This window comes from Mycolicibacterium arcueilense (genome assembly GCF_058536225.1).
Genome location: NZ_JBZTYL010000011.1, coordinates 54,757 through 256,433, shown reverse-complemented (window position 1 = coordinate 256,433; position 201,677 = coordinate 54,757). Strand labels below are relative to the sequence as shown.

At 66.5% G+C, this 201,677-nt stretch carries 196 protein-coding genes, 3 tRNA genes and 4 pseudogenes (1 of these 203 running past the window's edge); 95 read left to right on the top strand and 108 right to left on the bottom strand.

The genetic code is table 11. The features are described 5' to 3' along the window. Positions 1 to 207: 207 nt before the first annotated feature. On the bottom strand, positions 208 to 501 hold the full coding sequence (locus AC4LGL_RS17820) for a hypothetical protein (protein WP_064887370.1): 294 nt from the start codon (positions 499 to 501) through the stop codon (positions 208 to 210). A gap of 156 nt (positions 502 to 657) precedes the next feature. After that, positions 658 to 1,248 (bottom strand): TetR/AcrR family transcriptional regulator, encoded by a 591-nt coding sequence (locus AC4LGL_RS17815; protein WP_491839924.1) that lies wholly within the window; start codon positions 1,246 to 1,248, stop codon positions 658 to 660. An 83-nt stretch (positions 1,249 to 1,331) separates the two neighbouring features. Between AC4LGL_RS17815 and AC4LGL_RS17810 the strand changes: the two genes are divergently transcribed. Together AC4LGL_RS17810 and AC4LGL_RS17805 are read left to right on the top strand one after the other, a co-directional pair. Beyond that, entirely contained in the window at positions 1,332 to 2,495 is a 1,164-nt protein-coding gene (locus tag AC4LGL_RS17810; RefSeq protein WP_491839923.1) for an acyl-CoA dehydrogenase family protein, read from the top strand. Positions 2,496 to 2,553: 58 nt separating this feature from the next. Further along, complete coding sequence (locus AC4LGL_RS17805) at positions 2,554 to 2,931, top strand: DUF5709 domain-containing protein (protein WP_491839922.1); 378 nt, start codon at positions 2,554 to 2,556, stop codon at positions 2,929 to 2,931. Here the strand turns inward: AC4LGL_RS17805 and AC4LGL_RS17800 are convergent. Continuing rightward, positions 2,918 to 4,132, bottom strand: a complete 1,215-nt coding sequence (locus AC4LGL_RS17800) for an MFS transporter (protein ID WP_491839921.1) — start codon at positions 4,130 to 4,132, stop codon at positions 2,918 to 2,920. The two genes, AC4LGL_RS17805 and AC4LGL_RS17800, sit on opposite strands and share 14 nt — an antisense overlap. 206 nt (positions 4,133 to 4,338) lie before the next feature. Further along, positions 4,339 to 5,202, bottom strand: coding sequence for an LLM class flavin-dependent oxidoreductase (locus AC4LGL_RS17795; protein ID WP_491839920.1), 864 nt, complete (start codon positions 5,200 to 5,202; stop codon positions 4,339 to 4,341). A gap of 61 nt (positions 5,203 to 5,263) precedes the next feature. On the opposite strand from AC4LGL_RS17795, the gene AC4LGL_RS17790 reads away from it, so the two are divergent. Further along, on the top strand, positions 5,264 to 6,448 hold the full coding sequence (locus tag AC4LGL_RS17790; protein WP_491839919.1) for an MFS transporter: 1,185 nt from the start codon (positions 5,264 to 5,266) through the stop codon (positions 6,446 to 6,448). Here the strand turns inward: AC4LGL_RS17790 and AC4LGL_RS17785 are convergent. After that, positions 6,432 to 7,712 (bottom strand): diiron oxygenase, encoded by a 1,281-nt coding sequence (locus AC4LGL_RS17785; protein ID WP_491839918.1) that lies wholly within the window; start codon positions 7,710 to 7,712, stop codon positions 6,432 to 6,434. The genes AC4LGL_RS17790 and AC4LGL_RS17785 overlap by 17 nt on opposite strands. Before the next feature lie 124 nt (positions 7,713 to 7,836). Between AC4LGL_RS17785 and cobF the strand changes: the two genes are divergently transcribed. Further along, positions 7,837 to 8,595 carry a precorrin-6A synthase (deacetylating) gene (gene cobF, locus AC4LGL_RS17780; protein ID WP_491839917.1) on the top strand — a complete coding sequence of 253 codons (759 nt, stop codon included), beginning with the start codon at positions 7,837 to 7,839 and terminating at the stop codon, positions 8,593 to 8,595. Positions 8,596 to 8,601: 6 nt separating this feature from the next. Continuing rightward, positions 8,602 to 8,985: a phage holin family protein gene (locus AC4LGL_RS17775; RefSeq protein WP_491839916.1), complete on the top strand. Its 384-nt coding sequence runs from the start codon at positions 8,602 to 8,604 to the stop codon at positions 8,983 to 8,985. Here the strand turns inward: AC4LGL_RS17775 and AC4LGL_RS17770 are convergent. Then, positions 8,969 to 10,726 (bottom strand): FUSC family protein, encoded by a 1,758-nt coding sequence (locus AC4LGL_RS17770; protein ID WP_491839915.1) that lies wholly within the window; start codon positions 10,724 to 10,726, stop codon positions 8,969 to 8,971. The two genes, AC4LGL_RS17775 and AC4LGL_RS17770, sit on opposite strands and share 17 nt — an antisense overlap. A 40-nt stretch (positions 10,727 to 10,766) precedes the next feature. On the opposite strand from AC4LGL_RS17770, the gene AC4LGL_RS17765 reads away from it, so the two are divergent. Then, on the top strand, positions 10,767 to 11,621 hold the full coding sequence (locus tag AC4LGL_RS17765) for an Fpg/Nei family DNA glycosylase (RefSeq protein WP_491839914.1): 855 nt from the start codon (positions 10,767 to 10,769) through the stop codon (positions 11,619 to 11,621). Between the two features lie 44 nt (positions 11,622 to 11,665). Then, positions 11,666 to 12,415 (top strand): SDR family oxidoreductase, encoded by a 750-nt coding sequence (locus tag AC4LGL_RS17760; RefSeq protein ID WP_044520156.1) that lies wholly within the window; start codon positions 11,666 to 11,668, stop codon positions 12,413 to 12,415. A 15-nt stretch (positions 12,416 to 12,430) separates the two neighbouring features. On the opposite strand, the gene AC4LGL_RS17755 is transcribed toward AC4LGL_RS17760, so the two are convergent. Further along, positions 12,431 to 12,832, bottom strand: a complete 402-nt coding sequence (locus AC4LGL_RS17755; protein WP_491839938.1) for a hypothetical protein — start codon at positions 12,830 to 12,832, stop codon at positions 12,431 to 12,433. A gap of 221 nt (positions 12,833 to 13,053) precedes the next feature. Here AC4LGL_RS17755 and AC4LGL_RS17750 point away from each other — a divergent pair, with 221 nt between their 5' ends. Next, positions 13,054 to 13,383, top strand: a complete 330-nt coding sequence (locus tag AC4LGL_RS17750; protein ID WP_090427219.1) for a hypothetical protein — start codon at positions 13,054 to 13,056, stop codon at positions 13,381 to 13,383. Positions 13,384 to 13,395: 12 nt separating this feature from the next. Here AC4LGL_RS17750 and pgi read toward each other — a convergent pair whose 3' ends face one another. Then, on the bottom strand, positions 13,396 to 15,045 hold the full coding sequence (gene pgi, locus AC4LGL_RS17745) for a glucose-6-phosphate isomerase (RefSeq protein ID WP_491839913.1): 1,650 nt from the start codon (positions 15,043 to 15,045) through the stop codon (positions 13,396 to 13,398). A 50-nt stretch (positions 15,046 to 15,095) separates the two neighbouring features. Between pgi and AC4LGL_RS17740 the strand changes: the two genes are divergently transcribed. Both AC4LGL_RS17740 and AC4LGL_RS17735 read left to right on the top strand, forming a co-directional pair. After that, positions 15,096 to 16,544: an NAD-dependent succinate-semialdehyde dehydrogenase gene (locus AC4LGL_RS17740; RefSeq protein ID WP_491839912.1), complete on the top strand. Its 1,449-nt coding sequence runs from the start codon at positions 15,096 to 15,098 to the stop codon at positions 16,542 to 16,544. A gap of 32 nt (positions 16,545 to 16,576) precedes the next feature. Beyond that, on the top strand, positions 16,577 to 18,634 hold the full coding sequence (locus tag AC4LGL_RS17735) for an SGNH/GDSL hydrolase family protein (protein WP_491839911.1): 2,058 nt from the start codon (positions 16,577 to 16,579) through the stop codon (positions 18,632 to 18,634). Between the two features lie 5 nt (positions 18,635 to 18,639). Here the strand turns inward: AC4LGL_RS17735 and AC4LGL_RS17730 are convergent, their stop codons facing one another. After that, positions 18,640 to 18,951 (bottom strand): chorismate mutase, encoded by a 312-nt coding sequence (locus AC4LGL_RS17730; RefSeq protein WP_491839910.1) that lies wholly within the window; start codon positions 18,949 to 18,951, stop codon positions 18,640 to 18,642. A 1-nt stretch (position 18,952) separates the two neighbouring features. Between AC4LGL_RS17730 and pcrA the strand changes: the two genes are divergently transcribed. Continuing rightward, entirely contained in the window at positions 18,953 to 21,289 is a 2,337-nt protein-coding gene (gene pcrA, locus AC4LGL_RS17725; protein ID WP_491839909.1) for a DNA helicase PcrA, read from the top strand. On the opposite strand, the gene AC4LGL_RS17720 is transcribed toward pcrA, so the two are convergent. From AC4LGL_RS17720 to AC4LGL_RS17680, 9 genes and pseudogenes are all read right to left on the bottom strand, one after another. Beyond that, complete coding sequence (locus tag AC4LGL_RS17720; protein ID WP_491839908.1) at positions 21,286 to 21,708, bottom strand: hypothetical protein; 423 nt, start codon at positions 21,706 to 21,708, stop codon at positions 21,286 to 21,288. The genes pcrA and AC4LGL_RS17720 overlap by 4 nt on opposite strands. 73 nt (positions 21,709 to 21,781) lie before the next feature. Continuing rightward, complete coding sequence (locus AC4LGL_RS17715) at positions 21,782 to 22,261, bottom strand: hypothetical protein (RefSeq protein WP_491839907.1); 480 nt, start codon at positions 22,259 to 22,261, stop codon at positions 21,782 to 21,784. Between the two features lie 75 nt (positions 22,262 to 22,336). Beyond that, positions 22,337 to 22,774 carry a 4Fe-4S dicluster domain-containing protein gene (locus AC4LGL_RS17710; protein ID WP_491839906.1) on the bottom strand — a complete coding sequence of 146 codons (438 nt, stop codon included), beginning with the start codon at positions 22,772 to 22,774 and terminating at the stop codon, positions 22,337 to 22,339. Continuing rightward, entirely contained in the window at positions 22,771 to 24,363 is a 1,593-nt protein-coding gene (locus AC4LGL_RS17705; RefSeq protein ID WP_491839905.1) for an FAD-binding protein, read from the bottom strand. The genes AC4LGL_RS17710 and AC4LGL_RS17705 overlap by 4 nt, the downstream gene beginning before the upstream one ends. Continuing rightward, complete coding sequence (locus AC4LGL_RS17700) at positions 24,347 to 25,084, bottom strand: ABC transporter ATP-binding protein (protein ID WP_491839904.1); 738 nt, start codon at positions 25,082 to 25,084, stop codon at positions 24,347 to 24,349. The genes AC4LGL_RS17705 and AC4LGL_RS17700 overlap by 17 nt, the downstream gene beginning before the upstream one ends. Then, on the bottom strand, positions 25,081 to 25,965 hold the full coding sequence (locus tag AC4LGL_RS17695) for an ABC transporter permease (protein ID WP_491839903.1): 885 nt from the start codon (positions 25,963 to 25,965) through the stop codon (positions 25,081 to 25,083). The genes AC4LGL_RS17700 and AC4LGL_RS17695 overlap by 4 nt, the downstream gene beginning before the upstream one ends. Next, positions 25,944 to 26,900 carry an ABC transporter substrate-binding protein gene (locus tag AC4LGL_RS17690; RefSeq protein WP_491839902.1) on the bottom strand — a complete coding sequence of 319 codons (957 nt, stop codon included), beginning with the start codon at positions 26,898 to 26,900 and terminating at the stop codon, positions 25,944 to 25,946. The genes AC4LGL_RS17695 and AC4LGL_RS17690 overlap by 22 nt, the downstream gene beginning before the upstream one ends. 147 nt (positions 26,901 to 27,047) lie before the next feature. Beyond that, a complete protein-coding gene (gene tnpB, locus AC4LGL_RS17685) occupies positions 27,048 to 28,511 on the bottom strand; it encodes an IS607 family element RNA-guided endonuclease TnpB (protein ID WP_491839901.1) in 1,464 nt (487 codons plus the stop codon). After that, positions 28,504 to 29,098, bottom strand: a pseudogene (locus tag AC4LGL_RS17680) (IS607 family transposase). The gene tnpB and the pseudogene AC4LGL_RS17680 overlap by 8 nt, the downstream one beginning before the upstream one ends. 150 nt (positions 29,099 to 29,248) lie before the next feature. Here AC4LGL_RS17680 and AC4LGL_RS17675 point away from each other — a divergent pair. Continuing rightward, positions 29,249 to 30,442: a cytochrome P450 gene (locus AC4LGL_RS17675; protein ID WP_491839900.1), complete on the top strand. Its 1,194-nt coding sequence runs from the start codon at positions 29,249 to 29,251 to the stop codon at positions 30,440 to 30,442. Here AC4LGL_RS17675 and AC4LGL_RS17670 read toward each other — a convergent pair. Together AC4LGL_RS17670 and AC4LGL_RS17665 are read right to left on the bottom strand one after the other, a co-directional pair. Next, positions 30,432 to 31,097, bottom strand: a complete 666-nt coding sequence (locus AC4LGL_RS17670; protein ID WP_491839899.1) for a hypothetical protein — start codon at positions 31,095 to 31,097, stop codon at positions 30,432 to 30,434. The two genes, AC4LGL_RS17675 and AC4LGL_RS17670, sit on opposite strands and share 11 nt — an antisense overlap. After that, positions 31,098 to 32,186 (bottom strand): M23 family metallopeptidase, encoded by a 1,089-nt coding sequence (locus AC4LGL_RS17665; RefSeq protein WP_491839898.1) that lies wholly within the window; start codon positions 32,184 to 32,186, stop codon positions 31,098 to 31,100. It abuts the gene before it with no gap. A 282-nt stretch (positions 32,187 to 32,468) separates the two neighbouring features. Between AC4LGL_RS17665 and sucC the strand changes: the two genes are divergently transcribed. Both sucC and sucD read left to right on the top strand, forming a co-directional pair. Next, on the top strand, positions 32,469 to 33,632 hold the full coding sequence (gene sucC, locus AC4LGL_RS17660) for an ADP-forming succinate--CoA ligase subunit beta (RefSeq protein WP_491839897.1): 1,164 nt from the start codon (positions 32,469 to 32,471) through the stop codon (positions 33,630 to 33,632). A gap of 17 nt (positions 33,633 to 33,649) precedes the next feature. Further along, on the top strand, positions 33,650 to 34,552 hold the full coding sequence (gene sucD, locus AC4LGL_RS17655; RefSeq protein ID WP_448441918.1) for a succinate--CoA ligase subunit alpha: 903 nt from the start codon (positions 33,650 to 33,652) through the stop codon (positions 34,550 to 34,552). Between the two features lie 74 nt (positions 34,553 to 34,626). On the opposite strand, the gene AC4LGL_RS17650 is transcribed toward sucD, so the two are convergent. From AC4LGL_RS17650 to AC4LGL_RS17625, 6 genes are all read right to left on the bottom strand, one after another. Beyond that, entirely contained in the window at positions 34,627 to 36,495 is a 1,869-nt protein-coding gene (locus AC4LGL_RS17650; protein ID WP_491839896.1) for a S9 family peptidase, read from the bottom strand. Positions 36,496 to 36,537: 42 nt separating this feature from the next. Further along, on the bottom strand, positions 36,538 to 37,152 hold the full coding sequence (locus AC4LGL_RS17645) for a TetR/AcrR family transcriptional regulator (RefSeq protein ID WP_082941675.1): 615 nt from the start codon (positions 37,150 to 37,152) through the stop codon (positions 36,538 to 36,540). 209 nt (positions 37,153 to 37,361) lie between these two features. Next, positions 37,362 to 37,958 (bottom strand): hypothetical protein, encoded by a 597-nt coding sequence (locus tag AC4LGL_RS17640; RefSeq protein WP_491839895.1) that lies wholly within the window; start codon positions 37,956 to 37,958, stop codon positions 37,362 to 37,364. Next, entirely contained in the window at positions 37,946 to 38,413 is a 468-nt protein-coding gene (locus AC4LGL_RS17635) for a hypothetical protein (RefSeq protein WP_491839894.1), read from the bottom strand. The genes AC4LGL_RS17640 and AC4LGL_RS17635 overlap by 13 nt, the downstream gene beginning before the upstream one ends. Positions 38,414 to 38,955: 542 nt before the next feature. Continuing rightward, entirely contained in the window at positions 38,956 to 40,434 is a 1,479-nt protein-coding gene (locus AC4LGL_RS17630) for a hypothetical protein (RefSeq protein WP_491839893.1), read from the bottom strand. A 15-nt stretch (positions 40,435 to 40,449) separates the two neighbouring features. Beyond that, entirely contained in the window at positions 40,450 to 40,743 is a 294-nt protein-coding gene (locus AC4LGL_RS17625) for a hypothetical protein (protein WP_491839892.1), read from the bottom strand. Positions 40,744 to 40,846: 103 nt separating this feature from the next. On the opposite strand from AC4LGL_RS17625, the gene AC4LGL_RS17620 reads away from it, so the two are divergent. Then, entirely contained in the window at positions 40,847 to 42,373 is a 1,527-nt protein-coding gene (locus AC4LGL_RS17620; protein WP_491839891.1) for an acetyl-CoA acetyltransferase, read from the top strand. A gap of 10 nt (positions 42,374 to 42,383) precedes the next feature. Here the strand turns inward: AC4LGL_RS17620 and AC4LGL_RS17615 are convergent, their stop codons facing one another. Together AC4LGL_RS17615 and AC4LGL_RS17610 are read right to left on the bottom strand one after the other, a co-directional pair. Then, positions 42,384 to 42,869, bottom strand: a complete 486-nt coding sequence (locus AC4LGL_RS17615; protein WP_491839890.1) for a hypothetical protein — start codon at positions 42,867 to 42,869, stop codon at positions 42,384 to 42,386. Positions 42,870 to 42,986: 117 nt separating this feature from the next. After that, positions 42,987 to 43,835, bottom strand: a complete 849-nt coding sequence (locus AC4LGL_RS17610) for an LLM class F420-dependent oxidoreductase (RefSeq protein ID WP_491839889.1) — start codon at positions 43,833 to 43,835, stop codon at positions 42,987 to 42,989. A gap of 129 nt (positions 43,836 to 43,964) precedes the next feature. On the opposite strand from AC4LGL_RS17610, the gene sfnG reads away from it, so the two are divergent. The 6 genes from sfnG (at position 43,965) to AC4LGL_RS17580 (ending at position 51,044) form a co-directional block, all read left to right on the top strand. After that, positions 43,965 to 45,095: a dimethylsulfone monooxygenase SfnG gene (gene sfnG / locus AC4LGL_RS17605; protein WP_491839888.1), complete on the top strand. Its 1,131-nt coding sequence runs from the start codon at positions 43,965 to 43,967 to the stop codon at positions 45,093 to 45,095. Between the two features lie 134 nt (positions 45,096 to 45,229). Beyond that, positions 45,230 to 46,078, top strand: a complete 849-nt coding sequence (locus tag AC4LGL_RS17600) for a DUF5336 domain-containing protein (RefSeq protein WP_491839887.1) — start codon at positions 45,230 to 45,232, stop codon at positions 46,076 to 46,078. A gap of 60 nt (positions 46,079 to 46,138) precedes the next feature. Further along, positions 46,139 to 47,641, top strand: coding sequence for a cell division protein PerM (locus AC4LGL_RS17595; RefSeq protein ID WP_491839886.1), 1,503 nt, complete (start codon positions 46,139 to 46,141; stop codon positions 47,639 to 47,641). A 10-nt stretch (positions 47,642 to 47,651) separates the two neighbouring features. Continuing rightward, positions 47,652 to 48,281 carry a phosphoribosylglycinamide formyltransferase gene (purN, locus tag AC4LGL_RS17590; RefSeq protein WP_491839885.1) on the top strand — a complete coding sequence of 210 codons (630 nt, stop codon included), beginning with the start codon at positions 47,652 to 47,654 and terminating at the stop codon, positions 48,279 to 48,281. Continuing rightward, positions 48,278 to 49,840 (top strand): bifunctional phosphoribosylaminoimidazolecarboxamide formyltransferase/IMP cyclohydrolase, encoded by a 1,563-nt coding sequence (gene purH, locus AC4LGL_RS17585; RefSeq protein WP_491839884.1) that lies wholly within the window; start codon positions 48,278 to 48,280, stop codon positions 49,838 to 49,840. The genes purN and purH overlap by 4 nt, the downstream gene beginning before the upstream one ends. Positions 49,841 to 50,192: 352 nt before the next feature. Continuing rightward, entirely contained in the window at positions 50,193 to 51,044 is an 852-nt protein-coding gene (locus AC4LGL_RS17580) for a hypothetical protein (protein WP_491839883.1), read from the top strand. A 105-nt stretch (positions 51,045 to 51,149) separates the two neighbouring features. On the opposite strand, the gene AC4LGL_RS17575 is transcribed toward AC4LGL_RS17580, so the two are convergent. The 3 genes and pseudogenes from AC4LGL_RS17575 to AC4LGL_RS17565 form a co-directional block, all read right to left on the bottom strand. After that, positions 51,150 to 52,163, bottom strand: a complete 1,014-nt coding sequence (locus AC4LGL_RS17575) for an alpha/beta hydrolase (protein WP_491839882.1) — start codon at positions 52,161 to 52,163, stop codon at positions 51,150 to 51,152. 36 nt (positions 52,164 to 52,199) lie between these two features. Next, the gene (locus tag AC4LGL_RS17570) at positions 52,200 to 53,012 is read right to left on the bottom strand and encodes an LpqN/LpqT family lipoprotein (protein ID WP_491839937.1); all 813 of its coding nucleotides are present in this window, start codon (positions 53,010 to 53,012) and stop codon (positions 52,200 to 52,202) included. A gap of 144 nt (positions 53,013 to 53,156) precedes the next feature. Then, a pseudogene (locus AC4LGL_RS17565) lies at positions 53,157 to 54,068 on the bottom strand (serine/threonine-protein kinase); the annotation flags it as partial. A 125-nt stretch (positions 54,069 to 54,193) separates the two neighbouring features. Here AC4LGL_RS17565 and AC4LGL_RS17560 point away from each other — a divergent pair. The 6 genes from AC4LGL_RS17560 to AC4LGL_RS17535 all read left to right on the top strand — a co-directional run bounded on the left by AC4LGL_RS17560 (position 54,194) and on the right by AC4LGL_RS17535 (position 63,328). Beyond that, positions 54,194 to 55,576 carry a sigma 54-interacting transcriptional regulator gene (locus AC4LGL_RS17560; protein ID WP_491839881.1) on the top strand — a complete coding sequence of 461 codons (1,383 nt, stop codon included), beginning with the start codon at positions 54,194 to 54,196 and terminating at the stop codon, positions 55,574 to 55,576. Continuing rightward, the gene (locus AC4LGL_RS17555; RefSeq protein WP_491839880.1) at positions 55,569 to 57,557 is read left to right on the top strand and encodes a vWA domain-containing protein; all 1,989 of its coding nucleotides are present in this window, start codon (positions 55,569 to 55,571) and stop codon (positions 57,555 to 57,557) included. The genes AC4LGL_RS17560 and AC4LGL_RS17555 overlap by 8 nt, the downstream gene beginning before the upstream one ends. Positions 57,558 to 57,677: 120 nt before the next feature. After that, positions 57,678 to 58,268 carry a hypothetical protein gene (locus AC4LGL_RS17550; protein WP_491839879.1) on the top strand — a complete coding sequence of 197 codons (591 nt, stop codon included), beginning with the start codon at positions 57,678 to 57,680 and terminating at the stop codon, positions 58,266 to 58,268. 550 nt (positions 58,269 to 58,818) lie between these two features. Beyond that, positions 58,819 to 60,207, top strand: a complete 1,389-nt coding sequence (locus AC4LGL_RS17545; RefSeq protein ID WP_491839878.1) for a hypothetical protein — start codon at positions 58,819 to 58,821, stop codon at positions 60,205 to 60,207. 710 nt (positions 60,208 to 60,917) lie between these two features. Further along, the gene (locus AC4LGL_RS17540; protein ID WP_491839877.1) at positions 60,918 to 62,507 is read left to right on the top strand and encodes a prolipoprotein diacylglyceryl transferase; all 1,590 of its coding nucleotides are present in this window, start codon (positions 60,918 to 60,920) and stop codon (positions 62,505 to 62,507) included. Positions 62,508 to 62,755: 248 nt separating this feature from the next. Next, positions 62,756 to 63,328 carry a hypothetical protein gene (locus AC4LGL_RS17535; protein ID WP_491839876.1) on the top strand — a complete coding sequence of 191 codons (573 nt, stop codon included), beginning with the start codon at positions 62,756 to 62,758 and terminating at the stop codon, positions 63,326 to 63,328. A gap of 53 nt (positions 63,329 to 63,381) precedes the next feature. Here AC4LGL_RS17535 and AC4LGL_RS17530 read toward each other — a convergent pair whose 3' ends face one another. From AC4LGL_RS17530 to AC4LGL_RS17505, 6 genes are all read right to left on the bottom strand, one after another. Further along, a complete protein-coding gene (locus AC4LGL_RS17530) occupies positions 63,382 to 63,963 on the bottom strand; it encodes a DUF1707 SHOCT-like domain-containing protein (protein WP_491839875.1) in 582 nt (193 codons plus the stop codon). Between the two features lie 97 nt (positions 63,964 to 64,060). After that, entirely contained in the window at positions 64,061 to 64,822 is a 762-nt protein-coding gene (locus AC4LGL_RS17525; RefSeq protein WP_491839874.1) for an SDR family oxidoreductase, read from the bottom strand. Between the two features lie 56 nt (positions 64,823 to 64,878). Further along, complete coding sequence (locus AC4LGL_RS17520; protein ID WP_491839873.1) at positions 64,879 to 66,933, bottom strand: alpha/beta hydrolase family protein; 2,055 nt, start codon at positions 66,931 to 66,933, stop codon at positions 64,879 to 64,881. 518 nt (positions 66,934 to 67,451) lie between these two features. Then, positions 67,452 to 67,895, bottom strand: coding sequence for an ester cyclase (locus tag AC4LGL_RS17515; protein ID WP_491839872.1), 444 nt, complete (start codon positions 67,893 to 67,895; stop codon positions 67,452 to 67,454). A 212-nt stretch (positions 67,896 to 68,107) separates the two neighbouring features. Beyond that, a complete protein-coding gene (locus AC4LGL_RS17510) occupies positions 68,108 to 69,055 on the bottom strand; it encodes an NADP-dependent oxidoreductase (RefSeq protein WP_491839871.1) in 948 nt (315 codons plus the stop codon). Positions 69,056 to 69,070: 15 nt separating this feature from the next. After that, positions 69,071 to 69,883 carry a nuclear transport factor 2 family protein gene (locus AC4LGL_RS17505; protein WP_491839870.1) on the bottom strand — a complete coding sequence of 271 codons (813 nt, stop codon included), beginning with the start codon at positions 69,881 to 69,883 and terminating at the stop codon, positions 69,071 to 69,073. Positions 69,884 to 70,025: 142 nt separating this feature from the next. On the opposite strand from AC4LGL_RS17505, the gene AC4LGL_RS17500 reads away from it, so the two are divergent. Beyond that, positions 70,026 to 70,628: a TetR/AcrR family transcriptional regulator gene (locus AC4LGL_RS17500; RefSeq protein WP_491839869.1), complete on the top strand. Its 603-nt coding sequence runs from the start codon at positions 70,026 to 70,028 to the stop codon at positions 70,626 to 70,628. A 10-nt stretch (positions 70,629 to 70,638) separates the two neighbouring features. Continuing rightward, a complete protein-coding gene (locus tag AC4LGL_RS17495; RefSeq protein WP_491839868.1) occupies positions 70,639 to 71,112 on the top strand; it encodes a hypothetical protein in 474 nt (157 codons plus the stop codon). A gap of 3 nt (positions 71,113 to 71,115) precedes the next feature. Here the strand turns inward: AC4LGL_RS17495 and AC4LGL_RS17490 are convergent, their stop codons facing one another. From AC4LGL_RS17490 to AC4LGL_RS17460, 7 genes and pseudogenes are all read right to left on the bottom strand, one after another. Further along, entirely contained in the window at positions 71,116 to 71,883 is a 768-nt protein-coding gene (locus AC4LGL_RS17490) for an enoyl-CoA hydratase family protein (RefSeq protein ID WP_491839867.1), read from the bottom strand. A gap of 16 nt (positions 71,884 to 71,899) precedes the next feature. After that, positions 71,900 to 73,057 carry an acyl-CoA dehydrogenase family protein gene (locus AC4LGL_RS17485; RefSeq protein WP_491839866.1) on the bottom strand — a complete coding sequence of 386 codons (1,158 nt, stop codon included), beginning with the start codon at positions 73,055 to 73,057 and terminating at the stop codon, positions 71,900 to 71,902. Continuing rightward, positions 73,054 to 74,988, bottom strand: coding sequence for an acetyl/propionyl/methylcrotonyl-CoA carboxylase subunit alpha (locus AC4LGL_RS17480; RefSeq protein ID WP_491839865.1), 1,935 nt, complete (start codon positions 74,986 to 74,988; stop codon positions 73,054 to 73,056). Before AC4LGL_RS17480 ends, AC4LGL_RS17485 begins: the two co-directional genes overlap by 4 nt. Before the next feature lie 97 nt (positions 74,989 to 75,085). Beyond that, the gene (locus AC4LGL_RS17475; protein ID WP_491839864.1) at positions 75,086 to 76,681 is read right to left on the bottom strand and encodes an acyl-CoA carboxylase subunit beta; all 1,596 of its coding nucleotides are present in this window, start codon (positions 76,679 to 76,681) and stop codon (positions 75,086 to 75,088) included. Beyond that, positions 76,678 to 77,820 carry an acyl-CoA dehydrogenase family protein gene (locus AC4LGL_RS17470; RefSeq protein WP_491839936.1) on the bottom strand — a complete coding sequence of 381 codons (1,143 nt, stop codon included), beginning with the start codon at positions 77,818 to 77,820 and terminating at the stop codon, positions 76,678 to 76,680. The genes AC4LGL_RS17475 and AC4LGL_RS17470 overlap by 4 nt, the downstream gene beginning before the upstream one ends. A 5-nt stretch (positions 77,821 to 77,825) precedes the next feature. Next, positions 77,826 to 79,520, bottom strand: coding sequence for an acyclic terpene utilization AtuA family protein (locus AC4LGL_RS17465; protein WP_491839863.1), 1,695 nt, complete (start codon positions 79,518 to 79,520; stop codon positions 77,826 to 77,828). Positions 79,521 to 79,640: 120 nt separating this feature from the next. Then, positions 79,641 to 80,126: pseudogene (locus AC4LGL_RS17460) on the bottom strand (hypothetical protein); the annotation flags it as partial. Positions 80,127 to 80,418: 292 nt separating this feature from the next. Here AC4LGL_RS17460 and rpmF point away from each other — a divergent pair. From rpmF to mspA, 7 genes are all read left to right on the top strand, one after another. Next, positions 80,419 to 80,592 carry a 50S ribosomal protein L32 gene (rpmF, locus tag AC4LGL_RS17455; protein WP_044521728.1) on the top strand — a complete coding sequence of 58 codons (174 nt, stop codon included), beginning with the start codon at positions 80,419 to 80,421 and terminating at the stop codon, positions 80,590 to 80,592. A 146-nt stretch (positions 80,593 to 80,738) separates the two neighbouring features. Then, the gene (locus tag AC4LGL_RS17450; RefSeq protein ID WP_055117058.1) at positions 80,739 to 81,425 is read left to right on the top strand and encodes a response regulator transcription factor; all 687 of its coding nucleotides are present in this window, start codon (positions 80,739 to 80,741) and stop codon (positions 81,423 to 81,425) included. 41 nt (positions 81,426 to 81,466) lie between these two features. Further along, positions 81,467 to 82,930, top strand: coding sequence for a HAMP domain-containing sensor histidine kinase (locus tag AC4LGL_RS17445; protein WP_491839935.1), 1,464 nt, complete (start codon positions 81,467 to 81,469; stop codon positions 82,928 to 82,930). Positions 82,931 to 83,125: 195 nt separating this feature from the next. Beyond that, the gene (locus tag AC4LGL_RS17440) at positions 83,126 to 84,532 is read left to right on the top strand and encodes a S1C family serine protease (RefSeq protein WP_491839862.1); all 1,407 of its coding nucleotides are present in this window, start codon (positions 83,126 to 83,128) and stop codon (positions 84,530 to 84,532) included. A 23-nt stretch (positions 84,533 to 84,555) separates the two neighbouring features. Continuing rightward, positions 84,556 to 85,107: a MogA/MoaB family molybdenum cofactor biosynthesis protein gene (locus AC4LGL_RS17435; protein ID WP_370693121.1), complete on the top strand. Its 552-nt coding sequence runs from the start codon at positions 84,556 to 84,558 to the stop codon at positions 85,105 to 85,107. Positions 85,108 to 85,252: 145 nt separating this feature from the next. Further along, positions 85,253 to 85,411 carry a hypothetical protein gene (locus AC4LGL_RS17430; protein ID WP_088304888.1) on the top strand — a complete coding sequence of 53 codons (159 nt, stop codon included), beginning with the start codon at positions 85,253 to 85,255 and terminating at the stop codon, positions 85,409 to 85,411. A 387-nt stretch (positions 85,412 to 85,798) separates the two neighbouring features. Next, on the top strand, positions 85,799 to 86,434 hold the full coding sequence (mspA, locus tag AC4LGL_RS17425) for a porin MspA (RefSeq protein ID WP_055117054.1): 636 nt from the start codon (positions 85,799 to 85,801) through the stop codon (positions 86,432 to 86,434). Positions 86,435 to 86,510: 76 nt separating this feature from the next. Here mspA and mscL read toward each other — a convergent pair whose 3' ends face one another. The 3 genes from mscL to AC4LGL_RS17410 form a co-directional block, all read right to left on the bottom strand. Further along, entirely contained in the window at positions 86,511 to 86,981 is a 471-nt protein-coding gene (mscL, locus tag AC4LGL_RS17420; protein ID WP_491839861.1) for a large-conductance mechanosensitive channel protein MscL, read from the bottom strand. A 135-nt stretch (positions 86,982 to 87,116) separates the two neighbouring features. Then, entirely contained in the window at positions 87,117 to 87,776 is a 660-nt protein-coding gene (locus AC4LGL_RS17415) for an SAF domain-containing protein (protein ID WP_491839860.1), read from the bottom strand. Between the two features lie 69 nt (positions 87,777 to 87,845). After that, positions 87,846 to 88,169 carry an FmdB family zinc ribbon protein gene (locus AC4LGL_RS17410; RefSeq protein ID WP_491839859.1) on the bottom strand — a complete coding sequence of 108 codons (324 nt, stop codon included), beginning with the start codon at positions 88,167 to 88,169 and terminating at the stop codon, positions 87,846 to 87,848. 63 nt (positions 88,170 to 88,232) lie between these two features. Here AC4LGL_RS17410 and AC4LGL_RS17405 point away from each other — a divergent pair, with 63 nt between their 5' ends. After that, complete coding sequence (locus AC4LGL_RS17405; RefSeq protein WP_491839858.1) at positions 88,233 to 88,997, top strand: HNH endonuclease family protein; 765 nt, start codon at positions 88,233 to 88,235, stop codon at positions 88,995 to 88,997. Here the strand turns inward: AC4LGL_RS17405 and AC4LGL_RS17400 are convergent. From AC4LGL_RS17400 to AC4LGL_RS17380, 5 genes are all read right to left on the bottom strand, one after another. Beyond that, a complete protein-coding gene (locus tag AC4LGL_RS17400) occupies positions 88,994 to 89,881 on the bottom strand; it encodes a universal stress protein (protein WP_491839857.1) in 888 nt (295 codons plus the stop codon). The genes AC4LGL_RS17405 and AC4LGL_RS17400 overlap by 4 nt on opposite strands. After that, on the bottom strand, positions 89,878 to 91,725 hold the full coding sequence (locus AC4LGL_RS17395) for an amino acid permease (RefSeq protein WP_491839856.1): 1,848 nt from the start codon (positions 91,723 to 91,725) through the stop codon (positions 89,878 to 89,880). Before AC4LGL_RS17395 ends, AC4LGL_RS17400 begins: the two co-directional genes overlap by 4 nt. A gap of 125 nt (positions 91,726 to 91,850) precedes the next feature. After that, positions 91,851 to 92,030 carry a helix-turn-helix domain-containing protein gene (locus tag AC4LGL_RS17390; RefSeq protein ID WP_491839855.1) on the bottom strand — a complete coding sequence of 60 codons (180 nt, stop codon included), beginning with the start codon at positions 92,028 to 92,030 and terminating at the stop codon, positions 91,851 to 91,853. Continuing rightward, the gene (locus tag AC4LGL_RS17385) at positions 91,964 to 93,079 is read right to left on the bottom strand and encodes a hypothetical protein (RefSeq protein ID WP_491839854.1); all 1,116 of its coding nucleotides are present in this window, start codon (positions 93,077 to 93,079) and stop codon (positions 91,964 to 91,966) included. The genes AC4LGL_RS17390 and AC4LGL_RS17385 overlap by 67 nt, the downstream gene beginning before the upstream one ends. 19 nt (positions 93,080 to 93,098) lie before the next feature. Further along, positions 93,099 to 93,698, bottom strand: coding sequence for a 5-formyltetrahydrofolate cyclo-ligase (locus AC4LGL_RS17380; RefSeq protein WP_491839853.1), 600 nt, complete (start codon positions 93,696 to 93,698; stop codon positions 93,099 to 93,101). A gap of 27 nt (positions 93,699 to 93,725) precedes the next feature. On the opposite strand from AC4LGL_RS17380, the gene AC4LGL_RS17375 reads away from it, so the two are divergent. The 7 genes from AC4LGL_RS17375 (at position 93,726) to AC4LGL_RS17345 (ending at position 100,456) form a co-directional block, all read left to right on the top strand. Continuing rightward, positions 93,726 to 94,655 (top strand): UTP--glucose-1-phosphate uridylyltransferase, encoded by a 930-nt coding sequence (locus AC4LGL_RS17375; RefSeq protein WP_491839852.1) that lies wholly within the window; start codon positions 93,726 to 93,728, stop codon positions 94,653 to 94,655. A gap of 65 nt (positions 94,656 to 94,720) precedes the next feature. Beyond that, entirely contained in the window at positions 94,721 to 95,959 is a 1,239-nt protein-coding gene (gene glp / locus AC4LGL_RS17370) for a molybdotransferase-like divisome protein Glp (RefSeq protein WP_491839851.1), read from the top strand. A gap of 46 nt (positions 95,960 to 96,005) precedes the next feature. Further along, positions 96,006 to 96,659 (top strand): GNAT family N-acetyltransferase, encoded by a 654-nt coding sequence (locus AC4LGL_RS17365; protein WP_055117033.1) that lies wholly within the window; start codon positions 96,006 to 96,008, stop codon positions 96,657 to 96,659. 243 nt (positions 96,660 to 96,902) lie between these two features. Beyond that, the gene (gene sepX, locus AC4LGL_RS17360; RefSeq protein ID WP_491839850.1) at positions 96,903 to 98,105 is read left to right on the top strand and encodes a divisome protein SepX/GlpR; all 1,203 of its coding nucleotides are present in this window, start codon (positions 96,903 to 96,905) and stop codon (positions 98,103 to 98,105) included. 55 nt (positions 98,106 to 98,160) lie between these two features. Next, positions 98,161 to 98,233, top strand: a tRNA-Ala gene (locus AC4LGL_RS17355). A gap of 344 nt (positions 98,234 to 98,577) precedes the next feature. Continuing rightward, a complete protein-coding gene (locus tag AC4LGL_RS17350; RefSeq protein WP_491839849.1) occupies positions 98,578 to 99,831 on the top strand; it encodes a cytochrome P450 in 1,254 nt (417 codons plus the stop codon). After that, positions 99,824 to 100,456: a TetR/AcrR family transcriptional regulator gene (locus AC4LGL_RS17345; protein ID WP_491839934.1), complete on the top strand. Its 633-nt coding sequence runs from the start codon at positions 99,824 to 99,826 to the stop codon at positions 100,454 to 100,456. Before AC4LGL_RS17350 ends, AC4LGL_RS17345 begins: the two co-directional genes overlap by 8 nt. On the opposite strand, the gene AC4LGL_RS17340 is transcribed toward AC4LGL_RS17345, so the two are convergent. From AC4LGL_RS17340 to AC4LGL_RS17330, 3 genes are read right to left on the bottom strand one after another with little or no spacing between them, the layout of a single operon-like run. After that, positions 100,453 to 101,898 carry a cytochrome P450 gene (locus tag AC4LGL_RS17340; protein ID WP_491839848.1) on the bottom strand — a complete coding sequence of 482 codons (1,446 nt, stop codon included), beginning with the start codon at positions 101,896 to 101,898 and terminating at the stop codon, positions 100,453 to 100,455. The genes AC4LGL_RS17345 and AC4LGL_RS17340 overlap by 4 nt on opposite strands. Next, complete coding sequence (locus tag AC4LGL_RS17335) at positions 101,895 to 102,704, bottom strand: SDR family NAD(P)-dependent oxidoreductase (RefSeq protein ID WP_491839847.1); 810 nt, start codon at positions 102,702 to 102,704, stop codon at positions 101,895 to 101,897. The genes AC4LGL_RS17340 and AC4LGL_RS17335 overlap by 4 nt, the downstream gene beginning before the upstream one ends. Next, positions 102,701 to 103,381 carry a hypothetical protein gene (locus AC4LGL_RS17330; protein ID WP_491839846.1) on the bottom strand — a complete coding sequence of 227 codons (681 nt, stop codon included), beginning with the start codon at positions 103,379 to 103,381 and terminating at the stop codon, positions 102,701 to 102,703. The genes AC4LGL_RS17335 and AC4LGL_RS17330 overlap by 4 nt, the downstream gene beginning before the upstream one ends. Positions 103,382 to 103,453: 72 nt before the next feature. Here AC4LGL_RS17330 and AC4LGL_RS17325 point away from each other — a divergent pair, with 72 nt between their 5' ends. Continuing rightward, entirely contained in the window at positions 103,454 to 104,113 is a 660-nt protein-coding gene (locus tag AC4LGL_RS17325) for a TetR/AcrR family transcriptional regulator (RefSeq protein WP_491839845.1), read from the top strand. 13 nt (positions 104,114 to 104,126) lie between these two features. Here AC4LGL_RS17325 and AC4LGL_RS17320 read toward each other — a convergent pair whose 3' ends face one another. Continuing rightward, positions 104,127 to 105,044, bottom strand: coding sequence for an alpha/beta hydrolase family protein (locus AC4LGL_RS17320; RefSeq protein ID WP_491839844.1), 918 nt, complete (start codon positions 105,042 to 105,044; stop codon positions 104,127 to 104,129). Positions 105,045 to 105,211: 167 nt separating this feature from the next. Here AC4LGL_RS17320 and AC4LGL_RS17315 point away from each other — a divergent pair, with 167 nt between their 5' ends. Continuing rightward, positions 105,212 to 106,039 (top strand): helix-turn-helix domain-containing protein, encoded by an 828-nt coding sequence (locus AC4LGL_RS17315; protein ID WP_491839843.1) that lies wholly within the window; start codon positions 105,212 to 105,214, stop codon positions 106,037 to 106,039. On the opposite strand, the gene AC4LGL_RS17310 is transcribed toward AC4LGL_RS17315, so the two are convergent. Beyond that, positions 106,020 to 106,961, bottom strand: coding sequence for an SDR family oxidoreductase (locus tag AC4LGL_RS17310; RefSeq protein WP_491839842.1), 942 nt, complete (start codon positions 106,959 to 106,961; stop codon positions 106,020 to 106,022). The genes AC4LGL_RS17315 and AC4LGL_RS17310 overlap by 20 nt on opposite strands. An 88-nt stretch (positions 106,962 to 107,049) precedes the next feature. On the opposite strand from AC4LGL_RS17310, the gene AC4LGL_RS17305 reads away from it, so the two are divergent. Both AC4LGL_RS17305 and AC4LGL_RS17300 read left to right on the top strand, forming a co-directional pair. Further along, the gene (locus tag AC4LGL_RS17305) at positions 107,050 to 107,886 is read left to right on the top strand and encodes a helix-turn-helix transcriptional regulator (protein ID WP_491839841.1); all 837 of its coding nucleotides are present in this window, start codon (positions 107,050 to 107,052) and stop codon (positions 107,884 to 107,886) included. A 48-nt stretch (positions 107,887 to 107,934) separates the two neighbouring features. Next, a complete protein-coding gene (locus AC4LGL_RS17300; RefSeq protein ID WP_491839840.1) occupies positions 107,935 to 108,549 on the top strand; it encodes a TetR/AcrR family transcriptional regulator in 615 nt (204 codons plus the stop codon). Here the strand turns inward: AC4LGL_RS17300 and AC4LGL_RS17295 are convergent. Further along, positions 108,546 to 109,556, bottom strand: a complete 1,011-nt coding sequence (locus tag AC4LGL_RS17295) for an LLM class flavin-dependent oxidoreductase (protein ID WP_491839839.1) — start codon at positions 109,554 to 109,556, stop codon at positions 108,546 to 108,548. The two genes, AC4LGL_RS17300 and AC4LGL_RS17295, sit on opposite strands and share 4 nt — an antisense overlap. A gap of 1 nt (position 109,557) precedes the next feature. Beyond that, complete coding sequence (locus AC4LGL_RS17290) at positions 109,558 to 110,370, bottom strand: enoyl-CoA hydratase/isomerase family protein (RefSeq protein WP_491839838.1); 813 nt, start codon at positions 110,368 to 110,370, stop codon at positions 109,558 to 109,560. A gap of 166 nt (positions 110,371 to 110,536) precedes the next feature. Here AC4LGL_RS17290 and AC4LGL_RS17285 point away from each other — a divergent pair, with 166 nt between their 5' ends. The 3 genes from AC4LGL_RS17285 (at position 110,537) to AC4LGL_RS17275 (ending at position 112,240) form a co-directional block, all read left to right on the top strand. Beyond that, positions 110,537 to 111,274 carry an SDR family NAD(P)-dependent oxidoreductase gene (locus tag AC4LGL_RS17285; protein ID WP_491839837.1) on the top strand — a complete coding sequence of 246 codons (738 nt, stop codon included), beginning with the start codon at positions 110,537 to 110,539 and terminating at the stop codon, positions 111,272 to 111,274. Between the two features lie 199 nt (positions 111,275 to 111,473). Beyond that, entirely contained in the window at positions 111,474 to 111,689 is a 216-nt protein-coding gene (locus AC4LGL_RS17280; RefSeq protein ID WP_491839836.1) for a hypothetical protein, read from the top strand. Continuing rightward, complete coding sequence (locus AC4LGL_RS17275) at positions 111,686 to 112,240, top strand: hypothetical protein (protein WP_491839835.1); 555 nt, start codon at positions 111,686 to 111,688, stop codon at positions 112,238 to 112,240. The genes AC4LGL_RS17280 and AC4LGL_RS17275 overlap by 4 nt, the downstream gene beginning before the upstream one ends. 15 nt (positions 112,241 to 112,255) lie before the next feature. Here the strand turns inward: AC4LGL_RS17275 and AC4LGL_RS17270 are convergent, their stop codons facing one another. Next, positions 112,256 to 113,713: an aldehyde dehydrogenase family protein gene (locus tag AC4LGL_RS17270; RefSeq protein ID WP_491839834.1), complete on the bottom strand. Its 1,458-nt coding sequence runs from the start codon at positions 113,711 to 113,713 to the stop codon at positions 112,256 to 112,258. A 152-nt stretch (positions 113,714 to 113,865) separates the two neighbouring features. Between AC4LGL_RS17270 and AC4LGL_RS17265 the strand changes: the two genes are divergently transcribed. Genes AC4LGL_RS17265 through AC4LGL_RS17250 form a run of 4 tightly spaced genes read left to right on the top strand, consistent with a single transcriptional unit; the run spans position 113,866 to position 116,926 of the window. Beyond that, entirely contained in the window at positions 113,866 to 114,273 is a 408-nt protein-coding gene (locus AC4LGL_RS17265) for a TOBE domain-containing protein (protein WP_064881244.1), read from the top strand. Then, the gene (gene modA / locus AC4LGL_RS17260; RefSeq protein ID WP_491839833.1) at positions 114,270 to 115,058 is read left to right on the top strand and encodes a molybdate ABC transporter substrate-binding protein; all 789 of its coding nucleotides are present in this window, start codon (positions 114,270 to 114,272) and stop codon (positions 115,056 to 115,058) included. Before AC4LGL_RS17265 ends, modA begins: the two co-directional genes overlap by 4 nt. Positions 115,059 to 115,091: 33 nt before the next feature. Further along, positions 115,092 to 116,093 carry an acetyltransferase Pat gene (gene pat, locus AC4LGL_RS17255; RefSeq protein ID WP_491839832.1) on the top strand — a complete coding sequence of 334 codons (1,002 nt, stop codon included), beginning with the start codon at positions 115,092 to 115,094 and terminating at the stop codon, positions 116,091 to 116,093. Further along, positions 116,090 to 116,926, top strand: a complete 837-nt coding sequence (locus AC4LGL_RS17250; protein ID WP_491839831.1) for a shikimate 5-dehydrogenase — start codon at positions 116,090 to 116,092, stop codon at positions 116,924 to 116,926. Before pat ends, AC4LGL_RS17250 begins: the two co-directional genes overlap by 4 nt. On the opposite strand, the gene lpqN is transcribed toward AC4LGL_RS17250, so the two are convergent. Beyond that, positions 116,916 to 117,617, bottom strand: coding sequence for an envelope biogenesis lipoprotein LpqN (gene lpqN / locus AC4LGL_RS17245; RefSeq protein WP_491839830.1), 702 nt, complete (start codon positions 117,615 to 117,617; stop codon positions 116,916 to 116,918). The two genes, AC4LGL_RS17250 and lpqN, sit on opposite strands and share 11 nt — an antisense overlap. 147 nt (positions 117,618 to 117,764) lie before the next feature. Continuing rightward, positions 117,765 to 118,016, bottom strand: a complete 252-nt coding sequence (locus AC4LGL_RS17240; protein ID WP_491839829.1) for a hypothetical protein — start codon at positions 118,014 to 118,016, stop codon at positions 117,765 to 117,767. A gap of 172 nt (positions 118,017 to 118,188) precedes the next feature. Between AC4LGL_RS17240 and AC4LGL_RS17235 the strand changes: the two genes are divergently transcribed. Next, positions 118,189 to 118,893: a DUF5642 family protein gene (locus tag AC4LGL_RS17235; RefSeq protein WP_491839828.1), complete on the top strand. Its 705-nt coding sequence runs from the start codon at positions 118,189 to 118,191 to the stop codon at positions 118,891 to 118,893. A gap of 47 nt (positions 118,894 to 118,940) precedes the next feature. Then, positions 118,941 to 119,615, top strand: a complete 675-nt coding sequence (locus tag AC4LGL_RS17230; protein ID WP_491839827.1) for a DUF5642 family protein — start codon at positions 118,941 to 118,943, stop codon at positions 119,613 to 119,615. Between the two features lie 19 nt (positions 119,616 to 119,634). On the opposite strand, the gene AC4LGL_RS17225 is transcribed toward AC4LGL_RS17230, so the two are convergent. Both AC4LGL_RS17225 and soxR read right to left on the bottom strand, forming a co-directional pair. Beyond that, positions 119,635 to 120,231 (bottom strand): alpha-ketoglutarate-dependent dioxygenase AlkB, encoded by a 597-nt coding sequence (locus AC4LGL_RS17225; RefSeq protein WP_064887076.1) that lies wholly within the window; start codon positions 120,229 to 120,231, stop codon positions 119,635 to 119,637. 34 nt (positions 120,232 to 120,265) lie between these two features. Further along, positions 120,266 to 120,697: a redox-sensitive transcriptional activator SoxR gene (gene soxR, locus AC4LGL_RS17220; protein ID WP_055116999.1), complete on the bottom strand. Its 432-nt coding sequence runs from the start codon at positions 120,695 to 120,697 to the stop codon at positions 120,266 to 120,268. A 33-nt stretch (positions 120,698 to 120,730) separates the two neighbouring features. Here soxR and arcA point away from each other — a divergent pair, with 33 nt between their 5' ends. Continuing rightward, positions 120,731 to 121,936, top strand: a complete 1,206-nt coding sequence (arcA, locus tag AC4LGL_RS17215) for an arginine deiminase (protein ID WP_491839826.1) — start codon at positions 120,731 to 120,733, stop codon at positions 121,934 to 121,936. Between the two features lie 189 nt (positions 121,937 to 122,125). Here arcA and AC4LGL_RS17210 read toward each other — a convergent pair whose 3' ends face one another. Beyond that, positions 122,126 to 123,676 carry a dolichyl-phosphate-mannose--protein mannosyltransferase gene (locus AC4LGL_RS17210; RefSeq protein ID WP_491839825.1) on the bottom strand — a complete coding sequence of 517 codons (1,551 nt, stop codon included), beginning with the start codon at positions 123,674 to 123,676 and terminating at the stop codon, positions 122,126 to 122,128. Positions 123,677 to 123,700: 24 nt separating this feature from the next. Between AC4LGL_RS17210 and rsmI the strand changes: the two genes are divergently transcribed. Further along, positions 123,701 to 124,537, top strand: coding sequence for a 16S rRNA (cytidine(1402)-2'-O)-methyltransferase (rsmI, locus tag AC4LGL_RS17205; RefSeq protein ID WP_491839824.1), 837 nt, complete (start codon positions 123,701 to 123,703; stop codon positions 124,535 to 124,537). On the opposite strand, the gene AC4LGL_RS17200 is transcribed toward rsmI, so the two are convergent. From AC4LGL_RS17200 to metG, 5 genes are all read right to left on the bottom strand, one after another. Further along, positions 124,507 to 125,739, bottom strand: a complete 1,233-nt coding sequence (locus AC4LGL_RS17200) for an aminodeoxychorismate synthase component I (protein WP_491839823.1) — start codon at positions 125,737 to 125,739, stop codon at positions 124,507 to 124,509. The two genes, rsmI and AC4LGL_RS17200, sit on opposite strands and share 31 nt — an antisense overlap. A gap of 114 nt (positions 125,740 to 125,853) precedes the next feature. Further along, entirely contained in the window at positions 125,854 to 126,783 is a 930-nt protein-coding gene (sigJ, locus tag AC4LGL_RS17195; RefSeq protein WP_491839822.1) for an RNA polymerase sigma factor SigJ, read from the bottom strand. Beyond that, complete coding sequence (locus AC4LGL_RS17190) at positions 126,783 to 127,973, bottom strand: NAD(P)/FAD-dependent oxidoreductase (RefSeq protein WP_491839821.1); 1,191 nt, start codon at positions 127,971 to 127,973, stop codon at positions 126,783 to 126,785. The genes sigJ and AC4LGL_RS17190 overlap by 1 nt, the downstream gene beginning before the upstream one ends. 104 nt (positions 127,974 to 128,077) lie before the next feature. Then, positions 128,078 to 129,427, bottom strand: a complete 1,350-nt coding sequence (gdhA, locus tag AC4LGL_RS17185) for an NADP-specific glutamate dehydrogenase (protein WP_055116983.1) — start codon at positions 129,425 to 129,427, stop codon at positions 128,078 to 128,080. Position 129,428: 1 nt separating this feature from the next. After that, positions 129,429 to 130,976 carry a methionine--tRNA ligase gene (metG, locus tag AC4LGL_RS17180; protein WP_491839820.1) on the bottom strand — a complete coding sequence of 516 codons (1,548 nt, stop codon included), beginning with the start codon at positions 130,974 to 130,976 and terminating at the stop codon, positions 129,429 to 129,431. A gap of 25 nt (positions 130,977 to 131,001) precedes the next feature. Between metG and AC4LGL_RS17175 the strand changes: the two genes are divergently transcribed. The 3 genes from AC4LGL_RS17175 to rsmA all read left to right on the top strand — a co-directional run bounded on the left by AC4LGL_RS17175 (position 131,002) and on the right by rsmA (position 133,987). Then, positions 131,002 to 131,856: a TatD family hydrolase gene (locus AC4LGL_RS17175; protein ID WP_491839819.1), complete on the top strand. Its 855-nt coding sequence runs from the start codon at positions 131,002 to 131,004 to the stop codon at positions 131,854 to 131,856. 83 nt (positions 131,857 to 131,939) lie between these two features. Beyond that, positions 131,940 to 133,067, top strand: coding sequence for a resuscitation-promoting factor (locus tag AC4LGL_RS17170; protein WP_491839933.1), 1,128 nt, complete (start codon positions 131,940 to 131,942; stop codon positions 133,065 to 133,067). Continuing rightward, entirely contained in the window at positions 133,064 to 133,987 is a 924-nt protein-coding gene (rsmA, locus tag AC4LGL_RS17165) for a 16S rRNA (adenine(1518)-N(6)/adenine(1519)-N(6))-dimethyltransferase RsmA (protein ID WP_491839932.1), read from the top strand. The genes AC4LGL_RS17170 and rsmA overlap by 4 nt, the downstream gene beginning before the upstream one ends. Positions 133,988 to 134,042: 55 nt before the next feature. On the opposite strand, the gene AC4LGL_RS17160 is transcribed toward rsmA, so the two are convergent. Continuing rightward, complete coding sequence (locus AC4LGL_RS17160) at positions 134,043 to 134,870, bottom strand: serine/threonine-protein kinase (RefSeq protein WP_491839931.1); 828 nt, start codon at positions 134,868 to 134,870, stop codon at positions 134,043 to 134,045. 94 nt (positions 134,871 to 134,964) lie between these two features. Here AC4LGL_RS17160 and AC4LGL_RS17155 point away from each other — a divergent pair, with 94 nt between their 5' ends. From AC4LGL_RS17155 to AC4LGL_RS17140, 4 genes are all read left to right on the top strand, one after another. Continuing rightward, positions 134,965 to 135,933: a 4-(cytidine 5'-diphospho)-2-C-methyl-D-erythritol kinase gene (locus tag AC4LGL_RS17155; protein WP_491839818.1), complete on the top strand. Its 969-nt coding sequence runs from the start codon at positions 134,965 to 134,967 to the stop codon at positions 135,931 to 135,933. A 433-nt stretch (positions 135,934 to 136,366) separates the two neighbouring features. Beyond that, positions 136,367 to 138,004: a fatty acyl-AMP ligase gene (locus AC4LGL_RS17150; protein ID WP_064887120.1), complete on the top strand. Its 1,638-nt coding sequence runs from the start codon at positions 136,367 to 136,369 to the stop codon at positions 138,002 to 138,004. A gap of 185 nt (positions 138,005 to 138,189) precedes the next feature. Next, positions 138,190 to 138,621, top strand: a complete 432-nt coding sequence (locus AC4LGL_RS17145) for a hypothetical protein (protein ID WP_491839817.1) — start codon at positions 138,190 to 138,192, stop codon at positions 138,619 to 138,621. 59 nt (positions 138,622 to 138,680) lie between these two features. Then, the gene (locus AC4LGL_RS17140; RefSeq protein ID WP_491839816.1) at positions 138,681 to 138,908 is read left to right on the top strand and encodes a hypothetical protein; all 228 of its coding nucleotides are present in this window, start codon (positions 138,681 to 138,683) and stop codon (positions 138,906 to 138,908) included. Positions 138,909 to 138,972: 64 nt separating this feature from the next. Here the strand turns inward: AC4LGL_RS17140 and AC4LGL_RS17135 are convergent, their stop codons facing one another. Both AC4LGL_RS17135 and AC4LGL_RS17130 read right to left on the bottom strand, forming a co-directional pair. Next, positions 138,973 to 139,107 (bottom strand): hypothetical protein, encoded by a 135-nt coding sequence (locus tag AC4LGL_RS17135; protein WP_491839815.1) that lies wholly within the window; start codon positions 139,105 to 139,107, stop codon positions 138,973 to 138,975. Continuing rightward, the gene (locus AC4LGL_RS17130) at positions 139,107 to 139,634 is read right to left on the bottom strand and encodes a DUF6611 family protein (RefSeq protein ID WP_491839814.1); all 528 of its coding nucleotides are present in this window, start codon (positions 139,632 to 139,634) and stop codon (positions 139,107 to 139,109) included. Before AC4LGL_RS17130 ends, AC4LGL_RS17135 begins: the two co-directional genes overlap by 1 nt. A gap of 108 nt (positions 139,635 to 139,742) precedes the next feature. Here AC4LGL_RS17130 and AC4LGL_RS17125 point away from each other — a divergent pair, with 108 nt between their 5' ends. Further along, complete coding sequence (locus AC4LGL_RS17125) at positions 139,743 to 140,786, top strand: 4Fe-4S binding protein (protein WP_491839813.1); 1,044 nt, start codon at positions 139,743 to 139,745, stop codon at positions 140,784 to 140,786. Positions 140,787 to 140,844: 58 nt separating this feature from the next. After that, the gene (locus tag AC4LGL_RS17120; protein ID WP_491839812.1) at positions 140,845 to 141,927 is read left to right on the top strand and encodes a hypothetical protein; all 1,083 of its coding nucleotides are present in this window, start codon (positions 140,845 to 140,847) and stop codon (positions 141,925 to 141,927) included. A 4-nt stretch (positions 141,928 to 141,931) separates the two neighbouring features. Here the strand turns inward: AC4LGL_RS17120 and pth are convergent, their stop codons facing one another. The 6 genes from pth to AC4LGL_RS17090 all read right to left on the bottom strand — a co-directional run bounded on the left by pth (position 141,932) and on the right by AC4LGL_RS17090 (position 146,203). After that, positions 141,932 to 142,507, bottom strand: coding sequence for an aminoacyl-tRNA hydrolase (gene pth / locus AC4LGL_RS17115; protein WP_055116966.1), 576 nt, complete (start codon positions 142,505 to 142,507; stop codon positions 141,932 to 141,934). Positions 142,508 to 142,519: 12 nt separating this feature from the next. Continuing rightward, positions 142,520 to 143,176: a 50S ribosomal protein L25/general stress protein Ctc gene (locus AC4LGL_RS17110; RefSeq protein WP_491839811.1), complete on the bottom strand. Its 657-nt coding sequence runs from the start codon at positions 143,174 to 143,176 to the stop codon at positions 142,520 to 142,522. A 168-nt stretch (positions 143,177 to 143,344) separates the two neighbouring features. Continuing rightward, on the bottom strand, positions 143,345 to 144,217 hold the full coding sequence (locus AC4LGL_RS17105) for an oxidoreductase (protein WP_491839810.1): 873 nt from the start codon (positions 144,215 to 144,217) through the stop codon (positions 143,345 to 143,347). Positions 144,218 to 144,242: 25 nt separating this feature from the next. Further along, positions 144,243 to 144,887, bottom strand: a complete 645-nt coding sequence (locus AC4LGL_RS17100; RefSeq protein WP_491839809.1) for an LpqN/LpqT family lipoprotein — start codon at positions 144,885 to 144,887, stop codon at positions 144,243 to 144,245. Next, on the bottom strand, positions 144,884 to 145,222 hold the full coding sequence (gene arsC / locus AC4LGL_RS17095) for an arsenate reductase (glutaredoxin) (protein WP_491839808.1): 339 nt from the start codon (positions 145,220 to 145,222) through the stop codon (positions 144,884 to 144,886). Before arsC ends, AC4LGL_RS17100 begins: the two co-directional genes overlap by 4 nt. After that, entirely contained in the window at positions 145,223 to 146,203 is a 981-nt protein-coding gene (locus tag AC4LGL_RS17090) for a ribose-phosphate diphosphokinase (RefSeq protein ID WP_491839807.1), read from the bottom strand. A gap of 224 nt (positions 146,204 to 146,427) precedes the next feature. Here AC4LGL_RS17090 and AC4LGL_RS17085 point away from each other — a divergent pair, with 224 nt between their 5' ends. Continuing rightward, a complete protein-coding gene (locus AC4LGL_RS17085; RefSeq protein ID WP_491839806.1) occupies positions 146,428 to 147,363 on the top strand; it encodes a type IV toxin-antitoxin system AbiEi family antitoxin domain-containing protein in 936 nt (311 codons plus the stop codon). 77 nt (positions 147,364 to 147,440) lie between these two features. Here the strand turns inward: AC4LGL_RS17085 and glmU are convergent, their stop codons facing one another. Both glmU and AC4LGL_RS17075 read right to left on the bottom strand, forming a co-directional pair. Beyond that, on the bottom strand, positions 147,441 to 148,895 hold the full coding sequence (gene glmU / locus AC4LGL_RS17080) for a bifunctional UDP-N-acetylglucosamine diphosphorylase/glucosamine-1-phosphate N-acetyltransferase GlmU (RefSeq protein ID WP_491839805.1): 1,455 nt from the start codon (positions 148,893 to 148,895) through the stop codon (positions 147,441 to 147,443). Between the two features lie 88 nt (positions 148,896 to 148,983). Then, positions 148,984 to 149,055 (bottom strand) — tRNA-Gln (locus AC4LGL_RS17075). 85 nt (positions 149,056 to 149,140) lie between these two features. Here AC4LGL_RS17075 and AC4LGL_RS17070 point away from each other — a divergent pair. The 3 genes from AC4LGL_RS17070 (at position 149,141) to AC4LGL_RS17060 (ending at position 150,601) form a co-directional block, all read left to right on the top strand. Further along, a complete protein-coding gene (locus AC4LGL_RS17070) occupies positions 149,141 to 149,734 on the top strand; it encodes a TetR/AcrR family transcriptional regulator (RefSeq protein ID WP_491839930.1) in 594 nt (197 codons plus the stop codon). A 101-nt stretch (positions 149,735 to 149,835) separates the two neighbouring features. Then, positions 149,836 to 150,285: an SRPBCC domain-containing protein gene (locus AC4LGL_RS17065; protein ID WP_491839804.1), complete on the top strand. Its 450-nt coding sequence runs from the start codon at positions 149,836 to 149,838 to the stop codon at positions 150,283 to 150,285. Beyond that, on the top strand, positions 150,278 to 150,601 hold the full coding sequence (locus AC4LGL_RS17060; protein WP_491839803.1) for an ArsR/SmtB family transcription factor: 324 nt from the start codon (positions 150,278 to 150,280) through the stop codon (positions 150,599 to 150,601). Before AC4LGL_RS17065 ends, AC4LGL_RS17060 begins: the two co-directional genes overlap by 8 nt. A gap of 6 nt (positions 150,602 to 150,607) precedes the next feature. Here the strand turns inward: AC4LGL_RS17060 and lysA are convergent, their stop codons facing one another. Both lysA and AC4LGL_RS17050 read right to left on the bottom strand, forming a co-directional pair. Then, entirely contained in the window at positions 150,608 to 151,948 is a 1,341-nt protein-coding gene (gene lysA / locus AC4LGL_RS17055; RefSeq protein WP_491839802.1) for a diaminopimelate decarboxylase, read from the bottom strand. An 81-nt stretch (positions 151,949 to 152,029) separates the two neighbouring features. Then, a complete protein-coding gene (locus tag AC4LGL_RS17050; protein ID WP_491839801.1) occupies positions 152,030 to 152,599 on the bottom strand; it encodes a hypothetical protein in 570 nt (189 codons plus the stop codon). A 67-nt stretch (positions 152,600 to 152,666) separates the two neighbouring features. Between AC4LGL_RS17050 and mfd the strand changes: the two genes are divergently transcribed. The 4 genes from mfd to AC4LGL_RS17030 all read left to right on the top strand — a co-directional run bounded on the left by mfd (position 152,667) and on the right by AC4LGL_RS17030 (position 159,423). Next, positions 152,667 to 156,287 (top strand): transcription-repair coupling factor, encoded by a 3,621-nt coding sequence (gene mfd / locus AC4LGL_RS17045; RefSeq protein WP_491839800.1) that lies wholly within the window; start codon positions 152,667 to 152,669, stop codon positions 156,285 to 156,287. A gap of 255 nt (positions 156,288 to 156,542) precedes the next feature. Next, a complete protein-coding gene (locus tag AC4LGL_RS17040) occupies positions 156,543 to 157,121 on the top strand; it encodes a hypothetical protein (protein ID WP_491839799.1) in 579 nt (192 codons plus the stop codon). 180 nt (positions 157,122 to 157,301) lie between these two features. Further along, positions 157,302 to 158,417 carry a nucleoside triphosphate pyrophosphohydrolase gene (locus AC4LGL_RS17035; RefSeq protein ID WP_491839798.1) on the top strand — a complete coding sequence of 372 codons (1,116 nt, stop codon included), beginning with the start codon at positions 157,302 to 157,304 and terminating at the stop codon, positions 158,415 to 158,417. A gap of 193 nt (positions 158,418 to 158,610) precedes the next feature. After that, positions 158,611 to 159,423 (top strand): serine hydrolase, encoded by an 813-nt coding sequence (locus AC4LGL_RS17030; RefSeq protein WP_491839797.1) that lies wholly within the window; start codon positions 158,611 to 158,613, stop codon positions 159,421 to 159,423. A gap of 18 nt (positions 159,424 to 159,441) precedes the next feature. Here the strand turns inward: AC4LGL_RS17030 and AC4LGL_RS17025 are convergent, their stop codons facing one another. The 4 genes from AC4LGL_RS17025 to efeU are packed head-to-tail and all read right to left on the bottom strand — an operon-like array spanning position 159,442 to position 163,527. Continuing rightward, complete coding sequence (locus tag AC4LGL_RS17025; protein ID WP_491839796.1) at positions 159,442 to 160,095, bottom strand: DsbA family protein; 654 nt, start codon at positions 160,093 to 160,095, stop codon at positions 159,442 to 159,444. Between the two features lie 12 nt (positions 160,096 to 160,107). Continuing rightward, complete coding sequence (efeB, locus tag AC4LGL_RS17020; protein WP_491839795.1) at positions 160,108 to 161,427, bottom strand: iron uptake transporter deferrochelatase/peroxidase subunit; 1,320 nt, start codon at positions 161,425 to 161,427, stop codon at positions 160,108 to 160,110. After that, positions 161,408 to 162,580, bottom strand: coding sequence for an iron uptake system protein EfeO (efeO, locus tag AC4LGL_RS17015; protein ID WP_491839794.1), 1,173 nt, complete (start codon positions 162,578 to 162,580; stop codon positions 161,408 to 161,410). The genes efeB and efeO overlap by 20 nt, the downstream gene beginning before the upstream one ends. Further along, on the bottom strand, positions 162,577 to 163,527 hold the full coding sequence (efeU, locus tag AC4LGL_RS17010; RefSeq protein ID WP_491839793.1) for an iron uptake transporter permease EfeU: 951 nt from the start codon (positions 163,525 to 163,527) through the stop codon (positions 162,577 to 162,579). Before efeU ends, efeO begins: the two co-directional genes overlap by 4 nt. A gap of 208 nt (positions 163,528 to 163,735) precedes the next feature. Here efeU and AC4LGL_RS17005 point away from each other — a divergent pair, with 208 nt between their 5' ends. From AC4LGL_RS17005 to AC4LGL_RS16985, 5 genes are all read left to right on the top strand, one after another. Further along, positions 163,736 to 164,467 (top strand): lytic transglycosylase domain-containing protein, encoded by a 732-nt coding sequence (locus AC4LGL_RS17005; RefSeq protein ID WP_055116935.1) that lies wholly within the window; start codon positions 163,736 to 163,738, stop codon positions 164,465 to 164,467. Between the two features lie 97 nt (positions 164,468 to 164,564). Then, positions 164,565 to 165,848: a phosphopyruvate hydratase gene (gene eno / locus AC4LGL_RS17000; RefSeq protein ID WP_055116932.1), complete on the top strand. Its 1,284-nt coding sequence runs from the start codon at positions 164,565 to 164,567 to the stop codon at positions 165,846 to 165,848. A 27-nt stretch (positions 165,849 to 165,875) separates the two neighbouring features. After that, entirely contained in the window at positions 165,876 to 166,583 is a 708-nt protein-coding gene (locus AC4LGL_RS16995; RefSeq protein ID WP_491839792.1) for an FtsB family cell division protein, read from the top strand. Then, positions 166,576 to 167,067, top strand: coding sequence for a DUF501 domain-containing protein (locus AC4LGL_RS16990; RefSeq protein WP_055116926.1), 492 nt, complete (start codon positions 166,576 to 166,578; stop codon positions 167,065 to 167,067). Before AC4LGL_RS16995 ends, AC4LGL_RS16990 begins: the two co-directional genes overlap by 8 nt. Beyond that, entirely contained in the window at positions 167,064 to 168,002 is a 939-nt protein-coding gene (locus tag AC4LGL_RS16985; protein WP_491839791.1) for a Ppx/GppA phosphatase family protein, read from the top strand. The genes AC4LGL_RS16990 and AC4LGL_RS16985 overlap by 4 nt, the downstream gene beginning before the upstream one ends. 355 nt (positions 168,003 to 168,357) lie before the next feature. Here the strand turns inward: AC4LGL_RS16985 and AC4LGL_RS16980 are convergent, their stop codons facing one another. From AC4LGL_RS16980 to AC4LGL_RS16955, 6 genes are all read right to left on the bottom strand, one after another. Continuing rightward, complete coding sequence (locus tag AC4LGL_RS16980) at positions 168,358 to 169,452, bottom strand: MPT63 family protein (RefSeq protein ID WP_491839790.1); 1,095 nt, start codon at positions 169,450 to 169,452, stop codon at positions 168,358 to 168,360. 199 nt (positions 169,453 to 169,651) lie between these two features. Next, positions 169,652 to 171,202, bottom strand: coding sequence for a radical SAM protein (locus AC4LGL_RS16975; RefSeq protein ID WP_491839929.1), 1,551 nt, complete (start codon positions 171,200 to 171,202; stop codon positions 169,652 to 169,654). An 8-nt stretch (positions 171,203 to 171,210) separates the two neighbouring features. Continuing rightward, complete coding sequence (locus AC4LGL_RS16970) at positions 171,211 to 171,735, bottom strand: hypothetical protein (RefSeq protein ID WP_491839789.1); 525 nt, start codon at positions 171,733 to 171,735, stop codon at positions 171,211 to 171,213. Then, complete coding sequence (locus AC4LGL_RS16965; protein ID WP_491839788.1) at positions 171,732 to 172,517, bottom strand: prolipoprotein diacylglyceryl transferase; 786 nt, start codon at positions 172,515 to 172,517, stop codon at positions 171,732 to 171,734. The genes AC4LGL_RS16970 and AC4LGL_RS16965 overlap by 4 nt, the downstream gene beginning before the upstream one ends. A gap of 25 nt (positions 172,518 to 172,542) precedes the next feature. Continuing rightward, positions 172,543 to 173,247 carry a ZIP family metal transporter gene (locus tag AC4LGL_RS16960; RefSeq protein ID WP_491839787.1) on the bottom strand — a complete coding sequence of 235 codons (705 nt, stop codon included), beginning with the start codon at positions 173,245 to 173,247 and terminating at the stop codon, positions 172,543 to 172,545. A 504-nt stretch (positions 173,248 to 173,751) separates the two neighbouring features. Then, positions 173,752 to 174,105, bottom strand: coding sequence for an ArsR/SmtB family transcription factor (locus AC4LGL_RS16955; RefSeq protein WP_055120635.1), 354 nt, complete (start codon positions 174,103 to 174,105; stop codon positions 173,752 to 173,754). Between the two features lie 105 nt (positions 174,106 to 174,210). Between AC4LGL_RS16955 and AC4LGL_RS16950 the strand changes: the two genes are divergently transcribed. Then, positions 174,211 to 176,154 (top strand): heavy metal translocating P-type ATPase, encoded by a 1,944-nt coding sequence (locus AC4LGL_RS16950; RefSeq protein ID WP_491839786.1) that lies wholly within the window; start codon positions 174,211 to 174,213, stop codon positions 176,152 to 176,154. A 10-nt stretch (positions 176,155 to 176,164) separates the two neighbouring features. Here the strand turns inward: AC4LGL_RS16950 and AC4LGL_RS16945 are convergent, their stop codons facing one another. From AC4LGL_RS16945 to AC4LGL_RS16910, 8 genes are all read right to left on the bottom strand, one after another. Next, positions 176,165 to 178,045 carry a propionyl-CoA synthetase gene (locus tag AC4LGL_RS16945; protein ID WP_491839785.1) on the bottom strand — a complete coding sequence of 627 codons (1,881 nt, stop codon included), beginning with the start codon at positions 178,043 to 178,045 and terminating at the stop codon, positions 176,165 to 176,167. A gap of 114 nt (positions 178,046 to 178,159) precedes the next feature. Next, positions 178,160 to 178,861 carry a response regulator gene (locus AC4LGL_RS16940; protein WP_454791718.1) on the bottom strand — a complete coding sequence of 234 codons (702 nt, stop codon included), beginning with the start codon at positions 178,859 to 178,861 and terminating at the stop codon, positions 178,160 to 178,162. Then, complete coding sequence (locus AC4LGL_RS16935; RefSeq protein WP_491839784.1) at positions 178,858 to 181,395, bottom strand: DUF4118 domain-containing protein; 2,538 nt, start codon at positions 181,393 to 181,395, stop codon at positions 178,858 to 178,860. Before AC4LGL_RS16935 ends, AC4LGL_RS16940 begins: the two co-directional genes overlap by 4 nt. Positions 181,396 to 181,414: 19 nt before the next feature. Next, positions 181,415 to 182,275 carry a potassium-transporting ATPase subunit C gene (locus AC4LGL_RS16930; RefSeq protein ID WP_491839783.1) on the bottom strand — a complete coding sequence of 287 codons (861 nt, stop codon included), beginning with the start codon at positions 182,273 to 182,275 and terminating at the stop codon, positions 181,415 to 181,417. A gap of 1 nt (position 182,276) precedes the next feature. After that, positions 182,277 to 184,439 carry a potassium-transporting ATPase subunit KdpB gene (gene kdpB, locus AC4LGL_RS16925; protein ID WP_491839782.1) on the bottom strand — a complete coding sequence of 721 codons (2,163 nt, stop codon included), beginning with the start codon at positions 184,437 to 184,439 and terminating at the stop codon, positions 182,277 to 182,279. Between the two features lies 1 nt (position 184,440). After that, a complete protein-coding gene (gene kdpA / locus AC4LGL_RS16920; RefSeq protein ID WP_491839781.1) occupies positions 184,441 to 186,111 on the bottom strand; it encodes a potassium-transporting ATPase subunit KdpA in 1,671 nt (556 codons plus the stop codon). Continuing rightward, the gene (locus tag AC4LGL_RS16915) at positions 186,111 to 186,200 is read right to left on the bottom strand and encodes a potassium-transporting ATPase subunit F (RefSeq protein ID WP_019347277.1); all 90 of its coding nucleotides are present in this window, start codon (positions 186,198 to 186,200) and stop codon (positions 186,111 to 186,113) included. The genes kdpA and AC4LGL_RS16915 overlap by 1 nt, the downstream gene beginning before the upstream one ends. Continuing rightward, positions 186,197 to 186,301, bottom strand: a complete 105-nt coding sequence (locus tag AC4LGL_RS16910) for a potassium-transporting ATPase (protein WP_208859885.1) — start codon at positions 186,299 to 186,301, stop codon at positions 186,197 to 186,199. The genes AC4LGL_RS16915 and AC4LGL_RS16910 overlap by 4 nt, the downstream gene beginning before the upstream one ends. A gap of 270 nt (positions 186,302 to 186,571) precedes the next feature. Here AC4LGL_RS16910 and AC4LGL_RS16905 point away from each other — a divergent pair, with 270 nt between their 5' ends. The 4 genes from AC4LGL_RS16905 to AC4LGL_RS16890 all read left to right on the top strand — a co-directional run bounded on the left by AC4LGL_RS16905 (position 186,572) and on the right by AC4LGL_RS16890 (position 189,741). Beyond that, entirely contained in the window at positions 186,572 to 187,276 is a 705-nt protein-coding gene (locus AC4LGL_RS16905; protein WP_064887291.1) for a type III PLP-dependent enzyme domain-containing protein, read from the top strand. A gap of 65 nt (positions 187,277 to 187,341) precedes the next feature. Next, positions 187,342 to 188,538: an FAD-dependent oxidoreductase gene (locus AC4LGL_RS16900; protein WP_491839928.1), complete on the top strand. Its 1,197-nt coding sequence runs from the start codon at positions 187,342 to 187,344 to the stop codon at positions 188,536 to 188,538. Further along, positions 188,522 to 189,121 (top strand): DUF4389 domain-containing protein, encoded by a 600-nt coding sequence (locus AC4LGL_RS16895; RefSeq protein WP_491839780.1) that lies wholly within the window; start codon positions 188,522 to 188,524, stop codon positions 189,119 to 189,121. Before AC4LGL_RS16900 ends, AC4LGL_RS16895 begins: the two co-directional genes overlap by 17 nt. Continuing rightward, positions 189,118 to 189,741 carry a class I SAM-dependent methyltransferase gene (locus AC4LGL_RS16890; protein WP_491839779.1) on the top strand — a complete coding sequence of 208 codons (624 nt, stop codon included), beginning with the start codon at positions 189,118 to 189,120 and terminating at the stop codon, positions 189,739 to 189,741. Before AC4LGL_RS16895 ends, AC4LGL_RS16890 begins: the two co-directional genes overlap by 4 nt. Here the strand turns inward: AC4LGL_RS16890 and AC4LGL_RS16885 are convergent. The 3 genes from AC4LGL_RS16885 to AC4LGL_RS16875 form a co-directional block, all read right to left on the bottom strand. Next, a complete protein-coding gene (locus AC4LGL_RS16885; RefSeq protein ID WP_491839927.1) occupies positions 189,728 to 192,124 on the bottom strand; it encodes an FtsX-like permease family protein in 2,397 nt (798 codons plus the stop codon). The genes AC4LGL_RS16890 and AC4LGL_RS16885 overlap by 14 nt on opposite strands. Before the next feature lie 89 nt (positions 192,125 to 192,213). Then, on the bottom strand, positions 192,214 to 192,921 hold the full coding sequence (locus AC4LGL_RS16880) for an ABC transporter ATP-binding protein (RefSeq protein ID WP_491839778.1): 708 nt from the start codon (positions 192,919 to 192,921) through the stop codon (positions 192,214 to 192,216). Positions 192,922 to 193,026: 105 nt separating this feature from the next. Then, the gene (locus AC4LGL_RS16875) at positions 193,027 to 193,353 is read right to left on the bottom strand and encodes a nitroreductase family deazaflavin-dependent oxidoreductase (RefSeq protein WP_491839926.1); all 327 of its coding nucleotides are present in this window, start codon (positions 193,351 to 193,353) and stop codon (positions 193,027 to 193,029) included. Between the two features lie 210 nt (positions 193,354 to 193,563). Here AC4LGL_RS16875 and AC4LGL_RS16870 point away from each other — a divergent pair, with 210 nt between their 5' ends. The 4 genes from AC4LGL_RS16870 to AC4LGL_RS16855 all read left to right on the top strand — a co-directional run bounded on the left by AC4LGL_RS16870 (position 193,564) and on the right by AC4LGL_RS16855 (position 195,267). Then, positions 193,564 to 194,586 (top strand): zinc-dependent alcohol dehydrogenase family protein, encoded by a 1,023-nt coding sequence (locus tag AC4LGL_RS16870; RefSeq protein WP_491839777.1) that lies wholly within the window; start codon positions 193,564 to 193,566, stop codon positions 194,584 to 194,586. 67 nt (positions 194,587 to 194,653) lie between these two features. Next, positions 194,654 to 194,727 (top strand) — tRNA-Leu (locus tag AC4LGL_RS16865). 121 nt (positions 194,728 to 194,848) lie between these two features. After that, positions 194,849 to 195,031, top strand: coding sequence for a hypothetical protein (locus tag AC4LGL_RS16860; protein WP_491839776.1), 183 nt, complete (start codon positions 194,849 to 194,851; stop codon positions 195,029 to 195,031). A 20-nt stretch (positions 195,032 to 195,051) separates the two neighbouring features. Beyond that, positions 195,052 to 195,267, top strand: coding sequence for a hypothetical protein (locus AC4LGL_RS16855; protein WP_491839775.1), 216 nt, complete (start codon positions 195,052 to 195,054; stop codon positions 195,265 to 195,267). On the opposite strand, the gene AC4LGL_RS16850 is transcribed toward AC4LGL_RS16855, so the two are convergent. After that, positions 195,256 to 195,465, bottom strand: coding sequence for a hypothetical protein (locus AC4LGL_RS16850; protein ID WP_491839774.1), 210 nt, complete (start codon positions 195,463 to 195,465; stop codon positions 195,256 to 195,258). The genes AC4LGL_RS16855 and AC4LGL_RS16850 overlap by 12 nt on opposite strands. A gap of 585 nt (positions 195,466 to 196,050) precedes the next feature. Here AC4LGL_RS16850 and AC4LGL_RS16845 point away from each other — a divergent pair. From AC4LGL_RS16845 to AC4LGL_RS16830, 4 genes and pseudogenes are all read left to right on the top strand, one after another. Continuing rightward, positions 196,051 to 196,554 (top strand): hypothetical protein, encoded by a 504-nt coding sequence (locus AC4LGL_RS16845; RefSeq protein ID WP_135362363.1) that lies wholly within the window; start codon positions 196,051 to 196,053, stop codon positions 196,552 to 196,554. A gap of 155 nt (positions 196,555 to 196,709) precedes the next feature. Beyond that, positions 196,710 to 196,781, top strand: a pseudogene (locus AC4LGL_RS16840) (dihydrofolate reductase family protein); the annotation flags it as partial. A 136-nt stretch (positions 196,782 to 196,917) separates the two neighbouring features. After that, positions 196,918 to 198,516, top strand: coding sequence for an FMN-binding glutamate synthase family protein (locus tag AC4LGL_RS16835; protein WP_491839773.1), 1,599 nt, complete (start codon positions 196,918 to 196,920; stop codon positions 198,514 to 198,516). A 15-nt stretch (positions 198,517 to 198,531) separates the two neighbouring features. Beyond that, on the top strand, positions 198,532 to 198,855 hold the full coding sequence (locus AC4LGL_RS16830) for a thiamine pyrophosphate-binding protein (RefSeq protein ID WP_491839772.1): 324 nt from the start codon (positions 198,532 to 198,534) through the stop codon (positions 198,853 to 198,855). On the opposite strand, the gene AC4LGL_RS16825 is transcribed toward AC4LGL_RS16830, so the two are convergent. Continuing rightward, positions 198,852 to 199,721, bottom strand: coding sequence for a CDP-diacylglycerol diphosphatase (locus AC4LGL_RS16825; protein WP_491839771.1), 870 nt, complete (start codon positions 199,719 to 199,721; stop codon positions 198,852 to 198,854). The two genes, AC4LGL_RS16830 and AC4LGL_RS16825, sit on opposite strands and share 4 nt — an antisense overlap. A 140-nt stretch (positions 199,722 to 199,861) precedes the next feature. Between AC4LGL_RS16825 and AC4LGL_RS16820 the strand changes: the two genes are divergently transcribed. Beyond that, on the top strand, positions 199,862 to 200,494 hold the full coding sequence (locus AC4LGL_RS16820; RefSeq protein ID WP_491839770.1) for a cutinase family protein: 633 nt from the start codon (positions 199,862 to 199,864) through the stop codon (positions 200,492 to 200,494). A gap of 14 nt (positions 200,495 to 200,508) precedes the next feature. Here the strand turns inward: AC4LGL_RS16820 and AC4LGL_RS16815 are convergent, their stop codons facing one another. Further along, positions 200,509 to 201,096, bottom strand: coding sequence for a hypothetical protein (locus tag AC4LGL_RS16815; protein ID WP_491839769.1), 588 nt, complete (start codon positions 201,094 to 201,096; stop codon positions 200,509 to 200,511). 9 nt (positions 201,097 to 201,105) lie between these two features. Beyond that, positions 201,106 to 201,677 carry the 3' portion of an alpha/beta hydrolase gene (locus tag AC4LGL_RS16810; protein ID WP_491839768.1) on the bottom strand. 226 nt of this gene lie beyond the right edge of the window, so the window shows 572 of its 798 coding nt (coding positions 227-798); the start codon falls outside the window, past its right edge — the gene reads right to left on this strand; the stop codon is at positions 201,106 to 201,108.

The window sequence follows — 201,677 nt, the reverse complement described above, 5'->3', positions numbered from 1 at the left end:
CTACCGCCAATGGCTCAACGCCCAGCTCAACAACGCCGCTTGACTCTTACCAGAGATAGGAGCATCAAGTCCGGCGGTCGCGCAGACCTGGCCCAAAACAATCGGCCGCACAACATTGTGCGGCCGATTGCGGGGTCCGGAATTCCACAGACCGGTTAATTCCGGTTTGGCGTCTCAAACAAATGTATGCCCGGTTTTATTCCCGGCTCAGCAGGCGACGTCGACGTATGCCGTCTTTGAAATGACGGTGGTATTGATGGAACTTCCGCCCCTTGAGTCGTTGGTGGCGATGGTCTGGCCCTGGCGCACGCCGAGCACGGTGCAGTTGGCCAGCGGTGCCGCGCCGGTGCGGTTGACGATGACGTGATATCCGCTGGTCTGAAGGCTTTTCACGGTCTGTTCGGCCGACTGTGCGGTCGGGGCGGCGGCGGCGACGCCCCCGAGGAATGCTCCCGCGGCCAGCGCACCCGCGGCTAATGTGGCGATGGTATATGACTTCATTTCCCAACCCTCCGTCGTAGGCCGCACCGGAAGTCCCACTACTACCGGTTGCTGCCTAATACGTTTAATTGGGAATCGGGTTCGAAAATTCCAGAATTCTCAGCTGGATATTCGGAATTTCTCAGGATCGGGGCGGGATGCCCGACCGGTTTCGGCTCAGCTCTCCTCGACGGTGACCCGGAGTCGCGGCTTGTGCCCGGCGTCCGAGTTGTCCATGCGATCCCACACCGCATCCACCAGGGGGGCGAGCAGCATCTCGCCCATCTGGCGCACCAGGACGGCCACGATCTGCGTCGACTCGCGACGTCTGGTTGATGCGCGCCCCGACTTCCGCAGTGCGTTGACCTCCCGTGCCGTCAGGTCCACGAGGACGTCGAGCAGATGCAGATTCTCGCCCGACGGGTCCAGTAGTGCGCGGCGCACGTAATTGACCACCGGTGGGTTGGCTTCCAGCATCTTGCGCACGGCCGCATCGCGGGCGGCGGTGAGATCGGCCGGCCCGCCGGTGTCGGGAACCTCGGACAGTGCCGTGGCGAAGTAATCCACCACCAACTGGTCGACGGCATCGCGCAACCCGGCTTTGGTCTTGTAGTGGTGCTGCACCAGGCCCAGGGTGGAGCCTGCTTCGGAAGCGATGGCGCGCAGTGAAATTCGGTCCTGTCCGTACTTCGAATACAGGTCCAGTGCGGTGTTGCGGATGCGGGCCTTCGCCGTCAGGTCTTCGTTGGTGACCCGCGGGTTGACCATGCCGTACTCCTCCGGTACATCTGACTTGTCTCCAATACATCTGTATCGTAGCCGGTGACTGCGACCAAGGTGAGGTAACGACGATGTCTGAACTCTTCCCGGACTACCGGGCCTCCTGGGAGACCGACCAGCACCGTGAGCTGCGTCGGCATGCCGCCGAGTTCTTCCGTAGGGAAGCCACGCCCAACCAGGAACGCTGGGCCCGAAACCACCAGGTCGACCGCGAATTCTGGAACAAGCTCGGCGACGCCGGGTTGCTGGGTCTGGACCTGCCGGAGGAATACGGCGGTGCCGGCGGGGACTTCGGATTCTCAGCGGTCGTCGCCGAGGAACTCGCTCTCGCCCATGATTCGGCATCGGGATGGGTGGTGCATTCCCCGATCGTCGCGCACTACATCGACACCTACGCCGATGCCGAGCAGAAGCAGCGCTGGATGCCGAAGATCATCAGCGGCGAGGCTGTGCTGGCGATCGCGATGACCGAGCCCGGCACCGGATCGGATTTGCAGGCAGTGCGGACGACAGCCGTGCGTGACGGCGACGACTACGTCATCAACGGATCGAAGACGTTCATTTCCAATGGAACTCACTGTGACCTGCTGGTGATCGTCGCCAAGACCGACCCGTCGCAGGGGGCGGCGGGCATCTCCCTGATCGTGGCGGAAACCGGTGACGACCTACCGGGCTTCGAACGTGGACGCGTGCTGGAGAAGGTGGGCCAGCACGGCCAGGACACCCGTGAGCTGTTCTTCGCCGACATGCGGGTGCCGGTGCGGAATCTTCTCGGCGAACAGGAAGGGCTGGGCTTCTATCAGCTGATGGAGCAACTGGCCCGCGAACGGCTGGCCATCGCGTCGGTGTGCTCCGGGATGGCCGAAGCCGCGGTGTTGGAGGCGATCCGCTACACCAAGGATCGTGAGGCCTTCGGTAAGCCGCTGATCGGTTTCCAGCACAACAGGTTCGCTCTCGCCGAACTCAAGGCCGAGGTTCTGTCGATCAAGACCACGGTCGACTATTGCGTGCAGTCCTATATCGACGGGCGCAACGACCCGGCGACCGCGTCGATGGCCAAGCTGATCGCCGCGGACAAGGGCGTGGCCGTGGTCGACCGTTGCGTGCAGTTCTTCGGTGGTTACGGCTACATGATGGAGTACCCGATCGGGCGGGCGTATGCGGCGGCGCGGGTCAACAAGATTTATGGCGGCACAAGCGAAATCATGAAGGAGATCATCAGCCGGTCGCTGTGACGGATCTCCGACTGCGAAGAACTGCTCAGGTGGGCCCGACCTGTGCCATCGTTGAAGGATGAGTAGTGACGGGTACAGCGTCGATGACGACGACCAGTTGACTCAGGAGGACACCCTGATCGACCGGGGTGTCGACGATCTGCTCGACGAGGGTTACTCGCCGCCGGACCGTTGGCGGGAACCGCGGGACCACGAGACCCTCGATGAGCTGCTCGCCGAGGAAGAACCTGATCCCGCGATGCAGCTCGACGACTCCGAGGTCCCCGACGAGCAGGCCGGTGACGACGAGGTCGGGGGTCGCCGGTGCGGCCGGCTGGTGGCCCCTGATGCCGGCTTCGGCGAGGACGACGAGGCAGAGTTGCTCGGGACGGATGTCGGCATCGACGGCGGCGCGGCCTCTGCCGAAGAAGCCGCGGTTCACATCATCGAGGAGTAGCGCTCCGACGCTGCAGCGCGACTGATGCGGTGAACACCAGCAGGCCACCGACGGCCAGCGCCGCGCCTGCGGCCGCGGGGGCGGTGTAACCGAAGCCGGCCGCGATCACCAGACCGCCCACCCAGGCGCCCGTGGCATTGCCGATGTTGAGCGCGGAATGGTTGAGCGCGGCGGCCAGTGTCTGCGCATCGTGGGCGACGTCCATCAGCCGGGTCTGCAGGGCGGGGCCGACGGCCGAGCCGGCCACCCCGACCCCGAACAACAGCGGCAACGCGGTCCACGGGCTGTGCGACCCCAGCGAGAACGCGGCCAGCAGTACCGCCAGTGAGCCCAGTGCCAGGTACAGGGCACGGACCACCGAGATGTCGGCCAGCCGGCCGCCGATCAGGTTCCCGACCACCATGCCGAGGCCGAACACCATGAGCGCCACGGGAACCAGCGACCGTGGCAGTCCGGTGACGTCGGTCATCGTGGTGCTGATGTAGGTGTAGACCGCGAACATGCCGCCGAAGCCGATCATGCCGACGAGCACCGCGAGCCACACCTGCGGTCGGCGTAGCGCTCCGAGTTCGGTCAGCGGACTGGTGACGTGCATGGCCCGGAGTTGCTCGGGCAGCCAAGCCCACTGAGCGGCCAGCGTGACCAGGCCGACGCCGACCACCAGACCGAACGCGCTGCGCCAGCCAAGGGCCTGGCCGAGCCAGGAGGCCAAGGGCACACCAAGCACCGTCGCGACGGTCAGCCCGCACAGCACGTAGGCCACGGCCTTGGCCCGGTTCTGCGGACCCATCAGATGCGCCGCGGCCAGCGCGGCGATCCCGAAGAAGGCGCCGTGCGGCAGACCGGTGACGAACCGGGCGGTGACCAAGGTCGCGTACGTCGGCGCCAGCATGCTGGCCACGTTGCCGAGGGTGAAGACGGTCATCAGGGTGAGCAGCAGCGCCTTGCGCGGCCACCGCGCGGTGAGCGCGGCGATGACGGGCGCGCCGACGACCACGCCCAACGCGTAGGCGGAGATGACGTGGCCCGCGGTGGGCTCGGTGATGCCGAACCCCGTCGCGATATCGGGCAGCAGGCCCATCGCGACGAATTCGGTGGTGCCGATCCCGAAGCCGCCGAGGGCCAGGGCGAACACTGCGAGCATGCGCACCGTGGGGTCGGGAGCGACGATGGAGCGCGCGCGTTCGAGGGAGGTCGTCATTCGCAGGCTTTCCGAGTCTTCTGAGTTGTTCCGGGGTGGCCGGACTGAGCTCTCGGACAGCGTTGGCGAGAACGGCGGGTGCAACGCTAACGGCGCGGTGAGTGTTCCCTCAAACCGCGGGTTCGATGGCCCCCGTTTTCCACGCCTGGGTCGTCGGACGGCGCCGGACGCGACCCAGACGTAGATAACGGCGCGAAGAAAACGCCCTAGACCTTGGCGATGACGTTCTCGGCGAACTTCTCCAGGTGGCGGATCTTGCGGTCGAGCGGCTCGGGGTCGTCGCCGTTGATGTAGGGCAGGCGGAAGCCCACGATCACATCGGTGACGCCCTTGTCCTCGAGTCGTTTGATGCCGTCGGGCGTGTATGCGTCAGCCGAGATCACGTGGACCTCAAATGGTCCGGTCTGACCTTCCTCGGCACGGATCTCGTTGAGTCGTTTGAGGAGGACATCGAGGTCGTCGGTGCCGCCGCCGTGCATCCAGCCGTCGTTGCGGGCCGCACGGCGCAGGGCCGCCTCGGCGTGCCCGCCCACGAGGATGGACACCGGCTTCGACGGTGCCGGGGTCATCTTCGTCTTGGGGATGTCGTAGAACTCGCCGTGGTACTCGAAGTAGTCGCCGCTGGTCAGTCCGCGGATGATGTCGAGGCACTCGTCCATGCGCTTGCCGCGACGCGCGAACGGCACCCCCATCAGCTCGTAATCCTCGGGCCACGGGCTGGTGCCGACCCCGAGGCCCAGCCGGTTGTCGAACAGCGCGTTCAGGGAACCGACCTGCTTGGCCACCAGGGCCGGTGGGCGGATCGGCAGCTTGAGGACGAAGAAGTTGAACTTGAGCGTGGTGGTGACCGCGCACAGGGCCGAGGCCATCACGAAGGCCTCGATGAACGGCTTGCCGTCCAGGAACTCCCGGTTGCCGTCGGGGGTGTACGGGTATTTCGAATCGGATTCGAAGGGGTAGGCGACGCTGTCGGCAATGGTCATGGCGTGATAGCCGGCCGCCTCGGCCGCCTGGGCCAGCGGGATGTAGTAGGTGGGATCGGTCATGGCTTCGGCATAGGTGAACCGCATGCCGTACACACTAGAACGTGTTCTAGTTTTGTGGGGCGGATCGGCCAGGCATGATGACCGGGTGGCTGCCTGGCTGACCCGCAACGTCCGGGTGCTGTCGGCGGTGTCCTTTCTGCAGGACGCTGCAAGCGAGCTTCTCTATCCGCTGCTGCCGATCTATTTGACGGCCGTGCTGGGTGCCCCACCCGCGGTGGTCGGTGCGGTGGAGGGCGCCGCCGAAGGCGCGGCCGCGATGACCAAGCTGGCCGCGGGACCGCTCGGTGACCGCTATTCGAAGCGCCCCTTGATCGCCACCGGTTACGGGATGGCGGCCCTGGGCAAGGTCATGGTCGCAGCGGCGAGTGCGTGGTCCGGTGTACTCGCGGGCCGCGTGGTGGACCGGCTCGGCAAGGGGATCCGCGGTGCGCCACGGGATGCCCTGCTGGTCGTCGATGTCGACGACGCTGCCCGCGGCCGGGTGTTCGGGTTCCACCGGGCCATGGACACCATGGGCGCCGTCGTCGGTCCGCTACTGGGTTTGGCCGGCTATGAACTGCTCGACCATCAGATCGCGCCACTGCTGTGGGTCGCGGTGGTGCCCGCGGTGCTCAGCGTCGCGCTGGTGTTCCTGGTCTCCGAAAAGGGGAGAAGGAAACGTACCGAGCCGCGCCCGCCGCGTCAGCCGGTGTTCGCCCGCGTGCGGGACCTGCCCGGGCGGTACTGGCGGGTGACGGCCGTGCTGGTGGCGTTCGGCCTGGTGAATTTTCCCGACGCACTGCTGTTGTTGCGGCTCAACGAGATCGGTTTCTCTGTCGTCGAGGTGATCCTGGCCTATGTCACCTACAACGCGGTGTACGCGCTTGCCAGCTTCCCGGCCGGGCTGCTGGCCGACCGGATCGGCCGGCTACCGGTGTTCGGCATCGGTCTGGTGTTCTTCGCGATCGGCTATGCCGGGCTGGGACTGACCACCGATCCGCTGCTCGCCTGGCTGCTGATCGGGGCTTACGGCTTGTTCACCGGCTGCACCGACGGGGTCAGCAAGGCCTGGGTTTCCTCCCTGGTCGGCGCTGACCTCCAGGGCAGCGCACAGGGAGTTTTCCAGGGGCTCAGCGGTTTTGCCGTGCTGGGCGCCGGGGTGTGGGCCGGGCTGCTCTGGACCGTGGTTCCAGGTCAGCCCGGCCAGCTGCCACTGCTGATCTCTGGGATCTGTGGTGCGGTGTTCGCCGTCGGGTTGCTCGGTAGCTCGGCGCTTACCCGGCGGCGCTGACTTCGGCCTCGTCGGCGCCGTCCAGCTCGAAGGGCGGTTCACCCACGCCGGAAATTGAGTGCGTGCCCTGCGAGGTGCGTTCGGTGATGCGGGCATCGACCGTTCGGGTGCCGATGGTGAGCCGCACCGGCCCGGGAGCGACGGTGCTCGGGGCGTCGAGAATCGTTCCCTGCCAGTGGTAGCGGCCGTCGATCGGATCCAGATGGCCGGCCAGGCGAACGTTCACCCGGCGATCGCCGTCACCGGTGTCCAGAATGGCCAGTCCGTCGAACACCTCTTCGGTGACGCCCTCTTCGGAACCGGTGTCCGGTCCGGCCGGTCCGGTGAGGCCACGCGGGGCCTTCGCCGGCAGGAAACCCGAGCGTCGCCACATCCGGCGCCCGATGCGCCCCATCAACCCGACCTCTTCGAGGAAGGCGGCCAGCGGGGCGAATCCCGAGATCTGCACCTCACGGCGGTGTGCGCTGGCCCGGGCCATCCGGCGGGCGGCGCGGGCGTTCAGGCCCACGCGTGCGTACTGGACCTTGTTGGTGAACAGGTAGCGGAAGAAGAACCCGCCGACCCCGTTGAGGTTGGCCACCCATACCCGCTGGTACCAGTGCATCGAGGGAGTGCGCCCACGCAGACCGTCACGCGCAAACTGGATGTGCCGGGCCTCCTCGGTGACGTGAATGCGCATGAGGCGCTGCACCATCGGTTGCAACTCGGGGTCATCCATCATCTGCCGCTGCAGCGAGTCGAAGATCTCCTCGCCGATCAGCGCCGCTACCCAGAGCACCGAGCCGCGGAAGAAGAACGGCAGCGAGTTGATGATCATCCGCTGGTACAGCCGTGGCCGCACCGGCTTCGCGCCGATCTTGTCGATGGCCTTGCCGAACATCACCATGTGCCGGGTCTCGTCGCCGAGTTCGGTGAGTTCGTAGTGTGTGGAATTCGAGGTGGGATCCTGGTGCATCATCTTGCGCAGCAGCGCCTGGTTGAGGATGTTCTCGAACCAGATGCCCGCAGAGAGCGTGTTGGCCAGCTCCTCGCGTGACAGCTCGATCTGCTCTGCGCGGGACATGCTGTCCCACAATGGGGTTCCGTACAGCGACACGATCCGCGGCGGCAGGAAGAACTTGTCCGGATCGATCGGCGCCTGCCAGTCGATGTCCACCACCGGCGCGTACGACTTGCGAACCGAACCCTTGAGCAGGCGTTCGGAGAACGCGTCCCGCCGCGCAGCGTTGGCCGAGCCTCCGCCGGGTCTGACCGAAGTTGTCACCGTTGACGTTCCCTTCGTTTGTGGTCCCCCTCTTCCCGACGGTAGGTACCGACAATGCGTGATGTCAATACCCCGGGTACCGGATACTTGGGGTACCCGGTTCCGGTTCGGTTAACCTTCGACGGTGCGTCGCATCCATGTCATCGGTATCGGGGCCGGTGATCCGGACTTCGTCACCGCACAGGCCATTTCCGCGCTCAACGACACCCAGGTGTTCTTCGCGATGGACAAGGGTCCGCGCCGGGGCGCGGCCGATGATCTGGTCGCGGTGCGCAAGCTGATCTGCGACCGTTTCATCACCAACCCCGGCTACCGCTTCGTCGAGCTGGTCGACCCGCCGCGCGCCGCGGCCGGCGACGCACCGGGCTACCGCCGGGTCGTGGCGGACTGGCATGCCGAGCGGGCCCGGATCTGGGCGGCGGCCATCGAATCCGAACTCGGGCCCGACGGCACCGGGGCCTTTCTGGCCTGGGGGGATCCGTCGCTGTACGACAGCACGTTGCGGATCCTGGACAAAGTGTCCGAGTACGTGGATTTCGAGTACGACGTCATCCCGGGCATCACCGCGATCCAGGTGCTGACCGCACGGCACCGCATTCCGCTCAACGAGGTCGGCGAACCGGTGCTGATCACCACCGGACGCCAGTTGCGCGAGCATGGCCTGACCGGCAGCGCCGTGGTGATGCTCGATGCCGACTGCTCGTTCAAGCAGTGCCCGCCGCAGACCCGCATCTGGTGGGGCGCGTATCTGGGCACACCCGATGAGTTGCTGTATGCGGGAACCGTCGGGGAGATCGGCGACGAAATCGTTGCTGCGCGTGCCGAAGCGCGAACGCGCCACGGCTGGATCATGGACACGTACCTGCTGCGCTCGGCAGACTAGACCGCCATGAGCTCATTTCTCCTGCGCGCCGCGATAACCGGATTCGCGCTCTGGGTGGTCACTCTCGTCGTGCCGGGGATCTACTTCATCGGAGGCGACTCGACCCTTGCCAGGGTCGGCATCATCTTCGTCGTCGCGGTGATCTTCGGTCTGGTCAACGCGTTCGTCAAGCCCATCGTGCAGATCCTGTCGATCCCGCTCTACATCCTCACGCTCGGACTGATCCACATCGTGATCAATGCGCTGATGCTGTGGATCACCTCGTGGATCACCGACAACACCACGGGGTGGGGTCTGCACATCGACCAGTTCTGGTGGACCGCCATCTGGGCCGCGATCGTGCTGTCGCTGGTCAGCTGGCTACTGTCCTTCGTCAAGGCTCTCGCTTAAGGCTCTCGCTTAAGGCTTCGCGTAAGGCTGTGGCCTGCTCGGTCAGCGCCGCCGCGGTGTCTGCCGCCGCCTCGGCGCCGGCCTCGGTCGCGCCGTCGTGCTCGGCGCCCCAGCAGGCCGCCAAGGTTCGGTAGGCCAGTTGTTCGGTGGCCACGACCGTCGGCCACATGCGTTCGGCGCCAAGGCGTTGCGCGGCCGATCCACCGACGCTCCCGTCGTAGGCCGGCAGCAACTCCATGGCCCGCAGTTGCAGATCGCGACGATCGGTACGGGCGGCTGGGGAGGTGGCGTCGTCCGCGGCCAGGTGGGGCAGGGTGTTGGTGACCGCGTCGAGCGTGGCGGAGATCGCGGTGCGCAGGCCGGTCGGGTGGCGCAGACGCTGGGTCGCCCAGTAGACGGCCAGGGCCACCGCGCAGCCGATCAGGGTGTCGCTGCCGCGGGTGAGCAGCAGCTCACCGAGGTTGTCGACGGGTTGGCCGCCGGAGGCGATGGTGAGTGCGGCGGGCGTGATGAATACGACGGCCAGCGTGTAGTTGCGCATCACGTACATCTCGATGACGAATTGCAGCGCCCCGATCACCAGGGCCAGCCACAGGCCCTGCGGGTGCAGCGCCAGGATCGCGCCGGCAACGCCGAGGCCGAGCCAGGTGCCGAGCGTCCGTTCGACGCCGCGGACCACGGTGCGTTGCCAGTCGAATCCCTGGTGCAGCATCAGTACGGCGGCGGCCATCGCCCAGTAGGCGTGGGTCATCGTGAGTGCCTGCGAGATCAGCACGGCGATCACGCCCGAGATCGCGACCGCGATTGCGACCCGCACCGTCAGTTGCAGTGACACCGAGCCCGGCGTCAGCGCCCGGCGCAGCAGTTGCACGATGCTGGGCCTGCCGAGTGGAACTCCTTCGGCGCCATGCTCATCGGTGATCGCGTCGCCGGGCACGGTGGCCAGGTGACGGGCCAGGGCCGCGCCGTCATACGCCAGCGGCTCACCGGCTTCGGCGGCCCGCATGGCGTCGGCGAACAGCACGTGCAGCCGGCGGTTGACGACCCGCAGCCGGTACAGCGTCTGGTCCGGTTTGGGTTGTACCGGCTGATACGTGACCAGGTTGACCCACGCGGTGTGCAGCAGGAGCGCCGCGCGGTGTCGCGTGTCGGCCCAGGGGGTCTCGATGTATGCCGCGACGGCGGCGGCTGCCGCGGCCACCGCCGCCTTCTCCGGACCGCGGGGCCGGACCAGCGCGCCGGACATGTGCACCAGCCAGGCGAACGCGCCGCCGGCGAGGACCAGCGCGGCGTGATGGCCCGGGCTGAGGTGCAGTGTCGCCGGCGTTCCGGTGCCGGCTGCGCAGGCCAGCACAACCATGTAAGCCCCGGGCGCCCCGACGCTCAGGGCATGGCAGACCAGGGTGGCCACCGCGGCGATCATCGTCACGGTCAGCACGCCCAGCCACGGCGCCGACGACGCCCAGTCGCCGAGGGCCACGGCGACGGCGAAGCACACTGCGACCACACCGAGGTACGCGCCGCGATTCAGGTACGGGCGGCCGCTGCCGTAAAGCGAGGTGAATCCGCCGATGGTGGCGATCAATCCGGCCGTGGTGTCGCCGGCCAGCCAGCCCACCAGAACAGGTACGGCCATGCAGATTCCGGCGCGCAGCGCGAACGGCCACCGGCGCGGCACGCTGTTGATCACGAAGATGTTCCGCAACGGGTTGGTCGCCGTGGGAGCAGGCCGGTCGGACATGTCTACAGCATGCTCGGCGTTTCGCTGACACACTGGAGCCATGCCTGAACTGCCCGAAGTCGAGGCGCTGGCCGATCATCTGCGCCGCAATGCGACCGGCCGGGTGGTCACCCGGATCGATGTGGCCGCGTTGTCGGTGCTCAAGACGTTCGATCCGCCGACGACGGCGTTGCACGGCCAGACCGTGACCGGGGCGAACCGCTGGGGCAAGTACCTCGGACTCGAAGTCGGGCCCTGGCATCTGATCACCCATCTGTCCCGGGCGGGGTGGTTGCGCTGGTCGGACAAATTGGCGACGACGCCGCTCAAACCGGGCAAGGGGCCGATCGCGCTACGCGTGCATCTGGGAGATTCGGTGGGTTTCGACCTGACCGAGGCCGGGACCCAGAAGCGGTTGGCGGTGTGGGTGGTCGCCGATCCGCTCGATGTGCCGCAGATCGCCTCGCTCGGGCCTGATGCGCTGTCACTGGATTCGGCTGGGTTGGCCGGTGTGCTGGCCGGGCAGAGCGGGCGGATCAAGACGGTGATCACCGATCAGAAGGTGATCGCCGGGATCGGCAACGCCTACAGCGACGAGATCCTGCACGTGGCCAAGCTGTCGCCGTTCGCCACCGCGGGCAAGCTGACCGACGCCCAACTCGGCGCGCTGCACGACGCGATGATCTCGGTCCTCACGGATGCGGTGACGCGGTCGGTGGGGCAGCAGGCCGCGACACTCAAGGGGGAGAAGCGCTCTGGCCTGCGCGTGCACGCCCGCACCGGACTGCCGTGCCCGGTGTGCGGGGACACCGTGCGGGAGGTGTCCTTCGCCGACAAGTCGTTCCAGTACTGCCCGACCTGTCAGACCGGAGGCAAGGTGCTGGCCGACCGGCGAATGTCCAGGCTGCTCAAGTAGCGGCCGCGTTTTTGACAGTTGTCTAACTCGGTTATCCTGCAGCGATGACCCGTCAGAAGATCCTCATCACCGGTGCCAGCTCCGGACTGGGCGCGGGCATGGCCCGGCAATTCGCGGCCAAGGGCCGGGACCTGGCGCTGTGTGCCCGTCGCACCGAGCGGCTCGATGAGCTCAAGGCCGAACTGGCCGACCGGCATCCCTACGTCAAGGTGGCGGTCGCTGCGCTGGACGTCAACGACCATGAAGCCGTGCCTCGGGTGTTCGGCGAGCTGTCCGAGGAACTCGGCGGCATCGACCGCGTGATCGTCAACGCCGGAATCGGCAAGGGCTGGCCGTTGGGCGAGGGCAAGCCGTGGGCCAACAAGGCAACCATCGAGACCAACCTGATCGCCGGTCTGGTGCAGATTGAGACGGCGCTGGAGATGTTCAAGAAGTCCGGCAGCGGTCACCTGGTGTTGATCTCGTCGGTCCTGGGCAACACCGGTGTGCCCGGCGGTAAGGCGGCCTACTGCGCGTCGAAGGCCGGCATGACCTCGCTGGGCGAGTCGCTGCGCGCCGAGTACGACAAGGGTCCGATCCGCGTGACCGTGATCGAGCCCGGCTACATCGAGTCGGAGATGACCGCCAAGTCGGCGACCACGATGCTCATGGTCGACAACGAGACCGGCGTGCGCGCGATGGTCGAGGCCATCGAGAAGGAGAAGGGCCGGGCCGTGGTGCCGCGTTGGCCGTGGGCGCCGTTGACCCAGGTGATGCGCTTGCTGCCACCGAAGTACACCAAGCGCTTCGCCTGAGCTGTTCGCCCGGCGTCAGGGCACGTGCACGCAGCCGACGCCGGGAACACAGCCGCCGCCACCGCCTGGGCCGCCGCCGCCGCTCGGGCCACCGGGAATCGAGCCGCTTCCCCCGCCGGGGCCGCCGCTACCGGTCGGGCCGCCGGGAATCGAGCCGCCCCCGCCTTCTGGGCCGCCACCGCCAGTCGGGCCGCCGGGAATCGAGCCGCCGCCACCTTCTGGGCCGCCACCGCCGGTCGGGCCACCGGGCATCGAACCTTCACCACCAGTGGCCGGAGCCGGAGTGGTGGTGGGGGTCTCCGTGGTCACCGTCGTGGTGACGACAGACGACGTCGGTGAGGGGGCAGTGTCTTCACTGGAACCACACCCTGCAAGCAGCGGTGCCGCGGTGAGCGCCACGCCCATCCCGACCGTCATCGACCACTTCCGGATGGATGGCCAGGTACCGCTGTTGCAGGTGGTCAAGGTCAGCCGGTTTGTTGACATCGTTTGAACTCCAGTTCGGTCGGGACACGTTTTTGGTCGAACAGGGTTTACGGAATTCCCGCTGACGACCGGATTGAATCACCCACATGATCCGGGCCACTGTCGGTCGAGGTTAGGTTTGAGCCCGAAACGAACGTGGGTAGCCCAGACTCATGTCCACAAAGTTGATTACCTCGATGTTGTTCGCAGGCGCCGCGGCGGGTGCTGTGGCCTTCGCCCCGGTTGCTTTCGCCGAGCCCGGACCGCCCCCGCCCGCCCCGCCGGCCCCGGGTTGCTACAACCCGGATGGCACTCCGTGTACTCCGTCGGCCGGCCCGCAGGGCGCGGGCGCCGAGGTTCCCGGTGGCCCCGGGGCGCAGGCCGGCTCTGACGGCCATGTCTCCGCAGGTGTGCCGGGCGGGCCTTGGGCCGAGGCCGGGCCCGGTGGTGGCGTCGCCTGTGTTCCGGGCGGACCGTGCCGAACCATTGACCTGCCCGGCTGATCACGACCGGACCTAGGCCGAGCGCCCTCGCTCGACGCGGTAACGCCGCACCAGCGCATCGGTCGACGAGTCCGACTGCTCGCCCGGTGATTCCGATTCGGTGATCACCGGCAGCAGGGCCTTGGCCTGGGTCTTACCCAGCTCGACGCCCCACTGGTCGAAGGAGTCGATCCCCCACACCACTCCTTCGGTGAACACCTGGTGTTCGTAGAGGGCGATGAGTTGGCCCACCACCGACGGCGTCAACCTGGTTGCCAGGATTGACGTCGTCGGTCGGTTTCCGGGCATCACCTTGTGCGGCACGACAACGGACGGAGTGCCTTCTGCCGCAATGGCTTCGGCTGACTTGCCGAACGCCAGCACCTGGGTCTGGGCGAAGAAGTTGCTCATCAGCAGGTCGTGCATGCTGCCGGTGCCATCGGCGGTGGGGAGGTCGTCGGTGGGCTGGGAAAAGCCGATGAAGTCGGCGGGTACCAGCCGGGTGCCCTGGTGCAGTAGCTGATAGAAGGCGTGCTGGCCGTTGGTTCCCGGCTCACCCCAGAAGATCTCACCGGTGTCGGTGGTGACGGCCGTGCCGTCGGCACGCACCGATTTGCCGTTGGACTCCATGGTCAACTGCTGCAGGTACGCCGCGAACCGGGACAGATCGTTCGAGTACGGCAGGACCGCACGCGATTGTGCGCCAAAGAAATTCGAGTACCACAGCCCGATCAGGCCCAGGAGTGCCGGAGCATTGCCGGCCAGCGGTGCGGTGCGGAAGTGCTCGTCGACGAGGTGAAAGCCGGACAGGAATTCGGCGAACCGCTCGCGACCGATCGCTGCCATCACCGACAGCCCGATCGCCGAGTCGACCGAGTACCGGCCGCCCACCCAGTCCCAGAACCCGAACATGTTGTCGGTGTCGATGCCGAACTCCTGTACCAGCTTCGCGTTGGTGGACACCGCCACGAAATGCTTGGCCACCGCGTCCTCGCCGAGCGCATCGACCAACCACCGGCGGGCGGCGGTGGCATTGGTCAGCGTCTCGAGGGTGGAGAACGTCTTGGAGGCCACGATGAAAAGCGTTGTGGCCGGGTCCAGATCGGCCAGCGTCGCCACCAGGTCGGCAGGGTCGACGTTGGACACGAAGCGGGCACTGATGCCGGCGTCGGCGTAGTGGCGCAGCGCGTCGTACACCATCACCGGCCCCAGGTCGGAACCCCCGATGCCGATGTTGACCACTGTCTTGATGCGCTTTCCGGTGGCACCGGCCCACTCGCCGCTGCGCAGCCGGTCGGTGAACCCGCCCATGCGATCGAGGACGTCGTGCACATCGGCCACCACGTCCTGGCCGTCAACCGTCAACGCCGCATCGGCAGGCAACCGCAGTGCGGTGTGCAGCACCGCACGGTCCTCGGAGGTGTTGATGTGCTCCCCGGCGAACATCGCCGCGCGGCGGGCCTCCAGCCCGGCGGCGCGGGCCAGGTCGGCCAGCAATTCCAAAGTGCGGCGGGTGACGCGGTGCTTGCTGTAGTCGATGTAGAGATCGCCGACCGTCAACACCAGTTCGGTTCCGCGGGCCGGATCGTCGGCGAAAAGCTCCGTCAGATGGATATCGCGGATCTCGTCGTAGTGCTTCGACAATGCCTGCCATGCGGGGGTTGCGGTGATGTCAGCACTCATTCTGCTGACCTTAGTGCGGTGCTTGATTCGAAGGTGTACATGATGGATGTATGGCCATTGAAGACTTGATTTCATCCGTGCCCACGGGTCTGTGGATCGGTGGTGACGAACGCCAGGCCGCATCGACGTTCAATGTGCTCGACCCCAGCGACGATCAGGTGTTGGCCACGGTGGCCGACGCGACCGCCGCCGATGCCGTCGCCGCGCTGGACGCCGCATGTGCGGTGCAGGCCGAGTGGGCTGCCACGGCGCCGCGCAAGCGCGGCGAGATCCTGCGTTCGGTGTTCGAGAAGATCACCGAACGCGCCGACGACATCGCCGCGCTGATGACCCTGGAGATGGGCAAGGTGGTCGCCGAGAGCAAGGGCGAGGTCGCCTACGGCGCCGAGTTCTTCCGCTGGTTCTCCGAGGAGGCGGTGCGCATCGCCGGTCGCTTTACCCCGGCGCCTGCGGGCACCGGTCGGATCCTCGTCACCAAGCAGGCCGTCGGCCCGTGTTACGCGATCACACCGTGGAACTTCCCGTTGGCCATGGGCACTCGCAAGATGGGGCCCGCGTTCGCCGCGGGCTGCACCATGATCGTCAAACCCGCGCAGGAAACCCCGCTGACGATGCTGCTGCTGGCCAAGCTGATGGATGAGGCCGGCCTGCCCAAGGGCGTGCTCTCCGTGTTGCCGACCAGCGATCCGGGCGCGGTGACCACCGCGCTGATCGACGACGGGCGGCTGCGCAAGCTCACCTTCACCGGCTCGACCGGGGTGGGCAAGGCACTGGTGAAGCAGTCCGCCGACAAGCTGCTGCGGACGTCGATGGAGTTGGGCGGCAACGCCCCGTTCATCGTGTTCGACGATGCCGACGTCGACGCCGCGGTGGACGGCGCGATCCTGGCCAAGATGCGCAACGGCGGCGAGGCCTGTACCGCCGCCAACCGTTTCCACGTCGCGAACTCCGTGCGCGAGGAGTTCACCGACAAGCTCGTCAAGCGGATGAGTGAGTTCACCCTCGGCAAGGGCATCGACCCCGCGTCCACCTTGGGCCCACTGATCAACTCCAAGCAGGTCAACACCGTCACCGAACTCGTCTCCGACGCGGTGTCGAAAGGGGCGACGGTCGCTGTCGGCGGCGTCGCCCCCGGCGGCCCGGGCAACTTCTACCCGGCCACGGTGCTGGCCGATGTGCCCTCCGATGCCCGCATCCTCAAGGAGGAGATCTTCGGCCCCGTTGCCCCGATCACGGGCTTCGACACCGAGGACGAAGGTGTGGCCGCCGCGAACAACACCCAATACGGCTTGGCTGCTTACGTTTACACGCAGTCACTGGACCGTGCGCTGCGGGTGGCCGAGGGCATCGAATCCGGCATGGTCGGCATCAACCGCGGTGTCATCTCCGATGCGGCTGCCCCGTTCGGCGGCATCAAGGAATCCGGATTCGGCCGTGAGGGCGGCATCGAGGGCATCGAGGAATACCTCGACACGAAATATATTGCGCTAACCCGTTAGCGCCTCGTCGCGCCTTCCCGATTCGGCGCCCGATGCCCCCTAAACTCTGGGGCTCGGACGCCACGACGGGAGGGCATGACGTGACTGCGGCGCCGGTCCGTGCTGCCAGTCGGCGTCGGCGTGCCTCCATCCGGCGTGACATCCCGGCACTCGACGGCATCCGCGCGATCGCGGTGGCCTTGGTGCTGGCCGGTCACGGCGGGGTGCCGGGTGTGGCCGGAGGTTTCATCGGCGTCGACGTCTTCTTCGTGCTCAGCGGATTCCTGATCACCTCACTTCTGCTCGACGAGTTCCGCCGCACCGAGCGCATCGACCTCAAAGGCTTCTGGATCCGCCGGGCCAAGCGTCTGCTGCCGGCGATGGTGTTGATGACCTTGGCCGTCGTGATCGCCCGGCCGTTGTTCCCGTCCGAAGCGGTGTCCTCGCTCCGCGAGGACGCGGTCGGGGCGTTCTTCTGGATGGCCAACTGGGTGTTCGTCGCCGCGGACACCGACTACTTCAGCCAGGGCGCCACACCCTCGCCGTTGCAGCACACCTGGTCGCTGGCGGTCGAGGAGCAGTACTACCTGCTGTGGCCATTGCTCGTGCTGGCCGCTGCGCTGCTGGTGCGTCGTCGCTCGACGGGCGCTGTCCGTGCCGTGGTCTTCGTGCTGGCGGTGCTCGGCGTGGTCGGCTCGGCCGTCGCGGCGATTCTGTTGTCCGGCGAAGCCGGCGAGCTCAACCGCGTCTACTTCGGCACCGACACCCGGGCGCAGGCGCTGCTGATCGGTGCGGCTGCCGCGGCGCTGCTGGTGCGGGACTGGTCAGCGCTGACGGTGTCGGGCACGCTGATCCGGACCCGGTGGCGGCGCTGGGTCGCCTGGACGTTGCCGGTGATCGGGATCGCGGTGCTGACGCTGGCCGCGCACCTGGCCACCGGAAGTGCCGACGAGTTCCATCACGGGCTGCTGATCGTGGTGGCCGTGGGTGCGGTGCTCGTCGTCGCTCCCGTCGCGCTGGATCAGGACGGCTACGTCGCGCGGGCGCTGGCCTGGTTCCCGCTGGTCACCCTCGGCGTCATCTCCTATGGCGTCTACCTGTGGCACTGGCCGATCTTCCTGATCCTCAACGGTGAACGCACCGGGCTTTCCGGCTGGTCGCTGCTGGCGTTGCGGTGTGCGGTGACGATCGCGGTGTCATGGGTGTCGTGGTGGGCGATCGAGCAGCCGGTCCGGCACTGGCGCCCACAGCATGTCCCGATGCTGCGGCTGGCTGCGGCGACGGTGGCCACCGCCGCGGTGGTGACGATGACGGTCGTCCCGGTGAGCATCCCGACGCGTCCCGCGGGCCCGGATGTGATGGCCGCCGCGGCGTCCGAGCAGGACATCGGTGCGGAGCGGGCGGTTCCGGTGGGGCCGCCGCCCGCGCTGCCGCCCGGTACGCGGACCGTCGCGGTCTTCGGTGACTCGGTGGCCTGGACATTGATGCGGTATCTGCCCGCCACGCCGGGTTTCCATTTCAGCGACTACACGACCATCGGTTGCGGCATCGCCCGCGGCGGCCCGTACCGGTCGGCCGGGGAGACGCTGAACCAGAAGCCGGAATGCGATTCCTGGCCCGAGCGCTGGGCCCAGCGCATCGCCCACGACCGCCCCCAGACCGTGTTGTTGATGATCGGGCGCTGGGAGGTTGTCGACCGGACGTGGCACGGGCGATGGATGCACGTCGGCAACGATGCCTACGACGCGTATCTCAAGGGAGAGCTGCGGCGGGCGTTGGACATCCTCAGCTCGACCGGGGCCCGCGTCGTGGTGACCACGGCGCCCTACAACCGGCGCGGTGAACGGTCGGACGGCACGCTGTACCCCGAGGATCAGCCGGGCCGGGTGCAGGCCTGGAACACCATGCTGCGCAGTGTGGTCGGGCAACGGCCCAACGTGTCGGTGCTGGATTTCAACGCCAAGCTCAACCCGGACGGCAAGTACACCGCGAAGATCGACGGGGTGCGGATGCGCAGCGACGGTGTGCACCCGACCTCGGAGGCCGTGCAGTGGCTGACGCCGTGGCTGCTCGACTCGCTGAAGGCGCCTGCCAAACCGGTAGGGCGCTGAGCGGGCTAGTGGCCCAGGCGGCCACGCCCGAGTTGCAGCAGCAGGATGGCCAGGTCCTTGCCCTCGGGGCCGAGCACGCTGTAGCGCTCGATGACCTGCATCTCGCGGCTGTGCACCAGGCGGGTGCCGCCGGAGGCCATCCGGGCCTTGCCGATCAGCTTGGAAACTTCGGCGCGCCGCTGGACGGCGGCAAGGATGGTGGCGTCGAGCTCATCTATCTCCCGGCGCAGGTCATCGATCTCAGGCACAGGCTGATCGTCCCAGTCGGTCCGTGCCAGCGCAAAACTGTCCCCGCTCGGCGGTAAGTTTGAACGCAAGATGACCACTTCCCCCGTCGCCTCGCCAGTTGCTGCAGATGTTGATCAACTTCTTGACGGCTTGAACCCTCAGCAGCGCCAAGCTGTGCTGCACGAGGGGTCGCCGCTGTTGATCGTCGCCGGTGCCGGTTCGGGTAAGACGGCGGTGCTGACCAGGCGTATCGCTTATCTGCTGGCGGCCCGTGAGGTCGGGGTCGGGCAGATCCTGGCGATCACGTTCACCAACAAGGCCGCCGCCGAGATGCGCGAGCGCGTGGTCCAGCTGGTGGGCCCGAGAGCCCGGAACATGTGGGTTTCGACGTTCCACTCCACCTGCGTGCGGATCCTGCGCAATCAGGCGTCACTACTGCCGGGGCTGAACTCCAACTTCTCGATCTACGACTCGGACGATTCCCGCCGCCTGCTGATGATGATCGGCAAGGACATGGGGCTGGACACCAAGCGGTACTCGCCGCGACTGCTGGCCAACGGCATCTCGAACCTGAAGAACGAGCTGATCGGACCCGAGCAGGCCGCGGCCGAGGCGTCGGAGGCGGCCGAGGAGATGGCCGGCATCATCGCGCAGGTCTACGGCGAGTACCAGCGCCGGCTGCGCGCGGCCAATGCGCTGGACTTCGACGATCTGATCGGGGAGACGGTCGGGATCCTGCAGGCCTTCCCTCAGATCGCCCAGTACTACCGGCGCCGGTTCCGCCACGTCCTGGTCGACGAGTACCAGGACACCAACCACGCGCAGTACGTGTTGGTGCGCGAGTTGGTGGGGCACCACCTCGACGAGAAGGACGGAGTGGCCCCGTCGGAACTGTGCGTGGTGGGGGACGCCGATCAGTCCATCTACGCGTTCCGCGGCGCGACGATCCGCAACATCGAGGACTTCGAGCGCGACTACCCGGACGCGACCACGATCCTGTTGGAGCAGAACTACCGCTCCACCCAGACCATCCTGAACGCGGCCAACTCGGTGATCGCCCGCAACACGGGCCGCCGCGAGAAGCGGCTGTGGACCGAGGAGGGCGAGGGTGAGCTGATCGTCGGCTACGTGGCCGACAACGAGCACGACGAGGCCCGGTTCGTGGCCGAGGAGATCGACTCGCTGGCCGACAGCGAGGGCCTGAAATATTCGGACGTCGCGGTGTTCTACCGCACCAACAACTCCTCGCGCGCGCTGGAGGAGGTGTTCATCCGCGCCGGCATCCCGTACAAGGTCGTCGGCGGCGTGCGGTTCTACGAACGCCGCGAGATCCGCGACATCGTCGCCTACCTACGGGTGCTCGACAATCCGGGTGACGCGGTGAGCATGCGTCGCATCCTCAACACCCCCCGCCGGGGCATCGGGGACCGGGCCGAGGCGTGCGTCGCGGTCTACGCCGAGAACACCGGGTCCAACTTCAACGATGCGCTGCAGGCCGCCGCCGAGGGGCGGGTGCCGATGCTGAACTCCCGTTCGGAGAAGGCCATCGCGAGCTTCGTCGAGATGCTGGACCAGTTGCGCGCCAAGCTCGATGACGAGCTGGGGGATCTGGTGGAGGCCGTGCTGGAGCGCACCGGCTACCGCCGTGAGCTCGAGGCCTCCAGCGATCCGCAGGATCTGGCCCGGTTGGACAACCTCAACGAATTGGTCAGCGTCGCACACGAGTTCAGCACGGATCTCGCCAATGCCCGGGCACTGGCCGAGCAGGGTGAGGGTGAGCCGGTCGACGAGGACATCCCGGATACCGGGGTGCTGGCCCAGTTCCTGGAGCGGGTGTCGTTGGTGGCGGACGCCGACGAGATCCCCGAAGACGGTGCGGGTGTGGTGACGATGATGACGCTGCACACGGCCAAGGGGCTGGAATTCCCGGCGGTGTTCGTCACCGGCTGGGAGGACGGCATGTTCCCGCACATGCGGGCACTCGGCGACCCCAACGAGTTGTCCGAAGAACGTCGGTTGGCCTACGTCGGCATCACCCGGGCCCGCAAGCGGCTGTACCTCTCACGGGCCAAGGTGCGTTCGTCGTGGGGGCAGCCCATGCTGAACCCGGAATCTCGTTTCCTGCGGGAGATTCCCGAGGACCTGATCAATTGGCGACGCATCGAACAGCCATCGTCGATGAGTGCGCCGGTCGGCAACGCCGGCCGCTACGGCACCCCGCGTCCGTCCCCGTCACGGCCTGCGCCGGCGCGCAACCGTCCGATCATCACGCTGGAGCCCGGCGATCGGGTCACCCACGACAAGTACGGGTTGGGCCGCGTCGAGGAAGTCACGGGTGTAGGCGATTTGGCGATGTCTCTGATCGACTTCGGCAGCGGGGGTCGGGTCAAGCTCATGCACAATCACGCTCCGGTGCAAAAGCTCTAAGGCCGGCACCAGCGTTTGGTCCCAGGCATCAAGGCGAACATCAAGGTCAACACCGGCACCGCGGAGAGTGCGTTGGACACCGCGTCTTGGGGCCCCTGGACGATAAATTCGACGACCGCCACTGCCGCGTACAGTGCGCTGCTGACGATGATAATCGTGCGTCCGCTGGGGTTGTGCCGCAACAACTTCATCGCACCCACCGTGAACGCCAGGGCAAGGGCCGTCGCGACGGTCGCGTATCCGAGCAGCGGAATACGGAACTCTGCGCGCTCCACGTCAGCGGGTCCGAACAGCCCTATGAGCACGCCGGTCCCCACGATGACCATCAAGACGAAGTAGCCGAACCCCGCGCAGATGAAGCTCAACACGACGGTCGTCACCGCCGCGCCGCGGCCGGCCTGCTCAGACTCCCCGTACATGGCCCCTCCTCACCATCAGAGCAAAATTTAACAGTGCTTGGACGGGCGGCGGTGCACCAATTTTCGGTCAGGCCTAGGCGCGCCGGCCCAGTCGCCATAGCTGGCTGCGGTCGGGCGCCGAGCCGACCAGCAGGGCCGCCGCCGCAGCGGTGAAAACCGATGCGCTGAACGGTGTCTCGAAGCCGGCGAAGACGAACATCGAGAGGCCGAAGACCAGCAGGATCGCTGCGCTGGCAAATGACACCCACCGCAGGGCAATGCCCAGCAGTAGTCCCACGGCGAGGACGATCTCGACGATCGTTGCGCCCCACGCGACGATGTCGACCAGCACCCCGGTGAGGTAAGGCGCCAGGACATGAACGTAGGCCGTGAAAGACTCGAAGTTCCCCCAGCCGACATTGGACGTGCCCGGTGGTCCCCACAGGCCGAATCGGTCGGCGACGGTGGACAGGAATCCGGCGGCCAGCGCCACGCGGGCGAACAGGGTCGCTCCTCGGAGCAATAGTTTGTTCTCGGACGGGGTCTTCTCGTCAGCAGACGCGTCGTCAGACATGGGTAACAGGATGGCTGTCGGGTGATTGTGCCGCAACATCGCGAGATCGACATCAGGGTCGTGAATCCTGACGGTTTACGACCCTGACGTAGATCTCGGCGCCACGTCGTGACCGGGGTGATGCCAGGGACCGTCGGCCAGCACCGCCGGGGCGCTGAGCCGTGGCTCGGCCAGAGGCGGAATCGCGGTCAACACCGGATTCTGGTCCAGCCGGGACCCGGGGGAGCGACCCCGGCCCCAGCCCACCATCTCGCGGTAGCCGCCGAGCAGGCCGGCTTCGGCGACGGCGGATTCCGTCGCGTGCGGGCTGTCGGCGCCGACGGGTACCGAGACCGGCGAGACATAGAGCGCATCGGTGGGGCAGTAGGCCTCGCACATGAAGCAGGTCTGGCAATCGGACTGGCGGGCGATGACGGGCACGCCGTCGGGGCCGCGATCGAAGACGTCGGTGGGGCATACCTTCACGCAGACGTCGCATTTGATGCATGCGGTGGTGCTGACGATCTCGATCACGCCACGGCCTCCGAGGAGATGAGCTGCGGGGCAACGGGATCGGGGGCGGTCCAGACGTCGTCGAGACCGCCGACCAGGATGCGGTGCTCGAAGCGGTGATCCGATTCGGGCAGATCTTCACGCCGGTGCAGGCCGCGGGTCTCGGGCCGGGCCAGGGATGCGGCGGTGATCCAGCGCGCCGCTGCCACCATGGCGACTGCTTGGCGCTGCTTGTAGGCCGCACGTGCCGGAAGCGGGGCGAGACCGTCGGCGATGTCACGCCAGAGGGTCTCCAGTGCTCCGGCCGATTGGCGAAGCCGCTCAGCTGATTTCAGATAGCTGCGCTGTGGCGGCAGAACGTGCGACTGGGCCGCTGCTACCACCTCGTCGACGGTCGGCGCACCGGAGCGTGACCGTCCCGTGGGCGCTATCGCTGCAGCCGGTTGGGCGCGTCGGGCGCGGCTGAACTCCGCGGCGCCCCGGCCGGCGAAGGTGCCCGACGCGATTGCCCAGGAGCCGTTGCGGCTGCCACCGCCCGACAGCGAGCCGGTGATGAGCTCACGGGTCGCGGCGTCCCCTGCCGCATACAGTCCGGGCACCGTCGTCGCGCAATCCGGCCCGACCAGTCGCAGGCCACCGGTGCCACGCACCGATCCCTCGTAGACCATCCGGACCGGGTATGCCGTCGTGAACGGGTCGATACCGGCCTTGTCCAGCGGCAGGAAGTAGTTCGGCTGCGCATCGCGCATGGTCTGGCGGATGTGTTCGGGGGCGCGGTCCAGGCGGGCGAACACCCGCTCCCCACGGGTCAGCGCCCGCTGTGCGTCCTGACGGCCACTCAGCCCACGTTGGGTGGTGAAGGGCCGGCCGTGTTCGTCATAGAAGCTGCCCCACTGCAGCATTCGGCCCTTGGTGTGCACGCCCCATTCGGGCGCCAGCGCGTAGGCGGTGCAGAACTCCATACCGGACAGGTGCGCGCCGCGTTCGGCCGCCATCAGCAGACCCTCGCCGGTATCGACGTTGGTGCCGAAGGTTCCGGACAGGAAGGCGGTTCCGCCGGTGGCCAGCACGACGGCACCCGCGGTGACCTGCCACGGCCGGCCGCTGTCCTGCCGGGCGATGCCGGTGGCACCGGTGACGACGCCGTCGCGGTCGGCGGTCAGGTCGAGTGCCGGGTGATGGTCGAGGATCAGCACGCCGCTGCGGTGGGCCTTGCGGCGCATCCGGCGCATGTACTCCGGGCCCTGCAGACTGCTGCGCATCTCGCGGCCGTCGGCGCCCACCGGGAACGGATAGCCCCACTCGGAGAGCTGCTCGAGCCGGTCCCATGAGGTGGCCAGTACCCGGAACATCCACTCCGAGTCCGTGATCCGGCCGGCGGCCAGCTCACGCTCGCGTACCGAATCCTCGCGCCGCGGGCCGGGACCGATGGCCCACAGGTTGTTGCCACCGGCGGCGGTGGCTCCACTGGTGCCGCAGTAGCCCTTGCCCACCAGGATGACCCGGGCACCGGATTCGGTGGCCGAGATGGCGGCCCAGGTGGCGGCGGGGCCGCCGCCGATCACCAGGACATCGGTGACCAGCGCATCGGGGTCAGCGGGAGCGGTCATGGCCTACTTCCTCTCGGACACCGAGTTCGGCCAACAGCACGCGGCGCAGTTCGTCGAAGCCGTCGTCGCTGCGGGTGCGGGGGAAGGGCAGTCCGACACGGCGGTCGAGCGATACCCGTCCGCCCGAGAGGACCACTACCCGGTCGGCCAGCAGGATCGCCTCGTCGACGTCATGGGTGACGTGCAGGACCGCCATGTGTCTGCACGACCACAATTCGTGCAGCAGCCCGTACATCTTGAGCCGGGTCAGCGCATCGAGCGCGCCGAACGGCTCGTCGAGCAGCAACAGGTCGGGTTCGCGGACCAGCGCGCGGGCCAATGAAACCCGTTGCGCCTCACCGCCGGACAACGAGAGCGGCCACGCCCTGGTCTTCTCCGCCAGGCCCACCTCTTCGAGCGCGGACCGGCCGCGCGCCGTCCGGCTGGGGGCGTCGGGTCCGGCGTCGGGCAGTGCGAAGGTCACATTGGCCAGGGCTCGGCGCCACGGCAGCAGCCGCGGGTTCTGGAACACCACCGCCCGGGAGCGAGGCACCTTCACCGAGCCGGTGACCTGATCGTCGAGGCCCGCCAGCACCCGCAGCAGGGTGCTCTTCCCCGAACCGGACCGGCCCAGCATCGCGACGAATTCGCCGTCGTCGATCTGCAATTCGAGGTCGTCGAGCACCTGCTGATCACCGAATGCGCGCCGCAGGCCGTGCACCTCGACGACCGGTGAACTCATGCCGGGGCTCCCAGACCCTCGAAACCGTTGCGCCAGGACAGCAGGAGCCGTTCCAGTACCCGCACGAGCGTGTAGGACAGCAGACCCGCGACTGCATAGATGAGGATCACGAGCAGCGACACGTCGAACTGCAGGTTGGTCTGGGCCCGTGACATCAGGTAGCCGATGCCCTGTGTGGTGTCGATCATCTCGGCGAAGATCAGGCTGAGCCATGCGCTGGACAGCCCAAGCCGCAGGCCGACCAGGAAATTCGGCATCGCGCCGGGCAGGATCACCTGGGTGATCAGGGTGTGCCGTGGTGCCTCGAGGGTTTGGGCCATCTCGACGAGTTGCCGGTCCACACCGCGGATTCCGGAATAGGTGTTGATGTAGATCGCGATCGCCACCCCGGTGGTGATCAGCACGATCTTGGGCCCCTCACCGATGCCCATCCAGATGATCAGCAACGGGGTCAGCGCGAAGTTCGGCACCGCCTTGAGGATCTGCGTGGTCCAGTCGAGCAGGTCCTCGCCGGTCCGGGTGAGCCCCGCCAGGATCGCGAGCGCGACCCCGATGAGAATGCCGAGCACCGTGCCGGTCAGCACCCGGACCGCCGACGCGCCGACATGGGTGGCGAGTTGGCCGTCGCCGAGCAGCCGCCACGCGGTGGCCGCCACCTCGGTCGGAGGTGGGAAGAGGTCGGTATTGAGCAGGCCCGTCGTGGAGCCGACGGTCCAGATCGCAAGGATCAGTGCCGGGCTCGCCAGCCGGCGCACCGGTCGAGGTAGGCGCGCCCACAGGCCTTTTCGTCGGCTATGGCCACCGACGACCTCGATGAGTTCCGGACGGGCGGCCGGGGCCTGGACGACGGTCGCTGCGGTCATGACTTGGCCCCGGCCCATTCCCGGACCGAATACTCGTGGTCGAACGATCCGTCGGCGTTCAGGAACTTGTAGGCGGCCTCGAGCTGGTCCACGCCGACCTGGGGGAACGGCTCGGTGTTGAACTCCTCAGCGCGGGTGGACTTCTGGACGAACTTCAGGTCGGTGTCGTCGGTCTGTGCGACCCAGGCCAGGTAGTCGTCGAAATTCTCGGTGATGTCGCGGTTGACGCTGGTGACCGCCTGCTGCCAGGCACCGATGAACTCGGGGTGGGCGTCGGTGAACGAGCGCAGGGCGATGTTGGTGCCGGTGCTACCGAAACCGTGCCGCGACAGGCTGTCGATGATCGGGAAGCCCTTGGATTCCAGCTCGGCCGCGCTGGCGCCGGTCACGACTGCGGCGTCGATCTTCCCGGAACTCAGGCCGGCGATGGACTCGGGCGTCGGCACGTCGCGCACGTGGATCTGGCCGGTCAGCCCTGCGGCATCGATGAGTTGCCGGGCGGCCCGGTCCCGGATCGTGCCCTGCGGAGCGGTGATGTCCTTGCCGACCAAGCCTTTGATCTCGGTGGGCCCGCCCTTGGCGCCCACCAGCCACGCGTCGCCGTTCACCGAATCCAGGGACAGCAGAACCACTTTCGGGTCGCGACTCTGGGCCCGCAGGCCCGGGTTGTCGCCGATGGCCGCCACGTCGATGGCTCCGGCGAACAGGGCGGAGGCGACGTCGCTACCGGATTGGAAGAACGAGTATTCGATCTTGCCGACCCCGACGGATTTGAGTTGTTCGGTGAGAATGCCCTGCTTGTCACCCCAGCCCAGCGAGCCCGCGGGGGTACCGGTCACCGAGGTGGCCCCGACCCGCAGCGTGTAGCCGTCGGCGTTGTCGTTGGTGCTGCAGGAGACGGCGGTGGCGAGGACGGTGAGCGCAAAAGCGGTGCGCAACAGGCAGTTGAACATGGGAGCGGGCCTCCGGGGGGTCAAGGCGTGAGCACACGCGAATCCGCCCCAGTAGACGCCCGGCCCGATTTCGGGTCGACGGTTTGGCTCAGCTTGACTGGAAGAACCGTTTGCCTTTTGGTGAGCGAATGTGAGTTCGCGTGTTCATCAGGCAGCCTCGCCTTGCGGTGAGGCGGTCCCCGTCTGATCCACCGGCCGGTGGTGCGGGGTTGACGCTTCATCGCCGGCTGCCTCACCCGCTGGCGCGGGTTCGGTCTCACGCGTGGCTCCACGTCCTGCCACCGGTCCACTCCCGGCAGGACCCTGTTCACCCACAACTGGTGTGGGTACGCCGAGTCGGGCGAGGTTGATCGCAGCACCCAGATCACGGTCGATCCGCATACCGCAGCCGTCACACTCGAAGATTCGATCGGCCAGGGTGAGGTTTGGCTTTCGCCTCCCACAGGCCGTGCACATCTTCGACGACGGAAAATATCGGTCGGCCTCCACCAGAGCGCTGCCGTACCAACGAGTCTTGTAACCGAGCATCCGCCGCACTTCGGCCAGTGCGGCATCAGCCAGCGCACGATTGAGGCCTCGCTTGCGCGCACCTCCCTTGGCGCGCATACCCGCGGCGTTCAAGGTTTCGACCACTATCACCTGATGCTGCTGGGCCAGTGCGGTGGTGGCCTTGTGCAGCACGTCGCGGCGCACCGCCGCGGCATGGGCATGCGTGCGGCCGATCCGGGCCTGGGTGCGCCGCCACCGCTTCGACGGTGTCCGCTTGGCCTTGACAGCCCGATCGTAGGGGCCGTGCTGACGCGCCGCGCGCCGCTGCAATGCCCGCAACCGAGATCGGGCCGCGCTCAGCGACTTCGGTGCTGCGATCCGGTCGACTTCAACACCGTCGGGCGTGGCGATGACCAGCAGACTGTCGGCCTTCACCCCGACGTCAACACCGACCACCGCATGGGCCGAGCGGCGTGCGTGCGCCGGCCGCGTCTTGGCCTGCACGATCACCGCCAGGGCGCAGTGCCAGCGCCCGGCAGAGTCTTGGCGCACGGTGGCCGACAAGACTCTGGCCGTACCGGCCTCGATGCGGCGGGCCAGCTTGCGGGTCGATTCGTGGGTGCGGACCGCGCCCAGCCGCGGCAGGGTGACGTGGCGGCGGTCGGCCTCGATCCGGATGGCCCCGGTGGTGAACCGCACCGACTTCGGGGCCCGAGCCGACGTGAACCGAGGGAACCCGACCACCGGGCCCTTACGCTCACCGGTACGGGACTTCGACCACGCATCGAGTCCGCGGGCCAACCCGTCCAGGCCGCTGTTGTAGGCCTCCTTGGAGTTCTCACCCCACCACGGCGCGCATGACACCTTGCGCTGATTCCAGGCCTTGCGCAGTGCCGGCAACGACCACCCCAACCCCGGAGTCAACTGCGCCTCGTCGATGCCGTAGCTGCGTTCAGCAGCGCGCTGATCCATCACCGCCTTCACCAGCGCCAGCATGTGATTGTGGGCGAACCGTGCCGCGCCCGCGTGAGAGGCCAACGCCCGCAGCTGCGTTGGGGTGGGATCCAAGGCGAACCGGTACGCCTGGGCCGTCCACCCCGGAGGGATCTCGAACCTAGCCATCCCCACCCACCTCGACAGGCTCAGTCTGCATGGTGGCGGTCACCGCCCGCACCGCCCGGTTCCGCGCGCCCCAGCGACCGTACAGGCACGCGCACATCGAGGTCAGCACCTCGATCATGTCGCGCACCAGATCGTCGACGGTCTCACCCTGGTCAATGACGATCACCTTGCGGCCGTGCGCGGACAACGCCGCTTCGAGATGCTCAACCCCGAAGCGTGCCAACCGGTCCCGGTGTCCCACAATCACCACTGAAGCAGCCGGGTCCGACAGAATCCGGCGCAACTTCGCCGCGCTTCCCATTCAACTCTGACCCGACCTCGGTCACCACTTCGCCAACCACATGCCCGTTCGAAGTGGCCCAAGCAGCCAGCCGTGCGACCTGCCGATCCAGATCCTGGCGCTGATCATGCGACGACACCCGCGCATACACGACGGTGCGGCCTGCCTCGCCACCGGCCGGAGCATCTACCCGGATCGTCCCAGACTCCAACCGGCGCGCAGGCACCGGCATCCGATCCTCACGAAACCACCGATACGCCGTCTGCGAATGCACACCATTCGCACACGCCCACCCTGCCAACTTCACATACCCACTAAAACGCACATTCGATCACGAATACTCACATTCAGCTGAGCAGTTCAGAACCCTGTGAGTGAGTGGGTGATTGACCGGTCTGCGAGCCGCACAGTACGGTGGAACAACTATTTGGTACCACATGGACGGGGAATCGGATCGGTGACGACGCAACAGGCTGTGGAGCTGTACTACGACCCGTTCGACAACGACATCGACGACGATCCGTACCCGATCTGGAAGCGGATGCGCAGCGAGGCGCCGCTCTACTACAACGAGAAGTACAACTTCTACGCACTGAGCCGCTGGGACGACGTGGCCCGTGAACTACCCAACTGGCAGGCCTACCGGTCCGGGCGGGGCACGACGGCCGACATCCTGTTCAGCGGCATTGAGGTCCCGCCGGGCATCCTGCTGTTCGAGGACCCCCCGCTGCACGATCTTCATCGTCGACTGCTGTCGAAAGTCTTCACGCCGCGCCGCATGCTGGCCGTCGAGGACCTGGTGCGCGGCTTCTGCGCGAAGGCGCTGGATCCCCTTCGCGGGCAGGACGGACTGGACTTCGTCGCCGACCTGGGGGCGTTCATGCCGATGCGGACCATCGGCTATCTGCTGGGTATTCCGGAGGAAGGTCAGGAGCAGATCCGCGCCAGCACCGACAAGAACATCGCACTCTCCGACGCGACCACCGATGTCAGTGCGACGGTGTTCGTGGAGTCCCTCGCGATGTTCTCGGAGTACATCGACTGGCGGGCCACCCATCCTTCCGACGACCTGATGACCGAGCTGCTCAACGCCGAGATCGACGAACCCGACGGCACCCAGCGCAAGCTGGAACGCACCGAGGTGCTGGCGTACACCGCGATGATCGCCGGCGCGGGCGGCGAAACCACGGCTCGGCTCATCGGTTTCATGGGGCAGCTGCTCGGTGAACATCCCGACCAACGGCGCGAGCTGGTGGCCGACCCGAGCCTCATCCCGGGTGCGGTGGAGGAGACGTTGCGCTTCGAACCGCCGTCACCGGTGCAGGCCCGGTACGTCGCCCAGGATGTCGAGCACTACGGACAGGCCATCCCTGAGGGCTCGTACATGTTGCTGCTCAACGGATCGGCCAATCGTGACGAGTCGAAGTTCACCGATCCCGACTGCTTCGACATCCACCGCACCGGTGGCCACCTGAGCTTCGGTCAGGGCCTGCATTTTTGCCTGGGCTCGGCACTGGCCCGGCTGGAGGCCCGGGTGGCCTTCGAGGAGGTGCTCAAGCGGTGGGCAGACTGGGAAGTCGACTACCCCAACGCTTTCCGCGCCCACACATCCAGCGTTCGCGGATGGGCGCGGCTGCCGGTCAAGTTCTAGGGGGACCGGCCACCGTCGGTACGCTCCAGCGTGCGGTCGCGGGCAACACGGTGAACAGGATGGCGGCCAGCGGTAGGGCGGGCATCGCGTAGACGACGGGATGCAGTCGGGCCCCGGCGATGAACAGACTGCCGAAGATCAGCAGGCCGATGACCGCACCGACGACGACCAGGAGCCGGCCCATCCGGCGTCGCAGCAACAATGCGATGAGCCCGCCGATGGTTGCTGCAGCCGAGATCGCCGCCAGGAAACCGATGGCGACGCAGAACAATCGGTCGGTGCGCCACCAGCCTGCGATCAGGTCTGTAGCGATCACGCCGGTGGCCCAGCCGCTGAGGATGGCCAACGTCGCCGCCACGATGGCCGTACGCGGATTGGCACCCGCCGGGGTGCGCGGGACGATCACGGGCCGGGCGCGGGGCACGTAGCTCGTGGCGGCGTCGTCGTCCGCACGGCCGATCAGGCTGGTCTGGGGCTCCGCGCTACCCGCGGTGGGGATGGCGCCGGTGGGATGGCGCCGGATGATGTTCGTGTGGGGTTCGTCGGCCACGGGGACGGGCCGGGAAATCGGGCCCTGTGGCTGGCGCCGGATGATGCGGGTGCGGTCGTCGTCCTCGTCCGGGTGATCGGCTGGTATCTGACCGTCGTCGCTCACTCAGCCAACATAGCTGCCGAGGCTGAGGCCTCGCTTTGACAGCCACGGCACCGGATCGATGCGGCTGGTGCCGTTCTGCAGCACCTCGAAATGCAGGTGGGGGCCGGTGGAATAGCCCCGGTTTCCGACGGTCGCGATCTGATCGCCGGCCATCACCCGGTCGCCCACGCTGACGAGCCACGTGTTGATGTGACCGTAGAGCGTGACGGTGCCGTCGGCGTGGCGGAGTTTGACCCACGCGCCGTAGCCGGCGGTCGGGCCCGACGCGATGACGACGCCGTCGGAGACCGCCACGATCGGGGTGCCGATCGGGCTCGCGAGGTCGATGCCGGCGTGCAGCACGCCCCAGCGGTAGCCGAAGTTCGAGGTCCAGACGTAGCCCTTGGTGGGCATGACGAACAGCGGGCGAGAGAGCCGGGCCTCACGCTCGGCGCGTTCCTGGGCGAAGGCGGCGGCCTTCGTGATCTCTTCGGCGTGCACCGAGGTGTCGGCGGTCGAGGAGACTGAGACGATCTGCATGCCGTCCACCGAGCCGGTGACGGAGGCGCCTTCGATGTGGCTGCCCTCGGCGGCCAGGATCGTGTCGTCGGCGTTGGTCTCGGTGGGGTTACCCAGCGAGTAGGCGCCGGCGGCGGTGGCACCCGCGGCCATGGCGGCGATCATCAGGCGGCTCTTGACGGCGCCCGCGTGCTCCTTGCGGTGGGCACCGCGGCGGCCGGACAGGTTGATCACGTCGGTGGCGGCGACGCCGTCGCTCACGTCGGTGTGGCTGTCCCGGTACGCGTAACGGGAGTCGCGCTCAATGCCGGCCTCGGGGCGGAAGCGGGAGGGGACGGCGAGGCGGACTGGCACCAGATCGTCGGTGTCGTTTAGATCGTCGAGCTCCGGGGCATATATGACGCTGGATTCGTGATCGTCCGATTCGCGATCATCCTGGCCGGAGGGGGCATCGAACGCTTCGAAAGCGCTGAAGGGGATGACGTCGGTGATCTCCGCAGCGTCCAGTTCTTCAGGCGATACCCGGCGCCTGCGGCGGCGCGCGTCCGTCGGCACTCCTCGCGGAGCTGCGGACGAACGATGCTGCGGCAAGACTCGAGAATCCTTCTTCGTCGTGACCTGAACGTTATCTGGACCAGAGGCACGTTAACCAAATCCCAATGATGGTGGCAACTTATGGGTCTATTCCGCGTCGGAATGTGATCCGTATCACCTCCCATGGGCGGTGAGATCTACCACATGAGCCGGAGGCGATGCTAACCCATCACTCGGCGATGGATAAAGTGCCAGCGGGCCCGTCAGAGGTATGCGGACCGGGCAGCTTCGAAGCGCGCTAGAAGCCAAGCAGACAGACAACGCCTATCTAGGAAGCACATGGATCTCTTCGAATATCAGGCAAAAGAGCTGTTCGCCAAGCACAACGTCCCCACGACCCCGGGCCGCGTGACCGACTCGGCCGAGGACGCCAAGGCGATCGCCACCGAAATCGGCAAGCCCGTGATGATCAAGGCACAGGTGAAGGTCGGCGGCCGCGGCAAGGCCGGCGGCGTGAAGTACGCAGCTACCCCCGAGGACGCCCTCGAGCACGCGACCAACATCCTCGGTCTCGACATCAAGGGTCACGTCGTCAAAAAGTTGCTGGTGGCCGAGGCGAGCGACATCGCCGAGGAGTACTACATCTCCTTCCTGCTCGACCGCTCCAACCGCACCTACCTGGCCATGTGCTCGGTCGAGGGTGGCATGGAGATCGAGGAAGTCGCCGCGACCAAGCCCGAGCGGCTGGCCAAGGTTCCCGTCGACGCCGTCAAGGGTGTCGATCTGGCCTTCGCGCGCTCGATCGCCGAGCAGGGTCACCTGCCCGCCGAGGTGCTCGACGCCGCGGCCGTGACCATCCAGAAGCTGTGGGAGGTGTTCATCGGCGAGGACGCCACCCTGGTTGAGGTCAACCCGCTGGTGCGTACGCCCGACGACCAGATCCTGGCGCTGGACGGCAAGGTCACCCTCGACGCCAACGCCGACTTCCGTCAGCCCGGCCACGCCGAGTTCGAGGACAAGGACGCGACCGATCCTCTGGAGCTCAAGGCCAAGGAGAACGACCTCAACTACGTCAAGCTCGACGGCGAGGTGGGCATCATCGGTAACGGTGCAGGCCTGGTCATGTCGACGCTGGACGTCGTCGCCTACGCGGGCGAGAAGCACGGCGGCGTGAAGCCGGCCAACTTCCTCGACATCGGCGGCGGCGCCTCGGCTGAGGTCATGGCCAACGGCCTCGACGTCATCCTGAACGACAGCCAGGTCAAGAGCGTGTTCGTCAACGTGTTCGGCGGCATCACCGCCTGTGACGCGGTGGCCAACGGCATCGTCAAGGCGCTGCAGATCCTCGGTGACGAGGCCAACAAGCCGCTCGTCGTCCGCCTGGACGGCAACAACGTCGAAGAGGGCCGGCGCATCCTGGCCGAGGCCAACCATCCCCTGGTTGTCCAGGCCGAGACCATGGACGCCGGCGCCGACAAGGCCGCCGAGCTGGCGAACAAGTAATTAAGGATTCATGACCCATGTCTATCTTCCTGAACAAAAATTCCAAGGTCATCGTCCAGGGCATCACCGGCGGTGAGGGCACCAAGCACACCGCTCTGATGCTCAAGGCCGGCACCCAGGTCGTCGGCGGCGTAAACGCCCGCAAGGCCGGAACGACTGTGTCGCACAAGGACAAGGACGGCAACGACGTCGAGCTGCCGGTGTTCGCATCGGTGGCCGAGGCGATGAAGGAGACCGGCGCTGACGTGTCGATCGCCTTCGTGCCGCCGGCTTTCTCCAAGGACGCCATCATCGAGGCCATCGACGCCGAGATCCCGCTGCTGGTCGTCATCACCGAGGGAATCCCGGTGCAGGACAGCGCTTACGCGTGGGCCTACAACGTCGACAAGGGTGAGAAGACCCGCATCATCGGCCCGAACTGCCCCGGCATCATCACCCCCGGCGAGTCGCTGGTCGGCATCACGCCGAACAACATCACCGGCAAGGGCCCGATCGGGCTGGTGTCGAAGTCCGGCACGCTGACCTACCAGATGATGTACGAGCTGCGCGATCTCGGTTTCTCCACCGCTATCGGCATCGGCGGCGACCCGGTCATCGGGACGACCCACATCGATGCCATCGAGGCGTTCGAGAAGGATCCCGAGACCAAGCTGATCGTGATGATCGGTGAGATCGGTGGCGACGCAGAAGAGAAGGCTGCGGCCTACATCAAGGCCAACGTGACCAAGCCGGTCGTCGGCTACGTCGCGGGCTTCACCGCTCCCGAGGGCAAGACGATGGGCCACGCCGGCGCCATCGTGTCCGACGGCGCGGGCACCGCCGCCGGCAAGCAGGAGGCCCTGGAGGCCGCGGGCGTGAAGGTCGGCAAGACGCCGTCCGAGACCGCCGCCAAGGCGCGCGAGCTGCTCGCAAACCTGTAAGTCGTTACGACGGAAAGGCCCCCGCTACGGCGGGGGCCTTTTCTTTTGGCGCGAGCGTGCGCTCGGCGTCCCGGCTAGACGCGCCCGCCGAGGTGCTCGGCCAGGAACCGCTCGACGGCGTGATACATGTCGATCTGGTTGTCGGGGTTGAGGAATCCGTGGCCCTCGTCCTCCTTGACCATGTATTCGACCTCGACGCCACGCTCGCGCAGCGCTTCGACCATGTTGTCGGACTCGGCCTGCACCACGCGAGAGTCGTTGGCGCCCTGGACGACCAGCAGCGGTGTGCGGATCTGATCGACCTTCGTGATGGGGGAGCGGGCCAGCATATCCGCCTCCTGCTCGGGATCGTTGTGATTCCCGACGTAGAGGTGCCAATTGTTGGCCAGGAACGGCCGGGCCACATTCGGCAGCGTGCGCATGAAGTTGGCGAGGCTGGAGATCCCGACGTAATCGACGGCTGCGGCGAAGACGTCCGGAGTGAACGTCACGCCGACCAGTGCGGCGTAACCGCCGTACGAGCCGCCGAAGATCGCCACCTTGTCGCGGTCGGCATAACCCTGCTTGACGGCCCAGTCGACCGCATCGATCAGATCGTCGTGCATCTTGCCGGCGAACTCGCCGATCGCGGCCTTGGTGAACGCCTTGCCGTAGCCGGTCGAGCCGCGAAAGTTGACCTGTAGCACCGCATATCCGCGGTTGGCCAGCATCTGCACGTCCGGCTGGAAGCCCCAGCAATCCCGCGACCACGGGCCGCCGTGCACCAGCAGGACCAACGGCAGATCGGTCGGCTCGATCCCGACGGGCAGGGTCAGGTACGAGTGCAGCTCCAGCCCGCCGCGGGCCGTGATGGTCACCGGCGTCATCGGTGCTAGTGAATCTGAATTCAGATTCGGATACGGCCGGAACAGCAGCCGACTCTCGCCGGTGGCGTGGTCGTAGAGGTACGTCGCCCAGGGGTCGCGGTCATGGGTGAAATTGGCCACCCATCGCTGCCCGCTGTCATCGGAAGAGATGCCCCCGAGGTCGCCGTCGGACAGTTTGGTCAGATTCTCCAGTACCGCAGCGAAATTCGGGTCGAGAGCATGAATCACCTGACGTTCCCCGTAGTAGCGGGCGCCGATCAATTCGCCCGTACGCTCGCTCAGGATGAACGGAGACGGCAGCACCATCTGGTTGCCGAGGTCGAACGTCGGGTGGCTGTCCACTTCGGTCTCCGCGCCGGTGGCCACGTCGATGCGGGCCAGTCGGGTCCTGTCGGTGCCCTCATTTGATCCGAGCCAGATGCCGGTGCCGTCCGGGGAGATGGCGACAGGGAAGATGCCCAGCGGATAGTCGGTGCCGTCGTAGACCTTGATGGGTCGCAATGAGGCTGTGGCCGAGTCCCATTGCGATATCTCGACGTCACCGTCGGCCGTCAGCGTGTTGGTGAACAGATCACCGTTGGGGGCGCACAGCCACATGATGACATTGCCGGGGTTCTCCGCGAGAAGGGTGAGTTCTCCTGTCGCGATGTCGAGTTCGTACGCATCGACCAGTTCGGGATTGCGGTTGTTGGTCTGCACGATCGCTTTTCCTGGGCGGCCCTTGGTGAGGTCGAAGCTCGCCCTGGCTCCCGGAAACGGTGTCAGATCCACTGCGGCGGTGTCGGGGTTGTCCAGATCGATGCGGTAGATGTGGAAGTTCTCGTCACCGCCGTTGTCCTGCATGTAGAGCAGCCATCGGGGATCGTCGGTCCATTGGTAGATGTAGACGCTGCGGGTTTCATCCGCGGTGACACAGCGTGGCGGAGTGTCACCGTCGAGGTCTTGGATCCATACGTTGAGGCGGTTCTTCCACGGTGCCAGATAGGCGATCTTGGTTCCGTCGGGCGAGATCCTGGCAGCTGTGCGCTCGGGTGGGCTGAAGAATTCCTCCACCGAGATGAGTTCAGGCAACGCCATGAGGTTCCTTTCGTGGGTGTGGACAAGCTCTTTCGAGATGGGTCAGGACGCGACAGGGCCGCCGAGGCGCCCGTTGGTGGCGTCGCGGATCGCCCGGTCGATCAGCGAGAGTGCCTGCTCCTCGGTGACCGTCTTCCCCTCGACGATCACCGCCACGCTGACGTCCTCATCGACGACGCGGAACGCCCCGGTGACGGCGGCGGCGCAGAGTCGCACGGTGAGATCGTCGGCGGGCAGGCCCAATCGGTCGGCGATCACCGGGATGAAGCCCTGCTCCATCCGGTCATGCACCATCAGGTAGGCGGTGCGCAGTGCCGGTTCCGATGGAGTCATGGTGGCGATCCGCATCGCACTGATCTCATCGGCCACGTCTTGGGGCGCCAGCGGATGTGAAATCCCGTCAGCAGCAAGATGTTCAGCCAACGACAGGTCATGCGGCCAGCGGTTCAGGATGGCGATGAACCGGTCGGCGGACTTGGCCAGCACTGGTTCGACGCAGCTCTCCTTCGCGCGGAAGTAGCGCCAGATCGTGCGCGTCGAAAGCCCTGCCGCCGCGGCGATGTCGTCACCGCTGGTCGCGGCGACGCCTTGCTCCCAGAACAGCTTGCAGGCGTGTCGTGACACCTCGAGACGAGCCTGCTCCTGCTTTTCGCCCATCGCCTCACCTCCAGAACTTGTCACTTAGTGACAGCTCCAATGTGTCACTAAGTGACAGAGTCGTCAAGGTGTGCTGGTCAGCCGGGGCTTTGTCTCACCGTTCTCTACGCCCGGGTCGTTCCGCTTCGGTTTGCGTCGCCGCTTTCTACACCCGGGTCGCGCTCCAGCGCTCGGAACGACCTACTGTGGAAAACGGTGACGCGCGTAGGTCAGTACGCCCAGCTCCCACGGGGTGAGATCACGAAGCCGTGGTGATAGGCGGTGTAGCAGGCGACGAAGTCGTCCCCGGCTGCGCACCCGGAATCGTTGACGACGAGCTTCTGGCCGGCGGGCAACTCTTTCGGTTCGCTGTCCTTGCCCCACTGGCCGCCGCCCGTGAAAGTGAATTCGAAATCGCCATCAGAGGTTTCGCTGACAGATTGCACGACAGAATCCCAGGCCGGCGCCTTGCCTGGCAGCTCTTGGCCACCGGTATCGCGGGGGAATCCGGGCATGTGCGCAGCGCGGCAGTCGATCATTCCCAGCCCGTCGACTCCGGTGGTCTGGCCGTACACATTGGCCAAGCAGGTCACGCCCGCCGCCGTGAACGAGACCTGGGTGTCGTCGTGCCAGTTGGTGCTGCTGTAGCCGGCAAGGTCGGCAACGTGGAAGGCGGCGAGATCTGGAAAGGTCCCGGCCGGGGGAGAGGGGTATGAGGGCGGTCCCGAAATCGGCCGTCCTTCAGCCGCTGTGGTGCAAGCGCTCAGGGCAGTCGTCGTCAGTACCGCCGCGGTGATCGCCGTTGCGACCCGCATCAGAACGTCCAACTACCCGAGGGTTGCAGCACGAAGCCGTGCTTGTGGTCCGCGTCGATGCATGCGACCAGGTTGTTCTTCCCGACGACGCAGGTGCTGTTGTCGCCGACGAGTTTCTTGCCGGTGGTGATCGGCTTGAATCTGGCTGAAGCGCAGGCACCTTTGGTCCGCGTGATGGAGTACGGAGTGTCGCTCGGGCTGTCGTTAGGCTTGCTCACCCTAGGACAACCGTCGCCACCCAGTGAGTCGGGAACCCCGTCGATGTTGCCGCCGCAGACCACCGCCTTACGCGGTCCGTTGTCAAGCACACAATGGATCTGCTCTGGACTGACGAATGCCGTACCGCCCAAGCTGTAATCCTTGGGATCTACCGCGGTGAATGAGTTCAGGTCGGGGAAACCCTCCGGGGGTGCGGGGAGTTCGGAAGTCGACGAGCAGGCCGCGAGCACGAAGACCGGGACCGTCAAACATTGGGCCAACCTCATCAGAACGCCCAGCTGCCGGACGCTTGTAGGACGAATCCGTGATTGTGCCAGTTGTCGATGCAGGCTACGAGGTTCTGATCCCCAACTGCGCAGGTTGTGCCGTACGCCTCGAAAGTCAGTTTCTCCCCGGGATTTAGCAAGTCGTCGGACGTGGGAACGCATGGCTTGTCAGACTTCTCGAACCGAAACGGCTCGGATGGATTCCCGCGGGTAACGGACGTGCACGTGCTTTTCTGGTCAGCTACCAGACCGGGTAGGTCTCCATAGCACCAGGTGCCGCCACCGAGGGCGCACGAGATCCCGGATTGGGTCCGGAAGAAGGCGTAACCATTGGCCCATTTGTCCGGGCGGGTGAACGTCCGGCCGTCATGCACCTCTTTGAAGAGTGAGAGGTCTGGAAATCCGGGCGGCGCGGCGCTAGCCGTCGCTGGAAAGAACGTTGCGAGGCTCGTCGACAATGCCAGGAAGACGAGGCATCGCTTCGTAGACCTGCAGGCTTTGCTCATCGTGCTGCTCTCCATTTGTTAGTGCTGCACCGTGACAGTTGTCGAGTAGGTCTGGGGGTTATATGGCATTTTCGGCTGTTCGGGTGTTGGTCCCTTCCACCATTCAGGTCGCTCCCACGTGCTGACTCGCAATTGGACCGTTTCCGTGCCTGTGACCGGGTCGTAAGTCGTGTCGATGACGGTTGGCCCATAGGGCGGTGCAGGCGGTGAGCCTGGCCAATTCGGATGAGGGCCTGGTGGAAATAAGTCGGTGCGCGGGGCGGTGAGCAACCCTGCCGGGGTAGCGGCTGTTACTGCACCGATTGGCTGTTGATTGCCATCTCGGACAACGTTGTCCGAGCCGACGAGCATGTATCCGCCACCTTTGAGTGCGACGAGTTGACTTTCTCGATCGCCAGGAAGTCCCTGTATTTCCCCCTGGGGCTTCAGAGTCTGCATCCACCCGTTCGGATTGGTGGGGTCGATCGGATCGGACATGTACAGCATTCTCGTTCGATCGCCGGGGTGAGGGCCGGTGTTTCCGACTACGACCATGCGGTTGGTCTTGGGGTCGTAGACGCCGCTGGCTTGGGAGATTCCTGAGAGGGCACCGATGCTCTTCGACGGATCGGACAGATCGACCACAGTCGTATTGGCAGTCGCATACTCGGGATTGGGATCTCCATTCGGCAGCGTGTAAGGGACCTCGCTGTAGAGCGCGTACTGCTTGCCGTCGGGGCCGACGATCGTGCCGGTCGGTAACGGCCGAACTTTGTCACGCCCTTCGGGGTTGTCCACTGACGGCTTGTTCGCATCGATTTCCAACGGATTTCGTTGGCCGTTCAATGTGGGGTATCCGGTCCGTCCATCACCGCTGATCTCGATGCCTGTGCCAGGCAGCGTGGAATTCAGGTCCGCTGCCTTGCTTTCGGGCCTCAGTGGACCTGGCCGTCCGGTGACCTGTGGGTTACCGGGCTTCCCGCTGTCCGGAGCTCCTCCCTTGCCGCCCTCAAGATCGAACTCGCGCAACTTCGCCGTCATGCCGTCGAGTTGGTCGGCGACTTGTTGATCGGTTGTTTCCAGTACCACGCCCTTGGCGCGAATGTCGGCTTGTGCGTGCGCTGCCTTCAGTTTCCGCATCAGGGCCAGGGCGGGGCTTATGATCCATGGCACGCGGTCGGTAACTGTCAAGTCCTCGCTCACCGAAAAGAACTGGGCCTCGGCGTCTTTGATCGCATTTACCGCGTCGTCTTTGGCCGCGTCGATCGATTCCGCTCCCGACTTGGCGATGCCCGCGGTCTCCCGCATGAGGTCGAGCGTTCCCCGGACCTTGGCCATGTTCTCGGACAACTTGTCATTCGCTCGGTCTGACGCCCGGCCGGTCCAGGGAACGCCGCCGACAGTGCTTTGTGCCTTGCTGTAGTGCTCTCCAATGATGGTGGCGGCGCGCTCCCACCCGAGCGCCGCAGATTTCAGGTGGCCCGTCGTCCACCCCTCGACACGGGAACGTGTCAGCATCTGAACCCGGTGCTCCTACTTCGACGGGTTCATCGTGTGGATAACGGCGCCAGCACTGGCCGAGTCGGTCGCATCGTAGTAGCGCGCTGCCTGGGCGATGTTGTCGGCAAAGCTGAGCAGGTTGGCGGAACATTCGCTCATCACATGGTTGGTCGCAGCAGTGACGGCAACTGTGGCCTTCGCCGACGGTTGATCGGCTGGAGGCTGCCACTCGTGAGTGAGCCAATGGTCGAGTTCATCGCTGGACGTGGCAAGTTCTCGGGCAGCGCCGTTCAGCGCCGCGGTATCGACCCTCAATGGCTGCGTCACTCATCCACCCTAATGCCGCTGATGAGGGCAGATATGCACCGATTTCACGCACGAAACCCCAATCGGTTAGCCTCACGAATTAACACCTGTCAAGGAGATGGTCATGGTCGATCCGCGCACCCCCGTCATCGTCGGCGTCGGACAGTTCACCGAACGCATCGACCTCGACGGCTACCGCGGGATGTCCTCGGTCGAGCTGGCCACCGAGGCGGCCAAGGCGGCTGTGCACGACTGCGGCGCCGACGCCGCCGCCGTGGCGCAGGCCATCGACACAGTGGCGGGCACGCGGCAGTTCGAGATCTCCGGTCCGCAGTCGGCAACCCTGGGCGTGTCGAACAACTACCCGCGCTCGGTGGCGCGCAACGTCGGCGCCGAGCCTGCCCGCGCGATCCTCGAGGTCATCGGCGGCCAGAGTCCGCAACACCTGGTCACTGAGTTCGCCGGAGCGATCTCGGCGGGCGAGGCCGAGGTGGTGCTGCTGTTCGGCTCGGAGAACACCTCCACACTGCGGCATTTCTCCAAGCGTGACGACAAGCCGGATCACTCCGAGACGATCGACGGCCAGTTGGAGGATCGTGGCTTCGGTTACGACGGCATCTTCGACGAGTACACGATCAAGCACGGGCTGATCGGTGCCCCGGTGCAGTACGGCCTGCTGGAGAACGCCCGCCGCGGCCGGCTCGGGCTGTCGGTGGGCGACTACCGCCAGGCGATGGCCGAGCTGTTCGCGCCGTTCTCCAAGGTGGCCGCCAAGAACCCGTATTCATCTGCGCCGGTGGAGCGTTCGGTCGACGAGCTGGCCACCGTCACCGAGAGCAACCGGATGATCTGCGACCCGTATCCGCGCATGATGGTGGCGCGCGACCAGGTCAACCAGGGCGCGGCGGTGCTGCTGATGTCGGTCGAGTCTGCCCAGAAACTCGGTGTGCCCGAAGAGAAGTGGGTCTACCTGCGCGGCCATGCCGACATGAAGGAAATCAAGCTGCTGGAGCGTGCCGAACTCGGTTACAGCGAAGCTGCGGTGATCGCCGTCAACGAGGCGCTGCGGATCGCCGGTATCGGGCTGGACGACGTCGCGGCGTTCGATCTCTACAGCTGCTTCCCGTTCCCGGTGTTCAACATCTGTGACGGCATCGGTCTGGCGGCCGACGACGATCGTGGTCTGACGCTCACCGGTGGCCTGCCGTTCTTCGGTGGCCCGGGCAACAACTACTCGATGCACGGCATCGCCGAAGCTGTCAATGAAATGCGCGACAAGCCAGGGAAATTCGCGCTTGTCGGGGGTAACGGCGGTATCGCGAGCAAGTATTCGGTCGGCATCTACTCCACCGAGCCGGCCGACTGGGTGGCCGACGAGAGCGCCGCACTGCAGGCCGAGTTCAACGCTCAGCAGCGCGTCGCCATCACCGAAAAGGCTGACGGCCCGGCGACCATCGAGACCTACACCGTCCGCTACGACTGGACACCGCGCACCGGGATCATCATCGGGCGCCTCGATTCCGACGGCAGTCGCTTCCTGGCGACGACGACCGATGAGGCGCTGGTGCAGCTGCTCTCCGACGGGGAACCGCTGGGCGCGTCGATCATCGTGAAGTCCGGGGAGAAGCGGAACACGGCGACGCCGGCATAAGCCGACCTGCTCAGAAGAGCCTCGTCCAGCGAGGGCCCAGCACAAACCCGTGCCTGCCGATACGGCATGCCGTTATCTTGCTGTCGATGCCGCAGACAAGGTCATCGTTGGGTTGCCGCACGACGTGCTGGGCGGGCAGTAACGGAGGTGCAGTGGCCAGGGGAGGGCTCGGGCCGGTGAGCTTACGAATCGTGGCGGCAGACCGTCGTTCGGCGGCCACGGACCAGAGCCCCGGCCCTTTGTCCGGCCGCTGCCCCCAACATTCAATCCGCGCGTAGTCGGGATCGGGATAGTCATTCGACGAGCACGTCAGGCCGTTCGGTGTCCGGAAGCTGTAACCCGAATATCTCTGCCCGCCAGAGAAATACGTATCACGGTCGGCAGGGGTGTACCCGCTGAAATCAGGAAATCCCTTGCCATCGCTGGGGCCGGTACCGGTTGCGCAGGCGGAAAGAAGTGCGATGAGGCAGACGACGAGGCGTCCAGCGGTGCGCACCCGGGTCAGCGTAACCACGAAATCGACGCCAGGGTCGTTGTTGTTGAACTTTTACGACCACGGCGTCGATCTCGGTGCATAAGGCGCGCTAAGGCTCGGCGCGCGCAAGACCCAGAACTAGACCAGCGTCGCCAACTTGCCCGCGAGCCGCTCGACGTACGCCGACACTTCGGCCTCGGACTTGTCCGGCAGCCCGAACAGCACCTCGGTGACGCCCAGTTCGCGCCAGTGCGCGAGTTTCTCGGGGTCCGGCTTGAAGTCCAGCGCCACGATCTGCGGTGCACCGTCCCGCCCGGCAGCGGCCCAGGTGTCCTGCAGCAGCTTGACAGGCTCGTCGATGTTGAAGTCGCGCGGCGTGGTGATCCAGCCGTCAGCCGACTTGGCGATCCACTTGAAGTTCTTCTCGGTGCCGGCCGCGCCGACCAGGACCGGGATGTGGGACTGCACCGGCTTGGGCCAGGCCCACGACGGCCCGAAGTTCACGAATTCGCCTTCGTAGGAGGCCTCTTCCTGTGTCCACAGTGCCCGCATGGCCTCCAGGTACTCGCGCAGCATCGTGCGGCGCCGGCCCGGGGGAACGTTGTGGTCGGTGAGTTCGTCGGTGTTCCAACCGAATCCGACGCCCAGCGACACGCGCCCGCCGGACAGGTGGTCCAGGGTGGCGATGGATTTGGCCAGCGTGATCGGGTCGTGCTCGACGGGCAGCGCGACGGCCGTCGACAACCGCACCCGCGACGTCACTGCGCAGGCGGTGCCCAGCGATACCCACGGATCGAGGGTCCGCATGTAACGGTCGTCGGGCAGGGACTCGTCACCGGTGGTCGGGTGAGCGGCCTCGCGCTTGATGGGGATGTGGGTGTGCTCGGGGACGTAGAACGTCGTGAAACCGTGATCGTCGGCGAGTTTGGCGGCCTTGGCCGGGGCGATGCCGCGGTCACTGGTGAAGAGAACAAGCCCATAGTCCATGACCAGAATTAGAACGTGTTTCAGTCTCGGTGGCAAGACGGACCGTCTCGTTAGTTGGCTTTGCGGCAGAAAACTTCATCGCGATCGATACCCGCGACGGAGTTCCTGCGGTTTGCTGGGATCACCGGCATGACGACCGAACGCATCGCCGACCACGTCAAGTTCGCCTACTGGGTGCCCAACGTCAGTGGCGGCCTGGTCACCAGCGATATCGAGCAGCGCACCGACTGGAACTACGAATACAACAAGAAGCTCGCGCAGACCGCGGAGGTCAACGGCTTCGAGTACGCGCTGTCGCAGGTTCGCTATGAGGCCAGCTACGGCGCGGAGTATCAGCATGAATCCACCAGCTTCAGTCTCGCCCTGTTGCTGGCCACGCAGAAGCTCAAGGTCATCGCCGCAGTTCATCCGGGCCTGTGGCAGCCGGCGGTGCTGGCCAAGCTCGGCGCCACCGCGGACCATCTGAGCAACGGCCGCTTCGCCGTCAACGTCGTCTCGGGCTGGTTCAAGGACGAGTTCACCCATCTGGGTGAACCCTGGCTCGAACACGACGAGCGCTACCGGCGCAGCGCGGAATTCCTGCAGGTTCTCCGCAAGATCTGGACCGAGGACGACGTCGACTTCCGCGGCGACTTCTACCGGATCCACGATTTCACCCTCAAGCCCAAGCCGCTCAACACCCCCGAGCGTCCCAACCCCGAGCTGTTCCAGGGCGGCAACTCGACCGCCGCCCGCCGCAACGGCGGCTATTACGCAGACTGGTACTTCTCGAACGGCAAGGACTTCGACGGACTCACCGAACAGCTCGTCGAGGTACGCGATCACGCCCGCAACGCCGACAGAGAGGTGAAGTTCGGTCTCAACGGGTTCATCATCGCCCGCGACACAGAGAAAGAGGCGAAGGAAGTCCTCCGCGAAATCGTGGCCAAGGCCAACAAGCCCGCAGTCGAAGGCTTCCGCAGTGCGGTGCAGCAGGCCGGCAACTCCACGGGTGACAAGAAGGGCATGTGGGCCGATTCCAGTTTCGAGGATCTGGTGCAGTACAACGACGGCTTCCGCAGCCAGTTGATCGGCACACCTGAGCAGATCGCCGAACGCATCGCCGCCTACCGCAAACGTGGTGTGGACCTGATCCTCGGCGGATTCCTGCATTTCCAAGAGGAAATCGAGTACTTCGGGGCCAACGTGCTGCCGCTGGTCCGCGAAATCGAGGCAGCCGAAACGGATTCCGCAGACGCACCCGTCCTGGTATCAGCTTGAGACCGCGCTGACACCACGCACGCGCGCCCGGCACCCAGCCGGGTGCGCTAGCGTGGAAGATCGAATCGCTCACGTGGTCGGTATTCATGCCTGCGTGAACACACGTCGCGAAGCTTGATAGCACAGGAGAGGTCATGACCTACCCGCCCGGTAATCCCGGATACCCGCCGCCGAACCCACAGTCGGGTTCGCAGTTCGACGCCACCCAGCAGTTCGCCAAGGCGGTCCCCGCACCGGCTCCGGCGGCCCCGGCAGCGGCTCCGGCCGCCGCGCAACCCGGCGAGAACAAGCTGCCCGAGATCCTGCTGGCAGTCGTGGCCGTCGCCGGCCTGCTCATCTACTTCGTGAGCTTCGCCCTCGACGCCTCGACGTCGCAGGGAATGGTGGTGCTCGTGGCGCTGCCACTGTTGGCAGGTCTGTTGGCCGGTGTCAGCCTGCTGCCCAAGCAGAACAAGTACACGGGAGTGGTCGCAGCGATCGCGACGATTCCGTTCTTGTTCGTGATCGGCGCCGTGGTGTCCAGCGGTGGATCGGCCGACTGGACGATCTGGGTTCTCCTGGTCCTCACCCTGATCCAGGCCGGTGCCGCCATCGCCGCGCTCCTGTTCGAAGCGGGCATCATCACGCCCCCGGCACCCAAGCCGCAGTTCGACCAGCAGCCGCAGTACGGCCAGTACGGCGGTCCGTCGCAGTACTACGGTCAGCAGCACCAGCCGCAGCACGGCGGCCAGCCCTACCAGCAGGCTCAGCCGCAGCAGCCCGGTTACCCCTCGCAGTACGGCGGCTACTCGAGCGGCCCGAACACCGGTGGCTACCCCGTGCAGTCCCCGCAGGGCCAGCAGGGTCAGCAGCCGAGCGGTCCGCCCACGCCTCCGACCGGCTACCCCACCTACGGCCAGCCGCAGCAGTCGGGCTCCTCGGCGCCCGGCGCCGGCCCGGCACAGCAGCCGCCTTCACAGCAATCTGGCCCTGCGCCGTCGTAAGCTGATCGGCGCGTGCGCTTCCCGCGCACGCGCCGATCATTGCGAGGAGCAGCCCACCAAGTGAGTAACCGGCCAGTCGGCACCCGCCAGGCACGTGAGTTGCTCCGGGTCGCGTTCGGGCCGTCCGTCGTCGCGCTGGTGGTCATCGCCGCGGTTGTCTTGTTGCAACTGCTGATCGCCAACAGCGATATGACGGGCGCGCTCGGTGCGATCGCCAGCATGTGGCTGGGCGTGCACCAGGTGCCGGTCTCGATCGGCGGCCGCGAGCTGGGTGTGATGCCGCTGCTGCCGGTGATGGCGATGATCTGGGGCACCGCGCGCACCACCGCCGCGGCCACCGCCCCGAATTCCTCGTGGTTCGTCACCCGCTGGGTCGTTGCCTCGGCGTTGGGCGGGCCCATTCTGATCGCGGCCCTTCTGCTGGCCGTCATCCATGACGCCGCCTCGGTCATCGGCGAACTACAGACTCCGAATGCCCTGCGCGCTTTCTGCAGCGTGCTGCTGGTGCACGTGATCGGCGCGCTGATCGGCGTCGGGTCCAAGGTGGGCCGACGCACGTTGGCCGCCCTGCCGCTGCCGGATTGGCTGCCCGACGCGATCCGGGCCGCCGTCGCAGGCGTTCTCGCCCTGTTCGGGCTTTCCGGTGCGGTGACTGCGGTGTCCCTGGTGGTGCATTGGGGCACGATGCACGATCTGTTCGCGATCACCGACAGTCTGTTCGGCCAGCTCAGCCTGACGCTGTTGTCGATCCTCTACATCCCCAACGTGATCGTGGGGGCCTCGGCCATCGCGGTCGGCTCCAGCGCCCATGTCGGGTTGGCCGCCTTCAGTTCGTTCACCGTGTTCGGCGGCGACATTCCCGCGGTGCCGGTGCTGGCAGCGGTGCCCACGCCGCCGCTGGGCCCGATCTGGGTGGCGCTCCTGATCGTGGGGGCGGCCTCGGCCGTGGCAGTGGGGCAGCAGTGTGCACGACGACCGCTCCCGATCGGGGCGGCCACCGGGAAGTTGCTGGTGGCGTCGACGCTGGCCGCGGTGACGATGGCGCTGGCCGGTTTCGCCGGTGGCGGCCGGCTGGGCAATTTCGGATCGGTGGGCGTCGATCAGGCGACGTTCGCGCCTGCGGTGTTCCTGTGGTTCGTCGGGATCGGCGGGCTGACGGTGGCGATGTCCGGCGGCCTGACCCGCAAGCCGCGGCCGGTTGCCCCGAAGCCCGCGCCCGAGCCTGAGCCAGTGGCCCCGCAGCCCGAGCCCGAGGGTGAGGAAGAGCAGGAAACCGACGTCGTCGACGAGGACATCGTCGCTGACGACGAGCCAGATCCGGAACCGGAGCTCGAACCCGACGAACCGCTGGTGTCCTGGTCGGCCGAGGAGACCCAGGCCGACGATCCCACGCCCGAGTACGTCGATCGATATGTCGAGTACGACGACGTGCAGGAAATCGTCCAGGACACCAGCCCCCGGCGCTTTGAAGACCTCGATGACGATCCCGAGGATCACTTCATCGTCGATGACATCCCCGACGACCCAGCGACCGGCGATCAGCCGCGCCGTGCGGGCGACTAGGCTGCTGCGCGTGCAGCAACCGTTACAAGTGCCTCCGAGTGCACCGGCACGGCTGGTAGTGCTGGCTTCGGGGACAGGGTCGTTGCTCGCCTCGCTACTGGCCGCCGCCGTCGACGACTATCCGGCCCGGGTGGTCGCGGTCGGCACCGACCGCAAATGTGCGGCGGTGGACATCGCGGCCGGGGCGGGGGTGCCCTCGTACACCGTGCGGTTGGGCGATCATCCGGACCGCGCCGCCTGGGACGCCGCGCTCACCGAGGCCACTGCCGAGCATCAGCCCGATCTGGTGGTCTCGGCCGGATTCATGAAAATTCTGGGCGGCCAGTTCCTTTCCCGTTTCCCTGGCCGCGTCGTCAACACCCACCCGGCGTTGCTGCCCGCGTTCCCCGGGGCGCATGCGGTGCCCGAGGCGTTGGCGTACGGCGTGCGGGTGACCGGCTGCACCGTTCATCTCGTTGACTCCGGGATGGATACCGGGCCGATTCTGGCCCAGCAGGCCGTCGAGGTGCTCGATGATGACACCGAAGAGACTTTGCATGAGCGCATCAAGGTGGTCGAACGTCGACTGCTGGTGGATGTGCTGGCCGCGCTGGCAAATCGCGGCGTGACCTGGACTGGACGAAAGGCGACCATAGGGTGAGCGAGAAGAAACCGATCCGGCGAGCGCTGATCAGTGTCTATGACAAGACCGGCCTGGCCGATCTGGCCCGCGGCCTGCATGAGGCGGGCGTGGCCATCGTCTCGACTGGGTCGACCGCCAAAACCATTGCCGCCGCCGGTGTTCCGGTCACCCCGGTGGAAGAGGTGACGGGTTTCCCGGAGGTGCTCGACGGTCGCGTCAAGACCCTGCACCCGCGCGTGCACGCCGGCCTGCTGGCCGATACCCGCAAGCCCGAACATGTTGCGGCGCTGGCCGAACTCAAGGTCGAGGCGTTCGAACTCGTGGTGGTGAACCTCTACCCGTTTACCGAGACCGTGGAGTCCGGGGCGTCGGTGGACGAATGTGTCGAGCAGATCGACATCGGCGGGCCGTCGATGGTGCGGGCGGCTGCCAAGAACCATCCGAGTGTGGCCGTGGTGGTGGATCCGCTGGGCTATGACGGTGTGCTGGCCGCGGTCCGCGCCGGCGGCTTCACCCTGGATGAGCGGAAGAAGCTGGCGTCGTTGGCCTTCCGGCACACCGCCGAGTACGACGTCGCGGTCGCAAGCTGGATGGGTTCGACCCTGGCACCGGAGGAGCCGGCGCAGCCGCTGCCCGCCTGGTTCGCCGGCACCTGGCATCGCAGCGCGGTGCTGCGCTACGGCGAGAACCCGCACCAGCAGGCCGCGGTGTACCGCGACGACTCCGCGTGGCCGGGGCTGGCCCAGGCTGAGCAGCTGCACGGCAAGGAGATGTCCTACAACAACTACACCGACGCCGACGCGGCGTGGCGGGCGGCATTCGACCACGAAGAGATCTGCGTGGCGATCATCAAGCACGCCAACCCGTGTGGCATCGCGATCTCCTCGGAGTCGGTCGCCGACGCGCACCGCAAGGCCCACGAGTGCGATCCGCTGAGCGCCTTCGGCGGCGTTATCGCTTCCAACACCGAGGTCAGTGTCGAGATGGCCGAGACCGTCGCCGACATCTTCACCGAGGTGATCATCGCCCCGGCCTACGAGGCCGGTGCCGTCGAAATCCTGGCCCGCAAGAAGAACATCCGCATCCTGGTGGCCTCCGAGCCGCTGGTCGGTGGCATCGAGCTGCGCCAGATCAGCGGCGGCGTGCTGCTGCAGCAGCGGGACGCACTCGACGCCGAAGGCGACGATCCGGCCAACTGGACGCTCGCCACCGGTGAGCCGGCCGACCCGCAGACCCTGAGCGACCTGGTGTTCGCCTGGCGGGCCTGCCGCGCGGTGAAGTCCAACGCGATCGTGATCGCCAGGGACGGCGCGACCGTGGGTGTCGGTATGGGACAGGTGAATCGCGTCGACGCGGCCGGGCTGGCCGTGCAGCGTGCAGGCGACCGCGTGCCCGGTTCGGTCGGCGCCTCCGATGCGTTCTTCCCGTTCCCCGACGGCTTGGAGACGCTGACGAATGCCGGTGTCAAGGCTGTCGTGCACCCCGGTGGGTCGGTGCGTGACGCTGAGGTGACCGCCGCCGCCGAGGCTGCGGGCATCACGCTGTACCTCACCGGTGCAAGGCACTTCGCGCACTAGGTAGTTGGGGCGTCGGCGCTCGTTCGCGCCGCCGCCCCTCGGACGCTGCCCCTCGCGTCGCCGCACCTCTGCCCCTCGCGTCGCTACCCCTCGCACTGCCGCACCGCCGTTTTCGACACCCGGGCTGTTGATCGCCGTGGTCTAACGACCCCGGCGTAGAAAGCGGTGCATGGCCGCCACGAGGGTGTGCGCCGATTTCTACCTCTGGGCTGTGACGGTTCACGATCGCGACCCTGGTGTAGAGAACGGCGTCGCACCACGCCATCCACAGCGCACGGTTCATCCACAGAATCGACTGTGGCGTACGTGGGCGCCGTCAATCCGTCGGCCATGCTGCCGACCATCGGTGCCCATGAACGCGCCATTCATCGGACCCGAAGCACTTGCAGCCGGCGTCCTCACGCGGGGGCAGCTGCGATGGCGTTACACCTCGGCGCATCCGCGCGTGTATCTGCCGAAGAATTCGGTCGCAACGCTGGCAGACAACACCACGGCCGCCTGGCTGTGGACTGGCCGTCGCGGAATCATCGCCGGCCGCGCGGCGGCAGCGCTTCATGGGGCGCAATGGATCAACGAGGACACTCCGGTAGAGCTGATCGCCGAGCATGGGCGTCGCCGGCGCGGCGTCATCGTGCGCGAAGAACGTATCAGACCCGACGAGATCTGCATGATCGGCGAGTTCGGCGTCACCACACCGCTCCGCACGGCGCTTGATCTTGCGCGTTTTCTTCCTCGCGACGACGCGGTCGCCCACCTCGACGCGCTGGCCGTCGCCACGGGCGTCGAAGCGGCGCCGGTACTCGAACTGGCGGCTCGATATCGCAATCTACGTGGAATACGAAGTGCCCGAACGGCACTCGATCTGATGGATCCCGGTGGCCAATCTCCGAAGGAGACCTGGCTGCGGCTGCTCCTCATCGATGCTGGATTCCGACGGCCGCGCACTCAGATCCGGGTGACCGATGGTTTCGCCGAGGCGTTCATCGACATGGGTTATGACGACGTCAAAGTCGGCCTCGACTACTTGGGCAAGCACCACGCCACGGACCGACCCCGCTATGTACACGACATCGGGCGCAACGAGCTCATCGAACGCGAAGGGTGGATCAACATCCACGTCGTGGCCGAACACAGCAAGGCGTTCACTCTGCACCGGGTGCGAGAGGCATTTGCGCGGCGCGGCGCTTCACCGCTTTCCACCTGAGGGTCGCTGCACCACGCGATCTACAGCCCCGGCGTAGAAAACGGCGCGATGGTGGGCCGTAGGCGAGACGTAGTCGGCGCAACGGCGGGCACGGCAACCAAACCCCTACGCGCTCGCCTCATCTTCGACCTCGGCGGTCGCGTACGCGATGAACGACGTGATCTCCTCGACCGCGTGACGTGCGTCGGGGTTGATGTCGAAGCTCAGCTGGAACATGTGCATTGCCCTGTCCCACACCTGGACCCACGCCGGCACACCGGCGGCGTGCAGCTTGTCGGCCAGGGCGAAGGCGTCGTTGAGCAGCATCTCGTGAGTGCCGACCTGGAGCAGGAACGGCCCGAGCCCGTGCAGGTCCGCCTCGGGCGGCATCACCGGTGCGGGCCGGGTGCCGTTGACCGTGGCGAACACGTCGTAGATGAACTTCACGGTCATGAACGGAAACATCACGTCGCGATGCTCTTGCAGCGCACGGTATTTCAGGTCCATGTCGGATGAGGTCAGTGGTGAGAGCAGGACCTGCCCGGCGGGGACGGGTAGGCCGGCGTCGCGGGCCGCCAGAGCGGTGTCGGCGGCCATCAGTCCACCGGCCGAGTCACCGGCCAGGACAATCCGATTGGGTGCGAACCCGAGCGACAGGGCGAGTCGGTAGCCGTCGAGCCCGTCGGCCACGGCGTCCTCGATGTCGGCCTGCGGGGCCAGTCGGTAGCCGACGTTGAGCACGCGTGCCCCGGTGGCGGCGGAAAGCTTCGACACGAAGCGGCGGTGCGAGTTCAGGCCGAGGGTCACCAGCGCCGAGCCGTGCAGGTAGACGATCACCCGGTCGGAGTCGCGGGCCTCGGGTGCGATCACCCATTCGGCCGGACAGTTGGGCAGCGCCACCGGTGTCACCTCGGTGCCGGGCAGCGGCTTGATGAGCCTCAGGGGCCGGTCGATGACATCGAGGTGTGCGCGCTGCAGCAGTGCGGGGGCGACGCGGTTGATGCCCAGTCCGATCAGGGTCAGCAGACCCAGCAATGGGCGGACGAAGATCGCGGTGGTCCAGCCGAGTGCTCTGGACTGCAGGGATGCGGGGCCGAAGTGCACGGTGGCCGGCCGGCTACGCCAATCGAGCGAATTCACGGTACCCAGGGTACCGGGTACCTGAAACCGCTCGGATCAGGGCAGGGCGATGGTGGCCTGGGCTTCGATCGCCTTGTTGACATCGGTCAGCGCGCCCTTGTCGCGTTCCAACGCGTCGGCGTTGATCTGCAGCACGTACACGGCGCCGGGCGCCTGGATCACGATGGTGGTCTGGGTGATCGCGCGGCGCTGTTCAGCCTTCGCGTACGAGCCGGCCAGGTGGACCGAGGGGAATCCGCCGATCTCCCCACGGGTCACGTCGCCACTCGCTTTGTAGTCCGCCAGGTTCTGCAGTTCGTTGGGGGCGAACTCGAGCAGCTTGTTGGGATCGACGTCGCCGGTCAGCTTGGAGATCAACGAGATGACCGACGGCGGATCCGGCGGGTTGGTCGGGTCGTTGACCATCGCCGAGTAGGCCCAGGCCGGTGTGCGGGTGCCGGCGTCGACCCAACCGGGCGGAGTCGGCCAGTTGAACACCGGCGCGCCCGGATCGCCGCGGTGGACCGGCGTTTCGACGAGGCCGCTCTGCTTAATGTAGTCGGCAATGGTGAAGGCGTGTGCGGGCGCCTTGGGGGCGGTCGTGGTCTTCTCGCCGGAGGTATCTGTGGCGATCGCGGACGTGGTCTCGCCACCGCCGCCATTGCTGTCTTCGCCTCCCGAGGTGACCGCGAAGATGATGCCACCGACGAGCAGCACCACCCCGGCGATTGCGGCCGCCGCGAGGACGACATTGCGCCGGTTGGTCGACTTCTGGGGGATCGGGGTGTGCGGCAACGGCGGTGGCCCGAAGTTGGTCTGCGGCGGTCCCACCGGCCCCGCCGGTCCCGAGGGCCCGCCGTGGCCCTGCATGCCGACCGGCGTATTGCTGGCGACGGGTTTGCGTGAGGAGGTTTCGTTGCCTGCCCACGACGAGGTGAACACCGGCGGTTCCGACGGTGGTGCCTGCCGCGGGTTCGACGGCGAGACGGGCGCCGGCGGCGGGTTCACCGGCTTCGGGATGATCAGCGGCGTGGTGGGCGGCGCCGGCTCGTGGGACGGAGCCGGCGTACGTACCTCGGGGGTGGTCTCGGTGGCCGCCTCGGCCAGCGCGACGGCGAAGTCGTGGCAGGTGTCGTAGCGGTCCTTGGCGTCCTTCGACAGCGCCTTGGCCATCACCGAATCAAACACGGCCAGTTCGGGTTTCGTGTCAGCCAGCTTCGGCGGTGGGGAGTTCAGGTGGTGGCTGATCACCACGGCCGGGTTGCTGTGCGCGAACGGCGGAGTGCCCGTGAAGAGGCGGTAGGCCGTGGCGGCCAGCGAGTACTGGTCGGCCCGCCCGTCGAGCGGCTGTCCCATCAACTGTTCGGGCGCGGTGTAGGACATCGAGCCCACGGTGATGTTGGTCGAGGTGAGCCCGTTGACCTCGTCGGCACGCCGCGCGATGCCGAAGTCGGTCAGCATGATGCGGCGCTTGGAACCCTGCTTGCTGGTCAGCAGGATGTTGGCGGGTTTGACGTCACGGTGCAGCAGCTTGCGCTGGTGCGCGTAGTCCAGTGCGTCGCCGACGGCGGTGATGACCTCGATGACATCTTCGGCCGGCATGCCCTTGGGGTACTGATCGTGCAGAAGCTTGGCCGCGTCGTGCCCGTCGACGAAATCCATCGAGATCCACAACCGGCCCTCGAATTCGCCGCGGTCGTGCACGCCGACGATGTGCGGATGCCACAGCGTGGCCGCCATGTCGGCCTCGCGGATGAACCGCTGCCGGAATTCGTTGTCCGAGCTGACGCTGATGGGCAGCACTTTGAGAGCGTCCTCGCGGGGTAACCGCGGGTGGGACGCCAAATAGACCTCGCCCATGCCACCAGTGCCCACCAACCGCACGATGGTGAACCCTGCGAATTCCTGACCGCTAGCCAACGGCATGGAGCGCAGACTACCGGTAGCACCGCTCACGCAACGACTATGCCGGGGGAGTGGCTCCCACGCGCCGGATGCTAGTTCTGCCGGGTGGCGATGTGCGCGGACGGGTTCAGTCGTAGCGTGGAGTGGTGAGCCAACCCAAGGATCTGCCTCGCACCGTCGGTGAGCTGCGCGCCTCCGGCCATCGTGAGCGGGGCGTCAAAGCCGAAATTCGCGAGAACCTGCTGTCCGCACTCGCCGACCGCCGCGACGTGTGGCCGGGCATCCTGGGATTCGACGACACAGTGATCCCGCAGTTGGAGCGGGCGCTGATCGCCGGACACGACGTGGTGCTGCTCGGTGAGCGCGGCCAGGGCAAGACGCGGCTGCTGCGGGCCTTGACGGGGCTGCTCGACGAGTGGACGCCGGTGATCGCCGGGTCGGAGCTGGGTGAGCATCCGTACAGCCCGATCACGCCGGAGTCGATCCGCCGGGCCGCCGATTCCGGCGACGATCTGCCGATCGAGTGGCGGCACCGCAGTGAGCGTTACACCGAGAAGCTGGCCACCCCTGACACCAGCGTGGCCGATCTCGTCGGCGACATCGACCCGATCAAGGTGGCCGAGGGTCGCAGCCTGGGCGACCCGGAAACGATCGCCTACGGGCTGATCCCACGGGCGCACCGCGGCATCGTGGCCGTCAACGAGCTACCCGACCTGGCCGAGCGGATTCAGGTGTCGATGCTCAACGTGATGGAGGAGCGCGATATTCAGGTCCGCGGCTATACCTTGCGGTTGCCGCTCGACGTCCTCGTCGTCGCGAGCGCCAACCCGGAGGACTACACGAACCGCGGCCGGATCATCACCCCGCTCAAGGACCGGTTCGGTGCCGAGATCCGTACGCACTACCCGTTGGAGATCGACGACGAGGTCGGGGTGATCCGCCAGGAGGCTCAGTTGGCCGCCGAGGTCCCGGATTATCTGCTCGGCGTGCTGGCCCGGTTCGCCCGCAATCTGCGTGAGTCGAGCTCGATCGACCAGCGGTCCGGCGTGTCGGCCCGCTTCGCGATCGCGGCTGCCGAGACGGTGGCGGCCTCGGCGCGGCATCGCTCCGCGATCCTCGGTGAGGACGATCCCGTGGCCCGGGTGGTCGATCTGGCGACCGTGATCGACGTGCTGCGCGGCAAGTTGGAGTTCGAGACGGGCGAGGAGGGACGTGAGCAGGCGGTGCTGGAGCACCTGCTGCGACGTGCCACCGCCGACACCGCGCAGCGGCTGCTGGGCGGTATCGACGTCGCACCGTTGGTGGCCGCCGTCGAGGAGGGTTCGCCGGTGACCACCGGGGAGCGGGTGTCGGCCAAGGACGTCCTGGCCGCGCTGCCGGATCTGGCCGTGGTCGACGCGCTTGCCTCCCGGGTGGGCGCGGTGTCGGTCGGTCAGCGCGCCGCGGCCATCGAATTGGCTTTGGAGGCGCTGTATCTGGCCAAGCGTGTGGACAAGGTGACAGGGGAGGGCGAGACGGTCTATGGCTGATCCCGGTCGGGGGCACGGGCACACCTCGCGCTATTCGCGATACACCGGTGGCCCGGATCCACTGGCACCGCCGATCGATCTGCGCGACGCGCTCGAGCAGATCGGTCAGAGCGTCATGGAGGGGAGCTCGCCGCGCCGCGCGCTCTCGGAGTTGATGCGTCGCGGCACCGAGGGCATGCGCGGCACCGACCGCCTGGCGGCCGAGGCCAATCGGAAACGCCGGGAATTGTTGCAGCGGCACAACCTTGACGGCACGCTGCAGGAGATCAAGAAACTGCTCGACGAGGCCGTGCTCACCGAGCGCAAGGAGTTGGCCCGCGCGCTCGACGATGACGCGCGGTTCGGCGAGTTGCAGATGGAGGCACTCTCACCGTCACCGGCCAAGGCGGTGCAGGAACTCGCCGACTATGACTGGCGCAGCCCGGAGGCGCGGCAGAAGTACGAGGAGATCAAGGATCTGCTGGGCCGCGAGATGCTGGATCAGCGTTTCGCCGGCATGAAGGACGCGTTGGAGAACGCCACCGACGAGGACCGGCAGCGGGTCAACGACATGCTCGATGATCTCAACGACCTGCTGGACAAGCACGCCCGCGGTGAGGACACCCCGCAGGACTTCCAGAACTTCATGGACAAGCACGGCGAGTTCTTCCCTGAAGGTCCGCAGAACATCGATGAACTGTTGGATGCGCTGGCCAAGCGAGCCGCGGCCGCGCAGCGGTTCCGCAACAGCCTGTCGGCCGAGCAGCGTGCCGAGCTGGACGCTCTGGCGCAGCAGGCTTTCGGTTCGCCGTCGTTGATGAATGCGCTCAATCGGCTCGACTCGCACCTGCAGGCGGCCCGGCCGGGTGAGGACTGGAGCGGGTCGGAGCGGTTCTCCGGAGGTGATCCGCTGGGCATGGGTGAGGGCGCCCAGGCGCTGTCCGACATCGCCGAGTTGGAGCAGTTGGCCGACGCGCTGTCACAGAGCTACGCCGGGGCGTCGATGGACGACGTCGACCTTGAGGCGTTGGCCCGCCAGCTCGGCGATGACGCCGCGATCGACGCCCGAACCCTGTCCGAACTGGAGAAGGCCCTGGTCAACCAGGGCTTCATCGACCGTGGTTCCGACGGGCAGTGGCGGCTTTCGCCCAAGGCCATGCGCCAGCTCGGCCAGACCGCGTTGCGTGATGTGGCGCAACAGCTTTCGGGTCGGCACGGCGAGCGGGACACCCGCCGCGCCGGGGCGGCGGGGGAGTTGACCGGGGCCACCCGCCCCTGGCAGTTCGGCGACACGGAGCCGTGGAACGTCACCCGCACGGTCACCAATGCGGTGCTGCGCCAGGCCGGTACCGGGATCGCCGAGCGGCCGATTCGGTTCGCGGTCGAGGACGTCGAGATCTCTGAGACCGAGACCCGCACCCAGGCGTGTGTCGCGCTGCTGGTGGACACCTCGTTCTCGATGGTGATGGAGAACCGCTGGCTACCGATGAAGCGCACGGCGCTGGCGCTCAACCATCTGGTGAGTACCCGGTTCCGCTCAGATGAGTTGCAGATCATCGCTTTCGGCCGGTACGCGCGCACGGTGACCGCCGGTGAACTGACCGGGCTGGAGGGCGTGTACGAGCAGGGCACCAACCTGCACCACGCGCTGGCCCTGGCGACGCGGCACCTGCGTCGTCACCCCAATGCGCAGCCGGTCGTGCTGGTGGTGACCGACGGCGAGCCGACTGCGCACCTGGAGGACTTCGGTGACGGGGAAGGTTCTTCCGTATTTTTTGATTACCCACCACACCCCCGCACCATCGCGCACACCGTGCGGGGTTTCGACGAGGTGGCCCGGCTTGGCGCACAGGTGACGATCTTCCGGCTGGGCTCCGATCCGGGCCTGGCCAGTTTCATCGACCAGGTGGCCCGCCGGGTGCAGGGCCGGGTGGTCGTGCCTGATCTCGACGGCCTGGGCGCCGCGGTGGTCGGGGACTACCTGCACTCACGTCGGCGCTGATTTGCGACACAGTCGGCGCGCAGTGGGCTCGCGTAGTCTCTGGGAGCGATGGGGGTCATAAGGCGCGGTGTGGGTGTGGTCGTGTTGGCGGCCGGACTGATTCTCAGCGGGTGTACGCAGATGACCGATGGCACCGCGAAGGCCGGGTTCGCACCACCAGGAGGGGCATCGGGAGCATCCGGTTACAAGGCCCAAACCTGCGAGCAGTTGCACTCGGACGCCTGGATCGAGGTTCCCGGGACCGGGCCCGACGAGCCGCGGGTGCGTGTCGCGCAACCGCCGGGTTGGGTACCGGTGCCCGAGTTCGCCAAGGGTCCGGTCAAATTGGTGTTGCGTAATGAATCCCTCACCGACGGTGTGACGAATCCGGCCATCTCGGTGTCGATCGGAGATGCGACGGACGGGGACCGGTCACCCAAGGACCTGCTGAGTGACACCATCAAGGGCTTCCAATCCATCGGTGCGCAGAACATCACCCAGGTGCCGTCCGAGATCTGTGGTTTCCCGGCGCTGATGGTCAACTACACGACCCCGCCCGACGACAAGATCAGCAAGACCAGCTACGTGACGTCCGTGTCGGTGATGGTGCCGCTCGGAGCGAAGGTCTGGAACATCGTGGCGTTGGCGCAGAGCACGGCGCCCAACAATCCCACCTTCATGGCTGACGCGCAGGTGATGCTGGCGGGGTTGCGGATTGCGATGCCGCGCTGAGCCGGCATTTGTCGACGTTCGGTATGCGCGCGGATATCGAAACTCGATAACGCCCCTTCTGTTCATTGCGTAGGCAATAAACGGCGCTCGGCCCCGGGGCGGCAATACAGCACTTCGGCAATGCAACCATTGCGTAATGCAACGATATTCTGCCTTTCTTGATCGGTTCTTTCAATTCATTGCACACGCAATCAAATGGCGAAGGTTGATGGGGTCGGCGTACCCGCCCCGCCGGGCTGGCCGACGCTGCCGGTGGCATCGGCATCGATGTGACCTGGTCATACCGCGCGGGCGGGGGCGTGCCGGGCGGACGTCCGTGCCTGGGTTCGGTGAAAATCGGCGATCGGGTAAAAGCAGTTTTGTGTCGCTACATTCGGTCGGCGCTCGGCGGAGTCCTTGCCGGCCGTAGTTAACGGATTTGCCGATGATTTTCCTGTAGTTATCGGTTGCAGGAGTGAATGCGGAGACTTAGCATTCTCAGGAGTTTCTAAGTTGCCGTCGGCGGATTTCCTAGTCGGCCGTATCGTCCTCTAGTTAAGGGGTCCACCGCATGGCTGTACGTCCGCTCGTCACCACTGGTGCCGCACTTCTCAGCGCAGCTGCGGTCGTCGCCGCGACGCCGGCCTTGTTCGTGCCCCGTGACCACATCACGGTCGCTGCGCCGACCGCAGCACTGGAACCGTCGAAGCTGACGCAGGACCAGATCAATCTGCTTGCACTGTCGCTGCAGGGTGCCTGGCAGTCGTTCACCCAGGGGTACGGCGGGATCTACATCCCCGGCCAGGTCCCCGAGATCGATCCGGTCACCGGCGAGATCGTCACCGACGCCGATGGCAATCCGGTGATGGTCGATGCGCCTGGTGACTGCACCGCGGACGGAGCCGTGTGCCAGAAGGGCTTCACCGGTCTGGCGTACTACCTCAGCGACAACATCCTGCCTCTGGGGCCGGTGGACAACATCTTCTTCGAGGGCGGCTTCACCGAGCTGGCGCACGTGGCCATCCGTACCGTGGCCATGGCTATCGACAACGTAGACCCGACTGGCCGGCTGGATCTGACCAAGCGTGTCGACGACTTCTTCGAAGGCGGCGCAACGCAACTCATCGGCAACCTGTTGCTCGACAACCTGCCGCAGGACGGCTATGCCTACGGCCTGACCAACTCGTTCTTCTTCGGATACGGCGACAACACCGGCATCTACGCGGCGTTCACCTATGTCGTGGATGCGATCGCCCAGGGCACCTCGACGCCCACACCGAATCTGATCAATCCGCTGGACTCCGGCCCTTCGTTGCTCTCGACCCAGGACGAGAGCACCGGTGACACCACGCTGCTGGCCAAGAAGGAGACCGGCACGACCGTCACCAGCCTGCCGGGGCCGGCGTCACTGCTGAACCTGTCGACGCAGTCGCCGTTCAAGAAGCTGTTCAAGTCGCCCTTCCAGGCCCCCGCCCAAGACGAGGCGAACCTCGTCGACACCCTCGACGTCACCGACCCAGGCGTGGTCAAGGACACCGAGAACCCGGTCGAGGGTGGCAGCGGGGCTGTTCCGTTGGGCAGTGGGATTCCGAAGCTGGACCTTCCGAAGTTCCAGCTCCCCAAGGCTCCGGAATTCAAGGCGCCGGAATTCAAGACGCCCGACCTGACGGTCCCAGAGGTCAAGTCACCCGACGCCACGGTGCCCGAATTCAAGGCGCCGGAACTCAAGCCCGACCTCCCGAAGGTCCACGTCAAGGACAAAGAGGTCGCCGGCGAAGAAGGAAACAACACCGGCGTTGACACCCGGAACGGTAACAAGGCCACGCCGCCCATCCTGTTCGGCGACGGCAGGCCGAAGGGCGAGTCCAACGGCAGCAAGTTCCTGAAGAAACTGGGCGAGGCCGTCAAGAACGCCACCGACGCCGGCAAGGACAACGGAACCGACGGCGGCGACAAGTAGTCGTGCGGCCAGAAGCCTTAGTGCGATCTCAGTTGGTTCTCAGGTTCGACGACTGCCGGTGAAGTTCGCTCGGGCCCCTGAGCTGGGCATATTGACTGCCGTGTAAGGCGGAGTGCGTCCGACGTTTGTCGGCGGCGTTCTCAATCCGGAAATGCCGGCGCAATCAATGGCAGCCGTTATTGCTTTTCGTGACGGGAGGCCGCCGGTTTTCGGCGGGGATTTTTGGCACCCAGACGGCCGAGGTTCGTGGTGGCCGGGGATGAGCCGTGATGCCGGCTGTGCCCGCACCGGGTGAGGGTGCGTCGGTGCCGGCCTAATGCTCACTGACCTAGGGAGATGACGGGACGGCCGCCGGTTGACCTCGGCGGGCGCGTGAGTGTGCCGGACCGCTACCTCCGGTGTTCACGCCACGGATTCCGTATGCGGTTACCCGCACTTTTGTGCCCGGCGGGTGCATCGGCAACGGTATTCGAAATTAGCTGAACCTGAATCGATCGGGAATGTTGCGTTCGGCGCCGAAATATTTGTCGGAGCCGTCCCGCAAAAGCGGCGCTGCGACCGTGCGTCAGCAGCTCCTGCCTCGCGTCGGGAGAGGTTGCGGGAGGTGGTGACGGGAATTACCCTTCTCAAGGACTTTTAAGGTACTACGCAGATGCCGGGACGGATTCTCAGGAATCCGTCCTGCGCTTGAGATAAGGGGCCACACCCACATGGCAGTCCGTCCGCTCGTCACCACTGGTGTGGCCCTGCTCAGCGCCGGTGCGCTGGTGGCCGGGACTCCTGCGCTGTTCGTTCCTCGTGACGAGATCACGGTTGCCGCCTCCACTGCGGAAGCCACGGTCCACCGGACCATGACGGCCGAGCAGATCAACCTGGTGGCGCTTTCGCTGGAAGCGGCCTTGGGATCCTTCGTCGATGGTTACGGCGGCTATTACTACCAGGGCTATGTTCCCGCCCCGACCCCCGGCTACATCCTCAACGAGGACGGGACTCTCCTCTTAGATCCAGATGAGGACACTCCGCCAGATACCGCACTGGTCGGGCCGGATGGACAGCCTCTTTACAAAGATGCGGCGCACACGATCCCCGCAACCGTCGGCGACATGGGCGACGGCGTTCAGTTCTACAACGCCTTGGGCAACAAGGTCAACGAGAACTTCTACGACCCGGGCAACTGCTCCGCAACCGGCGCGGTCTGCCATGACGGTTTCACCGGTCTGGCCTACTACCTCAGCGACAACATTCTGCCGCTTGATGTTGTCGACAACATCTTCTTCGAGGCGGGCGCCACCGAGTTCGCCTATCTCGGTTCAGTGGTCGCCGCCTCGCTCGTCGATGCGTTCGACCCGACGCAACGTCTCCAGCTGTCGAAGCGTGTCGATGAGTTCTTCACCGGTGGGGCCACCATGGTCGTCGGCAGCATTCTGAACGACAACCTTCCGGATGGCACTTTCGTACAGAATCTGAGCAACTCGTTCTTCTTCGGGTACGGCGATGCCACGGGCATCACCGCCGCCGTCACGTACATCGTTGACACCGTGCGGGAGCTGATTGCTCCGCCCGAGGAGGAAGCCGCCGACAGCTTCAGCCTCCTGTCCACGCAGAAGGAGACCGCGGCGACAGCGGAAGCTGAATCGGGTTCCGTGACCTCCACGGCTCTGCCGAACCTCAGCAAGCTCCTGAGTCTGCCGACGAACGTCGAGTCGCCGTTCAAGAAGCTGGTGGAGAAGCTCGAGGCGCCCGATGAGTCCAAGCTCGTCAAGACTCTCGACCTCAAGACCGAGGACGCCGCGGTCGACGAGACTGCTGAGGGCAGCACCGAGGCGGCGACGCCCGTTGTCGAGGTCTCGAAGCCAGAGGCTCCGAAGTTCGAGCTGCCGAAGCTCGATCTTGGCCTGAACCTGACGCCCAAGACCACGGTCAAAGAGGCTGCGGAAGTCAAAGAGCCTGCGGCACAAGAGGAGTCCGAGGAAAAGGCGGGCTCTGAGGAGAAGGCCGGCGCTGCGGATTCGGCTGACACCGGTGCCGCCGGCAAGACTCCGAACAAGTTCGTTCCCAAGTCGCGCACCACTGAGCGCAAGAAGTCGGCCGGCGAGAAGTTCGTCGAGAACGCCACGAAGAATCTCGAGAAGGCGTTCAAGCCCACCACCAAGGCCGGTGCCGACAAGCAGGAGGCTGCCAAGGGTGCGTCCGCCAAGGGTGCTTCCGACAGCGATTCCGGAGCCAAGGCCGGCAACACGCATGCCGATGCCAAGAGCGCAAAGGACAACAAGGACAGCAAGGGCCACAAGGACAAGTAACGCCTGAACTGACGCGCAACGGCCCCCTCCAAATCGGAGGGGGCCGTTGCGTTTTCACGTACTTGGATGGTGGCTGTGTACGACCTGTGAATTCTCGTGATCATGTGCGGAACAGCAAATGAACAACGGCGCCAGTACCTATCGCACCTGGTCGCGGTGCCTTAGGTTCGCTGGCGGGCCAGTGGCAATGTCAGCTGCGTGGCCCCAATTTAGCTGCGGCGCAACGCCACTCACGAGAGGTAACAGGCATGGCAAAACATCGGAAGATCTCCGAGCGGTCGGTACGGGGACGGACGTTGGTAGGTGGGATCCTCGCGGGCGGTGCGCTGGCGATGGCTGGTCCGGCCGGGATGGCGCTCGCCGTGCCCACCCACACCGGCAACCCGTCCGCCGACGCTGTCGGGCGTCCCGACCTGGGCAACCCAGCCCCGGGCGTCCGCGTCACGCAGGCCGTGGGCGACCAGGTCTTCAACCAGAAGACGCCTGTCAACAAGGCCCTCGATGACAGCGACCTCGGCAAGGTCTACCACCTGAACTACGGGACCACGAGCACGGGCGTCGTCGACCCCAAGACCGGCAAGGTCGATCCCGGCACCAACGGTGTCGTCAAGGGTGAGCTGAACGTCAACGCCGGGAAGTACTACTACGACGATCTCCAGACCCGCGGTCTCGCGCTGCCAGACGAGAAGGACCTGCCGGGCGTGCTGCCGAAGTTGGCCAGCGGACACACCTCGACCGCCAAGTCAGCCTCCAAGACGTCATCGAACTGCACCGCGGCGGCCGGTAAGACCTCCGTCAGTGCGCAGGCAGCCAGCTGCTGACGCTTCTTCGGATAGCACGACGGGCGGGCCTTCGGGCCCGCCCGTTTTGTCTTTCAATCAACCTGGTTACGGCGCTTCTTGCGCTTCACGCTCACGCTGCCCCACAGGGAGAACCCGCGGATGTGTACGCGCGGCGCCCCGGATGTGCCGGCCCCGTCGACGCCGTGATCGAAGTTCCCCATCACGCCCACACCATCGACATCCACATTCACCTCGGGTGGCACCAGGATGGTCTGCCCGCCGAAGATCGAATAGGTGCGGACGTCGACGTCGGGTGCGGTGAAGTCGGCGTAGCGCAGGTCGACCACTCCGCCGCCGAAGAGGGCGAACGTCGTCAGCTTCTTGGGAACGTTCCATCGGCCGCGGCGCTCGAACCCGCTCATGATCGCCAGCAGCAGCGTCGAGGGAGCGGGGCGACACTGGCTGGCCGAACAGTTCACCGCACCCGGAAGGTCGCGGCTGAGCCGGGCCAGATCGTCGTAGGTCTCCGCCGCGTAGGCCTTTGCTAGCCGGTCCTCGTATTCATTCATCGGCAGCCGGCCCGCGGCGGCAGCATCGGTGAGCAGCTGCGCCACCTGGATGCGGTCGGTGTCGGCAGCCCGCATCGACCTGTCCTGCGGCGCTGAAGTGCTCATCGCTGTCGAGCCTACGACTATCGCTGTCACATGCAAGACCAGTAGCCAAACTGTGTCGCCGAGGGCGCGGAAGTGACGGCTGTGCGACGCCGGTGATCTATCGGTCGCTACCCAGGTAGTCCTGGAACGAAACGCCGTTGACTGCATTTTCCGGTGTCAGATTGGCCCCGGACCTGTAACCGGCGACGATCCTCCCGGGCATGGTGAGTCTGGCCACCCGACGGAGGCTGTTGTGTGCTGACAGATACATCTGTCCCAATTCTGGGTGGCTGTGGACGCTGGGGCCGCCGATGTCGGACACCCGCCCCGCGGGCTCGGAATCGATCAGCGCGACCAATCGGGCGGCCACATCCCGGGTGTCGATCGGCTGGAATCGGACATCACGCAACGTCCACAAAACGGGCGAAAATCGCTGCGCCGAGAACGTCTTTTCGATTAGCTCGTGGAACTGCGTCGCGCGCAGGATCGTGTGCCCGACACCGGACGTCTCGAGCGCCTGCTCGACCCGGAGCTTGGTCTTGTAATAAGGAAGCGGAATGTCCTCGATCCCGACGATCGAGATGTAGACGAGATGCCCGACGCCCTTGCGTCGTACGGCCTCGACCAGATTCCGGGCCGCCCGGACGTCCTTACTGCCGGTGGGTTGCGTAGCGCAATGGACGACGACGTCCACGCCGTCGAGTGCGGCATCCAACCCGGCGGGGGAGAGCAGGTCGGCCTGGTGCCAATGCACACCCGTGTAGCCGATCCGTTCCCGACGGCTCAGTGCGCGAACCTGATGACCGGCGTCGATGGCCTCGGGCACCACATGGTGACCCAGACTGCCGGTCGCCCCGGTGACGAGCACAGTGCGTGGCATGTGGGCCACGCTACCGACGCGTCACCGGGGCTGTCAGCGATTACGGCGGGCGGGTCTTACGCCGCGGCGTGCTTCGGGGCCTTCTTGTCCTGCTTCTTCGACTCCTTGACCTTCGCCTTGGCGTCGTCGGCCGTCTTGTCGAGCTTCTTCGCGGTGTCCCTGCCGGCCTTGTCCACCTTTTCGGCGGTGTCCTCGGCGGCTTGACGCACCTTGGCGACGGTTTCCTTCACCGACTTCTTGAGCGGATTGTTCGCGTCGGTGGCGTGGCGGGACTTGGCCTTGGTCTTGGCCGACTCGGAGAGTTTCGTGACGCTCTTGGAGACCGCGGTGTCCTTCGACGAATCCTGATCCAGACCAAGGTCGTTGAGTGCGTCCTTGAGAGGCGTCGGCTTGGTGCCGGTGTCCGTGTCGGTCGCTTCGACGCTGAGCGTCTTCAACTGCGCGCCCGCCGAGGGGAGCGCGTTGACGGACTGGGTGCCCGCCTTTTTGTTGGCCGTGGAGCCGTTGACCTTCAGCATGTTGTCGATGGCGGTTTCCATCTGAGCATTCATGTCATCGAGGGCATGGGTGACCGGGGCCAGGCCCTTCTCGACGGCATCGAACATGGGGTCGGCGCCCTTCTGCACGGCCTCCAAGGCGTCAGAAAGGGCCTTCGCGACCGCCACCGATGCGGCATTCTTGACGATCGGCTCCAAGTTCGCGCCCGGCAGTTTCGCGACCCAGGCGTCCGGGTTCAGGGCGTTGGCCTGGATGCCGTCGATCAACGCGTCGAACACAATCTGGTTGGCCGCCAGCTGTTGCGTCGGAGTGAGCGGGGAGTGCCAGAAGTATGCCTGCTCACCGGCTTCGTTGAACGAGCGTTCCAGGGTGTTGGGGTCGACGTCCTGGTAACCCATGTTCACCAGCTTGCGCAGTGCGGGCTCGATGCTGTCGGTCAACGGAGTCGGGATGTCAACACCCGGAACGAGGTTGAGCAGATGCGGCGCCATCCGGAACGGCTCGAGAAGCGGGAGATTGCCCGAGTCATAGGTGATGTATGTGGCGTTGCCGGGGAAGTCGAGGACGTTCACGTTGAAGAGCTTCAGTAAGTCGCCGAGGACGGGGATCATCTGCAGACCCTGGCCGCCGGTCGGGTCGATCATCACCTTCACGCCGTCGCCGATGCCGGTGATCAGCTTCGGCAGCACATGGTTGCCGATGTTGTTGCCCTCGTCGGGCAGGAGGTAGGTGAGGAACACTCCGGCGGCGGCGGAGTTGGCCCAGGCGAGCGGGTTCAGCGTGGTGGGCACATCCGACAGCGGGTTGTAGGCCCAGGTGATGTCGAGGATCGAGGTGTTGAGCACCTTGGTCTGGTCGGCATTGGTGTAGCTGCCCGCATCCGGTGTGGTGAGGTCAACTCCGAACAGATTGGTGAGAGGCGTTGCCAGAGCAAGCAATCCGCCACCCGGTCGACTGACGTTGTTGACGAAGATCAGCCACTGCCCCGTCACGCCGACGCCCCATCCCGGGTCATCGGACTGCACCGCGTTGATCATGTCGCGGTAGGCCAATGATGTGGTGAGCCCGCCCAGGCTCTCCGACAGGATGATGTCGCGGCGCTGATTCAGAACGGGTGCGTGTTTGGCGATCCAGTTGATGAAGGCATTGTTATCGCCGAGCCCGAACATCTTGGAGAGCCCGGTGAAGGTGTAGTCCAGTCCGTTGACGGCGTTGTACACGTCGTCGGGCATGGGTCCCTTGACGCCGGCCTCGATGGGTGAGATGGCGTCCAGCAGATCCAGTAATCCGATGACCGTCTCGGCCAGTGCGGTGTTGCCGGTCAATCCTCCGGCTGTCCTGATCACGTTCTCCGGCGTGATCCCCAGGAGTTGAGCGGTCCAGAAGATCGGGCCAACTCCGTAGATCCCGACGATGTCGGGGATTTTGCCGATGTCTGAGTTTGATGCTGCGGTCAGCTCGACCTCCGCTTGCACGCTGCGGTTGTGGGCTGCGAGCGCCTCCGGCGCGGACGACGCCACGCCTGCGGTCAGCGCTGCTGTGGTCGCAACGACGGCGGCCGCGGTGGCGGCGGCCTTGGCCGTGTGCAGACGGAGAGGAGTGGGCTGTGACATCAAGCGCGCCGCCTTCTGAGTGTGATGTGGACGACAAAGTGCTTGCACACTGTAACAACAGTTATTTCCCCGGCGGCAAATTTGCCAAGATGACGATCTTGTGTGCAGACGTCGGAGCTGCGTGCTACGGAATCCGTCGTCAGCCGACGCGCATCGCCGATGCGGCAGGGTATTTCACTCGTGAGAACGCGCGGGGCGTGGCGAACTCGGAACCCGTGGGTTCCGGTCGATGGCATTGCGGCGAGTGCAGCCGCGGGGCCGAATTGAATGCAACTTTGGAGACGCCGAACGCCCGCCGGAACGCGGCGCGAGTGCATTCGGTACTGGGCTCAAGGGGCTCGGTCGTCGGTTGGGCGTGCTGACCTGAACGGTTGGGCACTCACGGCGGCGGATGCTCGGCCACCGAAAAGGTTGGCGTTCAGTGATATTCGAGGATCGGAGGTGTGCGCTTTCGCCCACCCCGGAGTGAGCGGGGGTCCAGGGCCGCGGCCGGCCCTGGACCCTTCTCTGCACTCAGCTCAGGCAGGCGCCTTTTGTTGCGCCCCTGCGGGGATCAGGCCGAGCTGCTGCAGCATGCCGAGGGTGTCCCAGGTGACCCAATTCTCGGCGATCTTGCCGTCTTCGATACGCGTCGTATCGGTCAGGTTGATCCGGGCGTGCTTGCCGGTGGCCGGCTGCCCCATGAGCTCACCGGTGTTATCGCCCTGCGCCTCGATCATCGTGCAGACGTAGTCGCCCTCGGCCACCTGCATCTTGATGTCGAATCTCATGTTGGAGAACGACTTCCGATACATCTCGATGAGGCTTCTCATGTGCTCGGGGCCGCGCTGATCCCCGAACGGATCCTGGGTGTCGTGGTAGGCGGCACCTGGAGCGACGAGGTCGTCCAGCTCGCTGAGGTCGCCGGAGGCGAATACCTCCCATACGCGTCGGGAAATCGCCTTGTTCTGATCATCGGCCATGATTCCGGCCTTTCAGGGGGTCACCGCACGGCAGATAACGTCCGCACAGAAAACGGTAGAACTGTGGCCGCAGATCCGACAGGCACGCCGCAGGGTGTGCTGCCACTGGCAATTACCGGCCGCCCCGTCTACACGGGCTGACCTGCGCCGTCCCCGATGCCGCCACTGCGGGATGGCATCGCTTCCGGTCGGTGCGGTTTTCGTCGACTGGGTCAGTTCTCGGCCTCGACAGTGAGCACGATCTTGCCGGTGGTGCGGCCATCGCCGATCACCTTCAGCGCCTGTGCCGCTTCGGATAACGGGTACTGCGCGCCGACATGTACCCGTAGCCGTCCGTCCGCCACGAGTTCGGCGATGGATTGCAGGCCGGCAGCGTCGGGTTCGACGAGGTAGTCGTAGGCGTGGACGTTCAACTCGCGCGCCCGGTCGAACAGGCCGGGAGTCCAGGCGGCTTGAGCGCTGACCAGAACTCCGCCCGGGCGGAGGCACTGCAAGGCGTCACGGCCGGCCGCGCCGCCGAACATCTGGATCACGACGTCCACGTCGTTGACGACTTCGTGGACTGCAGCCGTGGTGTAATCCACCACTTCGTCGGCGCCCAGACTGCGGATGAAGTCGTGTTTGGCGGTGCGGGCGGTGCCGATCACATACGCGCCGTGTGCCTTGGCGATCTGCACCGCGAGGTGACCCACGCCGCCCGCGGCGGCGGAGATCAGCACGCGCCGGCCAGGAGCCAGTCGGGCCACGTCGATGAGCATCTGCCAGGCGGTGAGCCCCGCCAGGGGTAGTGCCGCAGCTTCGGCGAAGCTCAGTCCGGTTGGCATGGGCGCGAAGTGGCGGGACGGCGCGGCGACGAACTCGGCGTAGCAGGCCGCCTGCCGGGGAAACCACGGCATGCCGAAGACGCGGTCACCGACGTGGAATCGGGTGACGCCGTAACCCACCTCTTCGACCACGCCAGCTACGTCCCAGCCGTGAATGAAGGGCAGGTCCAGTACCCGGTTGTAGGCCAAGCCCCCGCTTGTGTAGTAGTCCACCGGGTTGACTCCCGCAGCGTGGACCCGGACCTTCACCTCGGTGGGCGCCGGGCGAGGCTCCGGCACTTCAACGAGGCGCACGGAGTCGGGGCCGTCCCATTCGTGCTGGATGATGGCGCGCATGAATGTCTCCTCGGTTCAGCGACGGGGTGACGGAACGGCGGGCACCACCGCTCCGGTATCGAACACGACAGTGGTTTCGGCACTTCGGGTTCGGCGTAACCGGAACCGGTCGACGCCCGGCCAGCGCCGGAGCTCGCCGCCGATCGTCCCGCGGCCTTCCCACGCGAGCATGAGAAGGCCGTCGCGGTGGGCAAAGTCGACCACCGACAACGTCAGATCGGGGATCAGTTGCACGGCGGCGCCCAGTCGGTCGGCGTACGCGTCACGGCCACGGAGTGGTTCGGTGGCGCCCGGCCAGTGCAGGGCCACGTCGTCGGTGATCAGATCGTGAACCCCACTGGCGTCGCCGGGGGCCGCCCAGAACCGGGCCCAACCCGTGACGAACGTCTCGATCTCTGACTCAGCGGCAGGAACGCCGGCTTGCCGGTGCAGGATCCGGGTATCGAAATAGCCGGTATCACTGGCCAGTTGGCCGTCGCGGAACGTGCAGACGAAGGTGACCGGAACATCGATGCGGCTACCCGCCGCGGTGGGTAGACCCAGAAGGTCATCGCCGACCGTCCCGGTCATCCTGCCCCACACCACCGCGGTGTCCTCGGCGAAAGCCGCGCCGTCGAACTGGCCCTGATAGTCAGGGATCGACCGGAACACTGCCTGGTAGAACGTCCTGAGCTGGTCGTGGCCCGAAACCGGCTGGGTGATACCGGAATCCCGGTAGCTGCCGTCGGGTGCGTACGCGGCGATGATCGCGTCCACATCATGTCGATTCTTGGCCTCGACGTAGGTACGCAAGGAATCCCGCAGTACGTCGACCTGATCGGTGTTCATCGAATCGTCCTCTCACTGGTGGGTCTGCTGCTCAAGCCCGCACGGGCCTCGTCGTGCTGGCGGACGCTGTGGAACTTGCATACCTCGAGTACTAACATACGTGGAGTATGTACCTCAAGTATGGATCGTGTAGATTGGCGGTATGCCCGGACCGCGCACCCAGGCCGAACGCACACGCGCAACCGTCGACCAGATCCTGGTGGTGGCGCGCGAGCGGTTTGCCGCCGATGGTTACGACAACACGTTCGTCGATAACGTCGCCGAACGTGCCGGCATGACCAAAGGTGCGCTCTACCACCATTTCGAGGGCAAGCGCGGCCTCTTTGCCGCGGTGTTCGAGAATGAGCAGCGCGCGATCGGTGAAGCGGTCAACCACGCGGCCAGGGGTGCCAAAGGTAGCTGGCAGCGATTCCTCCGTGGCTGCCGCGGGTTCTTCGATGCGGTACTCGACCCCGGCGTTCAACGCATCACATTGATCGACGCGCCCGCGGTTCTCGGCTGGGAATCCATGCGGGTCCTCGAAGATGAACACGTCACGTCGCTGCTGCGGCTGGGGCTGAGCCAGGTGATCGCCGACGGTCACCTGCCCAAGCAGCGTGTGGAACCCCTCGCGCATCTCCTGCACGGGGCGATGTGCGAGGCGGCGATGACCGTCGCCCGCTCCGCGGACCCCGAGCGAGAAAGCCGGGATTCGATTGCCGCACTTGAGAGATTGCTCAACGGCATCGCCGCACACGACAAGTGACCCGCAGAGAATGACTGAGAGTTCTGCTCCGCCGGCCTATCTGAGGCTGCTGGTCAGGGCTGTCACTCCACTGGCCAAAGCGGTGCTGCGGAGCCCGGCGCACGGCTGTCTGAGCGACACGATGATGATCCTCACCGTGACGGGTCGTCGGACCGGCCGAAGCTACGAGATCCCGGTCAGCTACGTCGCTGACGGCGCCGTCCTCACGTGCATCACGGGGATCGAAAACGCCTGGTGGAAGAACCTACGCGGTGGTGCCGATGTTGCGGTGTTGTTGCAGGGGAGCCGCTTTCGCGGATACGCCGAGGCGTCGACCGGCGCGGCCAACGTTCCGGTAATCGAGAGTTTCCTGGTGGCCAGGCCGCGCGATGCGCGATTTCACCGCGTGCGGCGGAGCGTGCACGGGGAGTTCGACGCCGATGACCTCGCGCGAGCGGCGCAAACGCGCGTGGTCATCCGCGTCCAACTCTGGCCGGAGTGCTGAATCTCAGCCGATCCAATTGGGCGGGCGCTTCTGCAGGAACGCCATCATGCCTTCGCGGGCCTCATCGGAGACGAACAGCTGCGCCGACTGCCGCGTCAGCACTTCGGCATCTTCGTCGAACCGACGCAGGATCGAGGCCGTCGTCAACGCCTTTGACACAGCCAGGCCCTGCGGGGAACCCTTCGCGATCTCGGCGGTCAGCGCGGCCACGGCGGACTCGACGTCGTCCGCGGCCTGCGTGATCAGCCCGATTTCGGCCGCCTCGGCCGCGCCGAACTTCTCGCCGGTGACGAAGTAGCGGCCCGCTGCCCGCGGTGACATCTTGGGCAACAGCGTCAGCGAGATGATCGACGGCGCAACGCCGATACGCGCCTCGGTCAACGCGAACGTGCTCTTCGGACCGGCCACGACGAGATCGCACGCACCGATCAGGCCCATCCCACCGGCCCGCACATGCCCGTCGATCGCGCCGATCACCGGAACCGGAAGCTCCAGGATGGCCCGCAGCGTCCGGGTCATCTCCCGGGCGCGGTCTACCGCGATATCACCGGGATCCTGACCGGCGGCCTCAGCGAGATCAGCTCCTGCACAGAAGGTTCCACCGGTGTGATCGAGGACGACCACCCGGACGCCGGGTTCGTCGGCGGCGTCGGCCAGACCCTGGTGCAACTGCTCCACCAGGGCCGTCGACAACGCATTGCGGTTGTGCGGCGAATCGAGTGTCAGGCGCGCAACGGCGCCCTGGACCCGGTAGTGGACTAAAGACGTCATCGTCGGTACGGCCCCGTCAGTAGGACCGCGGCAGACCGAGCGACGTCTGGGCGACGAAGTTCAGGATCATCTCGCGGCTCACGGGTGCGATGCGGGCCAGCTTTGACGCCGTTACCGCGGCGGCGATGCCGTACTCCTTGGTCAGGCCGTTGCCGCCGAGGGACTGCACGGCCTGATCGACCGCTCGAACCGACGCCTCACCTGCTGCGTACTTGGCCATGTTGGCAGCCTCGGCCGCACCGAAGTCGTCGCCTGCGTCATACAGCGTCGCGGCCTTCTGCATCATCAGCTTGGCCAGCTCCACCTCGATGTGGTTCTGCGCCAACGGATGTGACAGACCCTGGTGCGAGCCGATCGGAACTTTCCAGACCTGGCGGGTCTTGACATAGTCGACAGCCTTGTTGATGGCGAACCGGCCCACGCCCACCGCGCTGGCCGCACCCATGATGCGTTCGGGATTCAGCCCGGCGAACAGCTGCGCGATCGCGGCGTCTTCCGAACCCACCAGGGCATCGGCCGGCAGTCGCACATCGTCGAGAAAGACCTGGAACTGGCTCTCCGGGCTGATGATCTCCATCTCGATCTTCGTCCAGCTCAGGCCCGGGGTATCGGTCGGAATGACGAACAGTGCGGGCTTGAGGTTTCCGGTCTTGTGGTCCTCGGTCCGGCCGACGACGAGGACCGCCTGCGCCTGATCGATGCCGGAGATGAACGTCTTCTGGCCCTTGAGGATCCAGTCGCTGCCATCGCGGCGCGCGGTGGTGGTGATCCGGTGGCTGTTGGAACCCGCGTCGGGCTCGGTGATCGCGAAAGCCATGGTGATCGACCCGTCGGCGATACCGGGGATCCAGCGCTTCTTCTGTTCCTCGGTGCCGAACTTGGAGATGATCGTGCCGTTGATCGCGGGGGAGACGACCATCATCAGCAGCGCCGACCCGGCCGCCGACATCTCCTCCATCACCATGGACAGCTCGTACATGCCGGCACCACCGCCGCCGTACTCCTCGGGCAGGTTCACCCCGATGAATCCGAGTTTGCCTGCCTCGTTCCACAATTCGGTGGTGTGCTCACCGGAGCGGGCCTTCTCCAGGTAGTAGTCCTGTCCGTAGTTGGCAGCCATCGCGGCCACCGCCTGGCGCAGGGCCTTCTGCTCTTCGGTTTCGATGAAGCTCATGACTGTTCTCCTTCAGGGTTTTGCACGCGGGCAAGTACGGCGCCGACCTCGACCTGCTGGCCCGCGGCGACATTGAGTTCGGCCAGCACCCCGTCCTCGGGGGCGGCGATGGTGTGCTCCATCTTCATGGCTTCCAGCCAGATCAGCGGCTGTCCGGCGGTGACGGTATCGCCGACGGCGGCGCCGACCCGGACCACCGAACCGGGCATCGGTGCGAGCAGTGAGCCGTGCGCGACCGCGTCGTCCGGATCGGGGAAGCGCGGCACCGCGGTGAGCTGGACCGGGCCGAGCGGAGAGTCGACGAACACCTGATCGCCGTACGTCGCCACATCGAATGCCCGGTCGACACCGTTGATCGACAGCACCACGCGATCCGGTGTCGCCGACAGCAGCGAAACGCCGTCGTCGTCGGGCAACTCGACCCCGGTGCGGGTGAACCGGTAGCGCACCGGAACGTCGTCACCCGCGCCGTCGCGGTACGTGCGCGACTGATAGCCCGACGCCAGGTTGCGCCAGCCGCTCGGTGCCGCACCGAAAACCTTGGCGCTGCTGCGGTTGTGCGCGGCGTCGGCAAGTGCGGCGGCGATCGCCGAAACTGTCACCACACCAGCGTCGGCCAGTGGGGCGGCCAGGGTATCGAGGCCGTGCGTGTCGAAGAACGCCGTGTCGGTGGCCCCGTCCAGGAAGGCCGGATGCCGCAGCACGTTCACCAGCAGATCGCGGTTGGTGCGCAGACCGTGAATCCGGGTGCGGGCCAACGCATCGGCCAGCACGGTGGCGGCCTGGCGGCGGGTCGGGGCGTACGAGATGACCTTGGCCAACATGGGGTCGTAGAAGATCGACACCACCGAGCCGTCCTCGATGCCGGTGTCGACGCGGACCTGCCCGGGGACGTCGAACCGGTGCACATTGCCGGCCTGCGGCTGCCAGCCCTTGGCCGGATCCTCGGCGTAGAGCCGGGCCTCGATGGAAGACCCGCGTGAGGCCGGGGGTTCGGCGTCGAGGCGGCCGCCGTCGGCGACCAGGATCTGCAGCTCGACGAGATCCAGCCCGGTGGTGGCCTCGGTGACCGGATGTTCCACCTGCAGTCGGGTGTTCATCTCCAGGAAGAAGAAGTCGCCCTTCTCGTCCGCCATGAACTCGACGGTGCCGGCGCCGGCGTAGCCGATCGCCTCGGCGGCCAGTCTGGCCGCGTCGAACAGCTTCTCCCGCATTCCCGGGGTGCGCTCGACGAGGGGAGAGGGCGCCTCCTCGATGACCTTCTGGTGACGACGCTGGATCGAGCACTCGCGCTCGCCGACCGACCACACCGTGCCGTGCGAATCGGCCAGCACCTGCACCTCGACGTGGTGTCCGGCGGCCAGGTAGCGCTCACAGAACACCGTCGGGTCACCGAACGCCGACTGTGCCTCGCGCTGGGCCGCGGCCACTTCGCTTGGCAGATCCGACAGTTCACGCACCACGCGCATGCCTCGGCCGCCGCCGCCTGCGGAGGCCTTCACCAGCACCGGCAGCTGATCGGCCGTCACGGTCGACGGATCGAGTTCGGTCAGCACGGGGACACCTGCCGCTGCCATCATCTTCTTGGCCTCGATCTTGGAGCCCATGGCCTGCACGGCGTTCACCGGCGGACCGATCCACGTCAGCCCGGCGTCGATCACCGCGGCGGCGAAATCGGGGTTCTCGGAGAGGAACCCGTAACCGGGGTGAACGGCGTCGGCGCCGGAAGCCTTGGCTGCAGCGATGATCTGAGTGGAATCGAGGTAGCCGTTGTTGCCCTCCAGGCGTACCCGGGCGTCGGCCTCGGCGACATGGGGCGAGCCGGCGTCAGGATCGGTGTACACCGCGACGGTCCCGATGCCCAGGCGGCGACAGGTCTCGAAGACCCGGCGGGCAATCTCGCCGCGGTTCGCGACGAGCACTGTCTTCATTTTGATCTCTTTTCGCCGGCACTACGGTTTGTGATGGATTTCGGCCGGAATTCGTCAGAATGCGTAGTCTCGGCGCACAAGGTGGTCATGACAGGCCTCACATCCTGAAGACGCCGAAGTTCGACGTCCCCTCGATCGGGGCATTGGCGATGGCGGACAGGCACATTCCCAGCACCGTGCGGGTGTCGCGAGGATCGATCACTCCGTCGTCGTAGAGCCGGCCGGACAGGAACATCGGCAGCGACTCCGCCTCGATCTGGGCCTCGACCGCTGCCCGCAGCGCCGCGTCGGCGGCCTCGTCGACCGCCTGCCCGCGGGCCTCGGCGGCGGCGCGGCTGACGATCGAGAGCACGCCGGCAAGCTGCGTGCCGCCCATCACCGCGGACTTGGACGACGGCCAGGCGAACAGGAACCGCGGGTCATATGCGCGCCCGCACATGCCGTAGTGGCCCGCGCCGTAGGAGGCGCCGAGCAGCAGCGAGATGTGCGGCACCGTCGAATTGGACACCGCATTGATCATCATCGAGCCGTGCTTGATCATGCCGCCCTCTTCGTACTGCTTACCCACCATGTAGCCGGTGGTGTTGTGCAGGAACAGAAGTGGGGTGTCGGACCGGTTGGCCAGCTGGATGAACTGGGTGGCCTTCTGCGACTCCTCGCTGAACAGCACGCCACGGGCGTTGGCCAGGATGCCGATCGGGTAGCCGTGCAGCGTGGCCCACCCCGTCACCAGGGACGACCCGTACAACGGCTTGAACTCGTCGAAGTCCGAGCCGTCGACGATGCGGGCGATCACATCGCGCGGGTCGAACGGGATGCGCAGGTCGGCGGGAACGATGCCGATGAGCTCCTCCGGGTCGAACAGCGGCTCGACGACCGGTGCGGGAACCGGTCCCTTCTTGCGCCAGTTCAACCGAGCCACGATCCGGCGGCCGATCCGGATGGCGTCGAGCTCGTCGTTGGCCAGGTAGTCACCCAGACCCGAAGTGCGGGAGTGCATCTCGGCCCCACCCAGCGACTCGTCGTCGGACTCTTCCCCGGTGGCCATCTTGACCAGCGGCGGACCGGCCAGGAACACCTTGGAGCGTTCCTTGATCATTACCACGTGGTCGGACATGCCAGGGATGTACGCACCGCCGGCCGTCGAGTTGCCGAATACCAGCGAGATCGTGGGGATCCCCGCCGCCGACAGGCGGGTGAGGTCGCGGAACATCTGCCCGCCCGGGATGAAGATCTCCTTCTGCGTCGGCAGGTCGGCGCCGCCGGACTCGACGAGGGAGATCACCGGAAGCCGGTTCTCCATCGCGATCTGGTTGGCGCGCAAGATCTTCTTGAGGGTCCAGGGGTTGCTGGTGCCGCCCTTGACCGTCGGATCGTTGGCGACGATCAGGCACTCGACACCCTCGACGGCGCCGAAGCCGCAGACGACGCTGGCGCCCACGGTGAAATCACTGCCCCACGCGGCCAACGGGCTGAGCTCCAGAAACGGTGCATCCGGATCGAGCAGCAGCTCGACGCGCTCACGGGCGGTGAGCTTGCCGCGGCCGTGATGGCGGTCGACGTACTTGGGCCCGCCACCGGCCAGGGCCTTGGCGTGCTCGGTGTCGAGCTCGGCCAGCTTGGTGGCCATCACCTCTGCGGCTTCGGTGAACCCGGGGGAGCGGGGGTCGATGGTGGACTTCAGTGTGGTCACGACTGGAACCCCAATGTCTTTGCGGCCAACGAGGTCAGGATCTCGGTGGTACCACCGCCGATGCCCAGGATGCGCATGTCACGGTACTGACGTTCGACCTCGGATTCGGCCATATAGCCCATCCCGCCGAACAACTGCACGGCTTGATTCGCCACCCACTCGCCGGTCTCGACCGCGGTGTTCTTGGCGAAGCACACCTCGGTGATCAGATTGTCTTCACCGGCGAGCTGGCGCTCGACCACATGGCGCGTGTAGATCCGGGCCACATCGATCCGGCGGGCCATCTCGGACAGCGTGTTCTGCACCGACTGCCGGGCGATCAGTGGCTTGCCGAATGTCTCGCGGTCGCGGCACCACTGCACGGTCAGGTCCAGGCAGCGCTGCGCACTGGCATAGGCCTGCACGGCCAGGCCCACCCGCTCGGAGACGAACGCCGCGGCGATCTGCAGGAAGCCGGAGTTCTCCGCGCCGATCAGGTTGGCCACCGGCACCCGCACGTCGCTGTAGGACAGCTCGGCGGTATCGCTTGAACGCCAACCCATCTTGTCCAGCTTGCGGGTGACCTCAAAGCCCGGGGTGTTCTTGTCCACCACGATCAGTGAGACGCCTGCCGCGCCCGGTCCGCCGGTGCGCGACGCCGTGACGACGTAATCCGCGCGGACACCCGAGGTGATGTAGGTCTTGGCGCCGTTGAGGATGTAGTCATCGCCGTCTCGAACTGCGCGGGTGGTGAGGTGCCCGACGTCGGAGCCGCCGCCGGGTTCGGTGATGGCCAACGACCCGATGAGATCCCCGCGCAGCGTGGGCTTCACATAGGTCTCGATCAGCCGCTCGTCACCCGAGGCGATCATGTGGGGCACCGCGATACCGCAGGTGAACAGCGAGGCGAACACGCCGCCGGGCGAGCCGGCGTAATGCATTTCCTCGCAGATGATCAACGCGTCGGCCCCGTCGCCGCCGCCACCGCCGACGGACTCGGGGAAATTGGCTCCGAGCAGTCCGGCCTCGCCGGCCTTGCGGTGCAGCTCGCGCGGGAGTTCGCCGGTGCGTTCCCATTCGGCGGCGTGGGGCAGCACCTCACGCTCGGCGAAACTACGCACCGTCTTGCGCAGCGATTCGCGTTCGGGGGTATTCCAGATGCCGGTCACAGCAACCTTTCCGGGATATCGAGATGACGGCTGCGCAACCATTCGCCCAGCCCTTTGGCCTGTGGATCGAACCGGGCCTGATATGCGACGCCCTGGCCGAGGATGCCTTCGATCACAAAGTTCACGGCCCGCAGATTGGGCAGCAGATGCCGGCTGACCGGAAGATCGGCTGTCTCGGGCAGCAGTTCACGAAGCCGCTCGACCGTCAGGGCGTGGGCCAGCCAGCGCCACTGCTCGTCGGTCCGCACCCAGACCCCGACGTTGGCCGACCCGCCCTTGTCGCCGCTGCGCGCGCCTGCGATCGTGCCGAGTGCGGCGCGCCGGGTGGGGCCTGCGGGGAGTTCCTCGGGCAGGGCTGGGTCGGAAACCGGTGCCAGCGCAAGTGTTTCGGCGGCCGGAGCGATGCCGATCCGGGTGCCGTCGGGATGCACGGCGATGTGCGGAACCTCGGTGGCGTCGACATAGCCGGGTACGAACACGCCGTATATCTGACCGTCGCCGGGCGGCGCCGTGGTGGTGAAGCCCGGGTAGCTCGCCAGCGCGAGTTCCACTCCTGCCGCCGAGAATTGGCGGCCGACGAGGTTGGGGTCGGGGTCACGGACCACACAGTGCAGCAGGGCGCTGGCGGCTTCCTCGGTATCGGCGTCGGGATGGTCGGTGCGGGCCAGGTTCCACTCCAGCTCGGCCGGCCGGACCTTGATCCCGGCCTCCAACTGGCTGCGGATCAGCTGCGCCTTGGCCTCGATGTCCAGACCGGTCAACACGAAGGTGGCCGCGTTGCGGAAGCCGCCGATGCTGTTGCACGACACCTTGAGCGTCGGGGGCGGCGCCTCGCCGGTCACGTTGGAAATTCGAACGCGGTCTTCGCCGTCCTGACTCAACTGCACCGAGTCCACCCGCAGCGTCACATCCGGATTGGCGTAGCGGGCGCCGGTGATCTCGTAGAGCAGCTGCGCGGTGACCGTGCCGACGCTGACCTGCCCGCCGGTGCCGGCGTGTTTGGTGATCACCGAAGAGCCGTCGGCGGAGATCTCGGCGATGGGGAACCCGGGCCGGGCCAGATCTGGGATTTCGGAGAAGAACGAGTAGTTGCCACCGGTGGCCTGGGTGCCGCACTCGATCACGTGACCGGCGGCCACCGCCCCGGCGAGTGCGTCGTAATCGGTGGTTTTCCAACCGAAGTGCGCGGCCGCGGGCCCGACGATCACCGACGCGTCCGTCACCCGGCCGGTGACCACGACGTCGGCGCCGGAATTCAGGCAGTCGACGATGCCCCACGCGCCCAGGTAGGCATTGGCGGCGAGGGGAGTGCCGAGGCCGAGTTCGGAAGCGCGACCCACGAGGTCGTCGCCCTCGACGTGGGCGACGTTGACGTCGAGACCCAGCCGCTCGGCCAGGGCCCGGATGGCGACGGCCAGTCCCGCGGGGTTCAGCCCGCCGGCGTTGGCCACGATCTTCACGCCCTTCTCCAGTGCCAGCCCCAGTGACTGCTCGAGCTGGGTCAGGAAGGTCTTGGCGTAGCCGCGCTCGGGATTCTTGGCCCGGTCACGGGCCAGGATCAGCATGGTGAGCTCGGCGAGATAATCACCGGTCAGATAGTCCAGCTCCCCGCCGGCGAGCATGTCGTGCATGGCAGACAGCCGGTCGCCGTAGAACCCCGAACAGTTGCCGATCCGTACTACTGGTGGCACACGTACTCCCGTCAACGCTGAAAGGGACCAACCAACCGGTAGGTTAGCGGGTACCGCCGGTACCACGTCAAGGGGTGTCCGGCCCGGGGTCCACCCACCAGATTGCATCCAGGGACGGAATCAAGCGGCGATTTGTCCCTGAACGCAGTCTGGATGCCAGCCGCGGCTGCGCAGCGCCTGCTCGACCCGCGCGAGGACGTCGACGATGTTGTCCTCGGCGATCACGCGGATGACGATCCAGCCCATGGCCTCCAGCTTCCGTAGGGTCTTCTGGTCCTGCACATAACGCCTGCGGTCCGACTGGTGGAAGATGCCGTCGTCGGCGGTGACCTGGAGTGTCCACGCCAAAGCGTCGATGCGGGCGACGGCGTCATCGCGTGGGAGGTGACGGCCCAGGTCGAACGCCGTCCGCACCGGTATGGTCACCGGCAGTCCGACCACTCGTTTGATCTCGTCGTCGGCGAGCGTCTCGTTGCGCACGATCAATCCGCTGGGTGGGCGGCCGTTGCGCCAGATGAGTTCGATCGGGATGTCGGCATCGACGTAGGAAGCCCCGTGCAGCGCGGATGCGGCGAACCCGGCGATCACCTTCGGCCAACGCTTCGCTGCCGATGAACACCCTTGCCACCGCCGTCATTGCGGCATGCTCGCACCCCACACCGACATGCCATCGAGATTGAGGTGAGGGACAGAACCGGCCCGTTGTTGTCCCTGACATCAATCTCGGCGGAAGGGACGCGGAGCGCTCGGTGTAACGGCCGCGGAGCGCTCGGCGCAGGGCCGTGGAGCTGCGTTTTGGAGGAGCGCCAGGTCAACCGTTACTCTGTACCTAATCGTCGCCGCCGGTGAGCTCATTTCGATTCGCGCGGCAACAACCCAGAGCAAGGAGATGCACGTCATGGCTGTGCCCAAGCGCAGAATGTCGCGCGCGAACACCCGTAGCCGGCGCGCGCAGTGGAAGGCCGAGGCCACCGGTCTCGTCGGCGTCAGTGTCGCCGGTCAGCAGCACAAGGTGCCGCGCCGTCTGCTCAAGGCCGCCCGTCTCGGTCTGGTCGACCTCGACAAGCGCTAGACCCGCAAGCACTTACTCAAAAAGCGCTATCGCTTGCGATAGCGCTTTTTGTCGTGCTCAGGGTTGTTCGGGGCTCACAAAAACCCTCGGCGAATTCGCGGCGCGCCTCTCAGCCCACTCTCAGATAGCGGGTTGAAACTGTGGCTGTGCGCATACTTGTCGTGGACGACGATCGCGCTGTGCGCGAATCCCTGCGCCGGTCGCTTTCTTTCAACGGATATTCGGTCGAGCTCGCCCAAGATGGGGTCGAAGCGCTCGAGGCGATTTCCAATGACCGGCCCGACGCTGTGGTTTTGGACGTGATGATGCCGCGGCTGGACGGCCTGGAGGTGTGCCGGCAGCTCCGTAGCACCGGCGACGACCTGCCGATCCTGGTGCTGACGGCCCGCGACTCGGTCTCTGAGCGGGTCGCCGGGTTGGACGCCGGCGCGGATGACTACCTGCCCAAGCCGTTTGCGCTCGAGGAGCTGCTGGCGCGGATGCGGGCGTTGCTGCGCCGGACCGTCAGCGACGACGGCGCCGATTCGCAGAAGATGTCGTTCTCGGACCTGACCCTGGACCCGGTGACCCGCGAGGTGACCCGCGGCCAGCGTCAGATCAGCCTCACCCGCACCGAGTTCTCGCTGCTGGAAATGCTCATCGCCAACCCCCGCCGGGTGCTCACCCGCAGCCGCATCCTCGAAGAGGTCTGGGGCTTCGACTTCCCGACCTCCGGCAATGCGCTTGAGGTCTACATCGGCTACCTGCGGCGCAAGACCGAGGCCGAAGGCGAGATTCGACTGATCCACACCGTGCGCGGCGTCGGCTACGTGCTGCGCGAAACACCCCCCTGATTTTGATGGCGCTGAACGACAACGACGGTCGCACTACCCCGATGTACATTGGGCGGCCCGCCGCCGTCCTACGAAACACCAGCTCACTGTCATTGCGCTGGCGCGTGATGATGCTGGCGATGTCGATGGTGGCCATGGTGGTCGTGCTGATGGCCGTCGCCGTCTACGCCGTGGTGTCCCGCGCGCTCTACGACGATCTCGACAACCAGCTGCACAGCCGCGCCCGGCTGCTCATCGAGAGCGGATCGCTGGCGGCCGACCCCGGCAAGGCAATCGAGGGCACCGCGTACTCCGATGTCAACGCGATGCTGGTGATCCCGGGCCGGTCCATCTACACGGCCAACCAGCAGGGCCAGATGCTGCCGCTGGGCAAGGCCGAGAAGGATGTCATCTCGGGCGAGCTGCTGATGTCCCTGCGCACCGCCAACCACCAGCGGGTGCTCGCGGTGCACCTGGCCAACGGCAGCTCCCTGCTGATCTCGAAGAGCCTGGCGCCCACTGTCCAAGTGCTGAGACGTCTGGGCACGGTGCTGCTCATCGTCGGAGGTGTCGGCGTGGCAGTGGCGGCCATGGCCGGTGGAGCGGTGGCGCGAGCCGGGCTCAGACCGGTGGGCAGACTCACCGAAGCCGCGGAGCGGGTGGCCCGCACCGACGACCTGCGGCCCATCCCGGTGGTCGGCAGCGACGAGCTCGCCCGGCTCACCGAGGCGTTCAACATGATGTTGCGGGCGCTGGCCGAATCGAGGGAACGGCAGTCCCGGCTGGTCTCCGACGCCGGGCATGAGCTGAGAACGCCGCTGACCTCGCTGCGCACCAATGTCGAACTGTTGATGGCCTCGCAGGCGCCTGGGGCGCCGCCCCTGCCCAGAGACGAGATGGACGGGCTACAGCAGGACGTGATCGCCCAGATCGAGGAGCTCTCCACCCTGGTCGGCGACCTCGTCGACCTCACCCGCGACGATGCGGGCGGCATCACCCCGGAACCGGTCGACATGTCCGAGGTCGTCGACCGCAGCCTGGAGCGGGTCCGGCGGCGTCGCAATGACATCGACTTCGACGTCGATGTCATCGGCTGGCAGGTGTTCGGCGATGCACCCGGACTCGGCCGCGCCGTGCTCAACCTGCTCGACAACGCCGCCAAGTGGAGTCCGGCCGGTGGGCGCGTCGGTGTCCGGTTGCGCCAGATCGATCCGACACACGCCGAGCTGGTGGTCTCCGATCACGGGCCCGGTATCCCTCCGCAGGAACGCGCGCTTGTGTTCGAGCGGTTCTACCGATCCGATGCGGCCAGGGCGATGCCGGGATCCGGCCTCGGATTGGCTATCGTCCAGCAGGTGGTGCTCAAGCACGGCGGCGCCCTGCACATCGACGAGACCGTGCCGGGTGGCACCCCACCGGGGGCTTCGTTTCACATGGTGCTGCCAGGGCAGCCGATCTCGAATGCCGATGCGACACACGTGCACCCGGTCGGTGGTGGGCACACCGTCGGCGCGGAGAAAAAGTGAGACAGTTGAGGCGGTCGGGGGACCAGTCATGGATGGACCAGAAATCTCTAAGTGGATTCTCAGCCCATCTGGGCAACCTGAGTGGCTACGACTTCGTTTGACGAAGTGACGGACACGAGGGTTGGACATACGGGTCGGACCGGATCGGCGTGACTGGCCGGCGGACCTTTTACAAGAGAAGAGCACGCAGCACAAATGACGAACCACCCGAGGTACCCCCAGCAGCCGGAGCAGCATCCCGGCGGCGCCCCCGGATACGCCGGTGCGCGTCCTGATCCTTACCAGTCACAGCCCTACGACTGGCGCTACGCGCGTCAGCAGCCGTCGCAGCAGCAGCAACAACTGCCGCCCCCGCAGCAATCGCACCAGACGCAGCAACACCAGACGCCGCAGCATCAGCCGCAGCCCCAGGCCTATCGCGCGCCTTATGACCCGTACCGGATTCCGGCCGGTCCGCAGCCCGTCCCGGCGAAGAAGCGGTCCATGACCGGCGTATTGACCGGCGCGCTCGCCGTGGCCGTGGTGTCGGCAGGCATCGGTGGCGGTGTCGCAACCTTCGTGCACGACGACCACCCGCGTCTGGGCACGCAGGGCCTCGGCGCCGCACCGACCGTCCCCGCCGCGGCCCTGCCGCCGGGCTCGGTGGAGCAGGTGGCGGCCAAGGTCGTGCCGAGTGTGGTCAAGCTCGAGACCGACCTGGGTCGCGCGTCCGAGGAGGGCTCCGGCATCATCCTCACCGCCGACGGCCTCATCCTGACCAACAACCACGTCGTGCAGGCCGCGAAGCCGGGCGGGCCCGGACCCGCGCCGGTACCGGGCGGGGCGCCGGCGCCGGCCGGCGCCCAGACCAAGGTGACGTTCTCCGACGGGACCACAAAGTCGTTCACCGTCGTGGGTACCGACCCGAGCAGTGACATCGCGGTGGTACGCGCACAGGACGTCTCGGGCCTGACCCCCATCACGCTCGGCTCTTCGGCCAACCTGCGGGTGGGTCAGGATGTGGTGGCGGTCGGTTCGCCGCTCGGTCTCGAAGGCACGGTCACCACCGGCATCGTCAGCGCGCTGAACCGCCCGGTCGCCGCCGGCGGCGACGCCCGCAACCAGAACACCGTGCTCGACGCCATCCAGACCGACGCTGCGATCAACCCGGGTAACTCCGGTGGCGCCCTGGTCAACATGAACGGTGAACTGGTCGGGATCAACTCGGCGATCGCCACCATGGGTGGGGATTCGCCGCAGGCGCAGAGCGGGTCGATCGGCCTTGGCTTCGCGATCCCGGTGGACCAGGCCAAGCGGATCGCCGATGAGCTGATCCAGAACGGGACGGCCTCGCACGCGTCGCTGGGTGTGCAGGTCAGCAATGACACCACCAGCGACGGCGCCAAGATCGTCGAGGTCACCAACGGTGGAGCCGCGGCGGCAGCGGGTCTGCCCAGCGGGGTGGTGGTCACGAAGGTCGACGAACGGGTGATCGGCAGCGCTGACGCGCTCGTCGCCGCGGTGCGGTCCAAGGCCCCCGGCGACAAGGTCACGCTGACCTTCCTCGACCCGGGCGGCAAGCCGCAGACAATCGAGGTCACCCTCGGCAGGGCCGAGCAGTGAGCACGCTGACCGGGCCCGGCGGAATGGCCACACTGCGTCTGGCTACACCGTTGTCTGCTGCCGGATATACGGTTGCAGGCATGGAACAGCCAGGGGAGTTGGTGGGCCGGGCGCTCGTCGTCGTCGTCGATGATCGCACCGCACACGGCGAGGAAGACCACAGCGGTCCGTTGGTCACAGAGTTGTTGGGTGAGGCCGGTTTCGTCGTCGACGGGGTCGTGGTCGTGGCCGCGGACGAAGTCGAGATCCGCAACGCGCTGAACACCGCGGTGATCGGCGGCGTCGATCTGGTGGTGTCGGTCGGTGGTACGGGGGTGACACCGCGCGACGTGACGCCGGAAGCCACCCTCGACATCCTCGACCGCGAGCTGCTGGGCATCGCCGAGGCGTTGCGCGCATCGGGCCTCTCCGCAGGCATCGTTGACGCAGGCCTGTCGCGCGGGCTGTGCGGAGTCTCGGGCAGCACGCTGGTGGTGAACATCGCCGGGTCCCGTGCAGCGGTGCGCGACGGCATGGCCACCCTCGGGCCACTGGCTGCGCAGGTGATCGGCCAGTTATCAAGTTTGGAGATCTGAACGCAAGCGAAACGGCGGCCATCGGCCGCCGTTTCCGTTTGTTGGCGAATGTCGCACTCAGCGTTCATGCTGGTTAAGAGCAGGTTAACGACCGTTGCACAGCGCCCGACTTGGAATGTGATCTTAGTCACAAAGGGGAATCGTGATGCCGGAAGCGAACAAAATGTCCCGTCACGCAGTTAACAAGATCTTCGGCGAGGCCCTCCCGGACATCGCCCCCGACGAACGCGACACCGCTTCGCCGGACGACGATGCCGACCGCGACCGGTGGCTGCAGAACAACATTCCGCCCCATCATCGATGAAAAGGTGAGCGGCTTGTAAGGGCAGGAAAACCCTGCCGAGCGATGTGGTCTGGACCTCACCTCGTTACCAAGGCGAACGGCGTCACAGCATTGCCATGCGGGCCAACTTGCAGCACCACGACCTTGTGCGCCATCTCCCAGTCGGCTTTCAGCAAATTTTGATCGATTGAACGTATGCAGCCCCACGGATATGTGCTTGCGTTGCCGCCCGGATGCACTGCCGTTATGTTCCTCGTGTCAACGATGAGCATTAAGTAAGAGCAACGTGTGGAGTTCCTAATCCGCATCACATGTTGGTCTTGCGCGGCGGTACGGTCTGCGGGGGCCGGGACGCCAACCACAAAACGGTGGGCCTCCGGGAGCACCGGCGATATAGCTAGGGAGAACATGAAGGCATTCAGTCGGGTGCTGGTCGCGTTAGTTGCAGCTATCGCGGCGTTGTTTACGAGCACGGGCGTTTCTCATGCGGGGCTGGATAATGAACTGAGCCTGGTTGATGGTCAGGATCGGACCCTGACCGTTCAGCAGTGGGACACCTTCCTCAATGGTGTGTTCCCGCTGGACCGCAACCGGCTGACCCGCGAGTGGTTCCATTCCGGCCGCGCCAAGTACACCGTCGCCGGCCCGGGTGCCGATGACTTCGAGGGCACCTTGGAGCTGGGCTACCAGATCGGCTTCCCCTGGTCGCTGGGTGTCGGGATCAACTTCTCGTACACGACCCCCAACATCCTGATCGACGATGGTGACATCACCGGCCCGCCCTTCGGCCTGGAGTCCGTCATCACCCCGAACCTGTTCCCGGGTGTGTCGATCAGCGCGGACCTGGGCAACGGCCCCGGCATCCAGGAAGTCGCCACCTTCTCGGTGGACGTCAAGGGTCCCGCCGGTGGTGTGGCGGTGTCCAACGCACACGGCACCGTGACCGGCGCGGCCGGTGGTGTGCTGCTGCGTCCGTTCGCCCGCCTCATCGCCTCGACCGGTGACAGCGTCACCACCTACGGCGAGCCCTGGAACATGAACTGAGCACATGAACGTCCAGTTCTAGGCCTCAACAAAGCAGCCCCTGGGAAATCCAGGGGCTGCTTTTGTGTTCGGGTGTCTACTTGTCGCGGTCGGCGCTCGTGTGCTTGGCGGTGTCGGGGCTCGGGCCGGTGCCGGGGCCGGTGACGTGCTTGCCGGTGTCGACGCTGCCGTTTTCGGCCAGCAGGTCGCGGATCTCGGTCAGGATGCTCAATTCGGTGTCCTGGGCCTGTTCCACCTCGCCGCGCTCGCGCAGCTTCTTGTACGGCAGGACGATCACGAAGTAGATCACCGCGGCGACGATCAGGAAGTTGATGAATGCCGACAGCACCGCGTTGAAGTCGACGAACTGTTCGGGGGTGCCGCCCAACGAGATCTTGAGGAAGCCGTATTGACGATCGCCGCCGGCGCCGATCCGGTCGACCAGCGGCTGAACGACCTTCTCGGTGAACGAGGTGACCAAGCCGGTGAAGGCGGCGCCGATGACCACAGCAACCGCAAGATCGATGACATTGCCGCGGGAGAGAAACTCTTTGAAGCCCTTCAACATGCGGGGACCCTTCCTGCAGTGTGGGTTGTTAAATGGGACAAGCAAACAGTAACGGAGTTGGCCGAACGGCTGGGTGATTGTGGGACAACAACTTCGACACGTGTGAACTGCCTTGTCTGGCAAGGGAAACCGAGTTCAGTGGATGGTCAGTGTCAGCGCCTGCACCAGGCTGGTGGCCGCCACTTCATTGGCCGGGCGGGCCGGTAGCGCTACCAGTGCCACCCGGTCGCTACCCACGCCCGCTCCGCGGGCCTTCTCCGAAACGAGCACCACTACGGCTCCTGCGGCCACCACGACCGGCCGGGCGGGGCCCTTGTCATCGGGATCGGCAGTCACCGTCAGCACATCGACGATGTCGCCGGGGCGGATCAGATCCAGCAACGCGGTGTCGTTGAGTTTCACCGGCACGATGCGGGCATCCGGGCCCGCTGCCGTTTCGGCCAACCGCGATCCGAGCAGCCGGACATCGGTGATCACCTCGCCGCGACGGGCCGGGGCAGTTAGTGTCGCGCCGATCATCGGTGTCACGTCACTCTGGGCGCCGTCGGGCACCGTGGCCGTGCTGTGCCGCTCCAGGCGTACGTCGGCGGCGGTCAACGCGACACCTGGGGACAAGTCGTGTGCTGCCACCGCGACCTCGGCGTAGTCGCCGTGCGGATCGGAGCGAAACGCGGCAATGGCCGCCAGAATCACCAGGCCGGCTGCCGCGGCGCGGCGCGCGGCCACGGTTCGGGTCCAATCAGGCCGGGCAGCAGTCAGCCGACGCCAGGGTGGCGGGTTGAGGGATTCGGCCATGGCGCCACGGTAAGCGCGCGGCGGCCGGGTGGGAACGGCGTCTTCGCCGCCCTGTGGATAACTCGGAGGCTAGCTGGAGGCGGCCGCGGCGGGGGCGGCGCTGGAGCTGCTCGACGAACTGTCCGAAGAACTGCTCGACGAAGAGGAGGACGACGAGTCCGAGGACGAGCTCTCCGAGCTCTTGGCCGGTGCGCCGTTGGACGAGCTCTTGCCCGACTCGCGGTTGTCGGTGCGGTAGAAGCCGCTGCCCTTGAACACCACGCCGACCGAACCGAAGAGCTTGCGCAGCTTGCCGGAGCACTTGGGGCAGGTGGTCAACGCATCGTCGCTGAAGGCCTGCACCGCGTCGAACCGATTGCCGCACTCAGTGCACGCGTAGGAATAGGTAGGCACGAAAACCCTCCGAGTTGGTCAAACTTGTTAGCACTCTACCGGCTCAAGTGCTAGAACCGCTACGTGGGCCATGTCATTCCCGCGGGCCGCAGGCGCCGGCGCACCGGAAGATTAGCGGTCCTGCTCGTGGTGGCGGTAATCCTGGTGGTACTGGCCGCGCTCGTGGTGGCCCGCATGCAGGCGGCGACGCCGGTCGACGGCTCCGCCGCGCACCCGGCACCGCCCCCGACGACAGGCTTGGCGCCGGCGCAGCGGACGCCCGGCTATGACCGGGCCCGCACGCTGTTGGCGGGGCTGCCGGTCAAGGGCTGGGACCGCGACACCGACTACGCCCGGTACCGCTTCGGTGAGGCCTGGAGCGACGACGTCAACGTCGAGTTCGGCCACAACGGCTGCAACACCCGCGACGACATCCTTCGCCGCGATCTGGCTCAACTGGCAGTCCGGCCTGGCACCTGCTACGCGGCCACCGGTGTCCTGCACGATCCCTACACCGGCGTCGAGATCGCGTTCACCCGCGGCCCCGATACCTCCGGCACGGTGCAGATCGACCATCTCGTATCCCTGTCGGACGCTTGGTACAAAGGCGCGCGCTCTTGGGACCCGCAGCGGCGCAAGGACTTCGCAAACGATCCGCGCAACCTGATCGCGGTCGGCGCGCAACCCAACTTCGACAAGGCCTTCCGTGACGCGGCCGGCTGGCTCCCGCCCAACGTGGCGTTTCGTTGTGAGTTCGTGGCGCGCCAGGTCGAGGTGAAAGCCGCCTATCAGCTGTGGGTCTCGGCGAAAGAGAAGCGCGCCATGGCGGCGGTGCTCGACAACTGCTAGGCGCGGCGGTAGCTCGGCGCGATCATCACCGGAACCGGCGAGCGGCGCAGGATCTTGCCCGCCGCCGAGCCGAGGAACACCTGGGCCGTCGGGGCGGCCGCACCCGAACCCAGCACCAGCATGTCTCCGGTGTCCCACCCGATGCTCTGCACCGCGGCATTCCAATCGTGACCCGCACCCACCACCACGTCGACGTCGGGAACGGCCATCCGGTCACGAATGGCCTTGAGCTGTTTGGTGATCTCGGCGATGGTCCGGCGGGACCACTGCTGCACCACCAACTCCTCGGCCGAGGTCTCGATGGTGCCGGCGAACGCCGCGGTGTTGCGGACCGTGAACGAGACGATGCGTAGCTTGGCCTGCCATGACGCCGCGAGCTCGGCGGTGGCCGGGATGAGGCCGTTGACGTCGGCCTCCCCGCCGTAGGCCGCGGTGAGCCGGGTGATGCGTCCGTCATTCTGGGCGTACCCGCGCGGCGCGAACGCGACCGGCACCCGGGCGGTGTGCACCAGACGTTCGGTGACGCTGCCCAGCGCGACCCGGCCGAGCATGCCCGACGAGGAGGAGCCGACGCACACCATGGTCGCCCGGTGGGCATCGGCAAGTTCGATCAAACCCGTTGGGATCGAGGTGGATTCGTGTACCACCGGCGTGACGTCGAGATCGATGGGCAGGACGGCGACCGCGCGTTGCAACGCCTGGGTGGCCTGCCCGCGAACGTAAGCCAGATACTCGCCCTCGACCATGTCGTCGCGTGCCGCCCATGACCGTTCCACCACTGCCGCGGCGATCACCTGCTCGCCGGTGGTGCGGGCGATCTGAATCGCCAGGTTCAGCGGTGCACTGCTGTGCCGGCTCGCGCTGAAGGCGGCGAGGATGGTCACGACGCGTGCTCCTGGGTACGGGCTCGCGACACCACATGGGTCACCGGGATCTGGTAGTCGGCGCGGGCGCGGTCGACGACCTCGAACCGGTGCCACACCGAATCCTCCGGCGGCAGAGTCGAAATCACGATCTGGTCGGGCCGGAACGCCTCGACGGCGTGAGCCAGTGCCCGTAGCGGACGATAGTCACCCAACTCGCCGTCGGCCTGTAACTGTTCGGAGCGCAGCGTGCTCAGCATCTGATCGAGGCGACGCTGGGCCGCGCGGGTAGTGGCTTCGGTGATGTCGAGCGGGCCGTGGGTGGCGGCCACCCCGGTGTCGATCGGACTGGCCGGCACCACCACCTGATAAAGGGCATCGCGGTCCGCGCCGATGCGGCGCAACTCGTCGAGCAGTTCGTTGGATTCGACGGTTTCGTTGGCCAGCACCAACACTCGATGCGGAGGGGCGGCCCCGGCCGCCGGGGCCACACCGGCCACCTCGGGCCGGTGCCCGATGAACCAACGGTTGGCCAGGAACAGCAGGATCACCACCACCCACGACGCCACGCTCAGTGTCAGGGCCTTCCGGTTGTCCCCGCCCTGCACGTACATCTGGATCAGGATGGCGAAGATGGCCGCGGCAGTGAGTATCGACAGCACCGGGAACAGCCACATCTTCACCTTGAGCTGGTCCGACGAGGTGCGGTAGCGCAGCACGATCTGCGAGATGCAGATGAGCAGGTAGACGAACAGGATCACCGCGCCACTGGAATTCAGCAGGAACGCGAAGATGGTGTCCGGCCAGAACGCCGCGGCGATCACGCACAGGAAGCCGATCACCGACGAGGTCAGGATCGCCGGGGCCGGGACCCCGCGCCGGGTCACCGCGACCAACTGCGGCGGTGCCTCGCGCCGGGCGGCCAGCACGAACAGCATGCGCGACGCGGTGTACATCCCGGAGTTCAGACAGCTCAGCACCGCGGTGAGGACCACCGCATTCATGATGTGGTCGGCGTAGGGGATACCCATCTCGGTGAACACCGAGACGAACGGCGACGCGACGTTGCCCGCGGCGTCCTTCTTGAAGTGGTCCCACGGCAGGATCGTCGTGATCAGGAATGACGAGCCGACGAAGAAGATCGCGATACGCATGATGACCGAGTTGGCGGCCTTGGCCACGGCCCGCTCCGGGTTCGCGGACTCGGCGGCGGCGATGGTGGCGATCTCCGCACCGACCATCGAGAAGATCACCGTCACCACGCCGACGGTGACAGCCATTGCGCCCATGGGGAAGAACCCGCCGTGCGAGGTCAGGTTCGAGAAGTCCATGTCCTTGTTCGGCCACAGCCCGAAGACGAAGAGCGCGCCCAAACCGATGAACGCCAGGATCGCCGCCACCTTGATGCCGGCGAACCAGTACTCGAACTCGCCGAAGGACGACACCGAGAACAGATTGGTGGCTGTCATCGCGACCAACAGGAGCAGTGCGGTCAGCCAGATAGGGACATCCACCCAGAATTGGATGATCTTGGCGCCCGCGATCGCTTCGAAGCCGACGACGATCACCCAGAAGTACCAGTAGAGCCAGCCGACCGAGAACCCCGCCCAGTTGCCCAGCGAGTTGCGCGCGTAATCGGCGAACGATCCGGTCGACGGATTGGCCACCGCCATCTCGGCCAGCATCCGCATCACCATGATGACCAAGACCCCGGCCAGCGCATAGGTGATGAACGATCCGGGTCCGGTAGCACCGATCACCACCCCGGAGCCGACGAACAGGCCGGCGCCGATCACGCCGCCGATGGCGATCATCGTCAACTGTCGCTGACTGAGTGCCTTCTTCAATGCGGGTGTTTCACCCATTTGCGTACCGACTCCTCCGTGGTATGTGACTCAGGTCACAAGCGGCCAGAAGGAAACGCTATGCCCGGTGACCGGTCGATGGAGCCGAAATTGGGCCGAAACTGTAGGAAACTCGGGCGGCCTGTTCAGACAGTTGTCGAATCGGGCCGGTACAGCCCGGCAAGCCGGGCCAGCCGCAGGCTCAGCATCAGTTCGAAACGGGTCTCGCCGTCGCTGAGGTCGCTGCCGACGGCCTCGGTCAGCTTCTCCAACCGGTAGTACAGCGTGGACCGGTGCAGATACATGGCCTCGGAAGTGCGCCGCACGTCGCCGCCGTTGGCCAGGTAGGTCTCGAGCGTGCGGAGGAGGTCGTCGCGCCCTGCTCGATCAGGCCGAGGATGCCGGGGTGCACCAGCTCGCCGAGCCGGTCCCGGTCGTAGGCCTGGCCCAGCAACGCCAGCGTGCGCCACGAACCGAGTGCGGACCAGTCGGCGACCTGGGTACTGCTCGCGCCGATACCCGCCAGCGTCAGCGCCAGGCCGGCGTGTCGAAACCCAACGGCTGCTTGCGTTATCGGCAGAGCGACGCCGGAGGCGCCGATGGCCGGGTGTGTCCCGTAGCTGGCCCGGACGGCACCGGCCACGGTTACGGCGGCTGCGGCGGACCCGGCGCGCGACACCGCGATGATCGTGGTCGGCGATCCGGCGAGGGTGTACCACCGGTGCGTTCGGTCGGTGGCCGTCAACCGCAGGCGCAGCGCCATAGTCCGATCGGCCGGATTGCCCGCGCCGTCGAGGTCGGGCTCGAACCGGAAAATCTGGACCACGTCGTCCGGCTCGACCATCGCCCTGGCGTGCAGCTCACGGACGACCGCCTGGGCGTGCGCAGGTTCCTCGGCGGCGAGCAACCGCATCAAAAGGCCCTGCTGCGCAGACTCTTCGGCGCGCAGTGCCGCGTTGCGGCGGTCGAGGATGGCCAGCAGGTCGGCGCCGGCTCGCTCGGCCAGCCGCTGGCCGTCCTCGGACAATGAGCCCTCAGGGGCGATGATCCACAGGTAGCCGAATCGCTCGGACGCCGAGCGCACCGGCACGCAGAACCGCGGCATCAAGTTGTATTGCGGAAATGCCGGGATCCACATCGCCGAGTCGGCCGAACCGATTCCGAATTCGAACAGCGCCGCTTTGACCTCGGCGCGGGTCTCGCGTTGCAGCACACTGTGGACCCGCACGTCGTCGAGTTCGCCGAGTTGACGGCTGTGCGTGATCGGGGTCAGCTCCTCGTCGTCCAGGAGCACTGCCCGATCCAGGGTCTGGGCCAGGACGTCGACGATCAGCTGCATGCGGACACTGAAGTCGGCGCTCACCGGATCGGACACCCTGAAGATTCTGGACCGCTCAGCTGTGCAACGTCACCATTCCGCCCGACGGCGTCAGCGCGTGCGTCATCCGCACGTCGTGCGGGTCGGCGGGCAACGCGTCGACCAATTCGTCGTCCCGCACCACCGCGACCAGTCGCGCATGTGGTGAGGCGTAGATCAGGCTGCGGTCGTAGAAGCCGGCGCCCCGGCCCAGCCGGTTGCCGTGGCGGTCGACGGCCAGCGCGGGCACCAGCACCACCGCGGCGTCGGCGATCGATCCGGCGGGCAACCACGGCGGCGCGGGCTCGCGCAGGCCGAACTCGGCTGCCACCAACGCGCCGGGCACATACTCACCCCACTGCATCGGCATTCCCCGGCCGTCCCCATCGTTGCGGGCAACCGGAAGCAGTACGCGCACACCGAGTTCCGACAGGGTGTCCAGCATGGCCGCAGACCCCGGTTCGGCGCCGACCGGAACGTAGGCGCACACCGTTTGCCCGGGACGGACCAGAGCGGGCAGCCAGTGGCAAATTGCCTGCGCCTCGCGGTCGCGGCAGTCGTCTGCCACGGCCCGTCTTGCACGGAGAACGCCGGCTCGCAACTCGGTCTTGGTCGGCGGGGTCACGCCCTCCACCATTTCAGATCGGACGTTAGTGTGTGAACGATGAGCACCTCTCCCAAGGCGCCTGAAGTGCCGATTCCCTACACGGCCGTGGTCCCCGCGGCCGGTCTGGGCACGCGCTTCCTGCCCGCGACCAAGACGGTCCCGAAGGAATTGCTGCCTGTGGTCGACACCCCCGGCATCGAGCTGGTCGCGGCCGAGGCGGCCGAGGCCGGCGCCGAGCGGCTGATCATCATCACCTCCGAGGGCAAAGACGGTGTCGTCGCGCACTTCGTCGAGGACCTGGTGCTTGAGGGCACGCTGGAGGCCCGCGGCAAGAAGACCATGCTGGAAAAGGTGCGGCGTGCTCCCGCGCTGATCAAGGTCGAGTCGGTGGTGCAGGCGGAGCCGCTGGGGCTCGGTCATGCCATCGGTTGCGTCGAGAGTGCGTTGACGCCCGACGAGGACGCGATCGCGGTGCTGCTGCCCGACGATCTGGTGTTGCCGGCGGGCGTGTTGGAGACCATGTCGAAGGTGCGGGCCAAACGCGGCGGCACGGTGCTGTGCGCCATCGAGGTCCCCGAAGACAAGATCAGCGCCTACGGCGTCTTCGACGTCGAGACGGTGCCCGATGCGGCCAACCCGAACGTGCTGCGCGTCAAGGGCATGGTGGAAAAGCCGAAGTCCGAAGACGCGCCGTCGCCGTACGCCGCGGCCGGCCGTTACCTTCTGGACCGGGCGATCTTCGATGCGCTACGTCGGGTTTCGCGTGGTGTGGGCGGGGAGATCCAGCTGACCGACGCCATCGCGCTGCTGATCGAAGAGGGTCATCCGGTGCACGTGGTCGTGCACCGCGGAGCCCGACACGACCTGGGAAATCCCGGCGGCTACCTGAAGGCTGCGGTTGACTTTGCGTTGGAACGTGACGACTACGGCCCCGAATTGCGGAGCTGGTTGGTCGAACGGTTGGGTCTGGCCGGACAGGAGGGCTAGCAACGCGTCGGGCCCTACGCCGCGCGTTGTCCGGCAGTCGGGGCCCGTAGATAGGAAGGCGTGTTGTGCGTTCGGTCGAGGAACAGCAGGCTCGGGTAGCGGCTGCCGCGGTGGCGCCCCGGCCGGTGCGAGTGGCCATCGCCGAGTCACAAGGTCTGATGTGTGCCGAAGAGGTCGTGACCGAACGGCCCATGCCGGGATTCGATCAGGCCGCGATCGACGGCTATGCGGTCCGCAGCGTGGACGTGTTGTCGGTGGGCGACGGTGCCGGTGAGATCAGCCTGCCGGTGATGGGCTCGATCGAGGCGGGGGCGCGGACCCCGAGCCGTTTGCAGCCCCGCCAGGCTGCCCGCGTGCAGACCGGTGCACCGATGCCGACGCTTGCCGACGCGGTGCTCCCGTTGCGGTGGACCGACGGTGGCGAGAGCCGGGTCAAGATCCTGCGCAGCGTGCGTTCGGGCGCCTACGTCCGACGCACCGGAGACGACGTGCAACCCGGTGATGTCGCGGTGCGCGCCGGCACCATCATCGGTCCGGCCCAGGTGGGTCTGTTGGCCGCGGTCGGACGGGACCGGGTGCTGGTGCACCCGCGGCCCAGGCTGTCGGTGATGTGCGTGGGCGGCGAGCTCGTCGATGTTTCCCGCTCGCCCGGAACCGGGCAGGTGTACGACGTGAACTCCTATGCCCTGGCAGCGGCGGGCCGGGATGCGGGCGCGGAGGTCAACCGTGTCGGCATCATCAGCACCGACCCGCGGGAACTCCGGGAAACCGTTGAGGGCCAAGTCAATCGCAACGAGATCGTGGTGATCGCCGGAGCGGTGGGTGGGGCCGCTGCCGAATCGGTGCGCGCCGTGCTCACCGAACTCGGCGAGATGGAGGTGTCCCGGATCGCGATGCACCCCGGTTCGGTGCAGGGCTTCGGGCAGCTCGGCCGGGACCGCGTTCCGGTCTTCCTGCTGCCCGCCAACCCGGTCAGCGCGCTGGTGGTGTTCGAGGTGATGGTCCGCCCGCTGATCCGGCTGTCGTTGGGCAAGCGTCAGCCCATGCGGCGCGTGGTGCAGGCCCGCACGCTGGCACCGATCAGCTCGGTGGCCGGGCGCACGGGATACCTACGCGGGCAGTTGATGCGGGACCAGGACACCGGCGAGTACCTGGTGCAGGCATTGGGCGGGGCGCCCGGGGCGTCGACGCATCTGCTGGCCACACTCGCCGAGGCGAACTGTCTCGTGGTGATTCCGAGCGAGGTCGACGAGGTCCGCACCGGCGAAACCGTGGATGTGGCATTCCTGGCCCAGCGCGGCTGATAAGACTTCATTCGATGAATGACGGTGTGACGAATCGACTGTGCGGATGAGCCTGCTGCGGTCCAGTGCCTTTCACCCGGGTTGGCCCGGTCCGATCGGTCCGCTGCGGGTGCAGGCGGGTGTGGTGCGGCTACGTCCGGTGCGGCTGCGCGACGCCGCGGTGTGGAGCCGGATCCGGCTGGCCGACCAGGCCCACCTGGAGCCCTGGGAGCCGGTGAGCGGCGTGGATTGGCATGTTCGCCACGGTGTTTCGTCGTGGCCGGCAATCTGCTCGGGTTTGCGCAGTGAGGCCCGGCGCGGGCGGATGCTGCCGTATGTGATCGAGCTCGATGGGGAGTTCGCCGGCCAGCTCACGATCGGCAATGTCACCCACGGCGCGCTGCGATCAGCCTGGATCGGTTACTGGGTGGCCAGTGACAAGACCGGCGGCGGGGTGGCGACCGGAGCGCTGGCGCTGGGGCTCGACCACTGCTTCACCGGGGTGCAGTTGCACCGGGTTGAGGCCACGGTGCGGCCCGAGAACGCCGCGAGCCGGGCTGTGCTGGCCCGGGTGGGGTTCCGCGAGGAGGGCCTGTTGCGTCGCTATCTGGAGGTCGACGGCGCCTGGCGGGACCACCTTCTGGTGGCGGTCACGTTGGAGGAGCTGAAACATTCGGCGTCTCAAGCCCTGGTGTCGGCCGGTCGGGCCAGTTGGTGCTGAGCCGGCCGGGTAGGTCCGGGTTGCGGCGCGCCGTGTCGAAACTGCATCCAGGGTCGTGATTTCGCCGGATTCACAGCCCCGGAAGCCATCTCAGCGAAATGGGGATCGCCGACTGTTACCAATGTGACACGTGTGACTAGTGGTGCTTGTATCGAATGAATTACAGGTGTGTAATTGTGTCGGCGCGCCACCCATGGATGCGCTGGTCACAGACCTAGCCTGAAGGGGAAAGGAGCAGGCGTCATGCCAAGCATCCCCCAGTCACTGCTGTGGATTTCCCTTGTCGTTCTCTGGCTTTTCGTTTTGGTCCCGATGTTGATCAGCAAGCGCGACTCGGTGCGTCGCACCAGTGACGTCGCCCTGGCGACGCGAGTTCTCAACAGTGGCCGCAACGCACAGCGCTTACGACGCGGCCCGGCCGCCGGGCATCACAGCGATCCGCACTGGAAACACACGGCCGACCACCTCGACGAGAACCTCGATGACGACTTCGAGGAAGACGAAGAGCCGGCCGAAGTGCGCGTGCACGCCACCGTGCAGCGCACCGTGGTGGTGGCCGCCGTGAGCGTCGAGACCCCCGAACCCGATTATCTGGATGTCGACGTCGTCGACGAGGATTCCGGCGCACTGCCGGTCGGTGCGATGGCCGAGGCTGCCGAACCCGCGGAAGCCGCCGAGCCCGAACTCGAGTTGGAATTCGAGACGCAGCCTGAAGCGGAAGCCGAGCCGGAGCCCGTAGCCGAAGCGGAGCCCGAGCCCGTCGCGGTCGAGGAGCCTGTCGAGGAGTTCGACGCTGTCGAATCCGAGGCCCAAACCGAGCGCATCGCAGTGGATCTCGATGAGGGTGAGGCTCCCCAGGATCGCGAGCACGTCCAGGAGGACGAGGATTCGGCGGATCTCGCCGACGAGTACGAGTACGTCGACGATACGTCGGGCCTGGAACCCGAGGCCGAGGACGAACCGGTCGACGAGGAATCGGCCGAGACGCCCGCCGCATCGCTGAGTGCGCCCCGGCAGCGCCGGTTCGAGTCCAAGACCGCCGCGGAGGTCAGTGCGCGCAAGTTCCGGTTCCGCAAGCGCGTGCTCGCGGTGCTGGCCGCCACGATGCTGTTCTCGGCGGGTGCTGCCTTCCTGGTGACGCCGTCGGCCTGGTGGGTGTGTGGCGGTGCCGGCACGGTGACCGTGCTGTACCTGGCCTATCTGCGCCGTCAGACCCGTATCGAGGAGCAGCTGCGGCGTCGTCGTGCGCAACGGATGGCGCGGTCCCGGCTGGGCGTGGAGAGCACCGACGACCACAAGCTCGACGTGGTGCCGGCGCGGCTGCGTAGGCCCGGCGCGGTGGTGCTCGACATCGACGACGAGGATCCGATCTTCGAGCACCTGGCCTACGCGTCGTATGGGGCGATGTCGCGCGAATACGATCTACCGCGGGCTTCCGGGCAGTAGGCCGGCCGGTTTCCGGTTCCGGGCCGACGGCTGGTAGCCTTTCGTTCCGGTATCAGGGGCTATAGCGCAGTTGGTAGCGCGTCTCGTTCGCATCGAGAAGGTCAGGGGTTCGATTCCCCTTAGCTCCACTCTCAAATGGCAGGTCAGGCAACTGATCTGCCATTTCTGGTTTGTGGACGCAGTTCCTTCAACCCCTTCGCCTGGTCGCTCGGTGCTGAGGTCAAAGTCTTTCTCGAACACCCCCGCGTACGTGTCCCAGCGGCACTTCAAGACCAATCCAGCCTGATCGACAGCGTCCCGGCCTACTAAACGGACATGCTGTAGAAGATCGTATGATCTAGGTGTCTGTTGGCTTGCCTGAGCTGGGTGAATGATCCCGATCGTTGACGTTCAGATGGTACTGGTCATACGGTTGTGGAGAATATGTCGGTTGGGGTCCGATGTGGGCCTTGCGGGAAGGCAGGGAATGCCGATGAACGTCAACAGCGTGGCTCCCAACGTCTTCGAAGCGAGGCTCCCAACCCTGAGCTACGGACTCGACGCCACTCCGCACGACATCCTCGACGATGTCCGACGGGCACAGGCACGTGCGCCTATCGCGATCGGGCCCCTCGGCCCGGAAATCCTGTCCTACGAACTGGCTCGCGACATACTGCGTGACAACAGATTCCGCCTCCCGCCCGGCATCACTCTGGCGGCCCAGGGCATCACATCCGGTCCGTTGTTCGACAAGATGATGGGCAGCCTCCTGGGCTTGGACGGTGCACCCCATGTGCGGTTACGCAAGCTGGTTTCCAAAGCCTTCACTCCTCGCGCGACGTCACGCCTCCAAGACACGATCCACGAAGTGGTGAATGAGCTGATCGATCGAGTGGTGGACGCCGGGCAGTGCGACGTCGTGACCGATATCGCGCGTCCCTACCCCACGCCGATCATGTGCGCGCTGCTCGGTGCGCCTCGCGCAGATTGGCAGTTGTTCGCGGACTGGACTGAGGAGGTTTTCAAAGCCCTCAACTTTCAGCCGGACGCCAACTTCGACGAGTCCGCGATCATGCGTGCCTGGGGCGAACTCGACGACTACGTCGACGGCATGGTTGCCGCCCGCCGGGACAATCTGACCGATGATCTGCTGTCCGAGCTCATTCGCGCTGAAAGCGACGGCGACCGGCTGAATCTCGACGAGCTCCGCATGCTGGTGGCCGGCTTCTTGATGGCGGGAACAGACACGACGCGAAACCAGCTGGCGGCATCGGTTCAGGTGCTCTGCGAGCACCCGGACCAATGGGCGAAGCTGCGCGACCATCCGGAACTTGCGATGCAGGCGGTCGAGGAGAGCATGCGCCACTCGCCAGCGGCTTGTATCGTGCCGCGCGCGGCCGTCGAAGATGTCGAGTTCGGTGGCTATCTGTTCCCGGCGGGCACCTTCGTGCTCGCGAACACCTTTGCGGCCAATCGAGATCCGGCCATCTATGACGATGCTGACCGCTTCGACATCGCGCGCAACGGTGTTCCCGCGATTCTGACGTTCGGCGGTGGCGCGCACTACTGCCTGGGAGCGAACCTCGCGCGTCGGGAACTGGCGGAAGCACTCACCGTCCTCACCCGTCGACTTCCCGCCACCCATCGTGTCGGGCCGGCACCGTGGAAGTCCCTGTTGGGAATGACCGGTCCCACAACTCTTCCGATCGAATTCACGAGTGACCGGCTGGTGGCCGCGGATGCGTAGTCGCGGCTGGGCGGGTTCGACGCCCTCATCGGACGAGGAAGCCATTTCACGCATCCTGACTGCGGTAGATGAGGAGATTGCGGAGCGTGGAGCCGGGATACGCCTTGCCGACGTGGCCCGCAGACTCGGTGTCACCCGCCAGACGGTGTACCGCTATTTTCCCAATGCCGACGCGTTGCTCATCGCCAGCGCAATGCGTGCCGTCAACGGATTCATCGACCAAGTCGCGGATCAGGTCAGCGGCGTCAACGACCCGGTCACTGCAGTGGTCGAAAGCGTTTCATTTGGAATCGAGACCCTCTCCGGTGATCCGCAGCTGGAGAATCTGCTGAGTCGACGAGACAACGGCGCGGCAGTGACCTCGCTGACCTCCGATACGGCAATCGCGTTCTGCTTGTCCGTTTTCCATCGCTTCGATGTCGATTGGACGCTGCACGGATTCGACGACGACGCTCTCCGCGAACTTGCCGAGATGACTCTGCGCACAGTGCAATCCATGCTGACAGATCCCGGTCAGGTGCCGCGCGGGGGAGTTGCATTGCGCCGCTTCGTTGCTCGCTGGCTGGGCCCGGCAATCCTCTATCCACGATGGATGTCGCTGCCGATCTACGCACACGAGCGTTAGCGCCGCACCCGCGCCCGCAGGTCGATCGGCAGATCGTCGGCCGGCATCGGCCCGGTGCCCCAGGTCAGCTGGGGTCGGTAGTCGTCAGGCACGCTCCACTCGAAGCGACGCAGCATCTGATGCATGGTGGTCTTGACGGTCATGTCGGCGAACTGCTGGCCGATGCACTTGTGTGCCCCGCCGCCGAAAGGCGCGAACACGTAGCGGCTCACTGCGGATCGGGATGCGGCGTTGTTCACGAACCGCTCCGGATTGAAGGTGTCCGGATCGGGCCACCAGTCGGAAAGCCGCATGGAGGCATAGACATTGATGGCCACCTGCGTTTTGCGTGGGACGAAGTGTCCGAGGATCTCGGTGTCGCGAACCGTTTGGCGGAATAGTGCGCCGGCCGGCGCGTACATCCGGAGGATCTCCTTGAAGGCGGCGTCGAGCAGGGGATAGGCGTCGAGGTCGAGAACGGTCGGGGTGTCGTTCGGGTTACCGAGGGCCTCTTCGCGAAGCGCGTCCTGCCAATGCCGGTTTCGGCCCAGTTCGTAGGTCAACATGGACAGCGCGATGGCAGTGGTGTCGTGTGCGGCCATCAGCAGGAAGATCATATGGTTCACGATGTCGGCCTGGGTGAACCGGGCGCCGTCCTCGTCCTCGCTGCGGCACAACATCGAGAACAGGTCGGTGCCGTCGCCGCGCTGGCGGTCGGGAACCTGCGCGGCGAAGTAGCGCTCGAGCCGCTCCCTGGCGCGTAGCCCCCTGGCCCACACACCGCCGGGCACGTCCGCCCGCACCAGTGCCTGCCCGCCGCGGACCGTGTCGTGGAAATCGGCCGACAACTGGTCGGATTCGGGACCGAGGTGCGTGCCGACGAACACCTCCGCGGCCTGTTCGAGCAGAAGGTGCTTGATGGACGGGTAGAACGGAAAGTTCTGTGTCGAGGGCCAATTGCGAAGCGTGCGATCGATACTGGGCCGCATCAGTTCCAGGTAGCCGTCCAACGCACTGCGGGTGAAGGCCTGCTGCATGATGCGGCGGTGGTCGCGGTGCTCGTCGAAGTCGAGCAACATGATTCCGCGGTGGAAGAACGGTCCGATGACCGGCGCCCAGCCGCGGGTGCTGGAGAACACCTTGTCTCGGTTGACCCATGCGGTTTCCAAGGCGTCAGGGCCCATGAGGCCGACGACGCGAAATCCGACACCGCCGGCCCACGACACCGGCCCATAGCGCTCGTACCGGTCGCGCGCGAAGGACAGTGGGTCAGCCAGCGTGCTCAACACATGGCCGAGGAACGGGAAGCCGTAGTTGCCCATCACCGGCTTGAGGTTCGACCCGGGCGGTGGCGTGGCCAGTGGGCGGTCACCGCTCGGAAATCGTGAGGTGACGGCCGCGCCGAAGGCTTGGACGCGGTGCTTGTTCACCGGGGAGGTGAGGCAGGTGGCCAAGGTCGTCATCGGTTGATCCGATTCAGATAGTCGCGACGACGGCCTTCGTCGAAATGGCCGGGCGGCTCGTTTCGGGTGGCGAGTCGTTTGAGCAGTTGCATCACCGGTTCGGGGGTGGCTTCTTCCAGTAGTCCGAACGGCGACAACCATTTCGGGACGGTGACCTCGCGTCCCGGGCTTCGTGCGCTGTCGGCGATGACGGTTCCGATCTGCTCGGGCCGGCGGGTGGGTAGAAGATCGAGCGTGACCCCTGCGGTCAGGTCGGTGTGGACTGCGGTAGGCATGACCGTAGTGATGGTGACGTCGGTGTGGGCGATTTCGGCGCGGACGGCCCGCGACAATGCCGCTACCGCGTACTTCGTCGCGCAGTACACCGACATTCCGGGAGTCGTCACCTTGGCCGCCATCGACGCGACGTTCACGATGTGGCCGTGATTGCGGTCGAGCATGCCGGGAAGGAATTCGTGCATGCCGTTGACGACGCCGGTCAGATTGACGGCGATCTCTCGGTGGTATGCCAGGAGTTTCTGTTCCACGAAGGGGCCCATGTGCTGAATGCCGGCATTGTTCACCAACATCGCCACCGGTCCGTCAGCGGATGCCGTGCGGTGAAACGCCGCCACACTTTTCTCGTCGGTGACGTCGAGATGTGCGGCGTTGGCACCGATCTCGTGCGCAGTGCGGGCGGCCTCGTCGGCGTCGACGTCACCTATCCACACCGTTGAACCCCGCTGAACGAGAGCTTCCGCGGTGGCGCGGCCGATGCCGCGGGCACCTCCGGTGACGCACGCGACGGCTCCGGCGAGGTCGATCATCGACCTGCACTTTCGTCGGTGAACTCGCGCAGCGCGAAGTACGCGATGAGGCGAATTTCGCCGCTGGACATTTTCAGCAGGGCTCGCCCGAGGTAGAGGCCGGGTAGCAGCTCCACGACTTCGTCGCGGGTCCGCTTGATCGGGAACGTGCGAACGCTCGGGTTGCGAAACTCAGCCGGGCTGTAGTCCAGCGCACGCACTTTGAGGTACGGCGGGATGGCTGCGGTGTCGATGCCGTGGGTGAATTCGAATCCCACCATCTCGGCTCCGGCCCGGCGGAGTCCGCGATACAGGGGTGCGATGACCCGCATGGCGTACTTGGCCAACGGGGAAAGGCGGTTGAAACCCGTGTCGGTGTCGAAGGTCTTTCCGCGCCAGGTCGGGTCGATCTTCAATAGCGGATTGGCCAGATAGGCCTCGGGGATGCCGAACAGGCTGCCGACGATCAGCCCTTCCAACGCTCCGTGGGGTCCTTCGGGTGTCTGCCCGCGTTCGAAAAGTGCGGCGAGCTGGTCGCGGCGCCCTGACCTGCCGAGGGTCTGCAGGTAGTCCCAGCCCTGGTGGCGCGCCAGCACGGGTGAGGTCAGTGACAACTCTCGTAGGTCGTCCAAGACCGACACCTTGGTCAGGTCCGTTGTGCGGTCGGCGCCGTGCGCCTGGGTTTCTGCGGTGGCCATGGGCGCCTCTCTCGACTATCTGGTACGGAATCGTGCCTAATATCTGGTACGGAACCGTGCCAGAATGTCGGAGTGGTGTCAACGACCAATCGCGCATACGGCGGTCAATCGGCCGATGATCGGCGCCGGCAACGGCGCGGGCGCCTGCTGGATGCAGCGATGGACCTGATGGCGCAAAACGACTGGCGGGGCGTGACGGTCGAGAAGATTTGTGCCGCAGCCGGTCTCAACAAGCGGTACTTCTACGAGAGCTTCACCGATATCGACGGCTTGTCGGCTGCGGTCGTCGACGACATCGCCGACGAGGTGCGCAGCGCCACGGTGGCAGCAGCGGACGCGGCCGCGGAACAGCCACTGGAGGTCCAGGCCCTGGCGAGCGTGACTGCCGCAGTGCGGGCACTCGTGGACGACCCGCGTCGCGCCCGTGTCCTACTCGGGGGTGTCGCGGCGTCTCCCGAGCTCGATGCGCACCGCACGACGGTCATGCACCGGCTCACCGATGTGCTCATCGACCACGGCCGCACCGTGCACGGCGTCGAGTTGGAGAAGGACCCATTGGCCAAGGTGGCACCGGCGTTCATCGTCGGCGGTACCGCCGACGCCATCCTTGAATTCGTCAACGGGGGCGTCGATCTGTCCCTCGACGACTTCATCGCCCAGCTCGCGACGCTCTGGCTGATCACCGGGAACGGAGCGGCGCAGGTGGCACGTGGCCGGATTTCTCCGGCGTAGTGCCCCGGCGGAGTCACTTCACGTGCTTGTCGAACCATTCGATCGGAACCTCGGGGTGCACGCCGAAGTAGTTATAGCCGTCGAATCGGCGGTCGGTTCCGGTGATCCAGTGCAGGGCCTTCTCCTCGACGGGGATGGCGTCGAAGATGTCCTGCACATCCTGTGGTCGTGTCATGGTGTCATCGTGAACCTGGGCCACCAGCGTCGGCACCGTCACGGCCTTCACGTGCTCCAGAGGTGACTGCTCGGCCAGATGGAACCCGGTGCGCTCGTGGACGGCCCTGTCGAACTTCGCGTAACCGTCCTCCATGCCGATGCCCTTGACGAACTCCTCCACGATGTAGTTACCGGATACAGGCTGCAGCATGACCATGGCCTGGATCTCGGAGAACTCTTCCGGGTGCTTCGACCACGCGACGGCGGTGGAATCCGCACCGAGGCACACCGACAGCAGCATCTTCTTCATGCCCTTCGTATCGGGCCTGGCTGCGGCGTAGCGCAACGATCCGATGACGTCGCGGTACTCGGTCAGGCCGATACTGGCGATGCCGCCGTTTCCCTGCCCGCTCATCCCGTGGTTGCGGATGTCGTAGGCCAGGACGTTGTAGCCCGCGTCGTGCAGGGCCTTGTACTCCGGCAGGAAGCTCACCTCGAAACCGCCCAGGCCGCCGAACTCGGGCAGGTGACCCGGGTAGCCGTACCGATTTCCGGGCAGGAAGTGGTTGTGGATGATCAGCCGGTCCGAATCCGCGGGGATGAACCAGCCCTCAAGCGGCACACCGTCCATCGACGGGAACACCACATCCTCGTACTGCAGGCCCACCTCGTCGGGGCGACGTAACACGGGTGCGCGACGGCCGGCCGTCGTACCGGTGGTCCACAACTCGACGAATCCGTCGAATGCTTCCTGTGCGGCGTTGTTGTCGGGCATCTCGGGACCTCGTTTCCGTTGGACGAATCTGTCTGTATCCCGACGCTATGGGCTTGTTGAAGCACTAGGGGAGACGCTGCCTATAGGGGGTATTGGCAACCCCTCCCTACGTCCACCGACTTTCCCTACTGTTGGGGTGTGGACATCGCAAAGGACAGCCGTTCCTGATGACCCGGCGCGCCAAGATCGCACCCGAGCAGGTCGGGCTGGCCCCTGGTGTGCGACGCCGGGTCGCCGGCCTGCGGCGTGAGGAGACCGCGCAACTCGCCGGGGTGAGTACCGAGTACTACACCCAGATTGAGCGCGGCAATGTCGCCGGCGTATCCGATGAAGTGCTGCAGGCGATCAGCAGGGCTTTGCGCCTCTCCGATGACGAGACGGTTCACTTCTTCGACCTCGTCCGCGCCGCCGCGGGCACGCGCACACCGACGCGGAACAAGCGCGCTGCGGTCAAGAAGCTGCCCGAGGGCGTTCAGGCTCTGATGGACGGTATGGCACGCTCCCCGGCCATCGTGATGGACGGAAATCTCGACATCCTGGCCGCGAACCCGCTGGGGCAACTGCTGTATTCACCCCTGTATGACAGGGCGGTCGGGCGACCCAATTTCGCCCGGTTCATTTTCCTCGATTCGTCTGCTGCACAGGTGTTCCCGGAATGGGAGCGCAGCGCGGACGAAGCGGTTGCCTTGTTGCAGGCCGAGGCTGCCCGGGATCCCCACTCGGCGGCCATCACGCAGATAGTCGGAGAACTCGCCACCCAGAGCATCGAGTTCCGCACCCGCTGGGCGGCCCACAATGTGACCGCCCACCGGCATGGCGTCAAGAAGTTCGGACATCCCGAGTTCGGTGATCTCACGCTCACCTACAACGTTTTCGACGTTGCGGCGGCGCCGGGGCTGTCGCTCGTCGGCTACACCGCGGAGCCGAATACGCCGTCCGCGCAAGCGCTGAGCATCATGGCGAGTTGGAGCGCGCCTAGCCCGACGCGAAAGTGACATCGGTGAGTTCTTCCGACACCGTCCATAGCCGGGACGCGGCATCGTTGTCGCGCAGCGGTTTCCAGAGCTTCTGTTCACCGGGAGGGCCGCCGACGTGGCCCGGCCATTGGGGTCCGTAGAACGCGCTGTCCTTGGCGTCTGGCGAAGCGGCGGCCATCAGTGCGGGCAGTTGCGCGCTGTCCACGGTCCCCACGATGAGACCTCGGGCGGAGAGCCTGCGGATCAGTCGCACCCCCAAGGTGTCCTTGGCGCGCCCGACTTCCGGGCGCGCCGCCAGCAGGTTGGTCGGTGCGACACCGGGATGAGCGATATTGCTGGTGATCCCCCAGCCCGCGGCAATGCTGCGACGGCTGAGCTCAAGTCCGAACAACCCGACCGCGATCTTGGACTGCCGGTAGGCCGCCATGCCGTCGTAGGAATGATCCCAATTCAGGTCATCCCAGTTGATGGCGCCGCTGCGGGCGGCGACGCTGGTCTGGGACGTCACCCGGGCGCGCCCGGCTCTGAGTAGAGGCAAGAGGTGGGCGGTGAGGGCGAAGTGCCCCAGATGGTTCGTGCCGAACTGCAATTCGAATCCGTCGGCGGTGGACTGCCGGTCAGGCGGGGTCATCACGCCGGCGTTGTTGACGAGCACGTGGATTGGAGCGCCCTCCGCGCACAGTTTGCGACCGAGTACGCCCACCGAGGCCAAGGAGGACAGGTCGAGGTCCTCCAGCGACAGTTTCGCCTGCGGATACTGCGTGCGGATCGTGGCGACGGCGGCCTCGCCCTTGCGGGTATTCCGGACCGGCATGATCACCTCGGCACCCGCAGCGGCGAGTCGTGCTGCGATTCCGAGGCCGATGCCGTCGCTCGCACCGGTCACCACGGCTCGCTTTCCGGACAGGTCGTCGATCGTGATGTCGTAATCGATTGGCATGTGCTCGAGAGTGCCCACCGGACTCCGTCGTATCCACGGTCTGACGATCCGTGGTTAGGCGATCGGGTTCGGGGAGAAAATGGCAGCCATGATCGATCGAGCGGCACTGGCGGAGTTCCTCGTCCGCCGGCGTGGGGCGTTGCAGCCGGAGGACGTCGGACTCCCGCGTGGACAACGCCGCCGTACGCAGGGGTTGCGCCGGGAGGAAGTTGCCGGGCTGTGTCACATGTCGACGGACTACTACTCGCGCCTGGAACAGGAACGCGGCCCACAGCCCTCGGAGCAGATGATCGCCTCGATAGCGCAAGGACTGCACCTGTCCCTAGACGAGCGCGACCACCTCTTCCGCCTCGCCGGACATCAACCGCCGGTCCGTGGGTCGAGCAGCGATCACATCAGCCCGGGGATGCTGCGGATCTTCGACCGGCTCACCGACACGCCCGCCGAGATCGTCACCGAACTGGGGGAGACGCTGCGGCAGACGCCGCTCGGTATCGCTCTGGTCGGCGACCTGTGCCGATATGCCGGCCCGGCGCGCAGCATCGGGTACCGGTGGTTCACCGATCCGTCCGCGCGCGACATCTACCCGCGCGAAGACCATGAGTTCTACTCGCGGATGTATGTCTCCGGGCTCAGAGGAGTGCTTGCGCTGCGGGGGCCGGGGTCCGCGGCGGCTCGATTCGCCGAGTTGCTGACCGCGCAGAGCGAGGAGTTCCGGGTTCTCTGGGATCAGCACGAGGTGGGTATCAGACCGCGAGAAGTCAAGCGCTATCGGCATCCTGACGTCGGGAGCCTTGAGCTCAACTGCCAGATCCTGCTGGACCCCGATCAGTCCCACACACTCCTGGTCTACACCGCTGCGCCGGGCAGCGAGAGTTACGAGAAGCTACAGGTGCTCTCGGTGATCGGCGCGCCGTCTGTGTGATTCGTCCACACAGTCGAGTACTCGACCCGCCCTGGTTAGGATGGGCTCGTGGAGGATCAGCCTGCGGGTTCCAGTCGCGTGGAGCGCCGTCGTGACCGGCGCAAGGCCGAGATCGTCAAGACCGCCACCCGGATCCTCACCGAATCCGGCTACCAGGGCATGAGCCTGGAAGATGTCGCCGAGCAGACCGACATCGCCAAGGCCACGCTCTACCACTACTTTTCGTCCAAGGACGCGCTGGTGGCCGCAGCACTGGAGACCCTGACCCAGGAAGTGCTGCAGCGGTTGGCTGCGCGCGAAGAGGCCCTCGGGGAAGTCGGTGCCCGCGAGCACCTGGCGGCTGTGATCGATGAACAGATCCGCATCCTCACCGAGACGGCGCCCGAGGTGGCCGCGGTGTTCTCCTGGCCGCGAGGCTGGCCGGAGGTCTTCGAGGAGCCGATGAAAGACATGCGGCGCCGCCACGACGCGGTGTTCCGCCGGGTGGTGGAACGCGGCGTGTCCGACGGTGAATTCACTTGTCCCGACGTCAATGTCGCTCTGCAGTGCCTGCACGGCGTCCTGAATCAATCCTCGGTGTGGATCGGACCGGGCCTGCACGACGACGACCGCGGTGAACTGCGTGCCGCGATCGTCGACCGTGCGCTGTGCCTGTTCTACTAGCCGCGAGCGGCCGCGGCGGCCACCTCGATCAGCATGTGCTCGTTGGCGTTGATGCGCTCGGTCTCCACCCCGTAGTGCGGTGGGTAGAGCAGCGCCCAGTCCACGACGTCGGCGTACCGGCGCAGCTGCTCGACGATGTCCTCCGGGGTGCCGAACACCGCACGGTCCTCGACCATCGCCTGCCCGGCGGCCACTACGCCGGCAACATCGTTGCGGGCCACTGCTTCCCGTGCGGATTGCCGTTCGGTGGTGTGCCGTCCACCGGGGAACAACGCGTCGTAACCCTTGGGTGTGGCGTAGAAGCCCACCTGCGCCGCGGCATCGCGACGGGCCGCGTCGCGGTCGAAATCGGCCGAGGCCACGATCTGGGTGGTGACACGCACGTCGGACACGGGCCGGCCGGCCTTGGCGGCACCGGAGGCCAACAGGGGAACTGAAACGTCGCGCAGATTGTCGGCCGAGGCGATGGTGTGGCCGACGAATCCGTCCGCGCACTGCCCGACCGCCTTGACCATGTGCTCACCCACCCCAGCCGCCATGATCGGCACCTCGGTGGGAAGGCCGGTCCGGTCATAGTGGGCCATTGCCACGGTGTCGAACCGTCCGTCGAAACGGAACGGGCCGCTGCGATGCGCGATCAACTGCCGGATCAGCTCGATGCGCTCCCGGACCTGCGGTGCGGGGTGTTGCAGTGCCGCGCCGTACCAGTCCTGGTTCATCCGGCGGGTGCTGCTGCCGACTCCGAGCACGAACCGGCCACCGGCGATGGCCTGGATGTCGGCGGCCGCCGAAGCCAGCGCCAGCGGTGCACGGGCGAAAAGCGGTGTGACGCTGGTGCCGACGATCGTGTTGTCCGTGACCGCGGCGAATGACGCGGCACGCGTGAGGCTGCTGCGGTTGTAGTAGTCGATGCTCCACAGCGAGTGCACGCCGGCGCGGTCGGCTGCCTTGGCCACCTTCAGTGCGTCGGAAGGATTCTCGTCCATCACGACCAGGCCGATCTTCATGTCAGTTTTCCTGGGTCGGCTGCGCCGACGGGAACTGTGGCGCGCGCTTCTCGCGCAGGGCGGTGTAGCCCTCCACCACGTCAGGACCGAGGAAAGTCAACATCTCGTAGGCCGCGGACTGGTCGAAGATCGGGCCGGCATTGCGCAGCCAGTTGTTGAGTGCCCGCTTGGTCAGCCGGATCGCCTGCTGGGCTCCAGTGGCCAGACTGTCGGCGATGCGCAGTGCCTCATCGAGAACTTCCTCGCGTGGAAGGGCTTTGGCGACCATCCCGATGCGCTCGGCCTCGACACCGCCGATCATCTCGCCGGTCATCAGGTAATACTTGGCCTTCGCGGTCCCGGCCAGGAGCGGCCAGATGATGGCGGCATGGTCGCCCGCGGCCACACCGAGTTTGACGTGTCCGTCGCCGATTCGGGCGTCCTCGGCGACGATCGCGACGTCGGCGAGCAGGGCCGCCACCGCGCCGGCCCCGACCGCGACACCGTTGATTGCGGACACGATCGGCTTGTCGCAGTTGATCATGTTGTAGACGAGATCGCTCATCTCGGACAGCATGTGTGACACCCGGTCGTAGTCACCGGCCATCCGCTCGACCATGGCCAGATCGCCGCCTGCGCTGAAGGCCTTACCTGCGCCGGTGATCACCGCGACCCGGGTCTGTGGGTCGGCGGCCACGTCCTTCCAGATGTTGGCCAGCTCGGTGTGCATGCCCTCGTCGGCCGCGTTGTACTTCTCCGGCCGGTTCAGCGTGATCAGCAGGACGCCGTTGTCCCGGCGGGTCAAGCTCAGCTGTTGGTAATCAGAGAAATCCATGGGGGCGGTCCCTTCTGTCTGCACGCACGCAGCGTGCACGGTATTCAACCGAAGCTACGGTTTTTCGACCATCTAAGTCAATTCTCGACCGAATGGTTGATTTTCTGCGGCGGTACGCCGATAGTGGCCATAGCGTCCACATCACCGCAGATCGGGAGGTCAGATAGTGCGATTCGACAACAAAGTCGCCGTTGTCACGGGTGCCGCCTCGGGGATCGGCCGGGCGATCGCGTTGGAGCTGGCAGCGGGCGGCGCCACCGTCGCCGCCGTCGACCGCAACGAAGCGGGCCTGGCGCAGACCGTGCAGGCCTGTGCCGGCGCTACCGCCCACGTGGCCGATCTGGCGGATCCAGCGGCGGTGAGCACACTGCGCGACGAGGTGCTGGCGGCGCACGGGCTGCCGGGTGTCATCGTCAATGCCGCGGGCTTCGACCGCGTCGAGCCGTTCATGTCCAACGACGATGCGCTCTGGCAGTCGTTGGTCGCGGTGAACTTCCTCGGACCGGTCCGGCTCACCCACGCGTTCCTCGAATCGATCCTCGCCGAGGGAGAAACGGCAAAGATCGTCAACATTGCCAGCGATGCAGGGCGGGTGGGCAGTCTGGGGGAGACCGTCTACGCCGGCACCAAGGGTGGCGTCATCGCATTCACCAAGTCGCTGGCGCGTGAGATGGCGCGCCAGCAGATCAACGTCAACTGTGTTTGCCCTGGACCGACCGACACCCCGCTGTTCGATTCGCTTCCCGATAAGGTCCGGGACGGACTGATCAAGGCCATCCCGTTCCGTCGGGTCGCCAAACCCGAGGAGGTCGCCAAGGCGGTCGCCTTCTTCGCTTCTGACGATGCCAGCTTCATCACTGGCCAAGTCCTTAGTGTCAGTGGAGGCTTGACGATGGCCGGTTGATGACTAACCGGTGACCGGCACACACCGAACCCGCTCTTGGTCGACGCCAGTTCGCAATGGCATACTTGCTCAGCCCCTGGGCTCAACCCAGCCGATTCGGTTAGCCTCGGGGAGCAGATTGGCCAGTTGGGGGATTGCTATGGCAAACGATCTGAGAGTGGACCCGGGGGCGCTGAGGGCGGGGGCCACTAGCAGCGAGATGATCGCTGCCGAATTGAGGCTGAGCCCTGCCCGCCCGGATGCCGGGGGCTACCCCAGCAGCACCGGCGTCGTCGCGATGGATGGTGCGGTGAGCACAGCGCGGACCTCCCAGTCGAGTCGCGTGAGCGCGCAGGCGGGGGACCTGTCTGCGGCCGCGCAGCGATACGACGCGGTCGATGAGCAACACGCCGGAGGTCTGGCGGAGTTGATGTGAATGATCCGTCCGGCACCGGTCGTACTGGTGGAGACCTGACTCGTTCTCAGCTGGAGGCTTGGGACACAACGTATCTGGCGGAAGCTGCGGCCCGCTGGCGGCAATCGGCCGCCGAGTCGGAAGCCCTGTTCGAGTGGCACCGGCAGAACGTGCACGCGCCCGGTGGTGCCGAGTGGTCCGGTGACGCCAGTGAAGCCGCGGGGGAGCGGGTCAGCGCGGACACTGTCGTGGTCCGCAGGCAGGGCGACATTCAACGGGAGGCCTCCGAGATCGCCGAGAACGGCTGCCGGGACATCCGCCTGGCAGTGGGGCAGGTGCTCGACGCCATCACCGCCGCCGAGGACGACGGTTTCCAGGTATCGGAGGATCTGAAGGTGCGCGACACCCGGCGCATCGACGTGGCCACCATGGCGACGCGCTACACCGCATCGCGAGAGCACGCCGAGGACATCCGGTGGTACTGCGAGCGGCTCATGCAGGCCGAGATCTACCTGGGGCAGCGGCTCGAGGGCAAGGCCCTCGAGCTCGCCGCCGTCCGGTTCTCGGTGTGACCGAAGGCTCGCCCGCTACAGCTGCGCCCAGATCGACTTGGTCTTGAGGTAGCCGTCGATGCCCTCGTAGCCGAACTCCTTGCCGACTCCGGACTGCTTGTAACCGCCGAACGGCACGTTGTGGTCAAACGTCAGCTGGCAGTTCAGCCCCACCATGCCGGCCTGCAGGCGCTTACCCAAGCTGTGTGCACGGGCGAGGTTGGTGGTCCACACGGTGGCAGCCAGGCCGTAGTCGGTGTCGTTGGCCATCGCGATGGCTTCGTCGTCATCGTCGAACGGAAGGATCGTGACGACCGGCCCGAAGATCTCTTCCTTGTACAGGCGGCTGGTGGCCGGGTCGACGTTGGTCAGCACCGTGGGTTTGACGAAGTAACCCTTGCGGTCGAGTCGGTAACCGCCGGAAACGATCTCGACGCCGTCACGCTTGCCCTGGTCGATGTAGCCCAGCACCCGGTCGAGTTGCTTCTGGCTGACCAGTGGGCTGATCATGGCGCCCTCATCCTTGGGGCCGCCCAGGACGAGGTTCTCGCCGATCATCGAGATGCCTTGAACAACACGCTCATACACACTGCGCTGCACGAAGATTCGTGACCCGCACACGCAGCCCTGCCCGGAATGGACGAAGATGCCCATCGAGGCCATCATGATCGCCATGTCGAGGTCGGCGTCCTCGTAGATCAGCACCGGTGACTTTCCGCCTAGCTCCAGGGTGACCTTCTTCAAGTTGTCCGCCGAGTCCCGCATGATCTGCTTGCCGACCTCGGTGGAGCCGGTGAAGGCGACCTTCTCGACATCGGGGTGCGCGGTGATCGCGGCACCCGCCGTGGCGCCGTAGCCGATCACGAAGTTGGCCACCCCGTCGGGCACGCCGGCCTCGCCGATCAGCCGCTCCAGCAAGACCGCGGACAACGGGGTCTCCTCGGCCGGCTTGACGACACTGGAGCAGCCGGCGGCGAGAGCCGGGGCGATCTTGGCGCAGGCGTTGAACAGCGGGCCGTTCCATGGATAGATCAGGCCCACCACGCCGTACGGCTCCTTGGTGGTGTACGCGTGCAGGTTTGAGTAATTGCTGTTGACGCCACCCTCCATCTGCACCTGGTAGCTGCTGCCGTTGAGCTTGGTGCACCAGCCCGCGTAGTAGCGGAAGAACTCGGCGCAGGTGGAGACGATCATTTCGGCCTGCATCGGCGGCATGCCCGCGTCCAGCGATTCCAGCTCGGCGAATTCCTTGGCGTGCTCGTCGATCAGATCGCCCAGCTGCCACAGCACCTTGGCGCGCTGGCGGGCCGGAATGTCGGTCCAAACCCCGGACTGGTAGGCCGATTTCGCAGCGGCGACGGCCTCGTTGACCGCTTCCGGCCCGCAGTCCCGGAACTCGGTGATCTGCTCCTCGGTCGCCGGATCGATGACCGGAATCGTCTCGCCGGTACCCGGCCGGTCGCGGAGGCTGTCCAGAACTGTCTGCAACGCCATGTGGTTCCCCTTCGTCTCTACTGTCCGTGAATGCTGAGCACTTGCTTAGCATTCGGGGGAGTGGTGGTCAAGACCCGTACCTGCGGATCCAATGGCGCGATTGCGTGGTATTTGCGGTTGTTGGACGCTGAGGGTGTCGATACGCTGACGCGATGCCAGAGATCCGGGTCCGTGAGGCCGCCGAACTGCTCGGGGTCAGCGACGACACCGTTCGACGCTGGATCGACGACGGATCCCTGCCATCCCACCTCGACGGCTCCGGCCGCAAGGTGATCGACGGGGCGGCTCTGGCGGCGTTCGCGAGGGCCAACGCCGCTGCGGCGCCAAAGGATCCGCTCGGCATCGGCAGCTCGGCGCGCAACCGCTTCACCGGGCTGGTCACCAACGTCATCGCCGACGAGGTGATGGCTCAGGTCGAGATGCAGTGCGGACCGTTCACCGTGGTGTCGCTGATGAGCAGCCAGTCGGTGCGTGAACTCGAGTTGGCCCCCGGCAGCGTCGCTGTCGCCGTGGTCAAGGCCACGACCGTGATCGTGGAAACCCCGAAAGGAAAGTCATGACCCGAGGCCGGATGTTCGCGTTGGCATTGAGCGGGGTGGCAGTGACGGCCCTGATCGGCGGCTGCAGTTCGGCCACGGAATCGGCCCCGGCTTCCCCCTCCGGAGCCGGGGGCGGTTCGATCACCGTGTTCGCCGCGGCGTCGCTGAAATCCGCGTTCACTGAAATCGGCGAGCAGTTCAAAACCGACAACCCGGGGAGCTCCGTGGAGTTCTCGTTCGCCGGATCCTCGGACCTGGTCACCCAGCTCACCCAGGGTGCCGGCGCCGACGTGTTCGCCTCGGCCGACACCCGGAACATGGACAAGGCGGTGAGCGCGGACCTCGCCGAGGGAGGCCCGGTCAACTTTGCGACCAATACCCTCACCATTGCCGTCGCCCCGGGAAACCCCAAGGGCATCAAGACTTTCGCGGACCTGGCCAAGCCAGGAACCAGCGTCGTGGTGTGCGCGCCGCCCGTGCCGTGCGGCGGTGCCACCGAAAAGGTCGAGAAGGCCACCGGCGTCACGCTGTCCCCGGTGAGCGAGGAGACCTCGGTCACCGACGTGCTCGGCAAGGTGACCAGCGGACAGGCCGACGCCGGCCTGGTCTACGTCACCGACGCCGCCGGAGCCGGAGACAAGGTGAGCAGCGTCGCATTCCCCGAGGCCGCCCAGGCGGTCAACACCTATCCGATCGCCGTGCTCAAGCGGTCTGGGCACGCTGACCTGGCACACCGCTTCGTCGACCTGGTCACGGGTGAGGCCGGCCAAAAGGCGCTCGCCAAGGCTGGATTCGCCAAGCCCTGACCGGGCCCGCGGCGGCGTCGTAGCCTTGGGGGCGTGGCCGATCTGACCGAGATCAGTGCCGACGACCTGGCGGCACTGGAATTTTTCGCCGGGTGCCGGCCGTCCGTACTGGCGCCGTTGGCAGTCCTGCTGCGGCCGCTGTCGGTCGCGCCGGGCCAGGTGCTGATCCGGCAGGGTGATCCGGCTCTGACGTTCATGCTGATCGCGTCCGGGCGCACCCGGGTGGTCCATGACGGGCCCGACGGGCAGGCCGTCGTCGCGGATCTGGAGCCCGGTCTGATCCTCGGTGAGATCGCGCTACTGCGCGATGCGTCGCGCACCGCCACGGTGACGGCGCTCGATCCGGTCACGGGCTGGGTGGGGGATCGCGACGCGTTCGAAGTGATCCTGCACCTGCCCGGCATGTTCGACCGGATGGTGCGCATCGCGCGCCAACGGTTGGCCGCGTTCATCACACCGATCCCGGTCCAGGTGCGCACCGGCGACTGGTTCTATCTGCGGCCCGTGCTGCCCGGCGATGTCGAGCGCACCATGAACGGTCCGGTGGAGTTCTCCAGTGAGACCCTCTACCGGCGTTTTCAGTCCGTGCGCAAGCCGACCAAGGCGCTGCTGGAGTACCTCTTCGAGGTCGACTACGCCGACCATTTCGTCTGGGTGATGACCGAGGGTGCGTTGGGGCCCGTCGTCGCCGACGCCCGCGTGGTCCGCGAAGGACACGATGCGACGACAGCCGAGGTGGCATTCACCGTCGGCGATGACTATCAGGGCCGCGGTATCGGCACGTTTCTGATGGATGCCCTGGTGGTGTCCGCGGATTACCTTGGGATCAAACGCTTTACCGCCCGGGTGTTGAGTGACAACTACGCGATGCGACGCATCCTGGACCGGCTCGGTGCGGTATGGGAGCGTGAGGATCTCGGGGTGGTGCTCACCGACGTGGCGGTGCCCGCGGTCGACACGATCAGCCTGGAACCTGAACTGGCGGCGAAGATCCGGGACGCGACCCGGCAGGTGATCCGGGCGGTGAGCCAGTGAGACCACCTCTCAATAAAGACACCCGCGTGTGCATCTCGCTGGCGGCCCGGCCCAGCAACATCGGCACCCGGTTCCACAACTATCTCTACGACGAACTCGGACTCGACTACCTCTACAAGGCTTTCACCACAACCGATATCGCCGCGGCGATCGGTGGCGTACGGGCCCTGGGCATTCGAGGTTGTTCGGTGTCGATGCCGTTCAAGAAGGACGTCATCGACCTTGTCGACGAGGTCGAACCGTCGGCGCGGGCCATCGATGCGGTCAACACGATCGTCAACGACCTGTCGGTGCCCGGGGGCCGTCTCGTCGCCTCCAACACCGACTACCTAGCGGTGCAGGAACTCGTCGAGCGGTTGAACCCGGATGACGCGGTGCTGATCCGGGGCAGTGGCGGAATGGCCAAGGCGGTTGGTGCGGCCTTGCGGGACAAAGGCTTTCGCAACGGGACGGTGGTCGCCCGCAATCCCGAAACCGGGCGCGCACTGGCTGACACGCTGGGCTACGGCTACGCGCCCGAGGTCGGCACCCTGACGGCACCCATCCTGGTCAACGTCACCCCGATCGGGATGGCAGACGGACCCGACGAACACCGCAGTGCGTTCGAACCGGCCACCATCGCGGCGGCCGGCGCAGTCGTCGACGTCGTGGCGATGCCGGCCGAGACGCCGTTGATCACCGCAGCCCGGGCGGCCGGCGTACCGGTCATCACCGGCGCCGAGGTGATCGCGCTACAGGCCGCCGAACAATTCGAGCGGTACACGGGAGTGCGGCCGACGCGTGAGCAGGTGGCCGCGGCGTCGGCCTTCTCCCGGCAGGTGGCTACGGCGTGATGACCGTCTGCTCGTCGATCGCCGAGGTGGCATCCATCAGCGGACCCATCTGATCCTCGGTGCCATCGGCGTTGAACTGCAGGACGAACAGCCCGTCGGATCCCGGAATCACCACGGTCTTCTGGGCGATCAGGCGGGTGGCGCCGTCCTTCACGTAGGTGGCACCGATCTGGTACGAATCGAATCCGCTCAGTTGGCCGGCCGACCCGTCGCCCTGGTTCTCGTAACCCGGCAGGTTCCTGATCTCGTTCGGTGCGTACTCCAAGATCTTGGCCGGGTCGACGTCGCCGGTCAGCTTGGACATCAGCGCGATGATGGACGGCGGATCCGCTTCGAACGCAGGATCGGTGGATACGATTGCGGCCCAGGCCCATTCGGGAGCCGACGAGGTCGCATCCGTCCAGCCGTCGGGAATCGGAAGCTCCAGCGTGGGTGTGCCCGGATCGCCCTGGTGCACCGGGGTTTCGGTGATGTTGTTGTCGCGGATGTAGTCCACGATCGTGTACTGGTGCCCGGTCGGGCTGCCCTTGTCGTTGGTCTTGGTCGGGGCGGCGCTGGATTCACTGGTTCCGGCGGCCCCGGGAGCCTCGGTGGCGGTGCCGGATATTGTCTTGCTGGCGCAGCTGGCGAGTGCGACCCCGAGTGCGACGGCAGCGATGGCGATTCCACCGGCCCGCATTGAGGTGGTCATCGTTCTCCAATCGGTTGGACGCCCCGGCGAGGCGCAACTGATCTGCACGATAAACGCTTTCCTGGGCATGAGCTGGCAGAAGCCCCGGTCCTGGGGCGCGATCTTTTGCACAGTGAAATGTTCGACGGCCTGACCGCCAGGCCGCCCTCAGCAATTTGCGGACAGATAGACCGTCCGCGGCAGAATCTGCGCCGGCCGGACCGACGAGACGGTGCACCGATCGAGGGCAGCCGTACCCGCCCGGTAGATGATGACGTCGAAACCCTGTCGTTCCAGTTCGTCGGCGGTGTCCTGCGCGGACCCCACCCCCGACGGCGAGGCGGGGGCCGCGGCGGGGAAACCCAGGGCAAGGGCCGACAGCGCGCCGCCGGCCAGCACAGCTCCAGTCAGTCCGTACACCTGTTCTGCCCCTCATGATCGTGGATGTCCTACAGGTGGCAACCGCTCGGGCGACGGTTAAATTCCGCTGTATCGCAACACTTGTCGTGTTGTCAGGCAGCGAAAAACGAGTTGACAAAGGGGGCTGCGATCGTTCTCGACAGCAAACCCCGGGCTGTGGTATCAAAACGCCGTGCGCCTTTTCGCCGTCCCGACGGTTCTCCTGGTGTGCACCCTGGCCTGCGGGGTGGCATGCGGGCCGCGGCCGGCGCCGCAACCGACGTCGACATCGTCGTCGCCTCAGACCACCGGCGCTGCCGCCACGGTGAACCCGGCCCGCATCGACCGGGTGCGCCAGGACCTGCCGTCCGGCTACGAAGTGGTGGCCATCGACCCACGGGCGACCCCGGTGTCGCTGTGGGGATTCGGGCCGGACTGGACCGCCGACCCGGCGCGGTGCGCAGCGGCAGCCGCCCCTGACACCGAACCCGGCCGGGGCTGGTCGGCCTCAGGACCCGGGGGCATCGTGTACGCGGCCGTTTCGAGAGAAAAAGCGGGGCATCCCGGAGCGGACGCGCCCGATCCGGACACCGAAGGGCCGTGCGAGCAGTGGAGCGTGTCGGGCGGACATTCCACCGGAACGGTGACGCCCATTGCGGCTCCGGTGATCGAGGGCGCGGTGACCGCGGGGATGTCCACGGCCGTCACCACCGTCGTCGAGGGCGGTACCGAAACCAGATCTCACGCCGAGACTTTCACTGCGGATCTGCATTCCGAAGGTGCTGACTACCACGTGTTCATCACCGTCGTCACGGATCCCGGATCACCCAATCCTGCGCTCGATACCGCGTTCACCTCCGATCTCCTGGTGAAATCGGTTTCGGCGTTACGTGGCTGAGCCGGTCGCCCCGGCGATGTGGGCGAGCCCAGGTATGTTGTCCAGCGATGGAGAACCGCAACGTCTTACTCGCCGCCGCGGGCGTCCTTGCCTGCGCCACCGGATTGGTCGCCTGCGGTCAATCGGACCAGTCGACGTCCGCCAACGCGGACATCGCCAACATCGCCAAGGTGCGCTCCAGCTTCGGGCCGGAGTTCAAGGTCACCGACGTCGCCCCGGCCGGAATCGACCCCAAGAAGCTCGCGCCGCACAAAATGCCGCCCGGGGTCAAGATCGAACCTGCCGATTGCGCGAAGTTCGCCGAGGGACAGTCCCTGCCGGACGAGCTGAAGGGCAACGTGGCGGCCACCACGGCCGAAGGCGCGGGTAACCGGTTCATCGTGATGGCGCTGGAGACCTCGGAGCCGGTCCCGCTGAACGATCCCGGCGATGCGTGCAAGCAGGTGAAGTTCCTGGGCCCCGGGATCCGCGGGCAGGTCGACGTGGTCGAGGCCCCGAAGATCGACGGGGCCCGCACGACGGGGACGCACCGCATCGTCCAGACCGCGATGGGCGGCCAGGCGCGCACCGGTGAGTTGTACAACTACGTCGCCAGCTTCGACACGTTCATGGTCATCGTCACGGCCAACCCCCTGGTGGTCCCGGACAAGCCGGTGGCACCGGTGGACGACAAGCGGGCCCGCGAGCTGCTCAGCGCCGCGGTGGCCAGTGTGAGAGGTTAGTACGGGGTCGACCTGACCCTCAACGCACGTCCTGCGGGCGGAACTGGATGCTGATGCGTGGCCCGACGAGGCTGGTGGTCTTCGGTATCGAATGCTCCCACGTGCGTTGACACGATCCGCCCATCACCAGCAGGTCGCCGTGGCGGTGCTGTAAGCGCAGAGCATGCCCGCCGCCGCGTGGGCGCAATGCGAAAACCCTTGTCGCGCCGAGCCCGACGATGGCCACCATGGTGTCCTCGGTGCGGCTGCGGCCGATGGTGTCGCCGTGCCAGGCGACGCTGTCGTTGCCGTCGCGGTACAGGCACAGGCCCGCGGTGGTGAACGGCTCGCCGAGCTCGCCGCCGAAGGTGTCGTTGAGCCTGCGGCGGATCTGTTTGAGCCGGGGATGCGGCACCGGTTCGTCGATGAGGTGGTGGAAGCTGACCAGACGCGGAACTGCCACCACGCGGTCGTACATCTCGCGTTCCTCGGACCGCCAGGGGATCCCGTCCATCAACTCCTCGAACAGTGAATCGGCGTCGGGCAACCAGCCCGAGCGCAGTTCCACCCAGGCGTCGTTGCCGAGTCGACGCCGTTCAGCGTGCTCAAACAGTGAGCCTTGCAACGCCAGCTCCATGCGCGCGAGTGTATCGCACAGACGTTCGATTGCGTTAGAGCCGGGAGGCGCCGGGGCCCTGCTCGGCGAGGACGTCTCCCGGGTTGGTCAGCAGGCAGGTCTTGAGGCTCAGGCAGCCGCAGCCGATGCAGCCGGTCAGGTTGTCGCGCAACCGTTGTAGATGCACGATGCGGTCATCGAGGTCCTGGCGCCAACCAGCCGAGAGCTTGGCCCAGTCCTTGCTGGTCGGCACCCGGTCGGCGGGTAGGCCGGCCAGCGCCTCGCGGATGCGGGCCAGTGGAATGCCGAGGCGTTGGGACATCCGGATGAACGCCACGCGCCGCAGCGTCTCGCGTGCGTAGCGGCGCTGGTTCCCTGAGGTGCGGCGGCTGGCGATCAGGCCCTCGCGCTCATAGAAGTGCAGTGCCGACACCGCCACGCCGCTGCGCTGCGACATCTCGCCAGGAGTTAACTCGTGCGTCTCCATACACCTCAACCATAGTTGAGTTAACGTCATGGGGTGGAAACTGCGGCGTTCGGTTCCAACTCCGAGGTCGGCACACTACGCGCCGTGATCCTGCACCGACCGGGGCCGGAGTTGCAGCGGCTCACCCCGCGCAACAACGATGCACTGCTGTTCGACGGCCTGCCGTGGGTGGCCAAGGCGCAGCGCGAACATGACGCCTTCGCCGGAGTGCTGCGGTCCCGCGGAGTCGAGGTGTTGCTCCTGGCGGATCTGCTGACCGAAGCGCTCGACAGCGGCGCCGCCCGCATGCACGGCATCTCCGCTGCGGTCGACGCGCGACGACTGGGTGTGCCACTGGCCCAGGAACTTTCGGCCTATCTACGAGGCCTGCCGCCGGCCGATCTGGCGCACATCCTGATGGCCGGAATGACCTTCAACGAGGTGCCCTTCCACGGTGCCGAACTTTCGCTGGTGCGCCTTATGCACCACGGCGGAGATTTCGTGATCGAGCCGCTGCCCAATCTCCTGTTCACCCGGGATTCGTCGTTCTGGATCGGCCCGCGGGTGGCCATCACCTCGCTCGCACTGCCGGCGCGGGTGCGCGAGACCTCGCTGACCGATCTGATCTACGCCCACCATCCGAGGTTCCTCGGCGTCCGGCGGGCCTACGAGTCGCGCTCGGCGCCCGTCGAAGGTGGCGACGTGCTGTTGCTCGGGCCCGGAGTGGTGGCGGTCGGCGTGGGGGAGCGGACCACGCCTGCCGGCGCCGAGGCGTTGGCGCGCAGCCTGTTCGACGACGACCTCGCCCACACCGTGCTCGCGGTGCCGATCCGGCAGGAGCGCGCCCAGATGCACTTGGACACCGTGTGCACCATGGTCGATGTCGACGCGGTGGTGATGTACCCCAATATCGTGGACTCGTTGTCGGCGTTCACCATTCACCGCACCGAGGCCGGGATCCGGATCGACGACGAAGTGCCGTTCGTGCAGGCTGCTGCCGCTGCGATGAGAATCGAGCAGCTGCGGGTGATCGACACGGGACTCGACCCCGTGACCGCCGAACGCGAGCAGTGGGATGACGGCAACAACACCCTGGCTCTGGCCCCGGGTGTGGTGGTGGCCTACGAACGCAATGCCGAAACCAATGCCCGGCTGGCGGATTCGGGTATCGAGGTGCTGCCGATCGAGGCTTCGGAGCTGGGCACGGGCCGCGGCGGACCGCGCTGTATGTCGTGCCCGGCGGCGCGGGACCTGCTCTAGCTCTTCCGCCGTGCGCGTGGTCGTCGTTTTCGGCGCTGCGGTTTTCTACACCACGGTCGTGGCCCGGCCGGTGTTGTTCGTCGTTTTCGACGTGGGGGTCGTTCGGCGGCGGTTTTGCAGCCCTGTGGTAGAAATCGGCGAAGGGCCCGTCCCGGCGCAGGCCCCCAGCAGGGGCCCGTCAACGCCCAACTACCGCCACGAAGGCAGCCAGATCTCCAGATTCCAGGTCGACTGCGAAATCGGGATGCCCGTCAGGACCGGGTACAACCACGCGAAGTTCGCGATCACCAACGCCACGTAGAAGCACACCACCAACAGGCCCAGCGTTCGGCGTTCGGGGTTCTGATTGGGTTTGTACAGAATGTCGCCGAGGATCAGCGCGATCGCCAGCACCAGGAACGGCGCCATCACCGTCGCGTAGAAGAAGTACATCTGCCGGTCGATGTCGAAGAACCAGGGCAGGAAACCCGCCGAGTAGCCGACCAGGACCACGCCGTAGCGCCAGTCCCGTCGCACCACGGCCCGCCACAGGGCCCAGCCGAGCACCGGCACCGCGATGAACCACATCGCCGGAGTGCCCACCAGCATCACGGCTTTGACGCAGGACTGGGTGCCGCACCCGGCGACATCGTGGTTGTCGATCGCATAGAGCACCGGCCGCAACGACATCGGCCAGGTCCATGGCTTGGATTCCCATGGGTGGTGGTTGCCGTCGGCGTTGGTCAGTCCGGCGTGGAAGTGGTAGGCGGCGTAGGTGTAATGCCACAGTGAGCGCAGCGCGTCGGGCAGCGGGATGATGCTGTTCTCGCCGATGGACTGCCCCGCTTCGTACCGGTTGATGCCGGTCTCGGAGGCGAACCACGGCCCGTACGACGCCAGGTACACCGCGAACGGGATCAGACCGAACACATAAGCGGCCGGCCCCAGATCACGGCGCAGCATGCCGCGCCAGGGTGCCGGCACGTGGTACTGCTTGCGCGCGATCGCGTCGAGCACCAGCGTCATCACGCCGAAGAACGCCACGAAGTACAGCCCGGACCACTTCGTCGCGCACGCCAGTCCGAGCAGCACGCCCGCACCGAACCGCCACCACCGCACGCCCAGCCGCGGACCCCAGGGCGTCTCGGCGATCCGGCCTTCGACGAAGGCGGTGTGCATGCGCCGGCGGACGTCGTCGCGGTCCACCATCAGGCAGGCGAACGCCGCGACCACGAACGTCACCAGGAACACGTCCAGCAGCGCCGTGCGGGCCGAGACGAAGCTGACCCCGTCGGCGATCAGCAGGAGTCCGGCGATACCGCCGACGAGGGTGGAGCGGCTGATCCGGCGCCCGATCCGCACCACCAGCATCACGATCAGCACACCGCACAGCGCGCCGGAGAACCGCCAGCCGAGCCCGTTGTAACCGAACAGCGCCTCGCCGATCGAGATCAACTGCTTGCCCACGGGCGGGTGCACCACGAGCCCGTAGCCGGGGTTGTCCTCGACGCCGTGGTTGTAGAGCATCTGCCAGGCCTGTGGCGCGTAGTGCTTCTCGTCGAACACCGGGGTGCCCGCATCGGTCGGCGAGCCCAGGTTCAGGAACCGGCTTATCGCGGCCAGCCCGGTGATGACCGCCGTCATCAACCAGCCCTGCAGCCGGTCCGTCGGGCCGAAATCGGCAGGCGGGATCACCGGCGCGGGGCTGATCAGGGGGACCGAGCGACCAGCCGTCGGCGTATCGGTGGCGGTGGCGGTCACGCAAGCGATCGTAGGCTGTCTGGCGTGACACCCGGCAAACTACTGATCGGCGCCACGCCGCTGGGTCGGCCCTCCGATGCCTCTGCGCGTCTCATCCAGGCGTTGACGACGGCTGACATCGTGGCGGCGGAAGATACCCGGCGCGCGCGTGCGCTGGCCCAGTCGCTGGGCGTGCAACCGTCCGGCCGGATCTTGAGCTTCTTCGACCAGAACGAGGCCAGCCGTGTGCCGGGCCTGGTCTCCGAGATCGCGGCGGGCGCGACGGTGCTGGTGATCAGCGACGCCGGTATGCCGCTGATCAACGACCCCGGCTACCGCCTCGTGGCGGCCTGTGCCGAGGCCGGGCTGCCGGTCTCCTGCCTGCCGGGCCCTTCTGCGGTGACGACGGCGCTGGCGGTGTCCGGACTGGCCTCGGACCGGTTCTGTTTCGAGGGTTTCGCGCCGCGCAAACACGCGGCCCGGCTGGCCTGGTTACAGACCCTGGCTGCCGAATCGCGCACCAGCGTGTTCTTCGAATCCCCGCGCCGGCTGGCCGAGACCCTGCGCGACGCCGTCGAGGTGCTGGGGTCGGAGCGCCGTGCCGTGGTGTGCCGGGAGCTCACCAAGACGCACGAGGAGGTCCGTCGCGGCAGCCTGGCCGAGCTCGCGGAGTGGGCCGCCGACGGCGTGCTGGGGGAGATCACCGTGGTGCTGGCCGGGGGCACCCCGTCGGTGGAACTGTCCGACCTGGTGGCCGAGGTGGAGGAACTGGTGGCCGACGGCATCCGGGTCAAGGACGCCTGCGCCCAGGTGATCGCCGCGAACCCGGGGGCCCCTTCACGGCGCGAGCTCTACGACGCTGTGCTGCGCGCCCGCGACTGAACGATCGAGGCTGCCTTGTGCAGGCACTCTTCCCATTCCGCGTCGACGTCGGAATCGGCGGTGATGCCGCCGCCCACGCCGAGCACCGCCGAGCCGTCGGCACCGAACTCCACGGTCCGGATCGCGACGTTCAGCTCGCATCCTGCCACTGGTGACGCCAATCCGACTGTGCCGCAATAGACTCCGCGACGCGTCGGCTCCCACTGCTGCAGCAGCTGGCGGGCCCGTCGCTTCGGGGTGCCGGTCACCGAGGCCGGGGGGAAGGTGGCGTCCAGCAGTGCGCTCATCGGCACCTGCGTGGGGACCTCGGCGGTGACGGTCGAGACCAGGTGCCAGACGCCGGGTGCGGGATGTACCGCGAGCAGTTCGGGCACCGTCACGCTGCCGGTGGTCGCCACCCGCCCCAGGTCGTTGCGGACCAGGTCGACGATCATCACGTTCTCGGCGACATCCTTGACCGAGGCCAGCAGGGCGGCGGGGTCGGCCGAGGACGGCAGCGTGCCCTTGATCGGGCTGGAGGTCACCGCGGTGCCCGCCCGGCGCAGGAACAACTCCGGTGACAGCGACGCCACCGCACCCCAGTCCCCGGCCACATACGCGGCCCGTGCGGGCGCGGTCCGGGCCACCGCCTCGGTGAAGAAATCGATCGGCTCGCCGACGATACGGCCGGTGAACCTCGTGCATACGCAGGCTTGATACACCTCGCCCGCTGCGATGGCGTCCAGGCAGGCCAGCACCCCGCGGCGGTGATCATCGCGGTCGGGGGCCACCCAGCTCAGGGTGTAGACCCCCGGCTGGGCTGGTTCCAGCGCTCGCAGCCATGCGGGAAGTGCTGCGCCGCTGAGGCTTTCGAACCACCAGATGCCCTCGGAATCCTGGCGTAGCACGCAGTCCGACCAACCGCCGGCGGCCACCGGGATCCGCGGTGGTGTGCCGTCGGCGCCCGGATCCGGGTAGGCGAGGTAGCCGAACCACCCGCCCCCGACCGCGCCCGACGGCCCCGAAGCGTCCTGTGGCACGGCGAAGGTGGTGTCGGGCGCAACCGATGTCACCGACACCGAGGGTGCGATCACCGCGCGTGAGGAGAACCAGTCACCGATCAGCCCGGCGGGTGGCGCCACACCGGCGTGGGCGGCGGCTGCGGCGACCCCGCGCAGCACCGCCGGGGCATCGCCCAGCGCGCCGAGCCGCTCGATCCGCATGGAGCTAGCTTGCTGCCTGGCGCGAGCAGACGCAAAACTGCCCATTTCCGCGTGAAACAGCGCGAGTTTGATGGGCTCCACCCGCTTGCCGGGGGCACTGCTGGGCGGAGAAACTCAGCGGCTGATCACTCGCGGAATGTCGACGCCGGTCAGCTTGTCCGGATTGCGCATCGCGTAGAAGTGGGTGATCTTGCCGTCGGCGACCTCGACCGTGACCACGCCCTCGAAGCTGTCTTCGAGGTACAGCTTGTACGCGGGGGCGTTGTTGTAGGTCGTCGGCTCGAAGCGGCCCCCCTGCTCGATGAACCGCATGAGGCCGATCACCAGCTTGGCCACCGGCTGGGCCCCGATCACCGGCCTGCGTGCGGCGCTGCGCTTGCCGTCGCTGTCGGCCGTCCACACCACGTCCGGCGCGAGCAACTCCAGCAGCACGTTCATGTCGCCGGTCGTGGCGGCGGCGAAGAACCGTTCGGTGATCTCTGTCGACACCTGCGGGTCGACCGGTTCGAACCGCTTGCGCCGCGATTGCACATGGTTGCGGGCCCGGTGCGCCATCTGACGCACCGATGCACTGGATTTGCCGATCGCCGAAGCGATTTCGTCGTGACTGAATCCGAACACCTCGCGCAGCACGAACACTGCGCGCTCGTCGGGGGTCAACGTCTCGAGCACCACCAGCATGGCCATCGAAACCGATTCGGCCAGCACCACATCGGCTGATGCGTCGCCTGCCACCCCGGCCGTCAACAGCAGCGGTTCGGGCAGCCACGGGCCCACGTACTCCTCGCGTCGCCGCGACTGGGCACGAAGGGCATTGAGCGCCTGGCGGGTGACGAGCTGGGCCAGGAACGCCTTGGTGTCGCGCACCGTGTCCAGATCCACCTCGGCCCAGCGCAGGTAACTCTCCTGCAGGACGTCATCGGATTCCGTTGCCGTCCCGAGGATCTCGTAGGCGATGGTGAACAACAACGGCCGCAGCAGAGTAAATCGTTCGGCGTGTTCGTTCGAGTACGAGGTCGAGTTACCTGCGCCAGACGTGTTCATCAGACCAGTGTCCCCTGCTCTGCCTCGGCCAGTTGGCGCGCTCGGTTGTCGCCCTTGAACCAGAAGTACGACCCCGGCTTCACGCCCTCCTTGCGGAGGAACGTCAGCGTCGCCCGGCAGACCTGCTCCTTGAAGAAGGCGCCGGTCCGTCCGCCGATGAAGACGCGACGCGGGCTGTCGTCCGAGTGGCACAGCTGCACCGTGCCGGCATTTCTGCCGACGCTCACGCACTGTCCGGCGAAGGCCTGGTTGATCACCTTGGGCTCGGCACCCGCGATGCGGGCCAGCACGGTGTTGGCCGCCTGGACCCCCAGCGGGCCTGCCGACTGGCAGCTCATCCGCAGCGGAACCCCCGACGGTGAGGCGGCGTCGCCGGCTGCCACGATGCGCGCGTCGTCGACACTGGTCAGGGTCTCGTCGGTGAGCAACCGGCCCAGCACGTCGGTACGCAGCCTGCTCGCGGCGGCCAGGCCGGGAACCCCGAACCCGGTGGTCCACACCGTCACCGCGCTGGGCAGGCGGTTACCGTCGGCCAGGACGATGGCGTCGGCTTCGATCGCAGTCACCAGGACCTCGGGCCCGTCGATGATCGCCACGCCCAGCTTGGTGAGCGCCTTGACGATCGAGCGACGGGCGCCTGCGCCCACCGAGGCGCCGACCACGTCGGTGACGAGCGTGACTTTGCGGCCCGCCTCGGCCAGCTCGCTGGCCGCCTCGATGCCGGTCAGCCCGCCGCCGACCACGACCACCGGTGCCGACATCGGCACGTCCTGCAGCCGGGCGCGCAAGCGCTGTGCCTGTTCCAATTCTGAAAGCGGATAGGCGAATTGAGCAGCGCCGGGCACGGAGGCGGGCACCCCGCCGGTGCTGCCGACGGCGTAGACCAGGTAGTCGTAGTCGATCACGTCGCCGGACGTCAGCTGCACTTGGCGGATGTCGGCGTCGATGTACTCGGCACCGTCGACCAGCAGCCGCACCCCGGCGCCCAACAGCGTGTCGTAGGCAGCGGTGGCGTCGTGGTTTCCGGCGACCAACTGGTGCAGCCGGATCCGTTCGACGAACTCGGGCCGCGGATTGACCAGCGTGACAGTCACTCCCGGAGTGCCCTGTAGTCGGTTGGCTGCCAGCACACCGGCATACCCTCCGCCGATCACGACCACTCGGGTGTTCTGCGCAGTTGTTTCGGTCATGGGAGCGTCTCCTGTTCTCAAAGGCTTGTGCCCTCAAGACACCGCGGGACGCTGATTTGTGACAGGACTCCGGGTGATGTGACCTACATCACCCGGAGGTGTCGTCAGACCAGACCCAACGCCAGCATCGCGTCGGCCACCCGGATGAAGCCGGCGATGTTGGCGCCGGCCACATAGTTGCCCGGCTGGCCGTACTCGTCCGCGGTGGTGAGGCAGCGATCGTGGATGCGGCGCATGATGTCGGCCAACCGCTCCTCGGTGTCGTTGAAGGTCCACGAGTCCCGCGAGGCGTTCTGCTGCATCTCCAGCGCACTGGTGGCCACACCACCGGCGTTGGCGGCCTTGCCCGGGGCGAAGCGCACCCCGGCCTCTTCGAAGTACTTCACCGCGTCAGGCGTGCACGGCATGTTGGCGCCCTCGGCCACGATCGAGCAGCCGTTCTTGATCAGCATGGTCGCGTCGTCGCCGGAGACCTCGTTCTGGGTGGCGCAGGGCAATGCGATGTCGCACGGCACCTCCCACACGCTGCGGTCCGTCACGACGTGTGCGGCGCCGCCACGGGCCTCCGCGTAGTCCTCGATGCGGCCGCGGCGCAGTTCCTTGACCTCTTTGAGCAGGTCGAGGTCGATGCCCTTGTCGTCGCGCACGTATCCGCTGGAGTCCGAGCAGGCCACCACAGTCCCGCCCAGCGAGTGCACCTTCTCGATGGCGTAGATCGCCACGTTGCCCGAACCGGACACCACGACCTGCTTGCCGTCGAAGGACTGCCCGCTCGACCGCAGGATCTCGTCGACGAAGAAGACCGTGCCGTAACCGGTGGCCTCGGTTCGTACCTGCGATCCGCCCCAGGTCAGGCCCTTGCCGGTGAGCACGCCGGATTCGTAGCGGTTGGTGATCCGCTTGTACTGGCCGAACAGGTAACCGATTTCGCGCATGCCGACGCCGATGTCGCCGGCCGGGACGTCGGTGTACTCACCGATGTGGCGGTACAGCTCGGTCATGAAGGACTGGCAGAAGCGCATCACCTCGGCGTCGGAGCGGCCCTTGGGGTCGAAGTCCGACCCGCCCTTGCCGCCGCCGATCGGCAGGCCGGTCAGCGAGTTCTTGAAGATCTGCTCGAAGCCCAGGAACTTCACGATGCCGAGATAGACCGACGGGTGGAACCGCAGGCCGCCCTTGAAGGGGCCGAGAGCCGAGTTGAATTCGACTCGGAAGCCGCGGTTGATCTGCGCGGTGCCGGAGTCGTCGAGCCAGGGCACCCGGAAGATGATCTGCCGCTCGGGCTCGCACAGCCGGCGGATGATGGCGCCGTCGGCGTAGTCGGGATGCTTGGCCACCACCGGTCCGAGGCTGGTCAGGACCTCGTAGACGGCCTGGTGGAACTCCTGCTCACCGGCGTTGCGCTGCGATACTTCCTCGTAGATCGCCTGCAGTTTCTCGTGTAGTACAGCCATCTCAGTCCATCTGGTAGCGGGGGAAAACCCCGGTGGGCGCGGGCAATTCGGTACCTGGCTTGAGCCGGGTCCCGATGGAGTCGAAGTCGCGTGCGTCGGTCGGCTGGCCCAGCAGGTCGAGCAGTTTGGCCATGGAGTCCGGCATCACCGGCTGCGTCAGCAGCGCCGCGATTCGCACCACCTCGAGCGTTGTGTAGAGCACCGTACCGAATCGCTGTTGGTCGGCTGGATCGTCGGACTTGCGCAGAACCCACGGCTCCTGGGCCGAGAAATAGCGGTTCGCTGCGCCGAGGACCGACCAGATCGATTCAAGTGCGAGGTGCATCGCGGGCACATCGTAATGCGTGCGCACCTGTTCGAGTAGCGCATCCGCGACGCTCAGCAGCGCGGCGTCGTCGTCGTTGAAGGATCCCGGATCGGGAACCACGCCGTCGAGGTTCTTGGCCACCATCGACAGGGACCGTTGGGCCAGGTTGCCCAGTTCGTTGGCCAGGTCGGCGTTGATCCGGCCGATGATGGCTTCCTCGCTGTAGCTCCCGTCCTGGCCGAAGGACACCTCGCGAAGGAAGAAGAAGCGCACCTGATCGAGGCCGAATGTGTCGACGAGCGCGATCGGGTCAACCACGTTGCCGACCGACTTGCTCATCTTCTCGCCCTTGACGTTGATGAAGCCGTGCGCGAAGACGCGTTCGGGCAGCGCGATCCCGGCCGACATCAGGAACGCCGGCCAGTACACGCTGTGGAACCGGATGATGTCCTTGCCGATCATGTGCAGCTTGGCCGGCCAGTACTTCTGAAAAGCCTCGGAGGCCACGTCCGGGAAGCCGACGCCGGTGAGGTAGTTGGTCAGCGCGTCCACCCACACGTACATCACGTGATCGGGGTGGTCGGGGACCGGCACACCCCAGTCGAACGTCGTCCGCGAGATCGACAGATCCTTCAGCCCGCCCGAGACGAAGCTGACGATCTCGTTGCGGCGCACGTCGGGCCCGATGAACTCGGGGTGGGCCTCGTAGTGGGCCAGTAGACGCTCGGCGTAGTCCGACAACCGGAAGAAGTAGGTCTGCTCCTCGGTCCAGGTGACGGGGGTGCCGGTCTCGATCGCGGTGCGGGTGCCGTCGGGACCCGCGGTCGTCTCGTCCTCGGCGAAGAATCGTTCGTCGCGGATCGAGTACCAACCGGAGTAGGTGCCCAGGTAGATGTCTCCGGCCTCGTTCATGCGGCGCCAGATCTCCTTGGACGCCTCGTAGTGGTCGGCGTCGGAGGTGCGGATGAACCGGTCGAAGGAGATGTTGAGCTTCTCCTGCAACCGCTGGAACACGTCGGAGTTGCGGTTGGCCAGCTCGGCGGCCGAGATGCCTTCGGCTGCGGCGGTATCGGCCATCTTCTGGCCGTGCACGTCGGTGCCGGTCAGGTAGCGCACATCGAAGCCGTCGAGTCGCTTGAACCGGGCGATCGCATCGGTGGCGACGTACTCGTAGGCGTGCCCGATGTGCGGCGCGCCGTTCGGGTAGGCGATGGCCGTAGTTATGTAGAAAGGCTCACTCATTTGGACCCCACCTTATTGTGTTGCGGTGGGATCCAAACGCTCAGCCAGGGAGAAGCCGCCGGCTCCGGAGCCGTTGGCTCCGCTGGTCGACGCACATACCCACCTCGACGCGTGCGGCGCGCAGACCGCGCAGGACGTCCGGGCGATCATGGATCGCGCGGCCGCGGTCGGAGTGGGCCAGGCGGTCACCATCGCCGACGATCTGGACTCGGCACGCTGGGTGACCACGGCCGTCGAAGCTGATGAGCGGGTTTTCGGGGCGGTGGCGCTGCACCCCACCCGGGCCAATGCGCTCGACGACGCGGCCAGGGCCGAGGTGGAGCGGCTGGCCGCTCATCCGCGGGTGGTCGCGGTCGGGGAGACCGGGATGGACCTGTACTGGCCGGGCCGGCTGGACGGCTGCGCGACGCCTGCCGAGCAGCGCGAGGGTTTCGCCTGGCACATCGACCTGGCCAAGCGCACCGGCAAGCCGTTGATGATCCACAACCGGGACGCCGACGCCGAGGTGCTCGATGTACTGCGCGCAGAAGGGGCGCCCGAGACAGTGATCTTCCACTGTTTTTCGTCGGGACCGGAGATGGCTCACACCTGCGTCGAGGCCGGCTGGGTATTGAGCCTTTCGGGCACGGTCAGCTTCCGTAATGCCGCTGAGCTGCGGGAAGCTGCTCGGTTGATCCCGCCGGGCCAGCTGTTGGTGGAGACCGACGCGCCGTTTCTGACCCCGCATCCGTTCCGCGGAGCACCGAACGAGCCGTACTGCCTGCCATACACTGTGCGGGCACTCGCAGAGTTGCTGGACCGACCTGCCGAAGAGGTCGCGTCCGAGACCGCAGCCACTGCGGCGCGGGTGTACGGACTTAACGGGAGTTGCCGGTTGTAGGCCTTTTCGTTACCGTCTTGTGATCAAACCTCAACCGCCGGCGGTGATCTATGCCGTCCGAACCGGAGAGAAACGCGAGAACCGTGGACGCGCTCAACAAAATTCATGAATCCCGATCTCCGCTGCTGCGAGGCGTGGTGGGGGCCCTGCTGGTCACGCTGACCGCCGCCGGGGGCTACGCCGTCGGATCGCACAAGACCGTGACGCTGAGCGTCGACGGCGCGCCGATGACCGTGACGACGATGAAGTCGCGGGTGATCGATGTGGTCGAGGAGAACGGTTTCTCGGTTGGCGATCGCGATGATCTCTACCCCTCGGCCGACGAGTCCGTGCACCAGGCCGACACCATCGTTCTGCGCCGCAGTCGACCGCTGGAGTTGTCGTTGGACGGCAATGACAGCAAGCAGGTGTGGACCACCGCCTCGACCGTCGATGAGGCCCTGGCGCAGCTGAAGATGACCGATAAGGCGCCGGCCGCTGCGTCCCGCGGCAGCAGGGTGCCGCTGGGCGGCATGGCGCTGCCCGTGGTGAGCGCCAAAACCGTCCGGATCGATGACGGCGGCAACGTGCAGACAGTGCACCTGGCCGCCCCGAACGTGGCGGGCCTGCTGGCCGCGGCGGGGACCCCGCTGGAGCAGAACGACACCGTCGTTCCGGCCGCATCGACCCCGGTCACCGAGGGTATGCAGGTCCAGGTGACGCGCATGCGTATCGAGAAGGTCACCGAGCGGGTGGCGTTGGAGCCGGGCCATCAGCGCATCGAAGACACCTCCATGAACATGAGCCGCCAGGTCGTCGAGGAGCCCGGCGCCCCGGGCACCCAGGACGTGACCTACGCGGTGGCCAAGGTGAACGGCGTGGAGACCGGCAGACTGCCAGTAGCCAATGTCGTGATCAACCCGGCCCGCGACGGCGTGCTGCGCGTCGGAGCAAAGCCTGGCACCGAAGTCCCGCCGGTCTCCAACGGTGCTGCCTGGGACGCACTTTCGCAGTGCGAAGCGGGAGGTAACTGGGCCATTAACACTGGTAACGGTTTTTTTGGTGGCGTCCAATTCGACCAGAACACCTGGGAGCGACAGGGTGGTCTGAGGTATGCTCCGAGGGCCGATCTGGCGACAAGAGAAGAGCAGATTGCGATTGCTACGGTGACGCAGGCCCGGCAGGGTTGGGGAGCTTGGCCAGTGTGTAGTGGGAGGATTGGGGCGCGCTGACTATTCGACTGCTCGGGCGGACCGAGATACGACGCTTGGCGAAAGAAATCGACTTTCGACCACGCAAGGCCTTTGGCCAGAACTTCGTTCATGATGCCAACACCGTTCGGCGCATCGTGTCGGCCTCCGGGATTCACCGGAACGACCATGTGCTCGAAGTCGGACCCGGTCTCGGGTCACTGACTCTGCCCCTGTTGGACCGTGGTGCCAGGGTGACCGCAGTGGAGATCGACCCGGTGCTGGCCAAGCAATTGCCGGCCACCATCGCCGATCATTCACACAGCGAGATCAACCGGCTCACGGTGATCAACCAGGACATCCTGACGCTGATGCCGTCTGATCTGACCGAGCAGCCGACGGCGCTCGTGGCAAATCTGCCGTACAACGTCGCGGTGCCCGCACTGCTGCACCTGTTGGCCGAGTTCCCGTCGATCCGGACGGTGATGGTCATGGTGCAGGCCGAGGTGGCCGAGCGCCTGGCGGCCGAGCCCGGCGGCAAGGACTACGGCGTGCCCAGTGCGAAGGCGCGTTTCTACGGAAACGTGCGCAGGCACGGGATGGTCTCGCCGACGGTGTTCTGGCCGATCCCGCGGGTGTACTCCGGGCTGGTCCGCATCGACCGGTACGAGACATCGCCGTGGCCGACCGACGCCGAGTTCCGCGATGAGGTGTTCCAGCTCATCGACATCGGATTCGCGCAGCGACGCAAGACCTCTCGCAACGCGTTCGCGGACTGGGCGGGTTCGGGCAACGAGTCGGCCGAGCGGCTGCTCGCCGCCAGCATCGACCCGTCGCGCCGTGGCGAGACGCTCGGTATCGCCGACTTCGTCCGACTCCTGCAGCGGGCCAAGGAAGCCGAGGGTGAGGCCGCAGCTGAGATCGAGGCGGCCGCCGAGGTTGAGGCGGCACGGCAAGGCTGAGCAACGCCGAATGTGAAGAAGATCGCGAGATTGTCCGACAATCTCGCGATCTTTTTCACATCGGGGACGTGAGCGCCTCGGCGATCAGGCTGACGAACTCCGAACAGGAGCCGTGCCTGCGCTCGGGGTCCTTCGCGAGTGCCCTGGCGATGATCGGGTCCGCCGACGGTGGAATCCAGTTGCACCGCTGCGATATTCGTGGCGGTCGGCTGTACATCTGGTGATCGATCAGGGCTATCGCGGTATCCGCGGAGAACGGCGGTGCTCCGGTCAGCAGCTCAACCGTCGTGCACGCCAGCGCGTACTGGTCCGTCGCCGCCGACGGTGTCCGGCCGCTGAGAAGCTCGGGTGCCGAATAGGGCAGTGACGCTTGGATATCCGGGTGCGGTCGGGCCGCTTGGCGGGTGATGCGGCGGGCCGGGTCGAGGCTCATCCGGCCGTGCCGGTCCTGGGCCAACTTGGCGGCCACGTCCGCGGCCATCGAGTGAGCCACCCCGAAGTCGATCAGTACTGCTCTCGAAAATGGTTGATCGACAAGGATATTGGCGGGTTTGACGTCACAGTGAACGATTCCGTTCCGGTGGGCGTGATCGAGCGCCCCGGCGATCTGGGCCAACGCGGTGAGCCGCTCTGGCATCGCGGGCAGGTTGTTCACGGTGCCGCCGTCGAGGAGCTCCATCGCCAGCCAGCCCGGACCCGCCGCGTACACGGTGACGATGTTCGGATGGGGGAGTTGACGGGCGAAGTCGAACTCGCGTTGCAGCCGGGCCAGCTGGGCCGGCCTGCGGTGCCGATCATCGAGAATCTTGAGCGCGACGGTGGCCCCGTCGGGGTCGCGTGCCTGATAGACGACGGCTGAGCCGCCGTTCCCCACGACATTCATCGCGGCGTATCCCGCTATTTCCACCTCGGGTGAGGGCACCGTCTCAGCCTAAGTTCACCGACAACCGTGGGTGGGCGGCGATAGTGTCGTGGCCGTGTCAGCATCCGACGGCAGTACCGCGTCCGAGTGGGTCCCCACCGGATCGGTGACCGTGCGCGTCCCCGGCAAGGTGAATCTCCACCTGGCGGTGGGGGATGTGCGCGACGACGGCTACCACGACCTCACCACGGTGTTCCATGCCGTGTCGCTGCTGGACGAGGTGACGGTGCGCAATGCCGACATGCTGTCGCTGACGGTGGCCGGCGAGGGGGTGGAGTCGGTGCCCACCGACGAGCGCAACCTGGCCTGGCGCGCGGCGGAGTTGCTGGCCCAGCACGTGGGCCGGTCCCCGGATGTGGCAATCAGCATCGACAAGTCGATCCCGGTGGCCGGTGGCATGGCCGGCGGCAGCGCCGACGCGGCCGCGGTGCTGGTGGCGATGAACACGCTGTGGGAGCTCGGGGTGCCCAGGCGCGATCTGCACGCCCTGGCGGCCCGGTTGGGCAGTGATGTCCCGTTCGCGCTGCACGGCGGCACTGCGCTGGGCACCGGCCGTGGTGAGGAGCTGGCCACGGTGCTGGCCCGCAGCACCTTCCACTGGGTGCTGGCATTCGCGCACAAAGGCCTGTCCACCCCGAAGGTGTTCGGGGAGCTGGATCGGCTGCGCGCAGATACCTCGACGGGCGGCCCGCCGCGGGCCGAGGAGCCCGAGCCTGTCCTGGCTGCGCTGGCCTCCGGTGATCCGGCCGAACTGGCCGCGCTGTTGGGCAACGACCTGCAGCCGGCCGCCCTGAGCCTGTATCCGGAGCTGCGCCGGACGCTGCGTGCTGGGGTGGAGGCCGGTGCCCTGGCCGGCATCGTGTCCGGCTCGGGCCCGACGTGTGCGTTCCTGTGCCCATCGTCGACGTCGGCGGTGGACGTGGGGGCTGAACTCGCCGGGGCCGGGGTATGCCGGACGGTACGGGTGGCCAGCGGTCCCGTCAGTGGTGCCCGTGTCGTTCCGGAGCCGTCGACGTCGGCCTGACGGACGGGTCTGGCAGGCGGGCCGCTCTGCCGTCGTCCGCTGTTTTCGACGCCAGGGCTGCGAACTTTGCGTCGGAACAGCCCTTGAGTGGAAACGGCGCAGCCCCAGCTGACCGCCGGCCTGAGGATGTGACGCAGACCTCAATAATCGCGAGGGTTTGGCAGTTACTTAAGGGTCTCTTAAGATGAGCGGCGGTGAATGCTAGCGATCTTGCATCGGATGCGACTTGTGCTCCCGCCGTCCATGACGGTGGGGGGTCGCCCAGACGTATACCCGGTACTGGGGCATCACCTTTTCGAGACATAACTGCTCCCCAATCGTGTGCGCGCGCCTACCCAAAAGCGGTGCACAGCGGGCGGAGCATGGATAACCGGGCAACTGCACCTGGCGCACTGTCGTCGGTGTGGGGGCCGCGGAACCCAAGGAGGTCGTCGTGAGCAGATTCACCGAGAAGATGTTCCGCAACGCTCGTGAGAGCAAGCGCGGCATGGTGACCGGTGAGCCGCATGAGCCGGTTCGCCACACCTGGGGTGAGGTTCACGAGCGGGCCCGGCGGATCGCAGGCGGTCTGGCCGCCGCGGGTATCGGACACGGCGACGCCGTCGGCGTGCTGGCCGGCTTCCCCGTCGAGATCGCGCCGACCGCGCAGGGCGTGTGGATGCGCGGCGCGAGCCTGACCATGCTTCACCAGCCGACCCCGCGCACCGACCTGGCGGTGTGGGCCGAAGACACCATGAACGTGATCGGCATGATCGAGGCCGACGCCGTCATCGTCTCCGAGCCGTTCCTGGTGGCCATCCCGGTGCTCGAGGAAAAAGGCATCAAGGTCGTCAAGATCGCCGACCTGCTGGCCGCCGACCCGATCGACCCGGTGGAGACCGGCGAGGACGATCTGGCGCTGATGCAGCTGACGTCGGGCTCGACCGGATCGCCCAAGGCCGTCCAGATCACGCACCGCAACATCCACTCCAACGCCGAGGCGATGTTCATCGGCGCGGAGTACGACGTCGACAAGGACGTCATGGTGAGCTGGCTGCCCTGCTTCCACGACATGGGCATGGTCGGCTTCCTGACTATCCCGATGTACTTCGGCGCCGAGCTCGTCAAGGTCACGCCGATGGACTTCCTGCGCGACACGCTGCTGTGGGCCAAGCTCATCACCAAGTACAAGGGCACCATGACCGCGGCGCCCAACTTCGCCTACGCGCTGTTCGCCAAGCGGTTGCGCCGTCAGGCCAAGCCGGGTGAGTACGACCTGTCCACCCTGCGGTTCGCGCTCTCGGGTGCCGAGCCGGTGGAGCCGGCCGACGTCGAGGACCTGCTCGATGCGGGCAAGCCGTTCGGGCTGCCCTCGTCGGCGATCCTGCCGGCCTACGGCATGGCCGAGACCTGCCTGGCCGTGTCGTTCTCCCCGTGCAACGCGGGCCTGGTGGTCGACGAGGTCGACGCCGACCTGCTGGCCGCGCTGCGCCGCGCCGTTCCCGCCACCAAGGGCAACACCCGCCGGCTGGCCTCCCTCGGCCCGCTGCTGAAGGACCTTGAGGCCCGTGTCGTCGACGAGCACGGTGATGTGATGCCCGCCCGCGGCGTCGGCGTCATCGAGCTGCGCGGCGAGTCGTTGACCCCCGGCTACATCACCATGGGCGGCTTCCTGCCGGCCCAGGATGAGCACGGCTGGTACGACACCGGCGACCTCGGCTACATCACCGAAGAGGGCAACGTCATCGTGTGCGGCCGCGTCAAGGACGTGATCATCATGGCCGGGCGCAACATCTACCCGACGGACATCGAACGTGCGGCCGGCAGGGTGGAAGGTGTGCGCCCGGGCTGCGCCGTGGCGGTGCGCCTGGATGCCGGGCACTCGCGCGAGACCTTCGCCGTCGCCGTGGAGTCCAACGCCTGGCAGGATCCGGCCGAGGTGCGCCGGATCGAGCATCAGGTGGCGCACGAGGTGGTCTCCGAGGTCGACATGCGTCCGCGCAACGTCGTCGTGCTCGGTCCCGGCAGCATCCCGAAAACCCCGTCGGGCAAGCTGCGTCGCGCCAACTCGGTCTCTCTCGTCACCGGCTAGCTGCAGCACTTCGTACACAAACCGCCCCGTTTCGATGAAACGGGGCGGTTTGTGTTCTGCCGCAACATGACGCGTATTGGTGGGCATTCGTCGTGAAGCGACACGCAATCATTTGTTGGACGGCCGGTGAACTGTGTATGACCTGTGTATTCTGACGCCGAAACTAATTTGACGAGAGGACCGGCATGGTCAAATCCCGATGGGTTTCGGCGATCCTGGGCGCGGGCGTTGTCGCCGCCGGGATTACCGCGGGCACCGCGTGGGCAGGTGGTCCCGGAGGTTACGTCGAAGATCCCGAAGACATCTTTGCGGCAGTGGGCACCGGCGAATTCATCGACACCCTGGCTGGTTTCACCGCCACCGGTGACACCGCCGAGGAGGCGTCGGCGGCGGTGATCGCGGCATGCACGAATGCCGGCGGTGTGGAATGCACGGCCGACGAGGTGACCAACGACAACCTGTGCATCGTGTCTGTCGCCAGCCCCAGCAATCACGCGGTAGCGGGCGGAGCCGGCGCGACGGTGGAGGCTGCCCGCCAGGACGCGTTCAACCGGGCGGCTGCGAACAACACCCCGCTCGATGCGGATTCCGGCGTCGTTGTATCGGCTTGCCCCTGATGAGCGGTTCAGCGCATGGCCGTTCTGGTGTCGCGGTGGTAGCCCGGAAGGGGAAGGACATGATGACAGGTCGCGGTAAGTTGGCCTTTGTGATGGCGGGTTTGGCTGCAGCATCGGTGATTTCGGCGCCGATCGCTGCGGCTCGGCCGACCTGTCAGGACACGGCCACCAAGACCATCTGCACGACCAACGGCAGCACATCGATCAAGGCGAGGCCCGGAACAACCGCGCCGCCGGCCAACATCCCGGTGTTCCCGTGGCTCGGAATGCCGGGGGGACGCCGCTAGGCGACCTCGTAGTACCAGCACCCGCGAGCGGGCGTGCCCCTGGTGGCACGCCCGCTCGTGGGGTTTACGGAGTCGTCGCGTGCGCTGTGCGCTCAGCCGTATCGGCGAGCCGGTTCTGCCGAATTACGTAGCCGCGCAACATCAACAGCATCGCAACCGGTGCGGCCATCATCGACATCACTTCGAGCATGTCCGACATCAGCTGGCCTGCTTGGTGTTTGCGTCGTGGTCGGCGTCCATCCGGTTGTAGACCTGCCACCAGATCAGCTCGTGATCGACCGCGGTGAGCTCACCGCGGTCGCGGCGTTCATCGGCTTGCAGAAGTGTCGCGGCGAGCACGACCAACCGCTCCCGGGCATTCTGAGGTCCCGGGTCGTCGTAGCCGGCCATCGTCGTCGCGCACAGGGTCCGCACCCGGTGGAAGGCGCTGCCGGACAGGCCGAGTGTGATGGCGCCGGTGGCGAAGAAGACCGCGGTGGATACACCGAATGCAGGCCAGGGTGACATCTGTCCGCCCAGCCAGAGCTGGCACAGCAACCACACGAGCATTCCCCACAGTGGCCAGCCGCGGGCCAGTCGGACCAACCGGCGCTCGGCGGTGCTCAGGCCCGGCGGATAGACCACCAGCCGGTAGTAGGTGATGCCGAAACGGCCCGGCCGGACCTGCACGCAACCCCATACCCGGGGGCCGTCGAGCAGCGGGGTCAGTAGCCGAATGCCGTCCATATCTCCGGTGTACCCGCTGCGAACGGGCTCGGACCGAGCCTGAACGGTTTCTTTACGGCGGGGCGGAGGATCCTTGCACTCTGAGTATAGGTATCTATACTCAGCCTCATGAAGCCGAAGCTTTCACCCCGCCTGGCCGATCACCCGACTGTTCGTGCGGTGCGCGCCCGCGCCGACGCGCCGGCCCCTGACGTGATCGACGCGGACTGGCTGCGGCAGCTGTGTCTGGACTCCGGGGCCGACGACGTTGCCTTCGCCACGGTGGATGATCCTGCTCTGGCCTCCGAGCGCGAACATGTCGAGGCCGCACTGCCGGGGGTGCGCAGCTACATTTCGCTGGTCGTGAAGATGAACCGCGACAACGTGCGCTCGTCCACCCGCAGCGTGGCCAATCAGGAGTTCCACCGCAGCGGCGAGATCATCAACGAAGCCGCTCACCGGATCACCCGGGCACTGGAAGACGTCGGCCATCGCGCGGTGAACCCGTCGGCCACGTTCCCGATGGAGATGGACAGGTACCCGGGGCGGATCTGGGTGGTGGCCCACAAACCCGTCGCGGTCGCCTCGGGCCTGGGGGTGATGGGGATCCACCGCAACGTGATCCACCCCAGGTTCGGGAACTTCATCCTGCTGGCCACCATTCTGGTGGGCTCGCCGGTCAGCAGTTACGGTGAGCCGCTGGACTATTCGCCGTGCCTGGAGTGCAAGCTGTGTGTGGCGGCCTGCCCGGTCGGCGCCATCGGGAAGGACGGCGAGTTCGACTTCGTCGCCTGTTCGGTGCACAACTACCGCGAGTTCATGGGTGGGTTCACCGACTGGGTGCAAACCATCGCCGACAGTGCCGACGCAGCCGACTTCCGCTCCCGGGTCAGCGATTCGGAGAACGCCTCGATGTGGCAGAGCCTGTCCTTCAAGGCCAACTACAAGGCGGCCTACTGTCTGGCGGTGTGTCCGGCGGGGGAGGACGTGATCGAGCCCTACCTCGACGACCGCAAGGAGTTCATGGACCGCGTGCTCAAACCTCTGCAGGAGAAACGTGAAACGCTGTACGTACTGCCGAACTCGGCGGCCAAGGCCCACGCCGAGAAACGTTTTCCGCACAAGACCGTGAAGGTGGTCGACAGTGGAATCCGCGCGCTCGACGGCCGTTGAAATCCGTCTGAGCGCAACACCTGACGTTGCCGGTCCGCGCCGCTAGCCTTTCGCGACGATGGCGAAGCAGGGTGAATTCCGGCTCTGGGCGTTCGGCGACGCCCACGTGGGCACCGACAACCAGTTCGACCGGGAAAGCCTGGCCGACGCCATCCGGCAGTCGGAGTTCGGTGGCGCCGAGGGCGGTCCGCCGTTCGACTGGGACATCGCGGTAGACGTCGGGGACATGTCCGGCGCCCATCACAGCCTGCCCGACGACGCCGAGGGCCGGGAGGTCCGGCGGCAGCTCTCGGTGATGCGCAAGCACCGGCGCGAGGACGTGTATTCGGTGTGCGGGAATCACGACCGCAGCGGGCTTGCCGAACCCGACGCCTGGTGGTGGCAGAAATGGATCGATCCGCTGGGTGCACACACCGCACATTCCGGCGTCGACGCCGCGGCCCGGCCCTATCCCGTCAGCGGGACGTGGGAGCGCTACTCGTTCCGGGTGGGCAACCTGCTGTTCCTGATGCTCAGCGACCGCAACGAACCGTCGCAGACGGTCGGGCGGGGCACGCTCGGGGGTAATCCCGGCGGAGTGGTGTCCGCCGAGACGTTCGAGTGGTGGGCGAACATGGTTGAGCAGAACCGTAATTCGATCATCGTCACGGTCCACCACTACGTCCTCAAGGACACCACGGTGGCATCGGGAGAGTGGGAGGGGGTGCGCCGGGATTCGGACGGGAAGCTCCATGAGCACTACCATCGGCCGTTCCTGCAGGGGACGCCGCAGGGCGCGTCCTACCTGTACTGGGTCGGCGGCAAGCCGGATTCCGGGGCCTTCGAGCGGTATCTCACCGAACACCCGGGGGCGGTGGCGCTGTGGCTGGCCGGGCACACCCACACCAACCCCGATGACTCGCACGGCGGCAAAACCCACATCGAGCAGGCCTGGGGTGGAACCTATTTCATGAATGTGGCGTCACTGAGCCGCCATCACATGCCGATCACGACCCTGCCGATCAGCCGGTTGCTGACATTTCGCCCGGGCAGCCGCGAGGTGCGGGTGCAGTGCTACCTGCACACCGACCAGCACGCGGCGCAGGGCTGGTACGCGCCGGCGGAGCGCACGCTCACCCTGGAAAGGCCGTTCACCTGGTAGCGGATCACCACGCGTGAACGGTGTTCTGGGCCGGCTCCAGGCCCTGGGCGATCAACAGCTCGGTGGCATCGGCGGCCTGCTCGCAGATTGTCGGCAGCTCGGTGCGTTCGGCGGCAGTGAAGGCCTCCAACACGTACGCCGCCGGGTCCTTGCGGCCCGGCGGTCGGCCCACTCCGATGCGGACCCGCTGAAAGTCCTTGCTGCCCAATGCTGACGCCACCGACCGCAGCCCGTTGTGGCCGCCCTCGCCGCCGCCGACCTTGAGCCGGATCCGGCCGAAGTCGATGTCGAGCTCGTCGTGGATGACCACGATGCGGCCCGGTGGCACCGAATAGAACTTGGCCAACGGCCCGACCTGACGGCCGGATTCGTTCATGTAGCACCGAGGTTTGGCCAGTACCACCGGGGCTCCTGCGAGCCGGCCGGTGATCACCTCGGCGCCGGACTTCTTGTGCACCTTGAAGGCCGAGCCGATGCGGGCGGCCAGTACATCGGCCACCATGAACCCGACATTGTGTCGGGTCTTGGCGTAGGCGGGCCCGGGGTTACCCAGGCCCACCACCAGCAGCGGCTCGGCCATCGAAAGGGGTACTTACTCGGCGGCTTCGGCAGCCTCGGCGGCCGGCTCCTCGGCCGGAGCCTCGCCAGCAGCCTCGCCGGCGCCCTCGGACTCGAGGTCCTCGGCGCTCGGGGCCTCGACGATGTTGACCACGAGCAACTCGGGATCCGACACCAGCGAAACGCCGGAGGGCAGCTCGACCTGGCTGGCCAGGATCTGGGTGCCGGCCTCGACGCCCTCGATCGACACGGTCAGGTGCTCGGGGATCGACAGGGCCTCGGCCTCGATCTCGATGGTGTTGGCGTCCTGGGTCACCAGGGCGCCCGGGGCGGCGTCGCCCTCGACGGTGACGGTGACCTCGACGATGACCTTCTCGCCGCGGCGCACCACGAGCAGGTCGGCGTGCTGGATGTTGCGACGGATCGGGTGGATGTCCAGCGCCTTGGTCAGGGCCAGCTGTTCCTTGCCCTCGATGTCGAGGGTGAGCACGGCGTTGGTTCCCGAGTGGCGCAGCACGGCGGCGAACTCGCGGGCGTTGATCTCCAGGTGCTGGGGATCGGTGCCGTGGCCGTACAGGACAGTGGGCACGTTGCCGTCGCGGCGGGCCTGGCGCGAGGCGCCCTTGCCGGTGCGGGTGCGCACGGTCGCGGTCAGCTTGTTGGGGACGTTCTTGGCGGCGGCCTTGGCCATGATGTTGCTCCTCTAATTGCGGTACTGCGGTCAGATCGTCAGCACGGCAAGGGTCGCAACACTTGAAGAAGTTCCCGCCGATAACGGTGGTCCAAAAGGTCCACCCTCGCCGTGACGCCAGGTCAGGGTAGCAAAGACGAGGCCGCCGGCAAAAATCGGAGCTGGGTCTTACAGCGGATATGCCGTGTCGGTGAGCTGCTCGGACAGGTCCCACAGCCCCTTCTGGGTGTCCACCCGCCGGGCCAGCGGGCTGCGCCCCACCGGCTGGCTGGGGCCGAACTGGCCGAACCGCGGCCCGATGAAGCTGTCGCCGGGAACGTCCTGGGACACCGCGTAGAGCGTCTGGCGGGCACCGAACGACGGCTCGCTGGCGAATACCCGGTTGGCGACCGCCATCATGCGGGCGCCGAGCTTGTTGCCGCTCTGGCCCTGCAGGTTGGTGGCCGAATAGCCGGGGTGAGCGGCCACTGCGCGCACCTGGGAGCCCGACGCGGTGAGGCGTCGCTGCAACTCGGAGGTGAACATCAGGTTGGCCAGCTTGGATTGCCCGTAGGCGAGCCAGGCCGAATACGGCCGGGACTTCCAGTTGAGGTCCCGCAGATTGACCTGCCCGAACAGGTGCATCAGCGACGACACCGTGACCACCCGGTCGCTGATCTTGGGCAGCAGCAGATTGGTCAGCGCGAAATGCCCGAGGTGATTGGTGCCGATCTGGCTCTCGAATCCGTCGACGGTCCGGCTCAGCGGGACCGCCATGATGCCGGCATTGTTGACCAGCACGTCGACGCTCTCGACGGTGTCGGCGAACTCGCGGACCGAGGCCAGGTTCTGCAGGTCGAGTTTGCGTACCTCCACCTGCCCGCCGGTCATCGTCTCGGCGGCCGCGGTGCCCTTTTCCAGATTGCGGACGGCAACGGTCACCTTGGCGCCGACGCGGGCGAGCTCACGGGCGGTGACGAGCCCCAGTCCGCTGTTGGCGCCGGTGACGATCACCCTGCGGCCGGAGAACGAGGGCAGGTCGGCGCTGGTCCATCCACTCATGCCGACCACCCTACGGGCGGCCCGATCACTTCTTCGCGATGTTGAAGCCCGTGATGATCGATTCGACGTCCGGCCCCTGTGCGGCGGCCTCGTCGGCGTAGGTCGTGACGGTCAGTTGGACGAGATAGCGCTGTGGTGGTTGCAGCCCGTCGTCGGCGATCACGACGCGGTTGTAGCTCTGCATGCGCTTGCCGTTGAGGTCGTAGCTGCCCTCGATCATCGCCGACGGGAAGCCCTTCCAGTCCGCGTTGGATGCATTGAGCTGCTTGAAGTTCTCCGACAACTGGGCATCGGCGTAGCCGTGGTCTTTCAGTGCCTTGGGCACATCGAAATCACCGTGCAGGGTGAAGGCCAGCATCATCGCGGTGGGGTAGGTGTTGCCCTTGGCGATCATCCGGGTTCCCGGGGCCAGGTTCGGATTGTTGTAGGGATGCCATCCCGGAGGGCTCGGCATGGTCACCGTCAGATGTGGGATCTTCTCGGGTGCGATGGGCTCGCCGACCACACCGGAATCTTCCAGGTACTGCCACAGTGGCACCGGCTGGTTGTCGGCAGGGGCAGCCGGCGTCGTCGAGCTCGTCGTCCAGATCGACTTGTAGTCAGGCGTTTCGGCGCCGCAACCGGTGACCAGCACCGCCAGCGCGCCGGCCGTGGCGAGCAGCCGCTTCACAGAATCTCGCGCACCGAATCGATCGGCCGGGCCAGCCGGGTGCCGTTGTCGGTGACGACGAACGGCCGCTCGATCAGGATCGGGTTCTCGGCCATCGCATCGAGCAGCTCGTCGTCGGACGCATTGGCCAAACCCAGTTCGGTGTACAGAGATTCACGCTTGCGCACCGCGGTGCGGACGTCGATGCCCGCAGCCTTGATCAGCGCGGCGATCTCGTCACGCGTCGGCGGCGTCTTCAGATACTGCACCACCTCGGGCTCGATCCCGTTCTCGCGCAACAGATCCAGCGTCTTGCGAGAGGTGGAGCACTTCGGGTTGTGGTAAATGCGCGCCATCTAGGCGGACCCGTCGAACAGTCCGGTCACCGAACCGTTCTCGAACACCGCGCGGATCGTCGACGCCAGCAGGGGCGCGATGGACAGCACGGTCAGCTGCGGGAACTTCTTGTCGTCGGTGATCGGCAGTGTGTTGGTGACGATCACCTCGCGGGCGCCGCAATCGGCCAGGCGCTGGGCGGCCGGGTCGGACAGCACACCGTGGGTGGCGGCGATCACCACGTCCTTGGCGCCGTCCTCACGCAGCAGCTTGACCGCGCCGGCGATGGTGCCGCCGGTGTCGATCATGTCGTCGGTCAGGATGCAGGTCTTGCCCTCGACCTCGCCGACGACACGGTTGGCCTTGACCTGGTTGGGCACCAGCGGGTCGCGGGTCTTGTGGATGAAGGCCAGCGGGACGCCGCCGAGCGCGTCGGCCCATTTTTCCGCCACGCGGACACGGCCGGAGTCGGGCGACACCACGACCACGTCGGAATCGGAGTACTTCTCACCGATGTAGCCGCACAGCAGTGACTGCGCCCGCATGTGGTCCACGGGGCCGTCGAAAAAGCCCTGGATCTGGTCGGTGTGCAGGTCGACCGAGACGATGCGGTCGGCGCCTGCGGTCTTGAGCAGGTCGGCGACCAGGCGGGCCGAGATGGGCTCGCGGCCGCGGTGCTTCTTGTCCTGACGCGCATAGGGGTAGAACGGCAGGATCGCGGTGATCCGCTTGGCGCTACCCCGCTTGAGCGCGTCGATCATGATGAGCTGTTCCATGAGCCACTGGTTGAGCGGCGCCGGATGGCTCTGCAGGACGAAGGCGTCGCAGCCACGTACGGACTCGTCGAACCGGACGAAGATCTCGCCGTTGGCAAAGTCCCGGGCGGTCTGCGCGGTCACCTCGATGTCGAGTTCCTTGGCGACCTGCTCCGCCAGCTCGGGGTGCGCACGCCCCGAGAACAGCATCAGGTTTTTTCGATTGTCGGTCCAGTCCGTGGCCACTATGGCTGCCTTCGCGGTTGGGGATCGATACGGAGCAATCGTACGTAGCGTTTCTGGTAGTTCGTAGCCGGGTTACCAGATTGCCAACACGAAACCTCGGACCGAGACCATCAGCGCCGCGATCTGCAGCCACATGCTGACCGCAATGCGCGGCACAACGGGTTATCCCCAGGCCGTCGATCCGGTACTGGTGACTGGTGCCTCGGGCGTACGACCATGGCAGCGTGGATATCGACCACGTGCTTGGGCAGCAGGCGGGGGTCATCTCGCGCCGACAAGCGCTCGCTGCGGGATTAGAGCAGCACGATATCCGTCGGTTGCTGAGACGCAACGAATGGGCGCGGGTCTACGACGGCGTGTACGTCGACCACACGGGACCGTTGAGCTGGTTGCAACGGGCCTGGGCGGCAGTGCTTTATGCGGCGCCGGCCGCGCTGTGCCTCGAATCGGTCTTGTCGGACGAAGGCTCCGTGATCCATGTCGGCGTCGCCCGCAAACGGAGCTCGTTGGCAGAGCCGCCCGGCGTCCGCATCTACCATGTCGCACACCTCGAGGAGCGGGTGTTGTGGCATGTCGGGCCGCCACGGATGCGTTACGAGGAAGCTGTGCTCGACGTTGCCTGCCGTGCGACGTCCGAATTGGACGCCATTGCGGTCCTGGCCAACGCCTGTCAGTCGCGGCGCACCACCGCGCGGCGTCTGCTTGATGCCCTCGATGCTCGTCGACGAGTGCGCCGTCGCCGCTGGATGCGGGCAATACTGGTGGATATTGCCGAGGGCACGTGCTCGGTCCTGGAACACGGATATCTCACTCGTGTTGAGCGGGCGCACGGGCTACCCCGGGCCGATAGACAGAAGCGTTCTGCCTCGTCGACAGGTGTTTGTTATCGCGATACCGAGTACGGGCAACGGCTTGTGGTCGAACTCGACGGTCGCGTGTTCCACGACTCGTTGTCGGCACGGAACAAGGATTTCGAACGTGATCTGGATGCTGCGGTGGAGGGGTTGTCGACCGTCCGGTTGTCATACCGGCAAGTATTCGACCGACCGTGTCGGACTGCCGCAAAGGTTGCCCAAGTGATGCGGCGGCACGGGATCGAGGTGAGCGGGCATGCCTGTGGGCCGGGCTGCGAGTTCGATCTGCTCGACCTCGCGGCCTGACTGGGCTTGAAACCTTGAAATGTTGTCAGCTCCGCGATCTACAGCCACATGCTGGCCGCAAGTCGCGGCACTACGTGTCAGTCGGTCTCGTCGCGCGCCTCGCGGGCCTTGCGGGCCGCTTCGGCAGCGGCCGAGCCCGGGCGCTTGCGTTCGACCCAGCCTTCGATGGTGCGCTGGGCGTTGTCCGAGACCGCCAACGCGCCGGGTGGGACGTCGTCGCGGAGCACGGTGCCGGCACCGGTGTAGGCGCCGTCGCCGACGGAGACCGGGGCGATGAACATCGTGTCGGAGCCGGTGCGCACATGGGAGCCGATGGTGGTCCGGTGCTTGTTCTCGCCGTCGTAGTTGACGAACACGCTGGAGGCCCCGATGTTGCTGTGGTCGCCGATGTCGGCATCGCCGACGTAGGTGAGGTGCGGCACCTTGGTGCCGGTGCCGATCGTCGAGTTCTTCGTCTCGACGAAGGCGCCGAGCTTCGATTCGGCTCCCAGGATCGTGCCCGGGCGCAGATAGGCGAACGGGCCGACGGTCGCACCCGCGCCGATCACGGCGAGCTGGGCGTGCGTGCGCACCACCGATGCGCCGTCGCCCACCTCGACGTCGGTCAGGGTGGAGTCCGGGCCGATCTCGCAGCCGGCGCCGATCTCGGTGGTCCCCAGGAGCTGGGTGCCAGGGCGGACGACGGTGTCGCGGCCGATGCTCACGTCGACGTCGATCCAGGTGGTGGCGGGGTCGACGATCGTCACGCCGGCGCGCTGGTGACCGGCCACGATGCGGCGGTTGAGTTCGGCGCCCAGATCGGAGAGCTGCACGCGGTCGTTGACGCCGGCGACGAGCGCGCTGTCGTCGACATGCATGGCCCGCACGGTCCGGCCGTCCTGGCGCACGATCGCGATGACGTCGGTCAGGTACAGCTCCTGCTGGGCGTTGTTCGAGCTCAACCGGCTCAGCGCCGAGCGCAGGTCGGCGATGTCGAAGGCGTACACCCCGGCGTTGATCTCTCGGATGGCCCGTTGGGACTCGGTGGCGTCGGCCTGCTCGACGATGCCGATGACCTCGTTGTCCTGGGTGCGCAGGATGCGACCGTAGCCGGTGGGGTCGGGCACGGTGGTGGTGACCACGGTGGCGGCAGCCGTCGCGGCGCTGTGGGTTTCGATGAGGCCGGCCAGGGTGTCGGCGTCGAGCAGTGGGACGTCACCGGAGGTCACCACGACCGTGCCGGCGAACTCGTCGGGCAGCGAGCTCAAGCCGCAGGCCACGGCGTGGCCGGTGCCCAGCTGCTGGTCCTGGATGGCGACGTCGATGGTGCGGCCCAGCTTGTCGGCCAGTTCGCCGACCGCGGGGGCGATGCGCTCCCGGTCGTGGCCGAGAACGACCACCAGATGCTGGGCGGCGGCGTTGGCCACGGTGTGGACCGCGTGGCTCAGCATGCTGCGGCCGGCCAGGGTGTGCAGCACCTTGGGGGTGTCCGAGCGCATTCGGGTCCCGGCACCTGCTGCCAGTACGACGACTGCGGCTTCGGTGGTCGACACATCATCCCCTTACTCCGCGAGCGTGCGCGTCTGCTCGAGAAACGCCGTCGCAAGCGCGCATTTCGTGCACGCTCGCCATTACCAATTGCTCCGTCGCCAGGACTCGAACCTGAACTATCTGAACCAAAATCAGAGGTGCTGCCGATTACACCACGACGGAATGTCCGGAAGAGACTCTAGTCGAACGGTCTAGCCTGATATTCGTGGCAGCACCCGAGAAGGAAGGGCGGCCCCCACGGGCCCGCATGACCGGCAACGAGCGACGGCAACAGCTGATCGAAATCGCCAAGTCGCTCTTTGCCGAACGGGGCTATGAGGGGACGTCGATCGAGGAGATCGCCCAGCGCGCCAATGTCTCCAAACCCGTCGTCTACGAGCACTTCGGCGGCAAGGAAGGCCTGTATGCCGTCGTCGTCGACCGGGAGATGTCGGCCTTGCTGGACGGGATCACCTCGTCGCTGACCAACAACCGGTCCCGGACGCGGGTCGAGCGCGTGGCGCTGGCGTTGCTGACCTATGTCGAGGAACGCACCGACGGCTTTCGCATCCTGATCCGGGACTCGCCGGCCGCGATCACCTCGGGTACGTACTCGACGCTGCTCAACGATGCCGTCAACCAGGTGTCCTCGATTCTGGCCGGGGACTTCTCCCGCCGGGGGCTCGACCCGGACCTGGCACCGCTGTACGCCCAGGCGCTGGTCGGTTCGGTGTCGATGACCGCGCAGTGGTGGCTCGACGTCCGCGAGCCGAAGAAAGAAGTGGTGGCCGCGCATGTGGTCAACCTGATGTGGAACGGGCTGACGCATCTGGAGTCCGACCCGATCCTGCACGAGGAGTGAGTCTGCGGCGCTCCGCCACAAACTGCAACCCGAGGGTTGCAACAACCGTTCCTCATGTGCAACCCTTGGGTTGCAGCATTCCGTCAGAGAGGAACCCCGACATGACCACGGACTTCGACCGCATCGAGCGCGAGATCGCCATCGACGCACCGGCGCAACGCGTCTGGGACCTGGTGAGCGAACCCGGTTGGTACATCAACGAAGAGCGGATCACCGAACACACCATCGAGCGTGCCGGCGACGTCGCGATCGTCACCGACCCCACGCACGGGAAGTTCGCGTTGCGAACCGTCACACTCGATGAGCCGCGTTACGCGGCCTTCCGGTGGCACATCGACGCCGACGAACTCGACAGCTCATCCACTCTCGTCGAATTCTGGATCACCCCGGCGCCATCCGGCGTGGTGCTGCGTGTCGTCGAGAGTGGGTTCGCCTCGCTCGACGAGCCCGAGGCCGACCGCCGCTCCCGGTTCGACGATCACAGTGGCGGCTGGTCCCTTGAGCTCGGACTCGCCCAGAAGTACCTGGTGGGGGCCGCCGCCGATGCATGAGAATGCCTCGCCGGTCGAGGTTTTCGCTGCGCTTGCCGACGACAGTCGGTGGCAGGTTCTGGTTGCCCTCGGCCGCCGGCCCGCCTCGGCGTCAGCACTGGCGGACGAGCTGCCGATCAGCCGCCAGGCCATCGCCAAACACCTGAAGGTTCTCACCGATGTCGGCCTGGTGGTGGCCACCAGGGCCGGGAGGGAGATCAGGTACGAGACGGTGGGGGCTCGGCTCAGCGAGGTGGCACGACGGCTCGACGGCATCGCCGCCGGCTGGGAACGCCGGCTGGCCACGATCAAGGATGCTGTCGAACGGGACGGCTGACGATCCTCAGCCCAGGTCCCGCGATAGCAGGTCGGCTGTCGTCTCCCGGCGCACCAGCAGCCGCGCGACGCCGTCGCGCACTGCGACGACGGGCGGGCGGCCCACCATGTTGTAGGTCGAGGCCATGCTGTGTTGGTAGGCGCCGGTGCAGGCCACTGCCAGCAGATCACCGGCATGGATGTCCGCGGGCAGTTCCACGTCGCGCACGATCTCGTCACCGGACTCGCAGTGGCGGCCCACCACCGTGGCCACCTTCGTCGGTCCCATCGGGTGACGATTAGCCAGGGCCACGGTGTATTTCGCTCCATACAGGGCGACCCGCGGGTTGTCGCTCATGCCGCCGTCCACCGCGACGAACGTGCGCCCGCCCGGCTGGGACTTCACCCCGTGCACCCGGTACAGCGTCACTCCGGCCCGGGCGCTGAGGGCCCGGCCGGGCTCGACGACCAGACGTGGCCGCGGAAACCGTTCGGCCGCACACGCCGCGGTCAGCTCGTCGTCGACGACGGCGGCGAACGCGCCGATGTCGAGGGCCGCGTCCCCGCGGACGTACGGAACCCCGTGGCCGCCACCGATGTTGAGCTCGGTCAGCACCAGGCCGTGCTCGTTGCGGATGTCGGCCATGGCGCCGATCAACCGGTGCACGGCCTCGCCGTAGGGGGCGGGGTCGGTGATCTGCGAGCCGATATGGCAGTGCAGGCCAACCAGATCGAGGTTGGGGGTGGCCAGAATGCGGGCCGCGGCGCGGGCAGCCCGGCGGTCGGCCAGCGCGAAGCCGAACTTCTGATCGGTCACGCCGGTGGTGACCGCCCGATGCCCGTGGATGTCGATGTCGGGGGTGACCCGGATCAGTACCGGCTGGGGCCGGCGCACCAACCCGGCCAGGTAGGTGATCTCCATCGGGGAGTCGATCACGATCCGGCCGACCCCGACGTCGAGGGCGTCGCGCAGATCGTCACACGACTTCGCGTTGCCGTGCACCACGATTCGCGCCGGGTCGACCCCGCCGGCCAGGGCTGTCGCGAGTTCGGCCGCAGAGCAGATATCCACGCCCAGGCCCTCCTCGGCGGCCCAGCGGGCGACGGCCGTGGTCAATAGCGACTTGCCGGCGTAGACCACCTCGGTTTGCCCGAGGGCGGTCCGGTAGCGCCGGGCACGGGTCCGGAAATCGCTTTCGTCCAGCACATAGGCCGGGGTACGGAACTCGTCTGCGATGTCGGCCAGCGCCACCCGGCCCACGGTGATCCGACCCAACTCGTCGACACCCGTCGTCAGTGGCCAGATGGTCGGGTCGAGCCGCGGTCGGGTGGTGTCGCGAAGTGAAGGCAGGATGTCCAGCAGGGTCATGACTCCACCGTGGGCCGCGGCGGTGGAGCTGTCAGCAAGCTTGACGTTTCCTTGACGTCCCCGAACCCGATCCTGACGTGTTCAGGCCCTGCCGAACGACTTCGTCTCCGTCGCCGTGGCGATGAACCCGTTGCCTTTGACGGGATCGGCCATCCGGCAGGCGAGCAGGATGTCGTCGGTGTGCACACAGGTGGCGTTGCCCGCGTCGAAGCGTTGGCCGGCCGGGAGCATCGGGGCTTCGTCCTCGGTGAGGCCGTCGACCGGGCTGAGTGGTTCTTCGGTATGGGTGAAACTCATCGGTATCGCGCCGTTGGTGGTGCCGTAGCTGAACAGGTGCGCCAGGTTGGCATCGTTGGGCGCTCCGACGAAGGGGCCACGGCAGTCCAGTGCGTACATCGCGCGGTGCTGGGTGGTCATGCAGACGAAGCCGTCGGGGGTGCGAAATCCCTGGACCGGAAATCCCTGGCCTTCGCGCAGGACGTACTGCGTCGGATCGACGGCGGGGTAGGCGGCGAAGTCGGGGACTCCGTCCGGTCCGAGGTGCGTGGGTACTGCCTCGTGTGTGGAATCCGACGTGTGCCGGCCGGTCAGCCAGATGATCGCGAGCGCCACCGTCAGCACGACCGCGAGCGCCGCCGCCCACCGCTTCATCGGTCCATGATCTCCCGGGACAGAGCGAGGCGGAGCCGAATCTCCGGCCCCGTAGAATGGCGCCATCATGACCGCACCGGGGCACAACCATGTCCAGACCCCGATCGCGGGTCTCGTCGAGCTGGCATTAACCGATCCGTCTCTGCAGGACGTCCTTCGCCGCGCCGCCGACCGGCCTGCCGATCTCGCACTCGTCGGGCCGGCCAGTGCCCGCGTGCTGGTGGCCGCCGGGCTGGCCCAGCAGGGCCCGTTGCTGGTGGTGGCTGCCACCGGTCGCGAGGCCGACGATCTGACCGCCGAGTTGCGGGGCGTGGTCGGCGATGCCGTCGCACTGTTCCCGTCGTGGGAGACGCTGCCGCATGAGCGGTTGTCCCCGGGAGTCGAGACCGTCGCTGCCCGGTTGTTGCTGTTGCGCCGGCTGGCCCATCCCGAGGACGAGACGCTGGGCCCGCCGCTACGGGTGGTGGTCACCACCACGCGTTCGCTGCTGCAGCCGATGGCCCCGGATGTGGTGGATACCGAACCGGTCACGCTCACCGTCGGAGCGGAGGCCGAGTTCGAGGCCGTCGTCGCGCGTCTGGTCGACCTGGCCTACACCCGCGTCGACATGGTCGGCAAACGCGGCGAGTTCGCCGTGCGCGGTGGCATCCTCGACATCTTCGCGCCCACCGCCGAGCATCCGGTCCGCGTCGAGTTCTGGGGTGACGAGATCTCCGAGATGCGGATGTTCTCGATCGCCGACCAGCGTTCGATCCCCGAGATCCCGGTGCACAACATCGTTGCCGTGCCGTGCCGCGAACTGCTGATGACCCCCGACGTGCGCGAGCGCGCCGCCGTGCTCGCCGCCGAACACCCCACCCACGAGAACAGCGTGCCGGGCAGCGTGCCCGACATGCTGGCCAAGCTCGCCGAAGGCATTCCGGTCGACGGGATGGAGGCGCTGCTGCCGTTGCTGCATCCGGTGCAGCCGACGACGCTGACGCACCACCTGCCCGAGGGCGCTCCGGTCTTGTTGTGCGACCCCGAGAAGGTGCGGACCCGGGCCGCGGACCTGATCAAGACGGGCCAGGAATTCCTGGAGGCGTCGTGGTCGACGGCTGCCGTCGGCGGGGATGCCCCCATCGACCTCGAGGCGCTGGGGGCATCCGGGTTCGTCCCGTTCGAGCAGGCCCGCGAGGATTCCGTGGCCGGCGGTCATCCGTGGTGGACGCTGAGCCAGCTGCCCGACGGTAAGGCCACCGAACTCGACTTGCGGCCGTCTCCGTCGGCCCGCAGTCAGCAGAGTCTCGAAGAGATCTTCGCGATGCTGCGCGCCCACGTGGCCACCGGTGGGTACGCCGCGGTGGTCACCCCGGGCACCGGTACGGCACACCGCGTGGTGGAGCAGCTCGGCGATTCCGACACGCCCGCAGGCATGTTGGAGCCGGGGGCGGCACCCAAGGCCGGTGTGGTCGGGGTGCTCAAGGGACCGTTGCACGACGGCCTGGTCCTGCCCGGAGCCAACCTCGTCATCATCACCGAGACCGATCTGACCGGTAACCGGGTGACGGCCTCAGGAGGCAAAAAGCTTGCGGCCAAACGACGTAACGTCGTGGATCCGCTGGCGCTGACCGCCGGGGATCTGGTGGTGCACGATCAGCACGGCATCGGCAAGTTCGTCGAGATGACCGAGCGGGTGGTCGGCGGAGCGCGTCGTGAGTACCTGGTGCTGGAGTACGCGTCAGCCAAACGCGGCGGCGGATCGGACCGGCTGTACGTGCCGATGGATTCGCTGGATCAGCTCTCGCGCTACGTCGGCGGCGAGGCGCCGTCGTTGTCGAAGCTCGGCGGAAGCGATTGGGCCAATACGAAAACCAAGGCCCGCAAGGCCGTTCGGGAGATCGCCAGTGAGCTCGTCGCGCTGTACGCCAAGCGGCAGTCCGCACCCGGGTATGCGTTCGGTCCCGACACTCCATGGCAGAACGAGATGGAGGATGCGTTCGGCTTCACCGAGACCATGGACCAGATGACCGCGATCACCGAGGTCAAATCCGATATGGAGAAACCGGTTCCGATGGACCGGGTGATCTGTGGCGACGTGGGTTACGGCAAGACCGAGATCGCGGTGCGGGCGGCATTCAAGGCCGTCCAGGACGGTAAGCAGGTCGCGGTGCTGGTGCCCACGACACTGTTGGCCGATCAGCATCTGCAGACCTTCACCAACCGGATGGCGGGTTTTCCGGTGACGGTCAAGGGATTGTCGCGGTTCACCGATCCGGCGGAGTCGCGGGCCACCATGGAGGGGATGAAGGACGGCGCGGTCGACGTCGTGATCGGCACGCACCGGCTGCTGCAGACCGGCGTGACCTGGAAAGACTTGGGCCTCATCATTGTTGACGAGGAACAGCGCTTCGGTGTCGAGCACAAAGAGCACATCAAGTCGATGCGTACGCACGTCGACGTGCTCACGATGAGCGCCACCCCGATCCCACGCACCCTCGAGATGAGCCTGGCCGGCATCCGGGAGATGTCGACGATCCTGACTCCGCCCGAAGAGCGGTACCCGGTGCTGACCTATGTCGGCCCGCACGACGACAAGCAGGTGGCCGCGGCGTTGCGTCGTGAGCTGCTGCGGGACGGGCAGGCCTTCTACATCCACAACCGGGTGCGCACCATCGACCAGGCCGCGGCGCGGATTCGTCAGATGGTGCCCGAAGCCAGGGTCGTCGTCGCGCACGGCCAGATGAACGAGGAGACCCTGGAGAAGACCGTCGAGGGCTTCTGGAACCGCGAGTACGACATCCTGGTCTGCACGACGATCGTCGAGACCGGTCTGGACATCTCGAACGCCAACACGCTGATCGTCGAGCGGGCCGACACCTTCGGGTTGTCACAGCTTCATCAGCTGCGAGGCCGGGTGGGGCGAAGCCGCGAGCGCGGGTACGCCTACATGCTCTATCCACCCAATTCGCCGCTGACCGAGACGGCCTATGACCGGTTGGCCACGATCGCGCAGAACAACGAGCTGGGTGCGGGCATGGCGGTGGCCATGAAAGACCTGGAGATCCGCGGCGCGGGCAACGTGCTCGGCGCCGAGCAGTCCGGCCACGTGGCCGGGGTGGGTTTCGATCTGTACGTGCGACTGGTGGGCGAGGCTGTCGAGGCCTACCGAGCAGCTGCCGACGGGAAAACCGTTGCCACAGCTGAGGAGCCAAAGGAAGTGCGGGTCGATCTGCCGGTCGACGCGCACCTGCCACCCGAGTACATCGGCAGTGACCGGCTGCGACTGGAGGGCTACCGGCGGCTCGCCGCGGCGACGGACGAGGACGCGGTCAAGGCCGTTGTCGACGAACTCGTCGACCGGTACGGCCCGTTGCCCGAGCCCGCGAAGCGCCTGGTGGCGGTGGCCCGGTTGCGGCTGCTGTGCCGCGAGTACGGCATCACCGAGATCGGCGCCGTGTCGGCGTCGACGATCAAGCTGTCGCCGCTGGTCCTTCCCGATTCCGCGCAGTTGCGGCTCAAGCGGATGTACCCGGGTGCGCACTACCGGGCCACCACCTCGGTGGTTCAGGTGCCGATCCCGCGTGAGACCGACGGCATCGGCTCCCCGCGGATCCGTGACCTCGACATTGTCCGGATGGTGGCCGGTCTGGTGTTGGTGCTCCACGGACAGACCGAAGGCAGCATCGACATCACCGCGGATCTGTAATTTTTTCTCGCGTCTAATTGCCTGGTCGCGACGCCTTTCTGGCGTGTGCGCCGCGCCGTATCCGCGAAGTGCTGTTAACGCACCGAAACCGGGATCCGACATATATGCGGGGGGTCAAGGTATTGCGTAGTCGTCTGCAGAAAGAGGCGGCGAGATCGTCGGCCATAGGGCGGTCATGCAATTTCCCAAACCGAACATCACGCGATTGACGTCTATTGGCGACAGGTCGCGGTGAGGCAAGGCGAAGGAGTGACCATGAACTTCAAGAAGTTCGCAGTAACCACAACGATGGCCGGTGCACTGGGATTGGGCGCGTTGGGCCTGGGTACAGGCTTGGCGCAGGCTGTTCCGAACGTGCCCACGCCGCCTCCGGTTCCCGGTCCGGCGGTACCCAATGTGGGCACGCCGAACGTGAACGTGCCGGGTGTCAACGTTCCTGATGTGAATGTTCCGAGCGTGAATGCTCCGGATGTGAATGTTCCGAGCGTGAACGTTCCTGATGTGAATGTTCCGAGCGTGAATGTCCCTGATGTGAACGTTCCGAGTGTCAACGTTCCTGATGTGAATGTTCCGAGCGTGAATGTTCCCGATGTGAATGTTCCGACCGTCAGATTTCCCGAGGTAGATAACTTCTTCAGGCAGCCTGACGGAAACATCGCACCGGGTCAGTTGACGAATTCGCCGACTATCAACGGCGTTGAGAATCCGTTCTTCGGCATCGCGCCCGGTCAGCTCAAGACGCTGCCCACGGTGAACGGAGTTGCCAACCCGTTCTACAACGAGACCCCGGGCCACTGGGTGATCCCGGAGGGCCAGTTCCCGCCGGAGTCGTAAACCACGGCCTGTGACATGATGGCCGCCTTGCCTTCGGGCAGGGCGGCCATCCCGTGTGGCTGCCACCCGGTACCGGCGAATCGCCGCGTTGGCCGTGCTCACGACGTACGTCGAAGTCGGGCACAGTGTTGGTATAACCGAGATCAGCAAATCTCGTCGAAATGGAAGGGGTGGAGCCCGATGACCGTCGTATTGGTCGACCCGCGCCGCCCTTCACTGATCCCGGTCGACGCGATCGATCTGCTGATCGGCGATGTGCAATACACCGAGGAAATGCCCGTCAAGGTGCCGTGGTCGCTGCCGGCGGCGCGACCGGCATATGACGGCGAAGATGCGCCCGTCCTGCTGTCCTCGGACCCGGAGCATCCGGCGGTCAAGGCCCGTTTGGCGGCCGGGGACCGGTTGATCGCCGCCCCGCGCGCGCAGGCCGGGGAGCGGCTCGTGGACGCCGTGGCGATGATGGACAAGCTGCGTACCGACGGGCCGTGGGAGAGCGAGCAGACCCACGATTCGTTGCGTCGCTATCTCCTGGAGGAGACCTACGAACTCTTCGACGCGGTGCGCGGCGGCAACGCCGACGAACTGCGCGAGGAACTCGGCGATGTGCTGCTGCAGGTGTTGTTCCACGCCCGCATCGCCGAGGATGCGCCCGTTCATCCGTTCAACATCGACGATGTCGCCGATTCGCTTGTGCGCAAGCTCGGCAACCGCGTTCCGGCAGTCCTTGCCGGAGAATCGATTTCCCTGGATGAGCAGCTGGCCCAGTGGGAGCAGCGCAAGGCGCAGGAGCAGAAGGTGAAAGCCCGCGGGTCATCGATGGATGACGTGCCCACGGGTCAGCCGGCCCTTGCACTGGCGCAGAAAGTGCTGGCCCGGGTGGCTCAGGCGGGGCTGCCCGCCGACCTGGTGCCGGTTGCGTTGACTTCGGTGGTGGTCTCGGCGGATGCCGATGCCGAGAATGATTTGCGCAGTGCGGTTTTGGAGTTCATGGACACCGTGCGAGTGGTGGAGTCCGACGTGGCGGCCGGTCGCCGTGGCGAGGACGTTCCCGAGGAACTCGACGTGACACCGCTGGGTTCGATCACCGAGGACGAGTGGCGAACCTACTGGCGGGACGCGGTTGTCGAGCCTGAGCCCGATGCGGACGACGAGCTCGAGGACGACGCCGAGGACGCCGCTCCAGTCGAGGACGTCGCGGACGCCGAGGAAGCTGACGCCGACGCGGACGATTCGGACTCTGAGGGCGACGCGGCCGAAGAGGCCGACGACGCGGCTGAAGAGGGCGATCGCCCCTAGCGACTGACGCCGCCCGCGTTTGTAACGTCAGGGCGATTTCGGGCCGGTTTCTCCGCCACCACGTCACAAACGCGGGTCACCGCGGACCGTTCTGGGCAGTTTCAACGGAGGTTCGGCCACTGCGAAGTATGGCCCGTCCCTCCTGACGGCGTGCCAGCAGCTTGCCACCTCATGGCCCCGTTACCGTGGGGCCATGACGATGCTGCGGGCCGCCGCCACCGTCCTCGCGCTCGTGCTGGGCATGGCGGTTGCACCGCAGGCCAATGCGGACTGCGCGGCCACGGGATGCGATCTGCGCTCGCGCATCGCGGCGGCAGATTCCTACCTGGCGTCGCGGCCGGGCACCGTCGGCTATGTCCTACGTGATCGCTCCACCGGCACGCGGTACGCCAACCCCAATGCGAACCAGATGATCTGGACCGCGTCCACCATCAAGCTGGCCATGGTGGTCGACCTGCTGACCCGGGAACGTGCCGGAGCATTGCGGATGTCGGGTAACGACCGGCAGTTGATGGTGAACATGCTGCGTAACTCCGACAACGACGCGGCCGACGCGCTGTGGACCCGGTACGGCGGGACGGATCACAAGGCGTTCAATGCCGGCTTCCCGCGCTACGGCATGACCGACCTGCGACCGCAACCGGGCTTCGGTGACATGTTCCCGTACTGGGGTTTTCAGAAATCGACCACCAATGATCTCGACCGGTTGATGAACTACACGCTGACCCAACTGAATCCGTCCGATGCGGCTGCGGTGGTGGCCGAGATGCAACGGGTCGGCGGGGAGCAGCAGTGGGGCGTCTGGGGCGCGGGGCCGTCGATGAACCCGGGCAACAAGAACGGCTGGTCGCAGGAACAGGGCGGCTGGGTCATCAACTCGGTGGGCTTCGCCGGACCCAATCAGCGCTATACGTTGGCGATCATGAACGGACTCAACGGGCAGGGCGGCTACGACGACGGCGTCGCAACCACCACTCGGCTCAGCCAGATCCTGCTCGGAGGGTGACTGCGCCGGGCCGTCTCGCTATTCGGCCAGCGCCTGGTCGAACAGCGAGGTCAGGTCTTCATAGCTGTGGGGCTGGATGCGCTCGCCGTTGAGAAAGAACGTCGGTGTTCCCTGCACACCCAGGGCGCGGCCGTCGGCCACATCGAGTTGGACGCGGGCGGCGGTGGCCGGGTCGCTGTAGGCCTTGTCGAATGCGGCCATGTCGAGGCCGAGTTCTACTGCGAAGCCCCGGAATACCTCGTCCGCCGGATCCTGCTTCTCACCCCACTGGCCTTGGGCGTCGTACATCTTCTTGTACATCGCTTCGAGCTTGTCCTGCTGGGCGGCGGCCTCGACGGCGCGTGCCGCTCGTTCGGCGTTGTAGTGAGCGCTGAGTGGGAAGTACCGGATGACGAAGTTCACCCGGTCGCCGTACTCGGCCCGCAGTTGCTCGATGGAGGGATACACCGCGCGACAACCTTCGCACTCGAAGTCGAGGAACTCCACGAATGTCACGTCGCTGTCGGGAACGGAGTTCAGCCGATGACTGTTCTCGCGTACCACCTGGCCGGAATCGACGGAGGCCACCGGTGGCGGGCCGCCACGATCACGAGTCGACTGATACACGAAGACACCGATGGCCAGCACCGCGATTGCCAATGCGGTGAGCAGTATTCGAGTGTTGCGCGTCATCGGGTCAGTGCCTCACTCGAACAGCGTCGAACCCCAGTAGCCCGAGCTGTCACCGTCACGCAGCCCGGGCGGGCAGGCGAAGATGGCCGTCCCGGTGTGGGTGATGTACTCGTTGAGCAGATCCTTGCGGGCCAACTCGCGCTGCATCGGAATGAACTGCTTCTCGGGGCTGCGCACGAACGCGATGAAGAACAGGCCCGCGTCCAGGTGGCCGAAACCGTCCGAGCCGTCGGTGAAGTTGTAACCGCGACGCAGGATCTCGATGCCGCCGAGGTGGTCGGCCGAGGCCAGCCGGACATGAGCGTCCTTGTCGATCTTCGGATCGCCCTTGCCGTCGGTGATCTCGAAATTGAGTCCGTCGAATTCCTGCTGCAACCCGTTGGGGGCGCCGCTGCCCTTCTGCCGACCGATCACCCGCTCCTGCTCCAGAAGCGTGGTGCGATCCCAGTTCTCGATGCGCATCCGGATCCGTCGGGTGATCAGGTAGCTGCCACCGGTGAGCCAGGCCGGCCCATCACCCTCGGCCACCCAGACGTTCTTGTCGAGCAGATCGGTCTGATCTGACTTGAGGTTGTTCGTTCCGTCCTTGAACCCGAACAGGTTTCGCGGAGTGGCCTGATCGCGGGTGGTCGAGGAGGTACGGCCGAACCCCAGCTGCGAGTACCGCACCGCGACCGTGCCGAACCCGACGCGGGCCAGGTTGCGGATCGCGTGCACCGCGACCTGCGGATCGTTGGCGCATGCCTGCACGCAGATGTCGCCGCCACTGCGGGCCGGGTCCATGGTCTCGTTGGGGAACTTCGGCAGATCCTTGAGCTCGGCGGGCTGCTTGTCGGCGATGCCGAAGCGGTCCTTGCCGTCCTTGCGGAAGAACGATGGCCCGAACCCGATCGTCAGGGTCAGCTGTGAGGCCGGAAGGCCCAGCGCCTCACCGGTGTCCGACGGCGGCGCATACGGATTGCCGTCCACGGCACCGCCGTCCTCGGTCTCCTCGCCGCGCGTCATCCGCTCGGCCATCTTCGTCCACTGCTTGAGCAGTGCGACGACGTCCTCGCGGTTGTCGGTGGTGACATCGAAGGAGCAGAAGTGCATCCGGTCCTGCGCCTCGGTGATGATGCCTGCCTGCTGGTCACCTCGAAACGGGACCGGACCCTGCAGGACACCGTGCGGGACGTCGGCCGCCGAAGCGCGGCCGGCCAGCGCACCCGCGCCGGCCGCACCGACTACCGCGGCGGTGACCCCGGCGGCACCGAACAGCTTGCGCCGGGAGAATCCGGTGGACTGCTCGGCATCCGGGGTGGATTCCGGAGAATCACTGCTTGGCGATGACACCCTGTACCTGGCTCACTTCTTTGCTCAGCGCGTCGATGGCGCGCGACAGTTCCTGGCGTTGCGGCTCGGTCACCTTGTCGTAGGAGACGAAGCCGTCGCCGTCACGATACTTCTCCAGCAACTTCTCGACGTCGGCGAACCGGGCGTCCACCCGCTTGCCCAGCTCGGCGTCGCGCTCGTCGAGGATCGGTCGCACCGAGGCCACCGCGGTCTGCGAGCCTTCGACGTTGGCCCGGAAGTCCCACAGGTCGGTGTGGCTGAAGATGTCCTCTTCGCCGCTGATCTTGCTCATCGCGATCTCGTCGAGCAGACCCTGTGCGCCACCGGCGATCTGGGTGGAGTCGATGGTCCAGTCCGGTGCCTTGACGCCGGCCTGGAGTTCCTTGACATCGGCGATCAGCTGGTCGCCGAGTGCGTTGGCGTCCGGCTGGAGGCCGGTGACCCACAGTTGCTTCTCCAGCGCGTGGAAACCGGTCCACTTCTGCCCGGGCTCGAGGTCGGCTTCGCGCAGGTCGACTCGGGGGTCGAGGTCGTTGGGGAAGGACTCGGCGACCGGCTCGATGCGCTCCCAGTAGACGCGGGTGGTCGGGTAGAGCGACTTGGCCTTGGCGACGTCCTTGGCCTTGACCGCGGCGACGAATTCCTCGGTGGCCGGCACCAGGGCGTCGACCTGGCTGTTCACGTAGCGCTTGTAGCTGTCGGCGGCGTCCTTGAACTTGCCCTCGGTGTCGACCTGCACGGCCTCACCGGTCACCACGAAATTGCCGCGGATGCCCTCACCGACCATGCCGGGGCGGCACGAGGTCTGGTACGTGCCGGGCTGGGTGAGCTGAACGATGAGCTGGCGCTTGAGCCCGGGGGAGATGTTCTCCACCTCGCCCATGACCCGCTCGCCCTCGCCGTAGACGTAGAACTCGGTGACCTTGTCGCCACTGTTGGTGACGACGAACGTGCTCGGTCCCGTCGTCGCGGTGGTCCCGGACAGCTTGCACTCGCTGTCGGAGGCGTCGACGGTGATCTGCGCGGACTTGGCCCCGTCACCGCTCGCGCTGCCGCCGTCGGCTTCCTTGGCCTGGCACGCGCTCATCGAAATGCCGGCCAGCACCGCGGCGGTGGCCGCGAATCCGGTCTTGGCGACAGGGGTCATCTTCACTTGGTCGACCTTTCGGGTGCGGTGGAGGTCTCCGGCTCGACGGTCGACTCGGAGGAAGACTCGGAAGTGGTTGCGGCGCCGGATGCGGCGGTTTTGGCGCGCACCGGCTTCAGGAACAGCGCCAGCACCACCACGATGTAGACCACCCACGCACCGAACTGCAGCACGGTCGGCGTGGGGTCGATGTTGAAGACACCCTGGATGATCTCGCCGTACCAGGCCGACCAGTCGAACGCACCGCTCATGTCGAAGGCCTTGGCGCTGAGCCCGGGGATCCAGCCGACGGTCTGCAGCGCCTTGATGCCGTAGGCCAGGATTCCGGCGGCCACCACGATCAGGAAGATGCCGGTGTAGGAGAAGAACTTGGCGAGGTTGATCCGGACGGCGCCGGCGTACATGCCGTAGGCGATCGCCGCGGCGATCAGCACGCCGATGATCAGGCCGGTCAGCGGCCAGAGCGTCTCGGCCTCGGCGTAGCCGACCATGAACAGCGCGGTCTCGACACCTTCACGCCCCACGGCCAGGAAGGCCAGCAGCGCCACGGCGAGGCCGCCGGTCTCCAGCGCCTGCGACATCTCGCCGCGCAGCTCGCCCGACAGCGAGGCCGACGCCTTCTTCATCCACAGCACCATGGTGGTGACGATGACGACGGCGATCAGTGAGGCGATGCCGGCGATGGCTTCGGCGCCCAGTCCGCTGATGGTGTTCTCACCGAACTGGATGACGAGGAAGACGGTGACGGTCATGGCGATCGCGGCGCCGACTCCCAGCCACACCCATTTGAGCGCGTCGCGGCGTTCGGATTTGACCAGAAATGCGACCAGGATCGAGACGACGATGGCGGCTTCGAGGCCTTCCCGCAAACCGATCAGGCCACTGCCGAATACCTGCGAAGTGACGTTGGAGGCGGCCAGCGTGCTGGTCGGAACGTCCGAGATGACAGTCATCAAAGCGTCCTCGTTCGACCGGGGTGAAAGCACCGTGAAAAATGTAGCCTTGCCTTGCCATAGCAAGGCGTGGCTCACCTTATCAGGGGGGTCTGTGGGACCGGCTGACTTCACCTGCCGTTCTTCCGGCACGCCCCCGTCGCTCGACGCGTCCACGGTCGCGCATGCGACGATGGCCAATCAGACCGAGCGGGGTTGAGGGAGTCCGGTGTCGCCAGTGCGTTGGCTGCGGGCTGTCGCCGTTATTGCTGCGACAGCGCTGCTGTTGGCATCCAGCTGTTCGTGGCATCTGGGGACCCCAATTCCCGAAGGTGTGCCGCCGCCGGCCGGGGACGCGGTGCCTGCGATCGACACCTATGCCAAAGGTCGACCGGCTGATCAGCTCCACGAATGGGCGGCGGATCGGGCGCCCGCGATGGGCATGCCCGTCAACGCACTGGAGGCTTACGCCTACGCCGCGCGCGTCGCCCAGGTGGAGAACCCCAACTGCAAGGTGGCCTGGACCACCCTGGCGGGCATCGGCATGGTCGAGAGCCACCACGGCACGTACCGCGGCGCGATGATCGCCCGCAACGGCGACGTCACCCCACCGATCCGCGGCGTCCAGCTGGACGGGACCGCCGGCAACCTGCGCATTCCCGACACCGACAAGGGCAAGCTCGACGGGGATCCGCTGATGGACCGGGCGATGGGGCCGATGCAGTTCATCCCGGAGACCTGGGGTCATTTCGGGGTGGATGGCAATAACGACGGGGTGGTGAGCCCGGACAACTTCGACGACGCCGCGCTCTCGGCCGCCGGCCTGCTGTGCTGGTACGGCAAGGACCTGTCCACGCCGCGGGGCTGGATGAAGGCACTCAAGGCCTACAACAACTCCGACCAGTACGCCCGGATGGTCCGTGACTGGGCGACCGCGTACGCCGGTGGCCACGGTTTGTGACGCACGCGGGCGACCGGTGTGACACGCCCAAACACTCCGTCGCGCCCGCCACGATCTAGTCTCATCCCTACACGCCGGACTCAATAAGGAGAAGCCAGTGCCCATCATCGAGCAGGTTGGAGCCCGCGAGATCCTCGACTCCCGTGGCAACCCGACGGTCGAGGTCGAGGTGGCCCTGACCGACGGCACGTTCGCTCGGGCGGCAGTGCCGTCGGGCGCGTCGACCGGCGAGCACGAAGCGGTGGAGCTGCGCGACGGCGGCTCCCGCTACGGCGGCAAGGGCGTCGAGAAGGCCGTCGAGGCCGTTCTCGACGAGATCGCCCCGGCGATCATCGGCCTGGCCGCTGACGATCAGCGTCTCGTCGACCAGGCTCTGCTGGACCTGGACGGCACTCCGGACAAGTCGCGTCTCGGCGCCAACGCGATCCTCGGCGTCTCGCTGGCGGTGGCCAAGGCCGCGGCCGACAGTGCCGCGCTGCCGCTGTTCCGCTACCTCGGTGGCCCGAACGCCCACATCCTTCCGGTGCCGATGATGAACATCCTCAACGGCGGCGCGCACGCCGATACCGGGGTGGACGTCCAGGAGTTCATGGTCGCCCCGATCGGCGCTCCCTCCTTCAAGGAGTCGCTGCGCTGGGGTACCGAGGTCTACCACTCGCTCAAGTCCGTGCTCAAGAAGCAGGGCCTGTCCACCGGTCTCGGCGATGAGGGCGGCTTCGCCCCCGACGTCGCGGGCACCAAGGCCGCGCTGGACCTGATCGCCACGGCCATCGAGGCCACCGGCTTCAAGCTCGGCAGCGATGTGGCGCTGGCGCTGGACGTCGCGGCCACCGAGTTCTACACGGAGGGTTCGGGTTACGCCTTCGAGAAGGAAACCCGCACCGCCGAGCAGATGGCGGAGTTCTACGCTGGCCTGCTCGACTCCTACCCGCTGGTCTCGATCGAGGATCCGCTGTCCGAGGACGACTGGGACGGTTGGGTGGCGCTGACGTCGGCCATCGGTGACCGGATCCAGCTGGTCGGCGACGACCTTTTCGTCACCAACCCGGAACGTCTCGAGGACGGCATCGAACGCGGCGCCGCCAACGCGCTGCTGGTGAAGGTCAACCAGATCGGCACGCTCACCGAAACGCTGGATGCCGTTGCGCTGGCGCACAACAGCGGTTACCGCACCATGATGAGCCACCGCTCCGGCGAGACCGAGGACACCACCATCGCCGACCTCGCGGTCGCGGTGGGCAGCGGTCAGATCAAGACCGGTGCCCCGGCCCGCAGCGAGCGGGTGGCCAAGTACAACCAGTTGCTGCGCATCGAGGAGGCGCTGGGCGACGCTGCGCGTTTCGCGGGCGATCTCGCGTTCCCTCGGTTCGAGGCCAAGTAACGCAGGCGTCTGCGCACCCACACGTCGATGCCTGAAGCGAAGCGGCCAGACCCGAAGCGACGGTCCCCAGCCTCCCGACCCGGCAAGCCCGGTAAGGCTGGGGAGTCGAATCGGCCGCGCGCTTCACAGCCCCGGCGCCGGGCGGGCGAGTCCCGTCCGGCCCAGGCGGAACCGGTTGCCGACGAGACGGTCACCAAAGCCATTGCGGTGCAAGCTCAGCAGCAGGCCGAGCTGCAGTCCGAACAGCGGTTCGGGTCGACGGCGCGGCGGGCGGCGATCCTCGCCGCGGTGGTGTGTGTGTTGACGCTGACCATCGCCGGGCCGGTGCGCACCTATTTCGCCCAGCGCACCGAGATGAAACAACTCAAGGCCAGCGAGGAGCAGTTGCGCGCCAAGATCGCCGACTTGGAACAACAGAAGGTCAAACTGGCCGACCCGGTGTACATCGCGGCCCAGGCCAGGGAGCGGCTCGGTTTCGTCATGCCCGGCGACACTCCGTATCAGGTGCAACTGCCGCCCGGGGCCATGGTGTCTGAGCCGGGAGAGCCTGTGCTGCCGGGATCTGCGGTGCCGGTGGGGCAGCCCTGGTACACCTCGCTGTGGCACACGATTGCCGATGAGCCCCATGGGGTTTCCCCGACCATCGGCGGACCACCGCCTGCACCGGGTGGGCCGGGTGGGCCGCCTGCGCCGCCTGTTCCGCCGCCTGCCGAGCCCAGAGGTCCCAATGGTTGATCCCGCCGACATCGAGGCTGTGACACGGCAATTGGGCCGTGAGCCACGTGGCGTTCTTGAGGTCGCCTACCGCTGTCCCAACGGTGAGCCCGGTGTGGTCAAGACCGCGCCGAAACTGCCCGATGGCACGCCGTTCCCGACGTTGTATTACCTGACGCATCCGGCGCTGACTGCGGCCGCGAGCCGGCTGGAGTCCTCCGGGCTGATGCGGGAGATGACCGAACGCCTGCAAGAGGATGAGGCCCTGGCCGCCGCGTATCGCCGGGCACACGAGTCGTATCTGGCCGAGCGGGACGAGATCGAATCGCTGGGCACCACGTTCACCGGCGGCGGTATGCCGGACCGCGTGAAGTGTCTGCATGTGGTGATGGCCCACTCGTTGGCAAAAGGCCCCGGTGTCAACCCCTTTGGTGACGAAGCGCTCGCAGTGCTGGCGGTCGAGCCGGCGATGGCAGGAATCTTGGATCGAGAGGTGTGGGTTTGAGTCGGGTCGGCGCAATCGACTGTGGCACGAACTCGATTCGTCTGCTGATCGCCGATCTGGTGGACGGCAAGCTTCGCGACGCGCACCGCGAGATGCGGGTCGTACGGCTGGGGCAAGGCGTCGACGCCACCGGCCAGTTCGCTCCGGAAGCCCTGGCACGTACCGAATCCGCGCTGGCCGACTATGCGGCGTTGATGGCCGAGCACTCGGTGACCGCAGTGCGCATGGTCGCCACGTCGGCCGCGCGGGACGCCGGCAACCGGGACGAGTTCTTCGCGATGACCGCACGTCTGCTGGGCAAGGTGGTCCCGGGATCGGTGGCCGAGGTGATTACCGGTACCGAAGAGGCCGAGCTGTCGTTCCGCGGTGCAGTCGGTGAACTCGACCCTGCTGCAGGGCCTTTCGTCGTGGTCGATCTGGGTGGCGGCTCGACCGAACTGGTGCTCGGCGAGACCGCCGTGCAGGCAAGCTTCTCCGCCGACATCGGATGTGTCCGGCTCACCGAACGGTGCCTGCACTCCGACCCGCCCACCGCGGACCAGGTGGAGCAGGCACGGGCGGTGGCTCGTGACGGCCTGGCCGAGGCGCTGGCCGTGGTGCCGGTCGACGGTGCGCGCACATGGGTCGGTGTGGCCGGGACGATGACCACGCTCTCGGCGCTGGCGCAGCGGATGACTGAATACGATCCCGAGGCAATTCACCTGTCCCGCATCGGATTCGACGAGCTGCTCGGGGTATGCGAGCAGCTGATCGGGATGACCAAGGCCGAACGCCTCGCACTCGGGCCGATGCACGCCGGCCGCGCCGACGTGATCGGTGGCGGTGCGATCATCGTCGAGGAGTTGGCGGCTGTTCTCGGGAGCCGGGCCGGTATCGGTGAACTGGTGGTCAGCGAGCACGACATTCTCGACGGCATCGCGCTGTCGATCGCCTGACCTTTCGGCGGTTCTCCGCTTCGGCGCGCCTCTGCACGCTTCGAAAGCACTTCTCCGCGCGCCGATTTCTGCACCTGGGTCGTGATCCCACGCTCGGCGCAGCCCTGGTGTAGAAAGCGGCGGCGCGGCGCGGGATGTGACGCACGCGCGGCGGCGGGTGATCGGCAGGGCCCGCGGCAGCGGCTCACCGTTTTCTACCGTGGGGTCGCTGGACCACGCGATCGGCAGCCCTGGTGTAGAAAGCGGCGGGGCGGCGGCGCGGCGCGGCGCGGCACCCGGGCAGCGCAGCACCCCTCACATAAAACAACGGCCGAACGCGGTTGCCCGCGTCCGGCCGTCGCCTTGACTACTTAGATCAGGACGCAGTCCCGTGGTTGCTCGCCGGAGCGACCGCGGGGGCCGGGGCGGGCGTGATGACCGGCTGGGTGCCGGCGGGAACCAGCGCGGGCTCGGTGGCGGGAGCGGCCGGAGCACCCGGTGCCGGAGCAGCCGGAGCAGGAGCGCCCGGAGCGGCGGCGGGCGCACCCTCGGCGGGCACACCTTCGGCCGGCGAGAGCGCGGTGGCGGCGTTACCCGCACCGGTGGCGGCCGGTGCGCCCTCGGCGACCGGGGTGCCGTGAGCGACCGGGGTCGACTCGGTGCCCGGGGCCGGAGCGGCCGGAACCGCTTCGGTGCCCGCCGGGGTTGCGGCCGGAGCGCCCGGAGCAGCCGGGGCTGCAGCCGGTGCACCCGGAGCGCCCGGGGTGGCGGCCGGCGAGAGCGCGGTGGCGGCGTTGCCTGCACCGGTGCCGGCCGGTGCAGCCGGAACGGCGGCGGGCGCGGGAGCCGGGGAGACGGCGGCCGGAGCAGCATTCGGAGCACCGGCAGCCGGAGCTGCGGCGGGTGCCGGGGAGGCGGCGGCCGGAGCAGCGGCAGGAGCCGGACGCTTCGGGGCGCCGGCGGCCGGGGCCGCGGCGGGAGCAGCGGTCTTGTCCCACGCCAGCACGTCATGGCCGCCGGCGTTGTAGACGACGGACGTCGGCTGGTCGCCGGTGACGTCGAAGTAGATCTTGCCGCTGGTCTTCTGGCCCTGCGCGAGGGTGGCCGGGTTGACGCCCTGGGTGCTGGGCACCTGGAACAGCGCGCGGTAGTTCTGGCCGTCGGCGGCGCGGACGTTGAAGTTGGAGACGATCGGCGTCACCGAGCCCTGGAGGGCCTCGTTGGTCGCGGTGACCTCCCACAGGGTGCCGCGCGGCGTGTAGTTGATGGTGTCAGTGCTGGGCTTCAGGTCGCTGACCGTCCAGCTCTGGGTGCCGCCGTCCAGCTTGCCCTGGCCGCCGAGCGCAGCGGTGGTGACAGCACTGTCCTCGGCGTCGGCGAGCGCCATCGGGGCGCTGGCGACGATCGCCGCGGCGGCAATAGCCGCTCCGGCAAAGGCCGTACTGATGTTCGTCTTCTTCAAGGCGTTCACTCCTGACTGGTCCAAAGAAAGGTGGCAGGCCCCCCGGCAGTGGGACACCCACTTCATGCGAAGTTATCAGCTTAAGAGGACGGTTAGGAACAGTAGTTCACAGTTTCTGCCATCGGTGCCTGGCAGAAAGCGTCGTCGACCTGGCCCCGAATGCCGCTGGCCGGGCCCGAATGCGACGAGGACCAGCCAGTTTGCTTCCTCATCGAATCTCGATGAGCGGTAATGCCTGCCCTACCGACAGAGACAGCCGTTGACGCCCCAGTGCAGGCCAGGCTTGCACGGCGCAGAACGGCGCGCACTGGTGTTGGGCAGTGTCGGACCGGGTGCCGACGTGGACACAGCACTGGGTCAGCCGCTCTTCGATCATCGTGGACATGTCCATGAACGGCTTGACGGTCAGGCGCACCACGCGCTCGCCCAGCAGTTTGCGGATCTTGCGGCGTCGGCCGGGCAGTGCCGAGGACGCCAACGTCAGCAGTGTCCCCATACCCAGGTCGCAGCCCTCGCAGATGGCGCGCCAGACGTCACCGATCTGAGGGTGCGACAGCGACGACTGCTCCGAGAGCAGCCCGAGGAGTGACTCTTGAACGGCCATGCGCAGTTCGCGCGGGAGTTCGGCGTCGGCGATCCGATTGGACACCAGGCCCAGCTTGTCCTTGAGGCTCTCGGTGCCGATCAGCGATACCAGCGAGCGCCACTGGTCGTTGTCGTCGCGGACCAAATAGCCGACCGAGCAGCAGTGCGGGTGCGAGCAGGGCAGCGCGGTCAGGTCGCGCCAGGTGACAGCGCCGCCGGTCTGTGGTCCCAGCCGCTTGAGCACCCCGGTGTGGGTCAGCCGGTTCATGGGGTCGATCGCCCCCGAACGTCCGGAGCCGAACTGCGGCTGAATGGTGAGCCCACCGACGTACGGGGTGTCCAGGGCCAGCCGGACCATGTCGCCGATCTCGTCGTCGTTGACGCCCAGAGCAGTCGTCATCACCAGGGTGGTGAAGATCTCCCGCTCGGAGAGCCGCTGTAGGGCTTGGCTTTTGGTTCGCCGGAGGTCGCCGCCGCGGTGGTGACGGTGGGCCTGCTCGGACAATCCGTCGTACTGCAGGTACACCTCGACGCGTTCGCGGTGCGCGGTGAGCAGATCCAGCAACGCGTCGTCGTTGGCGATGCGTACCCCGTTGCTGTTGATGAGGATTCGGGTGATCGGCCGGGCCACCAGCTGGTCGAGCAGCTCGGCCAGGTTCGGGTGCAGGGTGGGTTCGCCGCCGCTGAGCATCAGGACGTCGATGCGGCCGTTCTCCCGGGCCAGCCGCTGGTCGACGTTCGCGAGCACGTCGGCGGTGGGCACCACATGCCGCAGATCGGGCGAACTGTCGGTGAAACAGGTGGGGCAGCGCAGGTTGCAGGTCTCGGCGATGTCCTGCAGCAGGATGCAGGTGTGCTGGGTCTGCATCTCGGGCAGGCCACGCAGGTAGGCCGACGGGATGGGGTCGAAGTTCCCGGCGACGTCGGGGATGTGGGCCTTGGTCGGGGCGGTCCACTCCTCGAGGTAGGACAGGATCTCGGGATCCTCGTCGTACAGGGTGCGTACCAACCCGTGTGTGCGGCAGCCACGTTCGAGCCAGATGTGCCCGTCGCGTTCGACCAGGATGCCGGCCAGACGCACGACGTCGGCCAGTGGGCGCTCGGGTGCCTCGCTGTGGCAGTGCGGGCAGAACGCGGTGACGTAGCGGTGCAGGCGGTCGCCGCGCAAACCCATTCCGGTGCTCACCGGGCGTACAGCTCCGGGTTGACGCCGGTGCAGAAGCCTGCGGTGAACAGCGACATCAGGGCCCAGCCCACCATCAGTCCGATGCCGAGGCCCCGTGCCGTCGGATTCTTCGACAACAACATCAGGAACCCACCGCCGAAGGCGACGGCGGCCAAGAACACTGCGGCCCCGCCGAAGACCAGGTTGGCGCTGCCGCCACGGCTGTCGAATGTGGCGGCGCCCAGGAAGGCGACCAACCCGATCACCAGGTTGAGCGCGGCATAGATGAACGGCCCGAGGATCACCATGAGGACGGAGATGCGCTGTGGGGGTTTCGGCGGTGGGCCGTACGAATAGGGAGTCGGGTACGGATATCCGGGATAGCCCGGAGGCGGAGGTGGCGGGGGACCGGGCTCACCGTGATAGGCCGGTGGGATCCCTTGTGGTTCAAAGCTTTGGGGGCCGAATACAGGCGGTCCGGCCGGCGGTGGAGCAAAGCCATGGGGAGGTGTGTCATCGGGAGGATCGGGCGGTGTCGTCATGCGGGCACCTCCTCGGTACGGGCTGGGTTGCGATAGTACCCGCGGCGGTAGCCGTACCACAGGCGAAATCCCAGGATCAGCAGTGATGGCAGCAGGAACCATTGCGGGCGGGTCAGATCCAGCCACACGGTCTCGTTGGCCCGGACGAACTCGACGAGGAACCGGAACACCGCGTAGGCCGCGACGTACAGCACGAACAGCTCACCGGGCTTGCCGATCCGGGGACGCAGCCACAGCAACACGGCGAATGCGGTGAGCTGGAAGGCGATCTCGTACAGAAACGACGGATGCATCGCCAGGCCGGCCAGACATCCGGGACATTCGGGAGTGTCGGCCGGGGCGTGGATCCCCCATGGCAGCGTGGTGGCCCTTCCGGGGGCTTCGGTGAGGTGGCAGCCGATGCGGCCGATCGCCATGCCGAGCGCGACGGCGGGCGCGAACAGGTCGCCGGTCTTTCCGCGGTAGCCGCCGAGCCGCTTGGCGAGCAGCACGCCGAGGTAGGCCCCGAGCAGCCCGCCGAGGATGCTGCGGGAGCCGAACTGCCAGGCCTGCGCCAGGGTCGGATTGGCGCTGAAGTCCAGGTGATGTATCCACCCGGTCAACCTCATCCCGATCGCGCCACCGATCAGCGCGCCGGCGGCGGCGACCACGGACTGCTCGTTGACCGCGCCGCGCCGACGGGCCTCGGTGACGAACACGAGCAGGGCGGCGAACACCCCGAGGGCGACGAACAGGTTGTGCACCCCGATGGTGACGGGCCCCAGGTGCCACTGCGAAGTCACCTGCCGAACCTAACGCGCGACCGCTTCACCCGGCCAGCGACAGTCCGGCGGCGACGGCGAATCCCAGCACGGCCGCCAGTCCGGCGTCTTCGCCGGCTTTCTCGGTGGCCTCCGGGATCATCGAGCCCACCAGCATGACCAGCAGTGCACCGGCGGCGAATCCGTTGATCCCGCCCTGCAATTGGGCGCCGGCGACATCCTGCAGCTGGTAGCCGCCCACGGTGGCCAGCGCGCACAGTGCGGCGATCGCGGCCCATCCACCCACGATCCGGCGGGCCGGCTCTCCGGCGGATAGCATGTCGCTGGCCGACCCGATGGATTCGGGCAGGTTCGACACGAAGATGGAGACCACCAGTGCCAGGCTGACGCCGGCCCCGGTGGCGATACCGATGCCGAGTGCGGCCTGTTCGGGAATGCCGTCGAGCAGGGCGCCGAGCAGGAGGGGCAACCCGGCGGTCTGGGTTCCTTTGCGGCCCAGACGATCTACGGCCTTGTCAGCGAGATAGAACACTACGGCTCCGAGGGCCAGGCCGAGCGCCACCGCCCAGCCGCCGCTGGCTCGGAAGCCTTCCTCGGCGAGCTCGAAGGAGATGCTGGAGATGAGTGCCCCGGCGCCGAAACCGAGAACGAGGCCGACGAGACGTCGATTCCAGTCGCGGACGACACCGGCGATCGCGCCGATGAGCAAGGAGGATGCGGCGACCAGGCCCCAGGTCAACGCGGTGAGCACAGCCGCAGCATAAGACAGCGGCGGCTCAGAACCGCGGAAGCGGGGGTGGTGAGAATGTGGCGAAGCGCGAAATCGCACGACCGATCGGTGCGATCGATGAGGTTATGGCCCGATGTTCAGGCGGCGTAGGGGCTACGGGTGGTGACCTGTCGCCGGTTGCCCGGACAACAGGCCACCGACGGCGTCAGCGCCGTGCGTTGCAGTTCGGGGGGTTTCCGCAGTGGTGGCCACCGTCGCAGGCATTACAGCGACAGGTGCAGGATCCCTTGGTTGCCATGCGCATCGTCGTTCAACTCCTCACTGTTCGGGTACCGCCGGTATGGCCGGCAGCAAACTCCCGAGTATGGGTGGACATCAACATATAACGACTTCACAATAGTTCGCCCCACGGTGAAAATAAAGGATTCCCTAAACGGCGCGCGATTTTTGCGCGAGGGTTATTTCGACTGCGGACACGCCGGTGAACAGTGCGTGAAACTCTTTGGCTGCGGCGGGTTTAGGGACTCAGGCGGAGGTGTCGCGGGCGCCGAGTCGGAGGTGCTCGATGTGGTAGATGGCCTCGTCGAGCAGGAGGGCGACGTGGTTGTCGTAGAGCCGGTACACGATATTGCGACCGGACCTGTCGCCGGTGACGAGGCCCAGCGCCCGCAATAACCGGAGTTGATTGGAAACCGCGGGCTGCTCCATGCCGACTGCAGCGGACAGTTCGGTGACCGAACACGGCGATTCCCGGAGTCGGGTCAGGATCAGCAATCGGTTGGGGGAGGCCAGGGCCTGCAGCGTCTCGGCGACTTTGGTCGCGGAGGCGGCGTCGAGGGACGCTGCCGGCGTCGCGTGCCCCTCAACTCCGTGGCCCATGGCACTCATTCAAGCATGCGGGACAAACACGGTTGATACATTTCAATCTTTACATGTATAAATGTGTGTGCCGTAATGGCTCAGCACGAACGAGAGGTGCAACTGATGACCGCTCTGTCGACTGACCGGTCGCCGCTGTCTCGCGCCGACGCCGGGCCTGCCGGTTCGCGCGGGGTCGGCGCATGGATCTGGTCCGTGGATTCGGTGCGCTGGGCGGTCGCAGCCCTCCTGCTGATGCTGTGCGGCGTGTTCGCGCAGTTGGCCGATGCTCCGCAACCGCTGTGGTGGACCCTTTATCTGGCGTGTTATCTCGCCGGCGGTTGGCAGTCGACGGTGTCCGGCGTGCAGGCGCTGCGCACCCGCACCCTCGATGTCGACCTGCTGATGATCCTCGCGGCGATCGGTGCGGCAGCCATCGGGCAGGTGTTCGACGGCGCGCTGTTGATCGTCATCTTCGCGACGTCGGGCGCGCTGGAGGACGTGGCCACCGCGCGCACCGAACGTTCGGTGCGGGGGCTGCTCGATCTGGCTCCGGCCGACGCGACCGTGCTCGCGCAGGACGGCACCCGCCGCGTCGTCGCCGCAGGCTCTCTTCGCCCCGGTGACCAGATCCTCATCCGGCCTGGGGAACGAATCTCGGCCGACGGCACCGTGTTCGGTGGGTCCTCGGACGTCGACCAGTCCTCGATCACCGGTGAACCGTTGCCGGCCATCAAACAGGTGGGCGACGACGTCTTCGCCGGAACGCTCAACACCACTGGGGCCCTGCAGGTCACCGTCACCCGCGACCCCTCGAGCACGGTGATGGCGCGCATTGTCACGGCGGTCGCCGAGGCTTCGGCAACCAAGGCCACCACGCAGCTGTTCATCGAGAAGATCGAACAACGTTATTCAGTGCTGGTGGTGGCTTCCACCCTGGCGCTGTTCGCGGTGCCGTTGGTGTTGGGTGCCGATCTGCGCTCAACCCTGTTGCGCGCCATGACTTTCATGATCGTGGCCTCGCCGTGTGCTGTGGTGCTCGCGACCATGCCGCCGCTGTTGTGCTCGATCGCCAACGCCAGCCGACATGGCGTGCTGGTGAAGTCCGCGGTCGCCATGGAGCGACTGGCCGACACCGACGTCGTCGTGCTCGACAAGACCGGGACCTTGACCACAGGAGCTCCCCGCGTCGTGCAGATTGTGGGGCTGTCCGGTGGCGACAGCGGCGACATCCTCGCAACCGCTGCTGCCGCAGAGCAATTCAGCGAACATCCGATCGGGCGCGCCGTCGTCGCCGAGGCGGTGGCGCGAGGCATCTCGATTCCCGACGCCACCGGATTCACCGCTCGTGCGGGCCGTGGTGTCCGGGCGATCGTCGATGGGCGCACAGTCGAGGTCCTGAGTCCGGCGACGTATCGAGGCCCGGCGATCCCGGACGTGGCCGAGATGGAGGCCACCGGGTCGACTGCTGTCGTCGTCACCGTCGACGGTCGGGCGATCGGGGTGGTGGGTCTGCAGGATCGGGTGCGCCCGGGTGCCGCCGATGCGGTCCGGAAGCTGCACGCGCTCACCGGATGTCAGCCGGTTCTTCTCACCGGTGACAACCAGGCGGCGGCGGTGCGGCTGGCCCAGCGGCTGGGCATCGAGGATGTGCGGGGTGGTCTGCTGCCCGACGACAAGGCCGCCGCGGTTCGGGAACTGGGATCCGGTGGACGGCGCGTGCTGATGGTGGGCGACGGGATCAACGACGCACCGGCCATGGCATCCGCGCATTCCTCGATGGCGATGGGGCGTAGCGGTGCCGACCTCACGGTCGACACGGCTGACGTCGTCACCATCGGCGATGACCTCTCGACGATCGCCGCGGTGGTCGCGTTGTCCCGGCGGGCCCGGCGCCTGGTGATCGCCAACCTGGTGATCGCCGCCACCGTCATCACGGTCCTGGTGACCTGGGACCTGTTCGGACACTTGCCGTTACCACTCGGGGTGGCCGGTCACGAGGGATCGACCATGCTCGTCGCCCTCAACGGACTGCGACTGTTGAGCAGCCGTGCGTGGCCCCGCTCGTAGCGCTGAAACCTCAGCCCCGCAGCACATCCTTGAGCGCGTCGAGCACGGCGGGGTCCTCGATGGTGGAGGGCACCGGCTCGTCGAGCCCGTCGGCGATACCGCGCATGGTCTTGCGCAGGATCTTGCCCGAGCGGGTCTTCGGCAGCGCCGACACCACGTCGACCTTCTTGAAAACCGCCACGGCGCCGATGTTGTCCCGCACCCGGTCGACCAGCTCCTGAGTGATCCCCTCGGTCGAAGCACCGGTCTTGAGGACCACGAACCCGCGCGGCACTTGACCCTTGAGCTCGTCGGCGACACCGATCACCGCGCATTCGGCCACCGACGGATGGTCGGCGAGCACGGCCTCGATCGATCCGGTGGACAGGCGGTGCCCGGCCACGTTGATCACGTCGTCGGTGCGGCCCATGACGAACAGGTAGCCGTCGGAGTCGATGTAGCCGCCGTCGCCGGTGAGGTAGTACCCGGTGAACGCCGACAGATACGACGCGACATAGCGGTGGTCGTCGCCCCACAGCGTCGGCAATGTGCCGGGCGGCAGCGGCAGTTTGACGCAGATCGCGCCTTCCTCGCCGGCCTCGCACTGGCTGCCGTCCGAACGCAGGATCTGCACGTCGTAGCCGGGCATCGGTACCGTGGCTGAACCGGCCTTGATCGGCAGGGGCTCGACGCCCATCGGGTCGGCGGCGATGGCCCATCCGGTCTCGGTCTGCCACCAGTGATCGACCACCGGGATGCCGAGTTTGTCGGCGGCCCAGTGGTAGGTGTCGGGGTCGAGGCGCTCGCCGGCCTGGAACAGGTACTTGAGCCCGGACAGGTCGTAATCGGCCAGTCGCGTGGCGTCGGGGTCTTCCTTCTTGATCGCGCGGATCGCGGTCGGCGCGGTGAAGAGCGCCTTGACGCCGTACTCGGCGGCGACCCGCCAGAAGGCGCCGGCATCGGGGGTGCCGATCGGTTTGCCTTCGTAGAGAACGGTTGTCGCGCCGAGGAGTAACGGGGCGTACACGATGTAGGAGTGCCCGACCACCCAGCCGACGTCGGAGGCCGCCCAGAAGACGTCGCCGGGTGCCACGTCGTAGATGTGGCGCATGCTCCACAGCAGGGCCACCGCGTGGCCGCCGTTGTCGCGGACGATGCCCTTGGGTTTGCCTGTGGTGCCCGACGTGTAGAGCACGTACAGCGGATCGGTGGCGGCGACGGCCACCGGATCGACCGGTGCGGCGTCGGCCACCAGTTGCTGCCAGTCGTGGTCGCGCCCGTCGACCAATTCGCAGGGACTCTGCTCGCGCTGCAGGATGACGCAGGCCCTGGGTTTGTGCTCGGCGATGTCGAGTGCCGCATCCAGCATCGGCTTGTACTCGATGATGCGGGTCGGCTCGATGCCGCAGGATGCGCTCACCACGACGACGGGGCGGGCGTCGTCGATGCGGGTGGCCAGCTCGTGGGCGGCGAACCCGCCGAACACCACCGAATGCACCGCGCCGATACGGGCGCAGGCCAGCATCGCGATGACGGCCTCGGGGACCATCGGCATGTAGACCACCACGAGGTCACCCTTGTTCACCCCGAGCTCACGCAGGGCCCCGGCGAACCGGGCGGTGGTGTCGCGCAGTTCGCGGTAGGTGTAGGTGGCCTTGGTGCCGGTGACGGGGGAGTCATAGATCAGTGCGGCCTGATCGCCGCGCTCGGCGACGTGGCGGTCCAGGGCGTTGGCGCAGGTGTTGAGCTCGGCGTCGGGGAACCAGCGGTAGAACGGCGGGTTGGTGTCGTCGAGTACCCGCTGCGGCTCGGAAGTCCAGGTCACCGCCTTGGCGGCGTCGGCCCAGAACGTGGCCGGGTCGTTGAGGCTGGCTTCGAACAGAGCACGGTAAAGGGCACCATCACCTGACATACCGGCACCGTAGCGTGTCGGGCCAGCCGAAATCGGTGATTGTCGCTGGTCGGTGGCCTGTCCGCGATGGGTGGTCAGTTACGCGCGGTCATCGGTCGGTGGAGGTCGGAAATGTCACTCCTGGAAGCGGTAGCCCATCCCCGCCTCGGTCAGCAGATGCACCGGATGCGACGGATCGTCCTCAAGCTTGCGGCGCAGCTGCGCCAGGTACACCCGCAGATAGTGGGTCTCCTTGGCATAGGCCGGGCCCCACACCTCGCGCAGCAGTTCTTCGCGGCCCACCAACTTGCCGCGGTTGCGCACGAGCATCTCGAGCATGCCCCATTCGGTGGGGGTGAGGTGTACTTCGTGGTTGTTCTTCGTCACCTTCTTGGCGGCGAGATCGACGGTGAACGACGAGGTTTCGATGACGGGCTCATCGGTCTCGGAAGCCGCTGCTCCGCGGCGCACGGCCGCCCGCAGCCGGGCCAGGAACTCGTCCATGCCGAAGGGTTTGGTGACGTAGTCGTCTGCTCCGGCGTCGAGCGCCTCGACCTTGTCGGACGAGTCGGTGCGGGCCGAGAGCACGATCACCGGTGCCGAGAGCCAACCGCGCAGGCCGGCCAGCACCTCGATGCCGGACATGTCGGGCAGGCCGAGGTCGAGCACGATCACGTCGGGCCGGTGATCGGCGGCGGCGCGCAGTCCCTGTCCGCCGTCGGTGGCGGTGTCGACCTCATAGCCGCGCACCGACAGGTTGATCCGCAGCGCACGCAGGATCTGAGGCTCGTCGTCGATCACCAGGACGCGGGTCTTGGGGGCGGTGGTGGATGTCATGCAGATTCGTCCTTTGGCGGTGCGGCAAGGTCGATTTCGACGGTCAGGCCGCCGCCGGGGGTGTCGGTCGCCGAGATGGTGCCGCCCATGGCTTCGACGAAACCGCGCGCGACGGACAGCCCCAGGCCGACACCGATGGTGGTGTTGTGGTCGCCGAGTCGCTGGAACGGCGCGAAGAGTTGTTCCTCGGCGCCGCGCGGCATTCCGGGCCCTTCGTCGATCACCGCGATCAGTACCCGGTCGGCCACCTGCCCGGCGCTGACCCGGATGGGGCCGTCGGGCGCATACCTCAGGGCATTGTCGATCAGGTTGGCCAGCACCCGCTCCAGCAGCCCGGCGTCGGCCATCGCGACGGCATCGCCGACTTCGACCTTCACCCGGTCCAGACCTTCGCGGGTGAATCCGGTGGCGCCCTTGCTGATTCCGAGCAGTGCCCGCTGCACGTTCTCCTCCAGATACACCCGGCGCAGCTCGGGGCGGACCACCCCGGCTGATAGCCGGGAGGAGTCCAGCAGGTTGCCCACGAGCGCGGTGAGCGCGTCGACGGATTCCTCGATGGTGGCCAGCAGTTCGGCGGTGTCCTCGGCGGAGAAGTCGATGTCCTCGCTGCGCAGACTCGACGCCGCCGCCTTGGCCGCGGCCAGCGGGGTGCGCAGGTCGTGGCTGACCGCCGACAGCAGCGACCGGCGCAGTTCGTCGGCCTGCGCGATGGCCGCGGCCTTGCCTGCCTCCTCGGTGAGCTCGCGTTGTTTGACCAGTCCGGCAGCCTGTTTGGCGACTGCGCTGAGCACGCGGCGGTCACGGGCGGCGAGTTTGCGTCCGGCCATCAACAGCCAGAACTCGTCGTCTCCGACTTCGATCGCGGTGTCGGCAGTGTCCACCTCGGCACACGGCTTGGTGCCGACGCACGCGACGATCTCGGCGGTTCCGTTCTGTTCGCGCAGCAGGCTCACCGCGCGTTGGGAGTACGTCTCGCGCAGGCGTTCCAGCAGGGTGGTGAGGTCGGCGCCGCGGAGCACCGACCCCGCGAACAGGGTCAGCAGTTCGGCCTCCTGCGAGGCCTTCCTGGCTTCGCGGGCCCGGCTCGCCGCCCCGTCTACCAGAGCCGCCACCGCTACGGCGACCAGCAGCAGCACGACGACGGTGACCGCGCTGTCGGGTTCGGAGATCGTGAACGTGTGCCGCGGCGCCACCAGGAAGTAGTTCAACAGCAGCCCGGACAGCAGGGCCGACAGCCCCGCGGGCGCGACACCACCCAGAAGCGCCACGACCAGCACACCGATGAAGAACAGCGCGCTCTCGCCGCTGACCCCGAGAATCGGATCCAGTACCCCGACGATCAGCAGGCAGATCGCGGACGGTACCACCAGGGCCGCAAGCCAGGACGCGACGTGGCGTTGCCGGGGTGTGGCGGTTGCCCAGCTGAACCCGCGACGGGCCTGGTCGTGGGTCACCATGTGGACATCAATCTTGCCCGACTGCTGCACCACAGCGGGCCCGATGCCCTCCTCGAAAATCCGGGCCCATCGGGACCGTCGCGAGGTGCCGAGCACCAACTGGGTGGCGTTGCGTTCGCGGGCGAAATCGAGCAGTGCCGCGGGTACGTCGTCGCCGACGACGGTGTGCACGGTGGCGCCCAGGCTGGCGGCCAGCTCCCGTACCTTCCCCATCTGCGGCGCCGAGACTCCCGAAAGCCCGTCTCCGCGAACGACGTGGACCACCATCAGCTCGGCGCTGGACTTCGAGGCGATGCGTGAGGCCCTGCGCACCAAGGTTTCCGACTCGGCACCGCCGGTGACGGCGACGACGACGCGTTCGCGGGCTTCCCACGTGTCGGTGATCTTGTTGTCGGCGCGGTACTTGGCCAGCGCGGCGTCGACCTGGTCGGCCAGCCACAAAAGGGCCAATTCCCTTAGCGCGGTGAGGTTTCCGCGCCGGAAGTAGTTGGACAGGGCGGCATCGACACGTTCGGGCGCGTACACGTTGCCGTGGGACAGCCTGCGCCGCAGTGCCTCCGGGGTGATGTCGACCAGCTCGATCTGGTCGGCCGCCCGGACGATCTCGTCGGGAACCTTCTCCTGCTGCTCGATTCCGGTGATCTGGGTGACCACGTCGTTGAGGCTTTCCAGGTGCTGCACGTTGACCGTCGAGATCACGGTGATCCCGGCGGCCAGCAGTTCCTCGACGTCCTGCCAGCGTTTGGGGTTCTTGCTGCCAGGGGTATTGGTGTGGGCGAGCTCGTCGACCAGCACTACCTGCGGGTTGCGGGCCAGTACCGCGGCCACGTCGAGTTCGGGGAAGGTGCCACCCCGATACTCGACGTAGCGCGGCGGGATGATCTCGATGCCGTCGATCAGATCGGCGGTTTTCTTGCGCCCGTGGGTCTCGACCACCGCGGCGACGACGTCGGTGCCGCGTTCGAGGCGGCGGTGAGCCTCGCCGAGCATCGCGTAAGTCTTCCCCACGCCGGGCGCCGCGCCCAGATATATGCGCAGCTCACCGCGTTTGGTGGGGCTGGACGCCGACGTACTCACAAGACCATCATCCTCGTGCCTACAGTGCGTCGAGGGCGATGTTGAGTTCGAGCACGTTGACCCGCGGTTCGCCGAAGAAGCCCAGGGTGCGTCCGTCGGTGTGCTGGGCCACCATGGCGCGTACCAGTTCGGGGTTGAGGCCGCGGGCTTTCGCCACCCGGTTGGCCTGCAGATCGGCGTAGGCCACCGAGATGTTCGGGTCCAGGCCGCTGCCGCTGGCGGTGACGGCATCGGCCGGTACCGCGGGGTCGGCGGGCGCGCTGCCGCGGATCGGCACGATCAGGCCGAGGCTGTAGTCCTCGCCAGCCTTGGCGCATTCGACCCGCACACCCTCGTAGGTGTTGAGGAACGGGACTTTCGTCGCGTCGCAGGGCTCGTTGACGCTGACCACCTTCGTCGGGTGGGTGACGATTCCGCGGGCATCGCGTGGTCCGATCACCGACAGCACTGCTCCCACACCGCCTCCGGTGCAGAACGGGCGGGAGTCGTCGACGCCGTCGAGCTTGCCGATGGCGACGCTGCGCGTGCACACCTGGGTGAGCAGGCTGGGCGTGTCGGGTTGGTCGACAATGCTTTCCGGGCCGAGGTTGCTCGCACTGGTGGCCATCGGGTCGTACCCGTCACCGGCCATCGACGGCCGGCTCTGGAAGTACCGAGGCAGCGGGTTGCCGTCGGTATCGGTGAAGGACTGACCGATCAGGCTGCTGCCCACCGGTTTTCCGTTCGCCTCGATCAGCGATCCGTCGGCTTTGTCGCGCAGGCCGGGGATCTGAGCCACCAGCCAGATGAAGACCGGGTAGCCGATCCCCAGGATCACGGTGAGTACCAGCAGCGCGCGCAGGGCCGCGGCGTGTTGACGAACCAGGTTGGAGATTTTCATGTCACATTCCCGGGAAGAGTTGGACGACGAGGTCGATCAGCTTGATGCCGATGAACGGCGCGATGATGCCGCCGAGGCCGTACACGTACAGGTTGCGGCTCAACAGCTTGGACGCGATGCTCGGGGTGTAGCGGACACCCTTGAGCGCCAACGGGATCAGCGCCACGATGATGATCGCGTTGAAGATCACCGCGGACAGGATCGCCGATTGCGGGCTGTGCAGCCGCATGATGTTGAGCAGATCCAGGCCGGGGAACAGGGCCACAAACAACGCCGGGATGATCGCGAAGTACTTCGCGATGTCGTTGGCGATCGAGAACGTGGTCAGTGCCCCACGGGTGATCAGCAGCTGCTTGCCGATCTCGACGATCTCGATGAGCTTGGTCGGGTCGGAGTCGAGATCCACCATGTTGCCGGCCTCTTTGGCCGCCGAGGTCCCGCTGTTCATCGCGACGCCGACGTCGGCCTGGGCCAGGGCGGGGGCGTCGTTGGTGCCGTCGCCGGTCATCGCGACGAGCTTGCCGCCGGCCTGCTCCTTCTTGATCAGCGCCATCTTGTCCTCGGGCGTGGCCTCGGCCAGGAAGTCGTCGACACCGGCCTCGTCGGCAATGGCCTTGGCCGTCAACGGATTGTCGCCGGTGATCATCACGGTGCGGATGCCCATGCGGCGCATCTCGTCGAAGCGTTCCCGCATGCCCTGCTTCACGACGTCCTTGAGGTGGATGACGCCCAGCACTTGGGCTTTACCGTCGACCACGTGACCGACGGCCAGCGGGGTGCCGCCGGCGGCGGAGATCCCGTCGACGATGTCGCCGAGCTGGGTCGGGACCTTGCCGCCTTCGGAGCGGATCCATTCGGCGACCGCACCGGTGGCGCCCTTGCGCAGGCGATGGTCACCGGACAGGTCGACACCGGACATCCGGGTGTTGGCACTGAATTCGACCCAGTGCGCCTTGTCGAGCTCACCGGGGGTGCGGCCGCGTAACCCGAACTCCTGCTTGGCGAACACCACGATCGAACGGCCCTCGGGGGTTTCGTCGGCCAGGCTGGACAGCTGTGCCGCGTCGGCGAGTTGCTCGGGTGTGACGCCGGACAGTGGCACGAACGCGGCGGCTTGGCGGTTGCCGAGGGTGATGGTGCCGGTCTTGTCGAGCAGCAGGGTGTTGACGTCACCGGCGGCTTCGACGGCGCGGCCGGACATGGCCAGCACGTTACGCTGCACGAGCCGGTCCATGCCGGCGATGCCAATTGCCGACAGCAGGGCGCCGATCGTGGTGGGAATCAGGCACACCAGCAGCGACACCATGACGATGCCGGAGATGCCGCTCCCGTTGAGCGCCAGGGTGTCTGCGACGCCCGGGTTGTTGGCCTTGGAGAAGATGGCCAGCGGCTGCAGGGTGGCGACGGCGAAGACGAAGATGATCGTCAGCGACGCCAGCAGGATGTTGAGCGCAATCTCGTTCGGGGTCTTCTGCCGGTTGGCGCCCTCGACGAGGTTGATCATCCGGTCGATGAAGCTCTCGCCGGGCTTCTGGGTGATCTGGACGACGATGCGGTCGGACAGCACCGTGGTACCGCCGGTGACGGCGCTCCGGTCACCGCCCGACTCGCGGATGACGGGTGCCGATTCACCGGTGATCGCCGATTCATCCACCGAGGCAATGCCTTCCACGACATCGCCGTCGCCGGGAATCACCTGCCCGGCTTCGACCACCACGACGTCGCCCTGCTGCAGCAGCGGAGCGGCCACTTCTTCTTCAACGCCTGAGGCGGTCAGGCGCCGCGCCATCGTGGAGGTCTTGGTCTTGCGCAGCGATTCGGCCTGGGCCTTGCCGCGTCCCTCGGCGACAGCCTCGGCCAAATTGGCGAAGATCACCGTGAGCCACAGCCAGACCACGATCAACCCGGCGAACCAGGACAAATTCAGAACCGTGCACAGTGTTGCTGCTACGGCGCAGATCTCGACGATGAACATCACCGGGTTGCGCCACAGCGTGCGCGGATCGAGCTTGCGCAGCGCGTCGGGCGTCGATTTCCACAGCATCTTCGGGTCGAGCAGGCCGCCCTGGATTCGCGAGCCCTTTGTCACGCTGGAGTGGCTGCCGCCGTCGGCCGCCACTCTGGCGTGACGCTCGGCGACGGGGAAGGAGTGAACTCTTGACATTTCAGTGAATTCCTTCAGCAAGGGGCCCGAGCGCAAGCATGGGCAAGAAGGTGAGGGCGACCAGGATCAGGGTGACGCCGGCGACCATGCCGACGAACTGGGGTCGATGAGTGGGTAGGGTGCCGACGGATTCGGGTGTCTTGCCCTGGCGGGCCAGCGATCCGGCCAGCGCCAGGACGAAGATGATCGGCAGGAAGCGGCCGAACACCATCGCCAGGCCGAGCGCGGTGTTGTACCACTCGGTGTTGACGCTGATGCCCGCGAACGCGGAACCGTTGTTGTTGGCGGCCGACGTGAACGCGTAGAGCACTTCCGACAGGCCGTGCGGTCCGGTGTTCAGCATGCCGGCGCGTTGGCCCGGCATGGCCATGGCCACCGCCGTGCCGGTCAATACGAGCAACGGTGTGATCAGGAAATACGTTGCGGCAAGCTTGATCTCCCGCGGGGTGATCTTCTTGCCCAGGTATTCCGGGGTGCGGCCGACCATCAGGCCCGCGACGAACACCGTGAGTATCGCGAGAACCAACATGCCGTACAGACCGGAGCCGACGCCGCCGGGAGCCACCTCACCGAGCTGCATGTTGAACATCGTGATCATGCCGCCGAGGCTGGTGTACGAGTCGTGGAACGAGTCCACCGCGCCGGTCGACGTCAGCGTCGTCGCATCCGCGAACACCGCGGAGTTGGCGATACCGAATCGCTGCTCGACACCTTCCATCGCTGTACCGGCAGCGGTGGGAACAGTGCCGTGGCCCTGCAGCTGGAACAGCATCATCAGGCTGACGCTGAGCGTCGCGATCACCGCCATCGCCGAGGCGATCGCCAGACCTTGTTTGGGGCTGCCGACCATGCGGCCGAACGTGCGCGGCAAGGAGAACGGGATCATCAGGATCAGGAAGATCTCCACCCAGTTGGTCCACGTGGTGGGGTTCTCGAACGGGTGCGCCGAGTTGGCGTTGAAGAAGCCGCCGCCGTTGGTGCCGAGCAGTTTGATGACTTCCTGGCTGGCGACGGGGCCACCCGGGATGGTCTGGGTGCCGCCCACGAGGGTGTTGACGACCTCGGTGTGCAGCGCGAAGTTCTGAATGGCCCCGCCGCCGACCAGGATCAGCGCACCGACGATCGAAATCGGCAGCAGGATACGGAGATTGCCGCGCACCAGGTCGACCCAGAAATTGCCGAGCTCGCCGGTATTACGCCGGACCAGACCCCGGACGAAGGCCATCGCGACGGCCATGCCGACCGCGGCGGACACGAAGTTCTGCACCGCCAGGCCGGCCATCTGCACCAGGTGGCCCTGGGTTGATTCACCCGAATAGGCCTGCCAGTTCGTGTTGGTGACGAAGCTGACGGCAGTGTTCCAGGCCAGCGCCGGCGTCATCGGGGTGCCCGGATCGTTGAGGTGCAGCGGCAGCTTGCCCTGGACGAGTTGCAAGACGAACAGGAACAGGATGCTGATCGCGGAGAACGCCAGCACGCTGCGGGCATAGGCGCCCCAGGTCTGCTCGGCCTTCGGATCGGCGCCGATCAGGCGGTAGATGACGCGCTCCACGCGCGAATGCTTGTCCGACGCGTACACGCGGTAGATGTAGTCGCCGAGCGGCAGGTGGACCGCCGCCACCGCGGCGATGAGGACGACGAGGAAGACGATCCCCGCGGTTGTAGTAGTCACTAGAACCTTTCCGGAAACAACAGCGCCGCGAAGAGAAACAGCGCGATCAGAATGGCCAGGCCCAGGCCGACGACGTTTTCGTAGCTCACAGTCCCTCGACCAACTTCTGCACCAGGCCCAGCAGCGCAAAGATCGCCACGGTCAGCACCAAATAGAGCAGGACAGACATGTCGTCTCCGTTCGAAGACACGTTTACGGGGCCTCCGGATTTCGGTGGCCTTTCCCAGGATCTGTCCAGGCAGATGCCGTGAACGGGGCCTTGACGCTTTCTTTACGGCCGCGGCGCCGTCCTTAACGGACTTCGTTCACGAAGACCCGGGCTGGCGTCAACGCGGCGTCAAAGTTCCCGCCGGGCCTGTCAAGGGCCCGCAAAGACGCTGGTGCGCCGGCAGGGGGGCGGCGGAGTCTCGAGCTGTACGCCTGTGGCAACCGGCCGGGGCGCTTTGCAGAAGAGGTTTCAGTGACGCTGCCGATCGGACTTCGATCATTGGGTGTGGTCGAGCTTTCCCTACCAGCAACGGCTTTGGCGGACTCCCGTGTTGCCAAGCGGGCGCGTGATCACGGACTCGCCGTCGAGGTCCGCACCGGTGCAGACCTGATCACCGCGATCGGTGTGGGAATCCACCCGATGTTTCTCATCGTCTACGCCGACCGGATGACGGCCGATGAATTGGTGTTCTGCACAGCCAATCTGGGAGTGGGCCGGATCGTCGTGACGACGACCGACCAGGTCGACCTGCTCGTGTCGGCCACCGTGGCACACCGCAGGCAACGGGTGCTGGTGGGGATGACGCGGGTGGCCGATGACAAGGTGGTCGACGCGGTGGTGGCGGGCCGGCGTCTCGATCTCGTCGGGCTCGCATGTGAAATCGGCTCCGGCGAGGACGCTTTCGTCAGCTATCCGGCCGCGATGGGTGACATGCTGGCGGAGATGGCCCAGATCCGGCGTGCGCACAGTATCGTGCTGACCCGGGTCGCGATCTCAGGGGACGGATTCGCCGTCGACGAGACACCGGGAGGGCTGTCGGAGCTGGCTGAGCTGATCGACCAGACCCTCGACGATGCGTGTGCGACGTTGCGTTTTCCACGACCGGTCGCCATGGTGACGGCCCAGCCTGCGGGAACGAGACGGCAACCCTGTACAGCGGACCTGCATCGGACATAAATTGAGCCGTGGGCCCAAAACGGCCCCAGGGCCGGCACCACGTCCAGTCAGCGCCGCAAGCGTCGCTGAAGGTCCTCGTTGTGGGTGCCGGGGTCGGTGGGATCTCCATCGCCCGTGGACTGCTGCGCGACGGACATGACGTCACGGTGTTCGAGCAGCGCCCCGAGGTGCGGGCCGGCGGCGGGGCCGTCACGATCTGGTCGAACGGCGAAGCGGTGCTGCGGCAGCTGGGCGTCGATATGGACGGGGCCGGCCAGGAGCTGGCCACCGTTCGGGTGGTGACTTCGACGGGACGCCCGATGACCACCCTCGACGTGGCCGCGATCGTGAGTCGGATGGGTGCGCCGGTGCGGATGGTCCCGCGTCGGATTCTGCTCGAGCGGCTGCTGGAAGGTTTTCCGGCGGAACGGATCCGGTGCAACGCGCAGGTGGTCGGTGTCGCGAACGGCAGCCACGGTGTTCGGCTCGATTTCGCCGACGGCAGTTGCGCGGAAGGCGATCTGGTGATCGGCGCGGACGGCCTGCACTCCAAGATCCGCGAGATCGTCGGCGCACCGCACGCGGAGCCGACCGGCTGGTGCAGCTGGCAAGGGCTGGCCGCGCTTCCGGACGGGGCCGATCGGCACGTCGCGTTCGTCATCGTGGGTGAGCAAGGGAACCTCGGCCTCTGGCCGGCCGGAGACACCGAGGTGCAGTGGTGGTTCGACCTGCCATGGACGCCGGATTTCGTCCGGCCGGACCGCCCGATCGAGGTGATCCGCGCCAATTTCACCGGATGGTCCGAACTGGTCGACCAGGTACTTGCGACGTTGACCGACGACGATCTGGCGCGTTCGCCCTATCCGCATTTCCGCCATCCGATTCCCGGGCCGGGCGATGGTGCGTTGACGTTGTTGGGCGATGCGGCCCACACGATGCCACCGACACTCGCACAGGGGACCAACCAGGCACTGCTCGACACGATGGTGCTGTGCAAGGCGGTGTCGGACTTCCGGCACGGCGCCCAACGGGATCTGTCCGGTGCCCTGCGTTGGTACGAGAACACCCGCCGCCGTCGGGTCGCTGCGGTGTCACGGGTGGCCTCGCTGCAGGTGTCGCACGGTGAGGCCGTGCTGCGGCCCGCGGCGATGGTGCCGAACCGGATGATGACCTGGGTGTTGGCGACGTTCCTGCGGGTGGTGAGTCATCGCCGGATGGCGGCGGGAATCGACCGGGACTTGGCCGCGGCGACGATCACCGGCAGGGATGAACATGCCCACTGAGGCGGTGCGGGTCCGCGGCGCGATCGATGCGCCGTCGAGCCGTCTGTGGCTGGTCAAGTGGTGCATCCTGGCCGTGCCGCACTATCCGATCCTGATCGGCCTTTACCTGGTGTACCCGCTCGTGGTGCTGGCCGCGGGTATCGCGATCCTGTTCACCGGCCGGTATCCGCGGCCCCTGTTCGACTTCAACGTCGGCGTGCTGCGGTGGTCGTGGCGGGTGATGAACTACCGCTTCCCGATGAACACCACCGACCGATATCCGCCGTTCACCCTCAAAGCCGATTCCGACTATCCCGGCGATCTCGAAGTCGCCTATCCCGAGCAGCTCTCCCGAGGGGCCGTGCTGGTCAAGTGGTGGTTGTTGGCGCTGCCGCAGATCATCATGTGCTGGGCGATGGAGGCGCCGCTGCAAGTGCTGTGCGTCATCTCCGCGGTGCGGCTGTTGGCTCGGGGGGCAGTGTCGGAGGACATGTTCGATCTTCTGATGGGCATGGTCCGCTGGCGTTACCGTGTGGCTGTGTACGTGTCGTTGATGAGCGACGAATATCCACCCTTCCGATTGGATCTGGGCAGTAAGTATTGAAGCACCGTAATCCGTTGTTCCCCTACGTGTATCGGCTCGGTATGCCGATATTCGACAGGCTGTTCTACCGCCGCTACCGGCGGTCGGCGATGAGTCATGCGACGGGCCGGTTGTTGATGGTCGGGGTCGGGCCGGGGACCGATCTGCTGTTCCTTCCGGGGGCGGTGACGTCGGTCGCCGCGGTGGAGCCGGAGCCGGCGATGCGGCGGATGGCGCGTGCCCTGGCCCGGCGGCACGGCGTCGAGGTCGATGTCGTCGACGGGGCAGGGGAGTCGATTCCGTTTCCGGACAACAGTTTCGACTCGGTCCATGTCGGGCTGGTGTTGTGCTCGGTCGACGACGTTGCGGCCACGCTCGGTGAGATCCGGCGCGTGCTGGAGCCCGATGGCCGGTTGGTGGTTCTGGAGCATGTCCGCGGCGAGGGCCTGATGGGGCGGTTCCAGGACCTGATCGCCAGGCCGTGGGCGTGGCTGTCATCGGGGTGTGAACCCAACCGCCGCACCGTCGACGCCATCGCCGCGGCCGGGTTCGACACCAGTGGGCTGCGCAGTACCCAGCGGACGCTGGTGCCGCCGCCGTGCACACCACATCTGCAGGGGGTCGCGACTATTCGACGCTGACGGCCTCGATGATGTTGAGCCGCGCGGCCCGTCGCGCCGGTGGCAGCGAGCCCAGCAGGCTGATCGCCAGCGCACCGAGGGTGAACACCAGCGCCATCGGGCTCGGCCGGAACGTGACGTTGAAGTTCATGATGTCGCCGCTGACGAGGCTGAACAGCCACTGATCGACGAGCCCGACGAGCAGTCCCAGGATGCCGCCCACGATGCCGATGGCGGCCGCCTCGGCCAGCACCATGGCCAGCGTGTAGCGGCGGCTGGATCCCATCGCCCGCAGCACCCCGATCTCGCGGCGCCGTTCGAGCACGGACAGGGTCAGCGTGTTCAGCAGCGCGACCGCGGCGACGAACACCACGATGATCCACACCGCGTTGGCGATCAGCATGCTCTGGTGCAGCGGGGCTTCGAGACCGGCCAGGGCGGTGCGGCCGTCGTAGGCGTGATTCGGCGCGGGGACGACGTGACTCACGTTGGCCAGCAGGCGATCGGGATCGGTTCCCTTGACGGCGGTGACCTGCAACGTCGTCGACCCCGGTCGGTCGAACCAGGTACGCATCTGATCGAGCCCCATTCCGACCGTGCCGATCACGGTCGAGAAGTAGGGGACCAGCGCCAGTACCTTCGCCTGCTGGGGGCCGTGCGGCGTCTGCAGTTGTAGGTCGTCGCCGACTCGGACATCGAGGGTCTTGCCCAGATTCTGGGAGAGCACCACGCCGCGACCGGCGAGCACGTCGTTGCGGGTCTGGTCGTCGAGAGCGCGGAAGAGGGCATCGTGGCTGCCAGGGGCGAAGCCGTCGAGCATGACGCGGGTGCCGCCGACGACGGCGAAGCCCAGGGCGCCCTCGGTCACCTTCGCGACCCCGGGCACCTCGGTGACGTTCTGGGTAAGGCCTTGCGGCAGAAGGCCGGTGGCGTACTCGTCGGGCGGGTTGGCGCTCACCCAGACGTCGACGTCGGCGACCGGGGCGAAGACATCGCGGGCCGAGCGGATCATGTCGTTGTTCGTGCCGGTGATCACCACAGTCGTCACGACGGCGATCAGCACGGTCATCACCGTGGCCCACACGCGCCGCGGTGCCCGCTCGACGGTTGCCGCGCCCAGTGCTCCGGCCGATCCGAACAGGCGCGCCACCGCGGCCGTGGCTCTGACGATGGGGCCGGCGAGTGCGAATCCGAGCGCGATCTGTGCGGTGAACAGGGCCGCGATCGCCACGAACGCCACCGAACCCGGCTGGTAGCACACGATCAGGACCGACGCCGCCAGCACCGCTATCGCCGCGAGGCCGGTGACGATGCGCAGCCAGCGCGGCACGTTGTCCGCCGCCGATACGCCGACCGGGGCCAGCGCCTCGATCGGCGAGACCTTGTACACCTGCCGAGCCGCCATCGCCGACGCCGCCACACTCGTCAGTGCCGTGGCGGCGATGGCTACCGGGATCGCGTAGTTGGGCAGCCAGTACTCGATGCGCGCTTCGAGGCCCTGCGTCATGGTCGGTGGCAGCCGGCCGATCGCCAGGCGGCCCAACACAATTCCGAGCAGTGAGCCGATGGTGCCGCCGATCAGCCCGAGGATCGTGGCCTCGGCCAGCATGTCGCGGACGATGGTGGCGCGTCGGCCGCCGATGGCCCGCAGCATCGAGATGACCGGGCGGCGTTGGGCGATCGCCATCGTCATCGTGGTGTAGATCAGGAACGCGCCGACCACCAGCGCGACCGCCGCGCCCATCAGAGCCATGTAGTTCATCAGCTTGACGCCATCACCGGCGCGGGCCGCCCGCGAACTCGGGGTAGCGACCAGGGCCCGGCCGTTCACCGCCGCGGTGACCTGATCTCTAAACGTGGCGGGGTCGGCGCCCGGTGTCGTGGTGATCAGGATCGAGTCGAGCTGGCCCAGTCTGCCGGTGACCTTCTGCGCCAACGGGAGTGGGGCCAGCACATAGTGGCCGCCGTTGAGGTCGGCGAGCTGCTTGCCCTCAAGGACTTCGGAGACAGTCACCGAGCCCGACCCGAGCTGGAACGTCTCGCCTTTCGCGTGACCGACGGCGGGCCCGACGCGGACACCCTCTTGTGCCGTCGGGGTTTGAACATCCACTCCAACGGCATCTTTCAGGGCGCCTTCCAGTGCACGACTGCGGTCGTCGGCACCGAACAGGAGTACCGGTTCGGTCGCGGTGGGCGCGGACATCCGGATCATCGGGGCGGCGGTCGCGACGCCGGGAACCTTGGCGACGTCAGCTGCTACCGATTCGGGAAACCCCGCGTCCGTGACACCCGAAACCTCGAGGGCGGCGATACCGGCGACGCCGTCCGCCAGTCGGTTGACCGATCCGGTGATCGACCCGAAGATGCCGAGGATCGCCACGAGATACATTGCCGACACAGCCATTACGGCGATGGAGGCGAGGGTGCGCCGCCGGTGCACGATGAGTTCGCGCAGGCTGAAAACTCGGAGCCGACTTGCTGCGGCTGCGAGTTTCACCCCGGCACCACCGACATCTCGTCGGAGCCGAGCCGGCCGTCCTGCAACGTGATCACCCGGTCGGTGGCGGCCGCGGCCTCGGCGTTGTGGGTCACCATCACCACCAGCCGGCCCAGGCCCTCCTCGTGGGCGACCTCGCCGAGCAGGGTCAGGATCGCCGCGCCCGTCGTCGAGTCCAGATTGCCCGTCGGTTCGTCGGCGAGGATCAGCGGTGGGTCCATCATCATGGCCCGGGCCACCGCGACGCGTTGCATCTGGCCGCCGGACAGCTCGGATGGGCGGTGCTCGGTCCGGTTGCCCAGGCCGACGCGGTCCAGCAGCTCCACAGCCTGGGGTTTCACCTTGCCGAGGCGGACCCCGTCGAGCAGCTTCGGGACGGCGACGTTCTCCCAGGCCGACAGGGTCGGCAGCAGGTTGAAGAACTGGAAGACGAAGCCGACCCGGTGGTGGCGGAAGGCCGACTGCTGCTCGTCGCCCAGGGCACCGATCTCTTCGCCGTCGAAGGTGATCGAGCCCGAGTCGGGGGAGTCCAGTGCGCCGAGCAGGTGCAGCAATGTGCTCTTACCTGCACCGGAGGGGCCGATGATCGACACGAACTGGCCGCCGTTGAGTCGGAGGCTGATCTCGTCGAGAGCGCGCACGATCTGACCGCCGACCGTGTACTCGCGCACCACGTCGCGCAGTTCGATGGCCAGTTCGGGCATCGCAGCCTCCCGGGAGTCGGGATATGCGCAGCCTACGCCCGGCGCCCGCGTCCAACGTTGGCTTATGTGCGAGTTCCTGGCCGAACTTCGCACACAAGCCAACACTCAACGCGCGCTCAGTGTGGCGACGAACCGGGCCTTCTGGTCGCTGGCCGGGATGATGCGGGGGTTGGTCAGCAGGTAGCGCTGGCCGCGGTGTCTCACGCTGGCCGTTCCGGCGGCGCGGACATTGCGCACCCAGTCGGAGCGCTCGCCGTAGTTCAGCACGACCGAGACGGACTTGTGGTCGACGAACGCCATGACCGGGGTCCGGTATGACTTGCCCGACTTGCGGCCGGTGTGCTCGATGACGGCCATGTAGGGCAGCCACGGCGCCCACAGCCGTTGCAGTGGATTGGTGACGTACTTGTTGAAGTGAGCGATCACCCGCATCGCCCGAGGTCCCAGTGTTGCCGCGATCCGTTCGGCAACTACGGCAATCGAATTCGCGATACTGCTCGGCATATGCGGCCCCCGTCGCTGTCCCACCCCTGGGACACATTCAACCAAACCTGCGCCACCCCTCCTGCGTGGGTTTGGCTGAAGCACTCGGCTCAGCGTTGCGCGGGAATATGCGGGTGTTTGCCCCGGTTGCAGCGGCTCATGGCTGAAATCATGCGCCGGTGGGAGATGGGCGGGGTCGGTCGCGACGCGCTCCAGTTGCGTGAGGTGGCTGTCCCGGAGCCCGGTCCCGACGAAGTTCTGATCAAGGTGGCCGCGGTTTCCTTGAACCATCGCGACAAAATGGTGATCGAAACCGGCCGCGGGTTGCCGCTGGAATTTCCCTTCACGCCTGGGTCCGATCTCGCTGGGACGGTCGTCGCGGCCGGAGACTCGGTGACCCGATTCGCCGTCGACGATGAGGTGATCTCGGTATTCACTCCGGACTGGCTCGACGGCGCCCGGGCCGGCGATGCGCGAACGCCCTCGTACTGGACGCTCGGCGGGTTCTACCCGGGAGTGCTCGCCGAATACTTAGCGCTGCCGCAGGGTTGGGTGCTCCGGGCTCCACGGACCCTGTCGGCGGCAGAGGCCAGCACGCTACCGGTGGCCGGGCTCACGGCGTGGTTCGCGCTGGTGGAACGCGGACATGTGCGGGCCGGCGATGTCGTGCTGGTCGAAGGCACCGGCGGTGTCGCCTTGTTCGGGGTGCAGATCGCGAAGATGCACGGCGCCGAGGTCATCGTGTCGGGCAGTGCGGACAAACTGGACCGAGCCTTACAACTGGGCGCCGACCATGTCGTAGATCGGCGCAGCGCCGACTGGGCCGAGAGCATCCTGGCCATCACTGGCGACCGCGGGGTAGACCATGTCCTGGAGCTCGTCGGGGGCGCGCATCTCGGCAAGGCGGCGCAAGCCGTCGCGGTCGGTGGCCACATCCATCTCATCGGGGCGCTCGACGGGTTCGAAGTATCCACTCCGGTCATGCCAATACTGATGAAGGACATCACAATTCACGGGATCGGCACCGGGCATCGGCGCGCACTCAGCGACCTGGTCAGTGCCATCGACAGTACGGGGACGAACCCTGTGATCGGGGCGCGCTATCCATTTCATGATCTGCCAGCGGCGCTGGACCATCTCGATCGTGGCCCGTTCGGAAAGATCGTCGTCGAGCTGGGGTGAGCGCTGCGTCGGGTACTCGGGGCGGTCTGATGAGGGCGAACCGTCCTGAAATATGCTCTCCTGCGACGCCCCCATAGCCCAATTGGCAGAGGCAGCGGACTTAAAATCCGCCAAGTGTCGGTTCGAGTCCGACTGGGGGCACCGACGACGTTGCGGCTCGAACCACCTGTTCATGGCCGACCTGACCCGATCCACAGCCGGTGAACCGACATCGATCAGCACCTAAGAGAGTCGTGTCGATGCCCTGAATTAGAGTCAGAGCATGTGGACGTATTACCGAGTAGCTGGCGGGGGCTACGTCCGCCTTGACTTGGACACCCATGCTGCTGAGGAATTCCTCATGCCAGAAGCCGAGTGGGAGCCGTTGGACGCCTGGTACGTCGAGATCACGTTCAACGGCAATGGCATCGAAGTCCCTGAGAATGAAGCCTTGACAGCGATATGAGCGCTGCAGCAGGGGGTGCAATGAGGTATTGGATGCAGCAGTTCGGGCAGGGTGCCCTGCTGATTCGCGCTGTCTCCGATCCACTGGAGAACTTCGATGTCGTCCCCCAGACCTGGGACTGGGAGCGACGGCAGTGGGTCGACGACGACGACGTCATAGACGAAATGCAGTGGGATCCCTACATCCGGTCGGTTCCTGCGGGCCAGATCGCAGCCGCTGGCGCGTCAATCGAGTAGGTGCCCGAACCCGGAGTCGCGGAGCGAGTAGGTCATCATCGGTCCGGGTGGGTGCGTGGCCAGCCAGTCGCGGATGCCAGCCTCCTGGTCGGGGCCGGCCTCTGTGTCGAGGTGCAGGTGCCGCAGCAGGGCCTGCACCGTCGCAGGCACGTACTGGTCGACCGGAACCAAGTGCAGGTCATCCCAGAAACGGCTCACCAGTCCATCTTGCCGTACCTTGCCCACTGATTGCCCACATCCTGCCCACAGTTACAGATACTTTCAGTGATCTACCGTGATGCATTTCCGCAGGAAAACGGCTGTCTGGCAACGTGATCTGGGCCGCTACATCGGTTCGAGTCCGACTAGGGCACCGTAGGGGCGAGACGCGCGCAATACGCGCCCAGGCTTTTGAGCGCGGCGGCTGGCTGGATCGCTGTCTTATCCCAACCTGGCGAGCAACCGGACGACGAAAGCAGCTACAGGCGGGTGTGACCGGCTGATATTGGTGCGCCGTCAGCAAACCTCGGAGCGGTAAACTACCTTGCGACTAGGGATAACCGTCGTCGGGGGGATGACGCCGTGCCAGAGCCGCTGAAGGTCAGTCCTTCCGAATTACACGTGACCGTGGGCAACATCGACAGTCATGCCTCTGTGTTCGCACAGACCCATCGCAGCACACATGAACAAGCGGGTCAGGTGGCGTTAGGGGCAGGTCCAGCCAGCGCAGCACCACGAGCAATGCTGGCCGCCTAAGAATCCGACGCAATCAGTTTCGGTGAGCACTTCACTGATAGGACCACTATGAGAACCATCGCTTTCGCCATCGCAGGTCTCTCAGCCGCAGCCATGGTGGCTAGTGCGCCCCTGGGGAATGCTGACCCGCCGAGCTTTCCCGATCTGAGCCGCTACACCCCGGTCAACCCTCAGGACTACTCCATTGAACTCGCGAACCCGGGACGACCAGACCCGCAGTCGCAAATTTATTTTCTGACTCCCGACGGCATTACCTGCACATTCATCAACACTGCCGTGCGATGCACCGGTAATAACTTCCCGGCGGTGCCCCCCGCTGCCGACGATGGCAGTGTCAACAGGATCGGTACAGACATTGGCCTGAAGACCACGAGGAATCCAATCAAGCAAGACCCATCGCACCCGTTTAAGACATTGCCTCCGCTTCATTCCATCACGGTTAGCGGGGTGGCCTGTGGGGTGGACGACAAACAAACAACGGCGTGCAAGGACGCCCAGGGGCGGGGTTTTGTGCTATCGCCATCCTGGTCGGGCTGGCTGCCGCACGTCTAAACCGTTCACACGACACCGAGCGCCGTCTCACTCTTGCCTGTAGCCACACGAAGCACTTCTCGTTCCGCCACCTCGGCTCGAAACATACGACATATCAGGCATTCTCATCTAGAACTACCCCAGGTTTCTTCTGATCTCTTGGGAGATTGGAAGCCATGCCGTCATGGATTCCGCTGCGACTGTTGGAGAACCGCACGGTCCCGCTGCGCTACGAGGCGAAGAACGACGGATCGGGCCCACCGATAGATCGCGTAAGCAGCAGCGGCGCTTTCTCGCTGCCCAAGCCGGCGAACTCCGCTGTGGGTTCGCTGTGCGGTCACAAGGGTGGGCCTGAAATCCGCTGACGGCGGGTATGCCTCCCTAATGATCCGGTTCGGCGCCGTGGCGGCATTGTCGGTGTTGGCGGCGATCTTGGCTGCGGTGGCAGTCATCGGGTCGTGGGGCTGGTGGATCCTGGCCGCCGTGACGATGCTGCTCGCAGTGGTCGGCTGGTATGACCTCATCCAGCGGCGGCACTCTGTGCTGCGCAACTATCCCGTCGTGGGGCATATGCGTTACCTGCTGGAGGCACTGCGCCCCGAGCTGCAGCAGTACTTCATCGAGCGCAACTTCGACGGGCGCCCGTTCGATCGGGACGTGCGGTCGCTGATCTACGAACGGGCCAAGGGCACCGCCGCCGAGCTGTCTTACGGCACTGAGCGCGACATCCATGTCGAGGGCTACGAGTACCTGGTGCACTCGACGGCACCGATCGAGGATCCTCTGGAACCGTTCCGGGTACGCATCGGCGGCCCGGACTGCCGGCACCCCTACGACATGGCGTTGATGAACATCTCGTCGATGAGCTTTGGTGCCCTGTCGGGCAACGCATTACGCGCGTTGAACAATGGTGCCAAACTGGGCGGTTTCGCTCACGACACCGGTGAAGGCGGTCTGACGCCCTATCATCTGGGCGGCGCCGACGTGGTGTGGGAAATCGGTTCTGGCTACTTCGGCACCCGTACGCGCGACGGCGCCTTCGATCCGGATCAGTTCGCCGACAAGGTTGCCCATAACGCCGTCAAGTGCGTCTCGATCAAGTTGAGTCAGGGCGCCAAGCCGGGCGTGGGCGGAGTATTGCCGGCTGCCAAGGTCAGCGAGGAGATTGCCCGCTATCGCGGCGTGCCGGCGGGTCAGAAATGTGTCAGCCCGGCAGCACATTCGACGTTTCACACTCCACGGGAACTGGTCGGCTTCATCGCCCGGCTGCGTGAACTGGCCGACGGAAAACCGGTGGGGTTCAAGCTGTGCGTCGGCTCGCGAGTCGACATTCTGGCGATCTGCAAGGCGATGCTCGCTGAGGACATCACCCCGGACTTCATCCTCGTCGACGGCGCCGAGGGCGGAACTGCGGCCGCACCTCTGGAATACGAAGACCATGTCGGCCTGCCACTCACCGACGGCCTGATGACGGTGCACAACGCACTCGTCGGCACCGGGCTGCGTGACGTCATCCGGGTGGGTGCCAGCGGCAAGGTGGCTACCGGCACCGACATCGTCAAGCGCCTCATCCAAGGCGCCGACTACACCAATGCGGCGCGCTCGATGATGATGGCCACAGGCTGCATCCAGTCCCAGCGCTGCCACACCAACCACTGTCCGGTCGGGGTGGCCACCCAGGATCCGCGGCGGGCACGTGCCCTCGACGTCCCCGACAAGAGCCAACGGGTGTACCGGTATCAGCGTGCGACGGTGGCGCAGGCGATGCGCTTGATGGCGTCGATGGGCATCACTGACCCGGCCCAGCTTTCGCCTCACCTGCTGCGGAAACGGCTGTCCGCCACCGAACAGCGGTCCTACGCCGAGCTGTTCGAGTGGCTGCCTGCAGGGGCGCTTCTGAGCGAACCGCCGGAGAGCTGGCGGGCGGACTGGGAAGCCGCAGAGCCGGATTCATTCGCACCTATCGGGACACAACATATCTGACATCTGCTGGAAGGATTGCCATGCCTACCGTTGCCTCTGCCCTTGTATCGGCACTCGTTGAACTGGGGGTCCGGCAGATTTTTTGGGGGGGTAGTCGGTGATGCGCTCAACCCGATCACGAATGCCATCCGTACCCAGGAAGAACTGGAATGGATCGGCGTCCGGCACGAAGAGGTCGCCGCGTTCGCCGCGGGCGCACAGGCCCAACTGACCGGCTCACTCGGCGTCTGCATGGCGACAGTCGGCCGCGCGTGGCTTCTCGACGGTTGTTCCGGGCCAACACCAACACCAACGGCCACCCGAAACTCGGGTGGCCGTTGGGCTTGCAGACAGGCTTAGCCCTTGTCGAGCAACCGCTCGATGTTGTTGACCCCGGCCGGGGTGATGCCGGACTTCTCATCGCTGGCGAGCACGATGAAGCCCGGGCCCTGGTGGTTCTTGGTGATCAGCACGGTCTCGTTGCCCATCCCGAAGCTGGGATCCTGCTTCTTGATCGGCGCGACGATCTGGCTGTTCAATGCCGCGAAGAAGTTCTGGTCGATGTTGTCGGTGTTCCAGGTGCGGTAGCCGTGGGGGCTCTTTTCGATCGGGCCCGCCTGGGTGTGGCCGCGCACCCCGATCACCGAGGTCTTCCAGGCCTTCTCATCCCTGGTGACCTTGTGGTTCTTGACGGCCTGGTCGATGTCGGCGCGGGCGGTGGGGTCGAGCAGGGTCACGTGGATGTGCAGCTGATCCTGGCCGCGGTTGTCGGCGGAGTTGATGCCCAGCGCCCAGTCCGGGGCCTGGCCCTGGTTGCCCGGCGGCAGAATGCTGACCTGCTCGAAGGCGTCCTTGAAGTAGTGGGGAGCGGTGGCTTCCAGCAGGTTGTCGCATTCGATGCCGGTTTCGCGCGCCGTCGGGATCACCAGCAGGTCGGTCAGCTGGGCGGGGTGGTGTCCTTGCCGGACGGCGTAGCCGCGGGACTTGTCCCCGCCGGGGAACACCACGTCGATGGCGCCGTCCTTATGTGCTGGCGTGGCGTACCTGACGTCTTTCCAGAGGTCTACGTTGTCGTGCACGTTCCCGCACGGACCGAAGTCCGGGGCCTTTGCGCCGGCGGTCGGGGCGACGGCGAGTCCCATCACCGGCACGGCCGCCGCTGCGGCGATGAGTGCGGTGCGGCGGGCGAATCCGATGCGCTTGGTGGTGTTGTTCGTGGTGGTCATGTGGTGTTCCCCTCGGTGGGTGTTGGTGTGTTGAAAACACCATCCCGTGTGGGAGCGGCCGGGTCTGTCCGCTGGTCAGACCATGAATCGCCCGAATCGCGGGTCCACCGATCGGGGGAACGCCCCTACGATCGGTGGGTATGACCAGTAAGCCCGCATTGATTCTGGCGTTCGCGGCATTCGCCGCAGCTGTCCCTGCCGTCCTGCCGGCGACGGCCACCGCAGCACCGTGCTCCGATGTCGAGGTGGTGTTCGCCCGCGGTACCAACGAGCCTCCGGGCCTGGGCAGTGTCGGTGGTCCCTTCGTCGACGACCTGCGTGCGCGGGTGGCCCCGCGCACCGTCGACGCAACCGCGGTCGATTACCCGGCGACCAATGACTTCAACGTCAGTACTCCGGCCGGCACTGACGCGGCGCGGTCCCTCATCGAGTCCATCGCGGCCAGCTGTCCGAACACGAAGATGGTGCTCGGCGGCTACTCACAGGGCGCGGCAGTGATCGAAAAGGCCACCAACGAGGCGTCTCCTCAGGTCGCCGACCACGTCGCCGCCACCGCACTGTTCGGGACACCGCTCACCAGCTTCTCGGGGCTTCTGGCCGCCGGGCAGACGCTGCCGGTGCTGGCACCGCAGTACACGGCCAACTCCATCGCCCAGTGCAACGAGGGCGACCCGATCTGCTGGGAAGGCGGCTGGGACATGGGTGCCCACGTGTCCTATGTGCAGTCCGGAAAGGTCGCTCAGGCAGCCGATTTCGCGGCCGGCAAGCTCTGACCCTCGACCGAAAGTCAGTTGAGTCTTCGAACGTTCTGGGCGCTCACGGTGGAGCCATCCCACCGCAGATCGGCGGCCATCTTGATGGTGGGACAGCACTCGCCATCATCGGGACCGTTGGCCAGCCAGTTCACGTGCGCGACACCATCACTGATCGACAGGTCGGTCACTACCTCGCGGCTGTGCGTGAGGTCGCCCAGGTTCACCCCGCCCAACAGCGTCGGTCCGGCCGTGTAGAGCTGCACCGTCTCTGGCCAGGGCACCCCACCGGCGCTGCAGTCGGTCACCATCGCGGCATCGGTGTTGGTGCCGCCGGTGAGGTTGCCGAACGCGACCTTGTAGTTCCGGTCCGGCTCGTCGTTTCGCTGGGCGATCCTCACCGAACCGGGATGCGAATCCTGTGGCGGCAGTTGCCCGTTCACCAGCTTGCCCGGGTCGTGCTGAGACAGCGCCGGCACCGGTGCGGACAGCAAGTCCTGCAGCGTCACCGAGCTGCCGGCGGCCGGGGCCGCGGGAGACGGGTCGGCGCAGCCTGTCGCTGGTGCGAACAAGCCGACAACCACTACGTAGGACAGCCTGATCATCGCGTTGCCGAAGTTCATGTGCGCCCCTTACGCCGGCATCGCGGTGTCGACGGCTGCGATCAACCAACTGTCGATCTTCTCGGCGACTGATTGCCAACCAGGCTCGAGCATCATGCTGTGCCCCATCTCGGGAAACAGTTCCACGTCTGCTTGGTAGAGCGCGGCGACGGCAGATGCGTCCCCGTCGAAGCGCAAGCCATCGGCTTCCGCGCCGAGAACCAGCATTGGCGCTGTGACCAAGCGCGCGTTCGGAAGTTGATCCGTCGTTTCTCGTACGGCGAGCCTGCTCTCAGGCTCTAACCGGGCCAAGCTGGATTTGACGATCGAGTCGGGGCTCCTCGCAGAGAACACGAATTCACGCATCAAGGCTGGAGTTCCGAATAGATCGGCCGGATTGCCGAAGGTGACGCTACGCAGAACAAGCCACGGATGCCGGAGGAGGGCGCGGAGTGCCCACCGGCGCATTCCCCGCGGTGTACCGGGTGCCATGAGCGCGGCACCTGGGGCGCCGTGCGTGGCAAGGTAATTCAGCACCACCCAGCAACCCATGGAATGACCGATGACCACCGGCTTGCCACCGAGCGTGTCGGCAACGGTGT

What these genes read in the sequence shown, in the direction of transcription:
- AC4LGL_RS17720 (WP_491839908.1), bottom strand. Translation starts at nt 21,708, where the DNA reads ATGTACGGGGAGTCTGAGCAGGCCGGCCGCGGCGCGGCGGTGACGACC.
- AC4LGL_RS16875 (WP_491839926.1), bottom strand. Translation starts at nt 193,353, where the DNA reads ATGCGGGTGATCGCTCACTTCAACAAGTACGTCACCAATCCACTGCAA.
- AC4LGL_RS17270 (WP_491839834.1), bottom strand. Translation starts at nt 113,713, where the DNA reads ATGGCGTTGCAGACAGTTCTGGACAGCCTCCGCGACCGGCCGGGTACC.
- AC4LGL_RS16950 (WP_491839786.1), top strand. Translation starts at nt 174,211, where the DNA reads ATGACCGCTCTGTCGACTGACCGGTCGCCGCTGTCTCGCGCCGACGCC.
- mscL (WP_491839861.1), bottom strand. Translation starts at nt 86,981, where the DNA reads ATGTTGAAGGGCTTCAAAGAGTTTCTCTCCCGCGGCAATGTCATCGAT.
- AC4LGL_RS17320 (WP_491839844.1), bottom strand. Translation starts at nt 105,044, where the DNA reads ATGCCCGACAACAACGCCGCACAGGAAGCATTCGACGGATTCGTCGAG.
- AC4LGL_RS17555 (WP_491839880.1), top strand. Translation starts at nt 55,569, where the DNA reads ATGGCTGATCCCGGTCGGGGGCACGGGCACACCTCGCGCTATTCGCGA.
- AC4LGL_RS17395 (WP_491839856.1), bottom strand. Translation starts at nt 91,725, where the DNA reads ATGGGTGAAACACCCGCATTGAAGAAGGCACTCAGTCAGCGACAGTTG.
- AC4LGL_RS17440 (WP_491839862.1), top strand. Translation starts at nt 83,126, where the DNA reads ATGACGAACCACCCGAGGTACCCCCAGCAGCCGGAGCAGCATCCCGGC.
- AC4LGL_RS17645 (WP_082941675.1), bottom strand. Translation starts at nt 37,152, where the DNA reads ATGGGCGAAAAGCAGGAGCAGGCTCGTCTCGAGGTGTCACGACACGCC.
- AC4LGL_RS17230 (WP_491839827.1), top strand. Translation starts at nt 118,941, where the DNA reads ATGGAGAACCGCAACGTCTTACTCGCCGCCGCGGGCGTCCTTGCCTGC.
- AC4LGL_RS17310 (WP_491839842.1), bottom strand. Translation starts at nt 106,961, where the DNA reads ATGCCAATCGATTACGACATCACGATCGACGACCTGTCCGGAAAGCGA.
- AC4LGL_RS17775 (WP_491839916.1), top strand. Translation starts at nt 8,602, where the DNA reads ATGAGCTCATTTCTCCTGCGCGCCGCGATAACCGGATTCGCGCTCTGG.
- gdhA (WP_055116983.1), bottom strand. Translation starts at nt 129,427, where the DNA reads ATGGCTGTACTACACGAGAAACTGCAGGCGATCTACGAGGAAGTATCG.
- AC4LGL_RS17735 (WP_491839911.1), top strand. Translation starts at nt 16,577, where the DNA reads ATGCCCCCTAAACTCTGGGGCTCGGACGCCACGACGGGAGGGCATGAC.
- AC4LGL_RS16815 (WP_491839769.1), bottom strand. Translation starts at nt 201,096, where the DNA reads ATGAACTTCGGCAACGCGATGATCAGGCTGTCCTACGTAGTGGTTGTC.
- AC4LGL_RS17810 (WP_491839923.1), top strand. Translation starts at nt 1,332, where the DNA reads ATGTCTGAACTCTTCCCGGACTACCGGGCCTCCTGGGAGACCGACCAG.
- mfd (WP_491839800.1), top strand. Translation starts at nt 152,667, where the DNA reads ATGACCGCACCGGGGCACAACCATGTCCAGACCCCGATCGCGGGTCTC.
- AC4LGL_RS16845 (WP_135362363.1), top strand. Translation starts at nt 196,051, where the DNA reads ATGAGAACCATCGCTTTCGCCATCGCAGGTCTCTCAGCCGCAGCCATG.
- AC4LGL_RS17290 (WP_491839838.1), bottom strand. Translation starts at nt 110,370, where the DNA reads ATGGATTTCTCTGATTACCAACAGCTGAGCTTGACCCGCCGGGACAAC.
- AC4LGL_RS17345 (WP_491839934.1), top strand. Translation starts at nt 99,824, where the DNA reads ATGCGTAGTCGCGGCTGGGCGGGTTCGACGCCCTCATCGGACGAGGAA.
- AC4LGL_RS17415 (WP_491839860.1), bottom strand. Translation starts at nt 87,776, where the DNA reads ATGGCCGAATCCCTCAACCCGCCACCCTGGCGTCGGCTGACTGCTGCC.
- rpmF (WP_044521728.1), top strand. Translation starts at nt 80,419, where the DNA reads ATGGCTGTGCCCAAGCGCAGAATGTCGCGCGCGAACACCCGTAGCCGG.
- AC4LGL_RS17700 (WP_491839904.1), bottom strand. Translation starts at nt 25,084, where the DNA reads ATGAGTTCACCGGTCGTCGAGGTGCACGGCCTGCGGCGCGCATTCGGT.
- arsC (WP_491839808.1), bottom strand. Translation starts at nt 145,222, where the DNA reads ATGGCGCGCATTTACCACAACCCGAAGTGCTCCACCTCTCGCAAGACG.
- AC4LGL_RS16955 (WP_055120635.1), bottom strand. Translation starts at nt 174,105, where the DNA reads ATGGGCCACGGAGTTGAGGGGCACGCGACGCCGGCAGCGTCCCTCGAC.
- modA (WP_491839833.1), top strand. Translation starts at nt 114,270, where the DNA reads ATGACCCGAGGCCGGATGTTCGCGTTGGCATTGAGCGGGGTGGCAGTG.
- AC4LGL_RS17110 (WP_491839811.1), bottom strand. Translation starts at nt 143,176, where the DNA reads ATGGCCAAGGCCGCCGCCAAGAACGTCCCCAACAAGCTGACCGCGACC.
- AC4LGL_RS17620 (WP_491839891.1), top strand. Translation starts at nt 40,847, where the DNA reads ATGGTCGATCCGCGCACCCCCGTCATCGTCGGCGTCGGACAGTTCACC.
- AC4LGL_RS17105 (WP_491839810.1), bottom strand. Translation starts at nt 144,217, where the DNA reads ATGAGTGGATGGACCAGCGCCGACCTGCCCTCGTTCTCCGGCCGCAGG.
- AC4LGL_RS17025 (WP_491839796.1), bottom strand. Translation starts at nt 160,095, where the DNA reads ATGACGCGCAACACTCGAATACTGCTCACCGCATTGGCAATCGCGGTG.
- AC4LGL_RS17350 (WP_491839849.1), top strand. Translation starts at nt 98,578, where the DNA reads ATGAACGTCAACAGCGTGGCTCCCAACGTCTTCGAAGCGAGGCTCCCA.
- AC4LGL_RS17770 (WP_491839915.1), bottom strand. Translation starts at nt 10,726, where the DNA reads ATGTCCGACCGGCCTGCTCCCACGGCGACCAACCCGTTGCGGAACATC.
- AC4LGL_RS17520 (WP_491839873.1), bottom strand. Translation starts at nt 66,933, where the DNA reads ATGTCACAGCCCACTCCTCTCCGTCTGCACACGGCCAAGGCCGCCGCC.
- AC4LGL_RS17315 (WP_491839843.1), top strand. Translation starts at nt 105,212, where the DNA reads ATGACCCGGCGCGCCAAGATCGCACCCGAGCAGGTCGGGCTGGCCCCT.
- AC4LGL_RS17525 (WP_491839874.1), bottom strand. Translation starts at nt 64,822, where the DNA reads ATGCCACGCACTGTGCTCGTCACCGGGGCGACCGGCAGTCTGGGTCAC.
- metG (WP_491839820.1), bottom strand. Translation starts at nt 130,976, where the DNA reads ATGAGTGAGCCTTTCTACATAACTACGGCCATCGCCTACCCGAACGGC.
- AC4LGL_RS16975 (WP_491839929.1), bottom strand. Translation starts at nt 171,202, where the DNA reads ATGGGTTTGCGCGGCGACCGCCTGCACCGCTACGTCACCGCGTTCTGC.
- AC4LGL_RS17430 (WP_088304888.1), top strand. Translation starts at nt 85,253, where the DNA reads ATGCCGGAAGCGAACAAAATGTCCCGTCACGCAGTTAACAAGATCTTC.
- efeU (WP_491839793.1), bottom strand. Translation starts at nt 163,527, where the DNA reads ATGACTGTCATCTCGGACGTTCCGACCAGCACGCTGGCCGCCTCCAAC.
- AC4LGL_RS17550 (WP_491839879.1), top strand. Translation starts at nt 57,678, where the DNA reads ATGACCGATGGCACCGCGAAGGCCGGGTTCGCACCACCAGGAGGGGCA.
- AC4LGL_RS17365 (WP_055117033.1), top strand. Translation starts at nt 96,006, where the DNA reads ATGAGCCTGCTGCGGTCCAGTGCCTTTCACCCGGGTTGGCCCGGTCCG.
- AC4LGL_RS17035 (WP_491839798.1), top strand. Translation starts at nt 157,302, where the DNA reads ATGACCGTCGTATTGGTCGACCCGCGCCGCCCTTCACTGATCCCGGTC.
- AC4LGL_RS17820 (WP_064887370.1), bottom strand. Translation starts at nt 501, where the DNA reads ATGAAGTCATATACCATCGCCACATTAGCCGCGGGTGCGCTGGCCGCG.
- AC4LGL_RS17750 (WP_090427219.1), top strand. Translation starts at nt 13,054, where the DNA reads ATGTCCACAAAGTTGATTACCTCGATGTTGTTCGCAGGCGCCGCGGCG.
- AC4LGL_RS17375 (WP_491839852.1), top strand. Translation starts at nt 93,726, where the DNA reads ATGAGCACCTCTCCCAAGGCGCCTGAAGTGCCGATTCCCTACACGGCC.
- AC4LGL_RS16855 (WP_491839775.1), top strand. Translation starts at nt 195,052, where the DNA reads ATGAGGTATTGGATGCAGCAGTTCGGGCAGGGTGCCCTGCTGATTCGC.
- AC4LGL_RS17755 (WP_491839938.1), bottom strand. Translation starts at nt 12,832, where the DNA reads ATGACGGTCGGGATGGGCGTGGCGCTCACCGCGGCACCGCTGCTTGCA.
- AC4LGL_RS17760 (WP_044520156.1), top strand. Translation starts at nt 11,666, where the DNA reads ATGACCCGTCAGAAGATCCTCATCACCGGTGCCAGCTCCGGACTGGGC.
- AC4LGL_RS16880 (WP_491839778.1), bottom strand. Translation starts at nt 192,921, where the DNA reads ATGCCCGAACTGGCCATCGAACTGCGCGACGTGGTGCGCGAGTACACG.
- AC4LGL_RS17265 (WP_064881244.1), top strand. Translation starts at nt 113,866, where the DNA reads ATGCCAGAGATCCGGGTCCGTGAGGCCGCCGAACTGCTCGGGGTCAGC.
- AC4LGL_RS17515 (WP_491839872.1), bottom strand. Translation starts at nt 67,895, where the DNA reads ATGGCCGATGATCAGAACAAGGCGATTTCCCGACGCGTATGGGAGGTA.
- AC4LGL_RS16990 (WP_055116926.1), top strand. Translation starts at nt 166,576, where the DNA reads ATGGTTGATCCCGCCGACATCGAGGCTGTGACACGGCAATTGGGCCGT.
- AC4LGL_RS17535 (WP_491839876.1), top strand. Translation starts at nt 62,756, where the DNA reads ATGGCAAAACATCGGAAGATCTCCGAGCGGTCGGTACGGGGACGGACG.
- AC4LGL_RS16860 (WP_491839776.1), top strand. Translation starts at nt 194,849, where the DNA reads ATGTGGACGTATTACCGAGTAGCTGGCGGGGGCTACGTCCGCCTTGAC.
- AC4LGL_RS17140 (WP_491839816.1), top strand. Translation starts at nt 138,681, where the DNA reads ATGATGACAGGTCGCGGTAAGTTGGCCTTTGTGATGGCGGGTTTGGCT.
- sucC (WP_491839897.1), top strand. Translation starts at nt 32,469, where the DNA reads ATGGATCTCTTCGAATATCAGGCAAAAGAGCTGTTCGCCAAGCACAAC.
- AC4LGL_RS17190 (WP_491839821.1), bottom strand. Translation starts at nt 127,973, where the DNA reads ATGACCGAAACAACTGCGCAGAACACCCGAGTGGTCGTGATCGGCGGA.
- tnpB (WP_491839901.1), bottom strand. Translation starts at nt 28,511, where the DNA reads ATGGCTAGGTTCGAGATCCCTCCGGGGTGGACGGCCCAGGCGTACCGG.
- AC4LGL_RS17545 (WP_491839878.1), top strand. Translation starts at nt 58,819, where the DNA reads ATGGCTGTACGTCCGCTCGTCACCACTGGTGCCGCACTTCTCAGCGCA.
- lysA (WP_491839802.1), bottom strand. Translation starts at nt 151,948, where the DNA reads ATGACCCTGCTGGACATCCTGCCTTCACTTCGCGACACCACCCGACCG.
- pth (WP_055116966.1), bottom strand. Translation starts at nt 142,507, where the DNA reads ATGGCCGAGCCGCTGCTGGTGGTGGGCCTGGGTAACCCCGGGCCCGCC.
- AC4LGL_RS17505 (WP_491839870.1), bottom strand. Translation starts at nt 69,883, where the DNA reads ATGAACACCGATCAGGTCGACGTACTGCGGGATTCCTTGCGTACCTAC.
- AC4LGL_RS17160 (WP_491839931.1), bottom strand. Translation starts at nt 134,870, where the DNA reads ATGAATGTCGTGGGGAACGGCGGCTCAGCCGTCGTCTATCAGGCACGC.
- AC4LGL_RS17600 (WP_491839887.1), top strand. Translation starts at nt 45,230, where the DNA reads ATGACCTACCCGCCCGGTAATCCCGGATACCCGCCGCCGAACCCACAG.
- AC4LGL_RS17125 (WP_491839813.1), top strand. Translation starts at nt 139,743, where the DNA reads ATGAAGCCGAAGCTTTCACCCCGCCTGGCCGATCACCCGACTGTTCGT.
- AC4LGL_RS17280 (WP_491839836.1), top strand. Translation starts at nt 111,474, where the DNA reads ATGATCGCTGCCGAATTGAGGCTGAGCCCTGCCCGCCCGGATGCCGGG.
- lpqN (WP_491839830.1), bottom strand. Translation starts at nt 117,617, where the DNA reads ATGACCACCTCAATGCGGGCCGGTGGAATCGCCATCGCTGCCGTCGCA.
- pcrA (WP_491839909.1), top strand. Translation starts at nt 18,953, where the DNA reads ATGACCACTTCCCCCGTCGCCTCGCCAGTTGCTGCAGATGTTGATCAA.
- AC4LGL_RS17050 (WP_491839801.1), bottom strand. Translation starts at nt 152,599, where the DNA reads ATGAAGCGGTGGGCGGCGGCGCTCGCGGTCGTGCTGACGGTGGCGCTC.
- AC4LGL_RS17610 (WP_491839889.1), bottom strand. Translation starts at nt 43,835, where the DNA reads ATGGACTATGGGCTTGTTCTCTTCACCAGTGACCGCGGCATCGCCCCG.
- AC4LGL_RS17380 (WP_491839853.1), bottom strand. Translation starts at nt 93,698, where the DNA reads ATGGTGGAGGGCGTGACCCCGCCGACCAAGACCGAGTTGCGAGCCGGC.
- AC4LGL_RS17330 (WP_491839846.1), bottom strand. Translation starts at nt 103,381, where the DNA reads ATGGCCACCGCAGAAACCCAGGCGCACGGCGCCGACCGCACAACGGAC.
- AC4LGL_RS16895 (WP_491839780.1), top strand. Translation starts at nt 188,522, where the DNA reads ATGAACATGCCCACTGAGGCGGTGCGGGTCCGCGGCGCGATCGATGCG.
- sepX (WP_491839850.1), top strand. Translation starts at nt 96,903, where the DNA reads ATGCCAAGCATCCCCCAGTCACTGCTGTGGATTTCCCTTGTCGTTCTC.
- AC4LGL_RS17060 (WP_491839803.1), top strand. Translation starts at nt 150,278, where the DNA reads ATGCATGAGAATGCCTCGCCGGTCGAGGTTTTCGCTGCGCTTGCCGAC.
- AC4LGL_RS17135 (WP_491839815.1), bottom strand. Translation starts at nt 139,107, where the DNA reads ATGTCGGACATGCTCGAAGTGATGTCGATGATGGCCGCACCGGTTGCG.
- AC4LGL_RS17490 (WP_491839867.1), bottom strand. Translation starts at nt 71,883, where the DNA reads ATGACGTCTTTAGTCCACTACCGGGTCCAGGGCGCCGTTGCGCGCCTG.
- AC4LGL_RS17815 (WP_491839924.1), bottom strand. Translation starts at nt 1,248, where the DNA reads ATGGTCAACCCGCGGGTCACCAACGAAGACCTGACGGCGAAGGCCCGC.
- soxR (WP_055116999.1), bottom strand. Translation starts at nt 120,697, where the DNA reads ATGGAGACGCACGAGTTAACTCCTGGCGAGATGTCGCAGCGCAGCGGC.
- AC4LGL_RS17695 (WP_491839903.1), bottom strand. Translation starts at nt 25,965, where the DNA reads ATGGGCCGGGGCCAAGTCATGACCGCAGCGACCGTCGTCCAGGCCCCG.
- AC4LGL_RS16970 (WP_491839789.1), bottom strand. Translation starts at nt 171,735, where the DNA reads ATGACGACACCGCCCGATCCTCCCGATGACACACCTCCCCATGGCTTT.
- AC4LGL_RS17340 (WP_491839848.1), bottom strand. Translation starts at nt 101,898, where the DNA reads ATGACGACCTTGGCCACCTGCCTCACCTCCCCGGTGAACAAGCACCGC.
- AC4LGL_RS17145 (WP_491839817.1), top strand. Translation starts at nt 138,190, where the DNA reads ATGGTCAAATCCCGATGGGTTTCGGCGATCCTGGGCGCGGGCGTTGTC.
- AC4LGL_RS17510 (WP_491839871.1), bottom strand. Translation starts at nt 69,055, where the DNA reads ATGCGCGCCATCATCCAGCACGAATGGGACGGCCCCGACTCCGTGCGC.
- AC4LGL_RS17485 (WP_491839866.1), bottom strand. Translation starts at nt 73,057, where the DNA reads ATGAGCTTCATCGAAACCGAAGAGCAGAAGGCCCTGCGCCAGGCGGTG.
- AC4LGL_RS17445 (WP_491839935.1), top strand. Translation starts at nt 81,467, where the DNA reads ATGTACATTGGGCGGCCCGCCGCCGTCCTACGAAACACCAGCTCACTG.
- AC4LGL_RS17570 (WP_491839937.1), bottom strand. Translation starts at nt 53,012, where the DNA reads ATGCAGGGCCACGGCGGGCCCTCGGGACCGGCGGGGCCGGTGGGACCG.
- AC4LGL_RS17130 (WP_491839814.1), bottom strand. Translation starts at nt 139,634, where the DNA reads ATGGACGGCATTCGGCTACTGACCCCGCTGCTCGACGGCCCCCGGGTA.
- AC4LGL_RS16995 (WP_491839792.1), top strand. Translation starts at nt 165,876, where the DNA reads ATGCCTGAAGCGAAGCGGCCAGACCCGAAGCGACGGTCCCCAGCCTCC.
- AC4LGL_RS17740 (WP_491839912.1), top strand. Translation starts at nt 15,096, where the DNA reads ATGGCCATTGAAGACTTGATTTCATCCGTGCCCACGGGTCTGTGGATC.
- AC4LGL_RS16870 (WP_491839777.1), top strand. Translation starts at nt 193,564, where the DNA reads ATGGCTGAAATCATGCGCCGGTGGGAGATGGGCGGGGTCGGTCGCGAC.
- AC4LGL_RS17715 (WP_491839907.1), bottom strand. Translation starts at nt 22,261, where the DNA reads ATGTCTGACGACGCGTCTGCTGACGAGAAGACCCCGTCCGAGAACAAA.
- AC4LGL_RS17705 (WP_491839905.1), bottom strand. Translation starts at nt 24,363, where the DNA reads ATGACCGCTCCCGCTGACCCCGATGCGCTGGTCACCGATGTCCTGGTG.
- sfnG (WP_491839888.1), top strand. Translation starts at nt 43,965, where the DNA reads ATGACGACCGAACGCATCGCCGACCACGTCAAGTTCGCCTACTGGGTG.
- AC4LGL_RS17580 (WP_491839883.1), top strand. Translation starts at nt 50,193, where the DNA reads ATGAACGCGCCATTCATCGGACCCGAAGCACTTGCAGCCGGCGTCCTC.
- AC4LGL_RS16885 (WP_491839927.1), bottom strand. Translation starts at nt 192,124, where the DNA reads ATGGCTGTGTCGGCAATGTATCTCGTGGCGATCCTCGGCATCTTCGGG.
- AC4LGL_RS17805 (WP_491839922.1), top strand. Translation starts at nt 2,554, where the DNA reads ATGAGTAGTGACGGGTACAGCGTCGATGACGACGACCAGTTGACTCAG.
- AC4LGL_RS17065 (WP_491839804.1), top strand. Translation starts at nt 149,836, where the DNA reads ATGACCACGGACTTCGACCGCATCGAGCGCGAGATCGCCATCGACGCA.
- AC4LGL_RS17500 (WP_491839869.1), top strand. Translation starts at nt 70,026, where the DNA reads ATGCCCGGACCGCGCACCCAGGCCGAACGCACACGCGCAACCGTCGAC.
- AC4LGL_RS17690 (WP_491839902.1), bottom strand. Translation starts at nt 26,900, where the DNA reads ATGTTCAACTGCCTGTTGCGCACCGCTTTTGCGCTCACCGTCCTCGCC.
- pgi (WP_491839913.1), bottom strand. Translation starts at nt 15,045, where the DNA reads ATGAGTGCTGACATCACCGCAACCCCCGCATGGCAGGCATTGTCGAAG.
- AC4LGL_RS16820 (WP_491839770.1), top strand. Translation starts at nt 199,862, where the DNA reads ATGACCAGTAAGCCCGCATTGATTCTGGCGTTCGCGGCATTCGCCGCA.
- mspA (WP_055117054.1), top strand. Translation starts at nt 85,799, where the DNA reads ATGAAGGCATTCAGTCGGGTGCTGGTCGCGTTAGTTGCAGCTATCGCG.
- AC4LGL_RS17530 (WP_491839875.1), bottom strand. Translation starts at nt 63,963, where the DNA reads ATGAGCACTTCAGCGCCGCAGGACAGGTCGATGCGGGCTGCCGACACC.
- AC4LGL_RS16940 (WP_454791718.1), bottom strand. Translation starts at nt 178,861, where the DNA reads ATGACATCCACCACCGCCCCCAAGACCCGCGTCCTGGTGATCGACGAC.
- AC4LGL_RS17650 (WP_491839896.1), bottom strand. Translation starts at nt 36,495, where the DNA reads ATGGCGTTGCCTGAACTCATCTCGGTGGAGGAATTCTTCAGCCCACCC.
- AC4LGL_RS17800 (WP_491839921.1), bottom strand. Translation starts at nt 4,132, where the DNA reads ATGACGACCTCCCTCGAACGCGCGCGCTCCATCGTCGCTCCCGACCCC.
- AC4LGL_RS16945 (WP_491839785.1), bottom strand. Translation starts at nt 178,045, where the DNA reads ATGTCAGGTGATGGTGCCCTTTACCGTGCTCTGTTCGAAGCCAGCCTC.
- AC4LGL_RS17335 (WP_491839847.1), bottom strand. Translation starts at nt 102,704, where the DNA reads ATGATCGACCTCGCCGGAGCCGTCGCGTGCGTCACCGGAGGTGCCCGC.
- AC4LGL_RS17495 (WP_491839868.1), top strand. Translation starts at nt 70,639, where the DNA reads ATGACTGAGAGTTCTGCTCCGCCGGCCTATCTGAGGCTGCTGGTCAGG.
- AC4LGL_RS16825 (WP_491839771.1), bottom strand. Translation starts at nt 199,721, where the DNA reads ATGACCACCACGAACAACACCACCAAGCGCATCGGATTCGCCCGCCGC.
- AC4LGL_RS16835 (WP_491839773.1), top strand. Translation starts at nt 196,918, where the DNA reads ATGATCCGGTTCGGCGCCGTGGCGGCATTGTCGGTGTTGGCGGCGATC.
- AC4LGL_RS17070 (WP_491839930.1), top strand. Translation starts at nt 149,141, where the DNA reads ATGACCGGCAACGAGCGACGGCAACAGCTGATCGAAATCGCCAAGTCG.
- AC4LGL_RS17795 (WP_491839920.1), bottom strand. Translation starts at nt 5,202, where the DNA reads ATGCGGTTCACCTATGCCGAAGCCATGACCGATCCCACCTACTACATC.
- AC4LGL_RS16930 (WP_491839783.1), bottom strand. Translation starts at nt 182,275, where the DNA reads ATGAAAATCTCCAACCTGGTTCGTCAACACGCCGCGGCCCTGCGCGCG.
- AC4LGL_RS17305 (WP_491839841.1), top strand. Translation starts at nt 107,050, where the DNA reads ATGATCGATCGAGCGGCACTGGCGGAGTTCCTCGTCCGCCGGCGTGGG.
- sucD (WP_448441918.1), top strand. Translation starts at nt 33,650, where the DNA reads ATGTCTATCTTCCTGAACAAAAATTCCAAGGTCATCGTCCAGGGCATC.
- AC4LGL_RS17295 (WP_491839839.1), bottom strand. Translation starts at nt 109,556, where the DNA reads ATGAAGATCGGCCTGGTCGTGATGGACGAGAATCCTTCCGACGCACTG.
- AC4LGL_RS17630 (WP_491839893.1), bottom strand. Translation starts at nt 40,434, where the DNA reads ATGCTGACACGTTCCCGTGTCGAGGGGTGGACGACGGGCCACCTGAAA.
- AC4LGL_RS17225 (WP_064887076.1), bottom strand. Translation starts at nt 120,231, where the DNA reads ATGGAGCTGGCGTTGCAAGGCTCACTGTTTGAGCACGCTGAACGGCGT.
- kdpB (WP_491839782.1), bottom strand. Translation starts at nt 184,439, where the DNA reads ATGTCAAGAGTTCACTCCTTCCCCGTCGCCGAGCGTCACGCCAGAGTG.
- AC4LGL_RS17200 (WP_491839823.1), bottom strand. Translation starts at nt 125,739, where the DNA reads ATGCGGATCGAGCGGCTCGGCGCGCTGGGCGATGCCCCGGCGGTGCTG.
- sigJ (WP_491839822.1), bottom strand. Translation starts at nt 126,783, where the DNA reads ATGAACACGTCTGGCGCAGGTAACTCGACCTCGTACTCGAACGAACAC.
- AC4LGL_RS17040 (WP_491839799.1), top strand. Translation starts at nt 156,543, where the DNA reads ATGAACTTCAAGAAGTTCGCAGTAACCACAACGATGGCCGGTGCACTG.
- AC4LGL_RS17435 (WP_370693121.1), top strand. Translation starts at nt 84,556, where the DNA reads ATGGCCACACTGCGTCTGGCTACACCGTTGTCTGCTGCCGGATATACG.
- AC4LGL_RS17030 (WP_491839797.1), top strand. Translation starts at nt 158,611, where the DNA reads ATGACGATGCTGCGGGCCGCCGCCACCGTCCTCGCGCTCGTGCTGGGC.
- AC4LGL_RS17120 (WP_491839812.1), top strand. Translation starts at nt 140,845, where the DNA reads ATGGCGAAGCAGGGTGAATTCCGGCTCTGGGCGTTCGGCGACGCCCAC.
- AC4LGL_RS17540 (WP_491839877.1), top strand. Translation starts at nt 60,918, where the DNA reads ATGGCAGTCCGTCCGCTCGTCACCACTGGTGTGGCCCTGCTCAGCGCC.
- AC4LGL_RS17765 (WP_491839914.1), top strand. Translation starts at nt 10,767, where the DNA reads ATGCCTGAACTGCCCGAAGTCGAGGCGCTGGCCGATCATCTGCGCCGC.
- AC4LGL_RS17480 (WP_491839865.1), bottom strand. Translation starts at nt 74,988, where the DNA reads ATGAAGACAGTGCTCGTCGCGAACCGCGGCGAGATTGCCCGCCGGGTC.